Origin of the sequence: Rhizobium centroccidentale, from assembly GCF_030182565.1 — a bacterium.
Taxonomy (GTDB): Bacteria; Pseudomonadota; Alphaproteobacteria; order Rhizobiales; family Rhizobiaceae; genus Rhizobium.
This window is the reverse complement of the sequence record NZ_JAQJCG010000009.1, coordinates 1-224,403: the sequence shown is the minus strand read 5'-3', so window position 1 is coordinate 224,403 and position 224,403 is coordinate 1. Positions and strand designations below refer to the sequence as shown.

Genomic DNA, 224,403 nt, shown 5'->3' with positions numbered 1-224,403 from the left:
AAGCCGCTCGCATCGCCAAGCGCGGCTGGAATGGTCGTGCCGTCGAAATCGGAGCCGAGCGCGACATGCTCGATGCCGATACGTTCGGCGATGTAAGCGACGTGGCGAACGAGGACTTCGAGCGGCGTGTCAGTGTTCCTCACACCATCATCCCGCAGGAAGAGCACGCCGAAATTGATGCCGACCAGGCCGCCGGTATCGCGGATCGCATCAAGCTGTTTGTCGGTCAGATTGCGGCTATGCGGGCTGATGGCATGCGCGTTGGAATGCGAGGCGACCAGCGGCGCATTCGATAGTTTAGCGATATCCCAGAATCCCTGCTCGTTCATATGCGAGAGATCGATCATGATCCTAAGCTCGTTGCAGGCGCGGATCAGATCCTTGCCGGCGTCGGTGAGCCCGGGGCCGATATCCGGCGTCGAAGGAAACCGGAAAGGCACACCATAGGCAAAGACGTTGGGGCGGCTCCAGACAGGTCCGAGCGTGCGCAGGCCAGCCTCATGAAGGACGTAAAGCGCATCGAGATCGGCCGCGACCGCTTCCGCACCTTCGATATGGAATACCGCAGCGAACTGGCCCTCGGCAATCGACCGCTTGATATCTGCGGCCGAGCGGCAAACCTTCACAGCTCCCTCGGACCGGGCTTCGATTGCAAGCAGAAGCCGTGCCATCGCCAGGGTTTCATTCAGGGCGTCGGGCTGAGCAGGTGTTGCGAAATCGGCATTTTCAGCCCTTGGTTGATCCGGCGACGGGATAAATATGGCGCAGAGACCGCCCGCGAGGCCGCCACGGCGCGCGCGAGGCAAATCGATATGTCCGGCAGCTTCACCATTCAGGAAAGCGTTGACAGAATTCAAGCCGCCGCGACGCAGCCGGAGCAGCACGTCGTTATGGCCATCGAAGACGGGGATTATCGAAGATTCGGTCATGTCTCATTCCAAAAATTGTAGTTGATATCTGCCTAGGCAAGCTTGGCGGAATGGGCAACTGCAAACTACGCATAGGGTCTGTGAAAATGGAATTGGTCGTTTGCAAGACGCGACTGTCAAAATCTTCGGAAAATACGGCAGCTGCCGGGCGGTGCCACACCAACGAGGCAAAAGCGGAACCGTTTCGCAGCCGTTTTGCAGGGTGTCTCGATGAAGCGGGCTTTCGTTTTCGCCTGAATATGCTCGGACGGAGGATGCCGATCCCCATGCCGCGTTTGAGTTGGCAGATGTGCCGGCACGAGACAAATCGGCTCAGCCAGCGCCATATTTTGCGGCAATTGCAGCGGGAATATGGGTTTGGCGACCCGCAACACTTGCTTTTTCTAAAATGCGCAGCAATTGAAAGCCTTAGTATGGTGAAAGGGCTAGGAATACGGCAGGGATTACAGCAGCATATCGACACGCTGAAGAGGGCGGCGGCCCGAAGCAGAAACGACCGCCTGCTTGAATGATGGATAGAGAGTTGATGGCGGCGCTCATGTCCCGTCCTGGCCGTATTCGAGGAGAGCGGATTGTCTGATTTTCGGCGCGAAGAACGATCCGGATCTGCGTCAGACGAGGCGAAGGATCAGTCATGGCGCAAGGAGAGGAAATCCTTGCAGTCAGAACGGCGGCGCTTTCCGCGATCGGAGGAAGCGGCGACTGAGGAAGCCCTGCCTCCGCCAGCCTTGCAGCCGTTGAAGTTCTCGACGCGCGACATCGAGCCGGCCGCGCAATTTGCCGCCTGGCAAGCCTATGTCGCTCCCGTGGCTGATGTCCGACTGCCGGATAATGTCTCGCCGGAAGCCGGCTTCCCGGCAGACCACATCGCGTGGAATCTCGGCGGCATGCTCATCGTTCAACACGACACCCCGCCCCACAGCTACATGCGCTCGCAAGCGAAGGCGAAAACCAACCACATTGATCACTGGCACATTTCGGTACTGAGCAGCGGCCGGACCTGGACAGAGGTCGATAGCCGAGTTCTGGAAGGCAAGCCCGGCAAGGTCGAACTGCGATCGCTGGGACACCCATTTCGAGGGCGCTCTACCGAGGCGAAAGGCCTCTCGCTCTTCCTGCCGAGAGCATTGCTGTTCGACGTTCCCACACCTGTGGAGATCGAGAACAATATTGCGCTCTCCGGCGTGTTCACCAGCATGTTGATCGAATTCCTTGATAGCGTCGAAAACAATATTGCGCGCTTTGCAGCCACCGATCTACCGCATGTCGTCCAGACGGTGCGCAATATGATCGTGGCTTCCGTTTCGACCTCGGCAGCGCAATCGACCGGCACGGAGCAGCATAGCACCCTCGCCCTGACGGAACGCGTGCGGCGGTTCGTGGAAGGCAATCTCACTTCGGGCGATCTGACAGTCGAGCATATATGCCGCGAGCTCGGCATATCCCGCACCAGGCTCTATCAGATATTCGAACAATATGGCGGCGTGCACCACTATATTCAGCGCCGTCGCCTCCTGTCGGCTCATGCCGCCCTCAGTGATCCCGCCAATCGGGAGCAGATCGTCGACATCGCCTTTGCGGTCGGCTTTTCCTCGGCAGCGCACTTCAGCCGAGCCTTCGGCAAGGAGTTCGGCTATAGTCCCCGTGAAGCTAGAAACCTTACCATCCCGCGCTATCTCGGGCAGGTCATCTCACCGGCATCGTCCGGGAGCAGCCACTCCTTCGACGAATGGCTGAAAACCCTCGGCTATTATCACTAGACAGCGGATTTCGATGCCTCAAGACAGGCGCGCGTCCGGAGGGCATGTGCACGTGAAGGGCACATCTTCCCACCAATCCCTGCGTCTGCCCGAAACCGCACTTCAGCAATTGCGAAAATGGACGCTGCTGCAAGTTTCTGGATGCACGTCTAACGACATATGGTGCGTAACCCATTAAAAAAGAAGAACAATAGTCGTTCGGAGATCAAAGCCCTAGTGTTTGGTGATGTACTGTGCGTCCAACGGGGCAAGTCATAGGGAAAACAGCAATGGTATCTACGCGCCAGACAATAGAGATCAGCAAGCCTCAGCATCCCGTCAATGACTCTTACCGCGCGGTCGAGCGCGAAGAGGTCCTTGAAGTGGCCTTTCGTGACTTTGTTCAAATGGCGCTCACGGCCGGCTGGAACGAGCCCGAGGTCGCTTTGACCTTGGCCGATATTGCCGATGACTATGTAATGGCTCTCGCTGGTAGAGTTGCTGAGAAATAGTGTTCCGCGTCCGTCCGCGCTCCGCAGGGGTGAGCACGAACGGTTAGAAGCAACTCTTCAGCATGCCGTCGGTGACACCGCTCAAAAGAACAAGAAGGCGGCTCACCGGCGGCATGAATTTTATTAGGCAAGCAGTCAGCATGCTTCCTTCATGCCCTGCCCCATCCAGGCAAGATTTGTAGAAAGCAGGTCACGATGAAGATCAGGCAACATCTCTGGTTTCAACATGACATGGAAACGGCGATTGAACTTTATACGTCGCTTATCCCGGGTTCGGCAGCCGGATGGGTCTCAAGTATTCTCACCGACAATCTGAATGGACCGGCCGGCAGCGTAAAGTTTGCAGGCTTCACGCTTGGAAATCGTGCCTATATGGGTTTCGAGGCAGGGCCATTCGACCGCTCGGAGCACAGTTCTTCCATCACGGTCGAATGTGCGACACAGGATGAGGCGGACCGTTTGCGCTATGCGCTGGGGAAAAGTCGTCCGGATGATCGCGGCCTTGTGAGAGATCCGTGGGGCATATATTGGCAGCTTCTGGTCAGACAGCAGTGCGCCGACGCCAAAATATCGGCCAAATCCGAGCAAATCGACAGCGTCACAGCCGCAAAGAAGAAATTCGCCGCCGCCTGAAAGGCGCGGCAAAGCTATCGTAAAATTCGCAGGCCGCGGCAAACGCATGGCTTTCAGCCAGTCAAAAGCATGCGCTGCCGTGATATAAGCGGAGGCCGATCCACACTCGGCTTCCGCTTATGCTTTACTTCGAGCGTCAGTCGAGAACCGGGCAGCCGCGTCGATTGGCGAAGACCATACGGTCTGGACCGCCGTCGTTCCAACCGCGAACGACGATGCGCCGTCCGTTGCTGTCGACCGAATCAATGCGGCGGAAACCTTCCGCCCGCGCGGCGCGCATGAGATCGCGTCTGTCGCAGCCGCGATCACGATCCCAGCCCCTGTCGCGGTCACGATCCCAGCCGCGCGGCGGACCTCTCCAGTCTCGATCCTGGTCACGCTGCCAGGGCGGCGGCGCATAACCGTCATCGCCGCCATAATATTGCGCCGAAGCGACAGACGTCATCAGTTGCAACGCGGCCAATCCGACCACGGCGATTCGCGAAATCCGTACCAAACCTTCAAGCATTTCCCTTACCCCCATTTCCTGTCTCGTGGAAAAAGATAGAGATACGCCGATTCGCATGAACTCTGCCTGAACGCAGCCGGAGCCCGATTAGGCCCCGCGCTGCCGCACGATCGCAGCGTTTTTGCGTGGCATGTCTCAGCCGAAGGGAGGTGCGAAACTCTTCGCTCTCCTCGGCACAGGCGGACAACGCATGAAGACGCCGGTGTGTTCGATTGAACAAGAGCTATCGCGTTTTGGAGCCTTTGGAGATGTATGGTTTCCTCCCGGCGGTACGGCGGGGAGGCAGCGGCTGCGATAGCCGGTCTCGACCGTGCCAGTCCGTGATTGCCGAATGGATCGACTGGGACAGCAACATCGCGCCGGCCAAGCAATAGAGCAGCACGATGATGGCCGCCTCGATGATCAGCGGCAGAAACGCGAAACGAGCGCCCGGGCTTTCTTCCTCTTCGGGAAGCAGATCAGGCAAGCCGAGGATCATAGCCGTCAGCGGCGAAGCAAGAATGATGACGAAAGCGACGGCGTGGATCCAGAGACGGAACCGAGGCAATTTTCCCGCCACCCAAAAGGCTAGAAGCGGGATACCGATATTGCATAGCAGGCCAAGTGAAACAGCGATCTCTGTCGGGAGGATCGAATCGTCGAGCATGAATTCCCAATCCCTCAATGCTACCCAGATTAGTGCCATGCACCTTGAAAAACAACTTGATCGGCCGCGCCATCCCCCAGCGGTACAGGGCTGTCCCTATCAGAAATGAGCGTCAATCATTGCCACCATGGCTCGCGGCGATGCCATTTGAGATCACGCCGGCGGCTCCTTCCGGCAGCCTTCCTGTCGCCCTTCAAATGATCCAGATAGCTGCCCAGGGCGCTGTTGATGAAGACATGGGTTTTCGTCAGGCTTGAGCCGAGCCGCCTGAATCTGGCTTCCTTGTCCCGTTCCATCTGCTGGAGCACCTTCCAGAAGACGAAACTGTCATGGCTTTCCTTCAGCGTCAGGAAATAGCCGGAGGAATAAGCCCCTTCGAAACGGTCGATGAAGGTCGATATCGCCGGATGACGCAGATTGTATCCCACCCATCCGCATTCGGGATAGATCCTCCTGTTCAAATAGGCGGCAAGCTGATTTCCACGCGGCGCGATTCCGTCGAGAAAACTCTTCGGAATGGCCCTATGGGTCACGGTATCGGCATCGAGCCAAATCAGCTGATCGACCGTGTTATGATAGCGCCTGACGGCATCGGCGACCGCAAAGACCTTGTTGGAAAAGCGCACCGCGTCCCACCGGAAATCCCGCACCAACCCATTGCCTGACGAGATATATCCATTTGCCTGCGGCTTGCTGCCATGGGCATCGCGAAAGCTGCGCAGCCGGGGCAATGTCTCACAATGGTCGAACACCAGAAGACGGCGGTCCTTCTCCTCGATTTCGACATCCTCGGCATAAACGACCAAGGAAACTTCCTTCGGCCAGCGGGCAAGGAAGGTCTCGATGCATTTCTTGCCGTAGTCGCGATAACCCTTTTCATGAAAGGTGGTGACAACGATATGGCTCAACTCTTCCCGTTGCCACGGATTGGTCAGGAACATCGGCAGTCGGACTCCGCAATAAGGTAACTGCCTATGCGTCTATCCGATTGTCTTAGCCTGCCGGTTTCCGAACATTTCCGAACTGTGGACTTTCCGGGAAATCTTGTTGCAAAGCTTAGGGTGATCAGGCAGGAACCCACATGCAGGCATCACGGCACACATGGTTCAAGCGGACCTGTCGCCGACCTCAGTCCGCGCACGCGGTCTATTTGATGGTGAAGCCGGTCGTTTCCATCACCTTGCCGTTGACGGAAAATTCGATCTCGTAGCTCCCGACGGGCCAACCATTGTTTGGTTTCGTCATCGCGGATTTCACGTGATTGGTCAGGGAGCCGATATGCAGATCGACACTATCGATCTTGTAATTCGGCGGCGCCGCGCCGCCGGTGTCGACGGCAATCCATGCAATGTTGACATCACTCCCCGACGGGACCTCCTTCGTCAGATGGGCTGAAACAAAAATCTTCGGCGTATCGGGAGCAAAGCTGCTTTGAGCAGCATCCGAATCCTCCTTGGTCGAAACGACGATATCTTTAAAGCCGGCAGCCCATGTTCCCGAGGAAATCGCGGATATGGCACTGGCGGCAAAAGCGAAAATCACAGCCTGGGGGAATCGCATTCTCGAAGATCCTTTGCTTGAGAAGAGCACATTGTGCCGAACGAAAGAGACGGTCACAGCGCGCAGCTGTTTCCCAGTTGAAGCAACCAACGAAGAGGATATTGGCCTCCAGCGTGCGCCGGCAAGGTTTGGACTTTCATCGCGCCGTCGGACGAGAGAAATTATGACGAGATATCAAGAAGCGCCGGCAGCCGCTCCATAGCCGTCAATTCCCACGATTGTCGGCTTGAACACTATGGTTTTTCCCATCGCATCCCCGTTGGTCACGACTGCGTGGCGCACCAATTGAGCCGCAACCTCGCCGATAGCGCGCCGGGGCGAGCGGGAGGTAGCGATCCGCGCAGGCAGCGAACCGACCAGATCCAGCCCATTGAAGCCGGCAATCAGGATCTTCTCGGGAACCGCAACGCCCAGCTCCATGCAGGAAAACAGCCCGCCACTCGCCATGTCGTCATTGGAGTAATAGATGCAATCGAGATCCGGCACCGCCGCGAGCATGGCCGTCGTCAGCCGTTTTCCAAGCGCGATCGAGGAAAAGGCGTCATCGATCCGCTGCTCGGCAAACGCCAGACCATGGGCATGCAGGACGCGTTCGAAGCCGGCCTTGCGCTTAGCCGCGCGCAGATCCCTTGTCAGAGCACTGCCGACATAACCGAACCGTCTTCGCCCCGCCGCAATCAGAGCCTCGGCCATATCCTCTCCCGCCGCGCGATGGGACAGTCCGACATTGAAATCGATCGGCGTGCCGTCGAGATCCATGAGCTGGATGACCGGAATATTGGCGTGGCGGAGCAACTCCACCGTCTCCCCCGGTTGATCAAGCCCGGTGACTATGATGGCGCAGGGCTGCCAGGAGAGCATGTCGCGGATGATCTCGCGCTCCTTGGCGACATCATAATCGGATATGCCGAACACGGCTTGCATGCCGGAACCGTCGAGCCCGGCGGAAATGCCGGCAAGGACCTCCGGAAAGACGATGTTCGACATGCTGGGAACGACAACGGCGACCAGATTGGTGCGCTGCGAGGATAGCGAGAGCGCCAGCCTGTTGCCGACATAGTTCATCCGCGTCGCTGCTTCGATCACCCTGTCACGCGTCTCGCTGGAAACGTCGGCGACGCCGCGAAGCGCACGCGATGCCGTCATCTTGCTGACGCCCGCTTCAATCGCGACTTCTTCCAGAGTGGGTTTGCGCATCCCCAAGCAACCCTCGATGAACCCATGCGGCTGGCACATCGCCGCTCTTCTTCATAGGATGTTTCCTGGAAAAGGCAAACATCCAGCTATTGACAAATACCGGAAAAATGAGCTTGTTATCGATACCGGTACCGGTAACATAGCCGAAAACGCAGAGGTAGCGCTGTGCAAAACACGAAGAAGGTCGCCGTCATCGGCCTGGGGTCCATGGGCTGGGGCGCCGCCCTGTCCCTTCTGAAAGCGGGTTTTAGCGTGCGCGGCTGCGATGTTCGCAGCGAGGTCCTCGCCCGTTTTGCCGAGAACGGTGGCACAGCCTGCACAACGCCGGCGTCAGCGGTCGAAGATGCCGACGTGATCCTCGTCTATGTCGTCAACAGCAAGCAGGTCGAAGACGTGCTTTTCGGGCAGGATGGCGCGCTGAAGACCGCACGGCCCTCGACCGTGTTCCTGCTCTGCACCACCATGGCCCCGAGCGCGACGATCGCCATTGCCGAAAAACTGGAGGAAGCAGGCATGCTCGTCGTCGATGCCCCCGTTTCCGGCGGCCACGTCCGGGCGCTCGCGGGCGAAATCACCGTCATGGCATCCGGGACGCCCGCGGCCTTCGATAAGGCATCCGCGGTGTTCGACGCCATCTCCGCCAAGGTATTCCGTCTCGGGAATCGTCCCGGTGCCGGTTCGCAGGTCAAGATGATCAATCAGTTGCTGGCCGGCGTGCACATTGCTGCAACGGCCGAGGCGATGACGCTTGCCGCCAAGGCGGGCATCGATCTGAAGACGCTCTATGACGTGATCTGTGTGTCCGCCGGCTCCTCCTGGATGTTCGAAAACCGCGGGGAACACATCGTATCGGGCGACTATACACCGCGCTCGGCAGTCAACATCTTCGTCAAGGATCTTGGCATCGTCACATCGGAGGCCGAAAAAGCCGGCGCCGTCACTCCACTCGCCGCGACGGCGTTTAACCTCTTCGTCGAAGCATCGGAGGCGGGCCTGGGCCTGGAGGATGACGCCGCGGTTGCGAAGATCCTGGCCGCCAGGAGCGGCGCCAGCCTGCCGGGCGTAGAGGAATAGGCCATGACGCTCCTGCTTGGCTGCATTGCCGATGATTTTACCGGCGCGACCGATCTTGCCGCGCTGCTGGCGCGCAGCGGACTGCCCGTTTCACTTCGGATCGGCATTCCGCAAGACAGACGCTACCCGAAGGAGACCGCGGCTTTCGAGGTCATCGCCCTCAAATGCCGGACGTCGCCGGTCGATATCGCCGTGAAGCAGGCACGTCAGGCGCTGGCATGGCTGAAGGAAGCCGGTGCTAACCGCTTCTTCTGGAAATATTGCTCGACATTCGACAGCACCGCCGACGGCAATATCGGTCCGGTCGCTGAGATGCTGATGGCGGAAACGGGTGCGGCCCAGACGATCTATTGCCCCGCCTTTCCAGAGAATGGACGCAGCATCTTCATGGGTCATCTGTTCGTCGGCGAGCAGCTTCTGTCGGAAAGCCCGATGAAGGACCACCCGCTGACGCCGATGCACGATTCAAGCCTCGTGCGGCTTCTGACGCCGCAGGTGAATGGCGCTGTCGGCCTTGCCAACCGTAATATCGTCTCGAAGGGTGCGGAATCGCTGAGAGCAAAGTTGGCGCAACTCTGCAACGGCGGCATTCGGCATGTAATCGTCGATGCTGTATCCGACGACGATCTTCGAACGATCGCAGCAGCATCTTTCGACATGCCGCTGGTAACGGGCGGCAGCGCGATTGCCGGCCAGCTTCCGCAATTCTACATGGAGCAAGGTCTCGTCAGCCTTTCCGAACATCGACAGGCACTGCCAAAGATCACCGGCGGTTCGATCGTCCTATCCGGCAGTTGCTCCGCCATGACGCGGAAGCAGGTTGCCAATTACGCCGGCAAGGTCACCAGCCTGCGGCTCGATCCGATCGCGCTTGCAGAGGAAGGCCCCGGCACCGCGCTGGAATGGCTGCGCCAGCAATCCCCCGAAGCGCCGAAACTCATTTACGCCACCGCCGAGCCTAATGAAGTGCGGCAGGCGCAAGAACGTTTAGGGCAGGACAAGGCAGGCAAAGTGGTCGAGGACGCTCTTTCCGAGATCGCCCGCACGGCCTTCGATTGCGGCACGCGCCGTTTCGTCGTTGCAGGCGGCGAGACGTCCGGCGCAATCACGCAGGCACTCGGCGCGGCCCATTTGACTATCGGGCCGGAAATCGCACCCGGCGTGCCTTGGACTTTCACGACCCTTGGAGGTGAAACAGTCGCTCTAGCTCTAAAATCTGGCAATTTCGGCAAGGAAACCTTCTTTACGGATGCTTTCGACCGATTGGAGACGGCATGAGCGAAGAAGCGAACTTGCGTGAACAGATATGCATGATGGCCAAGTCGCTCTACGACCGCGGTCTAACCGCCGGCTCCTCCGGCAATATTTCGGCACGCCTTGGGGACGGCAGGCTTTTGGTGACGCCGACGGGCAGTTCCTTCGGACGCCTCGACCCCGCACGCCTCTCGCTATTCGACGACAAAGGGCGTCTGATCGGCGGCGACAAGCCGACCAAGGAAATGCCGCTGCATGCCGCCTTCTATGAGACACGGCCGAAGAAGACAGGCGCCGTCGTTCATCTCCATTCCAGCCATTCGGTGGCACTCTCGATCCTGCCCGGCGTCGATGCCGACAACATGCTGCCGCCGCTGACGGCCTATTCGATCATGAAGCTCGGCAAAGTAAAACTCCTGCCCTATTTCATGCCGGGCGACCCGGCGATGGGCGATGCCATTCGCGGACTCGCCGGCAAGCGCAGCGCCGTGATGCTGGCGGCACATGGTCCCGTCGTTTCAGCCAAAGATCTGGAGGCGGCGGTCTATGCGATTGAAGAACTGGAAGAGACGGCAAAGCTTGCCATCTTGACCCGTGGCACTAATCCTTCGCTGCTGACGGACGCGCAGATTGCTGACCTCGTTCGCACCTATGACGTGGAGTGGGACTAAACATGACGCGCTTTTCCGCCAATCTGGGTTTCCTGTGGCAGGAGCTTTCCCTTCCCGACGCCATCCGCGCTGCCAAAGCCGCCGGCTTCGATGCGGTGGAATGCCATTATCCATATGACACGCCCGCTGAAGCTGTGCGTCAGGCATTGGAGGAAACAGGCCTTACCATGCTTGGCCTCAACACCGCTCGCGGCAATGTCGCGGCTGGCGATAACGGGCTTGCCGCCATTCCGGGCCGCGAGAATGAAGCTCGTCGCCTCATCGATCAGGCGATCGATTATGCGGCCGCCATCGACGCGCGAAACGTGCATGTGATGGCGGGCAAGTCCGCCGGCGACGTGGCACGGGGCACTTTCATCGCCAATCTGCATTATGCCTGCGAACGCGCCGGCAAGATAGGAGCGACCATCCTGATCGAGCCGCTCAACTATCGCGATGCGCCAGGCTACTTCCTTCAAACGGCGGATCAGGCACTCGACATCATAGCTGCGGCCGGCGCCGAGAACCTCAAACTGATGTTCGACTGCTATCACATCCAGATCATGCAGGGCGACCTGACCCGCAGGCTGCAGGATCATATGGCGGCAATCGGCCACATCCAGATCGCCGCCGTTCCGGATCGGCGGGAACCGGACCACGGGGAGATCGACTACCGTCATATTCTGCAGTTCCTGGAGAAGCTTGGCTATGACAGGCCGATCGGCGCGGAATATCGGCCGACAACCACAACAGAGGCCGGGCTCGCCTGGCTGCAAGCATACAAATGACGTAGCGCCCGGCATCCAGCATGCATAGCGGCCTTCAAGGAGATTCACTCGGGAAGTCTCACGAACACTGATATCAGCTTGGAGCAGCTCAGCTTTTCATTGAATCCTTGAGCCGCTCCGTCTGTTTGTTTTCTCGTAATTCCGGTCGGAAAACCGATACGCACTTTTCCTGGAATTGCTCTATTGGGAGGAAAATCCGATATGCATGTTTTGATCCTGGGCGCTGCCGGCATGGTCGGCCGCAAGCTCGTCAACCGCATCGCCGCCGAGCCGACGGTTCTCGGTAAGGCTATAGATCGCCTGACGCTGGTCGATGCCTTCCAGCCGCCGGTGCCGGAAGCGCTTCAATCCATATCGAAAGCCCTGACGATCGACCTTGCGATCGCCGGCGTTGCGGAAAAGCTCATCGAAGACCGCCCGGATATGATCTTCCATCTCGCCGCCATCGTCTCCGGCGAAGCAGAGGTCGATTTCGACAAAGGATACTCCGTCAATCTCGATGGCACGCGAGCGCTCTTCGAAGCCATCCGCCAACAGGGCCTGAAATCGGCCTATACCCCGCGCGTCATCTTTGCCTCCTCCATCGCCGTGTTCGGCACCCCCTTCCCCGAAATTATCGGCGACGATTTCCTGACCGCGCCACTGACGAGCTACGGAACGCAGAAGGCAATCACGGAGCTCCTGCTTGCCGATTATTCGCGCCGAGGCATTTTCGATGGCATCGGCATCCGGCTGCCGACCATCTGCGTGCGTCCCGGCACTCCCAACAAGGCGGCCTCCGGCTTCTTTTCCAACATTCTGCGCGAGCCGCTGGTCGGCAAGGAGGCTGTCCTGCCCGTCAGCGACACGGTGCGGCACTGGTTTGCAAGTCCCCGCTCTGCCGTCAGCTTCTTCGTGCACGCCGCAACGCTCGACACGGCGAAGGTCGGGCCGCGTCGCAATCTCACCATGCCGGGACTTTCGGCGCTCGTTTCCGATGAGATCGATGCGCTCCGCCGTGTCGGTGGCGACAAGGCGGTTGCGCTCATCCGCCGCGAGCCTGACCCGGTGATCGAACGCATCGTCGCCGGATGGGCGACCCAATTCGACGCCAAGCGTGCGACCGATCTCGGTTTCAAGGCCGAACAGAGCTTCGACGAGATCCTGCGGGCGCATATCGAAGACGAACTGGACGGGAGGGTCGCATGACGGAGGCGTCATCGAATACTGGAGGCGCAATCGCGCTGGTGACCGGCGGCGGCACGGGCATTGGCCGAGCCATTGCCAAGGCGCTCGGCTCGGCAGGCTTCAAGGTCGTCATCTCAGGGCGCCGGACTGACGTTCTCGAAAAAGCCGCCCACGAGCTCTCCGAAGAAACGGGGGCGGAGTTTCTTGCGGTGGCGGCCGATGTCAGTGACCCTGTATCGGTTCGCAGCCTTTTCGATGCGATCTCCAGTCACTATGGCCGCCTCGATCTTCTGGTCAACAATGCAGGCATGGGCCTGCCGGCCGTGCCGATGGAGGAGTTGAGTTTCGAGCAGTGGAGTGCGATTGTCGGCGCAAACCTGACGGGCGCGTTCCTGTGCACGCAGCAGGCGTTCCGCCTGATGAAAGCTCAGGTGCCGCAAGGCGGCCGCATCATTAACAACGGCTCGATCTCCGCAACTACACCGCGGCCCCATTCCGCACCCTATACGGCCACGAAGCACGCCATCACCGGCCTCACAAAGTCGACGGCACTCGACGGCCGACCCTTCGACATCGCCTGTGGCCAGATCGATATCGGCAATGCCGCCACCGATATGACCGCAAGGATGAGCGCCGGCGTGCTGCAGGCGAATGGCGAGACCGCGGCAGAGCCGACGATCTCGGCAGAGCATGTCGCCCGCGCCGTCGTCTACATGGCAACCCTGCCGCTCGATGCCAACGTCCTCTCGATGACTGTCATGGCAACGAAGATGCCGCTTGTCGGCAGAGGATAAAAGAGAACGGCAGCACCGCGAGTGCAATGCTGCCGTCTCAGGGATTAGCACCATTCGTTAAATAGCAGGGCGTGCCGAAGGCTTGACCTGTCTGCGCTCGATCAGGCCGGCAACGCTGAAGATCAAGACCTCGATCTCCATGCCGATCTTGTCGCCATCAAGCAGCCGGACGACATCGTCTATGCCGGAGACGGCGTGCCCATCGATGGCAAGCAGATAGTCACCCTCCTGCAGGCCACCCTTTTCCGCCGGACTATCCTTCTCGACGCGGCGCAGGCGCACAGCGGTCGAATGGGTGACGCCAGCCTCAAGCGCGATGCGCCGATGCAGCTCGACCGTATCGGCGGCAATCCCGATATAGGCGCGTCGGACATGGCCGAAACGCAGGATCTCGGACACCACATGTTTGGCGGTATTGGAGGCAACCGAAAACGCGATGCTCTGCGCGCCCTGTATGACGGCGGTATTGACGCCGATCACTTCGCCGGCGGACGAAACCAGCGGACCGCCAGAATTACCGGGATTGAGGGCGGCATCCGTCTGAATAATATCTTCCATCAGACGCCCGCTGGCCGCGCGCATGGAGCGGCCAAGCGCCGAGACGATGCCGGCGGTCACAGTCCATTCGAAGCCGAGGGGATTGCCGATGGCGATCGCGATGTGACCGCGCTTCAGCGATTTGGAATCGCCAAGTCGCGCCCAATTGCCCGGCCAATCATTGGCGCGAATGAGAGCGAGGTCGGTATCCGGATCGCGCCCGAGCACCCTGCCCTCAACGGTTGCCCCTTCCGGGGTCTTGATGCGTACGGCCTTGGCATCGTCAACGACATGATTGTTGGTGACGACGAGGCCATCAGGCGAAATGGCAAAGCCCGAACCGTGCCCGGCGCGGCCACCCAAACGCTCGATCCGGCTGACGGCCGGACCGACGAGATCGACAGCACTCGATACCGATTGCGAATAGGCATCCAGCAGCCCGGCATCGGATGACGGCTGGATGTCACGATCAATAAAGCCCATAAAAACTCCTCCGACGCGGACGCGTCGCATAGAGGAACGGCAGCAACTGTTGGGAACCAGGAGGCTGTCAGTTCGACAGATTGAAACAGTGGCTACTGAAATGAGGAGAGATCAAGCCAAGTTCAAGAGCCACATAGCCCCGTGCATTTCTGAATCGCCTCTTATCTCATGCGCCCTGAAACAGCCTGTTGGCGGTGGTCGCCGCTCGCCATCCGCCATGTGTTCCGGCCGTTGGCTTTGGCTCCGTAGAGGGCGCGGTCCGCTTCCTGAATCAGAACTTCTCCGTTCTCGCCATTCTCCGGCGCCGCCGAAACGCCGATGCTGATACCGATATCGACGGTGGCGCCCTCGATGCGAAAGGAGGATTTGAAGGCAGCAATGCAACCCTTCGCCACATCGGGGATATCGCTTCCTTCCCCGGTCATCAGGATGGCAAACTCATCGCCGCCCAAGCGCGCAACCATGTGGCCTCTGGCTGCGCCGCGCAGCCGCTCGGCCACCATCTTGAGAACCTCGTCGCCGGCCGCATGCCCGAAAGTGTCGTTGACCGGCTTGAACCCATCGAGATCAAGACAGAAAACGGCGACGCCCGTTCCACTGTTCATCTTCAAGGCGTCATCGAGGGCCTTGTAGAAGCACATCCGGTTCGGCAATCCGGTTAGCATATCGTGCCGTGCCAGACGATTGGCTTCGGCCTCCGCGAGAATACGATCGCTGACGTCGGCGATAGTCAGCAGGAGGCGGCGTTCCAGGCCTTCATGGAGCAGCCGAACGTAAACAAGCACGTGGCGTTCCGTCCCATCGGCCACTCTTTGTCGCCAGACGGTTCTGGCCTCGCAGTCGCCTTCGAGTTCGAGAAGGCCATCTGCAAAGCGATCCGCCTCGCTCTCGACATGCATGTCGCACGCCCTCCGCGAGAGCAGCGTCGCTTTTGAAAAACCATAGAAGTCGATAGCTGCCCGGTTGACCTGAATGATCTGCAGATTGCTGCCATCGCATAGGAGCATCGGCATCGGATTGGCATCGAAAAGCTGCCGCAACCGCTCTTCGCGCTGTTTCAGCTCACTAATGTCTATCCGCATTCCGATGGCCCCGCCGTCGGGCGTGCGCCGATCATCATGCCGAAGCCATCGCCCATCCTGGAGCTGCTGCTCCTCCTGTGAAACCGGCTGGCGAAACTTTCGCATGCGCTGCTTCAGCCACATATCCTTGTCTTCGACGACCTCCGGCATGCGGCCGCTGGCAAGGCTGATCTTCAGGATATCTTCGAAAGCGATGCCCGGTTTGAGGTGATCGGCGATATCCGGATAGAGCTCCGCATATTTCTCGTTCCACAGAACGTAGCGATCACTCGCATCGAAGACGCAGACCGCTTCCGGCAGCATCTCTATCACATATCGAAGGCGCAGATTGGCCTCTCTCGCCGCCACCGCGGCATGGCGATCTTCGTTTCCTGGTTCGATAAGAACCGCCGTCAGCCTTCCTGACGCCGAGAACCAAGTCATGACGTTGACCCGGCAATCCCGTCGATGGCCGGCGCCTGTCACGAGCAATGGCTGCGAGGCAGCGTCCGGCAGCGGCCAGTCCGGTATCAAATCCAAGACGGATAGGTCGTGAGGCGCATCTGAAAGGATAAAGAGCTCCAGGGCTCCCGCATTGGCAAAGACGATCGTGCCGACGGCGTCGAGCACAAGTGCCGCCATCGGACAGGCTTCCAGGAATGCGACGATTTCCGCGTCCAGCATCTTCTCCCAGCGGGCCTTCAAATTTATCCCCAAGCCCGATTATAACATCGGATAGTAAAGAAATGCCGTAGATCATGGCAAGACGTACCGCGTTCCTAAAATCGGGGCATCGTCCGCCGGCGATTGAATTCAGCTCTTGTCCTGCTGTAACAGCCGCTCGAGCTCTCGCTCCTGCATCTCGATGGCTTGTGTGATGAACCGCAAGATCACCTGCTTTTCCGCCTCGGAAAACTGTTTAAGCATCTGCGCGCCGGCCTGCTCGATTGGGCCATAGGCTTCGCGTCCCAGCCTGATCGCCTTCTCGGACAGCGCCACCAGCACACGACGCCGGTCGTTCGGATCGGGAACGCGGTGGAGAAGACCCCGCGCCGAAAGGCGATCAATCAAGGCGGTAACCGACGGCGGCGCAAGGCCGATAGCCTTGGCGACGGCGTTTGCGGGCTGCGGCGCGCGCATGATCACGCTGAGGCATCGCCGCTCGGCGCTGTTGAGCCCATGCAGCTTGCCGAAGGTTTCGTCGAAGCTCTCGGTCACCTCCTGCCAGCGCATGCAGGCAAGGCTGATCGCTTCCATGAGGCGATGCTGTTCTTCATTTGACTTTTGTTCGACCATCGAATAATTCATTTATCAAACTATTAGAAGGAAGAACCAATGTGCCCCATTGACGATCCTGCCGCAACCATGAATCGAGCGACACACCACGAGGCGACGATCGGCATATGCGGCGGCGGCATTGGCGGGCTTGTGCTCGCGCTGCGGCTGGCAAGGCTCGGCTTTCGTCCGGTGCTGTTCGAAGCCCGTTCCAGAGAGGCCGCCCTGTCCGAAGGAGAGTTTCTGACGCTCGCTTCCAACGGCATGAACGGGCTGCGCACGGTGGACTGCTACGAAGAAGTGTTGCGCGAGGGATTGGAAACCCGCGCCATCGAGCTCTGCAATGCCCGCGGCAAAAGGCTAGCGCTCGTCGACCAGAGCGACCATTTGGCGACGTTCGGCACACCAGCCGTTACCATAAGGCGCGGCGTTCTTACGGGCATTCTGATCGAAAAATGCCAAGCCGAAGGCATCACCATACAATTTGGCCGGCGCGTGACCAACGTCGACAATCACGCGCATGCCGTAACGCTCAACTTCTCCGAAGGTGCCGGTCTTGCCGTCGACCTGCTCGTTGCCGCCGACGGACTGCGGTCCTTCGTCCGCACGCAAATATTTCCGGATTACCCCCTACCGCAATTTACGGGTCTGATCGGCACAGGCGGCATCGTCGATGCCGACATACCGGATACCGATGGCGTGATGCGCATGACCTTCGGCGAGAAAGCCTTCTTCGGCTACCTCAAGACGGCCTCCCATCCCGTCTACTGGTTCGATTCCTTCCCCGCCGACACGCCGGACGCGGTACGCGCATTTGAACCGACGGCACTGGCCGCTCACGTCCGCCAGATGCATGCCGACGATCCCGAACCCAATCGCTCGATCCTTCGCACTGTTGACAGGATCGAGCGCAGCTATCCAATTTTCGACATGCCGCAGCTTCCGGTCTGGTCGAGCGGGCGCGTCGTACTGCTCGGCGACGCCGCGCATGCCATCGGCCCGCATGCCGGCCAGGGTGCCTCGATGGCCATGGAGGATGCCGTTGTTCTGTCCGCCTGCCTGGCAGATACGCTCGACTACGGCGCCGCCTTTGCTCGCTACGAAGCCTTGCGACGCCCGCGTATTGCGCGCGTGGTTAAACTCACCCGGCAAAATGCTTCCAGAAAACGAAAAAACAGTCGGCTCAGCCTGTTTCTGAGAGATCTGCTTCTGCCCCTGCTTATTCCGATAAGCGTCCGAGCTGGCCGCAAATTGTTCGCATATCGAGTAGACCTCGATCCGTTGCAAGCAAATCCCTCGACCGAAAGCGGTCAAAAGCATGCCGCCTGACATTGGGCGGTCTGTGGACCGATGCAAGAGGTCGGAATAGTCGGCGGAGGCGTACGGGTCCGTTCGCCTCCGCGCTCCTGCCAGCACAAAGGAGCTATTTGCGCGGCCATGCCAGCCTGCTCCAATTTGCAATATAGATCACGAATGCGATGAACATTCCCGATCCAATAAGGTCGAGCCGGTGTCGGCCGAAAAGAAATAGGCCGAAGAACGCCAGGCCGATCGAGGAGGCGGCCAGGAAGAGCGATGGGACTACGCTTGTGATGGGCACCCCTGCCTCGCCTTCGGCTTCGACGCCATCGCCGGTCACGTGACCATTGGAGCCTGGTGATCGGTTACCGAGCCTGACTGTTACCTTGCCGCGCCTAGTGGCGAGCCTGCCCCGAACCTTCTTTCTCGAGGTCAGCAGCACGAGCGCCATCGATATCAGCATGCTGCCGAAGCCCCAGGAGAAAACCGTGCAGGCCGCCATGGCGGTCGCATTTGCATAGGTCCGATAAAGATGAAGTGCCAGGGCTCCCATTGCTATGGTGAAGGCAAGAAACAAGGAACCGACGATCAGGAATGTGACCCTGCCGGACAATTGCGTTTCACCTTCCACGTGACCTCCCCATTGATGTCCATCTGCTCAATGCAAATTAGGAGAATACTGACGATCTTCAAATGCCGACGCGATATTCGGCCCAGTTCAACTGCACGCCGGCATGATCTTTACGAAGCCGCGAGCAGCCATAATTAGCTGACGTATCGGGTGATGGAGGTGCCTCATGCAGATAGCAAAATCCGTTTCGGCCATGATCATCATCGGCCTTTCTGCCATACCTGTCGAAGCCGCGGGGATCAATTGCTCAAAGCCAGGCTCGCCAAGCGACCATATGATCTGTCAGGACAAATCGCTGCTTGCTCGCGATGCGATGGTGAGAGATCTCTATGCCGCCGCATTGAAACGCGATGATGCGGACAAGGTTCGGGAACGGCAGCTGCGCTGGATCACCAAAGTGCAATCCTGCAGCGATGCAGCATGCGCCCGGCAGGCCTATGACGACCAGATTGCGTCTCTCTTGAGGACTAAGGGCGGACAAAGCGCTTCGACGGATTTCCAGTCGAACAGCGCCGACGGCAATGAGGGCCACCTTGCGATCTTCGGGCCGGTCGATGGTCTCCTCGCAGTTTCGCTCTCCTCGACCTTCGTCGGCCCGGGCGGAGCAGATGCCGGCGATGTCAATGCCGACGGTCTCGACGGCGTCGTGCCGCTGGCGAAAGAACATGCTGAACTCTCCAGAGACGCGTGCAAGATCGGTCTCGATCGCCTCAACGCAAAGACCTGGCGCGTGTCGCAGGGGGGCACGTGCGATTTCGCGAACGGCGTGACCCTGCAGGGTACCTACCGCAAAGAGTAATATGGTCTGAGCGCGGTTGGCTGCCAAGCGAGGAATATCTCGCAATATGGCAGCGTCACCGTGCACCATTGATAACCAGGAACTTTTGTGATCCGGCCGCCGGCGACGGCCGGAGTGTTTTGAGAAATCCTGAGTTCGGACGATCAGCTCAGCTGCCGACTGCGTCGGAGGTGCACTTCTTGACGAAGCTCGTCTTGGCGGCACCGGCAAGCTTTTTCGATGCGGCCTGAGTATCGCAGGCGCTTGCGGCATCCTTCTCGCATTTCTTGGTGAAACTCGTCAATGCGGCGCCTGCCAGCTTCTTGTCGGCAGCCTGGGCCTTGCATGTCGCATCCGCTGCCATCGCACCGCCTGCGATGCAGGTCGAGATAATGGCTATTCCGAGCAGTCTGATCATCGAATTCCTCCGGGGCTTACCGCGGCAAAAGGCCGAGGTAATCAGACACTAACGCAATGCCAGCCGCAGTAAAGATATGCGCCAATCATCCACGCAAAAGAAAAAGCCTTCTATATTATCCCTTAAACGGCACGGACCCAGCCGACCCAGTCTTGAATCGATCGACAAAAGAATAGAAACTGCCCACATAGGGCAAGCAAAGTCATGCGGCCACCCTCACCTCACGCACTGGCGAAGCGCGACAAGCAGCAACACGAACTGAGTGCTCCACTATCCTCTCATGAAAACTATTTCAGGCACGAATCTCGAACAGGCCAAATCTCACAACCGGCGCGTCGTGATCGAAGCCATTCGCACCAATGGCCCGATGTCGCGGGCCGCCATTGCCCGCATGACAGCGCTGACCACGCAGACGGTTTCGAATATCGTGGAGGAACTCGCGCGTTCGCATCTCCTGATCGCGATGGAGGCGCAGAAGATCGCCCGCGGTCAACCGATCACGCCCTACATGATCAATCCGGCTGGCGCCTACTCCATCGGTTTGGAACTCGGGCGCCAGCGTGCGGCCGGCGTGCTCACTGATTTATCCGGCACGGTCTGCGCCCGCGTCGAATGCCATGTCGACAGGCCGGGACCGACCGAGGCGATGCCGGTCCTTGCGGAGATTGTCAGGGATCTGCAGAAAGCCTTTTCCTTTGATCGAGACAGGCTGCTTGGCGTCGGTATCGCCTTGCCCGGACGCTACGCCGATGGCGGCGTAACCTCGCTCAGTCCGCTCAATCTGCCGGGTTGGCAGGATTTCCCCGTTGCCAGCGCACTCGAACGCCTGATCGACCTCCCGGTACTCGTCGAAAACGACGCCACGGCAGCGGCGATCGGCGAGCGGCTCTATGGCGTTGCCCGCGGTCTTGGCAGCTTCGTCTATCTCTTTCTCGCCGGCGACGGCGGCATCGGCGCCGGCATGTTCCTCGACGGCCATCTCTACAAGGGCAGCCGCGCCAACGCCGGCGAAATTGGCCATATCATCGTCGAGCCGCATGGCAAGCTCTGCAGCTGCGGCAAACGCGGCTGCCTCGATCGCTATGTCTCGCCATCCGTCGCTTACGAATGTCTGGGCATAGAGAATGCGCAGGAGCTGGATCCCGACGACCTGGATGCGCTGATCGCGGCAAACGGCCATGGCTTGAAGGCATGGCTGGAACAGGCGGTACAGCCGCTGCGCCAGACAATCGACTTTCTCGAGCTGGCCTTCGATCCGCAGACAATCGTGCTTGGCGGCAGTGCGCCGACATCCTTGATGACAGGGCTGGCCGAAAGCGTCGAGCCTCTGCACACCCCGGTCAACCCAACGGAAGAGCGCAGCATTCCACGGTTGATGATCGGCGCCAGCGGCAAGGATACCGCCATTTTAGGCGCGGCCGCGCTGCCCATCTTTTCCGAAACAAATCCGCAGTTCGATGTCCTGCAGAAGCCGTTGACGCATCGTGCCGTTATTCATTCTTGAACGGCCGCGAATAGAGCCGGCCTTGTATTACTGATTTAACTCAGGCGCGGTCAACGCGGATCGCGCCTGAGAGCCCCGCATCAGGCTGTCAGAATTGATGCAGACCGTAGAGCAGCGGCATGGTGCCGGCCAATGCCTTGAAACGTTCCCAGGATTTGGCCGAGGACTTCGTCCAGCCTGTTTCGGCAAGTGCCGAAAGACGCGGAAAGACCAGCCGATCGAAAATGGCCCGATCGGTCATCGACTCCGACCAGATGCAGGCCTGAATGCCGCGAAGCTTTTTCTTCTGGGCGTCCGTCCACCCACCGATGGGATCGAAGGTGTAGAGTTTCTCCGGATCCGAATGACCTGCCCAGCTTGCGCCCGGCTCGTCCCAATCGGGGCGCATCGCCATGTCGAGATAATAGACCTGGCCCGGGCAAACGACGATCTCGTATCCGCGACCGGCAAGCTCGGCCGCGACCTCGACGCTACGCCAGCTACAGAGATAGCTCTTGTCCTTGTCGATCCTGTCGCCATGGGCGGCCTCTTCCCAACCGCCTGTCACGCAACCCTTTGAAGCGAGAAATGCCTGGATGCGCTCCAGGAATTCCGCCTGCAGGAAGGCCGCGCCCGAGCCATGAATATCGTCGGCTCCATGCGTATTGGTGATGACGTTCAATCGCTTGGCATGTGCTTCCGCTACATCTCCGCCGGCGATCTCGCGCAGGCGTGCCAGCGCCTCCGGCGAGCCGGACCAGGCGCCGAGGGGAACCTCGTCGGCACCGATATGGATCGTCTTGAACGGGAAAAGCTCGATCAGCTCCGAAAGGATCGTCTCGATCACTTCATAGGTCTTCTCACGCGCCGGGTTGAGGCAGTTATCGGGAAAACCCTGGACCGAATAATAGCTGCCGGCTTCATTCGGGTCGCGCAGCTCGGGAATTGCCTGGAGCATGGCATAGCAATGGCCGGGTATATCGATTTCCGGCAGAACTTCGATGCCAAGGCCCTTGGCGTAGGAGACGATGTCGCGCACAACGGCTTTGGTGTAATAACCACCGGTGCGAGCCGGGCTGGAGCCGAGAAGCGGCGGCATCGGCAGGCCATGACCGCGCCACGCGCCAATCTCGGTCAGAGCCGGATAGGCATCGATCTCGACGCGCCATGCTTCATCATCCGACAGATGCCAATGGAAGCGGTTGAGCTTGTTCCAGGCGAGCACCGCCATCAGCTTCTTGATTTCAGCCGAACCGTAGAATTGCCGTGCGACATCGAGGTGCAGGCCGCGCCAGCTCATCGCTGGCTCGTCGACGATCTCACCGGCCGCAGGGAAATGGAATGCCTGCGGATACAGGCGCGCGCCGCGCCAGATCTGGCCGATGGTGACGAGACCATAGACGAAGCCGGTCTGCGCGCTCGCTTCGACCGTTATGGTTTCTGGCGAAAAGGCAATCCTATAGGCCTCGGCGCCCAAACCATCGGCCTCTCGCAATTCCACCGGCACGGCACCCTCCGCTTCGGAGCGGATCAGTCCTTCAGCTGAAAAGAGATGCTCGACAAGAGTGGTAAAGCTTTCAGCAGCAGCCTGCGCCTCCGACGCCGTGGCCTTCAAGGCAAAGCCCGCAGGAAGCGGACGACGGGAGGAGACGGCGACACGGTTCGGCCAGGGAATGATCGCCAGCGGCACCGGCGGATTGGACGGCACCGGATAGACCTCTGCGCCGCGCTTCAACGGCGCATTGCTTGACGACGTGCGCGTCGGTTCGGTGCCAAGTGATACCGTGGTGCCATCGGGGAATGCGAGATAAGCGCTATTGGCGCCATCGTTCCAATGTCGGAACTGCCAGCTCAGCGCGCGAACGGTGACGGTCAACGTCCCGCCACCGGCCAGCACGAAGCCCTCAGGCGGCTGGAATTCGGTAAAATTGGACAGCCGCTTGGTAACCGTCGCGCCTTCGACAACGCCGGCCGGATCGACACGACCGGGGCCGCTGACGCAGAGGGTGAAACCCGAAAGCGGCTCCGATGATAGGTTCTTCAGCCGCAGGACATAGGAAAATTCCTTTTCGTCGGTTGGCGGGTTCCAGGTGGTTTCAAGCCGCAGAGCCGGGGATCGCGGTGTGGACATGAGCATTCTTTCTTCCTGAAGATATCGTTCAAAGCTTGAGCATGCCGGCGTAGATGCCGGGTGCGGAATTGGGGATCTGTATGGCGCCGACCGTCTTCTCGTAGAATTCCGATGGGCCGACATCGCCGATGACCGTATAGGCGTAGCCCATGGCCTTCTGGTCGTTGAGGCAGGCAAACAGCAGCGCCCGACCGATGCCGAGACCGCGAACGCTTTCGTCGACGCCGGTCGGGCCGAAGAAACCGCGTGCCGTCGCCTCGTGGCAGGCAAAGCCGACAAGCTCCCGATTTCGCGTGGCGATAAAGCATGTCGGCGGCTGGCGGGTCATTGCGACTGTCGTCTCACTTGCCCAGCCCTGGCTGAAATGTTCGGCCACCCAGCCGGTGATGAGCCGCAACTCCGGCGGCAGTGCGCGCCTTATGGTAACGCCCGCCTTCGCCATGCGCTCGGGCGACTGCATGTCGACCGGCAGGGTCGATAGATTGACCAGATAGTCCAAGGGGAATCCTCCTAATTCGATGTGGCGAGCGCGCGCATGAAATGATTGGGGCCGATCTGCTCGACCTCGGTCGAGATCGGCCGGCTGAGCGCGCGGATCTTTTCCGCCTGCTCCAGGAAGCGGGCGCTGCCGCCGGTCACGAACCTGCGGCCACCATCCGGCACCGCCGAAAGCAAGAGCTGCGTATAGGGGTGCTTCGGATCGGCAAGGACGGCATTGCTCTCGCCCCACTCGACCATCTGGCCGGCAAACATCACCACGATCTCCTCTGCAACATGAGCGGCCGTTGCGATATCATGGGTGATGTAGAGCATGGCGAGATCGTTTTCCCGTTTTACCCGCGCCAGCAGATCGAGAATGTCCTTGCGGATCGAGACATCAAGCATCGAGGTTGGCTCATCCGCCACCAGCACGCTCGGCGCGACCGCCAGGGCACGAGCGATATTGACACGCTGACGCTGGCCGCCGGAGAGTTCGTGCGGAAACTTCTGGCGTGTCACCGTGGGATCGAGCCCGACGCTTTCCAGCAGCTTCGCAATATCCTCTTCCCGCTCGGCCTTCGGCTTGTCTCCACCGTGCAACTGCAGTGGCCTTGCGATGTGATGATTGATCGTGAAGGCAGGGTTGAGCGAGGAGAACGGATCCTGAAACACCATCTGCACATCCTTGCGGAACATCCGCTCTTCCCTGCCCGAACCGCGTGCAGTGCGATCCTGCCCACGAAACAGCAGCCTGCCGCCCGTCGGTTTGTCGAGCCGGGCGATGATGCGGGCGCAGGTGGTCTTGCCGCAGCCGGACTCGCCGACCAATGCCAGCGCCTTTCCCCCGAATAGCGAAAAGGAAACGCTCTTCAATGCGTGCACGGGGCCAAAGTGGCGCTGGATATCATCAAGCCGGATGACGGGTTCTGCAGTTACGGCCTGTATCTGCGGGTTCATGCGAAAACTCCGGGAGGATGGGCGCTGGCCGGAAGCTGCGGGATGGCATTCCAGAGCTTGCGCGTGTACTCGTGAACGGGCGACTGGCTGACCTGGGCGACATCGCCGACCTCGACTAATTCGCCTTTCAGCATAACGCCTATGCGATGGCAAAGCTGTGCCATCAGATGCAGGTCATGGGTGATGAAGAGCACCGAGAAACCATAGGTCTGCTGCAGGTCGAGAACCTGCTCCAGAATCTCACGCTGCACGACGACATCGAGCGCCGTCGTCGGCTCGTCCATGATGATGAGTTCAGGACGCAGCGCCAGGCAGATGGCGATGACGATGCGCTGACGCATGCCGCCGGAAAACTGGTGCGGGTAATCGCCGACGCGATGCGGCGGGATGCCGACCAGCTTGAACATCTCCTCGGCCCGCGCACGCGATTCCTGGCGTGAGCAGCCGGTATGGCGATGCAGCACGTCGTGGAACTGCGCCTCTACCCGCATCAGCGGATTGAGCGAATTCATGGCGCTCTGGAACACCATGCCGATGCGTTTCCAACGGATTCTCTGCAGATCGCCTTCCGGCATCTTCAGCAGATCCTGGCCGTCAAGGCGGATGCTGCCGCCGCTGATCCAGGCCGGAGCTTTGGAGAGCCGCGTGATCGCATAGGCAATCGTGCTCTTGCCGCAGCCGGATTCACCAGCAAGACCGAAGATCTCGCCGCGGCCGATATTGAAGGAGACATCCTTCACCGCCCGGAAATCGCCCTTGTCGAGCAGGTAATCGATGTTGAGGTGTTCGATCTCAAGCAGATTGTCGCTCATTGCTCGGTCCTCATCATGCGATTGCGGGCACGCGTCAGGCGGAACCAGCGGGTCAAGGCCGGGCCGGAACGCAATTGCGGATTGGCGATTTCATCGAAAGTGAAGTTGATAAGCGCCAGACCGAGCCCCGTCAGCGCGATGCCGATGGCCGGCACGCCGATATCCCACCAGGCGCCGACCATGATGGCCGAGGCGTTCTGGGCATTATAGAGCATGGTACCCCAGATGACCTTCAGCGGATCGCCGAAGCCGAGATATTCGAGCGTGGTCTGGGCGACGATTGCATAGATGATGCTGCCGACCAGGTTAATGCCGATGAGCGGTGTCAGGTTTGGCAAGATCTCGACGAAGATGATGCGCCAGGCCGGCTCGCCAATCATCTTGGCGGCGGTGACGAAATCGCGGTTGCGCAGCGCCATAGTCTGAGAGCGCGTCATGCGCGCACCCCATGGCCATGACGTCAAGGCAATGATGGTCATGATCGTTATCGGCCCGACCGTGCCCGCGAAGGAAGCGAGCAGGATGAGGAGCGGCATATTCGGGATAACAAGCACGGCGTTGGTGGCAAGGTCGAGCGCCGCATCGGTCTTGCCGCCGGTATAGCCGGCGATCAGGCCGATCGCCGTGCCCAGCACGGTAATGGCGATGCCCGTGGCGAAGCCGACGGACAGCGAGCTTCTCGCGCCCCAGACGAATTGCTTGTAGACGTCGCGGCCCATCTTCGTCGTGCCGAAGACATGCTCGACGGATGGCGGTTGATGTGAGCGACCGACACGGGCGCCTGGTTCGCCCGGCGCGATGATCGGCGCGAAGATCGCCATCAGGCATAGCGCCGCAACGATGACGAAGCCGACGAGCGCCTTCTTCTGGCTGAAAATGGATCGGAAGGAGAAGCTCATCGGCCTGTCTCCCTCAATCGCGGATCGACGAGGCCGTAGATGATGTCGACGAGGAAATTGGCGCCAAGCGTCGCGAGCGTCATCAGCAGCAATTGCCCCTGAATGACGGGATAGTCGCGCGCCACGCTGGCGGTAAACAGCGTCAGCCCAAGACCCGGATAATTGAAGACAATCTCGGTAACGATCGAACCGCCGAAGACGGCGCCGAGTATCAGCGCAAGATTGGTGAGCACCGGCAGAAGCGCGTTACGCGCGCCGTAGCCGAACATGACCGCGAGATTGCTCAATCCCTTGGCACGACCCATCGTCACGTAATCCTCGCCGAGCACGACGATCATGGACGAACGCATCGTCGTCTGAAACTCGCCGATCAGGAACGGCGATAGCGTCAGAACCGGCAGGATCGCGTGCATGAACACGCTGCCGAAGAAGGTGAAATTGAAGCCCGGATCGAGATTGGGATCATAGGCATATCCCACCGGGAACCAGCGCAGCGACACGGCGAAGATAAACAAGGTCGTGAGCGCCACAATGACGGGCGGTATCGAGAACAGGATGACTGCGAAAGGCGATACGATCGTATCGAACCGCCCGCCGCGCCTCCAGGCCGCGACCGCGCCGAGGATGACACCAACGCATAGTGAAAAGATGATCGCGGTTACCACGAGGAAGATGGTCCACAGCGTCGCCCGGCTCAGCACCTGGACCACCGTCTGCGGATAGTATTTAACCGAAACGCCAAGATCGAAGGTGGCGAGACCTTTAAGGTAATCGAGGAACTGCATCATGATCGGCTGATCGATCTCGCCGAAACGCGCCTTGATCGCCTCTACGGCCGCGGGTGTGGCCCGCGGCCCGAGCTGGGCGACCATGGCGTCGACGGGACTCCCCGGCATAAGCCGGGGAAGAATGAAGTTCACGACGATCGCGAAGGCCAAAGCCACCGCATAGACGCCAAGGCGCCGGCTTGAAACGCGCATCTCTGCTTCCTTCGCTTTGGCCTTATTGGACCGGCTTCAGACGCAAGAGATGCATGAGACGCATGCGGTTGTTGTCGTGGTTTTCCGGGTTCATCACCGGATCCTTGTCTGTGACCCAACCGGTGAAACGCTTGCTGGAATACTGGTACCATGTCGGGCCGTTGAAGACGGGAACGACCGGGAAATCATCGGCAATCAGAACCTGGATGTCGTTGAAGATCTTCTTGTGATCATCATCGGAAGACGACTTCAGATACTGAGCAAAGAGCGCATCGAGCTTCGGGTTGGAGTAGCGTGGCGCGGCGACGGTGAGCTTGCCAGCATAGGCCGTCGACAGGCTCTGATAATAGCCCTGGAACGGGGTTGCGCTATCGGCGCGCGAGTTCATGACGACATCGAAGCTGCCGTCGAGAAGCTGCTTGCGCCACTGTTCGTATTCCGGCGTTGCGACCGAGGCGTTGATGCCGGCGGCGCGCAGTCCTTCGACGGCGATCTGCACCGCGTCGATCCAGTCCGTCCAGCCGTTCGGCACGATGACCGCGAAGGTGATTGGCTTGCCGCTCGGCGTTGTACGGAAGCCATCCGCACCCTTCTTGTAGCCAGCATCGTCGAGGATCTTGTTTGCCTTTTCGCTATCGAAGCCCATGAAGGCATCCTTATCGCCCTCAGCGGCCTTATTGCGCCAGCTTTCGAAGCGCGGCGGCAGGCCGCTGGCATGCAGGTTGACGACCGGATAACCGAAGCCGGCAATATCGACCATCGATTTGCGGTCCATCGCCAAGCTGAACGCATGACGGAAGTTGAGATCCTTGAATGCCTCGAAATTACCGGCATTCGAAGATTTGAAGTTCATTTCGAAGGCAACGGTTTCGGCTGGCGGCTGCCAGTAACCATTATGCTGCGGATCGAGCGCGACGAAGGTCTTGTCGATCTGCGGCAGGAACGAGCCGATCCAATCGACGGTGCCTTCCGGCAGCAGCGCCAGCATCTGGTCGTTGCCCGAGATCTGTGGCAGGCGCAGGCAATCGACGTGCAGCGACGCGGCATCCCAGTAGTTCGGGTTGCGGCACTGCTCGTAGACCTGTGGCGTAAAGCGACGAACCTCGGTCATCGGGCCGGAACCGACGGGCTTCTCGTTCTTGAAGGCGACCGGATCGGCAACGTCTTTCCAGATATGCTCAGGTACGACGGCGAGATCGGCGAGCGATTCAGGGAATTCGGAATTCACAGCCTTGAGCTTGATCGTCACCTCTGTCGGCGACGGCGCTTCGACAGAGGCGACCGTCTGACCGACACCGACGGTGTCGACAGCCGGGTTCTTCAGCATCAGCTCGATCGTGTATTTCACGTCAGCCGAGGTCAGCGGCTGGCCATCCGACCATTTCACGCCGGGACGCAGCTCATAAGTGATCGACATCAGGTCGTCGGAAAACTTGTAGCTGGTCGCCAGACGCCAGACCGGCTTGCCGCCGTCATTGGCGTTGAAGATGACCAGCGGCTCGTAGATGAAATCCATCGTGCTCTGGCGACGGCCGGCCAGATCGAAAGGATTGAAGTTGCTGACCCAGCTGGTCTGCTCTTCTATATGCATCGTCAGTACGGATTCCGCTGCCGAGACGATACCCACACCAAACGCCAGCGAGGCGCTAAGCGCCACTGCTGCCAATGATGTCCGTTGAAATAGATTGCGCAATGACTTTTTCCTCATTTCCATTTTCAGCCCCTCTTGCTGTTTTGGAGTAGTCAATCAAATTGATTTAATCTTGAGTTTTAAGACTCGTCAATCGCTGATTGGAAATCAACAGGCATTGATTTGAAGGTTTGCGGGCATGTCTTTGACGATCGGAATACAGCCCGCCGCTACCGATAATTGCGCGGAGATATCGAGGCTGCGGCCTGGTGGCAGCGAACTCTGCGCTTCGGCCATGAAGGATCGCGGCCTACCGAAAAAAGTCGGAAAAAAGAAAAGCACGCCAGCGCTGCCGAAGCAGCACATTGCCGGCATCTGGTTTAAGATTCAGATGTTCGGAAGACTGATCTTCCCACTCGCGTCACCACGGATGCAGCAGAACGGACGGGAGATTGATTGCGATGCGACAACGGACGCACCGCAATCGAAGAAAAAATGGCGCTGGCTCAGTCCAGCGGCTTGTAGGCGATAACGTCCATTTCGACCTTCACGTCGACCATCATCGGCGATTGCACGGTCGAGCGTGCGGGCGGATGATCGATGAAATGCTTTTCGAAGACGGCGTTGAAGCTCGAGAAATCGCGAGCATCATCCAGCCACACATTGACCTTCACCACATGCTCGAGCGTGCAATCGGCAAGAGCAAGAACATCCTTGATGTTGGCGATGACCTGCTCGGTCTGCGTGACGATGTTGCCGCTGATGATTTCACCGTTGATCGTCGGAACCTGGCCCGAGACATAGACGAAATCTCCTGCCCGGACGGCCTTTGCGAAGGGGCGACGCTGGCCGCCGGCCTGGTTGTCGGCGACATCGAAACGGATCAGCTTGTTCTTGCTCATGATATGTTCGGTCTCTCTCTGTGTTGTCGAAAGCCGCGTCGCCGTCGCTTCATCGTAAAAAGCTCAGTCGCCCGACTCCCTGGCACCTTCATTAGCCGCGGCCAAGCCGTCACGCCAGATCGTTTCATCCGTTTATGGGATTCCCCATCGAGCGCTGCAGGAGGCCATCGCGTCCTTTTGTCGAACTTGGCATGATTGCCTTTTCGCCCCCGAGCCTGATAAGACAAAGGCATATTTCGTCGTATGATTGGTTGACGTTCAGGAGGAGTCGTCATGGCAGAACTCGCGCAATCGCTTGCGTCCATTCGCATTCCCGATCTTGCCGGCAAAAGAGTATTGATAACGGGCGCTTCGACCGGCATCGGCGCTGCCGTGGCACGCGCCTTTGCCGCACAGGGCATGAAGATCGGCCTGCACTTCAATGCGAGCCGCGAGCCGGCGGAAAAGCTGGCCGATGAAATCAAGGCTGGCGGCGGGACCGTCCATCTCATTCAGGGCGATGTCTCGCAAGACGGCGGGACCGAGCGCATCGTCGAGGATGCGGTAGACGCCTTGGGCGGCCTCGATGGCCTGGTCAACAATGCTGGCGGCATGCTCGGGCGGCTTCCAACCGCCGAAATGACGGATGAGCATTATGAGCGGGTGATGAACCTCAATGCACGCTCCGTCCTTGCGGCCACCCGCGCCGCTCATCCTCACCTGAAAAAACAAGGCGGCTTCATCATCAACACGACCTCAATTGCCGCGCGCAACGGCGGCGGCAACGGTGCGATCCTCTATGCGGCTTCCAAAGGGTTCGTCTCGACCATTACCCATGGCCATGCCAAGGAATTCGTCAACGACAAGATCCGCGTCAATGCCGTCGCACCCGGCGTCATCGCGACGCCATTTCACGAGCGCTATACCAATGACGAGCAGATGGAGCTGCAGCGCAAGACGATCCCCATGGGCTTCGTCGGCACGTCGGAAGATTGTGTCGGCGCCTACCTCTTCCTCGCCTCTCCCACCCTGTCCGGCTACATCACCGGCCAGATCATCGAGGTCAATGGCGGCCAGCTCATGCCGTGAGATGCGGCCATCGGTCGCTTTGCGCGCCGGGCAATGCTAGTCTTGCCCAGCGCGACGCCTTCGCGTCGCAGAAGATGGAGCGCATGCAGATGGCAAAGACGCCCACTCATGACGGCATCAAGACGTCGGTGGAATTGACCCATCCGGAGCGGGTCTATTGGCCCGACGATAATATTACCAAGCATGATCTTCTCGAATATTATGCCCCGGCGTGGGAGCGCATGTCGCCATTCGTCATCAACCGCCCCCTCGCCCTCTTGCGCTGCCCCGATGGTATCGACGGGCCGCGCTTCTTCCAGAAACATGCCTGGAAAGGCATCAATCATCACATCACCGAAATTGCCGATCCCGAAGACAAAGACGCTGCAAAGCTTTTGAAGATCGAGAGTTTTGACGGGCTTGCTGCGCTCGTCCAATCAGCCGCCCTGGAGATACACCCCTGGGGCACCACGATCGATCATTGGGAAAAGCCCGACATGATCATCATGGACATCGATCCCGGCGAGGATGTCGCATGGAGCAAGGTCGTGACCGCGGCAAAGGAGATCAGGGAGCGGTTCGCGGCCCTGGGCCTGACCTCCTTTGTCAAAACGTCCGGCGGCAAGGGCCTGCATGTGGTCGCATCCGTCAAACCGCAGGCGACCTGGCCTGATATCAAGGATGCCGCTGAAGCGATCGCCCATGCGATGAGTGCCGATAGTCCGCAGACATATTTGTCGGTCGCCAGCAAGGCGAAACGGGCTGGTCACATCTTCATCGATTATCTGCGTAACGGGCGCGGCAATACTGCGGTCGCACCCTATTCGACACGCGCAAGAAAGGGCGCGGCCGTTTCGATGCCGGTCAATTGGGACGAATTGGACGACAAGATCGGGCCGGCATCCTTTACCGTCAAGAATGCTGCATCGCGCCTCGGCCAATCGAGCATCGATCCTTGGGCAGATTTCTTCAAGGCGGCATCGCCGCTCAAAGTCTGAGGCTACACTAGAAACGGGACCAGCGCCGGCGTGCTGGCCTTATAGTCGGCGTAAGCCGAGCCGAAGGTCTCGCTCATCCAACTTTCCTCGATCCGCACACGGCGCAGCACGGCATAGAGAACGGCGACGATGGCGAGAGCCGCAGCGATGTCACCCCGCGCAATTGCCGAACCGATGATGGCGAGCATCAGGCCGGAATAGATGGGATGCCGGACAAGCGCATAGGGACCGGAGCGTATGAGCGCGTGATCTTCCTTGAGCGTAATCACGCCGCTCCAGTTTCTGCCGATGTGATAGCGCGCCCAGACGGCGAAGAGCAGACCGATGAAGGTCAGAGCAGCACCGATTGTATAAGACGTCAGGTCTTGCGGAATGATGCGATATCTCAAGGGGCCGAACCAGGATGGATCGATTGAAAGCAGGAAGGCGCCGATCCAGATCGGCGCGGTATTGCCGAGCCGCGACAACGGATCTTCCTGCCGCACGCTCTTCTTGACGCCGAACGAAGCAAAGAGCCAGATCAACAGCCAGATGATCCAGCATGCAGAAATGAATTGATAAAGCAGCATCGCTCAGCCCACATCTTTGTCCAGTTCCGGATAGTGCCGGAAAATGCCGTTCTCATTGAAGGGAATGCGGCGATCGGACTGAAGATAGCGAGCAATGTTGGGCCGTTTCATGACAGCTGCGTGCAGCGCAGTCAGATGCGGATAATCGCGGTTAAAATGCTTTGTCGCGCGCGGAAAGGCATAGCGCAGCCCCTCATAGACCTGAAACAGCGAAAGATCGACATAGGTCAATTCGCCGCCGAAGATATGGCTCGATCCTTCGGGGTTCTGCTGCAGCACTTTCTCGAAATAGCCGAGAAACTTGGGAATGCGGTTCTCGATGAATTCCGCAGCGCGCGCTTTGGCCTCTTGCTTCTGATCCTCGTAATATTTCGACGTCGCGATCGGGTGGTGCGTGTCGTGTACCTCGGCGACGAGATCGGTGATCGTCAACTGCAGGCCGTTCAACACGTGGCGCTTTCCTTCGTCCCTCGGCGCCAGACCCAGTTTCGGCCCGAGATACATCAGGATATTCGCCACATGCGGAACAATCAGATCACCGTCCTTCAGAAATGGCGGCGCAAATGGGAGGCCGAGTTCGGATTTACCCTCCATGATGGCAAACATGGCGGGCATTCCGTGCCCTTTGCTTTGCCCCTTGCTGGCAGGAGCACGACAAACATCGACATAGCCTGCGCTGGCTTCCTCCAGCGTCAGCCGGACGAATTCGCCGCGCCCCTGAATGCCATCCCAGTAATAGAGTTCATAGGCCATTCGGTTTTCCCTCTCCGGAATTGAGAGCAATCAGCTGCAATGATCGCCGCAGGACTGCAATTTAGCGTCGACATCCCGAAAGATAAGAGGCAATCGACGATTACAGGCGGAGGCATATACACAGAAAACCATATGAACTTCGTAGCGACGGCCGAATGGATTTCGACGATCGCATCCAGTCTTCACCAATGACCTAGGAATGTGCGTTGTGCTCGTGGCGTTTACGCGTCGCAGCCGCCTTCTTTGCAGAGGCGGAGCGCTCCGCAGCGGGTCGGCTTGCAGCGGCGCGTCCGCCGATCCTGCCGCCCTTTTCGGACGATTCGTGATTTTCGGAATGGCCGCGACCGGAGCCGGACTTCTTGCCGCCGCCGCTTTCCTTGTTTACGGTCGCCCAGGCGCGCCGCTCCGCTTCATTCTGCGAAACGCCGCGGTCTTCATAGCCTTCTTCGATATGTTCGGCCTTGCGCTTCTGCTTCTCGGTATAGGCGGATTTGTCTCCTCGGGGCATGATCTTTCTCCTTGCTGGGAAGAAAGACCAACCCGTCGTCAGGGAAAAGGTTCCGAGATTTGGCCGGACGAGCTGCGATTGTCGGATAGCAGATTGCTCGGGAGCACCCGCAATCGCCGATCACGCCGTACAGCAGCATGTTGCTTGGCGGAAGCAGGGAAAAACACGCCAACCGAGCGATCGATGATCAGAATGAGGACCAAAGCCGCCAGAAGATAGAGCGCAGCAAGCACGAGGAGTGATGTCACTGCACCGCCTCCCAGCTAATGACAAGACGCAAAAGCTCGCGCGCTGCGACGATCGCCACAACCATCCGTTTCAGATCATCGATATAGCTGCGACACATTGCTGAGCTCCCTTCGCAAGCTGTAGCATCGATGTGTGACAACTATTTCGCGGATGAGAGCCAAATCACCGAAATTATTGCGAATATTCCGTTACCGTCTCGAAAAGAGAGACGGCCCGATGTTGCCATCGAGCCGCCCTCATCTCCGCCACACTCCTGAAGCTGATGCGTCCTATACCTTCGCGGCTGCAGCCTTCTTCGATATCTTCTTCGCTGGCTTGGCCAATTTTTCCTCGGCAACAGCCGCCGCGGCGACTGCCGTCTTGCGCTTCGCCTTGGGCTTGATATCGATCGTGCCGCCGCCTGCTGTGGTTTTTTCAAGCGCGATGCGCTCGCTGCTCGCCTGCGCCCAGTGCTCGACGTCGCGACCGGAAGGATGGCCTTCCTCTTCCCATATGGCGTATGCGCGCTTCTTGATCCATTCGTCCCGAGATTCCAACATCTGCTGTTCTCCGTTCGCATCATTGAACAAGATTTTGATGAACGATGCCCGTTCTTGAAACGCGGGCTTTGACGCCTCCCCCGAGCAGCCAAGACGCTATGACTGGCGTTCTTCGATCTCGACTCTCGAACCGCAGTGGCGCTTCAAACAAGAAACAGAAGTTACCGTGGGGGACGGTAGCGAAGCAGCCGAAGCACCCCAAGTATGATGCTGGTCTAAACAGGGTTCAATTAAAATTATCTAATAAGATGAAGTTTCGCACCGCTATTGATGACATCCCGACGATCGCCGGCCCACTCATTGCAGCTTTTGCGGGCAAGGATATACTTGCATCATGATCGACCTCGTGGCTGCCCATTGGGGCCAAATTCTCGCCGTCCTGTCCATCGTGATGGGGGCAGCCGCTGCAATCCATGCGGCCATGACCAAAGAGGATGTCCGAGCTGCGATCGGCTGGGTCGGCGTCATCATCTTGTCGCCCATCATTGGTGCCGTCCTCTATGCTGTCGCCGGCATCAATCGCATCCGCCGGGCCTCGCTCAGCTCGCAGCGCGACGCGCTCTTTCGCAAGGATGCGAATGGCGAGCTCTCCAGCTTCGACGCCGATGACGGCGAAGTGCGGCGGCGGTTCGGCGATCGGTTCGGTTCGATGAAGACGCTCGGCGACCGCGTCGTTCGCTATATGATGAGCACGGGCAACACGATCGAGATGCTGACGAACGGCGATGTCGCCTATGCTGCGATGAAAGCCGCAATCGACGGCGCCGAGCGCAGTATCCTGATGGAGACCTATATCTTCGATCGCGACCCGATCGGCCTCCGCATCGCCGATGCCCTGATTGCCGCGACCAAGCGCGGTGTCAGCGTCCGCGTACTCATCGATGCCGTCGGCGCCCGCTATTCCGTGCCGAGCATCATGGGCTATCTGCGCGAAGGCGGCGTTCAGGTCGACGTCTTCAACGGCAATGTCATCATTGGCCTGCGGTTGCCCTACGCCAATTTGCGCACCCACCGTAAGATCCTCAGCATCGACGGGCGAATTGCCTTTACCGGCGGCATGAATATCCGCCAAGGCTTTACGCGCGAATTCGCAAACGAGCACAGCGCTCGCGACATGCATTTCTGCGTAACGGGTCCTGCAGTCGCCGATCTCTTCAATACGGCGGCCGAGGATTGGCGCTTTACCACGGGCGAAGTCCTGAATGGCGGGGAATGGCGGATCGCCGCACCCTCCAACCAGCCTGGAGCGCCCGTTTTTATGCGCGTCGTCGCCTCTGGTCCGGATCGCAGCGTCGAGACCAATCACAAGATGCTGATCGGCGCGCTGTCGGTGGCACACAAATCCATCCGCATCATGTCGCCCTATTTCCTGCCGGATCGCGAATTGATCAGCGCGCTGGTGACCGCAGCGCGGCGTGGAGTCGAGGTCGATATCGTCGTGCCGACGGCCAACAATCTGGTGCTCGTCGACCGCGCCATGACGGCGCAATTCGACCAGATGCTGAAGAATTATTGCCGCATCTGGCGCGCCGAAGGCGCCTTCAACCATTCCAAGCTTTTGTCCATCGACGGTATCTGGGCCTATGTCGGCTCTTCCAATCTCGATCCGCGCTCCCTGCGGCTTAATTTCGAGGTGGATCTCGAGATACTCGATCGTGACTTTGCCGACACGATCGATATGCATATCGGCGCAATCCTCGAATCGGCGCATCCAGTCGATCTCGAAAGACTTCGGGCACGTCCTTTCATCGTAAGGCTTGTCGAGAAGGTTCTCTGGCTCGGTTCGCCCTATCTCTGACGGTCTCGCTGCCAGACAAACTGTGCTCGTCGCAGCCTTTTTACATGACAAGGCCAACAATCGCTTCTTATACTCTCTCCAACGTGCCCGACGTGATCTGATCAAGGAACGGTCGACGGATAGATGCGAAAGAAGAAAGAAAGTCTCCGTGCGAGCATTCTGGAAAGCCTGAAGAACCGAAAGAAATCGCGCCCAAAATCGGCCGGCAGCAAGCCCGATCGCCCCGAAGGCACTTTGATCGCCTCCTACAATGTCCACAAATGCGTCGGCGCCGACCGCCGCTTTGATCCGGAAAGGACAAGCCGCGTCATTCATGAAATCGATGCCGATGTCATCGGTCTGCAGGAAGCCGATACGCGTTTTGGAGAACGCACGGGCATCCTCGATCTGCGCCGGCTCGAACGGGAGACAGGCCTCATCCCGGTGCCGATCGCGGGCGTCACCAAAGCGCATGGCTGGCACGGCAATGTGGTTCTTTTCAAGCAGGGTACGGTTCGCGACGTCCACCAGATCAATCTGCCGGGGCTCGAGCCGCGTGGTGCCTTGATCGCCGAACTGGAATTGGCTCGTGGCGGGAGCCTCAGGATTATCGCGGCGCATCTCGGCCTGCTGCATCGCTCGCGCGCGCAGCAGACGCGTCTGATCGTCGACCTCATGAACGACGGCAGCGAGACGCCGACCATCCTGCTGGGCGATCTCAATGAATGGCGCCTCGGCGACCGCTCGTCTCTCAATACCATCCAGAACGCGTTCGGACCGCTACCGCCTGCCGTACCGAGCTTTCCCTCGACACTGCCGCTTCTAGCGCTCGATCGCATCATGGCAAACCGCCGCGGCATGATCTCCGCAGTCGAAGTGCATGATTCACCGCTGGCGCGCGTGGCTTCCGACCACCTGCCCATCAAGGCCGTGGTCAGCCTGGAAGCGCTCGACATCGACGCCCGGGTGCATTCGCAGACTGCCTAGACGTTATCGCCATGCTTCATGTTGATCCCACCGATATATGTGATGACGGGCGCAGGACCATCTTATAGGCTGCCCGCCGAAATGACCGATCCGGGAGACAATCATGCTGAAAACTCTGTTGCTGACCGGCGCCGCCGGCGGTGTTGGCCAGGCAATCCGGCCGCTTCTGTCGCAGATCGCCGAGAATGTCGTATTGTCCGACCTCGCGCCAATAAGCGACCTGCGCCCGAATGAGCGTTTCGTCGCCTGCGATCTCGCCGACCGCAGCGGCGTCGACGCGATGGTGCAAGGTGTTGATGGTATCATCCATCTTGGCGGGATATCGGTGGAAAAGCCCTTCGATCTGATCCTGCAAGGCAATATACTCGGCCTCTATAATCTCTATGAAGCAGCGCGCGCCGCCGGCAAGCCACGCATCGTTTTTGCAAGCTCCAATCACACGATCGGCTTCTATCGCCGGGATGAGCGGATCGACAATAAGGTGCCGACACGGCCAGATTCGCTCTATGGGGTCTCGAAAGTCTTCGGCGAGGCCGTCGCCAGCCTCTATTTCGACAAGTTCGGCCAGGAAACGCTTTCGGTACGCATCGGCTCCTGCTTCCCCGAGCCGCGCAATACACGCATGCTCGCCACCTGGTTCAGCATCGGGGATTTCGTCTCGCTGTGCGATTGCGCATTCAGCGCCCCGCGCCTCGGCCATACGATCGTCTATGGCGTCTCGGACAATGACGAACAGTGGTGGGACAATAGCAACGCCGCCTTTCTCGGCTGGAAGCCGCGCGATAGTGCGGCTCCCTGGCGCGCCGAAATTCTGTCGAGGACACCCGCTGAGGATCCAAACGATCCTGCAATCGTCTATCAGGGCGGCGGCTTTGTTTCTGCCGCTCACCCCGAGGACTGATCGTCAGACGCCGTTGCGAAAGAGCTTCCAGCGTGTCGGCCTGAAAGCAATGCGGTTGCGGTCCAATGCATCCGCCTTGTTCGGCGGCAGTTCGATCTCGATAGGATCGTGCTGCGCACCGATGTTGATCTCAAGATGGCGGGTGCCTGCTACACGCCTGCTGGCAACGAGCAGACCCGCGATCGCGCTGCCATCGCCATCGCGGATCTCGATATCGTGGGGTCGGAAATACAGATAGGCTTCGCCATCAGGCTCATGCGGCGTGCTGAGCCCCAGCGGCTTATCATCGAACCAGATCTCACCGCTGGTGATGCGCACCTTCAGACGATTGGATTGGCCGATAAAGCCATAGACGAAGGGAGAGTTCGGCGCGTCGTAGATCTCGTCTGGTGTTCCGACCTGTTCGATCGCGCCCTTGTTGAGCACGACCACCCGGTCGGCGAGCTCCAGCGCTTCTTCTTGGTCATGGGTCACGAAGACGGTGGTGTGGCCGGTGCGGTCATGGATCTCGCGTAGCCATTTGCGCAGGTCCTTGCGGACTTGCGCATCGAGAGCACCGAAGGGCTCGTCGAGAAGCAGGACATTCGGCTCCACCGCCATGGCGCGCGCCAGTGCAACACGCTGGCGCTGGCCGCCGGAAAGCTGGGCCGGATAGCGCTTCTCCAGGCCGTTCAATTGCACGAGTTCCAACAGCTCGATGGCACGCCGGCGTATTTCATCGCGTGGCGGACGACGCGATGCCGAGCGGACTTTCAGACCGAAGGAGATGTTGTCGAGCACCGTCATATGCCGGAATAGCGCATAATGCTGGAACACGAAGCCGATATTGCGCTGCTGCACGGTCTTTCGCGACGCATCCTCTTCGCCGAAGAAGATCTGCCCCTCCGTCGGAGTTTCCAACCCGGCAATCAGGCGCAGCAGCGTCGTCTTGCCGGAGCCCGATGGCCCGAGAAGCGCAATCAGTTCGCTCGAGCGGATATCCAGGGACACGTCATGCAATGCGGGAAAGCGACCGAATTCCTTACGCAGGTTTTGAACGCGAACTTCCATTAAGAATTCCTTCAGTGACGCCGGCTGGCTGCGATCTCTTCGCTATAGCGCATTTCCAGCAACGTCTTCAGTATCAGTGTGACAAGGGCAAGCAGAGCCAGAAGCGTAGCAACGGCAAAGGCCCCAGAGAAATTATATTCGTTATAGAGAATCTCGACCTGCAGCGGCATGGTGTTTGTTTCGCCGCGAATATGGCCGGAGACGACCGAAACGGCGCCGAACTCACCCATGGCGCGGGCGTTGCAGAGCAGCACGCCGTAAAGCAGGCCCCATTTGATGTTCGGCAGCGTGACATGCCAGAAGGTCTGCCAGCCATTCGCCCCGAGCGAAAGTGCTGCCTCCTCGTCCGCGCTGCCCTGCTCCTGCATCAACGGGATCAGTTCGCGCGCGACGAAGGGAAAGGTGACGAACATCGTCGCCAGCACCAGCCCAGGAACCGCAAACAGGATCTGAATGCCGTGGCTTTGCAGCCAAGGGCCGAGTGTGCTGTTCGAATTGAACAACAGCACGAAGACGAGGCCCGATATGACCGGCGACACCGAGAAGGGCAGATCGATCAGCGTCATCAGTAAGGCCTTGCCCTTGAATTCGAACTTGGCGATCGCCCAGGCGGCCGCAATGCCGCAGACGAGGTTCAGCGGCACGCTGATGCCGGCAACGATCAATGTCAGCCGGATCGCCGCAAAGGTTTCCTCGTCAACCAAGGCTTCGAAGAAGGTCTCGATCCCCTTGCGGAATGCCTCGACGAAAACGGCGGCGAGAGGCAGAAGCACCATCAGCGTCAGGAACGCGAGCGAGATCAATATGAAGACGATGCGCGCAAGCCGACTTTCGGTGATGACCGAATGACCGGTTTCGACTGATGCAGAAAGATCATGCGCCATAGCCATATCTCCTTCTGCTCCACGACTGGATGAGATTGATGATCAAAAGCATGGTGAAGGAAATAAACAGCATCAACGTCGCGATCGCCGTCGCTGCGGAATAGTTATATTCCTCCAGGCGAATGACGATGAGCAGCGGTGCGATTTCCGAAACGTACGGCTTGTTGCCGGCGATGAAGATGACCGATCCGTATTCGCCGGCCGCGCGCGCGAATGCCAATGCAAAGCCTGTCAGAGCTGCAGGTGCGAGGCCTGGCAGCAGCACGCGGGTTATGGTCTGAAAACGCGAGGCACCAAGGGTCGCCGCCGCCTCCTCGACTTCGCGGTCGATCTCCTCCATGACCGGCTGTGCCGTGCGCACTACGAAAGGCAGACCGACGAAGATCAACGCGATGACGATGCCGACGGGCGTGAAGGCGATCCTAATGCCGAGCGGCGTAAGGAACTGTCCGATCCAGCCATTCGGCGCGTAGAGCGTCGTCAGTGCAATGCCGGCAACCGCCGTCGGCAAGGCGAACGGCAGATCGACCATCGCATCGAGAACGCGCTTGCCCGGAAAGCGATAGCGCACCAGCACCCAGGCCAGGATAAGCCCGAGCACGGCATTGACGAGCGCGGCGATAAAGGCGCCGCCAAAGCTCATGCGCAGAGCATAGAGCGTGCGCACGTCAAGCGCGAGGGCCCAAAAATTCTGCCAGCCGAGCGCGCTGCTTTTCCAGAGGAGCCCTGATAGCGGGATGAGAACTATGAAGAGGAGCCAAGCCAAGGTAACGCCGAGCGCCAATCCGAATCCCGGAATGACGCTCGGCTGCCGTAACCGCCACCGTTTGCGGGTTATAGAATGCATTCAGTCTTATTGCCCCGGCTTGTAGATCTGATCGAAGACGCCCCCGTCAGCGAAGAATTTCGGCTGAGCTTGAGACCATCCGCCGAAGTCGTCAATAGTTGCGAGCTTCAGGGATGGGAAACGAGCGACATCTTTGGGATCGGCCGCTTCCGGTTTGATCGGCCGGTAATAGTGCTTCGCAGCGATCTTCTGACCTTCATCCGAGTACAGGTAGTTCAGGTATGCTTCCGCGACCTTGCGCGTGCCCTTCGTGTCGACATTGCCGTCGACAACGGCAACCGGCGGATCGGCGCGGATCGAAACGGACGGCGTCACGATCTCGAATTTGTCGGGACCGAGTTCGTCGAGCGAGAGATAGGCCTCGTTTTCCCAGGCGAGCAGGACGTCACCAAGACCACGCTGCACGAAGGTCGTCGTCGCCCCGCGCGCACCGGTGTCGAGGACCGGCACATGCTTCAGGAGCTGCGCGACGTAGTCCTGCGCCTTGGCATCATCGCCGCCATTGGCCTGTTTGGCCCAGGCCCAGGCTGCGAGGATATTCCAGCGAGCACCGCCTGATGTCTTCGGGTTCGGCGTGATGACTTCGACCCCGTCCTTGACCAGATCCGGCCAGTCCTTGATGCCCTTGGGATTGCCCTTGCGCACCAGGAAAACGATGGTCGAGGTGTAGGGAACCGAATTGTTCGGGAACTTGGTCTTCCAGTCGGCGGGGATCTTGTGCGTCGCCTTGGCGATCGCGTCGATATCGCCCTCAAGGGCGAGCGTCACCACATCGGCATCGAGACCGTCGATGACCGAGCGGGCCTGCGCGCCGGAACCACCATGCGAAGCCTTGATATTGATGGTTTCACCCGTGTCCTTCTTCCACTTGGCGGCAAAGGCCGTATTGAAGTCCTTATAGAGTTCGCGGGTCGGATCGTAGGAAACATTGAGAAGCGTCTTGTCCGCCGCCCAGGTCGGCGCGACGGCCGCGATCGAGAAACTGCCGATCAGAATTGCGGTTGCGAGAAGCCGAGAAAGCTTAATCGTCTGCATGGATGCACCCCCTTCGTTTGTCCTTAAACCCTACCAACTTGGTCGTATAAAGTAACGAAGACAGTTCCCGTTTTCGGCAACCGTGGAGAACAGCATCCCATAGAATCCAGAAAAGTGAAATCACATTCCCGAATGACATCAGACGTGCAACGAGTGCGTCGTCAGCAAATCGTGTCGGACATAAAGACAGAATAGAGTTCGTCGGCGTTCTTGGTCCGCCGCATCGCCGTCAGCACGCCCTCCGTCCGCAAGCGCCTTGCGATCGCGGCGAGCACATTCAGATAGTCGTTTCGTCCGCCCTCCGCGAACAGCAGGACAAAAGCCCATTCCGTCGGCACGTCGTCTATTGCGTCGAAATCAACGGGATGGGCGAAATGCACCATAAACCCTCGTGGTCTTGTCATGCCAGCAATAGCGGCATGCGGAACGGCAACACCATTACCGATTCCGGTCGTGCCTAGTTTTTCGCGTGTCTCCAGCGCCCGCAAGACCATTCCCTCGTCTAAGCCGAAGCAACCGGCAGCCTTCGACGACAGCAGCTGCAACGCCCGCCATTTGGTCGAGACCGAGATGCCGACAAAAACATGCTCGGGAAGAATGATGGTGGAGAGGTCCATGGTTGCGCTCAGGATCGGGTGACTGTTCGTTCAGAAATGATGTTCATCGCCACAAGATCGAGCTGATGTCATCTCGATCCCAGGTTCTAAATCCTGGCGGTCTCAATCCGGTTCACGCAGCCGATAACCGACACCTGTTTCGGTGGTGATATAGCGTGGCTGATCCGGGATTTCTTCGATCTTCTGCCGGAGCTGGCGCACATAGACGCGCAAATATTGCACATCGGCGGCCGGTCCCCAGATCTGCTTCAGCAGGAACTGGTGCGTCAGAACCTTGCCGGCATGCTGGGCGAGCACGCGCAGGATGTCGTATTCCTTTGGCGACAGCTTGATCTCCTTGCCATCGACCTTGACGATGCGCTTGACAAGATCGAGGGAAAGGCCGCCGGTCTGGAAAATCGCCTTCTCGCCCTGCTGCTGCAGGCGATGGCGCAGCGCTACCCGGATGCGGGCAGCAAGCTCGTTGACGCCGAAAGGCTTGGTCACATAATCATCGGCGCCGCTCTCGAGCGCCTTGACGATACCAGCTTCATCGGTGCGGCTTGACAGGATGACCACCGGGATCTGCACCCCATCCTCGCGCCAACCGAGCAACAGATCCTGGCCTGATTTATCCGGCAGGCCGAGATCGAGCACGATCAGATCGGGCTGGTCTTCATCGATCGACGCCTGGGCTGACGCGGCGCTCTGCGCTTCATTGACGACATAGCCCTGGGCACCGAGGCCCACGCGCAGCAATTTGCGGATCGGCGGCTCGTCATCGACGACGAGAATCTTGACGGCGGTGGTGTTCATTTCAATTCATCCAGCTTCAGGACATCTGTTGGTTTCGGCAGGCGAATGGTGAAGACCGCTCCCTGCCGATCCGTTCTGTTACCGGCGGCAATCGTGCCGCCCATCGCCTCGATGAAACCGCGGCAGATGGAAAGGCCAAGCCCGGTTCCGGCGCGCACCTGATCACCCTTGCGCACGCGATAGAAGGTATCGAAGACGCGCTCGAGATCAGCGGGCGGAATACCTGGTCCCTCGTCCATCACCCGGAAGACGATATTGTCGATATCGGCCCAGGCCTCCAGCCGAATGGCCGATCCTTCCGGCGCATATTTGGCGGCATTGTCGAGCAGGTTGAAGAGCACTTGCTCGAACAGGACCGGGTCAACCTTCACCATCGGCAGATCGACGGGCATCTGCACGTCGACACGGTGATGCGCCAGGATTTTTTCCGCCCGCCGCAGCGCGCTGCCGACGATATCGCCGGCATAATGCAGGGCGTAATTCGGCTCCATCGCGCCGGACTCGATCTTGGTCATATCGAGGAGATTGGCGATGAAACGGTTGAGCCGTTCTGATTCGTCGATGACGGTCGACAGGAGATCGACGCGATCTTCGTGCGGCAAGGTTTCCAGATAGTCGCGCAAGGTACCTGCTGCCCCAAGGATGGCGGCGAGCGGCGTCTTTAGGTCATGGGAAATGGATGTCAGCAGTGCGGAGCGCAGCCGATCCGCCTCGACGGCGAGTTTGGCCCGGTCGACATCGGCCACCAGTTGTACGCGCTCGATGGCAAGGGCGGCCTGATCGGCGAGCGCGTCGAGCAACCGCTGTTGCTCCGGCGTCAAGAGCGGGCCGTCGCGCCGGTCGCTATCGAGGCCGATGACGCCGACGGCGGTTCGGCCGGTGCGGAGCGGAACGTAAAGGCGCTTCGCGCCAGGCAGGGTATCGGCGCCGCGGCCGGCGGCATGATTATGCTCCCAAGCCCACCGTGCCGCCGCAATATCGGCGTCGTCGAGCGTGTCGTCAGGCGGATAGCCCGCCCTGACAGCGATCGTGCCATGCTCCGGCAGAAGCAGCACGACCCGCAGCTTCAGCATCGATGCCAACTGAAAAGCGGTTGCCCAGAGAACATCGTCGAGCGTGCCGGTACCGGCGAGCTTCTTGGAAAAGAGATAGAGGTCTTCGGTGGTTCGCGCCCGTTGCCGCGCCGCCGCCGCCTGTCGCTGCACAGTCGCCGTCAGGTTACTCGCAATGACCGCGACACCGAGGAAGAAGAAGAAGGCAAGCACGCTTTCGGGATCACTGATCGTCAGCGTGTAGCGCGGAGGCAGAAAAAAGAAGTTGAAGGCAAGAGCGCCGAGAAAACAGGAGTAAAGTGCCGGACGCAGACCTTGCGTCACGGCGCTTACCAGCACCGCCATCAGGAAGACCAGCGCCAAATTGCGGACATCCAGCACCTGATCGAGGATGACGCAGAAGCCGAGCGCGATGGCAACATAGAGCGTTGCCAGGACATAACCACGAAACTGGAAGGGCGGCGGCGAAGGCGCCACTTTGACACCCCGCTTTGCAGCCTCGCCATCCGCTTCGCTGCCGGAAATGACATGGACGCTGATGTCCCCGGCCCTGCGGATGAGATCGTAGGACACCGAACGCCGCGACCAATCGCGCCAGGAGCCGATTTTTGGCGAGCCGATGACGATGTGGGTGACATTGTTGCTCGCCGAATGGCGAAGCAATTCCTCCGCCACCTCGCGGCCCGGAAGTGTGATAGCTTCACCGCCAAGCTGCTCGGCGAGCCGCAGCGTTGCGGCAATCGTGTCACGCTGCGCCTCACTCAAACTGATCGAGCGGTTGGTCTCGACATAGACGGCTGCCCAGGGGGCCCGCAAGCGCGCGGCCATGCGGGCGGCATAGCGGACAAGTGCAGCCGAACGCGGGTGATGATCGATCGAAACGAGCACGCGCTCGCCGGCAGCCCAAGGGCCCTGGATCGCGTGCGCCTGCATATGGGTCAGAAGCTGATCATCGACGCGCTGGGCGGTGCGCCGCAGCGCCAGTTCGCGCAGTGCGGTCAAGTTGCCGGGCGTGAAATAATTGGTCAGCGCCCGCTCAGCCGTCTTCGAGACATAGACCTTGCCGTCATGCAGCCGCTTGATGAGATCATCCGGCGTCAGATCGATGATCTCGACATCATCTGCCATGTCGATGATCGAATCCGGTACCGTCTCGCGCACCCGGATGCGGGTAATCTGCGAGACGACGTCATTCAAGCTTTCGACGTGCTGGATATTCAACGTCGTATAGACGTCGATCCCACGGTCGAGAAGCTCCTTCACATCGAGATAGCGTTTGGGATGCCGGCTGCCATAAGCATTGGTATGAGCAAGTTCGTCGACAAGCACCAGTTCGGGGCGGCGCTTCAGGATGGCATCGAGATCCATTTCCTCAAGCGCCCTGCCCTTATAGTCGACATTGACGCGCGGAACGATCTCGAATCCATCAAGCAGGGCCTGTGTCTCGCGGCGGCCATGGGTCTCGACGACTCCGACGACGACATCGACGCCGTCGGCGATCTTCGCCCTGCCCGACATCAGCATCTCATAGGTCTTGCCGACACCCGGCGCCGCACCCAGGAATATCTTCAGCCGTCCGCGTGTTTCCGCCCGCGCCTTTTCGAGAAGCGCATCGGGAGAAGGCCTCCCCAACATATCGCGGCTTTCATCTGCCATTCGGACGTCGTCTTTCCTGATAAGGTCGAGACGGCGCTAATCGTCTCAACCTCTTCAACTTATTGAGTCATAGAAGCATCGAGCGCCTGGTTCAATGCCAGCACATTGACCACAGGTTCGCCGAGAACGCCGAGCTCACGCGGCTCGATTGCAGCATCGACAAGCGACTTGACCTTGGCCTCATCCATGTTGCGGGCCTTGGCGACGCGCGGGACCTGGAAATAGGCATCATCAGGCGAGATGTGCGGGTCGAGACCGCTACCCGATGTCGTCACCATGTCGATCGGAACCGGCACGTTCGGATTCTGCGCCTGCAATGTCACCGCATCCCCCTTGATACGCGTGATCAGGCTCGAATTGGTCGGACCGAGATTGGAGCCGCCGGAATTGGCGGCATTATAGGGCGCGGGAACCGATTTTGTCGGGTCATTCGGATCGGCGCCGGTCGTGGCCGACGGGCGGCCGTGGAAATACTTATCCGTCGTGAAATTTTGGCCGATCAGGCTGGAGCCGATCACCTTGCCGTCCTTCTCCACCAGGCTGCCATTGGCCTGGTGGGGAAAGAGCGTCTGGGCGACGCCGGTCATGGCGAGAGGATAGGCAAGGCCAGTCAGGACGGTCGTGGCGACGATCATGACGATGGCGGGTCTGATTTGTTTCAACATGAGAGAAACTCCTTAGGCGAGGCCGATGGCGGTGATCGCCATGTCGATGGCCTTGATGCCGATGAAGGGAACGATGATGCCGCCGAGGCCGTAGATCAGCAGGTTGCGGCTGAGCAGCGCGCCGGCGCCGATCGGGCGATAGCGGACACCCTTCAGTGACAGCGGGATCAGTGCGACGATGATGAGCGCATTGAAGATGATGGCCGAGAGAATGGCGCTTTGCGGCGTCGCCAGGCCCATGATGTTCAGCATCTTCAGCTGAGGGTAGAAGGCGATGAACATCGCTGGGATAATGGCGAAATATTTCGCGATGTCGTTGGCGATCGAGAAGGTCGTCAGAGCGCCGCGCGTCATCAGCAATTGCTTGCCGATCTCGACGATCTCGATGAGCTTTGTCGGATCGCTGTCGAGATCGACCATGTTGCCGGCCTCGCGGGCGGCGACCGTACCGGTGTTCATGGCAACGCCGACATCGGCCTGGGCGAGTGCGGGCGCGTCGTTCGTGCCGTCGCCGCACATGGCAACGAGCTTGCCCTTGGACTGTTCCTCGCGCATCAGCGCCAGCTTCATTTCCGGGGTCGCCTGGGCGAGGAAGTCGTCGACGCCGGCTTCGGCGGCGATGGCGGCGGCCGTCAGCGGGTTGTCGCCCGTGATCATGACGGTGCGGATACCCATGCGGCGCAGTTCCGCAAAGCGTTCGCGGATGCCGCCCTTGACGATGTCTTTCAGATGGATGACGCCGAGCAGACGACCATCACGGGCGACGGCAAGCGGAGTGCCGCCAGCCTTGGCGATCTCGTCGGCGATCCCTTGCAGCTCCCGCAGCATCTCACTCGATGTGCGGGACATGACGGCTGTACCTTCCGTCGCACCATTGGCCGCACCTTCGACATAGGCGATCACGGCATCGACGGCGCCCTTGCGGATTGACGAGCCTTCCAGATCGACGCCGCTCATGCGGGTCTGTGCGGTAAAGGGCACGAAGGTCGCCTTCAGGCTCGTCATGTCGCGGCCGCGGATCGCATATTTTTCCTTGGCAAGCACGACGATGGAACGTCCCTCAGGCGTTTCGTCAGCAAGCGAGGCAAGCTGCGCGGCGTCGGCCAGATCCTGTTCGCTGATACCGCGGACCGGGCGGAAGGCGGTTGCCTGGCGGTTGCCGAGCGTGATCGTGCCGGTCTTGTCGAGAAGCAGCGTGTCGACGTCGCCGGCGGCCTCGACGGCACGGCCGGACATGGCGAGCACGTTGAAGCGCACCAGACGGTCCATGCCGGCAATACCGATTGCCGAAAGCAGAGCGCCGATGGTAGTCGGGATCAGGGTCACGAAGAGAGCAACGAGCACGACCGTCTGGATCGAGCCGCCGGCATAGGCGGCAAAACTCGGGATGGTGACGGTCGCGAGCACGAAGATCAGCGTCATACCGGCCAGCAGGATGTTCAGTGCAATTTCGTTCGGCGTTTTCTGCCGCTCGGCGCCTTCGACCAGCGCGATCATGCGGTCGATGAAGGTCGAGCCGGCTGCCGCCGTGATGCGCACCCGGATTTCATCCGACAGGACCTGTGTGCCGCCTGTTACCGCCGAACGGTCGCCGCCCGATTCACGGATGACAGGCGCGGATTCGCCGGTGATCGCGGCTTCGTTGACCGAAGCAACACCTTCGATCACCTCGCCATCGGAGGGGATGATGTCGCCGGCTTCGACGAGAACGACGTCGCCGACCTTCAAGCTGGTGCCAGGCACCATCTTGTAGTCGGTGCGGCTGTTACCGACCAAAAGCTTTGCCTGGGTTTCGGTGCGCGACTTGCGCAGCGAATCCGCCTGCGCCTTGCCGCGGCCTTCGGCAACGGCTTCCGCGAAATTGGCAAACAGCACCGTGAACCAGAGCCAGATATTGATCTGCAGCGAGAAGGCAAGATTGCCGCCGCCGGTGACGAGGTCGCGCAGGAAGAGGACGGTCGTCAGCATCGAAACGACGGCGACCACGAACATGACGGGGTTCTTGGCAAGCGTGCGCGGGTTCAACTTCTTGAACGAAGCGCCGATCGCCGGAACGAGGATGCGAGAATCCAGAATACTCGCTGATTTTAACTGGCTCATAAGAGGCTCCAGCGTGAAGAGGAAAACGTCAGATCGGAACGCCGCCGATCAGCCGATTAAAAATCCGAAGACGACAAGGCCGAGGAACAAGGCAGCCATCGCCAGCAAAATGGCGTCGGAAGCACAGGTTGTTCCGGCCGGGCCACGCCCCCTGTCGAAGGGGCGTGGATCGATGACTTTTCTAAGCTTGCCCAAAAGCGGTTGGCGCATGGCCGTCATTCCTTAAAAGGTCTGGCCTGCAATCATCGACAGATGTTCGACGATCGGTCCGAGCGCCAGCGCCGGGAAGAAGGTCAGGCCGCCGACGATCAGGATCGTGCCGACCAGCAGGCCGACGAAGAGCGGGCCATCCGTCGGGAAGGTGCCGGCCGAGGCGGGAACCGTTTTCTTGGTGATCAGCGAGCCAGCAATCGCAAGTGCCGGAACGATGACCAGGAAACGGCCGATCAACATGACAATACCGAGCGTGATGTTGTACCAGGGGGTATTGCCGGACAGACCACCGAAGGCCGAGCCGTTGTTTGCCGCAGCCGAGCTATAGGCATAGAGGATTTCCGAGAAGCCGTGCGGGCCGGCATTGGCGATCGAGGCAACGGCGGAGGGCAATACCACGGAGATCGCCGTGAAGATCAGCATGCCGGCGGGCAGGCAAAGCACGGCAAGCATTGCCATCTTCACTTCCTTGGCCTCGATCTTCTTGCCGAGATATTCCGGCGTGCGCCCGACCATCAGGCCTGCAACGAAGATGGCGATAACGACGAACATCAAGATGCCATAGAAGCCGGCACCGACGCCGCCGACGATGACCTCGCCGAGCTGCAGGTTAATGAGCGGGATCAGGCCACCGATCGCGGTGAAACTGTCGAGCATGCCGTTGACTGCACCGCAAGATGCCGCCGTGGTGATGACTGCAAAGAGCGAGGAGGCGGCAATGCCGAAGCGGACTTCCTTGCCTTCCATATTGCCGCCCTGGACACCGAGTGCATGGATCAGCGGATTGCCCGCAGCCTCAGCCCAATAAGTGACGATCACACCGGCGATGAACAATGTACCCATTGCAGCCAGGATCGCCCAGCCCTGACGCTGGCTGCCGACCATGCGGCCGAAGACGTTGGTGAGCGCCGCGCCGATGGCGAAGATCGCCAGCATCTGCAGGAGGTTGGAGATGGCGTCGGGGTTTTCGAACGGATGCGCCGAGTTGGCATTGAAGAAGCCACCGCCATTCGTGCCGAGCATCTTGATGGCAAGCTGCGAGGCAACGGGACCGACGGCAATCGTCTGCTGCGCACCTTCGAGCGTGGTGGCGTTGACATAGGGGCCGAGCGTCTGCGGCACGCCGAGATAGACGAAAGCAATCGTCAGCGCGATGCAGATCGGCAAGAGGACATAGAGCGTCGCGCGGACCATATCGACCCAGAAGTTGCCGATCGCCTTGCCCGAAGCACGCGCGAAAGCGCGGATCAGCGCAATGGCGATGGCGATGCCGGTTGCCGCGGAAACGAAGTTCTGCACGGTCAGGCCGGCCATCTGAACAAGATAGGACATCGTGCTTTCGCCGCCGTAGTTCTGCCAATTGGTATTGGTGACGAAGCTGGTTGCCGTGTTGAAGGACAGTTCCGGGCCGACTGCGGTCATGCCGGCCGGATTATACGGCAAGCTGCCTTGCAGGCGCTGGAGCGCGTAAAGAACGAGAAAGCCGGCGAGGCTGAACAGCAGCATGGAAACCGAGTAGGTCGTCCAGTGCTGCTCTTCGCGCTCATCCGTGCCGGCCAAACGATAAAGCCCCCGTTCCACAGGACGGAGGACGAAGGAGAGGAAGGTGCGCTCGCCGGTAAAGACTCGCGTCATGTAACCGCCGAGCGGTTTGACGAGCAGGAGAAGGATCCCGATGTAAATGAGGATCTGAAGCCATCCGTTGAAGGTCATGGAGGTAACTTTCCCTATCCAGCGCTGTCAGAAGCGCTCGGGGCGAATGAGAGCATAGACCAGGTAGACGGTGAGAAAGATCGTCACGCCGCCACCGAGAATGTAATCGAGAAGCATTGCCGTCTCTCCGACTAGAGGCTGTCGCAGGCCTTGGTATAAGCGACGCAAAGGAGGAAGAATAAAACGCCGATCCCGACAAGAAGAATGTCCATCATCGATCGCGAGTCCTTGATTGTTATTGTTGAATGCAGAAATGATGGAGAGCGCCCTTACTCAGAGCGCCTCTTTTCCTGCCGACCTGGAAGATCACTTGAGGTGCATCTTCCAGACGTAATATGCGGCCAAACCGCATTAAGGTTCGAGACGGCGCAAAAGCGGAAGATATAAAAATCTTATAAATGCCGATGCGGGTGACGACGGTCTGAAAATCTGCTCATACGCGAAGCAGATGCCGGCCTGTGCTGCCGAACCCGTCCGAAAATTGACGCGCCTTATAGACACGCGGCTGTTATTTCAATGCATGACGCTTGATGCAGCATTCCGGCGGTGATTTAGTCCGGCGATAAGTTGATCCGCACTCCCGACGGTCCAACCCCGACCATTCGCCCTCCAGAGAAACGCCAGCAAGTGACTACCAGCATCAGACATATCGCCAAACTCGCAGGAACATCGGTCTCGTCGGTCTCGCGGGTGCTGAACAATAGCGGCTATGCCTCTCCGGAACTGCGGGAGCGCGTTGAATCTGCCATCCGCACGCTCAACTACACGCCGAGCAAAGGCGCGCAGATGCTGCGCGGCGCGCCGAGCCGGATGATCGGGTTGATGCTGCCGTCGATCGACGTGCCCTTTTTCGGCATTCTTGCCCACGCAATCGAGCAGGAATTGTTCCAGCGCGGCTATCAGACCTTGATCTGCAGCACCGCCGAAAACATGGATCACGAAGCGCGCTATATTTCCATGCTGCTGTCCCAGCGCGTCGATGGCGTCATCGTCGCAAGCGCCTTCGGCAGCACGGAGCATTTCGAGGCCTTGCGCGAAGCCCATATCCCGATCGTCGCGATCGATCGCGAGCTTCCCGGAATAGCTGGTGATGCCGTTATGGCCGACCATGAAGAAGGCGGGCGGATGATGGCCCGCCACCTGGTCGAACTCGGTCATCGAAAAATCGGCATTGTCGGCGCCCCTGCCCACAGTCAACCGGTCCAGCTTCGGCTTCGCGGCATCAAAGAGGAGATGGCCGAGCGCGGCATCGCACCCCCTGCCATCTTCATGGCAGAGGAACATAGTTTTGCCGCCACCTATCCGCTCGCAAAGCAATTGGTCGCCTCCCAGCCTCAGATGACTGGTATCATTGGCACGACGGACATATCAGCGATTGCGACAATTCATGCCGTCCAGGATCACGGCTTTTCCGTGCCTCGCGACTATTCGGTGATCGGTTTCGACGATCTGCCGGAGGCGGCCTATGTCTTTCCGCGGCTGACGACCATCGCGCAGCCGATCCGCGGCGTCGGCGAGCAGGCCGTCCGGCAATTGGAGTCCCTGATCGATGAAGACCAGGCCGATGGCGAGCGGCGAATGGACACCCTTATCAAAATGCCCGTCACGTTGATCGAGCGCGACTCCACCGGCACCGTTCGCACATGAATGCGAGCAGCACTCAGGGACGGACGATGACCTTGATTTCACCAGCCAACGGCGCGCTGCCAACCACGCTTGCAACATCTTCAAGGCCGATCGTCTTCGTAACAAGCGAATCCAGCTCCAGAATCCCGCTTGCCACCATGGCGGCGGCGCGAGCATGGGTGAAGGGATTGAGATAGGCTGGCCTGATCTCGACTTCGTTGACGAGCAGATCGAACGGCAAAACGGGCACTTCTAGGCCTGCCGGCGTTACACCGAAAAGGACGAAGACTCCGCCCCGCCGCACCATCTGCAACCCGGTCTGAAGTGTTGCTGGCACGCCGGCGCATTCAATGACGACATCCGCGCCGCCACGGGTCGCGTCCTTGACAGCGGCAACCGCATCCGCCGTCGTTGGATCGAGGGCCTGTGTTGCACCCAGGCGCAAAGCTGCTTCCCGCCGTGACAGCTGCCTCGTGATCAGGATGATCGGGTCGGCGCCTGCGAGGCGGTTCAATTGCACCATGAGCAGCCCGATGACGCCGCCGCCCAATATGGCGACGCTGTCGCCCGGGCGGATCTTCGCCTTGTCGATGGCATGAATGCAGCAGGCGAGCGGCTCGCAAAAGGCTCCATGGACGGGATCAAGATCCGCAGGCAGCGTAAACGCCTGGCCACAGGGAACCGCGACATAATCGGCAAAGCCGCCATCCCGTGTCACACCGATAGCCTTCAAATTGGCGCAGAGATTCGGCCGCCCGCGCCGGCAGGCAGGGCAGGTACCGCAGGCAATATTCGGATCGACCGTTACGAGTTCCCCGCCCACAAAGGACGAAACACCCTCACCCACCTCTTCGACGAGGCCGCAAAACTCGTGGCCCAAGGTCACCGGGATCGCCGTCGGATATTCGCCCTTGTACATGTGCCGATCGGACCCACAGATGCCGGCGGCGAGAACCCGAACGATGATCTCTCCCGGCCCGGCGCTCAGCTTCTCGACCATGCGTATGGTCATATCGCCGATCGCTTCCAAACGGACTGCCCTCATTCGCCTCCTCCAAGCATAAGGTTTGATTCTTTCGCTATCGCGCGCTCCCATCGGCACTATAGCACTCAATGATGCGCGTTACCGCTCTGCAGTCAGGGCTAGGCACAGACGGGGTGCATCTCCTTCACATCCTCCAGAAGTGCCGCCATGTCGGGGATGCCGTCGGTCGCAGTCGCTCCTCCAAGGCAACGGGCGGCGGCGGCATGTGCAACAGCGCAGATGCGCTCGACGGGCCAATCTTCATGCAGACCGTAAAGCACAGCGGCGCAGAAAGCATCGCCCGCGCCGACAGTGCTGACAATATCGGTCGGCTCGACAGGTCGGGGGCGTGAGATAATAGGCTTTGCGCCCGGCGCAAACCAGAAGCAGATTTCCGGGGCGTGAATGATTGCACCCTTTGCAACGCCTGCAGCCAGCAACCGTTCGCCGGCTGTCAGAAGTGCGGCCTCGTTCAACTCCCCTTCCGCGCTCCGTACGGTCACGCCGGTTGCCCGCCCTGCTTCGATTTCATTGATGATAAGGTAATCGCAGTATGGCAGCGCCGCACCGACCTTGGCCGCAAATTGCGGGTCCTCGCTGGAGACGAAATCGACGCAAGTTGTAAGGCCGGCATTGCGCGCTGCTTCGAGCAGGCGCGATGCGCCCGATCGGCCCTCCGCATCAATCCCGTCGAGACCGGGCAGAAGCATCAGATAACCGAGATAGAACAGCCGGTAACCGGCATCTGCAAAGACGGCAGGCGAAACCAGCGCGTCCGTCACCGCATCATTGGCACCACCATGATAGAAGAAGGTGCGGTTCTGCCCCGGCACATTCATGACATGGGTGTGGGCTGTTGCGCGGTCGGCAAGCTCCCGCAGACCGCTTGCATCAATACCCGCGTCTTGAAGTCGCGTCTTGACGATCCCGCCATCGATATCCGTGCCGATGCAGCCGGCGGCGGCAAGCTTTGCAGGAAAGCCGAGCGAGGCGAGATCGGTGACGACATTGGCGGCCCCCCCGCCAACGCCCACATCCTGATGCTGAATATAGGCAAGATTACCCTGCTCGGGCCAATAGGACAGCGTATGGACACGGTCTACAATGAAGTTTCCGGCACAAACGATGCCTCCCTTGTCTTTCTTTTCGCTAGCGCGAACCTCCTCCCCGGTCCGCATCAGCCACCTGCCTCGTTCCACAGGGGCCTGAGAGGCGGTTCATCCTCCTCGATCGCGGCGAAGCGCCCGATTGGCTCCAGAAAGTAATTATCGCTGTTGTCGTCGTTGACCTGACTGACTTCGCCGACGAAGACCGGCCCGCCGCCCTTTCGGCCATAGAAGCGATGATAAAGCCCCGTTCGGATCGTTACGCTCTGGCCAGGAGAAAGCACCAACGGCTCCCATGCGGCAAGCTTCGTCGGCACGCCGTCGACCGGGACGGTCACGTCATCCTGCAGCACATTGCCCTCGGCGTCGGTCGCAGCGAATTCGATGACGAGATCGCCGCCGGCCCTGTTGATGATATCCTCCATCTTCGCCTTGTGGCGATGGGTCGGCGTGACCTGCCCTTCCTCGACGAAAAGCAGCTTTTCGGCATAGGTCCGCTCGCCTTCGACACCGACGATGCCGTTGCGCAGGCAGAAGAGTACGAGGCCGCATTCGGCAAAGCGGCCGGAGCCGAAATCTGTGACGTCCCATCCCAATTGATGGGCGCGCAGATAGCGAGCCGCTTCCGGATTGGCGGTGAAATCCGCCGCGGTCCAATATCCCCATTCCGGCAGAGACCAGCGCCAATGGTCTAGGGTTTTGTCTGCACACCTGAGTGCTTCATTGATTTCGGAGCGCTTCATCGGGCGGTCGCTCCTTCGTAATCGACCGGCACGACGATATTTTCGCGGCCGGATTTCAGTGCCGCCGTCAGTACAGCGTGATGAGCCTGCGCTTCTGCCGGAGTGGCACAGGTAAAGCCGTTGGCGTTTCCACCCGCCAGCTCGTCGATGAAGGCCGCCCACATTTGCTGTATGGCATCCGCGAAGCCGAATTCGAAGATCTTGCCGGTAATTGCCGGGAAGAGCGAGCCGTATCCAAGGTCCTCGGTGCTCCAGGCTTGTGCACCGCCATTATAGTCCATCCACTGCCATTGCCGCGGCGACTTGGTGGTGAAGAAGGCACTCTTCTTCATGCCGAGGATGCGAATATACCAGGTATTGGCCTCCCCCGGTGCGATCCGCCAGGTCTTCAGTACCATCGGAAAATCCTGGCCGCCCGCGCTGACGCGGGTATTGATCGTCGCATTGTCCCAGGTCGTGCACGGCACCATGCCGCCCTTGCCATCCGGGCGCTCGGTGATCTTCTTGACCAGTTGCGCATGCAGCGTCTGCGGGCGCCAGCCCAGCCGCAGGGGCACATGCAGCACATGCATACCGAGATCGCCCATGCAGCCATAATCGCCATTGATATCGGCCATGCGCTTCCAGTTGATCGGCTTTTGCCTGTCAATGTCGGACGAATGCAGAAAGCCGGCCTCGACCTCGAGAATATCGCCCATCTCGCCGCTTTCAGCGAGCGCGAGGACCTTCTGTGCCCCAGGAAAGAAGGGCATTTCCGACGAGCAGCGAACCAGAAGCTTCGGGTTCTCGGCGAGAACCGCCATGATCTCGCGGTTCTGTGCCGCATCCATGCCAAACGGCTTTTCGCCGAGCAGATGCTTTCCGGCCTTCAGAATGTCGACATAGAACTGCTGGTGCAGCACATGCGGCACGGCGCAATAGACGGCGTCGACATCCGGATTGGCCAGCAACTCCTTATAGTCGCTGGTGAACTGTCGGACCGACGGAACATTATCCTTGAACCAGTCCAGCAGTACCGCATTGGTATCGCAGACGGCAACGATTTCCGGCCACGCCCTCATGTCGGCAAGATGCAGCCAGCGCGCCGCAGCGCTTGCGAATTCGCGCCCCATCAGGCCACAGCCGATGACGCCGAAGCGGAATACCTTCTTCATGTTTCCTCCTCCCACGATGCGTCAGGCGAGATGCCGCGAGGCGTCTTCGACCGAAGCCTCCTCATGGACAATCGCCATCAGGGCGCGCGTCATGCCAGCGGGATTGCTGTGCTGGATAACGTTGCGACCATAGACGATGCCGCGGGCGCCCTGCTCCATCAACTGCTTTGTGCGCAAAAGGATTTCCTGATCCGAGACGCGTCCGCCGCCGCGCACCAGTACGGGCAAACCTTGCGCGATCTCGATGACGCGGTGGTAGTCCTGAACATTGTCACAGGGGTCGGCCTTGATGATGTCGGCGCCGAGTTCGGCAGCCTGACGCACCAGCGGCAGGATCTTGTCGATCGCGCCATCGACCATATAGGCACCCTTGGAATTATCCTGCATGACCAGCGGCTCGACCATCAGCGGCATGCCGTAAATCTCGCACTCGCGCTTGAGGCTGTTCACGTTGCGCACGCAGGCGCGGTAGACTTCGGGCTGGTCCGGCAGCATCAAAAGATTGACGACGACGCAAGCGGCATCAAGTGCCACCGCCTGCTCCACGCCCCGGTCGATCATCTCGGAAAACAGTGCCGAGGGCAGCGGATTGCCGTAAATGTTGGCGATATCGGTCCGCAGCACCAGAGTCGGACGATTTTTGCCGGGAATTGCCTGCAGAATGGGTGCAGTGCCTGGCGGAAGCTGAATGGCATCGGGCGCAGCATCGGCAATGACCTTGATCGCCGTGCGCATGTCCTCGATGCCGGCGAGAAAGGTCCGTTCATTGAACATGCCATGATCGATGGCGACGTCGAAGCAATTTCCGGACACGCCGAACAGGCGGTTGAGCCGCGCGGATTTCATCTGTTTCCTCCCGATGTGGTAACGTTTCCACATCGGTACATTAGAGGACTGATTTGGCGAGTCAAGGCGAATGCCGCGCCGTCCTCGGCACCCGCCCGACGCCTTCAGGTTTAAAGGATGAGGACAATCAGTTTATGGATATGACCAGCCGCCCCGATCCCTCGCGAAGCGGTTCCTTGCGGAAGCTGCGCAGGTCAGTGCAGTTCCGTTCCCTGGATTGCTGACAGCATCCAGTCCGAACCCGGCTTGCGCACGAAGGTCCAGAGTTCCGTCGTTTCCGAGGGGTTGCGGTCGTCGCCGTCGACGACTTTCCCGGTCGTGCGATCGACCATCGCGTCGATACTCGAATAGCGCATGGCAAGCGTCGCATATTCGGCATTGTCCTCGCGCCAGGCCTCGGCGATATCGCCTTGCAGCAGGCGCACGTCGGAAACGCTGTTGCGCACGCCGCTGGTCGCGTTTTCCCCAAGTTCTTCGGCGAGGTAGGACATGGCTTCCGGCGTGGTCAGCCGGCGCAGCGTGGCATAATCTTCCTTGCCATAGGCCGACTGGATTTCTGTCAGAAGGTGCTCGAAGCGATCGAGATCGGCCTGCTGCAGCCCGATCTCGTCATTGGCTTGGCGCGCTTTCGGCGCAGCTGCCGCTCCGCCGCCGATAGACGGGATGGAGAAGGAAGGACGCGGGGAAGCACCCGCATTGTTCATGGGGTTCATATTGTAGGACGACCCAGATCCCGTTGCTGCATATTGCGTGCGCTGGCGGTTTGCGAAGAATCGCATGGCAAAGCTGATGAGCAGCACGATCAGGCCGATCTGCAGCAGCATGCCGAGGAAGCCGATGCCGCCGCCAAAACCATGACCGAGCATCATGCCCAGTAGACCGCCGGCGATCAGGCCGCCGATCATCGACCCACCGAAGCCGCCGAAAAGGCCTGGACGCTGCGGCGCGCCGAGCGGCGGCTGGGTCGTGGTCTGCTGCTGCGGCCGCTGCGTCATCGACCGATCGATCGGGGCAGCCTGCGTGGGCGCCGTCCGCGTTATGGCCGGGGTATCAAAGGTACGCGTCCCACGGCTTCCAAAGCCGCTGGATCCAGCCCGACGCGCATCGGCGGCGTCAAAGGTCGCTACGGAAGAAGCGGCGGCAAGGACGACGATGGCTGCGATCTTGGCAAAACGCGGTACTGCACTGAACATTGGCTCTCCTGTCATAGGGCAGAAAGACTAATCCGCCCCTATATGGGGATGCCTGTTCCTGATTGTAAGGCTGCGATTTTAAGTTGGTGCAACTTTCAGATTTCAATCCAGAGCAAGCCGGCCGCGCAAGCACGCGGATGATTGCCACAACCCTCGAAGACGATCCTAATCTTCATCCGCTCCTTCGGTCAAACCGTCATAGACTTCCATCATCGCATTGGTAATCGCCTGGCCAAGCGCGTTACCGGCCGCGCGGACATCATCCTCAGTGCCGTCCCGTGCCGCTCTCGCCAGTTCAAAGCCCTCGTCGCTGATGATCTGCTTTGCGATCTCGATGGCCCAAAGCCCGAAATCGCCGCGGTTACCTATCTTGATCTCGTGTTCCATTGTCCGTCCCATCATTTATCACAGCCAAGCCTCTATAGACCTGTCGGGCAAAAGGCCAGTTTCAATGACCCGTTACCGCTCGCATCCGGAGGGCGAAGAGGGCGCTGGAGCTCTGATTCCGGCCCTTTCAGCAGATTCGCAGGCGTCTGCGGTAGCATGGAGCGCTCTCCCATCGGCCGCCCGACCGAGCCCATGACTGGAAAAACGCTTGCGGAAAGCGTTCAAAATGGCCTCGATGCGTCGGAACCTGTGGAAATACAGGCATTCTCGGCCTTTCCGGCCCCGACTCCAGGTGACAATGGACATCGTCAATGGAAATGATTCCAGCGTCATCAATGCGGGGGAAGCCTCATGACCACCACCAATGAAATCGCAGACAAGATCGCTGCAGACCACAAGCTTACCAAAGTCCAGAGCAAGGCGATTGTCGAAGCCGTCTTTGCAGCCATTACCGGAGCCGCAACATCCGGCGCCGAAACCTCGATCCCGGGCTTTGGCAAGTTCAAAGTCAAGGATACGCCGGCGCGCGAAGCACGCAATCCGGGCACGGGCGCAACCATCAAGGTTGCCGCATCGAAGAAGCTCGCCTTCACGCCGGCAAAGGCGCTGAAGGATGCGCTCAACAAGTAATCCGGATCGTTAAGGTCCGATGGATCAATGGCCGGCTCTATTTGTTAGAGCCGGCCGTTTGTGTTTCCAAGCGGAGATAAGCGCCGCTCAGCGACGGCTGCCGTCAGGGCACCGTTTCCAAGGCGACGGCTCGAACGGCTTGAGCTGCGCCAAGCTCGATCCTCAGAAATTCCAGTCCTCATCCTCCGTGGCAACGGCCTTGCCGATGACATAGGACGAGCCGGAGCCGGAGAAAAAGTCGTGGTTCTCATCCGCATTCGGCGACAGCGCCGAAAGGATGGCCGGGTTGACCTTGCAGGCTTCGGCCGGAAAAAGCGCCTCATAGCCGAGATTCATCAGGGCCTTATTGGCGTTGTAGTGCAGGAACTTCTTGACGTCTTCGGTCAGGCCGACGCCGTCATAGAGCGCTTCGGTATATTTGGCCTCGTTATCATAAAGCTCCAACAGCAGATCGAAGGCGAAATCCTTGATTTCCTGGCGCTGCCCGTCCGAAAGCCGCTCCTGCCCGCGCTGGAACTTGTAGCCGATGTAATAGCCATGCACGGCTTCATCACGGATGATGAGACGGATCATGTCGGCGGTGTTGGTGAGCTTGGCGCGGCTCGACCAGAACATGGGCAGGTAGAAGCCGGAATAGAACAGGAAGCTCTCGAGGAAAACGCTGGCAACCTTCTTCTTCAGCGGATCGCCGGACGCATATTGCTCCATGATCAGCTGCGACTTGCGCTGCAGAAACTCGTTCTCCTCAGACCAGCGATAGGCGTCGTCCACGTCCGGCGTCAGGCAGAGCGTCGAGAAGATCGACGAGTAGGAACGTGCATGCACGGCTTCCATGAAGGAAATGTTCGACAGCACCGCCTCTTCATGCGGGGTCGCGGCATCGGCCATCAGCTTGACCGAACCGACACCGTTCTGGATCGTGTCGAGCAGCGTCAGGCCGGTGAAGACGCGGATGGTGAGCTGCTGCTCCTCAGGCTTGAGTGTCGCCCAGGATTGGATGTCGTTCGACAAGGGCACCTTCTCCGGCAGCCAGAAATTACCGGTCAGACGGTTCCAGACCTCGAGGTCCTTGTCGTCCTCGATGCGGTTCCAGTTGATGGCCCGAACGCGGCTTGCCGGCTTGAATTGCATATTCATTTTCATCGTCCCTCAAACGTTCAGAGCGTGCAGGAAACGCAGCCCTGAACCTGCGTGCCTTCGAGCGCCATCTGACGAAGGCGGATGTAATAGATAGTCTTGATACCCTTCTTCCAGGCGTAGATCTGCGCCTTGTTGATATCGCGCGTTGTCGCGGTATCGCGGAAGAACAGCGTCAGCGACAGGCCTTGGTCGACATGCTGGGTGGCCGCAGCATAGGTGTCGATGATCTTTTCCGGCCCGATCTCGTAGGCGTCCTGGTAATAGTCGAGATTGTCGTTCGTCATGAAGGCGGCCGGATAATAGACGCGGCCGATCTTGCCTTCCTTGCGAATCTCGATCTTGGAGACGATTGGATGGATCGAGGAGGTCGAGTGGTTGATGTAGGAGATCGAGCCCGTCGGCGGCACGGCCTGCAGGTTCTGGTTATAGAGCCCGCCCTCCATGACGGCTTTCTTCAAGGCGAGCCAATCCTCCTGGGTGGGAATGGCAATCCCGGCCTTCTCGAAGATTTCCGCGACACGCCCGGTCGCGGGCTTCCATTCCTGCTCCGTATACTTATCGAAATATTCGCCGGAGGCGTATTTCGAATTCTCGAAGCCCTTGAAGCTCTGGCCACGCTCGACCGCAAGCAGATTCGAGGCGCGAATAGCGTGGTAGGTGACCGTGTAGAAGTAGATGTTGGTGAAATCGACACCTTCTTCCGAGCCGTAGAAGATGCGCTCGCGGGCGAGATAGCCGTGCAGGTTCATCTGGCCGAGGCCGATCGCATGGCTTTCGTCATTGCCCTTCTCGATCGAGGGTACGGAGGAGATATGGCTCATGTCCGAGACGGCCGTCAGCGCCCGGATGGACATCTCGATCGTCTTGCCGAAATCCGGGCTGTCCATCGCGGCAGCAATATTCAGAGAACCGAGATTGCAGGAGATGTCCTTGCCCATATGCTTGTAGGACAGGTCGTCGTTGTATTCGCTGGCTTCGCTGACCTGCAGGATTTCCGAGCAGAGATTGCTCATGGTGATGCGGCCGGCAACCGGATTGGCGCGGTTCACCGTGTCCTCGAACATGATGTAGGGATAACCGCTTTCGAACTGGATTTCGGCGATCACCTGGAAGAATTCGCGCGCCTTGATCTTCTTCTTGCGGATGCGGCTGTCGGCCACCATCTCGCGATACTTCTCCGTCACCGAAATCTCGGTAAATGGCACGCCATAAACGCGCTCCACATCATAGGGCGAGAATAGGTACATATCCTCGTTGTTCTTCGCGAGCTCGAAAGTAATGTCCGGAATGACCACGCCGAGCGACAGTGTCTTGATGCGAATCTTCTCGTCGGCATTTTCGCGTTTGGTATCGAGGAAGCGCATGATGTCGGGATGGTGAGCGTTCAGGTAGACGGCGCCCGCCCCTTGCCGCGCGCCAAGCTGGTTGGCGTAGGAGAAGGAGTCTTCCAGCAGCTTCATGACGGGAATGATGCCGGACGACTGGTTCTCGATATGCTTGATGGGTGCGCCGGCCTCACGGATGTTGGTGAGCGATAGCGCCACGCCTCCGCCGCGTTTCGAAAGCTGCAGAGCCGAGTTAATGGCGCGGCCGATCGATTCCATATTGTCTTCGACACGCAGCAGGAAGCAGGAGACCAGCTCTCCGCGCTGCTTCTTGCCGGCATTGAGGAAGGTCGGTGTTGCCGGCTGGAAGCGGCCGGAGATAATCTCGTCCACCAGATCGCGCGCAATCTGCTCGCTGCCCTGCGCCAGCGTCAGCGCGACCATGCAGATGCGGTCTTCATAACGCTCGAGATAGCGTTTTCCATCGAAGGTCTTCAGCGTGTAGCTGGTGTAGTATTTGAAGGCGCCGAGAAAGGTCGGAAAACGGAATTTCTTCGCATAGGCGTGATCGAAGAGATCGCGCACGAAATTGAAGGAATACTGATCCAGAACCTCCTGCTCGTAGTAGCCTTCCCTCACCAGATAATCGAGCTTTTCCCTGAGGTTATGGAAGAAGACCGTGTTCTGATTGACGTGCTGGAGGAAGTATTGCTTGGCCGCCATACGATCCTTGTCGAGCTGGATCTTTCCGTGCTCATCATAGAGGTTCAGCATGGCGTTCAGTGCGTGATAATCCAATGCTGGTTCCGCCGCCTTGGCTGGCCGATCATTCGTGGTAGCAGAAAAAGTGCTCTGCGGTTTTTCGCCCGCGTCCCGCAACAAAGAAGAGCTTAGCGTATCCAAAATCGTTCCAATCCCTGTCTGACATTGGCGACATCCTCATCCGTGCCCAGAAGTTCGAACCGATAGAGATACGGCACCTGGCATTTAGCAGAGATGATGTCGCCGGCGATCCCGTAGGTCGCGCCGAAGTTGCTGTTGCCCGCGGCGATGACCCCGCGGATGTTCGAACGGTTGCCCGCATCGTTGAGGAAGCGGATCACCTGCTTGGGCACGGCCCCTTTGCCACCGTCGCCGCAATAGGTCGGGACGATCAGGACATAGAGCGAGGTCGTTCGAAATTCGTCTCCCGCGGCAAGCGGGATACGAGCAGCCGGCAATGCGAGCTTCGTAACGAAGCGATGGGTATTTTCCGACCGGCTGGAGAAATAGACGATCTCGCCCACCGCCCGGCTCCTTAAGCGAGAGCGCTGATCATGTCGGGACGGAAGCCGGCCCAATGCAACTCCCCGGCGACGACAACCGGAACCTGGCGATAGCCGAGACCCTGCACCAGCTCATAGGCGGCGGCATCGGTCGATACGTCGACGATGGTGTAGTCGATGCCTTGGCGATCAAGCGCGCGGGTCGTGGCTGTGCACTGGACGCAGGCGGGCTTGCTGTAGACGGTGATGCTCATGAGATATCCTCGTATGGATGGGCACGGAAAATCGCTCGGGCATCGGATGATGCCCGCTCGGCGGGTGAAAAGTGGAGCAAACCTAGCCGGCGGCCGGACGCATTTAAGCGGCCGTCACTCGCGCGGGCGACTATAGATACTCAGGAACATGGACTTCACCCCGAAGTTATCAGCGGGATCTTCGAGGAAGCGAGGGCGGCCATTATGCCGCATGGACCATCGCTCGCCAGCCGGACACCCCGCCCGTGGACGTCAATGCTCAAGGCAGGTCTCCTGGCTCGCGGGTCATAACATTCGTCTTGCCTTCCCAAGACACACGGTCTCAGTGACGTCATTGAACGAATGCTCACCGCTCACAGTTGCGGGGGCAGCTCCGGCTTAGCGATCATCATGTTCGCCGACCAGATTCCCGTCTTAGCCTCCAATTCTTGCGAATCAGAAGAACCTCGAACACTATATATAGTATCTTCAGTTAAAATTGCGTCAACTGCTTCGATGGCCTCAAGCCAATTTCGATGTTGATGAATTCCGACAATCTCGCCTGACGCGTGCACAGGGGCTGGACAGATGCAGCGTTACTTCATTACGCTGCATCTGTAATGTTATTACATAAAGGACCCTTCATGCCGAACACAAGCTCTGGTATCCTCCTTGCAGCCTCATCCTTGGCTTGCGCCTTGCTGCTTCCCTTCCCGTCGTTTGCCGACGACGAAAAGGAGACGGAAAGCTGGCGACTATTCGTCGCCGATCACAGCCTGCCGATCGTCCGCGCGATCGATGCCTCAAGTGGCAAGGAAATCGGCCGGTTCGATCTTCACGGCTATGCCTCCCTGTCTCTCAGTCAATCCGGCCGCACCATATTTGCCGTGCAAGGCGAAAAGAATGTGGTCCACGCGATTGCGACCGGCATATCCCTCTCCGACCACGGCGAACATCGCGACATCGAACTTTCCGATCCGAAACTGCTCCGGACATCGATCAAGGGCGAAAAGCCTGGGCACGTGGTGACGCACGGCAACAATGTCGCAATCTTCTACGACCGCGACGACAAGTTCGATCTCCTGTCCGAAAATGGCCTTGCCGAAGGCAAACCCGATATTCGTTCATTCCAGACCATCGCCGCCCACCACGGCGTTGCCGTTCCGATGGGCGACCATCTTCTCGTGTCGGTGCCGAACATGGAGGCTTCCGTGAAGGAAGGCGAGTTGCCGCCGCGCCTCGGCTTGCGCGTGTTGGACCGAACGGGAGAGCAGGTTGGTGATATCAAGCGCTGCACAGGGCTTCATGGGGAAGCGACTTCCGCCCGGCTGATTGCCTTCGGCTGCGAGGAAGGTGTCCTGATCGCTCGCCCCGGCGGTATCGACGGCCCAAAGGTGGAGATGCTCGCCTATGGCTCTTCCTTGCCAAAGGGCAAGGTCTCGACATTGCTCGGCGGCATGTCCATGCAATTCTTCCTCGGCAATTATGGTGAGCAGAACGTCGTATTGATCGATCCGGACAATTCTGACCAACCCTACAAGCTGATCGAACTGCCGACACGACGGGTCGATTTCATACTCGATCCGGCAAAGCCGCAGATCGCCTACATTCTCACCGAGGACGGCAATCTGCATCTTATTGATGTCGTGAAAGGCGCGATCGTGAAATCCGAGACCGTTACCGAACCTTACAGCAAGGACGGTCACTGGCGCGACCCGCGGCCTCGTCTGGCGATCGCCGGCAATCTCATCGCCATTACCGATCCGCGCCACGGCCTCGTGCGCATGGTCGATAACCAATCACTGATGGAAGTCCGCAGCATTCCCGTCGAGGGGCAGCCCTTTGCGATCGTTGCGGCCGGCGGATCGGGAGCAGTGCATTGAGAGCCTGAGGTGTAGAGATTGCGATCCGATTCGGATCATTGTTCGTTGGTAGTCAGTATCTGACTACCGCCACCTGTTTTGAGCGCCATGTTTTAAGCGCGATGCCATCGATCGCTAACTGTTGAACATCGCAACGGGAGCCGGTGCTCGGCCAGCTCTCGACAATTGGCGATCGATAAGAATCCGGCTTGCCAAGCCGCCCATGATATCAGGCAGCGTGCGGACGAAACTTTGCGGTCGCAGCACCCTCCAGACGAAACTTCAGTTCGTAAGCCACAGCGCAGATTGCCAAAGTGGCGACGGCAATTGGGATAAACGACACGGCGGACAAGAGTCCCATACGATCCAATCCGTAGGCGATCAGCAGCATAACGGTCTGGTGGAGAACGTAGTAGGTAAGAACCGCCCTATTGAGATAGCGGATCACGGCATTTTCCGATCGGCACCAAATCCTCGCATAGCCGAGAACGGCGACGATCGCGCACCATTGGAACGCACCACCAAGTATTCTCCCGACAGACAGCCGCCACATTTCTGGATCACTGGATGGCAGGCTGGGAAACAGGCATACCAAAGCCACCGCGCAAGCGACCGTCAGAATCAACGCCGGTCTCCGCATGTTGACAATAGCATCCCAGCAATCGTCACGCGTTGCCATCACAGCTCCCATCACGAACGCAGCCATATAAACGGCATGGCTATACCAATCAGTCAAAAACTCCAGTGACGGGGGGAAAATTGGTCTCAAGACGAGCCGAAGGAAAATGAACAGCAAGGCGGGCGCTATCAGTACCCATTTGCCCGTAAGCCAAGGGGCAAGCCGATCTCCAATATAGGACAACAACGATGGCCACACCGCCACCGCGAGCGTGATGATCACGGTATAGCTCCACAGATACAGGAGATACCAAAGATGCTGCATGCCGGCGAGCAGCGTCTGCTCACCGCTCGGCAAGGAAACCGGAGTCAAGGTCAGATAATTCCAGAAGACCGCCAAAAGGCTGATATGCACTCCCATCTTGGCATTCAAAAATACATATATCTGTGGCGGGATCAGAAACAGCATACCAGCCAGAAAAGGCATCAGTAATTGTCTTGTCCGCGCACTCCTTAACGCGCCGGGAGGATGCTTCACCAGCAGCATACCCGTCACGGCGCCGGAGATGAAAAACAGCAGCGTCATTCGCCACGGATGCGTCAACAAATGGATTATATCGAAGGCGGGAGAACTGTCCGGTGCCTTCAGCATGAAATTTCTCGAATTATAAATCAGGCTAACGTGGTAGATGATCAGCAGCAAAAATGCTGCCACCCTGACAAAATCCAGATCATGCCGACGTGATGGTCTCTCCATATTTTCGCATTTTAGATTTCAACCATTAATTGATTATGTAGTGAACTACTCAAAATTTCACGTTGGGCCGCAAGCCTCCCTGAAACTTGGCCGAGCAGGCCAGAGCACCCTGAGGCGAACGCCCATATCGACAAACGGCACCTTTCCCAAGCACGGCAGTCTCTCCGCCAAAAGGATGGGCAGAGCCCGACGGGACGCTTGACACTCAGCCAGCGAACTTTTATTTATACGTATAAATAATACGTATAAGTACGTGAGCGATGACAAACGGACGAGCAACGCAAAAGGATGTCGCAAGGGCTGCGGGGGTCTCGCAGGCCACCGTTTCCATGGTGCTGAGCGGCGGCGGAGCATCCATCCCGGCAGAGACATGGGAGCGCATCACGAAGGCGGCAAAGGACCTCGGCTACGTACCAAACCGTTTTGCGCAAGCGCTCAAGACGAGCCGCACGATGACCATCGCCTGCATCGTGCCCGACATCACCAATCCGTTCTATCCGTCTTTGATTCGCGGCATTCAGTCGATCGCCGACGGCCAGAACTACGATGTGATCACGGTCAACACGGACGGGACGCCCGAGCGCGAACGTCATTTTCTCGATTGGGCCCGACAGGGCCGTGTCGATGGCGTGGTCGGCGTCTTCTTCACGCTGAAGGCCAAGGATTTCAATCCCTTGGTCGAGGCCGGCGTTCCCATAGTGAGAATTGAATCATCCAAAAAGCGCGGTGGCGAAATCCCGATCGACGACATCTATGTCGACAGCAGGGCGGCGGCGCAGACGGTGACGGAATATCTGCTGGGCCTCGGTCATAAGCGCATCGCGCTCGTCGCCGGTCGCGGCGGTCCGCAGGCCCATCGTATCGAAGGCTATCGTACGGCGCTCTCAAAACTCGGCCATCCCGATCACGTCGTCATTGATGACGAATTTTCCGAGATGGGCGGCATACGCGCGGCCGAGAGCATTCTTGCCGGTGATTTCAGACCGACCGCCATCTTTGCCGCAAACGACCTGATGGCGATCGGGGTGATGCAGTCGCTGCGTGAACGCGGCATCCGCATTCCGGAGGATATCGCCGTCGTCGGTTTCGACGATATTTCCGCCGCCAAGCTCGTCACCCCGACGCTGACGACGGTCGCGCAATTTCAATGGAAAATGGGAGAACGTGCCGCGCAGACGCTGATGGATCGCCTTCGCGGACAGAAGACCGGTGCTGGAACGGCCGTTGAAATGCCTTTCGATCTCATCGTCAGGGGTTCGACGAGCAACGAATAAAATCAAATCGGGAGGAGAAAACCGATGCACAGACGTACAGTTTTGAAAGCCGGCCTTGGCGTGGCTGCCCTGCCGCTTATATCCCGCTTCGCATTCGCGGCGGATCAGAAGCCCATATCCTTCTGGTACGAATCCGCTTCGCCGGAGAACCAGGATAACCTCAAGAACATTCTGATCGACCCGTTCAATGCGGCGCATCCCGAAGACCTCCTGAGCATCGATTTCCGCGGCTCGGATCTCGACAAGCAGCTGCGCGTCGCGATGCTGGCCGGCACCGGCCCCGATGTCGTCTTCACGGCCGGCCCGAGTTATGTCGCGGCAATGGCACAGGCCGGTCAGCTTATGCCGCTTGACGACTACGCCAAGAAATATGGATGGAACGAGCGTCTGCTGCCACTCTTCCTCGATCTCGGCCGCTACAACGGCAAGCTCTATGCGCTCGCAAAGACATACGAAACGCTCGGCCTCTTCTACAACAAGACCTTGTTCGACCAGAACAAATGGAAAGTGCCAACGACGATATCAGATTTCGAGGCGCTCGCCGACGAGATGAAGGCCAAGGGCCTGACCCCGTTCGGTGCCGGCAATGCCGACTGGCGCCCTGCCAACGAGCATTATGTCTCAATCGCCTTCAACTCGATCGCGGGACCTGAGAATGTCTACAAGGCGCTGACCGGCGCCATTCCGTGGACCGATCCGGCTTTCGTCCACTCGATCGACAAGCTCGCGGAGTGGTGGGACAAGGGATATTTCGGCGACAACTACTTTTCGCTGACGCTCGAGCAGGCCTTTGCGCAGATCGCCAGCGGCCAGGCCGGCATGGCGCCGACCGGCACGTGGAACTTCACCAACGTCCAGACTTATTTCCCGCAGAACAACGCGGAACCCGGTTTCGTCGGCTTCCCGAGCGAGAAAGGCGATCCAATCTTCGCGCTCGGCATCGGCTCGACGCTGTCGATCAACGCCAAGTCAGGCAATGCCGATGGCGCCGCTGCCGTTCTCGACTACATGTTCACGGACGACTACTACAGCAAGATGAACTCCGTCTGGCAGGGCGAATGGAACCTGCCGCTGGCCGATCTCTCCAAGGTCAAACTCTCCGATAAGGTCCTGCCCCTTTACGAGGACGCAATGAAGCAGCTGGCAGGCGCAGTCGCCGCCGGCAAATACGGCTACACGACCTGGACCTTCCTGCCGCCGGCCACGGACACCTATCTGGTTAGCGGCATGGAAGAAGTCTGGCTCAAGAAAACGAAGTCGGCCGACTTCTTGAAGAAGCTTGACGAGACCTTCAAGCAGGAACGTGACGCCGGCAAGGCGCCGGCGGTCCCGCCCCGCGTCTGAAAAGCCGCCGCAGGACGGCGTTGAAAGCGCCGTCCTCGTCCGGAGGATATTATGCACCGACTCTATCTCGTTCCGACGATGATCATTAATATCATCATCGTCCTCGTCCCTGCTTTGCTGACGGTGGCACTCGCCTTCTGCAATTGGGACGGCATTTCCCCGCCCACCTTTGCGGGCCTCGACAATTTCCGCGCGCTTGCCGACGACCGCGTCTTCTGGCTGGCGCTCGGCAACAACATCATCTGGACCATCGTCTTCCTGACGGTGCCAATCCTCATGGGGCTGCTGGCCGCCTCGATGCTGCTGATCGTGCGACGCGGCAGCAATTTCTTCCAGGTCGTCTACTTCCTGCCTGTCGTCATCGCGACTGCGATCACGGCCCGCATCTGGCAGGGGATGATCTATAGCCCCGTGACCGGCGTCTTCGGCCTCCTCAAGAAATACGGGCTGCCGATCCCCAATGCGCTGACCCAGCCACCGATCGCGCTGTTCGGCGTCGCAACCGTCGACCTGTGGCACTGGTGGGGTTTCCTCTGCGTCATCTTCTTCGCCGCATTGCGGCAGGTGCCGCAGGAGCAGATCGAAGCCGCCCGCATCGAAGGCGCGACCTACTTCCAGATGATGCGCTATGTGCTGCTTCCCGGCATCCGGCCGACCATCACGCTGATGATGATCATGACCGTCATCTGGTCGTTCCTCGCCTTCGATTTCGTCTACATCCTAACCCAAGGCGGCCCAGCCTTCTCCAGCGAACTGCTTTCGACACTCGCCTATCGCAAAGCCTTTTATGATCTGAACGTCGGGCAGGCGGCCGCAGCAGCCCTGGTCATCAGCTTATTCGGGCTAGTCGGCACCTTCTTCTACGTGCGCATCCAGACCAGGGAGGGCGAACAATGAGGCTCGTGGAAAGCCGCCTGACTCTCTGGGTCTGCTATATCCTTCTCGGCATATTTGCCTTCATCGCCCTCTTCCCTATCGCGCTTCTGGTGCTGAATTCGCTGAAGCCGGCGGCTCAGATCGTGCAGAACCCACTCGGACTGCCGCAGCCGATCCGCTGGCAGAATTTTGCCAATGCCTGGAGCCACGCGAAATTCTCGCAGACCTTCATCAATTCGCTGATCGTCTCCGGCACGACCATTGCGCTCGTCTGCACGACATCGTCGCTGACAGCCTACGTGATCGCGCGCCGCAAGATCAAAAGCTGGAAGATCTTCACCTTCTATCTTTTGGCAACGACGACCGCACCGATCCAGCTCTATATCTTCCCGCTCTATTTCGGCTTCGCGAAGCTCGGGCTCATCAACAACATCTTCGGTGTGGCGTTGATCTACACCGCGCTCTACAGCCCCTTTGCCGTGATGCTGCTCAGAACCTATTTCCTGGCAGTTCCAAAGGAGCTTGAGGAAGCAGCGATCGTCGACGGCGCCACGCATTGGCAGGTCTTCTGGCGAGTGATGCTGCCAATCGTCTCGCCGGGCATCCTCACCGTGGCGCTGATCATCGGTCTGAATTCGTGGAATGAGTTTCTGATCGCCACGACCTTCCTGCAGAAGCAGGAGAACATGACGGCCGTCATCGCCTTCTTCCTGCTATCCGGCCAGTACAGCTCCGATTGGGGTGAGATCATGGCCGCAGCGCTCATCATCGTCGTGCCCGTCGTCGCGCTTTTCGTCTTCATGCAGAAGCGCTTCATCGAGGGCATGGCCGGCGGCTCCGTCAAAGGCTGAACGAATTTATCGATTAAATGGAGTGAGCAATGCAGCTTCCGAACGACTATCTCGAACGTGTCTATGCCGGCGTCCTGGGCAAGCTCATCGGCGTCTATCTCGGCCGCCCTTTCGAGGGATGGACCTACCAGAAGATCATGGAAGAACTCGGCCCTATCGAATACTACGTGCATGAGCGCCTGAACCAGCCGCTCGTCGTCACCGACGACGATGTCGCCGGCACCTTCACCTTCATCCGCGCGCTGGAAGATTACGGCATCAAGCCGGACCTCTCTGCCGAAGAAATCGGCAAGGCCTGGCTCAACTACATCGTCGAGGAGCGCTCGATCCTCTGGTGGGGCGGCAATGGCAACTCCACCGAACACACGGCCTGGCTCAATCTCAAGAAGGGCGTCCCGGCCCCGCAGTCCGGTTCGATCGCCACCAATGGCCAGGGCGTTGCCGAGCAGATCGGCGCCCAGATCTTCATCGATGGATGGGCGATGGTCGCCCCTGGCCAGCCGGAACTCGCGGCCAAGCTTGCAGAACAGGCCGGCAAGGTCAGCCATGATGGCGAGTCCGTTTATGCTGCCATGCTGTGGGCGGCGATGGAGGCCGAGGCTTTCGTCGCCTCAGACATCGACCATCTGATCGACACGGGGTTGAAGCAGATCCCGAGCGACAGCCAGATCGCCAAGCTGATTGCTGACATCAGGGCCTGGCACAAGGCTCATCCCGATTGGCGCGACACGCGCCAGAAGATCCAGGACAATTACGGCTACGACAAATATCCGGGCAACTGCCATATCATGCCCAATCACGCGCTGATGATCATGACGGTGCTCTACGCGCCGCACGATTTCCAGAAGGCGCAGATGATCGTCAACACATCGGGCTGGGATACCGACTGCAATGCCGGCAATGTCGGCTGCCTGCTCGGCATCATGAATGGCCTCGATGGCCTTGCCGAAGGGCCGGACTTCCGCGGCCCCATCGCCGACCGCATGCTGATTTCCTCTGCCGATGGCGGCAATTCCATCAACGATGCCGTGCGTCAGGCCTATTTCTTGACCAATCTCGGTCTCCAGCTTGCCGGGCAACAGTCGCTCGAGGCCCCGAAGAACGGTGCGCAATTTCACTTCTCGCTTCCTGGCAGTCAGCAGGGCTTCCGCCCACTGACAGCTCTCGATGCGGCAAGCGGTGTGCGCGTCGGCAATACGGAATTCGAAAGCGGCCGCGCGCTGACGATCGATTACGAAGCACTCGGGCCGGCGCAACGCGCCGTGGTGACGACGCCGACCTTTTCACCACGCGAAATGCTCGACATGCGCACCTACGACCTGATGGCGACGCCGCTCGTCTATCCCGGTCAGAAAGTGAGGGCCCGCGTCAAGGCCGACCAGCAGAACCGTGGCGCGATCGAAACGCGTTTGCGTATCCGCGTCTATGACGGGCGCGACCAGTTGAGCGACATCGACTCGGCTGCGGTTGTCATCGAGCCCGGCTCGGAAGCCACTCTCGAATGGACCCTTCCCGAGACCGACGGCCAGCCGATCGCAGAGATCGGCATCGCCATAACCGGCACCGGTAAGCGTGCCGATGGCCGCCTGTTCGTCGACTATCTCCGTTGGGACGGTGCACCAAAGCTCACGCTCAAGCGCCCTGCTGGCGATGGGGATTTCTGGCGCATGGCCTGGGTGAATGGCGCAAGCTTCTTCTCCAAGCGCTTTCCGGCCGCCTTCCGCATCGCGCAGAACCGAGGCGAAGGCATCATCATTCATGGCACGCGCCAATGGACCGACTACCAGGCCTCAGGTCAGGTGATGATCCATCTCGGCAATTACGGCGGCTTTGCCATCCGCGCTCAGGGCCTGCGCCGCTACTATGGCGCCCGCGTGACGCGCGACGGCAAGATGCAGATCGTCAAGGTGCGCGACGAGGACACCGAGGTCCTTGCCGAAACCGCCTTCAGGACCGAATTCGACAAGCATATCGCCATGAAGGTCTCGGCGCAGGGTGCGCGTATCACCTTCGAAGCCGACGGTGTTTCGGTGACGGCGGAAGATACCGCCGCCGATGCCTTCCGTGACGGCGGCGTCGGCCTGCTCATCCACGAAGGCGCCTTGTCGTCGAACGAGATCCGGATCGGAGGGGTATGATGGCAACGGTCACCATCGATAAGGCACGCAAGGCCTATGGCGCCGTGGAAGTTCTCCACGGCGTCTCGGCCGACATTGCCGACGGCGAATTCGTCGTGCTTGTAGGCCCCTCGGGCTGCGGCAAGTCAACCCTCCTCAGAATGATCGCCGGCCTTGAAGATATTACCGGCGGCACGATCAGCATCGGAGGGCGCGTCGTCAACAACCTGCCGCCCAAGGAGCGCGACATATCCATGGTCTTCCAGAATTATGCGCTCTACCCGCATATGACGGTTGCCGAAAACATGGCCTTCTCGCTGACACTTGCCGGAGCCGCGAAGGAAGAAAAGCAAAAGCGCGTGGCACATGCCGCGCAGATTCTTGGCCTCACCGATCTCCTCGGGCGCTATCCCCGCCAGCTTTCCGGCGGCCAGCGCCAGCGCGTCGCCATGGGCCGCTCGATCGTCCGCAATCCGCAGGTCTTCCTGTTCGACGAACCTCTGTCCAATCTGGACGCGAAGCTTCGCGTCGCCATGCGCGCCGAGATCAAGAGCCTGCACCGGCGCCTGGCAACGACGACCATCTACGTCACCCACGACCAGGTCGAAGCCATGACCATGGCCGACCGCATCGTCGTCATGAACGGCGGCCATATCGAGCAGATCGGCAAGCCGCTCGAGCTTTACGACAACCCGCAAAGCACCTTCGTTGCCGCGTTCATCGGCTCGCCGGCCATGAACCTGCTGAATGGACACTTCGACACTGATGGCGGAAAGCCTGTCTTCAAGACCCATGAGGGCATCCTGTTGCCCCTGCCCGACAATGCACCCAGGGTTTCCGGCGTGGAAGGCGTTTACGGCATCCGGCCGGAATATTTCACCCTCTCGCCCGCTAATACCGGCATTCCCGCGCGCGTGGTGGTGGTCGAGCCGCTTGGGTCCGAGACGCATATAACGGCGACCGTGGGCGGGCAGACAATCGTCACCGTCTTCCATGACCGGCTCAATATCGAACCGGAAGAGACGATTTGGCTGCAGCCGCGGACAGAACGGATCTGCCTGTTCGATGCGGGCGGACGCCGGCTAACCGAAAAGGCCGTCGAGCGAAACCTGCAGCATTCGTGACACGGCTTTCGGATGAGACTACACGGAGCCGGCGATCGATGAAGAACGGGCCGTCATGCCGTGCTGATCCCTTCATTTGACGTCGCTTTCGCGGATCCGGTCGGCAAGATCGAGAAAATTCTGCCGCATCCGGCGCAAGGTGAAATCAAGGCCAAACAGACGGCCGGTTTCGCTGAAGCCCATCGATTGGGCCTCTGTCGAATTCTGCAGAGCGCTGAAAGCGGCTTCGAAGGCCTCATCTCCGGCCGAGAGCAGCTTGGGATCGATCTCGCCGCCCGCACGCAGCGCCTGGCCACATGCTTCCGCGAAGCGAGCCTGTGCCTCCAGCACCCGCCCTGCCTGTGGCCCGATCGCTTCGACGATCGCTGGTGGGAAGGGCGTTTCCACGATATGGCTGACATAGGTCATGTCGTTGCGAATGCGCCAGAGGGAGCGAGGAATGGCCTCTGAAATCCCATGCTTCGTCAACCATAAGGCGCGCTCGCGCTGGGCATCGGTCAAAAGCGTTTCGGTTGCCATCAGCGATTGACGTAGCGCGATATTGGCTTCTGAAGCCGAGACGGGCTCGCCTTTTTCGACTGCGGTTGCCAGAGTGCGCAATATCCGCGCCATAACATCGAGGGCCGATCCGAAACGATCGAGCACGATGGTTCGCGAACGCGTCGGCAGGATGAAGAGGCTGGCGAGCACGCCTACGACACCGCCCAGGGTAATTTCGGCGATGCGGTCGATCACGAAAATTTCGACAGGGACGTTGGCGGAGTGGGTCAGCATGACGATCGCCGCCGTCAACCCGGCATTGCGCAGGCGAGGGACGCGTGCCGCCACAAAGCTCGAAAAGCCAACGACACAGATGAGCGCGATCCCGACAGTAAGCGGCTCGGGCGGTGTGACGAACACCGCCGCCCCTCCAAGCATAGCTCCGGCGACGGTCGCCACCAGACGGTCGACCGCCATGCCGGCGGTGGCGCCGACAGATGCCTGCATGACGATCAACACAGTGAAGACGGCCCAATAGCCTTGCTGAAGGTGTAGAAGCTGGGAAACGGCATAGGTAATCGTGCAGGCGATCATGACCCGTAGTGCCTGCACAGCGGCGCGCTTGGTCTGGATCAGCGATATGCTGGGCTTGGGCGGGGGCTGGCTTTGAGGCGACACGGGCTCTGTCATCGCGCAACTTTTGGTCTGAAAACGTATGCTGACAATGGCCGTTAGGGTCTTGCCCCTCCCCCCGCTGCAACGCCAATCGCGGGACGAATCCGCGACTTACAATGGCAGTATTCGGCCTGATATGGAAGGAGAGCGAATAATGGCAAATCACCCAGTGTCTCGCCATGCCCCTCTACGGAAGCACGGCTTTGACCGACGGTTACGGATCGGATTTTACGCTCAAACCGTGGCGGACGCCGCAGACGTCGGCGAGGTCTCCTCAACGAGAACCTGTCGCAGCCGTGCTTCCTGATCCGGTGAAAGCGAGGTGCGCAACAGCCGCGCATGCTCGCCCTTGAATTCGGCGAGGACCTTCTCGGGCTGAACCTTGCGGATCAGCAGGAAGAGTGCGGAACTATGCACCGGAATGGTTTCGGCGAGCTTCTCGATGAGGCCGTCATCGATGCCGTAATCGGCCATCGATCCGGCAAGAGCACCGGAGCCGGCACCGATCGCACCGCCGACCACCAGGCCCGCAAGAGGATTGAGGAAGATCAGGCCAACGAGCGAACCCCACAACGCACCCGAAAGGCCGCCGCTTGCGGCACCGGCGGCGGTCAGATTGACGCTCTGCTTGAGACGGACCTTACCGGACTCGTCACGAACGGCGATAACGGCATCTTCCAGATCGATCAGATATTCCTTCTCGAGCTGAACAAGACGGTTAAGGATAGCATCCGCCTTATCGGCATCATCGAAACCAAGCACTATGAGTTCTGACATCGAAATCCTCCGGGTCGTGTTATCGAGGCAAGAAGTAGGGCATCGGGCCGACTAGTGAACAGCCGTGCTGATCAACCGGTAAGGATGAGTAGCATTGAACTGCGAGATCATTGCGACAGCCTGCTGCAGCAACTCTTCCGCCTGTTCGGGATCGTCGCGAGCAAGTTCGTCGGCATAGACGCGGATCGCTTCCGCCATATTGGTGGAAAGCGCCGCAAATTGCTGATTGCCTTCGACGAGAGCCTCGCGTGCGTTGCCCTCCAGCGTCCGGGCGGCGTCAATGAGGATTTCCTCGCGCTCTTCGACGCTGAGGTCTTCGATGGTTCTGGTTCTATCTTCCATTTTGGTCACTCCTAACAGACGTGATTGCAGCCGAGCTCATAAAGCCTCGACTGCTACTCACGTAGGAAGACGCAAATTCGGGTTCAAGGTTCCCTTCTGCCCACCCCACGGGCCGCGAAACCTTGTCATCACGTCGCGGTCGATACGGAACAATGCGGCTGCCATACGGTTTGATCGATATGGCCCGGCCGCCTTTTCACGCGGAAAGCTCTCGGCCGTGCTGCATTCGACATGACGCGACGCATAGGGAGATCGACATGACGGACACGCGACGAGACAAAGGCAAGGCCAGGACCGAGCATGACGCCACGCATCACGGCATCGGATCCGTTCCGGCCGACCAAACCAAAGGCGAGATCGACGCGGCGTCGGAGCACGTCAAGGAGCGCACTCCCGACGACCTGCCCAATATCGAAGCGGAGAAGGAGGCCGTGCGCCAGCACGGTGATGCCTTCGTCGTAAAGAGCGATCTCGAAGACGCTGAGGAGCGCGAGGCTGCACCGGGAACCCGCGAGCAGCCGTAGGGCTTCATCGAGATGATTTCACCCGCTCCATCCTTTTGCAATCAAGAACAGGAGACAGCCATGACGGACACCGATGAGAACGCCCGCGTTTGGGAGCTGGTCGACAAGATCGGCTTCTGCATGCTGACCACACAAATATCTGGAAGCCTACGTGCACGGCCGATGGCTGCACATCCCGAACCGATTGAAAATGCGATTTATTTCCTGACGGATGTTGCGGGCCACAAGGATGAGGAGATCGCCCGTTGGCCGAATGTCTGCCTCGCCTTCGCCGACACCCGGGGTCAGAAATATGTTTCGATCTCCGGCACGGCTGAAGTCAGCAACGACCGCGAACGCGTCAGGGATCTCTGGTCCACGGGCGCCAGGGCCTGGTGGGACAGTGCCGACGATCCCTCAATCCGCGTTTTGAAGGTAACGCCTGTTTTCGCCGAATATTGGGATAGCCCCGGCAGCATCATCAGCTACATCAAAATGGCGGCCGCCGCGGTCTCGAATTCCAGACCCGACATGGGCGACAACGTAAAGGTCGAGCTATAACCTTTAAACCCAGCCATGCCGCGCATATGTGGCGGCATGGCTTGCATCAAGCCCTGAGAAGGGCGCGAATTGCTATTCTTCCCATTCCTCGTCATCGGCGGAAAGCAGATCCACCAACGCTGCCACCTTGCCATCCGGCAGATGGCGGCCTTCGCCGATCAAAGCCTCATCGCTGTTGACCCAGGCCCACGCCTCGGACAGCTCCGTTGGCGTTGCGCCTGTCGCAACAATATCAGCGATAAGGGTCTCGTCTACGGGGCCAAGTACGGTGGTGACGTCTTGCGAGGTCAACGTCATGTCCTGCTCCTCTTCCTGTTTGTCAGACCATGAACATCCCTGAAATATAGAAACTTGAGGATGAACTTCCACCCGCGACCGGGGCTCAATGAGGCAAAATATTTCCGTTAATGAATTGAAATATCAAACTAAACCTCTCCATCACCCGCAAAAGAAAATCTTGCCGGGAGATGAACTGCGTCCAAGCTCAACGGTTTTCCACGGAAAGCTAGGACGAGCGGTCTCGAAAATGCGTGCGATCAAAACGTCGTTGCGCGGAGACTGCCCGCTCGTGTCAAGTCAGGGCCCTAAAGGCCATAATGCAGCCGCAAAGCGCGCAAATCAAAGCACCGCCCTCCCCATAGCTGATCGAACAATCGACCCAAAATCGCATAGGTCTCGAGCTGGTCAGAATGTTGGGCCAGCTGCGCCGTTCTTCAGCGTGAAATAAGCAAAGGCTGCTACGAAAAATGCAATGACGGCCAGGATCACCAACAAACGCTTGAGCCAGGGAGGTGTTTGTCTCGGCGGTTTCGGCTTCGGACGGCGTTCAAACTTGATGACATTATCGGACATGACAATCGATTAGCGAAGATCAAACGGTTTGCCAATCCGGTACGAACGCAGCGATGTGACGTATCCGCCATCGGCCAGCCAAAATGCCCATTCATCCAACTCTCAATCTCGTCCGCAACGCTTTCAAGGTGGCGGATATCGATTGAAGTTTACAAACCCCGAAGGTGCCTTCTTGAATATCCTCAATAAAATTCGCCCCTGGAGCCCACAGCAGCGTGCATTGATTGTCCCCTTCCCAGCCAAACGGGATCTGGCCGAACGCACATCCCAGGCAACGGCCGCTGACGGCCCGATTGTGGCATTTTTTACCGAGGGCAGTTTTTACGAACAGGAAAAAGAGCGGATGGCCCATTCCGCGGAGCGGATCGGGCTAAAGGTATACGCAACGGCCGTGCCCAGCGCCGGCAGCTGGGTGCTGAATGCCGGGCTTAAACCCGGCTTTTTGCTTCAGGAAAGGGCGAGACTGCGCGGGCCTATGCTTTATGTCGACGTCGATGCTGTCTTCCACCGCAATCCCTGGCCCGAGCTTCGTAAACTCGAATGCGACATCGCCGTCTATTATGAAGGCGATGAACGCCTTATCAGCGCGACCATTCTCGTCAACGATACGCCTGGCGCGGCGCAGCTCATCGAGCGCTGGCGGCAAGGATGCCTTGCAAAGCCCGACGCGTGGGATCAGGTCGTTCTGGAGGAGATCATCACCGAGGATGCAGCAAGCGTTAAGCCGCAATTCAAGGTGGCAAAATTGCCTGCCTCCTTTTGCTGGATATTTGATCGGGTCGAAAATGGATCTGTCGGCGACGTCTTCATCGAGCAGCTACAGGCGAGCCGCGAAGCGACCAAGCGCAAACGCTGGTTTGGCCGCATCGGCAAGCGCCTGAAGCGGCGTCGCGACCGTGTCGAGGAAATCGAACGCGTGCTAAAGGATGACAATTGGGGGCCGCTTCGAACGGGCCTGCAACAGAATCAAACCTGAATCACAGCATGTCGCCGAGCGTCCAATGGTTATTCCATCGTGCATCGATCTCATCCTCGACGTTCTGATAGCGAATGTCCGTGGACAGGCGCAATCTGTGCTGCCTGTCCTGATTGGTGGTCGAGGCGTGTATCATGAATGGTGAATGGAGCATGATGTCGCCTGCCTCATAATCGGCGACCAGCCAGCGCGTATCGAAGCGTTCTGCCATGTCGGGCAGATCCTTCGAGACCCAGCCACCCTCCGTCATATTTCGGTTGAATGCGCTGACGCGTTCCTCAGGACTGAGATCCCTGTTCTTTTCGCTGAACTCGTGCTCCATCCGGGCACCGATCGCATGCGATCCCTCCAAATAGGTCAGACCGCCCATTTCGATCGGGATATCGCCGATCGGTATCCATGCCGTGACGATCCGGCTGGTGCCGCCGCGAAGATAGACCAGATCGTAATGGGCTGGTGTCGCCGTCGTCGTTCCCGGCCGCACATGGCGCATGATCTTGCGCTTGTGCAGATAGGAGATGCCCGAGAGGAATTCGTCCATGAAGCGCGAAAGACGTGGCTGCGCGCAAAAACCCTCATAGGCGACCGAGCGTACGAGAGACATCAGGCAACGATCGACCTCCCTGCCTTCCGGCACCGAAGCAGACGATATGCCATCCCTGGGGTCCGTTCCCTCCTTGATCAGCCCTGTCTTCGCCATATGGCCGAAGACCCAGCCGCGAAATTCGATCACATCCTTGCGCGGCAGAAATCCCTTGAGCCACACATAGCCGTTCTCCTCGTAAAGCATGCGGATTGGCTCGACACCGATGCCCGGATCGGTCGGGGTGAGATAACCGAGCCGATGGGGCGCAGTGGAGAGAACCTTTCCATTGGCAACAAGATTGAGCGCATTCTCGCCGGAGGGCAGGACCTGCAAGGGAATCGACATTTCACTCGCCTATGGTTTGAATTGATTGCCCGTTGAATCTAGCAGGCGGCGATGGTTCACTACATGGACGAAAGTAATACTGGACTTTTCGCTCACCATGAAACCGACAACACATGCCATCTACCGCTCGCCACTTGCCGCCGCCGGAGGACTGGCCGTCACCGGCAGCGGCAGGCAGCATGCCATGCATGCCGTTAAAGCACGGAAGCTGCCGAGCTATGCGGTGGTGCTCGTCGAAAGCGGCCAGGGCTTTCTCGAAACGGATGCCGGCGGTCGCAGAAGCGTGAAAGGCCCGGCGCTCTTCTGGCTCTTCCCAAACCGCCAGCACTCCTACGGCCCCGATGCTGAAGGCTGGAGCGAGCGATGGGCGCTTTTCGAAGGCTCCCTCGCGCGCGACTTTCTGCGCCTTCGCCTTATCAGCGAGCAGAATCCGCTCATCATCGTTCGTAGTCTCGACAATGTGCAGCGTCTCTTCGGCACCATCCACGACGACCTTATCGAAGATACTAACCTGTCGAGAGCCGCTGCCGCCGCCGCTCTTCATCAGATCGTCATTCAGGCTGCGCGGCAGGCGAGCCAGGCCGTTCCCTCCCCTGAGCAAGGCTCGGATATCGGCGAAATCATCGAGGCGCTTCGCCAAAGAGCGACACAACCCCTTGATATGGCAGCTTTTGCCGCTGAATACGGCATATCTCCCGCCACGCTGCGCCGAAAAATCACGGCGGAAGTCGGGCTCCCGCCAAAGGGCTTTCAGCTTCGCGTGCGCATGGACCGTGCCAAGGAGTTGCTGACGATGACGGACAACAAGATCGAGATCATCGCCTCGAAAGTCGGATTCGATGATCCGTTCTACTTCTCCCGGCTATTCCATGAGCGCGAAAGCTGCACGCCGCGCGAATTCCGCGCCCGCTACCGGAGAAGCTGATCGATCAAGATATGTCGGACACGTCGCAACGACCGCCCCTTGCTACGCCGCATCATTATCTGATGGCTCCCGCTCCAAATTCCGGCGACGCCAGGCCGCCGGTGCCTCCCCCACCCGCTTGCGGAAAAAGCGCGAGAAATAGGCGGGGTCTTCAAAGCCCACCTCGCGGCCGATATCCTCGACTGAGCGGATGGTGAACATCAGCAGGCGCTTGGCTTCCAGTAGCCGCCGGTCCAAAAGCATTTCCTTGACGCTGTGCCCGAACACCTCGCGCGCCGCCTTGTCGAGCAGATGCGGCGTCGTGGCGAGCAGGTCGACATAGTTGCCGACCGGCCAATCGCTCTTGTAATGCCTATCGACGGCACTGCGCAGCGCCAGGGCAAGCGCTACGGTCGGCGAAGCCGAAGGCAGGGCCGCGCTGCCGCCGAGCCGGTTCATCAGCGACAGCACCACGCCGATCAGCCCCAGCATGACCTTTTCGCCCTGGCCGCCGCGCTCGCGATACTCGACGCTGACCATCTGCAGCAGCGTGTCGATCTTTTGCCAGGAAGGATCGTCCGGCCGTGCCGTCAGAAAGGTCGGCACGTCAAGGCTTAGATCCACCTGGGGCGCCAAAGCCTTTAAAGTATCGTCCGATATCGAAACGACGATGGCATCGGCCTGATCATCGACATCGAATCCATGAATGATGTTACTCGGCACGAAGCTGATCGTCGGAGCGGAAAAATTCCAAGTCCGATCCTCGATCCGGTAACGGCCACCGCCCTTGTACCAATAAGTGATCTGCCCCATCAGCGGGTGTTTATGGGATGAGACATGCCCGAAATGCAGCGTTTTACGGTCCATGACCGTTTCCACATGCAGGAATCCGACATCCAGCGCCCGGCTCGGCACGCCATAGACAAAGAAATTCGGGATCTCGTTCTTCTGCGACATGCCGGAAAAAGTACCAGCGAATTGCCCCCTTTGTCCATGGTCGCGACGGGGTTCCGGACGTAGCATTGATCATGATCTCAAGGGAGGAATACGAGATGCGAGCTGAAGATCACCGCAGCGACAAGACCCGTCCGTTTACTGGCGCCGAATATCTGGAAAGCCTGCGCGACGGCCGCGAAGTCTATATCAATGGCGAGCGCATCGCCGATGTGACTGCGCACCCAGCCATGCGCAATTCCGTCCGCTCGCTCGCCCGCATGTACGACGCGCTGCACGACGAAAAGACCAAAGATCGCCTGACATCCCCGACCGATACCGGTTCAGGCGGCTATACCCACAAATACTTCCGGGTGGCAAAATCTTCCGCAGAGCTTGTCGCTCAGCAGGGCGCCATCGCCGATTGGGCGCGCATGTCCTACGGCTGGATGGGCCGCACGGCCGATTACAAGGCCGCGCTCATGAACACGCTCGGCGCCAACGCCGACTGGTACGGGCCGTTCAAGGACAATGCGCTTTCCTGGCACAAGCGCGCGCAGGAATCCGTGCTCTTCATGAACCACGCGATCGTCAATCCGCCGATCGACCGCCACAAGCCGGCCGATGCCGTCAAGGACGTCTTCGTCCATATCACCAAGGAAACAGATGCCGGCATCTATGTCTCCGGTGCCAAGGTCGTAGCGACGTCTTCGGCGTTGACCCACTATAATTTCCTTGCCCAGAGCTCGGCGACGATCACGGAAGACCCGTCTCTGTCGGTTATGTTCATCGTTCCGATGAATGCGCCCGGGATCAAGATGTTCTGCCGCGTCTCCTACGAGCAAACAGCCAATACGGTGGGACATCCCTTCGACTATCCGCTGTCGTCGCGCTTCGACGAGAACGACGCAATCCTGGTGCTCGATAATGTCTTCGTGCCCTGGGAGGATGTGCTCGTGCTGCGCGATGCGGCCAAGATCCTCTCGTTTCACCCGGCCTCGGGCTTCATGCACGGCTATTGTTTCCAGGGCTGCACGCGGTTCGCCGTGAAGCTTGATTTCATCGCCGGATTGCTGGCCAAGGCGCTGCGCGCGACCGGCGGCGATGCCTTCCGCGGCAACCAGGCGGCACTCGGCGAAATCATCGCACTTCGTCACATGTTCTGGTCATTCTCCAACGCCATGGCCTACAATCCGCAGCCCTGGGCCAATGGCGCGGTACTGCCGAACATGGAAGCCGCCCTCTCCTATCGCACCTTCATGTCGGAGGCCTATCCGCGCGTCATCGAAACCGTACGCAGGGTCATCGCTTCCGGGCTTATCTATCTGCCCTCTTCGGCCAAGGATTTCGGCAATCAGGAGATCGACCGCTATCTCGCGCAATATGTGCGCGGCTCCAACGATATGGGCCATATCGAGCGCATCAAGATCATGAAGCTGCTCTGGGACGCCACAGGCACCGAATTTGGCGGCCGCCATGCCCTTTACGAGCTCAACTACGCCGGCGCGCCGGAGGAAGTTCGCCTGCAGGTGCTGAAGGGCGCCGAGCGCGGCGGGCGGCTGAAGGAGATGGAAGCGCTCGTCGATCAGTGCATGAGCGATTACGACGAGAACGGCTGGACCGGAGATACGTGGTTGCCGCCGCTCGGCGATACCTCCCCAGTCCGCGGCGCCGCCGAGTGAGGACGTTGCCATGGAGGAGCAACTCTCGAAAACCGAATTTCGCAACGCCATGGCCAGGGTCTGCGCACCGGTCAATGTCATCACCACCAACGGCCCCGCTGGCCGTGGCGGCTTTACCGCGACGGCCATGTGCAGCGTCACCGACGAGCCGCCGACACTGCTGGTCTGCATGAACAGTCGCTCGGCGCAAACAAGCCTCTTCCTCGATAATCGTCGCTTCTGCGTCAACGTCCTGACGCAGGAGCACAAGGAACTGGCCGGCTATTTCGCCGGTCAGCGCGCCGACATGGAGGAGCGCTACGCCGCAGCGGAATGGATCAACTTCCGCTCCGGCAGCCAGGCGCTTTCCGATGCCATCGTCTCCTTCGATTGCCGCCTGACCGAAGCACGCCTCGTTGGCACGCACCATATCTTCATCGGTGAAGTGATGGATATTCGCAGCCGCAAGGATGGGCATGCGCTGCTCTATTTCGACCGCAACTATGTGCATGTTCCGACCCAGACGGGCAGCTTCGGCGGCTAGGGGCCGCTTGAATAGCAATCGATTGTGGGAAACAAAACAGGGTGCCGATGATAATGCGGCACCCTGTTTGCATGAGTAAACAATCCGTCAGAGCTGAATCCAAGCCGTCTTCAGATCGACATACTTGTCGAGCGCGTGCAGCGATTTGTCATGACCATTGCCGGATTGCTTGACGCCGCCGAGTGGCACGCTGTTATCGGCGCCGCCATAGGTGTTGACATGCACCACGCCGGCGCGGATGCCCCGCACCATCCGATGGGCGCGCGACAGGTTCGAGGTCCAGACGGCCGAGGCGAGGCCATATTCCGTGGCATTGGCGATCTCAAGTGCTTGCGCTTCCGTCTCGAAGGCAATGATCGACAGGATCGGCCCGAAGACCTCTTCCCGCGCCAGGGTCATGGATGGCGTCACGTCGAATACGGCCGGCCGCATATAATAACCACCAGTCTCCTCAAGAATGCGCGAGCCGCCGGTGCGCAGCGATGCGCCTTCAGACACCGCCTGCGAGACGTAGCCAAGATCCTTCTTCAGCTGGATCTCGCTGGAAATAGCCCCAACTTCCGTCTTCAGTTGCAAGGGATCGCCAATTTTCATGCTTTCGGCAATGCGGGCTACCTTCTCGGAGAAAGCCTCATGAATCGACTTCTCCACAAGCAGCCGGGAACCGGCAACACAGACCTGGCCGGAATTACGGAAAATGCCATAGGCCGAGACCTTGGCCGCCTGTTCGAGATCGGGCGCATCGGCAAAGACGATATTGGGCGACTTGCCACCAAGCTCCAGGTAGACGCGCTTCAAATTCGAGCGCGCCGAATATTCCAGGAGCCGCCGTCCGACGGGGCCGGAGCCGGTGAAGGCGAGGACATCGATATCCATGTGCAATCCGAGCGCCTCGCCGCAGACCGAGCCGCGGCCTGTAACGACGTTGAGCACGCCTTCGGGCAATCCCGCTTCGGCGCAAATCTCGGCAAGCTTCAACAGCGTCAGCGATGCACCCTCGGCGGGCTTCAGCACGACGGAATTGCCTGCGGCAAGTGCCGGCGCGATCTTCCAAGCCCCGATCATCATCGGGAAATTCCACGGCACGATGGCGGCAACGACGCCGATGGCCTCGCGGTGGACGAGACCGAGAATATTATGAGCCGTCGGCGCGATCTCGCCATAAATCTTGTCGATTGCCTCAGCATAGTAACGGAACGTGCTGGCGGCGCTGCCAGGCTCGGCCTTCAGCGCCATCGAAATTTCAGTGCCGTTATCGCGCACCCCGAGCACGGCCAATTCGAGCGCGTTCTTCTCGATCAGTTCGGCAATTTTCAGCAGTACCTTCTTGCGTTCGCCCGGTGCCGCTTTCGACCAACTGCCCTTTTCGAAAGCCTGCCGCGCGGCCTTGACCGCGAGATCGACATCCTCCGTGCCCGCATCGGCGATCGTGGTCAGCTTTGTTCCGTCGATTGGCGAAATGACATCCATCGCAGCACCGCCGATCGGCTGGCGCCAGGCGCCTGCAATGAACAATTCCTGCGGGGAAACGGATAATGTCCGGAGCTGGTCGATCTTGTCCTGCATCTCATTCTCTCACAAAGAGGTGGCGGGGTTTTCCCGCCACCATGATTGGAACTGGTTCAGGCTTCCTGGCCCGCGCCGAGGCGGGCATAGCCTGCCGCATCGGCCGACTTCAGGCGAGCCGCCGCGATGAACCCGATGATCCCTGCTATCAGCACCAGGCCCGGCAAGACTACCGCAAGCACGCCGTTGGCGCCGGCAATCGCGCCGAAATTCGCCGAGATATAATAGACGAGCGCCAGAAGGATGAGACCCGTCACGATCGGCAGCACCTTGATAGCAAGCACATTGCGCTCAAGCCCGGGATTGCGGCTGAAGAACACGACGATCGAGAAGGCGGTGAACGCCATCAGCAGGATAATTGCGAGCGTCGCAACATTGGTGAGCCAGGAGAACAGCGCCAGCACCGGATCCTGCCCCGTCACCGCAAAGAGTGCAACGACGAGCACGGCGATAACGGTCTGGATGATCGAGCCGACATGCGGGCTCTGGAAGATCGGATGCGTGACACCGACCGACTTCGGCAGCAGGCCTTCGCGGCCGGCGACATACATGTAGCGCGCCACACCATTGTGGAAGGCGAGGATGCCGGCAAACAGGCTGGTGATGAAGAGCACGCTCATCACGACGGTAATCCAGTGGCCGACATAGCGCTCGGCAAGGCCGAAGAGGAAGGTCGTGGGATCGGCAAGGCCCTGCAGCGTCGGAACAAGCTTGTCGACGCCGGCGCCAGTTACCATCAGCCAGGAAGTCAGCATATAGAACAGGCCGATGATGAGAACGGAAATATAGGTCGCGCGCGGTACGGTCTTTTCCGGTTCGCGAGCTTCTTCGCTGTAAATGGTCGTCGCTTCGAAGCCGATGAAGGCGGCAAAGCAGAACAGGAGGCCGATGGCGGGCGTCCCGCTCCAGAAGGCGGTCGGCGTGAAAGGTACTGCGGAAAGACCAGCATCGCCGCCCTTGACGAAGATCGCGGCATCGATGACGAGGACGACCAGATATTCGAGAATGACGAGCACCGTCAGTACCTTGGCCGAGAGATCCACACGCCGATAGCCGAAGACGGCAACGAAGGCGATGCCGATGAAGCTCCAGACCCACCAGGGAAGATCGAGGCCGATCTGCTCGGCAAAAAAGCCCTTGGTCGCCGCCCCGAAAAGCCCGAGGACGCCGACCTGCATGGCATTGTAGGCGAGAATGGCGATGAGCGCGGCAGCACCGCCCATGAGGCCGCCAAGGCCCTGGGCCGTATAGGCATAGAAGGCGCCGGCATTTCTTATATGGCGGGCCATGGCGACGTAACCAACTGCAAACAGCAGCAGAATACCCGTCACCAGCAGGAAGGTGAGCGGAATGCCTGGCCCGTTGCCGAGCATCATCGAAAGCGGCACGCCGCCGGCAACAGCCGTCAGCGGCGCGGCAGCCGAAACGACGAGGAAGGTCACGGCACCGACGCCGAGACTGTTTTTGCGCAGCTGGTTTTCAGCGGCACCTTGCGAATTTTGCGTGTTCATCTGCGTTCGTTCCCCTTGTTTAAGAGCATCCGATCATCGCCGCGATTGCACGCGTGCGACCTCCACCAACAACCGGACTGACGAGCGGGGCTTATGCTTTTGTTGATTTAGCCGCCGCCAGCGCTTGTGGTTCATTATTTGAACCACAGCTTCAAATATAGACTTGCAAACATTGCCGGCCTCTGTCAAGTTATTTCGCATGTTAAGTATCTTGGGTCGCTGCTATCGTGTCGCGGCGCAGGGTCAGCAAGCTGATTTGACGGGAAGCCGAGGCTGGACGCACAGAATCAGAACCTGACCAACCCAAGAGGAGGAATGATGAGCACGATCGGAAAGGCGCTGGCATTGCTGGATACCCTGTCACGGCTGGACAAGGAGGCGGGTCTGACCGACATCGCCCGCCTGTGCGCGCTAGACAAGGCGACGGCACGACGCTTTCTCGTGGAGCTGGAAAAACACGGCTTCGTCGAGCAGGATCAGGACACGCGCCGCTACCGCATCGGCTCGGCGCCCGTTCGCCTCGCCCGTATCCGGGAAGCGCGCTTTCCTTTCCTCCGGATCGCAATTCCTTTCGTCAAGGCGCTCGCCGAAGCCTCGACCGAGACTGTTCATCTCTCTGAGTTCTCAGGCGGACAGCTCTCGACCATTCACGTGGAGGATTCGCCACGCGCGCACCGCATCATCGTCGATGTCGGCAGCCTCCTTCCCTTCCATGCGACGGCATCAGGCCTTGCCTTTCTGGCCTTCTGTCCACGGGCAGAAATCGACGCAGCGCTTAAAAAGCCGCTGGAAAAATTTACCAATCACACCGTCACCGATCCCCAATCGCTGCATAAAATGCTCGACGAAACCGCAGCACGGGGCTTTTCCGTCATTGACCAAGGTCTTGAGGCCGGCGTTATCAGCACGGCGGCACCGGTGCGCACGCCGAGTGGCCGCCCGATCGGTTGCGTGGCAATCGCCGCCCCGCTCTCTCGCACCACGAAGGCTGCCATCCAGGAATTCGGCGCGCAGGCCTTCGCCACGGCCAACGCGATCTCAGAAAAATACTACGGGTCGGAAAGACCCACGGGAACCATTGCGAAACTCAGGAGGACGGATTGATGAGCCCGGAGGCTCCCTCACCAAGGATACTCGTCATCGGAACCGGTGACACCAAATGCGACGAACTGCGATTCATGGCATCCGTCATCTCTGAAGCCGGCGGCCGACCGGTCATGATGGATGTGAGTATTCTCGGCGATCCGCCCTATCATCCTGATTATTCCAAGCATGACATTGCCGAGGCTGCGGGAACCACAATTACGGCGATTGCCGAAAGCGGTGATGAAAACAGCGCCATGGCAGCTATGGCGAAGGGTGCGTCGGCCCTCACCCTCCGCCTCTATGAAGACGGACTCATCGACGGCATCATCGTGCTCGGCGGCTCCATGGGCACCGATCTGGCGCTCGATGTCGCTGCCGTCCTGCCGCTCGGCGTCCCGAAATTCGTGGTTTCGACCATTGCCTACTCCCACCTCATTCCGCCCGAACGCATTGCGCCCGACCTGATGATGATTCTCTGGGCCGGCGGTCTCTACGGCCTCAACTGTATCTGCCGCTCCGTGCTCTCACAGGCCTGCGGCGCGGTCGTCGGCGCTGCCAAGCACGGCATCAAGCCCGATCGGGAACGGCCCCTCGTCGGCATGACGTCGCTCGGCTCGTCCTGCCTCAAATATATGAAATATCTGCGGCCCGAGCTGGAAAAGCGCGGTTACGACGTTGCCGTATTCCATTCGACCGGCATGGGCGGGCGTGCTTATGAAGCAATCGCTGCGAAGGGGGGCTTTGCCGCCGTCTTCGACTTCTGCATCCAGGAAGTCAGCAATCATCATTATAGCAGCGTCGTTACCTCTGGACCGGACAGGCTCGAAAACGCCGGTCGCGCCGGCATTCCGCAGATCGTCGCACCCGGTGCGGTCGACATGGTCGATCTCCAGGCGTGGCAGAGCTTGCCAGCGATCTTCGCGGATCGTCCCTATCACGCCCATAACAGGCTGATCGGATCGGTGACGACTTCGCCCGAAGGCCGGCGCGAAGTCGCTCGGCTGATCGGACAGAAATTGCAACGCGCCGAAGCGAAGGTTGCTTTCCTGCTGCCGACGGAAGGGCTGCAGGAATGGGACAAACCGGAAGAACCGCTGCATGATCCGGAAGGCCTCGACGCATTCATCGACGAAATGCGCCGTGCCCTTCCGCCCTCTGTCGCTCTTCACGAGGTTGACGCCCATATCAATGCGCCCGCCTTTTCCACCGCCGCCCTTGCCATCTTCGATCGATGGGTCACCGAAGGCGTCATTCCCGAGGGGCGGCCATGAGCCAAGATCGCGCACTTATCCTCGACTTTGGCGGTGTCGTTACCCGCACGTTGTTCGAAACGCATGACGTCACCGAGCGCACGCTTGGCCTTCCCCCGGGATCGCTGACCTGGCTCGGCCCGTTCGACACGGCGACGGATTCGCTTTGGGTCGCAATGCAGAATCGCGAGATCACAGAACGGGACTACTGGCTGACCCGAGCAGGCGAAGTCGGCAAGCTGGTCGGTGAAAGCTGGACCGACATGCAGACCTTCGTGCGCCGGGCGCGCGGCGCCGAGCCGGAACTGGTTCTACGGCCGGAAGCGCGCGATGCCATCCTGCGCGCCAAGGAGGCCGGCCTCAGGCTGGCGATCCTGTCGAACGAACTCGACCTTTTCTACGGCGTTGAGTTCCGCCAGCGTTTTCCGCTGATCGAGCTCTTCGACGTTATCGTCGACGCCACCTACACGAAGATACTGAAACCGGATCCCCGCGCTTACGAGCTCGTCCTTGCCGAGCTCAACCTGCCGCGCGAGGCCTGCGTCTTCGTCGACGATCAGAAGAAGAACATCGAGGGCGCTGAAGCCGTGAACCTGCCTCACATGCATTTCGACGTGACCCGCCCTGCCGAAAGCTATGCCCGCGCACTTGCGATGCTGGGGCTCTGAACAAAGAGGAATTTGACATGCGCGAAACCAATTTCATCATCGAAAACAACGCCCGGCATCTCTGGCATCCGATGGCCCATCCAGCCGAGATGCAGGCCAATCCCCCCCGCATCATCAATTCGGGCGAAGGTATCGAAATTGTCGATATTCAGGGCCAGAAGGTACTTGATGCCGTCGGCGGCCTATGGAACGTCAATCTCGGCTATTCCTGCGAGCCGGTGAAGAAAGCTATCCGCGACCAGCTCGATGAGCTGCCCTATTATTCGACCTTCCGCGGCACGACGAACTCGCCGCTAATCGAGCTTTCCTACGAGCTTGCCGAATGGTTCAAGCCGGATGGGTTGAGCCGTTCCTTCTTCACCTCCGGCGGCTCGGATTCGGTCGAGACCTGCCTGCGGCTGGCGCGCCAGTACCACAAGGTCAATGGCCAGCCGGAGCGCACCAAGTTCATCGCGCTGAAAAAGGGCTATCACGGCACGCATTTCGGTGGCGCCTCGGTCAACGGCAACCAGAACTTCCGCCGCAACTACGAGCCATTGCTGCCGGGCGTCTTCCACCTGCCCGCTCCGTTCACTTACCGCAACCCGTTCAACACCACCGACGGTGCGGAAATCGCGGCTGCGATCGGCAGGCTTTTCGAGGATGAAATCGCCTTCCAGGGCGCCGATACAATCGCCGCACTGATCGTCGAGCCGGTGCTCGGCGCGGGCGGCGTCATCGTTCCGCACGAAACCTTCCTGCCGCTGATGCGCGAGATCTGCGAGCGGCACGGGATCCTGCTGATCGCCGACGAGGTGATCACCGCCTTCGGCCGCACGGGCGCTTGGACCGGATCGCGCCTCTGGGGCGTGCAGCCGGACATGATGTCGACGGCCAAGGCGATCACCAACGGCTATTTCCCCTTCGGCGCTGTCATGATCTCCGACAAGGTCGCGCAGGTCTTCGAAAGCAATAAGGGGCCGCTCGGCAGCATCGGCCACGGCTACACCTATTCCGGCCATCCCGTCGGTGCCGCAGCAGCCCTCGCCACCTTGAAGGAAACCAAGCGACTCAACGTCGCCGACAACGCCGCCGCTCGTGGCGAAGAGCTGCTTGCCGGACTGAAGAAGCTGCAGGACAAGCATGAGCTGGTGGGCGACGTGCGTGGCAAGGGCCTCATGTGCGCCCTCGAACTCGTCAGCGACCGTGCCAAGAAGAGCGGCGCCGCCAAGGATGTGATCCAAAAGGTGCAGGACGCCACCTATGACGCCGGCGTTCTGGTGCGCACGTCCGGCGCCAACGTCATCATGTCGCCGCCGCTGATCGTAACGGCCGAGAATGTCCAGACCATGCTGAGCGCGCTCGACGCAGGCCTCACCGCAGCGAGAGGCTGATCATGTCCGACAACACAGCTCTTATTACGCGCCGTGAACGGCTTTTAGGCCGCAACATGTCGCTCTTTTACGACGACCCCGTGCATCTCGTGCGCGGGGAAGGCGTCTGGCTCTGGGACGCCGACGGCCGCAAATATCTCGACTGCTACAACAATGTGCCGCATGTCGGCCATTGCCATCCTCGCGTGGTGGAAGCGATCGCGCGGCAGGCGTCGACACTGAATACGCATACGCGCTATCTGCATGAAGGCATTCTCGACTATGTCGAGCGGCTGACAGCAACCTTCGACAAAAGCCTGAATGCGGCGATCCTGACCTGCACCGGCAGCGAAGCGAACGACGTAGCCCTGCGCATGGCACAAGCCATGACCGGCCAGACCGGCGTCATCGCCACGAACCACACCTATCACGGCAACACGGCGGCAGTGTCGCAGCTGTCGACCCGCATGCCGCCCGTCGGCGGTTTCGGCGGTCATGTTCGCCATGTGCCCGCGCCGGACAGCTATCGTCCGCTCGGCGGTAAGGGCGGCGATGCCTTTGCCATTGCTTTCGCGGCAGAAGTCGAGAAGGCGATCGCCTCGCTTCAGGACAGCCCGCATGGCTTTTCAGCCATCATCATCGACCCGTTCTTCGCCAATGAGGGCTTTCCGGATCTGCCGCCAGGTTTTCTCGACAAGACGGTTGCCGCCGTGCGCAAGGCTGGCGGCCTCGTCATTACCGACGAAGTGCAGCCCGGTTTCGGCCGCACCGGCACGCATATGTGGGGTCACCAGCACGCCGGCATCGTTCCCGATATCGTCACGCTCGGCAAGCCGATGGCAAACGGCCACCCGGTCGGCGGAGTCATTGCCAATGTCGATACGATAAACACCTTCCGCAAGGCATTCCGCTATTTCAACACCTTCGGCGGCAATCCGGTCTCCTGCGCTGCGGCCATGGCCGTGCTCGATGTCATCGAGGATGAAAACCTCGTCGAGAATGCCCGCAATGTCGGCGAATACACGCGCGACGCCTTCAAGCAGCTGACCGAGAAGCACTCGATCATCGGCGATGTGCGCGGCAGCGGCCTCTTCATGGGTACGGAATTCGTGCTGGATAGGCAAACGAAGGAGCCGGCCACTGCCGAGGCGACCCGGATCATCAATGCCATGCGCGACCGCGGCGTGCTGATGGGCAAGATCGGCATTCACCAATGCGCCACCAAGATCCGCCCGCCCATGCCATTCACCCGGGACAATGCCGACTTTATGTTGTCGATCTTCGACGACGTATTGATTGGTCTGTGAAGCAATATGGCCGATCCGTTGCCACAGACCATCCGCGACGCGCTGCAGAAGCGTGCGCTGCAAGCACTCGACCATTGGGCCGTGCAGGCCCATGAACCCATCCTGATGAAATATCGGGAGAATGCCGTCTTCCGCATCACGCTGGAAGACGGGCAATTCGCCGCGCTCCGGCTGCATCGGCCAGGCTATCATGACGAGACGAGCCTGCGCTCGGAGCTGCACTTCATGGCCGCCCTCAAGCACGGCGGCCTGGATGTGCCGAGCCCTGTGCCGACAAGCAGAAAGCACAGCCTTGTCCGACTGCCGGCCAACAGGCATTTTGCCGAACAGCATGCCGACGTGGTGAGCTGGATCGATGGTGTGCCGCTTGGCCAAAGTGGCGTGCCGCTATCGCAGTCTGTTGAGATGCAGGAAGCAATCTTCTTCCGTATCGGACAGAACATGGCCACCATGCACGCGCTTGCCGATGCGTGGGAACCACCGGAACGTTTTCGCCGCCCGGTTTGGGACATCGATGGGCTGGTCGGGGAAACGCCCCTCTGGGGCCGCTTCTGGGATTGTCGCGGCCTTTCATCTGAGAGCACTATCGCCCTCTCGGCATTACGCCACGAGCTGCGCCGTGCCCTCGCGAATGCGGGCAGCCGAAGCCTCGACTACGGGCTGATCCATGCCGATCTCGTGCGAGAAAACATCTTTCTGACGGGAGCCGACAGCAATGTCGCCTTCATCGATTTCGACGATGCGGGACACGGCTTCCGCCTGTTCGATCTTGCGACCACCCTGCTCAAGAACCGTAACGAACCCGCCTATCCGGCAATCGAGAAAGCGCTGATATCAGGCTATCGCAGCCGGCGCACGCTCTCCGAAGCGGCTCTGGCGGCCCTGCCCCTATTCATGGTGCTGAGGAACCTTACATATATTGGATGGCTCGCGGAACGTCCGGAAATTCCGGGCAATGCCGAACGTCTGTCGCGTTACGTCCATGAAAGTCTGCAGATGGCAAGACGGCTCGACTTTGCCGCTTGACATCTACGAGATATTTATTAACGTGTTAAGTAATTGAGGTCTCGGGAGGACTTGATGCCGCATCTCGCCATCGAATATTCGGCCAATCTGGAGGGTCGCGCCGATATCGGCGTGCTCTGCGAGCGACTGCTGAAGACAGTTCTCGACACCGGGCTTTTCGAGGTCGGGGCTGTGCGGGTGCGCGCCTTTCGCGCCGATCACTATGCCATCGCCGACATGCTACCAGAAAACGCTTTCGTCGATCTGAACTTCCGCATCGGTAAAGGCCGCACGGAGGACGAAAAGAAACGCACTGGCGAAGCAATCTTCGCCGCGGCGATCGATGTTCTCGGCCCGCTTTTCGAGACGCCGCATTTCGCGCTTTCGCTTGAGATCCGCGAGATCGATGCCGAACTCAGCTGGAAGAAGAACGCCATCCACCCGCGGCTGCGCGGCAAGTGACATTCCCTTCGCGGGACGACATAACACCAAAGGAATAGACGATGTCCAAACTGCAGGAAAACATCGCAAAGGCGGAAGGCTTTCTCGCGCGTTTCAAGGATCGCGGCGTTCTCAACCGCATCAATGGCGAGGATGTTCCAGCCGATGACGGTTCGACCTTCGAGACCATCTCGCCTGTCGATCTAAAGCCTCTCGCCACCGTCGCTCACGGCAAGACAGCCGATATCGATCGCGCCGCAAAGGCCGCAAAGGCTGCCTTCACTGAATGGGCCGCGATGCCGGGTGATGCCCGCAAGAAGCTCCTGCATAAAATCGCCGATGCGATCGTGGCCCGCGCCGAAGAAATCGCCTTCGTCGAATGCATGGATACCGGACAGTCCCTGAAATTCATGGCGAAGGCCGCCCTGCGCGGCGCGGAAAACTTCCGCTTCTTCGCCGACCGCGCGCCGGAAGCGCGCGATGGCAAGGCGCTGCGCGCCGAAGGCCAAATGAACCTGACGACACGCGTGCCGATCGGCCCGGTCGGCATTATCACACCCTGGAACACGCCTTTCATGCTGTCGACCTGGAAGATCGCGCCGGCTCTCGCTGCGGGCTGCACCATCGTTCACAAGCCGGCAGAATTCTCACCGTTGACGGCCCGCCTGCTGGTGGAGATCGCCGAAGACGCTGGTCTCCCGAAGGGGGTATGGAATCTCGTCAACGGTCTGGGCGAAGACGCCGGTAAGGCTCTCACGGAACATCCCCTGATCAAGGCGATCGGTTTTGTCGGCGAAAGCCGCACCGGCTCGATGATCATGAAGCAAGGTGCCGACACGTTGAAGCGCGTGCATTTCGAGCTTGGCGGCAAGAACCCGGTCATCGTTTTTGCCGATGCCGATCTCGAGCGCGCCGCCGACGCCGCCGTCTTCATGATCTATTCTTTGAATGGCGAGCGCTGCACTTCGTCCTCCCGCCTGCTGGTCGAGGAAAGCGTCTACGACAAGTTCACCGCGATCGTCGCCGAGAAGGCCAAGCGCATCAAGGTCGGCCATCCCCTTGATCCGGAAACCGTCGTCGGCCCGCTCGTCCATCCCGTCCATGAAAAGAAGGTACTCGAATATATTCAGATCGGCCGTTCCGAAGGTGCGACCCTTGCTGCCGGCGGCGAAAAGGTCAACGGTCCTGGCGGTGGCTGCTACGTCTCGCCTACCCTGTTCACCGGTGCCAGCAACCAGATGCGCATTGCTCAGGAAGAAATCTTCGGGCCGGTGCTGACCGCCATTCCCTTCAAGGACGAAGCCGATGCGCTGGCGCTAGCCAACGATGTGCAATACGGCCTCACCGGCTATCTCTGGACGGCCGACGTCACCCGGGCCTTCCGTTTCACCGATTACCTCGAAGCCGGCATGATCTGGGTCAATTCGGAAAATGTGCGTCACCTGCCGACACCCTTCGGTGGGGTCAAGAACTCCGGCATCGGCCGCGACGGCGGCGACTGGTCCTTCGATTTCTACATGGAAACCAAGAACGTCGCCTTCGCCACCAAGCCGCACGCGATCCAGAAACTCGGCGGCTGAGCCGCCAATATCTATAAGTACGCATAAGAGGAGGAACAAATGCCCCTGCCGAAACCTAATCTCTATCCGCCCTTCAACATCGTTCGCCTCAGCCATATCGAATTTGGCGTCACCGATCTTGCCAAGTCCCGTGCCTTCTATGTCGACACGCTCGGCCTGCAGGTGACGGATGAAACGGCTGATACGATTTACCTCCGGGCAATGGAGGAACGTGGTCATCACTGCATCGTGCTGAAGAAATCCGACAAGGCCGAAGCCCGCGATCTCGGCTTCAAGGTCTTCAGCGACGAGGATCTCGATAAGGCGGCGCACTTCTTCAAGGGCAAGGAGCTGCCAGTCGAATGGGTAGAGCGCCCCTATCAGGCGCGGACTTTCCGCACCCGCGACCCGCATGGCATCCCGCTTGAATTCTATTCGAAGATGGACCGCCTGCCGCCGATCCACCAGAAATATGCGCTCTACAAGGGCGTGAAGCCGCTGCGCATCGACCACTTCAACTGCTTCTCGACCAATGTCGACGAAAGTGTCGCCTTCTATAATGAACTCGGCTTCCGCGTGACCGAATATACCGAGGATGCCGAGACCGGCCGCCTCTGGGCCGCCTGGACGCACCGCAAGGGCGGTGTCCACGACATCGCCTTCACCAATGGCCGTGGCCCGCGCCTGCACCACACTGCCTTCTGGGTGCCGACGCCGCTCAACATCATCGACCTGCTCGACCTGATGGCGACGACAGGCTGGGTCGCCAATATCGAGCGCGGTCCGGGACGCCACGGCATCTCCAACGCCTTCTTCCTCTATATTCTCGATCCCGACGGCCACCGCATCGAGATCTATTGCTCGGACTATCAGACCGTCGATCCCGATCTGGAGCCGATCAAGTGGGATCTCAAAGATCCACAACGTCAGACACTTTGGGGTGCGCCGGCTCCCAAATCATGGTTCGAACATGGTAGCCTGTTTGCCGGTGCGGAAGTGGCCGAGCCTGACTTGAAGGCACAGCCGATTATCGCGCCTTAAGCGTTACCCTTGAGAGCGGGAAAACACCCGCTTCTCATCAACGTTCGCGAGGCGAGGAGACTGTCATGAATTTGAGAGACGCAACATTGTTCCGGCAGGCGGCATTGGTCGGTGGCGAGTGGATCGAAGCCGATCCGTCCAATGCGATCAAGGTCGACAATCCGGCGAATGGCGAGATCATCGGCCTGGTCCCCAATCTGGGGGCTGCCGAGACCAAGAAGGCGATCGCCGCAGCAGAAGCCGCACAGAAGGAATGGTCTGCCCGCACCGCCAAGGAGCGCTCCGGCATCCTGAGACGCTGGTTCGAGCTGATGATGGAAAATCAGGACGATCTCGGACGCATCCTGACGGCAGAGCAGGGCAAACCGCTGCCGGAAGCCAAGGGCGAGATCGCCTATGGCGCCAGCTTCGTCGAATGGTTTGCCGAAGAAGCCCGCCGCGTTTATGGCGACATCATTCCCGGCCACCAGAAGGACAAGCGCATTCTGGTCATGAAGCAGCCGATCGGCGTCGTGGCGGCGATTACGCCCTGGAATTTTCCCAATGCCATGATCACCCGCAAGGCCGGCCCTGCCTTTGCCGCCGGCTGCGCCATGGTGCTCAAACCTGCCTCGCAGACGCCATTTTCGGCGATCGCCATTGCGATCCTTGCCGAACGCGCCGGCCTGCCGAAGGGCCTCTTCAATGTTCTCACAGGCTCGGCCCGTGCCATCGGCGGCGAGATGACCGCAAGCCCCGTCGTGCGCAAGCTCACCTTCACCGGCTCGACCGAAGTCGGCGCCGAGCTCTATAAGCAGAGCGCGCCGACCATCAAGAAACTCGGTCTTGAGCTTGGCGGCAATGCGCCTTTCATCGTGTTCGACGATGCCGATCTCGATGCGGCCGTCGAGGGCGCACTGATCGCCAAGTTCCGCAACAATGGCCAGACCTGCGTCTGCGCCAATCGTCTCTACGTGCAGGATGGCGTCTATGATGCCTTTGCCGAAAAGCTCTCCAAGGCTGTCGGCTCGCTGAAAACAGGCAACGGTTTCGACGAAGGCATCAACCTCGGTCCGCTGATCGACGAGGCGGCCCTTGCCAAGGTCGAAGAGCATGTCGCCGATGCCCTTTCCAAGGGCGGCCGTATCGTTGCTGGCGGGCATCGCCATCAGCTCGGCGGACGTTTTTATGAGGCAACTGTGCTTGCCGATGTCACGCCCGCCATGGCCGTCGCCAAGGAAGAGACCTTCGGGCCGGTCGCTCCCCTCTTCCGCTTCAAGGATGAGGCCGATGTCATCGCACAGGCCAACGACACCGAATTCGGCCTTGCCTCCTACTTCTATGCCAAGGATCTCGCCCGCGTCTTCCGCGTTGCCGAAGCCCTGGAATACGGCATGGTTGGCGTCAATACCGGGCTGATCTCGACGGCCGAAGCGCCCTTCGGCGGCGTCAAGCTCTCTGGCCTCGGCCGCGAAGGTTCGCGCTACGGCATCGAGGAATTCACCGAAATCAAATATGTCTGCCTCGGCGGTGTCGTCTGAGGTCAAGAGAAGGCCATGAAAGCATGACCCATCCAAGATTCCTGTCCTTTTCGAGAAACGGCCGTCATGGCTACGGGCTTGCGGTCGACGGCGGCGTTGTCGACCTCTCGGCTCGCCACGGCGCGACTTGGCCGACGCTGCGCGAAGTGATCGAGGCTGGCCGCCTCGTTGAACTTGCGGAGGAAGCCAAGACGTTGAAGCCGGATTTTACGCTCGACGAGGTTCGCTTCCAGATTCCCATTCCGGCGCCGGAAAAGATCATTTGCGTCGGGGTCAATTTCCCCGACCGCAATGAGGAATATAAGGATGGGCAGGCTGCCCCTTCCAATCCCTCGCTTTTCATCCGCTTTCCGCGCTCGCTCACCGGGCACGACCAGCCCCTGATCCGGCCGCCGGAAAGCCCGCAGCTCGACTATGAGGGCGAAGTCGTCATCGTCATCGGCAAGGGTGGCCGGCGGATCGCCGAAGCCGACGCCTTCTCCCATATCGGGGCCCTCTCGCTCTGCAACGAGGGCACGATCCGCGATTGGGTGCGGCATGCGAAATTCAACGTCACCCAGGGCAAGAACTTCGACAATACCGGCTCGATCGGCCCGTGGCTGATCCCCTTCACGGATGCGGCACAGCTTGAAGACATTGCGCTCACGACGCGCGTCAATGGCGAAGTGCGCCAGAGCGACCGCACCAGCCGGATGATCTTCTCCTTCCGCAAGATCATCAACTACATCTCCACCTTCACAACGCTGGTGCCCGGCGACGTCATCGTCACGGGAACGCCGACCGGTGCCGGCGCCCGCTTTGACCCGCCGATCTGGCTGAAACCCGGCGATATCGTCGAGGTCGAAGCCGATGGTCTCGGCATCCTGAAAAATACCATTGCCGACGAGGTGCGCTGATGCTGTCGCAAGATGAAATCCAGGCTGCGGCCGAAAGCCTCGATCAGGCAGAGCGGACACGCGTTCAAACAGGGCTCCTTTCGCTCAAGCATCCGCAGATGACGATGGACGACTCTTATGCGGTCCAGAGCGCCTGGGTGCAGAAGAAGATCGCTAGGGGACGCAAGCCTATCGGCTGGAAGATCGGGCTGACATCGAAGGCGATGCAATATGCGCTGAACATCAACATTCCGGATTCCGGCGTGCTCTTCGACGATATGGTGTTCGAAGATGGCGCCACCGTGCCAGCCGACCGCTTCATCCAGCCGCGCATCGAGGCCGAGATCGCCTTCGTCATGAAGGCGCCGCTCAAGGGTCCTGATATCTCGATCTTCGACGTGCTGAATGCCACCGACTACGTGACACCGGCGCTTGAAATTCTCGACACGCGCATCCTTCGCGTCGATCCGGAGACGAAGAAGGCGCGCACCATCGTCGACACCATTTCCGACAATGCCGCCAATGCCGGCATCGTCACCGGCGGCCGCGCCGTGCGACCCGGAGAGATCGACATGCGCTGGATGGGCGCGATCGTCAGCCGCAATGCCGAGGTCGAGGAAACGGGCCTTGGCGCGGGCGTGCTCAACCAGCCCGCACGCGGCATCGCCTGGCTTGCCAATCGCCTATCGCAATATGGCGATGGCATCGAAGCCGGCCAGATCGTGCTTGCCGGTTCGTTCATCCGCCCGATCGAGGCGCGGCATGGCGATACGATCAACGCCGATTTTGGCCCTTACGGATCGGTCAGCCTGTTCTTTGCATGAAGGAGTGAACCATGCCGGCGCCCAAAAATCTCTTCAAACAGGCCCTGAAGGAAGAGCGGACGCAGATCGGCCTCTGGCAAGCGCTCGCCAATGCCTACACGGTCGAAATCTGCGCCGGCGCCGGCTACGACTGGTTGCTGCTCGATGCCGAGCATGCACCGAACGACGTGCCGCTTCTCGTCTCGCAGCTGCAGGCGATGAAGGGCGCGGCTAGCCATGCGGTGATCCGTCCGCCGATCGGCGAGACCTGGATCATCAAGCAGATGCTCGACATCGGCGCGCAGACCCTGCTCATCCCGATGGTCGACAGCAAAGAGATGGCCGAGACCATGGTCAAGGCTGTTCGGTACCCACCGCATGGCGTGCGCGGCGTCGGCGCAGCCCTTGCCCGCGCCTCCGCCTTCAACCGCATTCCGGACTACCTTGCTACGGCCAATGACGAGATCTGCTTGCTTCTGCAGGTGGAAAGCCGCGCCGGACTTGCGGCGCTCGACGACATCGCCTCGACCGAAGGAGTTGACGGCGTCTTTATCGGACCATCCGATCTTGCCGCAGACATGGGCTATCTCGGCAAGCCGGGTGCCCCTGAAGTGCAGGCAGAAGTCGAAAAGGCGCTCGCAAAAATCCAGTCGCATGGCAAGGCCGCCGGCATTTTGATCGGCGATCTCTCGCTGGCAAAACGCTATCTCGAGCTTGGCGCCACCTTCGTCGCGATCGGCAACGACGTCACCCTGCTTGCCAATGCCACGGTCAAGCTCCTTGACGATTTCAAGAAGGCGGATGTCGCCAAGCCGCCTCAAGACGTCAAGGTCTATTGAGCGCCGCCCTTCCGGCATCGCTTGACCTTGCGCCTCGTCACGCAAGTTTCGGCAAAAACGTTGTGCACGCTCAGTCAAAACGGACTGCACAGCTGGACGCGACGCCTCTGCAAGCATCGGTCATGATGAACCCGAAAGCGAAGAGGAGGGAACATGCGTTTCAAGAACAAGACCGCCCTGATCACCGGCGGCGGTACGGGCATCGGCGCGGCGGTTGCGCGCCGCATCAACCAGGAAGGCGGCAATGTCGCGCTCGTCGGGCGTCGTCCCGAGCCGCTGAGAAGTGTTGCCGATGAAATCGGCGCGACCATCGTCGCGGCCGATGCCGCCGATGGGGCAGCGATGAAGGGCGCCGTCGAGAAGGTTGTCGATATCTATGGCGGCCTCGACATTCTCATTGCCAATGCCGGCGGCCATGGCGTCGGGCCGACGGTCAGCATGTCGGACGAGACGTGGGATCTCGCCGTCCGTCTCAACCTCAACACCGCCTTCGTCAGCGCTCGCGAATCCCTACCGCATCTCATCAAGAACCAGGGAAATATCGTCGTCCTCGCCTCGATCGCCGGGCTCTTTGCCGGGCCGGATGCGGCGGGCTATGTCACGATGAAGCATGGCTGCATCGGGCTTGCGAAATCGCTGGCGCGCGATTACGGCCGCAAGGGCGTGCGCACCAACACCGTCTGCCCCGGCTGGGTAACGACCGCGATGGCGGACGAGCAGATGGAATTCATCGTCGAGAAGTACAAACTGAAGAGCATCGAGGAAGCCTATGCGCTCGTCACTAAGGACGTGCCGCTTGGCCGCCCCGCGACCGCCGAAGATGTCGCCAGTGCCGTCTGCTTCCTCGCCTCGGGCGAAGCATCGATGATCAACGGCGCGGTCCTGACCGTCGACGGCGGTGCCGGCACCGTCGACCTGCCGACACTGGCCTTTGTAGAATAACGGGAGGAAATATCGATGAACCAGAACCCCAAGGACTGGAAAACCTATGACGAATTCGCCTATGGCATCGATACGAACCGACTGCCCGCAACGGAGGCTTTGACCGGCACGTCTCACAAGATCGCGTTCGACGACGGCCGCACCCTGGAGCTTGCCTTCGCCAAAGGCGAGGTCAAATGGTCGGATGGCAAGGACAGCGGAAACGATTTATCCGAGGTGATCGAAGTCGCGCCGAAGACTTATTTCGTCGAGATCATCTTTGCCGGCCGCCCCAAGGAAGCCGAGACGCTGATCCTCAATACCGAAACGCGCCGCGTGCTTTCCATTTACTCGGTCGTTCGCGATCTCAACGATTCCGTCGGCGAGCCGCAGGTCGCGCAGATCTTCCGGCCGGGTGTCATTGAAGGTGGCGCCGCAAGCGGGCCGGTACCGCATGAGAGCCGCGACCTGATCGGGCTCAGGGCGCACTTCACTTATAGCCCCAACCACGTCTACGAGCACACCTATCTCTCCTCGCAGCGCTATGCCTGGCAATGCCTCGTCGGCGTGCAGCGCGGTCATGGCGATGTGGACCTGACCACAACCTATAAGTTCGACGACAATCTCTACATATTTACGTTCCGCGAGTTCAAGATCGCGGTCGCATCCACCTTCTTCTACAATTTCAACGACATGCGCTCGACCGGCAAGTTCCTCGGCATCACCGGCGACGGGCGCATCCAGAACAGCCCGGCCGGCGCCTTCATCCGCAAGGCCTCGATGACCTATTATCTGCCCGGCCAGGAACCAGTGTGAGGATCCCATGCGCAAAGCATTCGATATCGTAAAGGCGCATTACGACGCCAATGACCGCCGCGACATGGATGGCATGCTTGCCGACATCGCCCCCGATTGCCGCTGGACCGAGATGGACGGATTTCCCTGCGCCGGCACCTATGTCGGACCGCAGGAAATCTTCAAGAACGTCTTCCAGGCACTCGGCCAGACCTTCGACGGATATACCTTCAAGCTCGAACGCCTTCTCGATGCCGGCGGCGAGGTCGTTGGCGTGGGGGACTATAGCGGCACCAACAAGCAGACCGGGAAAGCCTTCAAGGCTCGCGTCGTGCATGTCTGGGGCGTCGCAGACGACAAGATCCGGCGTTTTGAGCAGTTCACCGATACGCTGAGAGTGGCTGAATCCATGCGATGAGCAATTGAGGCGGCTCGGCTCCGGCCGGGCCGCCTTGTCCGCCTAGGACATCCCGGCCTTGCGCCATTGCGACGGCGAAACGCCATAGCGATGGCGGAAGGCCCGCGAGAAATGCGCGCTGGAGGAAAAACCGAGTGCGAACGCGATCTCGGCTATTTCTCCGGCATGACCGCCGCCTTCCCGCAGCTTTGCCGCAGCCTTCTGCACACGCAGGTCCCAGATATAATCCGAGGGCGTCAAGCGCTCGACCTCCAATGCACGGTAGACGTAACGCACCGAGCAGCCCATACGGCGCGCGATCAAGGTGACGGTCAGGTCCGGCCGTTCGAGATTGATCTCGATGAAGTCCTTGATCCGGTGCAGCAGCACATCGAGTGGATTTGCGATAGGCCTTGCCTGCTGTAGGTCGGCGCCAATCATGGTGCGCACGAGCTCGATCATGGTCTGGCCGACGCTCAAGCGCCGGGCCTCGTCAAGATGATCGATCTCACGGATGGTGGAGTCCATCAGGGATAGAAGGATGCGGCACATTCCGTCTTGCTCGGCACGGGCCGTGAAGGGCTGCGCCAATCGTTCGACGACCGCATGAGGCAGCGCGTGGCGCGGCAATTGCAGCAGCAACTGGCGGACCGGCGTGCTGTTCGTCAGTATATAGGAGCGGCCGGGATCGTAGATGACAAGCGCATTCTGCGAGACGGGTACATGCAATCCGCCCTGCGTCAATGACGCGCTACCCTCCGTCTGCACGATCAGCTTGATCGCGTCGGGATCTTCCGGCGCTGCCGTCACATGCTCGCCGAAGACGACATGTCGGTCCGCTTCCAGCCGCGTCAGCCGGCAAGTGCCCAGCATGGCGGATGCCATGCGGCTCTTTTCTTCATCTGCGGTGCCGAAATCGAGCCGGACATTGCCGAAGAGATCGCGCGCCAGCCCCGCGAAGGCTCGGCCGCTGGCGCTGTCGACATGCCGGTGAAGTGCTGCGGCCATGATCGATGTCCTCAAGAGGTGAGATATTTCCTTCGCGTCAGCTTGCCAGATAGGCGCCGTGCAGAATGTCCGGCTGAGCCTTGAGCGTCGCGGCTGTGCCCGAAAAAACCAGGCGCCCGCGTTCCAGCACGAGCGCCTGGTCGGCAAGATCGAGTGCAAGATTGGCGAACTGCTCGATCAGCAAAACGCCGATGCCGCGCGCGGCGGCAATTTTCAATGCCTCGGCCAACCGCTTAACGACGGCCGGCGCCAGGCCGAGCGACAGCTCGTCGACCATCATGAAGCGCGGCTTGGCGATGAAGGCCTGCGCCATCGCCACCATCTGCTTCTGGCCGCCGGAAAGGTCCGATGCCGATTGGCGCCGACGCTCCAAAAGCTCGGGAAATATCTCATAGGCATGGGCCAGCCCTTCTCGCCGAGCCGCCGTCGATCCCTCCAGCGCGGCCACGAGAATATTGTCCTCGACGGAAAGTTGCCCGAGTACGCGATGTCCCTCCGGCACGAGCGCAAGCCCGGCGCGACGAATGCGGTCGGGCGAGAAGCCTTCGAGCGTGATATCGCCAAGACGTACCGAACCGCCGCGTGGCAGGACGCCGGCCATGGCCATGACCGTGCTCGACTTGCCCGCTCCATTGGCGCCGAGAAGCGTCGTGATCTTCCCGGCCGCGACCGAAAAGCAAACGTCATGAATGACGCGTTTGCCGCCGCGCTCGACGACGAGATGTTCGACGCTGACTTCCGACGTGGCGTCCATATCAGAACTCCCCCAAATAGGCGCGCCGCACATTGGGATCGGCAAGCACGGTTTGTGTCGGGCCGAGCGCCAGAAGCTTGCCGTAGTCGAGCACCATGGTTTCGCTGCACATGGAGCGGATGAGATCGACATCGTGGTCGATGATCAGCACCTGTGCGCGGAACTCCGCCGGGATACGCAGCACCATTTCACGAAAAGCCTTGCCCTCGTCTTCGGTCAGGCCGGCGGCTGGTTCATCGAGCAGGATAAGCTTCGGCTCGCCAACAACGCATTTTGCCAGCTCGACGAGACGGCGCTGGAAGAGATTGAGGGATTGGCCGAGCCGATCGGCAACCTCAGTGAGACCAACGAAGGCAAGCGCCTGCTCGACCGCATGGGAATGATGCCCAGCGCCGACGACATGATCGGCGATCGCCGCGACATTGTCGGCAACCGTCAGGTCCTCCACCACCTGCTCCGTCTGGAACGAGCGTCGCAAGCCCGCACGCACCCGCTGCAGCGGCGTCATCGGCAGCAGCGGCCGCTCACCGAGCGAGACCGATCCTTGTATCGGTTTCACGAAACCGGAAAGCACATTGAGCAATGTGGTCTTGCCTGCACCGTTCGGGCCGATGAGACCGGCGACCGGCGCCATCAGCACGGCGCTGAGTTCATTGATCGGCCTGATACCGCCGAACTGCACGATGAGATTGTCGATCTTGATCATCGTGCTTTCCCCCTGGAAAGAGCCGCGCTCAGCCGGACGATGAGAGCCGATATCTGGCCGGCAATGCCTGTCGGTGCGGTCGCCAGCGCATGGAATAGGGCAACGCCGAAGATCCCGATCGTGACATAGCCATCAATGCCGAGATCAGTGAGCAGGGCCGGGACGGCACGCAGCAGCAGGCCGGCGATGACGGCGCCGTACCAGTTGAAGACACCGCCGACGATGGCAAGTGCGAAGAGGTTGAGGCTCTCGAAGGCGCCGAAGGCACGCCCGTCGAGCTGACCGACATTGCCCGCGAGCAATCCACCTGCGAGACCGGCCAGAAAGCCGCTCAACGCGAAGGCCCAAGCCTTGTAGATCAGCACATTGACGCCGCTGGCAACCGCAACCGTCTCGCCCTTGCGGATCAGCGCCCACGCCCGTCCGGGACGGGCAAGTTTGTGCCATTGCGCGATCAGCAGGCCGATCGCTGCCACGACACAGACATAGAGGAAATAGGAGACTTCGCCATCGGCGATTGCCGGTCTTGCGAGCATGGCGCGGCCGGCACCATCCGCCCGACCCAGGAAGCCAGGACCGCCATCCGGAAAACCCCAGGCGCTGATAACGATCTGGAAGGCGCCCGCCAACATCAGCGTCACGAGCGCGAGATAAAGACCGCGCAGGCGCAAGGCGGGCACGCCGAACGCCAATCCCACCACAGAAGCGACGATACCGCCGGCAAGCAGACTAAGCTCAAAAGGCGGATGAAAGGCATGGCCGACGCGAAGCGTCACCCAGCCGCCGACGCCGACAAGCGCGAACTGGCAAAGCGAGACGAGACCGAGCTGACCATAGAGGATGGCAAGCCCGGCGACCGATAGAGAGAGTGCGACAGCGGAGGTTGCTGCAGAGAGCCAGAAGGAATTGGCAAGGCAGGCAACAACGATAGAAAAGATCGCCATCGTCACAGGCACATGAATAAGCTGCTTGGGCAGACGCACCATCGGTATGCCCTCGGCTGTTGGGGCGATTGTTTGCTCCTGAACGGTCATCGGTCCTTCAACGCGACTTTCGCGGTGCCTCCCAAGATAGTGACCGCGACAAGCGCGATGATGAAGGGTGCTGCTGCTCGATAGGGCGAGATCCAGGCGACGGGCGTCAGCACGGCCTCGGCGATGCCGATCAGTAAGCCGGCAACGGCCGTTTGCCAGAGCGACTGCAACTGGCCGAGGATCGCCGCGGCGATCGCCGGGATCACCAGCAAGGTGAGAAAGGTGCCTTGCAGCCGGACGAGATCAGCCAACAAAAGACCGGCAAAACCGGAGAAGATGCCGGTCATGATCCAGGCAGCGGTTTCCGTATAAAGGATGCGCACGCCGAGGACCGCGCTGAGATCGCGATCATTGGCAAGGGCGCGCATATCCAAGCCAAGGCGCGTGCGGGTCAGAAGCAGCGTGATGGCAATGACCATGACGACGGCGAGAATGATGGCGATGATACGCGTGAAGGTCAGGCGCACGGCAAAGAGAGAAACGAACATCTGGTCGGTCGGGAACTGCAGGCGGCGCGGCAGCTCACCCCAGATGACGCCCATGATCGCAATCAAAATCAGCGCCGGCGCCAGCGTCCCAACGGCGCGCACGACGATATCACGATGCGATAGCAGGGGGGCGAAGATCCGGCCATAGAGAAAGCTGATCACCGTCGAGACGGCAACGGCGGCGAGGATGGCGGCGGCAAGCGGCATCTTCCACTCCAGCAGTTGCCAGGCGCAGTGCGCACCGATCGCGCCGAAGGCACCGAATGCGAAGTTGAGAACGCCGGTCGCTCGAAACAGGACGACAAGACCGACGCCGGAGAGCGCATAGACTGCGCCGATGCCCAGGCCGGAAATAATGAAGGATAGAAGGTTCATGGATCGATCCTTTCGGGTCGTTCGGTTCCGCGGATTTACCGCGGAACCGATGGCAAGCGTCAGGGCTCAGTTGATGCCGGCGGACTTTTCGAAGGCGCGGATATCCTTCAGCTCAGGATCAGGCGACGGTACGCAATCGGAAACGACCTTCCACTTTCCACCCTCGGCAACGGCCATGCGCGTCGTCGAATTGGCGTTGTGGCGCGGCTGGCCATCGCCGTAGTACCAGGGAGCGCAGAAGATATCGCTCTTGAAACCCTTGATTTCGCGTACGGCGGCAGAGGCGGTCTCGCGGTCGATCTTGGCAGGGTCAAGCGTCATCAGTGCCTTCTCGGCGATGCGAGCCGCGAGATAGCCGGCCTGGGCGAAGGTATCGCGCGGATCGGACTTCTGGCCGTACTGATCCATGACGGCGAGCCAATTCTGATTGTCCGGCGTCTGCGCGTTCAGATCGTTGAATTCCATGTTGACATAGAACTTGTCGTCCCAGCCGGAACCGATGGTAGCTGGGACCGAGAGATCGTAAGCAGAGGCAGCACTGAGGAAGGTGATCGTCTGGTTGAGGCCCTGCTCTTCGGCAGCCGTCAGCAGCGGCACGGCCACGCCCTTCGACAGGCCAAGCACGATGACATCCGGCTTGCTTGCCGCCGCTTGCAGGATGATCGATGTGGCGTCAGCGGAACCTGGATCCATGAGGATCGTCTGGGCGGCGAAGCCCTTTTCCTTGGCGAGCAGCATGACGCCATCGCAGGACCAGGTGCCGACATTCGGGATATTGGGACCGATGCAGACGACGGACTTCGCATTCAGCTTGTCGAGCGCATAGCCCATCGCACCGAGCATCGACACGCGCGGCCCGGCATTGGTCGGCGCATAATTCTCCGCAAAGTAGCATTCACGCGGCACGCCGACACCGGCGACGACCAAAATGCCCGACTTCTTGTAGAAATCGGCATTGGCGCCGCATTCGACATAGCTGGAATTGCCGACCATCAGCACGGCCTTCTCGTCGTTGACCAGCTTTGCGGCGAGCTGTGCGGCGATTTCGGGATTCCACTGATCGTCTTCGACCAGATATTTGATCGGCCGGCCCTTAATGCCACCATTGGCGTTCAGGCAGTCGAAATAGGCCTTCGCCGCCTTGGTGGAATTCGAAAAGTCATCCGGCCCGGTCTTGCCCGTGATGGCACCAATGATAATCGGTTCACCCGTTGCCGGCTTTCCAGTGTTGTCGCCGCAAGATGCGGCCGCATGCGCGCTGAACGACGATGCGAGTGTCAGCAAAAGGCCGATTGCCAGCCCTCTCAGATTGATAGGCATTGTCTCCTCCAGTTTGTTGTCCCGCTCCCCACGGGCTCTTTGCTTCCCCGATGTCCGGCTCAGCCGGAAATCGCTTTTCCAGTCATGAAAGCCGCCGCCTTGGCCGCGATCATCATGGTCGGTGCGTTGGTGTTGCCGGATACCAGTGTCGGCATGATGGAGGCGTCGCAAACGCGCAGCCCCTCGATCCCGCGCACCTTCAGGTCCGGCCCGACGACGGCCATGCGATCGTCAGCCCGGCCCATGCGCGCCGTTCCCGCCGGATGGAACACTGTCTTGCAGGACTGGCGAATGTAATCGCGGAGCGCTTCGGGATCTTTCTCGACGCCCGGCTTCGGCAGCACGCGGCGCTTGACCAGCTTGGCAAGGGCCGGCGCATCGAGGATGCGGATCGCCGTTTCGACGCCACGCACCAAGGTTTCAAGATCCGCCGGATCGGAAAGCAGATTGGCGTTGAAATCCGTCTTCTCGGTCGGATCGGCACTCTTCAATCGTATCCAGCCGCGCGAGCGCGGCTGCAGATAGCATGGGCCGATACTCAAACCGTGACCGGGCTCCGGCTCGCGATCGACAAAGCCGATCAGAACGGGCAGGACGTGGAACTGCACATCCGGCTGCCCGGTGCCCGATGTATCGACGAAACCACCGCACTCGACGACGTTGGACGTCAACAGGCCGCGATGCGAAGTCAGATACCACAGCATATGGCCGGCGGCCCGCAGCCCCTTGTCATGGCCGAGGATCGAGATCGGCTCGTGCGTCTCTCCCTGCACCGGCACTTCCAGATGGTCCTGGTAGTTGGCACCGACGCCCGGCAGATCCGCTACGACCTTGATGCCCAGCGAGGAAAGATGTTCGCCATCGCCGACACCCGAGAGCTGCAGGATCTTCGGCGTTGCGATGGCTCCCGCGGTCAGCGCGATCTCGCGAGACGCCCTGAATATCGTGCCGTCGAGCAGCTCGACACCGACGGCCTTCTGCCCTTCGAACAGGATGCGGGCGACCTTGCGCTCGGTCAGCACGGTCAGGTTCGGCCGCTTCTCCGCTTCGCGCAGGAATGCCTGGGCCGAACTCCAGCGACGGCCGCCATAGGTCGTGCTCTGATAAAAGCCGACGCCGGCCTGATCCGCGCCGTTGAAATCATCATTATGGGGAATGCCGATTTCGGTCGCCGCCTTGATAAAGGCCTCACTCAAAGGATGGCGATGACGGGCGTCCGAAACGCGCAGACCGCCCTTTTTGCCGTGGTAGTGGCCGTTCAGGCGCTCATTACTCTCCAGCGAACGGAAAGCCGGCAGCACATCCTCGTAGGACCAGCCCTGGCAGCCCATTTGCGACCACGTGTCATAGTCGTTGCGATGACCGCGAATATAGATCATCGCATTTACGGAACTGCCGCCGCCGAGCACATTGCCTTGCGGCACGATACTCGGCCGCCCGTTCAGACCCTTGTCAGGGTTCGAGGCATAGGGATGAATATCGATGCCCTTGCCCAGCACCTTGAAAAAGGTCGCTGGGATATGAATCCAGGGATCGGAGTCCCGGCGCCCGGATTCGATCAGCAGCACCTTGTGCGCCGGGTTTTCCGAAAGCCGGTTTGCCAGCACGCAGCCCGAGGAGCCGCCACCGACGATGATATAGTCGTAAGTCGTCATGGCTCAGCTCAATACCGTCTGAATTGTCGTGAATTCCTTCAATCCTTCCGCGCCGAATTCGACGCCGATCCCGGACTGCTTCACGCCGCCGAAAGGCGCATTCGGCTGGATCGTGCCATGCTTGTTGATCCAGACCGAGCCGCATTGGAGCCGCACCGCATAGCGCTTCGCCTTCTCGGCATCGGAGGACCAGACGGAACCGCCGAGGCCGGCCGGGTTCTGGTTGGCGCGCGCGACCACTTCGTCGATGTCGCTATAGCGGATGATGGGCAGGGCCGGGCCGAACTGCTCTTCATCGACCAGGCGGATACCGTGATCGACATCGGCGACCAGCGTGATCGGATAGAAATAGCCCGGGCGGTCCATCGGCGTACCACCGGTCAGAATGCGGCCGCCATTGGCGCGCGCATCCTCGACCAGTTCGCGCACCTTGTCGAACTGCATCTCGTTTTGCACTGGCCCCAGGATGCTCGCCTCATCCAGCCCGTCGCCGACGACGATCTTGGAAGCGTAATCCGCAAGGCCACGGCAGACCTCCTCATAGATGCTGTCATGCACATAGAGCCGTTTCAGCGCCGCACAGGTCTGGCCGTTGTTGATGAAGGCACCCCAGAAAAGGCCTTCGATAATGGCCTTGGGGTCGGCATCGGGCAGGACGATGCCGGCATCGTTGCCGCCGAGTTCCAGCGTCAGCCGCTTCAAGGTGGCGACTGCGGAGGCCATGACCTTTTTGCCCGTTTCCGTCGAGCCGGTGAAGGTCATCTTGGCGATGCCGGGATGGGAAGAAAGCGCCGCACCAATGCTGTTTTCGCCAGTGACGACGTTGACGACGCCGGGTGGCAGAACCTCGTTCATGATTTCGACGAGACGGATTGTCGACAGCGGCGTCAAGGGCGACGGCTTGATAACGACGGTGTTACCGGCGCGCACCGCTGGAACGATATGCCAGCACGCGATCATCACTGGCCAGTTCCAGGGCGTGATCGAACCGACGACGCCGACCGGCTTGCGATGCAGCTCGACGCGGCCTTCATTATCGTCCTGCAGGATCTCGATCGGCAGGTCGAGCTCGGCGGTATGGCGCGTCCAGGCGAGCGCGCCGCCGATCTCGAAGCGCGAGCCGAGACCATTGAGCGGCTTGCCCTGTTCGCGAGTCAGGATCTGGGCAAGTTCCTCGCCGTGCTTGGTGATCTTTTCGGCGACGGCGCGGCAGGCTGCGGCGCGCTCCTCACTGGAGGTCTGCGACCAGCCCTTGAAGGCTTCGGCGGCCGCGGCAACCGCCCGGTCGAGATCCGCTTCGCTGGCGAGCGGCATATGGCCGACGATGTCACCATTCGACGGGTTTTTAACCGGTGCATGATGAGATGTGGCAACAGGTTCGCCACCGATAAGCAGGGTGTACTGCTTCACGACATTTTCCTCCCGTGACTTTCGAGAGGACTATGGTCCTTGCCCTAAAACCCGTCTTGGGGAGAAACGCGCCTCGTCTTGGACTGGAGCGCAGTCACGCGCTTCAGTCCAATCTATGAGCCGGCTCGGCGGCGCGCAGCAGCTCACTCGGCGCACAATCGAACAGTTCCTTGAAGCTGCGATTGAAATAGGAAATGTCATTGAACCCGGCCGAATAGGCGACTTCAGCTATCGTCGTCGGGCTGCGCTGCTCCTTGAGCTGCTCGATCTTTTCCCGCGCAAAGCGCAGTCGCTTGTCGCGGATGACTGTCGTACAGGTCATGCCCATGCCCTGGAAATCCTGCTGCAGGGTGCGGATCGAAATACCGAGCCGTGTCGCCAGCCATTTGGCGCTGAGGTCGCTATCGGTCAGATGCTTGTCGATGAGGATATCGACCATCTGCATTCGCTTGCTGGCACTTTCATGCAGGGAATTCAGGCTTGCCGTCTGGGCGCCCGTGGAGAGGAATGCCTGGCGGGTCGTGTCGAACATCAGCTGGCGAAGATAGGGCGAGGCTGCTTCATTATCCGGCGTGGTCATCATCTTGGCGATCAATGCACGCAGCATCATTGCCATCGGGTCGCCCGCCTCGAGCTTGCGCGCAACATCGAAATCGATCTTGCTGTTCGAATACATCAACTGCCGGGGCAGATGCAGCGACAGGTGATTGGAGAAGTGTCCGCGGAAATAGAAGGTCGTCGGGCGCGTGGAGTCGACGAGAATGCATTCACCGACATCGAGGATGTTCTGCTGGCCGGAATGCTCGACACCGCAGACGCCTTCTAGCTGCAGGATCAGGAACAGGTGCTCATTGGCGTCGCGGCGAATGTCATCCCAATCGCGGTGGACGTAATCGAGATCATTGGAAACATGGGCGAACTCCATGCCGCAGACGTCGATACGGCTGGCCGTGCCGATGACGCTGTCACCGCGTTGCACCGTGTGCGGATTGAAGTTGCCGCAAATGCTCTGAAGATCGTCAACCCACTGGTCGTAGGGCGTCGGCGACCAGGTCCGGTCAACCAGACTGCGATTTTGCAACAGGTCCAACTCCGCCTCCCAACAGTGTCAGCACTGCGGAAGACTGCTACAGATTCTCTGACGCGTCAATCAAATACTTAACACATTAACGAAATCGGGAAGAGGTCTCATTCCTCACCGATTGGGCCATTCTCCAACTTCAGCGAGGCAAGTTCCTCCAGCATATCGAGGAGCTTCTCCACCCTCTCCTCGCCGAAGCGGGCATCGATATCGGCATAGACTTTCTGGCTCTCCGGCATGACATCCTCGACGATCGCCTGCCCTGCCGGGGTGATCTGCAGTAACACCCTGCGACCATCGGTGCTGTCTTTGTGCTTGGTGATGAAGCCGCGCTCCTCGAGCGAGCGGATCATGCGTGTGAGGCTTGGCGCCAGGATGGATGCCTTGTCTGCAAGTTCCGTGGCATCGAGCTTGCCGCCTTCATGGAGAACGCGAATGACACGCCATTGCTGCTCCGTCACATCATGCGCCGCCAGGATCGGCCTGAAATGGCTCATGACCGCTTCACGGGCGCGCAGAAGTCCGATCGCTAGCGAGCGGCGGCGATCGCGCAACGGCCGCTTTGCTTGTGTCGCCGTGGTTTCAGGCTCAGCGCGCGGCCTTACATCACTGTCTGTTTTGTTTTGCATCTTTTGCATGTTCGCTTCGATTATGGCCCTCACTGATTAACATGAGAATCATTCAAAGCAAGGCGATCGCATGATATCGATCGAAGCCGACGGCAAGGATCGCTGCCGCGCGGCGCGCTGTCTCGCCACGGATTATGGCACCTCTACCAGGCGGCCACTGCCTCTGATCTCGGAACGCCGCAGCACCGGATGTCCGTAGAGTTCGATATTGCCGCTTCCACTGATCGAGACGTCTGCATCCTCGGCGGCGGCTACTTCCGCGTCGCCACTGCCGTGAATTCTGATCTTCGCGGATTGAGCGGCCAGGTCCTTGAGACGCGCAGTGCCCGAACCGGATACATCGAGATCGACCGAGCGTGCGCTTCCCGTGGCCGTGACGCTGCCGCTCCCGGATATTCTCAGACGTAGATCTGCTTGATCGAGTTGCAATAGAGCGAGATCGCCGCTGCCCCGCACCCTCCAATCAGTAACGAGTGGTCCTGACAGGCTGACGTCGAATTTGGAGTTAGACCAACCCGGATTGCAATCCATGCTCAGCCTTCCGCCCTCGAGCCGCACATGATTGAGCAGAGCGGGGTCTCCGGTGATGACCGCCTCCGCCTTTCCGCCCGGCTGATAGTGAACAGAGGCCGGGATATCGATCGTTAGGCTGCCATTGGAGCTGAAAGGCAGGACAACCTGCTGTCCACCGGATGCCGCAGATCCGCAACTGGATTGCATACTACCCCACCAATGTCCTGCGTTTGCCCAATCAGGCCCGGAAAGCCCGATGCCAAGCGCAAGAAAGACGAATGTACAAATCAGTCCGGTCGTCGCGACAGTCGCCAATTTCCCGTTCATTGTCCATTTCCTCCAACGATGTGCAGTCCGGCGCTCAAGCTCGACCTTCGTCTACTTGCGCCAAGCGGAAATGTAGGCGGGCATATTGCCCAAGCATGCGGATGCCCAAACTCAGACCCATCAGCAGCAAAGCACCGCCACCCACGAAGCAGCTCACGAGCCCGGCACCGACAAGCAGGCGGGCCAGCATGCCGACGGAGGGCAAGCCGATATGGAACAGCACGGTCGTGACGATGATCTTCAGGCCAACGGCGCCGACGGCCACCAATGCGATCGCAAGGCCGAGCGTGACGAACATCGCCGCAAACAGCAAAGGCAACAGGAAGAAGATATCGACGATAGCAAGGCCGGCCAGCGCCATCATGGCAGCCAAAAGATTCGGCACGCTCCAATGCGCCTCGAAGCGGCGCAATCCGACATCCGCACGCAGCTCTCGCGCAATCCTGGCGGGATCGCCGAGAGCGGCGGAAACCTCCTCCTCGCTTCGACCAGAGGCCTCGGACTCGGCAAAATGAGCGGCATAGTCGGCCACGATGTCATCGACCTCGTGAGGAGGCAGGCCTGCAAGTCCCAATCTCAGCGTGCGCAAAAAGGCTTCCCTGGTCATGGCAAATCCTCGAGTAGCTTGTCGACGGAGCCTGCTAGCGAGCGCCAGTCGCGGCGATGCGCTTCGAAAATCGAACGCCCCAGCGGCGTGAGCCGATAATATTTACGCGGCGGACCGTTGCTCGACTCGACGATGCGGGTCGCAACCAGGCCGTCATTCTGCATCCTGCGCATCAACGGGTAGATCGTTCCTTCACCCATGCCGACCGCCGCAACCAGCGTACTCGCAATTTCATAGCCGTAGCTTTCGCCCCGCGAGAGCACGGCCAGGACGCAAAGATCGAGCACGCCCTTCCGCAATTGAACTTGGATCGAGTCAGTCATGAATGCCTCAGCTTTACAGAACGAATATAACAAGCTATCTGTTTATACAAGATAGCTAGATAGCTTTTACAACCGGCATATGCCGCCTTCGCGTCATCGCCTGGCCTATGGACCGACGCACCTTGCCATCGCAGTCCATCGCGCAGCGTACATCTCTGGTTAAATGGAGCCGTTGTCATGATCCGCTTCAGCCTTGCCCTCGCGGCCACGCTCTTTCTTGCCGCACCATCGGGATATGCGGCAGGTTTGAAATTCATTCGCATCTCCGGTGATGCGGATAACCCGGCGATCGACGCCGCCATGTGGTCTCCTTGCGCAGCCCCTCCGACAGAGGTGAGGATCCGAGCCCTGGCAGTTCCGGCAACGCCGGATTGTCCGATTGCAGGCGAGGAGTTGCCACTCATCATCATCTCGCACGGCTATGGCGGCTGGTATCTCGGCCATCATGACACCGCCGAAGCACTTGCCGACGCCGGCTTCATTGTCGTTGCCATCAATCATCCGCACGCCAACCATGCCGACATGAGCCAGGCAAACGGTCTTGGCGTATTGATCGAGCGCCCTGCCGACATCAAACGCACTGTCGACTTCATGCTTGATGCGTCTCCCGATGCCGGAAAGATCAATCCGCAGCAGATCGGCTTCTACGGATTTTCCCTGGGCGGATATACCGGTCTCGTCGTTGCCGGAGCCAATCCGGATTTCAGCAAACTGCCGCGACGCTGTTCAGATCCGAAGGCGGCGGGCTGCCCCCCAGCGGGCCATGCTCAGCCTCCCCGACAACCGTCATCGCAATCACTGACCCACGATCCTCGCATCAGGGCAGTCGTTGTAGCCGACCCGTTGAGCATCGTCTTCCCGACCGCAGATAGCGTGAAAGATGTCAAAGTCCCGCTTCAGCTTTGGGGCTCGGAACTCGGAGGGGGTGGTGGAGCAGCTCCCGAAAATGTCGCAACGCTTGCACGCCTATTGCCGGAGAAGCCTGATTTTCGAGTCGTCCCCAATGCCGTACATTTGTCGTTCCTGACACCTTGCCCGGAATTAAGGCCATCATCCGATGCCTGCATTGACGCTCCGGGGTTCGATCGCGTCGCATTTCATAAGCAATTCAATACGGCAGTCGTTGCATTTTTCCGCAAACACCTGACGAAGCCGTAACCAGCGAACATACCCGCGCGTAAGACGCCCTTATCGCGTGGAAATATGCGCAGACATTATCGGTGTTGAAACTCGCCCGCGAATCCGATCAGATCATGGCATGACGAAAACGATACGCATTGCGGCAGCTCTGGTGTTGCGTCCGGATGGGAAGACATTGCTCGTACGCAAGCGCGGCACGACTGCCTTCATGCAGCCCGGCGGCAAGCTGGAACCGCGGGAGACGCCAGAGACGGCGCTCATCAGGGAACTCTTCGAAGAGCTAGGCCTTACGGCGGAGACTAAGGATCTGACTTTCCTCGGCGGTTTCCAGGCAGCAGCGGCCAACGAACCGGACCATACCGTCGTTGCGGATATATTCCGCCTACAAGTAGGTAATATTGCAATCACGGCAGCGGCAGAGATCGAGGAAATCCGCTGGGTATCACCACAAGATCCGGGAAATATCACCATGGCGCCGCTGACCGAGCATCATGTCCTGCCATTCCATCGGCAACAGTCACATCCACGATGTGACTGACATCCAACCCAGGCAAAGCGAAAGCCGGCAAGTCCCGCACGTCCTTGGCAAACAAATATCCGAATGCCGGCGCCATGCATCTCCCACAGGCGCAATTCGAATATTGTGGTAAAATGAGAAAATAACAGTTTTAAACTTCCAGCGCGTAATGTTTACTACAAAAATAAACCAAGGACAAAGAATATCCAAAGTCACATCAATTTTCATTGAAAGCAAAAACAACATTGGATACATAAATAAAAAACATTGCGTGAGGCCGAAAATGAAAAAGGAAAATACTACTACCAGCCACGAAAGGTATATTGAGCTCACGAGCAAGATTGTGTCTGCCTACGTACTTCGCAATGCGACCATGCCGGAAGATTTGCCGAGGCTCATCATGGAGACTTATTCGGCACTGACAGGCTCTCAGCAGGCCGCCTCATCAGCGGCGGCGGTGGAAAAACTATTGAAGCCGGCCGTGCCGATCAAGAAATCCATAACCGACGACTATCTCATCTGCCTCGAAGATGGTGGAAAATACAAATCGCTCAAGCGGCACCTGAACAGCAAATATGGTCTGACGCCCGAAGAATATCGAAGAAAATGGGGCTTGCCAGCGGATTATCCGATGGTCTCGGCCTCCTATGCGGCCGCAAGATCGACGTTGGCAAAGAAGGCTCTCCTGGGCCATACGAAAAACGTAGCCGACATTCCCCCGGCGGTCGAACCCCCACGGCGCCAACGGAAAGCCGGTTAATCCGGATCGTTTCGTCACACGTCATAATCATGCGATCCGCCTGCATGTCAGCATATGACCCGAGCCGGCGCCTCAGGATTTCGCTTGCCGGCCCGGATGCGGCCGACATCGCATCCAATCAGGCGGTCTCAATTGTTCTGGCGTTGACAGTGATCGCACGGCCGGCAAACCAGCCGTTGATCGCAGCACCGAGACCGAGCAGCAGGAATAGGACGGAGCTCCAGGCAAAGCTTCCAGTCCAACCGTGGATCATGCCGACGACGAGCGGGCCGATCGCGGCAAGCAGGTAACCCACGAATTGCGCCATCCCGGAGAGATGCGCGGCAACATGCGCATCGGGCGAACGCAATACGATGACGGTCAGCGCCACCGCAATCAATCCACCCTGTCCGAAGCCCTGGAGCACGGCCCAGAACCAGACAGTCCAGAGCGGAGCAAACAGCAGACCCAGCAAGGCAACGACGGCAATTATGCAGAGGATGACATTGATCGCGCGCTGATCCTTACCCTTGACGGCGATATGAGGTGCCACCAAGCAGGCGGCCGCCTGCACCATGACCGAGGCAGATACGATGACGCCAGCCGTCACGCCGTCGAGACCACGTTCACGCAGAATGGGTACCAGCCAGCCGAAGACGCAATAGGCAAGCGCCGATTGCAATCCCATGAAAAGCGTTACTTGCCAGGCGATGCGGTCTCTCCACAAACCGGTAACACGAAAGCCGGTGCGCCGCGCCTGGCTGCGCGCGCCGATTACCTGCGGCAGCCAGAGAAGCCCGACGGCAAAGGCCGGCAAGGCCCAGACAGCCAGCGCGCCGCCGAGCGAACCGCCGAGAGCGTGTTCAACGGGAAGCGTAAAGCCAGCCGCACTCGCAGCCCCCGCGCATAGCGCCATCGTATAGCAACCCGTCATGAGTGCCGCCTTGTCGGGAAAATCGCGCTTGACCACGCCCGGCAACAGGACATTGCCGATAGCAATGCAGGCGCCGGCCAATGCGGTGCCCAAGAACAGCAGTGAAATCGAAGAAAAGCCTCGCAGCGCCGTGCCCAGCGCGAGCAGGAGAATGACACCGAGCAGGACGCGCTCGGTCCCCACGCGCTGCGCCAGCCTTGGTGCAAGTGGTGAAAACAGTCCCATGCAAATGACGGGCAAGGTCGTAAGAATACTGGTGCCGAAGGCGGAGAGGCCAAGTCCGGCCCGTATCTCCGGCAAGAGCGTCGATGCGCTCGAGAAAACCGGCCGCAGATTGAAAGCGATGAGAACAAGGCTTGCACCGAGCAGTAACCTGCCAATCGGCGACTTGCCTTCATGCGGGAGTGGTGCCGGAACTTCATCGGCCTCGGCATCGATCAATTCGACAGAGGCGAGATTTTGCGGGGACATTGTCATGACATAAGTAACCGATCAAGAGTAGCGACGATGGGGGCCATGAAGCGGCGCACAGCCCTATCGGCCGCTTCGGGGTTGCCGGTTTCGATGGCATCGACGATGGCGATATGCGCCTGCATATCGGGTTCGGGAATGTCTTCACCCAGCGTCGCCTCGATTGTCTCGGCAATCGAGAGAGAGAAGAACTCGTAGATTTCAATCATGGCCCTGTTCTGCGAAGCCGCGACGACAGCCTTGTGGAAGGCAAGGTCGCGCTCGATGAACGCCGCCTTATCGCCGCCGGCATAGTTGCCACGAGCAACCAGTAAGGCGCGCAATTGCGAAACGGCTTCAGGGGAGTGACGTACGGCGGCGAGCCTTGCTGCCTCGACCTCCAGCGCAAGCCGGGCCTCGAACTGGTCTCTCAATCCGGCGCGGCGCGCCATGTCCAGTGGCCGACCGACATCCGTGTTCGAACGAACATAGGTTCCCGACCCTTGCCGCGTCTCGAGATAGCCCTGAGATACCAGGACCCTCACTGCCTCACGAACCGTGCCGCGGCTGACGGAGAGCATCGACGAGAGGGAGGCCTCGTTGGGCAGCTTTTCGCCAACGAGCCAGCGACGGCTGGTGATCTCGCTGCGAATTGCCTCCACGGCCGTATCCGCAAGCGTCGTTTTGGTCAGAGCGCGCATGGTAGGATTTCATCAAGTCATCGGATGACTTTATCATCTAGTCAATTGACGGGCTGCAGTCAATCATATTTTCAGCAAGGTGAGCGATCGGCCAGTTACGGCGATGTGGCGGCCCCAGCGACCGAACGCGAAGATGGCGGGCCATTGGCGGATCTGGGATCTGGCCAATCACCCGAAATCAGAGCAAGGGGCTTGCAGCAGGTTTAACGCTGGCTGGAGCTTCTCGGAATGAAATAATGCCTGTCCTATGGCATTGAAGTCGCTATTTGATGGCGCTCGACCGGGCCATGGCCGCTAAACCGATCGCCGCTGCCAGAGAGAATGCCGCCGGAAGATAGAAAACATTCGGAAGCCCGAGATAGGCAACGCCGACACCTCCTACACCGCCGCCAAGAGCGCTGGCGAGCGCCGAGGAGCTCATGAAGATCGCCGAAGCCGTCGCGACTGCATTCGGGAGCAATCTTTGAGCAACGATCAGTCCTAGGACCATGTAGAGGCCCCAGACTCCGCCCATCAGGATCTGGCCGGCAAACATGCCCATGGCCGTCGGCCAGGCCGCAAAACAGAGGTTGGCCATGACGCCGCAGATCGCGGCGACACACATCATCCATAAGATGCCGATCCGTCGCGCCAGCACGACGCTGAAGGGCATGAGGATGAGTTCGATGAATGGCTGCGTTCCGATCACCGAGCCCTGAATGGAGGGATCAAGCTTGAGCTGGTCCTGCATATAGAGCAGCAGGAATCCGTATTTAATCGGCTCGCCGGCATAGACGAGAACGTAGAGACCGGTGAAGGCCAGCAGCGGCAGCATATCGGACCAGCCGACGCGACCAACGGCATCGGTCTTCTTGTCGGCTCGCCGCCCGGGACCAACAAGCGCTGTTGCGCTCCGAGCGGAATGATCTGCGCGAAGAAACAGATCGCCGTTCCCCACAGCATGGCGCGAAGCCCGATTTCGACAGCAAACCAGGCGCCAAGAAACGGCCCGATGACCCAGCCCGCGGTCAAAGCCATGCGGATGATGGCCACGACGCTGTCATTCGCGCCGGCGCCCTTCACTTTGAGATCGTCATGGATTGCGGTGAAGAGCTGCGAGGTGGCAGATCCGGAAAAACCCAGAAGGACGGTGCCGATCACGAACGGCATCCATGGTTTCGTCGAAAGGGCGATCCCCGCCCAACCAACGGCGCCGGCAACGGCACAAACCCGGAAAAGACCAAGACGCCTTCCAGTTTTGTCGGAATAGCTGCCAATGAGATATCCGGCAACCGGTGCGGTGAGACCGGTCAGATAATAGAGCCCCGCCACTGGCAAGGACGCCCCAAGTTCCTTGACGAGGAAGAGAACGATCTGCGGCAGCGAGGCGGATGTCGCAAGCCCGGAGAGAAACAGCGCAAACGTCGCGCCGCGATACAGCGGTGAAACCCATACCTGCTGGATGGCGGTAGCCCTGCTGGAGGTCGTCGGGGATTGCGCGTCCATAGCCCCATCATCCGTCTTAACCGGTTGTCGAAACGAGTTTTCCGGTTGATCGGCGGGACGCCCTGATCGATTGCAGCAAAAGCGAATTCTGCTGTCCGATGGACCTCACGCCTACGTCCGGGATGCTGCATATCCTTCGATCAAAGCGGATCGGGACGCAAACGGATACATCGAGCTTGAACCCATCCAGCAGAGATTGTCCACATCATTCATCATATCAATGGCAATAGCCGGACTCAGCCCGGCATTGCTCTCGAATAGGCGGCCAGAATGAAGCGCTCGGCCTGGAACAGATATTTCTCCAGCGCGTCGGCGGCGCTCGCCGGCGCCCCCTCCTCCAGATGCGCAAGAATGGTCGCGTTCTGGCCGACATAGGGTGCGTGGAGATATTCGGGATCGCGGATCAGCCCGAAGACGAGACGCAGTTCAAGCGAGATCTGCGCATAGAAGGCCGAAAGCCTGGGACTGTCGGCGAGCTCGACAATAGCGGCATGAAAGGCGATATCGGCGCTGCCGACCTCCAGCCATTCGCCACGGTCGCGATGCTGCACGGCAGCCTCGATGGCAGCCCGCATCTTGTCGACGCTCGGATGCCGGTGATGCGCATTGGCAAGCGCCGAGCACTCGATCAGGCGGCGAATATGGAAGATATCCATGATCGTCGAAATGCTCGGCGTGGAAACGAAGACGCCGCGATTGGCTTCGTGACGTAGCACGCCCTCTTTCGTCAGCAGCCGGAAAACTTCGCGCAGCGTGTTGCGTGAGACCTGTAGCTCCTCGCAAAGAGCTGCTTCGGACAAGTGGCTACCCGGCGATAGCATACCGCTGATCACGCGCTCGCGGATGCGAGCAGCCGTCAGTTCCGCCAGCGTCTGCCCTGTCTCCGCGACCGTCGCCGGCTCGATGCTGGCAAGATTTGTCTGCTTCATTCGCTCTCCTGGCATCTGCACTCTATCCTCTGCGACACCGGCAATATCAGGCGCTTGCTGGAAGCCGAGCGGGTATTCCGCTTGTCTGGGGCTGGCGACCTGTCGGCGGCAAGGTCCGGTGGAAGATTTCGCGCAGATTTGTCCCCATTTTTGATTAGCAATATGAAAATTGTTGAACAATATAGACCGGATTGTCGTTTGATGCTATCTCACGCCCTAACAAATATAACGGGAACGCAGATACAAATGTTCATGAGACGCCTGTCTTGTAGAAAAACATCGCCTGATTTTGTCAGGCTGCAACAGGTGCCGGCATGAGCATGCTGCGGTCCGATCTTGGTGGCGATCCCGGCGAGTGCGCCTGCATCATCGATGCAAAGAACAACACGGCTATCATCCCCAATGCCATGACCGACCTGCCCAATACCGAGGTAAGCGCATGACCAAGGCCGCTGGCGACAACAAACCGCTTCTGTCCGTAACGGATCTGACTGTGCGGTTCGGCGAAAACCGCGTGGTCGAAGGACTTTCCTTCTCGGTCGAGCCAGGCAGAACGCTCGCGGTCGTCGGAGAATCTGGTTCCGGCAAATCGGTGACCTCGCTTTCGGTCATGCGCCTTGCCGATATGATGGGCGCTCGCTTCGAGACAGGCAGCATCCTCTTCAATGGCAGGGACCTGCTGAAGCTTTCGCAGAAGGATATGCGCGGAGTTCGTGGCAAGGAGATCGCCATGATCTTCCAGGAGCCAATGACCTCGCTCAACCCCGTTTTCACCATCGGCGACCAGATCTGCGAAGTCCTTCTTCTTCATGAGAAGATCGGCAAGTCCGCCGCCATGGCGGAAGCCCGTCGCCTGCTGGAAATGGTACGCCTGCCGGATGCGGCGGCCCTCTTGAACCGCTATCCGCACCAGCTTTCCGGCGGCATGCGACAGCGCGTCATGATCGCCATGGCGCTTGCCTGCCGCCCGAAGCTGCTGATTGCCGACGAACCGACGACGGCGCTCGACGTGACGATCCAGGCGCAGATCCTCAACATCATGCGGCACCTGCAGAAGGATCTCGGCATGGGCATGATCTTCATCACCCATGACATGGGCGTGGTTGCCGAAATGGCTGACGATGTGGTGGTCATGTGGAAAGGCAAGAAGGTCGAAGAGGGTCCGGTCCGCGAGATATTCGCCAATCCGAAGCATCCCTATACGAAGGCACTTCTCGCGGCAGTGCCTAAGCTTGGCAGCATGACCGGTCAGGATTTTCCGAAACGCATGCCGCTGACCGTCCTCGACGGCGGTGAGCCGAAGATCGTCGGTGAGGAACGGGTCCAGAATACCGCCCGCTACGACCAGCAGCCACTATTGTCTGTACGCGATCTCTTCGTACGCTTCGATATCAAGAAGAATATATTCGGCCAGGTCACGCATCGCTGCAGTGCCGTCCAGAAGGTGGCCTTCGATATTCATCCCGGTGAAACTCTGGCCCTCGTCGGCGAGTCCGGCTCCGGTAAGTCGACGATCGGCCGCACCATCCAGCAATTGCAGAAGGCGCGCTCCGGCGAAATCACCTTCAGCGGCAAGAGCTTCGCCGCCATGTCGCAGCTCGAACGCTTCCGGCTTCGCCGCGACGTGCAATACATTTTCCAGGATCCCTTCGCCTCGCTCGATCCGCGCAAGACAGTCGGCTTCTCGATCGCAGAGCCGATCAACACGCACGGCATCATCTCCGGATCGAAGGCGGTCCGCCATAGGGTTGACGAACTTCTAGAGCGCGTCGGGCTGACGTCAGCCCATGCCGGTCGCTATCCGCATGAGTTTTCCGGCGGCCAGCGCCAGCGCGTCTGCATCGCCCGCGCCCTTGCCTCCGATCCCAAGCTCATCATCGCCGACGAGGCGCTTTCGGCTCTCGACGTGTCGATCCAGGCCCAGATCATCAATCTCTTGATGGATCTCCAGGCCGAACGCGGGCTCGCCTACCTGTTCATCAGCCATGACATGGCCGTCGTCGAGAAGATCAGCCACCGCGTCGCTGTTCTCTATCTTGGCCAGATCATGGAGATTGGCAGCCGTCGTCAGGTCTTCGAAACACCGATGCACGCCTATACGCAGCGCCTGCTCTCGGCCGTGCCGATCGCCGATCCGACACAGGAGCGCAGAACCACCTTGCTGGAAGGCGAGATCCCCAATCCCGTCCGCCGTGTCGGCGATGAGCCGCCGATCCTGGCTCACGAGGAAATCACCGCAGGCCACTTCATCGCCAAGAGCGCCTGAACGACCACCAACCATCGCATCGATCTGAAGAGGAAACAGGTTCAATGAAAAGAATGAAATGGGGATTGAAGACCGCTCTGACCGCACTCATGATATCGAGCGTTGCCATCAGCGCCGCTCCGGCCTTCGCCGCGGGCAAGCTAACGGTTTCGTCGTCCCAAGATCCGGGTAGCTGGGACCCGATCGACACCTTCCTAGTGGCATGGGCTGCCGTTTCGACCAACATCTTCGACGGCCTCACCTATCGCGGACCCGATCTCAAGCTGGTACCGGGCCTCGCCGAATCCTGGGAAGAACTGGACCAGGGCAAGCGCATCCGCTTCAAGTTGCGTCATAACGTGAAGTTCCATGACGGCGAGCCCTTTAATGCCGAAGCGGTGAAGTTCACCTTCGACCGCCTGCTCGGCGAACAGGGCGCCAAGGGGCCGCAGCGCTCGAACTACACAGCGATCGAAAGCGTCGATATCATCGACGACTACACAGTCGACATGAAGCTGAAGACGCCTGACCCCGTGCTGCTGACCAAGCTTGCCGGCTATGGCGCGATGATCGTTCCGCCGAAATACATCAAGGAAAAGGGCGAGGACTACTTCAACCTCAACCCGGTCGGCACCGGCGCGTTCAAGTTCGTTTCCTATACGCCGAAGGTGAACATCAAGCTCGAAGCCAATCCGGATTACTGGGGCGGCGCACCGAAACTCTCCGAACTGGAATATCGCTTCATCAGCGAGCCGGCTACCGCCGTTGCCGAGCTTCAGGCCGGCCGCGTCGATATCGTCATCCCGCCGACCATTCCGATCGGCATGCTGCCGGTCATCCAGGGCGATTCCAAACTGGAAATCGCCAGCGTTCCCGGCCCGACGGTCGATGCACTGCGCTTCAACACCCGCGACGGCATTACCGCCGATCCGCGCGTACGCAAGGCGATCATCATGGCTGTCGACCGCGACACGATCGTCAAGTCGATCCTCGCGGGCCAGGGCACCGAGATCGTCAGCTTCCAGAATTCGCTTTCCTTCGGCTACGATGCCGATCTGAAGCCGCTTCCCTATGATCCGGCAGGCGCCAAGAAGCTGCTCGCCGAAGCCGGCGTGAAGCCAGGCGCAGCATTGCAGATCGACATTCGGGGTAACGACGCGACCATGAACGAGGTGGCACAGGTCGTGGCAAGCTATCTGCAGATGGTCGGCCTCACTGCCACCATCAAGCCATATGAAACCAACGTCCTGCTGAACGACATCATTCCGCAGGGCAAGACCGGCGCGATGTTCCAGCAGAAATGGGGCGGCTGGACCTTCGACTACGACAACACTGCCTATTCGATGTACCACTCCGGCGAAAAGTGGAATCCTTATGAAAAGGATGCCGCTCTGGACAAGCTGTTGGAATCGCAGCGCCCACTCACCGATCGCGCCGAGCGCGAAAAGGTGCTGAAGGACATCGGCAAATATGTCGCCGACAAGGCGCTCGAACTGCCGCTCTACAACAGCAACGCGATCTACGGTGTCAGCAAGCGTGTCAAAGGCTTCGTCCCCGCTCCCGATACCCGCATCAAGCTGAACGAAGTCACCGTCGACTAATCATCAAGCAAGACGCCGCCGGCTCGGTCGGCGGCGTCACTAGAAAGCTCTCGGGGTAAGAACGTGGCCGGTTTTCTCATCAAGCGATTGCTGCAGGCGATTTTCGTCGTGATCGCCATCACTCTTCTCGTCTCATTCGCCATCCGCCTCACCGGCGACCCTGCCGTGATGATGTTTCAGGGCGGCGGCAGCATGACGGAAGACGACCTTGCCCGCATCCGCACAGCCCTTGGCACGGATCAACCTTTTCTCGTGCAGTATTTAAGCTTCCTGAAAGGACTGCTGACGCTTAATTTCGGTCGCAGCTTCACCGGCGGCACGCCGGTCTCGCAGCTGATCGCCAATGCCTTGCCCGCCACGCTGCTGCTCGCCTTCATCTCCATGGTTGTGTCGATCGCGATCTCCATCCCGCTCGGCATCAAGGCGGCGACGGCACGCGGCAAAGCGGCGGATCAGATCATCCGCGTTCTCTCACTGCTAGGCCTCTCATTTCCGAATTTCTGGCTGGCGCTGATGATGGTGCTCCTGTTTTCCATCACGCTCGGCTGGCTGCCGCCGAGCGGCATGGTTGGAATTTCGAGCTACGTCATGCCGGCGGTGACGATGGGCGTCATCTTGACGGCGACGAACGTCCGCCTGGTGCGCACTGCCATGCTGGAAACGCTGCAGTCGCAATATATCATGGTCGCGCGCGCCAAGGGCCTCAGCGAAAGCAAGGTGCTCTACAAGCACGCGCTGCGCAATTGCGCGATACCGCTCATCACCTATTTCGGCATCCAGTTCGGCGGCCTGCTCGGCGGCATCGTCGTCATCGAGCGTGTCTTCAACTGGCCCGGCCTCGGCACCCTGGCTTTCGATGCCGTCGGCGCGCGCGACTATCCGGTCTTGCAGGGCGTGATCACCGTGCTGGCGCTGTTCATCGTCGGCGTCAACCTCCTCATCGACATCGCCTATGGCCTCGTCGATCCTCGTATCCGCACGGAGTAATGCTGATGGCCGCCACGATTTCACGCCGTTCGCGTTTCCTCAATTTCGAATTTATCTTCGGCGCATTGCTCACCGCTGTCATTTGCCTTGCCGTGCTGCTCTCCGACATTCTTTTTCCAGGCGGCGCGGAAAAGATCGATCTGATGGCAAGGCTTGCCAGGCCTTTCGCCAGCCTCGCCCATCCTTTCGGCACCGACCCGCTCGGGCGCGATGTGCTGGCTCGCGTCGTCGCAGGCGGCAAGATATCGCTGACCGTCGGCCTCACCTCCGTGATTGGCGGCGTGGTGGTCGGCGTGCTGGTGGGGCTTGCCGCAGGCTACTACCGTGGCATCTGGGACATGCTGTTGATGCGCTTTGCCGACGTCCAGCTTGCCATGCCTTTCATTCTTCTGGCGATCACCTTCATCGCCATCGTCGGCGGCAGTCTCACCAACACGATCATCCTGCTGATCGTCTCGCAGTGGGTGCAATATGCACGCCTCGTGCGCGGTTCGGTGTTGAGCCTGCGCGAGCGGGAGTTCATCCTCTCGGCGCGCGCGATCGGCGTCAAAGACTGGCGCATCATCTTCCAGCATCTGCTGCCGAACCTCATCGGTCCAGTGATCGTATTGATGACGCTGAACATCGCCACCAACATTCTCCTGGAAAGCAGCCTCACCTTCCTTGGCATGGGTGTCGATCCCACCATTCCGAGCTGGGGCGGCATGCTGGCCGATGGGCGCACCTATCTGCAGACAGCCTGGTGGGTGAGCCTCTTTCCGGGCGTTGCAATCCTTTTGACCGTACTTGGCCTCAATCTTCTTGGCGACTGGCTGCGCGACAGCCTCGACCCGACCGGCAGAACGACAAGGTAGACATCATGACCGTGATTTTCGAGAGACGTTTTGAGCGCACGCTGTCGCGCCTTGTTGCCGATGCCAAGCCTGGCCAGAACTTCGAAGCCTGGACCTTCGATGACAGAGAAAGCCGCCAGCAGGCTGAACGTAAGCTCGCGGAAAAAGGCGTGCAGGCCCGCATTCGCAGCACCTACAAGCCGCTGGTGAATGCCTTCATCGAGGAAATCGACCTGCATGATGTGAATGCGATCGAGATCCATTATCCTGTTCATCCCAACGCACCGGAAAACCGTTTCCGCCTAGAAGCCTATCCGCTCGCGGCAATGGTGGGAAATCGCGAGATCACCTTTGTCGCAAGAGCTGACAGTGACTTTCACTATGACGTTCTGCTGAAAAGCAAAGCCGGTGAAGAGCGCCAATTGAAGGTGCTGGCGCCCAATCGCGTCCATATCGATGCCGCCGGCGAAACGAGCGTTTCCCCAACCGGCTGGCTCATGCCGGACGGCAATGCGACGGGCAACCGGCTCGCCACCGATTATGAACAACTCTTCGAGGAGACCGTTGCCGCGGTCACGCACTTCGACTGGGGTACAAGCGAACCCTACTTCGAAGAGCTGAACATTCGCGTTGCCCTGCCGGCGTTGGATGAGGTCTTGCCGGTCGGCGACGAAGTCATGAGTCTTTGCGAGGCGCTGCATGAGGATTTCTATTTTTCGCTGCTCGAATTCTTCCAGAAAAAGTCGGGCCGCCCGCTTGGTGACCGCGGCTTGAAGCCGGGGCAGATCGTTCCGCAGATCCTGCAGTCCTCTGGCGAGATTTCCGTCCGAGTGGAAACGCAGCCACTGACGTCTCGCTACTGGGATGGACCCGAACAGCAGATCGAGACGGCAACGGAACCTCTGGCTGTCCAGCAGATCGAGGCCGAGCTTGACAAGATTGGCGGCGAAACATTTGAGGCCCTTACTCGCTCCGGCCGCGCCGTCAGAGCCCGCTATATCAAGGGCCGCGACGCTGCCGTGATGATCAGCGGCGGACAGCACGCCAACGAGACGACCGGGGGTGCGGGTGCTTTGCGTGCGGCCCGTCGGCTTGCCAAGGTCGAAGGCGCGCATTTCACGATCTCGCCGCTCGAAAATTCCGATGGCTACGCGCTGCATCAGCGCTTACGCCAGGATAGCCCGCGCCATATGTATCATGCCGCCCGCTACACCGCGCTCGGCGACGATCTCGAATATCGGACCGAAGAAACTGCCGGCCCGTATCTCTTTGAAAAGAAAATCCGCTTCCAGGCGGAAAGTCTGAGCGGCGCACGCCTGCACGTCAATCTGCATGGCTACCCGGCCCATGAATGGACGCGCCCGCTTTCCGGTTATGTCCCGCGCAATTTCGCCATGTGGACACTGCCCAAAGGTTTTTTCCTGATTGCCCGCTATCATTCCGGCTGGGCAGCTCAGGCCGAGCAGCTTCTGGACAAGGTCACCAAACACCTCGGCGCCATCCCGGGGCTGCTAGATTATAACGATCGTCAGATTGCACTCTACGAAACCCATGCCGGAGAAACAGGCTTCCGCATCATCAACGGCTTCCCCTGTCTCGCCAATATCGACGATCGCCATACGGTGCCGTTGACCTTGATCACCGAATATCCGGACGAAACTATCTACGGCGAGGCGTTTGTCGCCGGCCATACCGCGCAGATGGAAACAGTGCTTTCCGCCTATCACGCCTGGCAGGAGATCATGGCTTCGAGTTAGTCGGCTGGGTTGATCGGAGCATGTCGAGAAGCGCAGTCATCGCACTGGACGTATAGGCATCCTTCCTGCGTACGAAGAGTGTATCCACCATCGACCGTTCCGGCGGAAGCGCGTGGATTGCTATCCGCCCCTCCCTGGCCGCGTTAGCGACGACACCTCTCGGCAAGAGAGTGATGCCGACGCCGGCCGACACGCAGCTGACGATCGTATCCAGAGAGCCGAATTCCAGCGGCTTCGAGGTGACGATACCCATATCGGCAAGAAGCGACTCCAGCCGCTGACGGTAAGAACATCCGATCTGGAAGACGATTGTCTTCAGATCGGTAATCTTAGCCAAGTCTTGCATCGTATGGATAGCGGGCGCTGTAACGAGAACAAGCTCTTCACGAAAGATCACCTCGTGCTCGAGATCGGGATGGCTGATGGGACCCGCCACGAAGGCACCGTCGACCCGGCATGAAACGACATCATCGATCAGCCGGCGGGTCGTGCCTGTTGTCACCACAAGACGCACCTGCGGATAGGTCTTGGCGAATTGGCCGAGAAGCGGCGACAATCGCAGCGCCGTTGTCGTTTCCAGGCTGCCGAGAGAAAGCGTCCCGCCGGGCTCGCCATCATCCTTGGCGGCAGCACGGGCATCGGCCAGAAGCTTGGTAAGGCGACCGACAAATGGCAGAATTCGTTGTCCTGCCGGCGTGGTCGACACGCCCCTTGCATGCCGCTGGAACAGACTGACGCCCAGTTCCTCTTCCAATGCCCGGATCCGCGCCGTCACATTCGATTGAACCGTATGCAGCTCCTGCGCCGCCCGGTTCATGCTGCCGTGCCGCGATACTGCTTCGAATACCCTAAGATCGGATAGGTCCATCTTCCTCTTATCTCCAATAGAGATAACCGCTCTCATAATAATTCATTTTTTATGATATAGTGCACGGCGTATTCTCTCAAGCACTGATCCCTGAGAGAGTTCCCATGACCGACACTGCCACGCATGAAACCGACCGGAACCATCAGAATGCCCGGATAGCATGGCGTGCCATCCTGTCGGCATTCTGCGCCTGCCTGATCGGCATCGGCCTTGCCCGCTTCGCCTATACGCCGCTTCTGCCTGCCATCGTCGATAACAATTGGTTCGAAGCCTCGTTAGCCGCCTATCTCGGTGCCGCAAATCTTTCCGGTTATCTGGTCGGCGCATTGCTCGGACGCCCGGTTGCTGCTCGTATTTCCAATGTCCTGACGCTCAGGATCATGATGCTTGCCGCAACGCTAGCCTTCTTTGCCTGCGCCTTTCCTGTCAGCTTTCTATGGTTCTTCGCATGGCGTTTCGCAGCCGGCCTTGCCGGTGGCGCCCTGATGGTACTCGCGGCGCCGACCGTCCTGCCGCTGATCGCACCGTCTCGCCGAGGGCTTGCCAGCGGCGTGATCTTCATGGGCATCGGCGCTGGCGTCGCACTATCGGGCACATTGGTTCCCCTGCTGCTGCAACAGGGGCTGCGCGAGACATGGCTTGGGCTCGGCGTCCTGTCGCTGCTGCTCACGATCATTGCCTGGGCCGGATGGCCGCGCGCTGTCTCCGATCACCCCACCGCGTCCCACCATGCCATGCATGTCCCGAAACGCTGGACGCTGCGTGCGCTCTACATAGAATATGCGCTGAATGCCGCCGGCTGGGTTCCGCATATGATCTTCCTCGTGGATTTCGTTGCCCGCGGATTGGGAGAGGGCCTGCAGGCCGGTGCGGAATATTGGGTGCTGTTTGGCCTTGGCGCCACCATTGGTCCCATTCTTGCCGGTCATCTCGCGGATCGCACCGGTTTTGCCGCAGCGCTGAGATTTGCCTTTCTGCTTGAAGCCTTCGCGGTCATCATTCCCACCCTTGGCCTCGGACAGGCTTGGCTCATCGCCTCGAGCCTGATCGTCGGCGCCTTCGTAACCGGCACGGTGCCCCTGATGCTCGGAAGGATCGCGGAATTGCTGCCGCACCATCCGGCGCAACAGAAAGTCGCCTGGAGCCTGGCAACGGTATTCTTCGCACTGTTTCAGGCAGCTGCGGCTTACGGACTTTCCTTCGTCTTCGCCCGAACCGGCGGAAACTACGGCATGCTCTTCTTAATCGGAACCGGTGCAATGGTTCTCGCTTTGGCGATCGACCTCTTTGTCGCGGTATTTATCCGCAGTCCGCGAGAGCACACCGAGGGTCATCAATCATAACATCAGGAGAATTGGACATGGCAGAACACTTGACCGAGATTACCGGCAGCGAAAACATGCTGAGCGATGGCGGCGCCCTCGATGCGCTCATTGGCTTCTATCGCGCCTTCAATGCCGGCGACCTGGACGCACTCGCCGCCAACTGGGCAGATGGCGACAGGCCAAGCATGGACAATCCGATCGGAGGCATACGGCGCGGATGGCCGTCGATCCGTGGTGGCTATGCGAAGCTATTTGCTGGAAAGGCGAAGGTGCAGGTCGCATTCCATGATTTTACCAGCCAGGGCGGCGATGACTGGCATCTGTTCGTTGGCCGGGAGCGGGGAAATTGCGTCATGGCCGACAGGAGTATCGAGCTTCGCATCCGCACGACGCGCTGGTTCACCCGGATCGACGGTGTCTGGCGTCAGCTTCACCATCACGGCTCCATCGAGGAGCCTGCTCTGCTTGCTGCCTATCAGGAGATCATCTTCGGCGCACCATTGGAGCACCCGGCGTAGATGTTGTCACGAGATTTTGGCTCTCTGCGCGCTATCTTGCCCACATGGCGCCAAAGTTTCACGCGAGTTGGGATTCATGAGGCATTTTCTGCTGTTGCTCGCCGGCCTGTCCATTATCTGCCTGGGGTCATTTGCACCGCCGGCACATGCCGAGGGATTCGTTCGCACCGATCATCAGCGGATCGTCGATGGCAAGGGCGATCCCCTCATCCTGCGCGGTCTCGGGCTCGGCGGCTGGATGGTGCAGGAAGGCTACATGATGGGCCTTGCCAATCTCAAGGCGCAGCACATCATTCGCCGCCGCATTTCCGAAGTCATCGGCGAGAAAAGGACCGAGCAATTCTATCGATCCTGGCGCGAGAATGCGGTAACCAAAGCCGATATCGACGCGATGGCCAAATGGGGTTTCAACAGCGTGCGGCTGCCGATGCACTGGAACCTGTTCATCGAGGACAAGCACGGCAAGAACACCTCCAGGAATATTGTCTGGAACGAAGAGGGCTTTCGGCGGATCGATCTTCTGATCCGCTGGCTGAAAGCCAATGACATGTACTTGATCCTCGACCTGCATGCGGCACCCGGCGGCCAGGGTCACGACATCGCCATTTCCGATCGCAATCCGAACAAACCGTCGCTCTGGCACAGCGATGAGAACCAGGCAATGATGATCGCGCTGTGGAGCGAGATCGCCCGTCGCTATAGGGACGAGCCGACAATCGCGGGTTACGACCTGCTCAACGAGCCGAACTGGGGCTTTCAGGACAAGAAAGACAAGGGCGGCTGCCGCGAAACCGAGAACCGGCCGCTGCGCGATATCTATCAGCGCACCATCCGCGCCATCCGCGCGGTCGATACCAACCATATGCTTGTTATCGAGGGTAATTGCTGGGGCAACAATTACGCAGGCGTACTGCCAATAGACGATCGCAATACGGCACTCAGCTTTCACAAATACTGGACGCCGACGACGCAGGAATCGATCGAACCCTTCCTGAAGCTGCGCGAGCAATATGACATGCCACTCTGGAACGGCGAGTCCGGTGAAAACAATAATGATTGGTATGCCCGCGCCGTTGCATTGCAGGAAAAAAACGGCATTGGCTGGTCCTGGTGGCCATTGAAGAAGATGGGCGCCGGCAATCCGCTGGAGATCAGGACGAATGCAAATTATCGCCGCCTGATTGCCTATCTCCGCAGCGAGGGCAAGAAACCTTCCGCCAGGAGCGCCTTTGCCGGATTGATGCAGTTTGCAACCGACAGCCGCTATGACAGGAATATCCATCATCAAGCCGTGGTCGACGCCTTGATGGGAGCTTCGCACAAATCAGGCATAGCCGAATAGATCACAGTCAATTCATCGGCGCGAGATGCTCCATATCTCCCGGAATCCAGCTATCCCATTGCATGCCTGATGGTCTTCGAGAGACGCAGCAGAAACGGAGGCCGGGACGAAGCCACAAGCTTCCACGAGAGGACGGTCTTTGCCATATCCCGAGGCAGGACGCCGATCGAAAGAAACCATCCGGCCAGCATCAGCCGGCGCTTTCGCGACGCATTCATCTTGAGACTGGCAGCCGCGCCGGCCGCAGCTAGCGAGAGTCTGGAATCATTCGCGACAGGATGCTGGTCCCTGTCGATGCAAAGCGATGCCAGACGCTCCTCCAGATGGACGGGATCGTGCAGGCCGGCATCATCAGGCATATCCAATCCGATTTCCGTTGCCTGATCCGATAGGGCCTCCAGCCGACGGAAATCATGCGCTATGCGCCAGCGCGCGCGCTGACCGAGCCTTTCGGCGAAGACGGAATGATTGGCGCCATGTATGCGATAGGCGCCGAGGCAATCTTCGATTGACGTCACTTCGCCATGGAGCGGTGCAACCGTGGCAAGATATCCATCGGCGCCCTGGCGAAACTCCGGCTCCGGGACCGGCATGACCTTGTCCAGAACCGAACGCTTGAATGCCAGACCGCTGGTGACCGTCGTCTGATAGCGGCCTTTCCGCAGCAATTCCGGAATGACGTCGCCGGAATCGAAGGGTAGTTCTACGGGTGGAAATACATCCTTTACATGCATCTGTTCGTCAACGATATGCAGCCTGAACTGCACCTGTGCTGTCTTTTCTTTCCAGGCTTCGACGACCTCTGATACCGCATTCGGATAGAGATAATCATCCGCATCGAGAAACAGCACGATCTCGCCGTGGCTGGATGCAAAGCCTGTGTTGAATGCGGCAGCATGTCCACCGTTCACCTCACGCAGACATGTCTTTATCCGAGAGCCATAGGAGGCGATGACATCAGCTGTCGCATCGGTCGATGCATCATCGACGACGATGACCTCGGCATCGTCGTAATCCTGCTCCAATGCGCTGTCGATACTGCGCCTTAGAAAGTGCGCGTAGTTATAATTCGCGATGACGATGGAAACGGGAGTACGGTCTTGGATGGGATACATCGCATTGAACCTCGCAGATCTGCTTTGGTCGCGGCGAACCTTCTCATTCAGGTCCTTATGGATGACGTCGATACTGGCTGGGATATATATCCTGACGCATAAGTGGTATTGGGTGATATGTTATGCAGCCGATGCTTGGATCATGTCGATCCGTCTTTCCGAATCTCACCAGTTTTATGGCTTTTGAATGACCGGCCGGCATGATGTAAATGCCGGCCACCCTATTCATTCGATAGATTCTTACTTCACTTGATAACGTCGAGCTGCGGTAGACCGCGAAAGATTGGGCGTCAGGGCCTGGCGTGCATCTTCATAGGCCTTCTGCAAATCGACATCTTCGAGAGCTGGGATCGTCGCCAGCTCGCCCCGATCAAAGCCAACCAGCGCGGCATCGACCATATCCTCGGTCGACATGACGATTTCCGATGGCAGATGTTCGACGGGGATGCCAGCGACCGCCCAGAATTCCGTTGCGGTCGCGCCGGGCAGAACTGCCTGTACGCGAATGTTCTTGTCTGCCAGCTCATGCTTCAGGGACTGGCTGAAGGCAAGGACGAAGGCTTTCGTGCCGCCATAGACGCCATTCAACAATTCCGGTGCGATTGCCACGATCGACGCGATATTGATGATCGAGCCGCCGCCACGCTGAACAAAGCCTGGCACCGCCGCATAGGTCAGCCGCATGAGCGCAGTGACATTCAGATCGATCATCTGCTGCATCTTGTCCACATCGGCCTCCAACAAGGGTGCTGCCCCGCCAAAGCCGGCATTATTGACGAGAAGCGTAATCGCTTCATCCGTCTTCAGCACATGCTCCACACGACGCAGCCCATTCGGCGAGCCGAGATCTGCGGCGATCACTTCGACCTTGCGTCCCGTCTGGGTACGCAGCCGATCCGCAATCGCCGAAAGCCGGTCTTCATTGCGCGCCACCAGAATGAGGTCGTAGCCCCGATGGGCGAGCCGGTGCGCGTAGACGGCGCCGATGCCCGAAGAAGCGCCCGTTACCAATGCCTTGCCCGATGAATTTGTCATTGTTTCCATTCCTTCTCCTGCGGCGTCATTATCCCGCATGCAACAACAATACGCGCGAAGGCCGATGTCTCAAATGTCATATTCACCACGTTTTCAGACATTCAAAATGGTAAACAATGGCTGGAATCGTAGAAAATTGATGCCGTCTGCGACCGATAAATGCTATAAACGCCTTTTCCAGCCGTGAGCTTTGCCATGCATTCCATTGGATTTCTCGTCTTCCCCGGCTTTCAGGTCATGGGATTTACTGCAGTAACCGCCTTCGAGGTTGCAAATCTGACGAGCGGGAGGGAGCTCTATCGTATAACGCTGCTATCGGAAGCAGGAGGGCATATACGCTCATCGGCAGGGTTCAGTGTCGAAACGGAGGCATTTGGCGACGCTGCTTTCGATTCTCTTTTCATCGGTGCGGCCACGGAAGTTTCATCCACATCTCCCGCAATCCTCGACTATATCCGTCGAGCCGCAAAATCCGCCCGGCGGGTTGCCGCTCCGTGTACCGGCGCCTTTGCTTTGGCTGAAGCCGGCCTGCTCGATGGCCGCCGCGCAACGACACATTGGGTTTTTGCGCGCGAATTGCGGGATCGTTTCCCTGCCCTCAAGGTCGATGAAGACAAGATCTTCATCATCGATGGGTCCATCTGGACATCGGCTGGGATGACCGCCACCATCGACCTCGCCCTTGCGATGATCGAGAAGGATCACGGCGAGGAGCTGGCACGAACCGTGGCCCGAAAGCTCGTCGTCTATCATCGTCGCGCCGGTGGGCAGTCGCAATTTTCCACGCTTCTCGAGTTGGAGCCGAAATCCGACCGTGTTCAACGCGCGCTCGACTTTGCCGGACGAAACCTGCGCAAGATCGTATCGGTCGAGGAGCTGGCGGAGGCGGCAAGCCTCAGCCCACGCCAGTTCAACCGCGTCTTCCGCAGCGAAACCGGCCAATCCCCCGCCAAGGCGATCGAGAACATGCGGGTGGAGGCTGCCCGACTGATGATCGAAGACGGCCGCCATTCGATGGACGAAATCGCGACCGAAGTCGGCTTTGCCGATCGCGAGCGCATGCGTCGCGCTTTCCTGCGCGTGCTCGGTCAGCCGCCGCAGACGATCCGCCGCAATGTTCGCGCGTTCGCGTAGATTTACCGAGGAAGAACGAAGTCGCGGCCGCTGTAAGGCCTATAGCGAGAAGAAGTAAGGTCGATCGGAGGAACGACATTGCGCCCCACCAAGATCGCTCAGCTCAAGCAGAGGTCACGCTCAACACGTTTGCCTGTAGGCGGGTGGTGTGCCGGCCACATCATCAATTATCGGCAGGTTTGATCCGATGCGGTGGGAACTCCGAGCAATATGTCAGCACCAATAGCCGCCTAGTCACCTTATTGCGTTCGTATCCATCTTCCGGTTGAGTTCAACTCCTGGGGCCAATGTCGAGGATACATGCGCCATGATGCTTGTTCGATGGCGCAGCCACACATCTTCGATCACATAAGCATGTTTCAAGCGAAGAAGAAGCCCGCATGAAGCGGGCTTCTTAGTCTTATTCTGCTGCACCTGCAGCCTTCGTCTTGCGCGTGCGCTTCGGCTTTGCTGCCTCTGCAGCAGCCGGTGCGGGAGCAGCAACAGAAGCAGCCTTTGTCCGGGTAGCTTTCGGTGCCGCCTTGGCAGCAGCCGGCTTGACGGCGGCTGACTTTGCCGCTGCAGGCTTGGCAGCCTTCGCCTTCGTCTTCGAAGCCGTTGCCTTGCCTCCGGTCTTCGCCGCGTTCAGGAGTGAGACGCGACGTTGGCGGTTCTGCTCGAGAGCTTGCTGGAAGCCGACATCATTCTCGGCATGAAAGGCCAGATCATCGAGAAACTCAGCCACGTCCTTGACCGTGTCGACGACGACGTAGCTCAATCCACGACCGGCATTGACCGAGTCACGACCGACCGTCACACCAAAGCCGCCGGGAACACGCTGGAACCAAGTGGAGCGCCACTTCTTGAAGCCTGCCGCGTCTCGCTCGTACTCCTCCAGATATGCCTTCTGTTCCGCTACACGAGCACGAAATGTATCGACAACATTGCGTGCGCCAGCCTTTGGCTTATCAGCCTTTTTTGAAGTCCATTTCTCAAGAAAGTTTGCCATTGATCCGATCTCTTCAGGTTAGCGTTCTTTGTCAAGCCGCCGTTGCTTAGGAAGCGATGACGAAGCTCCTCCGCATGGATGCCCGCATATATGTAAAGGATAGATGTATAATGGCAACACAATACGTCATTATTGCCGATAATTGGGCTTTACAGCCGCCTTTGGAGATCGGGGACGCCCAATTTTCGCGAATTTTCTCACCCGATTGGCCATTTTCAAACATGATCTGAAACTTCGCCAAGACGTGCTGCGGTGCATACTTGCTGGGAATGCTCTGTGGCGGCGCACAAAGCTACGCGCATATCGATGGACAGTTGATGCCGTCTCTGGCTCCTGCCGCCATTTTGTTGTCCGGCAAACTCATCTGCGTTCGCCTCTACGAGACCGAGCGCAGATGTAGCAACCCCCGCCTCGGTTCTCTATTCACCTCGGGACCCCTCCATGATCCTGTGAGTTCTTCCTTTCTATGCCGTCTTCGTCAGGGCGCCATGCGGATCCAGCACGAACTTCGTTGCAGCTTCTTGATCGAGACTCTCATATCCTTGTGCAGCATCCTCCAGCGAAATGATCCTGGCGTTGACAATATCTATAATCGGCAGCCTGTGCAGGATCGCCAGCATGAGCTCGCGATTGTACTTCAACACCGGCGTCTATTTCGCATGTAGGGATGGTGTCTTCCCCAACCGAGACCGAAGTGCAGAGACAGGCTACCCTGCTCGGCAGCACTGTCTACGGCACTAGGATCTTCCGTTACATACAGTCCGGGAATGCCGATCAGACCGGCGGCTCGTGTAATCTCCATCATTTGCTTGAGCATGATCGCCCGCTGCTCGCCGCCCGAATGACCACACGCCTTGAAACCGATTGCATCGATCGCACTATCCACTTCATGAGCGCCGACGACTTCAGCGATCATATCGCCCAGACGATCGCTCTTGCAAAGATCGATGGCTCGAAGCCAAGCTTGGCTGCATGCGCACGGCGATCCTTGTTGAAATCACCGACCACGACGACGGCTGCATCCGGGATACGAGCGGAAGCCATCACATCGAAGCAACCGCAGCGCTTCACGAAGTTGAGCCTGACCGATGCTGTCCGCACCGGTCAGGCTCAGAGATTGTCAAGCCGCCCGCTTCAATGCATCGCCAAGCATGGAGACGATCGTTTCGATCTCAGCACGCTCGATGATGAGCGGCGGAGAGAGAGCGATAATGTCGCCGGTTACGCGGATCAACAGGCCCTTCTGGAAGCAATCGACGAAGACGTCATAGGCGCGCGTGCCCGGCGCGCCATCACGCGGCGCCAGTTCGACGGCGCCGACAAGGCCGAGATTGCGGATATCGACCACATGCGGCAGGCCCTTCAGTGAATGCAGCGCGTTCTGCCAATCCTCGGCCAGTTCGGCTGCACGCATCAGCAGGCCTTCCTCCTCGTAGATTTCCATGGTCGCAAGTCCGGCGGCACAGGCAACCGGATGGCCGGAATAGGTATAGCCGTGGAAGAGTTCGATCTGGTTTTCCGGGCCGGCCATCAAGCCATCATAGATCTTGCGGCTGGCAAAGACGGCACCCATCGGTATCGTGCCGTTGGTGATACCTTTTGCTGTCGTGACGAGATCGGGAACGACACCGAAATATTCGGTTGCAAACGGCGTACCCAAGCGGCCGAAGCCAGTAATCACTTCGTCGAAAATCAGCAGGATGCCATATTTGTCGGCGATGGCGCGCAGCCGCTCCAGATAGCCCTTCGGCGGCAGGACGACGCCGGCAGAACCGGACATGGGCTCGACGATGACGGCGGCGATCGTTTCAGCCCCGTGCAACGCGACCAGCCGTTCGAGGTCCTCCGCAAGCTCGATGCCATGGGCCGGCAGGCCCTTGCTGAAGGCATTGCGCTCGATATCGAGAGTGTGACGCATGTGATCGGCAGGGATCTGCGGGAAGACGCGACGGTTGTTGACGAGGCCGCCGACGGAAATTCCACCGAAGCCGACGCCGTGATAGCCCTTTTCCCGGCCGATGATGCGGGTGCGCGTGCCCTGGCCAATCGCGCGCTGATAAGCAATGGCGATCTTCAGCGCGGTATCGACCGACTCGGAGCCTGAGCCTGTGAAGAACACGCGGTCGAGCCCGGCCTCAGGCCCGCCGGGTGCATGCGCAGCGAGTTTCGCAGCAAAATCGAAGGCGATGGGATGGCCCATCTGGAAAGTCGGAGCAAAATCCATCGTTGCCAACTGACGTTCCACCGCTTGCGCGATCTTCTTGCGGCCATGGCCGGCATTGACGCACCAGAGGCCTGCCGTCCCATCGAGCACCTTCTTGCCGTCAACATCCGTGTAATACATGCCGTCGGCGGCGGCGAGCAGGCGCGGAGCCGCCTTGAACTGCCGGTTTGCCGTGAACGGCATCCAGAAATTGTCGAGAACAGGGGTGTTGAGATGGGTGATCTTGTCCATGGTCGCCTCCATTGCGCTATCTCTGACATCAGCGATTTTCCTGTTCCGAACAAGTCCTTTTCTTGCTGAATTTAAGTCATTGATTTTGCTTACATCACATGAGATGTTTTCGATATATCGAACATCTGAAAATCCGAGGCCGTAATGTCCGTCGATATCGGCAATCGCCTGCGTCATCTGCGTCTCGCGCGCAACCTATCCCAGCGTGAACTCGCCAAGCGTGCCGGCGTTACCAATTCGACGATCTCGCTGATCGAATCCAATTCGGCCAATCCATCCGTCGGTGCGCTGAAACGCATTCTCGACGGCATCCCGATCGGACTTGCCGAATTCTTCGCCTTCGAACCGGAAGCGCCAAAAAAGGCCTTCTATGCGGCGGAGGAATTGGTCGAAATCGGCAAGGGCCCGATTTCCTATCGGCAGATCGGCGAAAACCTCTTCGGCCGCAGCCTGCAGATTCTGAAGGAGTGCTACCAGCCGGGCGCCGATACCGGCAAGGTGCCACTGGTGCATGAAGGAGAGGAAGGCGGCATCGTGCTCACCGGCCGTCTGGAGGTGACAGTGGATGACGAACGCCGCATTCTCGGCCCGGGCGATGCCTACTACTTCGAAAGCCGCCGCCCGCATCGCTTCCGCTGTGTCGGGCCCTATCCCTGCGAAGTTATCAGCGCATGCACGCCGCCGAGCTTCTAGAGGACGGGGAAGTCGGATGGCCTGTGCATACGATTGGCATCACGCCATGAATGCCTCGCCGTCACGAGTTAATCTTGCTGTCGATATATCGGGCCAATAGTCTCCATTATGCCATCTGTGATAGGTGCCGCAGCGGCCGGCCTTCTTCCGTCGGATCCGGCAGGCCAAGATTGGAGCGCAGGGTTGCAGCGGCATATTCCCTGCGGTAGACGCCTCGCTCCTGCAAGACCGGCACGACCTTCTCGACGAATTCGTCGAAGCCGCCTGGCGTGAGGTGTGGCGCGAAGACGAAACCGTCCGCAGCGTCGGCTTGCACATACCGATTGATCTCGTCGGCGATGCTTTCCGCCGTTCCGACGAACTGCTTTCGAGCGGTAACGCGAATGGCAAGTTCGCGGATGCTAAGGCGATCCCGCTCAGCAATCTCGCGCCACGAACGCGCCGTCTCCAGCCGCCGTTTGATATCCTGATTGCTGGCGCGGCCTTGAACCAGGCTCTCTCCGGAAACATCCGGATCGATATCCGGCAGCGGCCCATCCGGATCGTAGCTTGAGAGATCCCTGTTCCAAACCTGCTCGAGAAACACGATCGCGCTCTTTGGACTGACCTGTTGCAGGCGTATCGCTTTCTGCTTCTCGCTGGCATCTTCCTGCGTGTCACCTATGACGAAATTGGCGCCAGGCAGGATTTTCAAAGCGTCAGGGCTGCGATCATATTTCGCCAAGCGCTTCTTCACATCCGCATAGAAGGCCTGCCCCGCCTCAAGCGAGCCATGGCGGGAGTAGATCAAGTCGGCGTGGCGAGCCGCAAATTCCCGTCCCTCATCGGAATCTCCAGCCTGGGCGATGACGGGGGCGCCCTGCGGCGACCGCTCGAGCGCGGACCGTCCGGCAATCTCGAAATATTTGGACCGGATCGAAAACTCGCCGCTGCCCCAGATGCTTTGTGCGGCTTCGATGAACGCGCGGGCGCGCTCGTAGCGCTGCTCATGGGGAAGATGGTCCGCACGGCGAAAATTCGCGCCGGTAAAGGCGTCGGGCGAAGTGACGACATTCCAGCCGGCACGTCCGCCCGACAGGATATCCAGCGTCGCCAATTGCCGAGCCAATACATACGGCTCATTGAAGGTGGTCGTCAGTGTGCCGATCAGGCCGACATGTTCGGTAATCGCGGCAAGTGCCGTCAGAATGGCAAGCGTGTTCGGCCGGCCGGCAACATCCAGCTCGTGAAATCGTCCCTTCTGCTCACGGATGCGCAAGCCTTCCGCCAGAAATATGAAGTCGAATTTTCCCCGTTCCACCGTTTCTGCAAAATGGCGGAAGGATGAAAACTCGATCTGACTTCCTGCAGCCGGATCGCTCCAGACCGTGAAATTATTGACACCCGGAAATTGGGCTCCAAGAATGACCTGCTTCTTCGTCATGGGGCTCTCCTTGGAAATTCAGGCTGCATTTGTGTAGCGATTGCCGGCTGCCGGCAGGCCAAATCGACCTCTCAGCGGACCCGTAGCGACCGGGCCAACAGACGACCGGGCCCTCAGCGCCGGAATAAGCTCGTCGATCACATATGCCGCCTGTACCGCGGGATCGTTGAGAACGAGGCGAATGCCGGCGATACCCGACGTGGCGAGCTCTCCAATCTGCGCCACATAATCGTCAACCGATTTCGGCGCGGCATCGATTATGACGTCGGCAACGAACGCCCGCACCCTGTTCTTGTCCGCAGTACCGATAGTCCTGATGACATCGGCGATGTCCAGGCGATCCGGATGAAGGAAGACGATATCGGCGGCCGAGGCTACTGATGAGTCCTCACCATGACGATACGCTGCCGCGACAACCGGCTGGCCCTGTGGCGGGCGCGGCGTGATGGAAGGGCCGAGAACCTGAAAGCCACTGCCCTTGAAATTGATGTAATGCAGCTTCGAGCCATCCAGGAAGCGCTGGCTTTCCTTATCTCGAATGACCGCTCCATCTTCCCAGCTGTCCCATAACCCGCGAACGACATCGACGACATCAAGCGCGTCCTGACGCAAGGCGGAGCTTTCCGCTGCAGGAAAGCCATTGAGGGCGCCGATGGCTTGTCGGGCATGTACGGCTCTCGATCCATCATCATGCTGAATCAGAAAACCCGCCCTGCCCTCGCTTACGAAATCCAGCGTAGCGACGGCGGTCGAAAGATGAAACGGCTCGAGGAAATTGACTGCCGCGCCGGGGATTATTCCGACATGACCGCTGCGCGCTGCAAGCCAGTTGGCGAGCAGCACCGCATCCAGCCCATCGCCGCCAGGGTGGGCAAAGCCATCTTCCAGCGTCACGAAATCGATCACCGTGTCGAAACGCGCAACAAGCGCTCGCCAGAAATTTTTCTGAGCCTCGCGCGGATTGCGGGACTGCGCTCCAACATCTAATCCGATGCCGACCCTGAGACCATTTGGATGCGTCATGTGAAGTCCTGTTTTACGATATTGTGAAGCTAGGAGGCAGACCCCATTGCGCGCCGGGATATGCCGATAGCCATCGGAGACGCCATGCCCGTCAGGCGGCGGAGGTTTCGTGAGCCGCCAGACGAGCGATGATCAGCTGCTCCTGCCCGGCCTTCAGCGCAGTCACGCGCGCCGTCGCATCCTCAAAAGAGGCAGCAGGCGGATAGATTGGCGTCTGACCGGGTAGCCCCGCCTTTTTGCCGATATGCTTTTCGAAAGGCAGGGAGCGATAGAGGCTCGGGTCGACGGTCGGGTCGAAAAGAGGGCGATAGCCGAGCGACCGATAGAAGGCCACGGCCTCCGGTTGGCGAAAGCCGGTGCTAAGGTAGGCTCTGCTATAGCCGAGTTGCCCGGCACTCTCCTCGAGCGCGATCATGATGCGGCGCGCCAGTCCCTGACGCCGGAGATCCGGATGCGCCCATATCCGCTTGAACTCAGCGGTTTCGTCGTCGTGGCTCATGAAGGCGCCGCCAGCAATGGTCTGACCATCGCGCTGCAGCAGGAGAAAATCGCCAAGCGGCGGCGCGAACAGGGCACTCGGATAGCGCATGATTTCCGCTCGCGCGCCGCCAGGACGGCTTGCGGCGCCGTATCTGCCATCATACTCGCTGGCAAGGCCATCGATCAGCGGTTCCGCCGCCGGGTCCAGCAATGACGACCGGACAATGATATCGTTCATGCATATGCCTCCAAACAATGTTCTGAAGGCTGCCCGGGGACGGTCGTCAGGATCGCCGATCTTGCCGACCACTCCGCAAACTCCGCTCAGCGCTTCGCAGGCAGAGCATGCATGATCGATGGTGCGCTTCGCACGGCACGATCTTTCATTGTGCGGTCGATGATTGAAACATCGTTGCCCGATTTGTTTGTCTATTAAAATTATAGATTATATCATCAAATCTATGTAACCAGAGGACGTCACAAGTGCACCAACTCGCCGCCCTGTTTCGAGGGATACAAGAGCATCGGGAGATCGACGCACAAACGCCTGGATATGCGCGACCTGTTTATTCGCACCAAACCTAGTCGGCAGAAGATTGCACCCACCTCGAAAATGAAGTCACCGATGAAGAATAGCGATGCCTCCAGCATGTAGGCATATTCGCTCTGAATATAATGAATTAGTGGCTCTCGCGCGGAACCTTGGCGCCGCGTCCGCCGACCAGGAAATCGAGGTCGGCGCCGGTATTGGCCTGCATGACCGTTCGAACGTAAAGGCCTTGGTATCCTGAGGTCATTTCCGGCACCGGTTCCTTCCAGGCCGCTCGCCGCCGCTCAAGCTCATCGTCCGGAACGTCGAGAACCAATGTGCGGGCCCCGACGTCGAGTGCGATGAAATCCCCGTGCTCGACGAGTGCCAGCGGACCGCCGGCGGCGGCTTCCGGCGATACATGCAGCACCACGGTTCCATAGGCCGTGCCGCTCATGCGGCCATCGGAAACGCGCACCATGTCGCGTACGCCCTTTTCCAGCAGCTTGCTTGGCAAAGCCATGTTTCCGACCTCGGCCATGCCGGGATAGCCGCGTGGGCCGGCCCCCTTCAGAACGAGAACGGAATTCTCATCGACATCGAGGTTCGGATCGTCGATCCTGGCGTGGAAATCCTCGATAGTGTCGAAGACGACGGCGCGGCCGCGATGGCACATCAGATGGGGCGATGCAGCCGATGGTTTGAGCACCGCTCCATCAGGCGCAAGATTGCCCTTGAGGACGGCAATTCCCCCGCTGTGGACGAGCGGATTTGACCGGCTGCGGATGACGTCCGCATTGTGGTTGACGACATCGGCAATATTGTCTCCAACACTCCCTCCCGATACGGTGAGCGCATCGAGATGGAGGAGATCGGAAATTTCCTTCATCACGGCGGGAATGCCGCCGGCATAACAGAAATCCTCCATAAGGTATTTTCCCGACGGCATGAGGTCGACGATCGTCGGCACATCGCGCCCGAGCGTGTCCCAATCCTCCAGCGACAGGTCGACGCCGATACGCCCGGCGATGGCGAGCAGATGAACGACGGCATTGGTCGATCCGCCGATCGCGCCATTGATCTTGATGGCGTTTTCGAACGCCTGCTTTGTGAGAACCTTCGAAAGCCGCATATCTTCCTTGACCATCGCGACGGCGCGGCGCCCGGTCATGCGGGCGAGGCGCGCACGCCGGGCATCGACGGCAGGCCATGCCGCATTGGTCGGCAGGGCAACGCCGAGAGCTTCCACCATCGACGCCATGGTCGATGCCGTTCCCATGGTCATGCAGTGGCCGGGCGAGCGCGACATGGCACTTTCCGCATCCATGAATTCCTGCCGGCTCATGGTGCCTGCCCTCACCTCCTCGGAGAATTTCCAGACATCCGTGCCGGAACCGATCGGCTTACCGCGAAAATTGCCGTTCAGCATCGGCCCGCCGGAAATGACGATCGTCGGCAGATCGCAACTGGCCGCACCCATCAGCAGCGATGGCGTGGTCTTGTCGCAGCCGGCCATCAGGATGACACCGTCCATGGGATTGCCGCGGATCGCCTCTTCGACATCCATGGAAGCGAGGTTCCTGAAGAGCATCGCAGTCGGCCGCAGGTTGGATTCGCCGCAGGAGAAGACCGGGAATTCGAGCGGCAATCCGCCGGCTTCCAGGACGCCGGCCTTGATATGCGTGACCAGCTCGCGGAAATGCGCGTTGCACGGCGTAAATTCCGAAAATGTATTGCAGATGCCGATGACGGGACGACCATCGAATACATCATCGGGCAGGCCGCCATTCTTCATCCACGAGCGATGAATGAAGCCATCCTTGTCCACTCCGCCGAACCACGCCTGCGACCGTCGCTTTGAATCCTTGGTCATGATCGCCTCTATTGTATTATGATTTATTTTTTTGTTATACAAATTGGCAATGACGGTCAAGCGCGGGCGACGCTTGTGACCACAGGCTGAAGACGCTAGACATGTCTCGATTTTTGGGAAAGGCAGATGGCCGGGATGACTTCGGACGCCGATGATGCGAGCCTCGGCACCAACAAGAGATACCACGACGCGATTGTGCAGGCGCTAGGCGAGCGGATCGTCGGCGGGGCGCTCGCGGCGGGAGCTTCTGTGGGAACGGAGCAGGAGCTCTGCGACCATTTCGGGACGTCGCGTACCGTCATCCGGGAAGCCATCAAGATCCTGTCGGCCAAGGGCCTTCTCGAAAGCCGCCCGAGAAGCGGCACCAGAGTGACCGATCACTCGGAATGGCTTCTGCTTGATCCGCAGGTCCTCGCATGGAGGCTCGGCGCGGAAAATGGCAGCGAGCGGGCGCGCGTCGACCTCTATGAACTCAGGCAATCCTTCGAGCCGGCAGCAGCAGAGCTTGCCGCCGCCCGTGCGACGCCGCAAACGCTGCAGAAAATGAAACATGCCCTGCTCGGCATGACCCTCGCCTCGACCGCGGACGAAAAGATCGAGCATGATCTCGCATTTCACACCGCCATTTTGGCCGCGACCGGCAACGCCTTCTATCTTGCCTTGGGATCGCTGATCTCGGCAGGGCTGAAACATGTCTTCAAGGCAGGGCTGGAGCGGACGGAGAAGGAAGACGAACGCTGGATACGCCGTCACCAGAATGTCTATGAAGCCATTGCTGGCGCCGATGGTTCGGGCGCTGCCGAGCAGATGAAGAACCTCCTGCGCGAGGCGATCGAAGTCCAGAAGCTGGAATTGCCGCGATCCGAAAATTAGAAGCGGATCGGCTTCAGAAAGATCCGAGCCTCTTCGCATGCAAGGCGACAAGTTCTTCGCCGAACGGTGTCGGACGCATAGCAGGTGCGCGATCGCGAACCGTAAGCGCCGCCCGTGCCGCGAACAGCCGCTTGCCGTAGCACATCAGGTGCTCGATCCCCTGCATGACGGCAACGGCGGATGGGAGCATGGTTCGATAGATTTCCTCGGCACGGACGTCGTTCCCGGCGCGAAAGGCGGTGTATGCGTCGACCGCATAGTCGATGAGATCGGGAGCGAGAATATAGCCGGCACAACCTGCCCGCAGCCCATCAAGTAATTCAAGGCCGCCTCGGCCGTTGAAAACAGGCACGCCGTCGCCGATCGCCTCCATCAGCGCCTTGACCTCGACGGCCGAGCCCTCCGCCTTGAGTACCCTCACATTGGGATGAGCAGAGCGCAATGCCGCAAGATCCGGTCCCGTCAGACCGCGTCCGAGAAAGGGGGGGGCGTTCTGGATTGCCACCGGCAGCTTCGTCGCATCCGCGACGCGGCCGAAGAAACCGATATATTCGTCTGCGCCGAAGGTGCCGACCGGTGGCGGCTGGAGTATCACCCAGTCAGCACCAACGGCTTCGGCGTGCCGCACCTGCTCGACCTGCTCTGCAACTGAAGTGCCGAAGACAGTGAAGGCGAGCGGCAGACGGCCGGCATTGTCCTCGGCAAGCCATTCCATCACGGTCCGGCGCTCGGCGGCGGTCAATTTGGAAACCTCCGTGGCAAGACCGAGCGCAGCAAGCCCATGCACGCCTGCCGCTACGCAAATCTCGGTCTGCCGCTTCATCGCCGACCTGTCGAGCTTTTCCTCCTTGTCGAAGAACGCGTAGAGGATCGCGTGGATGCCGTGCAGTTTCTCAGGTTCGAATGCCATCTCGTTTTACCTTATTGTTTTGAAAGCCAAGAGCAGGCGCACCCGTGCGGACGATTGCAATGCCGAGAAGGCCACCCGTGATCAACGCGGCAGCCACCAGCGTCAGCGCCACATCATAGCTTCCGGTCGAATCCTTGATCCAGCCGATCGCCGGCGGCAGGGCGAAGCCTGCGACATTCGCCAGCGCATTGATGAGCGCGATCGATACGGCCGCCGCAATCCCCGAGACGAATTCGGTGGTGACAGCCCAGAAGATCGGAATAACCGCCCAGTTGAGCGCCACCGAAAGGACGAGCAGCAGGTAGGCCAGGTGTGGATCGCCGGCATAGGTCGCACCGAGAAGGCAGACGCCGGCCAAGGTGAGCGGAAGCCCGAGATGAAGCGCGCGTTCGCCGGTTCGATCGGAATGCCTCCCATTGAAGAACATGAAGATACAGGCGGCCAGAAACGGCACCGCCGAAAGCAGGCTTACCGCCAGATTGCCGCCGCCGGACAGGCTCTTGACGATCAGCGGCATGAAAAGTGTGATGCCGATCGTCCCGAAGGCCTGAAGCAGCCAGAAGAAGGCGAGTACCCAGACGCGAGCATTGGAAAAGGCGGCACTCCAGGATGCATGATGCGAGACTGACGCCTTCTCCTCCTCGACAGCGATGGTTCGCTCGAGACCATCGTGCTGCTTGGTGGTGAGCCAGGCCGCGTCTCGCGGGCGATCGGGCAGATACCTCAACACGACGAAGCCCAAGACGATAGCGGGAATGCCCTCGATCAGAAACATCCAGCGCCACCCCGACAGGCCGAGAATGCCGTGCGCATTGAGCAGCAGGCCGGAGAGCGGCAAGCCGATGACCGAGGCAAGCGCTGCGCCGATGTAGAAGAAGGACATGGCATTCGCCCTTTCGCGCGACGGATACCATTTCGCGAGATAGAAGATGATACCCGGCGTGAAGCCCGCCTCAGCCGCGCCGAGAAGGAGGCGCATTCCATAGAGCTGATGGGCGTTGGAAATGAACGCCATGCCGGCAGCAATGACGCCCCAGCTGATCATGATGCGGGCGATCCAGCGGCGTGCGCCGAACCGGGCCAGCAGCATATTGCTCGGTATTTCGAAGACGATATAGGTCGCGAAGAAGATGCCGGCCGCCAGCCCGTACATCTGGCTCGTCAGGCCCAGTTCCTCGTTCATTCCGAGCGCGGCGACGGAGATATTGGACCGGTCGATATAGGCGACCAGATAGAGCAGCATCAGGAAAGGCAGGATGCGCAGATTGATGCGGCGAACTGCCTCCCCATTGGTTTCGAAGTTCATTACGCCCTCCAGGGCACCTTACAAACATCATACCTTTAACATATGATGTTTGTAAGGCAACAAGCTATTTGCTTTTGTCACCGCATTCTGATTGGTCTCGTTGGCGATGGACGTGAAGGACCGACGCATGACGAAGACAAAGCCGAACCGGACGACGGCCCTCGTGGAAGCTCTCGGCATCCGCATCGCATCCGGACAGATACTGCCCGGCACCTATCTTCCCTCGGAAGGCGAACTGGAGCAGGAATTCGGCGTCAGCCGCACGGTCGTGCGCGAAGCGGCGAAGATATTGTCGGCCAAGGGTCTAGTGACCGTCAGACAGCGCACCGGCACGCGAGTGGAGCCGCGGGAGCGATGGCAATGGCTCGACGGAGAATTGATCGCATGGCTGTCGCGCGGACGGATCTCGCACGATGAGCTCATGGCTTTTGCCGAAGCCCGCCAGATCATCGAGCCTGGGGCTGCCGCGCTGGCGGCATTGCGGGCAACCGATGTGGAACGTCAGGCGATCCTCGACATCTACCGCCGCATGGAGCGAGACCAGAAGAACCCCACCGCAGCCGTCGCCGCCGACAAGGCCTTTCACATGTCGATCCTTGCCGCGACGCATAATCCGGTGCTGCAAAGCCTGCGTCAAGCGATCGAATCCATTCTCGATGCCGTTTTCCCGCACACGGTCGGCGCATTCGCGGCCAATCTCGAAAACCACGCCGCGGTCGCCGAGGCAATCGCCGCAGGCGACAGTATCGCCGCCAGACACGCGATGGAGGTTGTTCTCGACCGGACGTCAGGCTTCCTTGGACATGCGCGGGAAGGGACGACATCATAGCCATCAAGACTTGCTCGCCAAAGCTAGGGCTATGAGGACATGGATCGGCGGGGAAGGACCGGACCGCGAAAGGGGGTTCGCCCCTCGTAAACGGAACGCTCTCACGGCCGGTCCCAATTTCCTGCAGGCCAGGCCCGCAAGAGGCGGCGCTTTTGCGCGCCCATTGCGGCAATATATTGTCTAACGCTAAAAAATGGAGATTAGGCAAATTGGCAAGACACCCCGTATGATGACCGCAAGATCGATCCATCGCTCCTCCATCGAGACAGCACGCCTTCGCCTGCGTCCGACATCGGCCGCCGATACGAAACGCGCATCCGAAATTCAGAGCGATTGGGCTGTGACGCGCATGCTGAGCAACGCCTCATATCCGCCGAACGAAAACAATATCAAAGATTGGTTTTCCAGCCATCAGCGCGAATGGGCCGAAGGCTCCGCCTATCGCTTCGCCATCGAACAAGGGGAAAGAATGATCGGTGTCGTCGATGTCGATGGCATTGTCGGCAGCGCGGGCAGTCTTGGATATTGGCTGGAGAGAGAGGCCTGGGGAAAAGGCTATGCTTTCGAGGCAGCACAGGCGCTGATCGGCTTCGTCTTCAACGACGCCGGCTTGTCCAGCCTCGAATCCGGTCACGCATCCGACAATACGGCCTCTGGACGGGTGCTGACCAAACTGGGCTTCTGCCAAGTCGGCAGCAGGGAGCTTTTCTCGCGGGCGCGCTGCGAAACCATTGTTCAGTGCTGCTATGTGCTTGAGCGCCAAATGCCGTGAATCCACGGCATGGTGCCGAGCCCTAGCTGCGTGGCTGTCGCCCGTTAGAGCTCGATTTCGGACGGTGAAGTTTCACCTCGGAAATCTGTTCCGCAAGCTGGGTTGTCATCGCCGCGCCGAAGCAACACGAGCGGCAACCGCACTCGGCTGGCTGTAAGCCTCGAACGGGCGGATTGAACGTTACGAGAGGCGCCCCTCGGTCGATGTCTCCTGAGGCGATTGCTTAGGCGGAACATTGCCGTTCTGCTCGGCGCGATCGCGGTGCAGCGCCGCGCGGGCGAGCAGCATGAAGGTGATCGGCGTCGTCACCGTGATGAAAATACCGATCAGCAGTTCATGAATGACGAGGGACCGCGTCGCAGTCGAAAAGAAGATCATCGACGCGATCATGATTGCCCCGATGCCGCCGCTCGTTCCCAATGTCGGCGCATGGATGCGCTCGTAGAATGTTCCAAGCCTCAGAAAACCGATGGCGCCGATGAGCGTCAGGAAAGCGCCGATTACGAGAAGCCCACCGACGGGGATAGCGGCCCACAGAGGTATGTTTTCGAACGGCGTGCTCATTCGATCACCTCTCCGCGCATCAGGAATTTCGCCAATGCAACGGTTGCAACGAAGCCCAGCATGCCGATGACGAGCGCCGCCTCGAAATAAACGACACGACCTGTGCCTATGCCGAAGGTCAACAACAACAGCATCGCATTCACATAAAGCGTGTCGAGTGCAATGATGCGATCCTGGGCGCGCGGGCCGCGAAACATGCGAATGGAGGCGATCGCCATCGCGGCCACGATCATCATCTGCGCAATCGTAACGGATATCTGGATGATCGTGGCGCTCATGCGAAAATCTCCATCAGCAGGTTTTCATAGCGGTTGGCGACCGTTTGTCGCCATTGCGCCTCGTTTTCGAGATCGAGCACATGCAGCAGCACGGTATTGTCGTTGGAATCATATTCCAGCCACGCAGATCCCGGCGTGCTGGTCAGGATAACCGCAAGCAGCGCCAGCGGGATCTGATCCCGCACCCTGAGCTCGAGGACAACGAAGCCCGGCGTCGTCTTGCGCGAGCGCCCTCTCAGGATGATCCAAGCCACCTGTACATTCGATTTCACCACATCGAAAACGACCCGGAAGAAGAGTTTGGGCAGCAAATACCATTTCCGCAGCCGCGGCTTTTCAGGCCGTAGCGATGCCATGCCCCAGGAGGCGAAAACGGCGACGATGATGCCGAGGATAAGCTGGCCAAGCGTGAAGCCGTTCAGCAGCAGCCACATCAGGATCAGGCTCAGCGCGAGGAACGGATAAGGCAGCATCACAGGCCTCCCGTCTTTGCGGGCGCGACCACGGCATTGCGGACTGCATCGACATAGAGATTGGGATCGCTGAGCGTGCGGATGGTCGCATCCATATATTGCATGACGGGGCCGGCCCAGATGGTCAGTGCCAGCGTCAATGCGAGCAGGCCCATGACGGGGAATATCTCGATGACGAGTACGCGGGGAACCGTGCCCTCCAGCGAGCTCCAGAATGTGCGTATGCCGGCCCGCGTCATCGCAATCAGGGCGGCAATTCCGGAGAGAATGACCAGCAGGATCAGTGTCCAGACGGCGGCGCTCGGCGGAATGCCGATCGCGCCGGTTCCCATCATGGCGGAAAGCATGGCAAACTTGGAGACGAAGCCGGAAAGAGGCGGCAGGCCTGCCAGCAGGATGCCGCAGGCGGCAAAGCAGATGCCGAGCATTGCCATGGTGCCGGGCATGGTCACGCCGTCGCCTTCTGCCGGTTCCTTCTCCTCGGCATCGCCATAGGCCTCCATCGTGACAGCGAGAACGCTGGCGCCGGCATCCTGGCCGCGCTCCACGAGCTCGATCAGCATGAAGAAGGCGCTGATCGTCAGTGTCGAGCTGACGAGATACATCAGCGCGCCGGACGAGATGGAGCCGTCATTGATACCGATTACCATCAGCAACGTGCCGGATGAGACCAGCACCGAGAAGCCGGCAAGCCGGCCAAGCGCCTGCGACGCCAACACACCGACCGTTCCGAAGATCAGCGTTGCCATGCCGCCATAGAGAAGCACGGTCGCACCGAAGCCCGCGGAGGGGCCGGCGCTGAACAGCAGCATGGTCAGCCGCAGGATGACGTAAATGCCAAGCTTGCTGAGGATCGCGAATATGCCCGCAACCGGCGCGGAAGCCGCACTATAGGCCGTCGGCAGCCAGAAGCAGAGCGGCCACATGCCAGCCTTGATGAGGAATGCGATGCCGAGCACGCCGGCGCCCGCCTGCATCAGCATGCGGCGATCTGCCGACATTTCCGGGATGCGCATGGCAAGATCCGCCATGTTCAGTGTCCCCGCCGTGCCGTAGATCAGGCTGACGCCGATCAGGAAGAGCAGCGCCGCGGCCAGATTGACGGCGATATAGTGCATGCCCGCCTTGACGCGGAGCGGCCCCGAACCGTGCAGCAGCAGTCCGTAGGACGCAGCCAGCATGACCTCGAAGAACACGAACAAATTGAAGAGATCGCCCGTCAGGAACGCACCATTGACCCCCATCAGCAGCAGCTGGAACATAGTGTGAAAATGCGCGCCGACCGCGTGCCAGCGCGCCAGCGAGAATATCAGCGCGGCCACGGCAACGATGGATGTCAGCAGCAGCATGAGCGCCGATAATCCGTCAAGCACGAGCACGATGCCGAAAGGCGCGCTCCAGTTTCCGAGGAGATAGACGCGCTCTAGCCCCGGCGATCCGCCTTCCGCACGGAAGAGCGCAAATGCAATGCCCATCAACAGGAGCGCTGCCGCCAGACTGATGAGTGCCTTCAGCGTGCGCGAGCGCTCATCGATGAATACGAGCAGCGCACCCGCGATAAGCGGAACGAGGATCGGCGCGATGATGAGATGGTGCCACCAGCCCGTCATTTCCGGTCACTCCGTCCATCCACATGGTCCGTACCGGTCAGGCCGCGCGAGGCGAGCAGTACGACCAGGAACAGAGCCGTGGTGGCAAAGCCGATAACGATCGCAGTCAGCACTAGAGCCTGCGGCACCGGATCTGCCAAGGCGTGCGTTGCCGTGCCATCGCCAAGCAGCGGCGGCACATTCGTCTTCACACCGCCGACGCCGAAAATGAAGAGATTGACCGCATAGGAAAGCAAGGACAGGCCGATGATGACCTGATAGGTGCGCGGACGCAGAATCAGCCAGACCCCGCAAGCCGTCATTACACCGATTGCAATGGACAAGATGAGTTCCATCAGTCCCCCTTTGCCTTGTCGGCATCGAGCGCACGCAGGCGGTTTATACGGATCGACTGGTGCGCAAGCGCGACGAGGATCAAAACAGTGGAGCCGACGACCAACAGGAAAACGCCGAGATCGAAGAGCAGCGCGCTTGCCGCCGGAACCTTGCCGAGCAACGGCAGGTCCAGATACTGGAAATGCGAGGTGAGGAATGGATAGCCGAAGAACCAGGCGCCGATGCCCGTTGCTGTCGCGATCAGAATCCCGGCGCCCATCCACCGCAGCGGCAGGATGCGGATGCGATCCTCCGCCCAACGCGTACCGCCGGCCAGATATTGCAGCAGGAAGGCGATCGAGAGCGTCAAGCCGGCCGAGAAGCCGCCCCCTGGCGCATCATGCCCCCGCATGAAGATATAGACCGACAGGGCGATCACGAAGGGGAACATCCACTGCATGATGACGGAGGGCACCAGCAGATAATCGCGCACGGTATCGCCGGCCGAACGCTCCGGCCGTTCCTCGTCGAAACGGTTCTGTATCCGCTGCTGTTCCGGCATCTCCATGCTGTCGGGCGCAGGGCGGAAACGACGCAGCAGCGCATAGACGGTCAAGGCGACGACGCCAAGGACGGCGATTTCGCCAAGCGTATCGAAGCCACGGAAATCGACCAGGATGACGTTGACGACATTACGCCCGCCGCCCTTCGAATAGGCATTTTCCAGGAAGTAATTCGCGATGGCGTCAGGCACCGGCATGGTCATGACGGCATAGGAAATGAACATCATGCCGACGCCGCAGATGACGGCGAGCGCCAGATCGCGGAAGCGTCGGAAGCGGGCGCGCAAATTCACCGTATCGTCAATCCCTTCCGTTCGCTTCGGCAGCCAACGCAAGCCCAGCAGGATGAGCACCGTCGTGACGATCTCGACGAGAAGCTGGGTAATCGCAAGATCTGGTGCCGACAGCCAGATGAACGTCATGCAGACGATCAATCCGACCCCGCCCAGCATCACCAAGGCAACAAGCCGATGATATTTGGCAAAGAGGGCAGTGCCGATCGCCAGGCAAATCCCGATCGCCCAAATGGAGGCAAAGACCGGATCGGCGCCTGAAAAGGCAAAATGCTTCGCCTCGAAGCCCGACAGATAGAGCGGCAGCAGGCCGGCTGCAAACCCTGTCACGACGACCCAGCGAAGCTGCGGCTGCAGCTTGCGCGTGCCGATCCGCTTTTCGGCTATTCGCGCCCAGTGCCAGGAAACCTCGACCAGGACCCGCTCGAAGATGCGCTGCCCCTTCAGGCGGCGGAAGAGGGGCGGACCGTCGTCACATCGCGACAGATAATCCTTACAGGCGAAATAGAACACCGTGCCGCCAACCAATGCGACGATGCTCATGATAACAGGCAGATTGAAGCCGTGCCAGAGCGAGAGACTGTATTGCGGCGTATCGGCGTTGAGAACGCTGACGACAGCCGCATGCAGGAAAGGCGCCACCGAAAGCGCCGGAACGATACCGACGACCAGGCATACCACGACCAGAAACTCGATCGGGAAGCGCATCCAGCGCGGTGGTTCATGCGGCTTGGCGATCGGCAGATCGGTCGGCGCCGGACCGAAAAATACCGTTTGAATGAAACGCAGCGAATAGGCGACGCTGAAGGCGCTTGCGAGCGTCGCCACATAGGGAAGCATGCGATCGAGGATGGAATCGGCATGAGTTTCGACCGCTTCGGCGAAGAACATTTCCTTCGATAGAAAGCCATTGAGCAGCGGAACACCGGCCATGGCGGCACTCGCGACGATCGCAAGCGCCCCCGTGAACGGCATATAGCGGAACAGACCGCTCAGACGGCGCATGTCACGCGTGCCGGTCTCGTGATCGATGATGCCGGCCGCCATGAACAGCGACGCCTTGAACGTCGCATGGTTCAGCATGTGGAAGATGGCGGCAACCGTCGCAAGCGGACTGCCGAGGCTGAGCAGGGTGGTGATGAGACCGAGATGGCTGATCGTCGAATAGGCAAGCAGCCCTTTGAGATCCTGCTGGAACATTGCGAAATAGGCGCCGAGCAGCAGCGTGATGATGCCGGCGGCCCCGACGATGTAGAACCACTCGTTGGTGCCGGCGAGAACCGGCCAGAAGCGCGCCAGCAGGAAGACACCGGCCTTCACCAGCGTGGCGGAATGCAGATAGGCGGAGACGGGCGTCGGCGCGGCCATTGCGTTCGGAAGCCAGAAATGGAAGGGAAACTGCGCGCTCTTCGTCAACGCACCGAGCAGGATGAGTATCAGCGCAGGCAGATAGAGGGGATGATTGCGGATGATATCGCCGGACGCGAGGATCTTGTCCAGATCGTAGCTGCCGACGATATGGCCGAGCAGGATCAGCCCGATCAGCAGGCAGAACCCGCCAATCCCGGTGATCGTCAGCGCCATGCGGGCGCCGTCACGGGCCGCGGCGGTGTTGTGCCAATAGCTGATCAGCAGGAAGGAGAAGATGCTGGTCAGCTCCCAGAATATCGAGAGCAGAATGACATTGCCCGACAGCACGATGCCGAGCATCGCCCCCATGAAGGCGAGCAGGAAGGAGAAGAAGCGGGGAACCGGGTCCTCTTCCGACATGTAGTAGCGGGCATAGACGATGACGAGAAAGCCGATGGCGGTGATGACGAGCGAAAACAGCCAGGCAAAACCATCCAGTCTGAGGCTGAAATCAAGCCCGAGCTGCGGCAGCCATTCTATACTATAACGGACGACGCCGCCGTCCTTGACGGCAGGATAAAAGCTTGCGGAAATCAACAGCGCCAGAAATGTGACAGCCCCGGCGATCTGGGCCGGGCCACGCCGCGACTGCGTGCGCAAGAGGCATACGGAAAGAAGACTTCCGATAAACGGCAGAGCCAAAAGTGCTAGAATAAAAAGAGGCTCGCCAGTTATCCCAAAACGTCATTCCTTCGCTTGGCCGGATCACGCCAGACTGCCACGACAGCAAAACCCCTAGAAATCCGGTATATTATGTCCTATATGATAGATATCGCCCAATATGGGCAGCTTCGAACCCTGCGTCAAGGTAAGATGGCGATGATTTTGACACCAGCGCTCTGCCGGGCAGCCCGCGGCTTCCTCGACTGGACGCAGATGGATCTTGCCGACCGCTCCGGCGTGTCGCGCAGCACGATCCGCGACTATGAAGGTAACCGCCATAGCCTGCATCGGGCAACGGAGGCGCAGTTGCGTCTGGCGCTCGAGGCCGGAGGAATCGCCTTCTTCCGGATCGAAGGACATGAGATCGGCATTTGTACGAAGGCCCTTGTCGCCGAAACGCCAGCGCAGACGCATACGGAAAGCTGCGAGATTCTTTCCAGCGCCGGCGAAAGAAACCGGACACCTCCTAAACCGGAACAATAGGGCCGGATAGAGCGGGGCGCGGCCGACACAACTTCCGGCCATAAAGTCGCTTTTACAAACCGGAATGAAGCCTCCGGCTGGCACCCGACGTCAGATCGCCGGTGGTCGATAAATATCCGCTCGCGAGAAGGTGAACGGAAAGGCCCTCAATTCAGCCATATTCCAACCGATTACCGCATCCGCGCCGTACCCCCAAGACGACCGGAGAAACCCATGTCCGACACGACAACAATCACAGACACGCCCATTACCCGCTACCGATCGTCGCAACGGCTCCTGCATTGGCTCATGGCCATCGTCATCATTGCAGCGCTCGTCATCGGCCTTTATTGTTCCTACCTCACACCGGGCATACCGCTGCGTCGCGCACTCCTCGACGTACACAAGTCCCTCGGCATGACGGCGCTTTTCCTCATCGCCATCCGCCTGCCGCTCAGGCTTTCGCTGGGTGAACCTGCTTACCAACGGCCGCTTGGCGCCTTCAATCACCATGCCGCCCGCGGCGCGCATATGCTGCTCTACATCTTGATGATCCTGATGCCGCTTGCAGGCTACACCACATCCGCTGCCGGCGGCCATGACCTGCCATGGTTCGGCCTCTTCCAATGGCCCAATCTGCTGCCGCTCGATAAGGGCCTGGAAAGAACAGCCGCCGAGATTCACGAGTATGGCGCCTATTGCCTGTATGCCGTCGTCAGCCTGCATATCCTGGCAGCGCTCTGGCACCATTTCGTCCGCAAGGATGATGTCCTGAAGAGAATGTTGTTCTGATCCGATTCTTTATAACGCAAAGAATGCTCCACCGTTGCAGCGGATGGCTCAGATATGCGCTGTCCGGCAGCGCGCGCGATGACGTTGATCTGGGCGATAAGCATGAAATCCGTTTCACGATGATGTGATGTGTCAAACAGCAATCCGTGCGACGCAGATCATACATTATCTTGAGACTGCCGATAGCCTCTCCAAATAAGACCGCGATCGCACTCCCATTCTCCGCCGCTTCAAGTTAACGGCAGCAAGAATCAATGGGCCGCCATGTCCAGTTGCGGTTCACCGATCTCCACCGCATGACCGTCGGGATCATAGAAGCGGAATACCCGCTGCCCCCACTCCTGCTTTTCGACGGGATGAATGAGATTGACATGCGGCGCTATCGCCTCGAAGGCGGCATCCACGTCCTCATGTTCGAAATAGAGAAGGATGTTTCGCCGCCCATAGGGTTCGGATGCTCCGCTGCTTTTCCTCCAGACCGTTTGCTCCAGCGATTTTCCATCATGAATCGCAAAGCCGGTTTCAAACAGCACGAAGCTGCCGAAGTCTTTCAATATCTTGAGGCCCAGCAGCTCACCGTAGAATGCCTTCGAACGCTCGATATCGCTGACGAAAGGAATTGGATTTACGAAACGCATCGCCAGGACCTGCTCGGTGAGGAGGAAACGAAAAACAACCTTCAAACTGCTTCACTATATCTGAGAACCGGATGCTGGTATCTGGCAAATGATTTCCATCTCGTCTCGCAATCGGAGGGTCGTCCATGGCAGACGCACGAATCATGGTTGTCATGGACTCGGGAGAATCCCGTTTTCAATTGCGCGCCGGCGCATTGATCCGCCATGGTGGACATATCCTCGTTCACCGTGCGCTCACAGATAACTTCTGGTCTTTGCCCGGCGGCCGGGTGGAGTTTCATGAGGCAGGCGCCGAGACACTTGCCCGCGAGATCGAAGAGGAAATCGGCTGCAAGGCGACCATCGGCCCCTTGCGCTTCATTATCGAGAATTTCTTCGAATATGCCGGACGACGTGTTCACGAACTCGGCTTCTACTATGAGGCGGAGCTGCTGCAGCCATTTCCATTTCACGAAACGGAAATCGTGCATCGGGTGAAGGACGGCAGTGCCGACCTCGAATTTCGCTGGGCACCTTCCACGCTGATCGGGCTAGACCGGTTCGACCTGGTGCCAACCCCCATACGCAACCTCATCATCACCAATCCCGCTGGCATTCAGCATTTCGTGCGGCGCGACGCAGCCTGACTCTCCGATCGTCTGCATCAATTGCAACAACATGGGAATAGCTTCATAAAGGCTCCGGCATCTTTTCCAGGTTTCCGATAGGCTCGAATCGTCAGGTCATCATCCAATGTCGCGCATCGCCATTTTGGGAAATGCAGGCGGTGGGAAATCCACCCTCGCCCGCAAATTAAGCGAGCGCCACGCGATTCCCCATTTCGAGATCGACAGGCTGCTTTGGCAGGAAGGCTGGATTCCCGCAGCGATCGAAACTTATGTCGAGCAGCATGAACGGATCCTATCCGGTGAGAATTGGGTCATCGATGGCCTGGGGCACAAGAATTCGATCCCGGCGCGGGTAGATCGCGCGACCGAGATCATCCTCATCGATATGCCGCTGTGGATGCATTTCTGGCTTGCAGCAGACCGGCAAATCGCCTGGCAGTCGGGCAAGCTCGAAAACACGCCCGGCGGACTTTCGGCCATGCCGCCGACGCGAGATCTGTTCCGAACCATATGGGAAATCGAGCAAGACTGGATGCCCTGCATCCGCCGCCTGTGCGGGGAAGCACAAAATTCCGGCAAGGCGCTGACACGGATAGGCAGTGTCGATGAGCTGGATGCGTTTACTCAGAAATCGATGTGAACTGCGAATTCAAGGACTATTCGGGTAAGCGGCAGTCGCAAGAATGACGACTGTAAAAACCATTCCAAAAGCTCAGCGATCTTTGAGATTATCTTCTTTGCCTTAGTGTCGAAGGGCTTCTAGCCTTGCCTCAACCCATAAGGGCGATTTGCGTCACCACGGCACAGAACAGGCAGGCGATGGCATCATGGCCCGAGAACAAAGACGAGCTTGAAAGAGGAAACCTCATTGACCTCCCATAACGCGCCGACCGGCTCCGACATATCGCTTCCAACGCTTGACCTGTCGCGCCTTTATGCTTCGCCGGCAGAGCATCAGGCCTTTATCGCCGAGCTCCGCACGGTGCTTTACGATCATGGCTTCTTCTATCTGGCGGGGCACGGCGTCGATCCCAGACTGATTGCCGACGTGCTGGCCACGGCCAAGCGTTTCTTCGCGCTGCCCATGGAAGAAAAGCTCAAGATCGAGATGGTCAAGTCGCCGCATTTCCGCGGCTACAATCGCGCCGGCCAGGAGCGTACCCGCGGCGAACAGGATTGGCGCGAGCAGCTCGACATCAACACCGAAAGCACCCCCTTCGAGATCGGCCCGGATACGCCCGCTTGGCGCCGCCTGCAGGGACCGAACCAATGGCCGGGGGCATTGCCGGAACTCAAGCCTCTGCTGCTTGCCTATCAGGCCGAAGTGACGCGCATCGGCATCGACGTGCTGAAGGCGATCGCCGCGGCCCTCGGCCAGCCGGAGAATGTCTTTGCCGATATTTACGAGCCGCAGGCCTCGCAGCTTCTGAAGATCATCCGCTATCCCGGCCGCGACGTTGCCGAAACGGATCAGGGCGTCGGTGCCCACAAGGACGGCGGCTTCGTCACCGTGCTGCTCCAGGATACCACGCCCGGCCTGCGCGTGCGCACGGAAGACGGCGTCTGGATCGACGCGCCGCCGGTGCCGGGCACCTTCGTCATCAATACCGGCGAATTGCTCGAGCTTGCGACGAATGGCTTCGTGCGCGCCGACGTGCATGACGTCATCGCACCGCCTGCCGGCGTCGAACGTTTCTCCGTCGCCTTCTTCCTGGGTTCGCGGCCGGATGCGACGATCCCCGTCATCGAGTTGCCTGAAGAGCTGAAGCGATCGGAGCGCGGCATCTCTGTCGATCCCCTGAACCCGATCTTCCGTGAGGTCGGCCAGAACCAGCTGAAGAGCCGGCTGCGCTCCCACCCGGATGTCGCCCGCGCCCACTATGCCGATCTCCTGGCATCGGAACAGTCGGTTTAGGCCGGATACCGTCAGGATTGGGCGAGGTCGCTACATCGGTCGCCTCGTCTTGAGGCTCATCCCTATTGCTGGCTATCGGGCACGATCACCCGCATGCCGTCGACGACGCTGCTCGCAAGAATCTGACAGCTCAAGCGGCTGTTCGGTAACGGCTCCATGACGAATTCGATCATCATTGCTTCCTCTTCGGAAGGCGACGGCAAACGATCGAAATGGGGCTGCTCGATATAGCAGTGACAGGTGCCGCAGGCCAAGGCGCCGCCGCATTGCGCCACGATGCCGTCGATACCGCTCCTGACAGCCACAGCCATCAAGGTCTCGCCCTCCTGCGCCTTAACGCGCGTCTCGCGACCAGCGGAATCGATGAACACGATTTCACACATTGCATTCTCCATATTTTCGGCAAATCCACTCACGCGGCAATGAGACGAACGTCCAGACGTTTCGGACCGCGCACCGAGAGGCCGCGCTTATAGGCGGGACTGTCGTCCAGCAATTCGATCGCGCGGGTGCGGCGCAGGAGAGTCGAGAAGATGATCTCCATGTCCAGCCGCGCGAGATGATTGCCGAGACAGAAATGCGCGCCGCCGCCGAAAGCCAGATGGCGGTTGGGTGTGCGCTCGACATTGAACACATCGGGTGAGTCAAATTGCTCCGGATCACGATTGGCCGCGCCGTAGAGCAGGCCGATCTTCGTGCCCTTCGGCAGTGGCGTGCCCGCAATCGTCTTTTCCTCCGTCAGATAGCGATGGAAGAATGGCAGCGGGGACTCGAAGCGGAACATTTCTTGGATGGCAGTCGGCATCACGGCCTGGGTTTCCCGCAGCTTGTGCAGAGCATCGGGATATTGCATCAAAGCATGCATGCCGCTACCCAGCACATCGATGGTCGAGCCATGTCCGGCCATCAGGATCAGCATGCAGGTGGAGACGAGCTCGTCTTCGGTCAGCTCGCCTGCAACATGCGCCTCGGTTAACCGACAGAGAAGATCGTCGCGTGGATTGCGCACGCGCTCGGCGATGAGTTCCTTGAGGAGTTCGTAGAATTCCGTCGTCGCGCGTTCGGCTATCGCCTTGCGCTCGGCGCTGCGATCGACATCGAAATATTGCACGACCTCTTCCGACCATTTGCGCAGCTGCCCGGCATATTCTTCCGGCACGCCCAGCACGGAGCCGATGATGTGGCCCGGAACCTGCGAGGCGAGATCTTCGACAAAATCGATCGTGCCCGCTTGCAGGAGACGGTCGAGCAGGCGGTCGACGAAATCCTGTATCATGCCGCGCTGACGCGCAACGAGTGCCGGGGTAAATTCACGGAACACTTTGCGGCGCAGCCGGTCATGGGTTTCGCCATCGGAATCCAGGAGGCTGAATTGCACGAAACGCGAATGGTTCGGCATGTCGTGCCAATTCTGCCGAACCTTCTGTTCCTGTATCTCCTCCGGGGAAAGAAAGAATTCGAGCGAGCGCACGAGCGTCTTGTCGGCGGCGGCAATGGCCACATCCTGATAGCGCGACAACAGCCATATGTCGAAATGCTCGTAATAGACCGGACCGGGAGTGGCGCGCAGCTCACGGTAAGCGGCATAGGGATCGTCAGTGAACGCTTGCGAGAGCGGATCGAATGCTGGGGTTGCCGTCGGCATGATCAGGACCTTTGTCCATTCTAGCTTATCACCGTAGAATACAGCGGCGCGGAATGAAAAGACATGGATGCCAACCGCAGCCATATGGATAAAACTCTCATTCCCCAATAGGGTTAGGTCGCCATGACCGATAAAGCGACTTCACCAGCAACCCTCCCCCTTGACGACGTCTTCTTTCAGACTCCGGGAAAGTTGTCCCGCGTCTTTCCCTACACGCTTCTCGCGGCCGGACGGCGGATCTGCACGCCAGCGGAAATGCCGATCGCCCACCGCTTCAACCATCATACCCTGATCCTTACTCTCGGCGGAAAAGGCCTGTTGCAGGTCAACGGAGTCTCCAGCCTGCTGCATGAGGGGACAATCGCCTGGCTGGATTCCTCGATGCTGTATTCGCATCGGTGCGAGCCACGCCATGCGCACTGGTCCTATCTATGGGTGGGCTTCGTCGGATACGGGCTCGACGCCCTGTTTGACAGCCTAGATGTGGTCGCCAATCCGGTTTTCGACATGAAGGCTGTGCACAATCTACAAGGCGTGTTCGAGGGAATCCTCGACGAAGTGGAAGGAAGAGGCTTCTTTGCCGACAGCCAGTGCTTCGCCTTGCTCGCCCAGTTGATTTCTTCATTGGTATCGGAGCGGGCCCACAATGGCGACGCTGGCGGCGCCGTTCAGCGCCTACAGCGGGTCATGGAAGCGGTTCGAGCCGATCTGGCACGCACCTGGACGGTGGCAGAACTCGCACCGGCCGCTAATCTCAGCCAAGCACAACTGTTCCGCCGCTTCCGTCAGAGAACGGGAACGACGCCTATCGATTGGCTGCGGCACGAGCGCGTAAACGCCGCCAAGCGGCTGCTGGTGGTAACGGATGAGCAGATCGGCAAGATCGCCGCCAGATGCGGCTACCCCGATCCATTCCACTTTGCCCGTGACTTCAAGAAGCTCGTGGGCGTCACGCCGAGCGAGTTTAGACGCCAGGGCGAGAACGAGAGACCACGCCGATCCTGAGGTGATTGAGTGCCTCTCAGCTTACGCTTGAAGAGGTATTTCATGACAGAACCATCTCGATTGGCTTAGGACATATGACGCGATAGAAGTCTGGCGTGCATGCCAGATTATCCGAAGCGCACGCCGTGCCTTTAGCCGGGGACTAAGAAGTGACGACCGAACAAAGCGTTCTGCGCGTTTCCATCATCGTGACGTTCGTTCTGGCCGTCGCCGGTATCGTCTTCGGTATCCTCTCCGGCTCATATGCGATCGTCTTTGACGGCGTCTACGCGCTTACCGATGCGAGCATGACGATCGTGGCATTGATCGTTTCCAATCTGATCATATCGTCGGCGACGAACACGACGCCCGCCGGCAAATTCGCCAAGCATTTCACCATGGGCTTCTGGCACCTCGAGCCCATGGTGCTTGGCCTCAATGGCGTGCTTTTGACGGGAGCCGCGGTGTATGCCCTGATCAACGCCATCGGCAGCATCATGGCCGGCGGCCGTCATCTCTCTTTCGATCAAGCCATCATCTATGCGGTGCTGACCATGATCATCGCCTTCCTGATGGCAGCCTATGGCAACCGCGCAAACAAGACGCTCCGATCCAATTTTATCGCACTGGATGCCAAGGCCTGGATCATGACAGGCTGCCTGAGCGGCGCGCTGCTACTTGCCTTCGTCTTCGGCTTTTTCATTCAGGGAACGAACCTGCAATGGATATCACCCTATGTCGATCCGGTCGCTCTGGCTCTGGTCTGCCTCATCGTCATTCCCATACCGATCGGAACGATCAAGCAGGCATTCGCCGACATTCTTCTCGTGACGCCTGCGGGTCTTCGGGAACATGTCGATCGCGTCGCGACCGACATCGTTCGACGCTACGATTTCTTATCCTACCGCTCCTATGTCGCGCGGGTCGGCCGCGGCAAGCAGATCGAACTCTACTTCATCGTTCCGCCGGATGGACCGGCGAAGAAGCTGGAGGAATGGGACCATATCCGCGACGAAATCGGCGAAGCGATCGGCGACGAAGGTCCGGATCGTTGGCTGACGATCGCCTTTACGACCGATCCGGAATGGGCCGACTGAGCAGCCACTAACCCCGCCAATCCTTGAACACGCTGACCCGCGCTGCGACCCAGCTCGACACAATCGCCTCAGCCGCATTGAACCACGTCGATTATCTCCGCCAAAAGCAAACCGCCTGAAAGCGTCAGGCACTCTCGGTATCCGCCGTGGGGAGTGCCCCAGCCGATATCCGCTTGCGCCGTGCCGAGCCGAGCACGACGTCCTGCACACTGCGCGTAAGCGGCTTCTCGACACCTCTGAAGAGTGCCAGGGCAAGCAGGACAGCAGCGAGCGTCGAGAAGCCAGCGAACAGCCCAGGCGGAAGAGCTCCGCCGATCATTTGCGCCCAAATGGCTCGCATGGGCCGCAGGATAAAAGGATGGGCGAGGTAAAGACTATAGGAGGCGTCTCCCAAAGCAGCGCTCCAGAGGACAGGCCTCCTGTGAGGCAAAGCGGGACCGATTGCCGCCGCAAGAACAAGCAGAGCTGCAGGCAAACCGCTTCGCAGGAATTGCGGCAAGGCTGCATCGTTCCAAAGTGTGGAGACATGAACGAAGCCAAGAAGCCCTATAGCCACGAGCCCGAATGCAATACCCTTGCCGATCCTTACGCCGCTGCGGAAAATCAGAGCAACATAGACGCCGAACAGGAACTCCAGAATGATCGGGCTTGTCCAGAATGCTATCTGAACATGGCTGGGGTCGACGAGATTTCCGACGAGCGCCATGCCGACCATGAGCGCCGACAGCCAGACGATCCCCAGCCTTATCGGCAAAAGGAGCGCCAGTGCGAAGAGCACATAGAACAGCATCTCGTAATTTAGTGTCCAGCCAAGCGCAAGCACCGGCCTGATCTCCCCCACGCCACGTCCGGACGGGATGAAGAAATAAGAGGCGAGAACATGGGATATGGAGCCGACGGGAACGACGAGCAGCGAGGGTGCCGCGAGCGCGCCAAGCAGCATGATACTCGTCAATAGCCAATAAAGGGGGACGACGCGGGCGCAACGCCGCAGAAAGAAATGCAGCGGAGCGCCGCTCCTGCCGAACTCGGATGCCGCGGTGTGGGTCATGATGAAGCCGGAAAGAACGAAGAAGATGTCGACGCCGAAACCGAGATTCCAGGCGGAGCCATCGACCGCTACACTTCCTGTCGCTGTTGCCAGGATCTCTGCTTCGTGCAAGGCATGGGCGAGGACCACGGAGGAGGCTGCGAGAGCGCGCAGCACCTGAAGGCTCACGAGCATATGAGCGGATTTGCCGGCATTGCTGCCCGCATCTCGCACCTCAGGTATTTCCTTATAAAACCCCACCGGAAAGCTCAGCGAATATTGCCCTTGATCTCCATTTGGTATCCAAGACAATATAACAACTCGTCGCCGCATGCATAATTCGGCAATCGCGCTTTAAATTATAGTTATTCTTCAGTTAATCTTTCAGAGGTTCAGCGGGATGAGCCGTCGCCAGGATGATATGCGCCTGAATTTTGGCAGCAACTTCGCCGCTACCGTGTCTCGCTTCGATCGCGGCAGCGGCATAGTCGGTTGCAGCCCGCAGCTTCCCCGCTTCTCTAGCCTCGATTTCGTTGCGAAGCAGAGTTCCCTGACAATAAGCGACGGCCGGAAGGCGCGGCGAGGATGCCCGGCTTTGCTCCGCTCTCGTTTCAATCACAATTTCGGAGAAACCCGCGCTCTCGAGATCGCCGCGAATCCGATCCACATCGTAATAGCCATGCGGAGTGCGCGCCAGAAAGCGCGGCGGATCCTCCGGAAAAATCCGGGCAAGCGCGTTCGTGACGTCATCCGCGAATATGTTCTCTTCGATGCGATCCCAGACGTTGAACAGGAAATATCCACCGGGCTTCAGAACGCGCTTTGCCTCGCGATAGGCTGCGATGCGGTCCGGAAAAAACATGGCGCCGAACTGGCAAAAGACGAGATCGAAGGACGCATTTTCAAAGGGCAACGACTGGGCATCCGCCTGCCGCCATGTGATGCGGTGGTCGGGAGACTGCCGCGAAGCGGCGTAATCGAGCATCGGCTGGTTGAGGTCGGTGACGACATAGCTTGCGCCGGAGGATAGTTTCGGCGTCAATGCGCGGGTGACAACGCCGGTGCCTGCAGCGATTTCCAACACTGTGCCAGGCCGCAATGACGCTGCTCGTTGGGCAATATCTGCCGCGTAAGGCTCGAAAATCAACGGCACCATATGGCGGTCGTAGTTTTCCGGAATCGAGCCAGCGAATACCTTGTCTGCCTCCAACATCGCATCACCCGCTGCGCGCCTGATAAGGCCCAATATTAGCATATCGCGGCAGACGCGTCATTCAGGCTCTGATGAGACCTAATCGCGCGGAACCAGTCCGTTCAGCCCGTGTCACCGCGGGCAAGCACGTCCAGAAGCTGGCTAGTGTTGTCGATAGAGAACTGCACGCGCTCACCCGGCCAGACCGATTCCGAATAGGAAATCGGCGTGCCTTTGAGATCGACGTCCACCTTTCTCGACACAGCCACCGGCTGAGACATGGACTGGCAGAGCTGCTTCGCCTCCTCGCTTGTCGGGAGACGAACGACAATATCCGTGCGCAGGCGGATATAGTCCGGGATGCCGTACTCAGCCAGAATAACGGTGACGCTGCGCCCACTGCGCCGCGCCTCATCGAAACCCGGAAAGCGGCGCACGGGATAATAGGCATGCGAATAGTTGATCGGCTCCTCGTCAGCGAAGCCTCGCCTCACGATATGGTAGACCGGCTCGCCAAGGGGAAGCCGCAAGGCTTCGGCGATCAGTTCTGAGGCCGGAACAACTTCTTCATGGATGGCCTGGCCGAGCGGCTCCCTGCCCTGATCGAGCAGGTTCTGGGAGAAGCGCGTACGTTCGGACAGGCGGTAATCAAGGCGGCTATCCCTGACAAAGGTTCCGCGCCCCTGCTCGACCAGCACGAGCCCCCGGCTTTCAAGACGGGAAATGGCGCGCCGTATGGTGTGTCGTCCGACGCCGAAACGTTCCATCAGGTCGGATTCCGTCGGAAGCTGCGCCTTCGGTGACAGGCGACCGGTCAGGATATCCTCCGCAATATCGCTTTCGACCTGTTGCCATTGCCCGTGCAGCAATTTCTTCTCCATGCCTGCCTTCCGATTTCAACCATGTCATTCGAATGTCATATATCGGCTACAGCATCAATTTTCAATCTGTGCCTGATATCGGAAATCCAACAAACGGCGGCCAAAGTCAATTTCGCCATCGGACTTTAGCGCTTAGCCATATTTTCCTTCATATAGGTGTCACTCGCCATCGTTAGTAAATATCCGAATGTTTTATTAATCATTCGGATATTGAGGATAAGATGGTAGGACTTAATCGTCGTCAATTTATCGCAGGTGCGACCGCGGTTATCGGCACATCAATTGCCATGACGGGCAAGGCCCGGTCCGCCGATGCCGCTATCGAGATTTCGAGCACCTGGGGACCTGACAAGCCGTTCCAGAAGGTTGTCGACGCTTTCAACGCCAAGCAGCTCGGCATAACCGTCACCAACCGTTTCGACGGCGACTATGAGGCGGTGACCGCCAAAGCGGTCGCAAGCGTCGCCGCCGGCCGCCCGCCAGCCATGATGATCACCGGCTGGAAGTTCGGCTATTTCGCCAGACGCACCCTCGGCGCCCGCGACCTTCGCGAGATCAATTCCGCAAAGGCAGAAGCAATCCTTGCCAATTTCCGCCCGTCGGTCCTGCCGCTGGTCACCATCGACGGCGCAGTCATCGGCCTTCCCTGGGCGATGTCGACGCCGATCACCTATATCAACAGCGACATGTGGAAGGCTGCCGGCCTCGATCCCAATCTGCCGGAAACGCCGGATACGACGTGGCTCTATGAGAGCGCCCGCAAGCTCGATGCGGCCCTGAAAGGCAAGCACCCAACCTATCGCTCGCCGATCTCGCTCTCCAACAACGAATGGACGAGCCAGTCCTTCATCCAGAACGCCGGCGGCTTCATCATCGATCCCGATGGCAAGCTGGCCCTCAATAGTCCGGAAGCCATCGCCGGCATGAGCGAATATTGCGCTCCGGCCCATGAAGGTCTTTGGCTGCCCGTCAGCGACAAGGAGCAGACCGCCGCCTTCCAGTCCGGCGCGCTTGCAATCTGCACGACCAGCTCGACCGCCGCCGTCACCTTTCCGTTCGGCGCAGCAAAGGCTGTCACGACCAAATTCCCCGGGCTCCCAGGACATCAGCGCAAGATGAACAGCGGCGGCAATTTCCTCGCCATCTACACCCACAACAAGGAACAGGCGGAAGCCTCTCTTGCCTTCCTTGAATTCTGCGCCTCGAAGGAGGGCCAGGCGCTCTGGTCCGAGACCGGCTACCTCAACACCTCCAAGCACGATATTCCGCTGATCAACGAGTTCATGAAGCCAGCGGCGGCACAGCTTTCCGATGGCCTGACCGCAGAGACGATCTGGCCCGGCAAGCGCGGCCTCGAAGGTCAGGCCGTGTGGCGTAAGTGGGTCTCGCGCATGCTGCTCAAGGAAACGACTGTTACCGATGGCATCAAGGGCGCTCACGATGAGCTTGCCGGGCTGATTTCGGCATAGGCTGCGCATCATGCCATTTCGTCTTCGATCGCTGGCTCCCTATTTGTTCGTGGGGCCAGCCGTTCTTTCCGTCGCGATATTCCTTTACGGCCCGCTGATAGCGTCGATGTTGCTATCGGTGGTCGACTGGAATCTGCTGTCGGCCGACATCCGTTTTGTCGGCGTCGATAACTACGCGTCCATCTTCGACAATCCCGATTTCCGCATGGCGGCATGGAACACGCTGCTTTACTGCGTTGTCCTCATCCCTGCCGAGATCGTCATCCCTCTGATCTTCGCGGTGATGCTGCACGCGATAAGCAAGAATCCGCTGCAGGGGCTTTATCGCGGCAGCCTGTTCCTCCCGACGATCGTCGCCTATTCGGTTGCAGGCGTTGCCTGGTCCTGGCTTTTCAATCCGGTCAACGGCCTCTTCAACGAGGTGCTCGGCCATTTCGGCTTTCCGCCGTCGCGCTGGCACACGGATCCCAACCTTGCGCTGCTCTGCGTCAGCCTCGTCACCTTCTGGAAGACCTTCGGCCTCAATATGCTTCTCTGGCTGGCGGCGCTTGCAAACCTGCCGCATCAATTGCGCGAGGCGTCCGAGCTTGACGGTGCGGGTTCCACGCGGCATTTTTTCGATATCAGCTTGCCGCTGATGACGCCGACAGCCTTTTTCATCAGTGTCACGACTTTCTTCCATGTGCTCGACGACATCGTCGGCGTCATCGATGTACTCACCCATGGCGGCCCCGCCGGCAGAAGCTCGAGCCTTCTCTATTTCCTGTGGCAGCAGGGCCTGTTGTTCTTCCAGTTCGGGCCAGCAAGCGCTGTTGCCGTCGTCATCATCGTTCTCGTGCTCGCTATTACCTGGCTGCAGTTCCGCGTCAGCGAGAAGCGGGTGCATTACAGATGAGCGATATCGGTCACAAGCTTCACAGATTGCTGCTCCATGTCGTGCTCATGGCAATCTGCATCGCTACCGTGTTTCCGCTTGTCTGGATGGTGACGGCGGCCTTCACGCCAAACGACATGATCATGGCCAGAACCGTGCGCTTCTGGCCGGAAAATCCGACGCTTTCGAATTTCACCATCGCCGCAAGCCGGCATCCGATCTGGATGTGGCTTTGGAATTCCATGCTGACCGCAACCCTGATCACCATCGGAAAGCTCGTTCTTTCCGTGCCCGCCGGCTTTGCCTTCGGGCGACTAGAATTCAAAGGGAAGCAGGCGCTGTTCTGGTTCGTCATCGCCACCATGTCCTTCCCGAACGTGCTGGCGATCATTCCGACTTATATCGCAATCGTGAAACTCCAGGCCTTCAATACCTACGGCGCGATGATCATCCCTTCGATCCCCTATATCGGCTTCTATGTCTTCTACATGCGCCAGGCTTTCCGATCGCTTCCCGCTTCGATATTCGAGGCGGCACGCATGGACGGAAGCGGGTTGTGGCGGCAATTCATCGAGATCGGCGTCCCCAATGTCATTCCCGCAATAGCAGCCCTTTCGGTGATTTCCTTCATGGGGGCCTGGAACATCTATCTCTGGGGTCAGCTCGTACTGGATGATGCCTTCAAGAAGACGTTGACGACGGGTATTGCAGCCTTCGCCGATTTGGAGGGTGCAGAGCGGGCCTGGGGGCCGCTGATGGCAACAAGCCTGTTGTCGATCGTCCCCGTTCTCTTGATCTTCCTGCTGGCGCAGCGTTTCATCGTAGACGCGCTGGCACCAGGCATCGACGTCAGATAGGCAGATACATGCTCCGAATAATCGTAATCGGATCGGTAAACCACGATCGCATATGGCAGCTGGATGCACCGCTGATTCCGGGCGGACGCGTGCAATTTTCGTCCCGCACGACCCGTCTCGGCGGCGGCGCTTTCTATACCGGCCTGCAGCTGCTGGAATTGGGAGCCGACGTCGCCATCGTCTCGCGATTAATGCAGGATGAAGAAGGAGAAACCGCACTGCGATCACTTTCCACGGCCGGCTTCCATACCGAATACATCATGATGGCGCCTGGTGAGACGGCGCCGCTGGAAATTTTCCTCGAGCCGAGTGGAGAGCGGACGATCCTCGCACCGACCGGGCGGTCTCATCCACTGACAGTCGCCGGCAAGCTGTCGGGCACAGGCGTCTATATCAATGCCCTCGCGCTCGACGAAAGCCTTGTCGCGCAGATCGATGCCCAACCGCTCGTCCTGTCGCAATTTCCGTTGCGGCCAGCAACGCCGCGTCCGGCCGATTATGTCATCTCTTCGCGCGACGATGTTCCGGATGATCTCAATCTCGCTTGGCAGCGGGCCGGTAGGATCGCCGGTTCACGCCTGAAGATGCTGGTGCTCACCGACGGCACGCGCCCCATCACCCTGTTTGACGGCTTGCAGGCGGTAGAAATCAAGCCCGCTGCAAAGGTCGATACCACCGATACCATCGGTGCCGGTGACCGCTTTGCCGGCTCTTTCCTGTTTGCCTTGCTGCAGGGGCAGGCACCGCCGATCGCTGCGCGGGAAGCAAGCAGTATCACGGCGGAATGGCTGCGCGGACGCAGCGCCTAGGGATTCGCTGCACTTCGAAAATCTCCTCGAGCAAGGCAAAACGCCGTGGACAATTCATTCGAATGACTATAGTAATCATTCGAATATTTGAAAGCCCCGCTCCCGAACAAATTCTGATGCCCGAGGAAAAGATGATGACTGAGGAGAAGACTGGCAATCCGGTCAGCGCATCCTATACGCATGCGCAGGCGCTGGAAATTCTCGCCGCAGGTCGGCCGGCGAACGTAAAGGCCGCGGCCGAAAAGGTGCTCGACACGCTCGGCGAAGTCGATGTCGTCGCGAACCGCACCGGCCTTGCCATGCTGCCGCTGATCGATACCGTTCGCAGCACGGCCTTCCATCTCGGCGAAGTTCTGGTGTCCGAAGCACATATCCGCGTGCCGGATCGCGCAGTGGAAGGCTATGGCGCAGTCGTCGGTCGAGACCTCGAGCACGCTATGGGCATGGCGATCATAGATGCCGCAATCGCTGCCGGCCACCAGGCCGATCTCGTCCTTGAGCTCCTGAATACCGAACAGCGCCATCAGGAAGAAGAAGACCGGCGGCTCCTTCAGAAAGTCGAAGCAACCCGCGTGCAGATGGAGACATTCTGACCATGGCACATAATCTCCAGCCGACCCTCGACGATACGCGCACCAACGCCACCTTTGAGGAACTCATGTGGGCGCTGAGCCGACCCGGGCAGCCGCGGGAACTACCCGCCGAAGGCTTCTGGCCGCTCGCCGAAAGCCTGCTTGACCGCGAATGCAGCTTCCATGTGGCAAATGATCCGTCCCTGGATCTAAAGATGGCCGCAACCGGGGCAAGGCGGATGCCGCTTGCCGATGCCGACTATGTCTTTGCTGCCATCCGCTCCGCCGAAAACGTCGAAGCCCTGTCGAGATTGCGCATCGGCAGCCTGCTTTATCCGGATGACGCAGCGACTCTGTTTGCTCCCGCGCACTTTGGTTCCGGGCAACAACTGCGCCTTACCGGCCCCGGCATCAAGGACAACGTCACAGTCTCGGTCGAAGGCATCGATCCTGCCTTTTGGCAGATGCGTGCCAAGGCCATCCGCTATCCGCTCGGCTGGGATCTCTATCTCATCGATGGAAGACGCCTGCTCGGCATTCCCCGCTCCACGAAAATCGAGGTGCTCTGATGGCCTATGTGGCAACCCGCGGCGGCGAATACGCCATCGAACAGGCGGAACGGCTTTTCCGCACCGATCTCGGTCCGATCACGCGCGAGCGCGTCGAGGCCGTTCGGACCGGCCTTCCCTATCTCATCGACCGGTTGATGGGTGAAGCCTCGCTTTATGAACCCGACCTCGCCGCTCTGGCGCTCGCCCAGGCCGGAGGTGATCTCTACGAGGCGATCCTTCTGCTGCGCGCTTACCGCACGACGCAGCCACGCATCGCCGTTGCCGAACCCGTCAGCCAGCCGGATCTTCTGACGGTCCGACGCATTTCGGCTGCCTTCAAGGACATTCCGGGTGGCCAGATATTGGGGCCGACGCTGGACTACTCCCATCGCCTGCTTCAGGTCGACGTGTTGCAGGGCAATGACTATGTCCCGGAGCCAGTGATCCCCGCTGCAAAACCAGCGCCGGCGACGCACCCCTCACTCACCAGCTGGCAAAAGGCACAGGGGCTTATTCCGGATCATCCGGTCGAGACGGTCGCGCCTGAGGAAATCCCCGATCTGACGCGCGAACCGCTGCTTTTTCCGGCAGCACGCGCCCATAAGCTGCAGAGCCTGGCGCGTGCCGACACCGGCGGCACGCTGGCGCTCGGCTATGCCACTATGCGCGGCTATAGCGCCGTGCATCCGACCGTCAATGAGCTGCGCCTGGCATACGCGCCGGTTCGTCTGCGCCACCCCTCCGGCACCGTCTTCAGCGCCGGTCGCGTTCGTGTCAGCCAGACGGAGGTGATCTCCAAGGCGAAGGATTTGCAATTGGGCTTTTCGGCGACCTTCGGCTGGAACGAGGTGAAGGTGATCGCGGCGGCAACACTCGATCTTGCCTCCAATCAACCCAATCCGCATCCGGCCGCGAACGAAGAATTCGTTCTCTATCACACCGAGCCGGTCGAAAGCTCCGGCTTCTGCATCCACTTCAAGCTTCCGCACTATGTGACGTTCCAATCGACCCTCGATGCGCTGCGCCGCGTCAAGACCGACAAGGACGCTGCCGCCGCAAAGCCGGTCGCCACCGAAAAGCTTGCCTCGCAACAGGAGGAGGTCGCGCTATGAAACTTCAGGAACTGACCAAGCCCTGGATGGCCTTCAACTACGCTTTCTCGATGAATCCGCCAAGCGCGAAATGCGCCGCCGCATTTTGAAGGCGATCGCCATTCCCGGCTATCAGGTGCCCTATGCGAGCCGCGAAGTGCCGATCGCCCGCGGCTGGGGAACAGGCGGGCTACAGGTCACGCTGACGCTGCTCAAGCCCACATCCGTCGTCAAAGTCATTGACCAGGGATCCGACGATTCCGTCAATGCCAGCAGCATCCGCAAGTTCGTGGCGCGGGTTGGCGGCGCCGTCGAGACGGAAGACACGATGGCCGCAACCATCATTCAGTCCCGCCACCGCATTCCGGAGGAAAAGCTGCGCGAAGATCAGGTCCTGGTGCTGCAGGTTCCGAATCCGGAACCGTTGCGCCCGGTGCAGCCGGATATGTCTGTCGCCCGCGAAATGCATGGCGATGCCGATTATGGGCAGCTGTGGTTGGTGCTCTACGAACAGCTCGTCAAATCGGGACGGATCATGCAAGGGTCCAGCTATCCGAGCATGGTCAACGGCCGGCATGTGATGACGCCATCGCCGATCCCGCGCTGGGACGTGCCCAAGCTCAATCAGGCGGACCACCTGACAATCCTGTCCGCCGGCCGCGAGAAGCGCATCTTCGCCGTGCCGCCCTATACCCGCGTCGAACCGCTTGTTTTCGACGATGTGCCCTACCGCGTCGAGGATCACCAGGACAAGACCTGCTACCGCAGCGATGTCACCGGTTTCTTCATGAACGAGCTTCCGCAGGAAGACGGTTCCTCGCAATACGAACTGTCCGACAGCCATTTCGGCGTGAAGCACATCCGCAAGTCGGAAGCCGAAGCGGTCGAGATCGGCGAGACCTGGTACAAGAATGGAAGGATGGGCTAATGGCCGCGCTTGATACCGCTCAATCGGCAGAGCTGACCCGCGAGCCGCCGCGGCTGATGTTGGCCGAGCCCATCCTGACGATGCGCGGCATTGCGCGCAACTACGGCAATGTCACCGCCCTTGGCGGCGTCGATGCGACGGTCTATCCTGGCGAAGTTCTCGGCATTGTCGGCGAATCCGGCTCCGGCAAGTCGACGTTGCTCAGGATGATGAACCTTGAGGATACGCCCGACACAGGCACCTACAATCTTGCTCTTCCCGGGCACGAGACCCGCAATCTGTTTACGCTCGACCGCTTCGAGCGGCGAATGCTGAGAGCGCATCATATCGGGATCGTCTATCAGAATCCGCATCTCGGCCTGCTGATGAACCACACCAGCAGCGGCAATGTCGCCGAGCGCCTGCTGATTGCCGGCAACCGCAATTTCGCCGAGCTGCGCGAACGGGCGCGCCAGTCGCTCGATGCCTCGGAATTTCCGATCGAGCGCATGGATGCCCGGCCGAACGAGCTTTCCGGCGGCATGCAGCAGCGCGTGCAGCTTGCCAAGGCGATCGCACTGGAACCTGCCGTGCTGTTGCTCGACGAGCCGACAACCGGCCTCGACGTCAGTGTTCAGGCGCTGGTTCTCGACACGCTGAAGCGGCTGCAGCGCGAGCGTTCCATCACGATGGTTCTGGTTTCGCACGATCTCGGTGTCATCCGCACGATGGCAGACCGGGTTATGGTCATGCGGCGCGGCAAGGTCGTGGAACAGGGCCTGGCCGACCAGATCTTCCAGGATCCGCAGCACGCCTACACGCAGCAGCTCGTTCACGCCAAGCTTTGAGGGAAACGCTAGAGATGAATATTCAGGTTTCCGCCAGACAGGCCAAATCTCCGGTGCTGCGCGTCCAGGGCCTTTCGAAGCAATTTGAAATGCATCACCTCAAGCGCACGCTGTTTGCCTTCGAGAATATCGAATTCGACCTGAATGCGGGTGAATTCATCCTGCTCAAGGGCGAGAACGGCGCTGGCAAATCGACGCTGCTGCGCACGCTCTACCGCTCTTACCTGCCGCGCGCCGGCCACGTCTATTATCACACGCAGGAAGGGATCATCGATCTCGCGACGGCGGCGGATGTCGACATTGCCGTGCTGCGCCGCCGCGAAATCGGCTTCGTCACCCAGTTCCTAAATGCGCGTCCTCGCGTCGCCGCCGAGGAGATTGTCGCCGAACCGCTAAGGCTTGCCGGCGCATCGCATACCGAAGCCCTGACCGAGGCGCGGCGCTGGCTCGACGCTTTCGGCGTGAAGAAACAGCTCTGGTCAGCCTATCCCTCAACCTTCTCCGGCGGCGAGCAGCAGAAGGTCAATCTGGCCCGCGCGCTCATCCTGCCGCAGCGCCTACTGCTGCTCGACGAACCGACCGCTTCGCTCGACTATTCCGCCCGCCGCGCACTGGTCGAAAGACTGACACAGCTCAAAGCGTCCGGCGTCGCGATGATCGGTGTCTTTCACCATCCGGACGATGTAAAGGCATTGATCGACCGGGAACTTCATCTGGAAGCCATCAAGATCGAGGACGAGCAAGACGATGTGGCTGAGTAATTTCGAAATTATATTACAGGATCGCGTGGTCGAGCGCGGCGCTATCAGGATCGAAGATGGACTGATCGCTGAAATCAGCGAGCGGCCTGTCGAAGGAGCGGAAGTGGACGGGCACGGCCGGTTTCTGCTGCCCGGCTTTGTCGACATGCATGGCGATATGATCGAAAAATGCGTGGAGCCGCGCGTCAATGTCCGCTTGCCGCTCGAACTCGGCGTCTACGACCTCGACAAGATGCTCGCCGCCAACGGCGTGACGACAGCCTACGCGGCTGTCGCCTTCACCCCGGCAACTTACGGTCATGTCCGCTCCATAGAGCATACCCATGCGATGATCGAAAAGCTCGCATCGATGCGGGAGGAGCTTTTGATCGACCACCGCATCCATGGCCGCTTCGAAGTGACGTTCCTGCCTGCATTGAAAGAGGCAAAGACCCTGATCGACGCCGGCGCGCTGCACCTGATTTCGCTGATGGATCATACGCCGGGCCAGGGACAATATCGCGATATCGAGCTGCATATCGCCAATACGGCAAAGGCCAAGAAGATCAGCGAGGCGCAGGCGGCAGAACTCGTGAAACAGCGCATGGCGGCCCGCTCCGAGCATGGCGACAGCATGGACATCATCAACAGCCTGGCGGAGCTGGCCCGCGAGCATGGCGTCGTGCTTGCCTCCCACGATGACGACACCGTCGAGAAGGCAGCACTTCTGCATAGCCTCGGCGCTGCAATCAGCGAGTTTCCGATCAATATCGCGACGGCCACCGAAGCAAGGCGACTGGGATTGGCGACGGCCATGGGCGCGCCGAATGCGGTGCGCGGCCTTTCCTATTCCGGCAATCTTTCCGCGCGGGAAGCCTATGAAGCCGGCGTGCTCGATATCCTTGCGAGCGACTATCACCCCTCGGCCATTCTGCCTGCTGTGATCGCGCTTGCGGAAATCGGCAAGGGCGGCCTTCCCGCCTCGGCGGCATTGGCAAGCGCCAACCCGGCAAAAGCGCTCGGCCTGAATGATCGCGGCCGCATCGCCGAGGGGCTACGCGCCGATCTCGTGATCGCAGAACGCGGCCGGGTGCCGCGCGTGCGCAGCACGATCCGCGGCGGCAAGATGGTCTGGTCTGACGGAACGATCAAGGGTTTCTGAGCCACGGAGAAAGCCAGTTGGCATTTCGCGCCGGCAAGCAGCCTGCCCATCAGCGGGAGGGTATTTCCCTCCCGCCAATCTGCGTGACTTGCATCGCTTTCTCCGGATGCGGCGACCCTTCATAGGCGCCCCAGATCGACTGATCGAAATTGATCGTGGCGCCTGTCATCAAGCCGGATTCCTCCGATGACAGGAAGGCGACGGCGCGTGCGACCTCGGCAGGATCGACCAGCCGGCCGAACGGCTGCTCGGCAGCGGCTTTTGCCAGCCAATCTTCGGCGGCGCCATGATATTCGCGTTGAATGCGATCCTCGCCATCGCTCGACATCCAGCCGATATTAAGCGCGTTGACCCTGATGCGGTTCCTGAGCAGGGAGAAGGCTGTATTGCGGGTCAGCGTATCCAGCGCGCCCTTGGAAGAGCAATAGGCGCTGATGAAGGGCTGGCCGGCCATCGCCGACATCGAAGAAATATTGACGATCGTTCCTTCGATGCCATTGGCGATCATGTTCTTGATCGCGTCCTGCATCAGGAAGAAGGGCGCGCGCACATTCACGGCGAACATCCGGTCGAACAACTCCGGATCGGTGTCGAGAATGGTACCGCGGTCGGTGATGGCGGCGACATTGACGAGAGCGTCGATGCGACCGAACTTTTCGACCGCGGTCGCGATGACTTTACGGCAATCCTCGACCTTACCGAGATCGGCCGTGACGAAGGCGACCGGTATTTTGTAGCGGTCACCGATCTCCCGTGCCTTGGCCTCGCCCTTGGCGGTACTGCGGCCGCAGATCGTCAGGCCGGCAGCGCCCCGCTCGGCAAAGAGACGCGCGACTTCCGCGCCCAGCCCCTGCGTGCCACCGGTTACGACGGCAAATTTTCCATCCAGTCGGCTCATCGGGTCTCAAGCCTCCCTGCGTGTGGCGTGGGCGGCGATCAGCTCGGCAAATCGCTTCGCGTCCGTCCCGGCATCGATCGCCTCAGCCATGATCTGCGCCTGGGTTTTCGGCGCGAGACCCCCGACCGGCGGATCGCTGTCGAGATTGGTCGGGAAGGCATATCCCTCAGCGGTCGATGCAATGACGTTGGCAGCCTCTGCCCGGTTCAGCGTACCGGCATCGAGAGCGGCGACAAGCGCCGGATAGACCGTCACCGACATGCGGCTGCGATTGACGCTCTCCATTGCGCGCCCGAAGGCCGAGGATACCTGCAGGAGGTTCGCCATGCGGTAGATGTCCTTCGAGACATTGTTGCCGGCACCATGCATGACGGCCGGATTGAAGAAGACGGCATCACCCTTTTCCAGCGGTAGTTGCACGTGATGTTCGGCGAAATAGGCCTGAAATTCCGGCCTGCCGAAGGCGATGTAGCCTTCGAAGAAGGTCTGCGAATAGGGCAGGAACAGCGTCGGCCCGCTTTCGAGCGGCATGTCGCAATGCGCGACCGCTCCCTGCAGTGTCAAGAGCGGCGAAACCGCATGGATATGGCCGGGATAAGCCTGCATCTGCTGCGGCGACATGAAGCCGAGATGATAGTCGCGATGCGGCTTCTGCGCGGTGCCGCCGGGATTGACCCGGTTCATCTGCGCCGTCATCTGATAGCCGACGCCGAGCCAGGCCTCCGACACCATGGCGACCGCCGTCGAGGCATAATAGCGGGCAAAATTTTCCGGATCCGCCAGGCAGTGTTTTTCCAGCGCATTCCATATGCGATCATTGGCGCCGGGCTTGGCGAAATGATCGCCGGCCCCCTTACCCTTCTCTTTTTCCTCGCGGACGATGGCTTCGAACACGGCAGTCGCGCGATCGACGACTGCCGTATCCGGCATGGCGTTCTTGATGACGACGATGCCGGGACCTGAGGTAAAGGCTTCTACCCACTCGGCCATCAGGGCGCGACGTTCGTCTTCATCCCCGACGGCGCTGCGAACCTTGTCGCCATCATAGATGAGCATGTTTTTCTCGATCCCCGCCGCCAATGGCCAGTCCGCCAGATTGGCGGTCTTTTCGACCAGACCTTTGAAAGTATCGAAATTGCCGCAATCGGCCGACAACCAAACCTTTTGGCTTCGTCGGCTGGCGAGCGTCTGAGCGTCCATGGTGTTCTCCTCCCAAAGTGACGTTGGACTTATGAGGTTGATCCTAGTCTCGGTCGGACTTATGAGAAAGAGATAAAACCCCTCAAAAACACCTCAGAAAGAACAGCCTTGAAATCGCCTTTCCCATTGAAAGACATCGCGCTGCAGGCTGGTCTCAGCCTCGCGACGGTCGACCGGGTCATGCATGAACGCCAAGGCGTCCGCGCCGTGACCCGCACGCGGGTCGCAGCGGCGATTGCCGAGCTGGAGCGGCAATATGTACAATCGGGCTTGGCAGGGCGGCGTCTCGTCATCGATGTCGTTATGGATACGCCGCAGCGCTTCTCAGCGGCCGTCCGCGACGCCTTCGAGGCTGAATTGCCCGGCATGCGGCCCGCATCATTTGCCGCGCGCTTTCATGTGGCCGAGACGATGAGCGAGGCCGAGCTTCTATCCATCCTGCGTGCTATACGCCGGCGCGGCAGCCATGGTGTCGTGCTCAAGGCCGCGTCGACGCCGGCCATTGCCGATTTCGCTGCCCAACTCATGGCAGCAAAGATCCCGGTTGTTACACTGGTGACCGACCTGCCGGAAAACTCCCGTATCGGCTATGTCGGCATGGACAATCGTGTGGCCGGTTCGACCGCCGCCTATCTGCTCGGCCGCATGGCCGGCGAACGAGCGGGCAAAGTGTTGGTGACATTGTCGAGCAGCCTTTTTGCCGGCGAGGACGAGCGTGAGCGCGGATTTCGCGATGTGCTTGCGGAGCGTTTCCCCCATCTTTCGGTCGTCCGAATTTCCGAAGGGTTCGGCGTCGACCGCACGACGGAACTGCTCGTCCGCGACGCGCTGGAACGCGAGCCGGACATCCGCGCGGTCTATTCGGCCGGCGGTGGCAATCGTGCCATCTTGAAAGCCTTTACCGAGGCCCGGCGCGAATGCACGGTCTTTGCCGCCCATGATCTCGATCAGGACAATATCCGGCTGCTCGCCGCCGGCGAGATCACCTTCGTTATCCATCACGATCTGCGCCATGACGCGCGTAGCGCCTGCCAGCTCATGCTCGCCTATCACCGGATGCTGCCGGCAGATTTTCAGGTGGCACCATCGAGGGTCGCGATCGCAACGCCGTTCGAACCGGCGCATTGATCGAACACCGCAGGCATGCGCAGAAAGAGGGCGCGCGGAAAAACCGCTATTCGATCGCCGTGATCTCCAGCTCCTCCTTGCCAAGGGTCAGGACGTCGCCAACCGTCTTTCCCATCAGCAATCTTGCGACTGGCGAGACGTAGGAAATCGATCCCGCCTTGGGATCGGCCTCGTCCTCTCCGACGATGCGATATTTTTGCACGCGGCCGTCCTCACGGCTGTAGGTAACCGTGCTTCCAAAAGCGACGACCTCAGAGGAGACTGGCGCCGGCATGACTTCGGCGGTGCGAACCCTTTCCGCGAAATAGCGTGCATCGCGCAATGGAATAGCTGTCTGCCGTCGGCGTTCGTTGATATCCTCGATTGCGTTTGCTGCTTCATAGGCTTTGCGCGCGTCCTGAAGCTGCGATTCCAGAGCCTTCAGGCCGGCGTCGGTGACGCGGTTCGGATGCGGAGAAATCGGCCGATCGGGCAATACGGTTTCCGCGGCCGTTTCAGCGCTTTCTTCCTTCATGAACGCAGTGCTCAATTTCAAACTCCATTGTGAAGCACTAAACCTTGAAACCCCATACTATAGACCAGGTGGCAATGCTGGAGGAATAGAACAGCCGATAGAAAGCCCAGATCGCCGAAAGAGGCCGGATCGCCGGCAGCGGACATTGCCGACCGCAACTCGACATGGTTGTTGCAACGATCCCTAAAACGATTAGTCTTCAAGCCAGCTAACAACGGATACAAGGTTTCCATGTAGCGGGGACTTTGCGACGGCACCCAACTTCAGAGAGATCGATGATCAGCCTCGGTGTTTTGACGACTTATATATTGGTGGTATTTGGCCTGATGGTCATTCCAGGGCCTGCCACGTTGCTCACGCTCGCCAGGGCGGTCAGTGGTGGCAAGCGCGTGGGATTGGCAACCGGCGTTGGAATCGCCGCCGGCGATCTCTTCCATACGATGATGGCGACCTTCGGATTGTCGGCATTGCTGGCCACATCCGCGCTGGCATTCGAGATCGTCAAATATGCCGGTGTCATCTATCTGATCTATCTGGGTTTCAAGGCTTTTGTCGAGAAAAGCGGTAGCATCGACCTGCCGACTGCTCAGGCTATTACTCCCATGCGCGCGTTTCGGCAGGGTTTCTTCACCGAGATCCTCAACCCGAAGACAGCGCTTTTCTTCCTGGCCTTCCTGCCGCAGTTCATCCATCCGGAAAGCGGGTCCGTCATCGGGCAATTCGCGCTGCTGGGAGCGATCTTCGTCATCCTCAGCATCGGCGTGACCTCGCTTCTGGCGGTCGGTGCCGGCTCGATCGGTGGCTGGCTGCGCCGCAACCGTACCATCGGCCGATGGCAGGGAAAGGTCATAGGCACGATCTATATGGCATTAGGCCTGAGGCTCGCGCTGCAGCAGCAGTGATCGCCCTTACTGCGACAAAGGAAAATCAAACCGCCCGCCGTTTGACGACGCAGAGGTTCATCTCAGAGCGGAGGCGAAAGCCCATCGCTTCATAGAGCGCAATTGCGGGGGCGTTCGTGGTGTAAGCGTGCAGATAAGCGGTTTCACCTCGAGCTGCGATCTCACCAGCCACGAAACGGAAGAGCAAAGTGCCGAGGCCTCGTCCCTGAAAATCAGGATGGGTGCAGAGGCCGCTAAGCTCGGCAAATCCGGTCTGGCGCATGCGCTGGCCCGCCATGGCGACGAGGCGCCCGTCGATTTTCACCCCCCAGAAAGAGCCGAGGCTCTGCGCGCGCAGCGTGAAGGGGCCGGGCTTCGTGAGCGTGGCAAGCGCCAGCATGTCCGCAGCATCGGTCTCCGTCAGCGGCTCGATCCGGCGATCCGAGATCCGCTCGGAAGGGCGCTGCGCGATCATCTGCACAAGCGTGGCACTGGAAAGGGTCACCAACCCTTCCGGAACGATGATGGGCTCCGCCTCGACGATCGCCATGACCTCCTCTCCCAAGGGCAGCTTTGCCAGGGCTTGGAGACTTTCGGTCGAATTGTCCGCGGACGCCGCAAAGGGCACGATGGAAGGCGGATAGCGGCGCGCAAGCGGGCCGCCCTCAGCCAATGAGGCGTGGGCGGTTTCAAGGGCACTCCAGATCGGGCGGTCGAGAATGTGGCTCATCATTGCTGCTCCTTGCCGAGGTTGCCGCGTCGCTTGAGCGGAGCTTCGGCCAACCCATCCTCGATTGCGGCCAGTTGTTGCAATATCGGCCCGGAAAGATCGCCGCAGAGCTCACGGACCGCCTGCTCTATGCGCGGCCAGACGGATTTTTTCGAATAATCGATAAGTTCCTGTCCCTTGGAAGTCAGAGAGATCAGACGGCGACGCTGATCTTCGGTCGAGGCCTGCATGTCGACATAGCCCAACTCCAGAAGCTGTGAGACGGTGCGCGTCGCGCCCGGCTGGGTGATACCGACAGCCTGGGCAAGTTCGCCGATCGTCAGCGGCCCGGCACGATCGATGGCTGCAAGAAACGGATACTGGGCAGACTGCAGAGAGACGTCCAGCTCCTCCATGATCTGCTGCGTGTCGGCCTGCAGACGCTCGCCGATCCGGCGAAACCGGCTGCCGAGACAGAGGAAGCCCATCGCCCTCACAATATCTTCAGTCAAATCGACCTCCACTCCTCAATTTACATAAATTGTTATATAAAGTGTTATGTAATTATGATCAAGCACAGATGGTGATTTGAAAGATACGCACATACAATCTTAATGATTGCATTCACCGACCAATCCCGGCTTTTGTAGATCCCCGCCATACAAAGGCGGACTAACGCTGAGGTCGTATACTGTTTGAATCTGGAACGCGCGACAGAGCCTCTTTAGGGAGAGGAATTGCCGACGCGCTCCTCCTTATGTGAGGAGGCCTCGGAACTACATCTATTCGGGAAAGCTTACTTTCCGATTATTCTGAGGTTGTATTGAAGAATTGCGCGTCAGTACCGGATCATGAAGAATTTCCATAAGTAAATTCGGGCGATCGCAGCACCCATGGCAGAGCGCCACGATCGCTTATCGCCTAGAGCTGGATGATTTTAGGTCGAATCGACCTAAAATCTGAATCCGCTCTAGCATCAAAGAAGTAGAGCGTGATGTCGTCCGAAAACCGCCTACACTTTTCGGCATCACGCTCTAGTTTCACTTCCGTTCCGGCGCCAGCACGAAATCGTGCTCGACCTGCCAGAACGCGCCCCGGAAACCCAGTTTTTTGGCTCGGACGGCATCATCCGTCCGCTTGAACTCGGCAAGCAGGCTCTCCTTGACACCGAACACCGCATCGGAATGGATATAGGGATCGTCTGGATCGAAGATATGGGTCGTCAGCGTCTCAAAACCATCCGCCTTGATGATGTAGTGCAGATGGGCCGGTCGGTACGGATGACGGCCGAGTGCGGCGAGCAATTGACCCACAGGACCATCATCCGGGATCGGATAATATTTCGGCTTCACCGCCCGGAACCAGTAGTGCCCGTCCTTGCCGGTGCGGAAAATGCCGCGCAGGTTGAAATCTGGCTGGATACCCTTCTGCTGGACATCGTAGAAGCCTTCGTCATTGGCCTGCCAGACGTCGAGCACCGCGTTTTCGATCGGCCTGCCCTTGGTATCGAGAATGCGGCCGCTGATCACCATGTCCTCACCCTTCTGGTCGAGGCAGATATTGGCGCCCATCGGCAGCTCCGGCGCATCGGCGACATGGAAGGGGCCAAGTACCGTGCTTTCCGAGGCGCCCGACGGCTTGCGGTTGTTGATCGCGTCGACCAGCATCGAGACGCCGAGCACATCCGATAGCAGAATGAATTCCTGCCGCCAGTCGGTGCAGGTATGGCCGGTGCGGGTGAGAAAGAAGATCGCCTCCATCCACTCGTCCTGTGTCGGCTCCAGCTCCTTCACCGCCTCATGCAGCTTGCGTGTGACGACCTCCATCACCTGCTTCAGCCGCACATCCGTGGTATTAGCATTGCGGCCGGTGACCACTTCGACGGAATTTTCCTCGGTGAAATAGCCGTTCTCTTCTACGCTCATGATTGCCTCACAGATCCAGAATTGTCGTCAGCACACGGCGAAGCTCGCGTTCCGGGTCAGCGACCGCCGCGTGCGAGCGCCAGGCGACGTGATGGTCAGGACGCACGAGTAATACGCCCGCATCGCGGATTTCGCGGGCGCGCGCCCAGTCTCCCGTCAGGTCCTGCCACTCCTGCCGCGGGCCGATCTTATGAACGGTAATCGGCAGGCCGAACTCTTTCGCCAGCGTCTTTGCCGCCGCGACCCAGCTGTCGCCGCCGATGCCGGTCAACACCGTGAAGACACCGTGGCCGGTCAGATCGAGGCTCGACACCTTCTCGCCGCTGTCGTTGAACAGCCAGGCATGCGGCAGTCGCGCACCCGGCCACGTCGTCGGCTGGAAATGCAGTTCCGCATCCTTCTCGAAAGCGGGTTCCGGCTGGTCGTCCTTGACGACAGCGTTCGAGGCATAGCGGTGGTTCATCTCCACACCATGCGCGTCGAACTCATAGACCTTGTAGGCAATCGCCTCGCGAATTGCCGTGCGCTGACGCTCGGCATCGGCCGTGTCATCGCAGCGCGCATCCATGTTCTGCTGCATCTTCACCGGATCGACGGAATCGAGCAGGCCGAGCGACTTGAAGATCGGCCCAAATTCCTCGATCGACTTGTTGGCACGGGTAACGATCTGCTTGGCGACCGGCGCGCGCTCCGCCTGATAACTGTCGAGCAGGCGCATGCCGGCCCGGCCCTTAAGCACCAGCGCGAGCTTCCAGGCAAGATTGAAGCCATCCTGGATAGACGTGTTGGAGCCGAGGCCGTTCGAGGGCGGATGGCGATGGGTGGCATCGCCCATGCAGAACACCCGGCCCTTCGACATGGTCGTGGCGTACATATTGTTCACCGTCCAGGTCGAGACGGATTTGATCTTCGGCTTGAGATCGGCAACGCCGACCAGTTCGCGTACCACCTTGGTAGCAAAGGCATCATCAACCTGAGGCGCCGGCTGGTTGATATCGTAGCCCCAGACGATCAGCCATTCGTTCCATGGCCGCACCATGCGCACCAGACCCATGCCGATGCCGCCGACGTCAGCACCAGGCTGCAGCACCCAATAGAGTACCGAGGGCCGGTGGGCGACGTAACGCGAAAGATCTGCCTCGAACAGGATATTCATAGAACCAGCCACGCCCATCTTGCCTTCGAAAGTCAGGCCGGCATGCTCCGCCACCTTGGAATTGCCGCCATCCGCGCCGATCAGGAATTTCGAGCGGATAGTCAGCTCCTTGCCGGTCAGCCGATCAAGACAGGTCGTGGTGACGCCTTCCACGTCCTGAACATGGCTCAAATATTCCGTGGACATGCGCGCCTGCGCGCCGCGCGAGCACGCCGTCTTGAACAGGAGCGGCTCCATATAGGTCTGCGGCAGATCGTTCATGTGAGTGGGCGATGAAAGAAGGTGTTCGGCACGCGACAGCGGATGGTTGCCCCAGCTCTGCATGCGGCCGATTTCCTCACCCGCAACCGCTGTACAGAAGACGTTCTGACCCATCAGATCCTGTTCGACTGCGAAGAGATAGGCCTCCTCCTCCACGTCGCGGCCGAGATCGCGCAGAACCTCCATCGTGCGCTGGTTGGTGATGTGCGCGCGCGGCGTGCTTGCCAGCCAGCGATAACGGTTGATCACCATCGGCTCAAGGCCGTAGGTCGCAAGCAGCGCTGCGGTCGCCGAGCCGGCAGGCCCCGTACCGATGATCAGAACGTCGGTGGTGATGTCAGCCATTTGGCCCTCCCTTTTCATCATGTAGCGTTGATCCGCCTCTCAGCAGGCGGCGGACCGGAAAGAGTTCCCAACCGGTGCGGCTGGATATGAGCCCCCAGAGGCCTCGTGGCGCAAACAGCATCGTGACGATGGCGAGCGCGCCGAGCGCTAGGAGATACCAGGAGCCGTAGCTCGAAAAGGCATTCTGCAGCAGGAAGAAGACGAGCACGCCGACCAGCGGCCCTTCGATGGTGCCGATGCCGCCGATCACGACGATGAAGACGACATAGGCGGTCCAGTCGGTGAGCGAGAAAGCGGCGTCAGGCGAAATGCGCGCCTTCTGTAGATAGATGAGGGCGCCGACCATGCCGGTCACAAAAGCGGTCCCCAGATAGACGACGATCTTCAGGCGGTGTGCATCGACACCGAGGGCACGCGCCGCCGTCTCATTGTCGCGCACGGCGGCAAGGCCAAGCCCCTGCTTACTGCGCAGCAGCCGGTAGATGAAGCCGATCGTCAGCGCAGTCAGAACCAGCGCCAGCCAATAGGCAAGCGCATCGGCCGCGGCAGCGGAACGCATGCCGAACCAATTTTGCAGTAGGGAGATGGCGAGCATGTCCTTGGTGGCTTCGCGCGGCAACGAGGTGCCCGTTCCACCGCCCAGCATCTTCCACTGGGCAAAGAGCAAGCGCCCGACTTCGGCGATAACCCAGGTGCCGATTGCGAAATAGGGACCATAAAGCCGGAAGGAGAAAAAGGCGGCTGGTGCGGCAATCAGCATGGCGAAAAGCCCGGCGAGCGGAATCGCGAGGATCGGGTCGAGACCGGCAAGAATGACGAAGCCGAACAGCGCATAGGCGCCGCAGCCTACGAAAAGCTGCTGTCCCACCGAGATCAGACCGGCATAGCCGGCAAGCAGATTCCAGCTCTGTGCCAGTGCCAGCATGGTCAGAATGAAGAAGAGATCCTGCACGACACCGCGCGACACCAAGAAGGGTGCGGCGGCGAGCACGACGATCGCGACAAGCGAAAGGATGGCGAAGATACCGGAAAGCCGCGTCCGCGTTTCCACCCGCCAGTCCGGCGGTACTGCGATTTCGGTCGACATTGTTTCGAAACCTGTGGTCATCGCCGCCTCAATCCACCGCCCGAGGAAAAAGGCCGCGCGGCCGGAAGAGCAGCACGAGCAGGAAGGCGATATGGCCGGCCAGGATCTGCCATTCGGGATTGATCGCCGCGCCGAATGTCTGAGCAACCCCCAGGATGACACCACCGGCAAGCGTGCCCCACAACGAGCCGAGACCGCCGATGATGACGGCTTCGAAAGCGTAGATCAGCCGTGCCGGTCCGGCAGTCGGATCGAAATTCGCGCGCATGCCGAGATAGAGGGCTGCGACAGTCACGATCATCATCGCAAGTCCGGTCGCGATGGCGAAGATGGAATTCGGCCGAATGCCCATCAGGCTCGCCGTCACCACATCATCCGAAGTGGCGCGAAAGGCGCGACCGAGTTCGGTTCGATAGATGAGCTGGTTGAGACCGACGATGACGAGGACGGCCGAGGCAAAGGTCAGAAGCGGCATCAGGCCGGCATTGACGCCGCCGAATTGCAGAGACGCCGTCTCCAAAGCACCGGTGGAGATCCGCCGGCTATCGGCAGTAAAACCTTCCAGAAGACCGTTCTGGATGACGATCGACAGGCCGAAGGTGACGAGCAACGGCGGCAGGATATCCTCGCCGAGGGTCCGGTTCAGCAGATGATATTGCAGCAGCCAACCGACGGCGAACATCAGGGGAGCTGCGATCAGCGCAGCCAGGAAAGGATTAAGCCCAAGCAATGAGACAAGCACCAGGATCAGGAAAGCCGCCAGCACGATGAGATCGCCATGCGCCAGATTGACGAGACGCATGATGCCGAAAACGAGACTGAGGCCGGCGGCAAACAGCGCGTAGAGGCCACCGAGCAAAACGCCTTGCAGAAGCGTATCAAGCCAGTTCATGGGTGTCCGCTCCGAAATAGGCCGCATGGATGTCGGCTCGGTCGAGTTCCGCCGGACGCCCGGTCAAAGTGATGCGGCCCTCCATCATGCAATAGACACGGTCGGCAACCTTCAGCGCCTGGGCGATATCCTGCTCGACGATGACGATGGCCGCACCCGCCGCGCGGATATGCGAAAAGGCGGCATAGATATCCTTGATGACCACGGGCGCGAGGCCGAGGCTCAGCTCGTCGCAGAGAAGGACCTCGGGATTGGACATCAGTGCCCGGCCGATCGCGACCATCTGCTGCTGTCCGCCCGAAAGAGCCGTCGCCGGATTGCGCCGTCTTTCCTTCAGGACCGGGAACAGCGAATAGATGCTGTCGAGCGTCCAAGGCCCGGCGACCCGCCGGCCATAACGGCCGATCTGGAGATTTTCCTCGACCGTCAGCGACGGAAACAGCTTTCGCCCCTCCGGCACGAGCGCGATACCGCGACGCACCACGTCGAAGGCTGCCAGGGCACCGATCGGCTCGCCGCGATGCAGGACCATCTCGGGCTGGTTGGCGATCACACCGGCAATCGAGCGCATTAGCGTCGATTTGCCGGCGCCGTTCGCTCCCATGACCGCGATGGTCTCGCCGGCTTCGAGATGCAGATCGACGCCGAGCACGGCCTGGAAATCGCCATAGGAGGCCATGAGGCCGCGGGTTTCGACAAGGCTCGCCATCAGACGTCCATCCCCAGATAGATCTCGCGCACCTCGCTCGAGTTCATGATCACGTCAGGTTTGCCGATGCCGATCACCCGGCCGAAATTGAGCACGAGGATACGCTCCGCCACTGCCGTCAAAGCGTGCAGCACATGCTCGATCCAGATGACGGCGATGCCGCGCTGATGGACCCGCTTGATCGTCGCGACAAGTTGACGGCACTCACCTTCCGTCAGCCCGCCGGCGATCTCGTCGAGAAGCAGCAGCTTCGGCTGTGTGGCGAGCGCGCGGGCAAGCTCCAGCCGCTTGCGTTCGAGCAGGGTCAGCGATCCCGCCGGCACATTAGCCTTGGCGATCAGGCCGGTATCGACAAGGATATCGGCACAGAGAGCAGCGACATCGCTTTCCCGCGCCTTGGCGCCGAAAGCGCCGGCGACCAGCAGGTTTTCATAGGCAGTCAGACGCTCGAAAGGCTGCGGGATCTGGAAGGTGCGGCCCATGCCGGCAAGGCAACGTTGCATCGGCGGCACATGGGTGACATCGCGGCCGTCGAACTGGATCGATCCTTCGGCGACGGAGAGATTGCCGTTGATAAGATTGAACAGCGTCGATTTGCCGGCGCCGTTCGGTCCGATGACTCCGAGCGCCTCGCCAGGCTCCACGGAGAAACCGATATCTTCGGCGACGACGAGCGCGCCGAACGATTTCGAAACTCCCTTCAATTCCAGTATGGGCATTGTCGTTCTCCGTTGGAGGCTGCCCGACGGCAAGCCGGGCAGCCCTCCTCTCACGCCAGGGCTTCGAGCTTGCCGCCAAGCGGCACGTTGGGCGCCAACCCGTTTTCGACGACGACGAGATCGTAGCCACCGCCGGATTTCAGCCGCCATTGGCCGCCGACCAGCGGTGTCTTGGCGACATTTTTCTGCGCGAAGGGCGGCAGCTTCTCGTTGCCCCAGGCGATCGGCCCGACGAGCGTGTCGAGCTTGGTTTCGCCGATCGCCTTGGCGACGGCCTGGGCATCATCAGCATCCCCGGTCCGCGTCATGACATCGACGGCAAGCTCGAACAGTGCATGGGCAAAGCCGATGGGCTGGGTCCATGGGCGGCCGGTTGTCTTGGTGAAAGCGGCCGCCACGGCGGCCGCGGTCTCGCCCGTCAGCGACGATTTGAACGGATGCGTCGGCGTCCACCAGACCTCGGTCGAGAGATTGTGGCCGGCATTTCCCAGTGCTTCGACGGTCTGCGGGAAGAGGAGCGCCTTGCCGATCGAGGCGACCTTCGGCTTTAGGCCTTGCTGCTTGGCCTGGTTCCAGAATGTGGTCAGATCGGGCGGGATCATCACCCCGGTCAAAATATCGGTCTTCGCTTGCTTGAAAGCATTGATCTGAGCCGAAAAATCATCCGTGAGGTTCTGGTAGCGGCCGGTATCCGTCAGTCCGTAGCCGAGCTTTTCCAGAACCGGCGGGAAACCGACGAACTTGTCGCCCCAGGCATTGCCGTCACCATCGTTCGGGAACAGACCGCCAACCTTCTTATTGGTCTCGATCTGACTCCACATGCCGGTGTAAACGGCAATGATATCCTCAAGGCCCCAGAAGAAATGGTAGGCATAGTTAAAGGGCTTCCACGAGGCGGGATCGCCCGGATTGCCTTGTTGACCGATGAACCAGGGCTGCCACGGCGCGACCGTGGAAATGCAAGGCATTTCCTCGCCCTCGCAGGTCGTCGAGACCGGATTGGTCGTTTCCGGCGTCGAGGATACGAGCATCAGGTTGATCTGGCTGTCGACGATCAGCTCCTTTGCGACCTCGGCAGCGCGGTTCGGGTTCGACTGGCTGTCCTTGACCACGACCTCGTAGTTCAGGCCCTTTGCCTTCGTCGTTGCCAGAAAGGCATCGATGACGAACTTGTCAGCTTCGCCGAAAGCGGCGAGCGGCCCCGTCTGTGGGCTGACATAGCCAAGCTTGATTGCCGCATTCTTGGCAATCGCCGGCATGGGCAGGCCCGAGCTTGCAATCAGCGCGCCGCCGGCTGCCGTCGTCTTCAGAAAATCGCGTCTCGTGAACATGTTTCCTCCCCTCATTGCCTCTCCTCCCAAAGAGTGCGCCAACAGGCGCCTATGTCTCAGCCCGTAGGCCGCCGGCCCTCCCAGGCATCCTGCAGAAGCTGGCGGATCGCACCCCGATCGATCGGTCGCGGATTCCAGTACGGATTCTCGACAGCGATCGCAGCCGCGCGATCGAGATCGGCTTCCGTCAGCCCGAATTCCTTGAGCGACAATGGCGATCCGATCGCCTTGGCGAAATCCCAGAGCCCACCACCGATGGAGCCGCTGAAAATAGCGGCCGCTTCTACCAGCTCCGATGCCGCGGCTGCGGCATTGAAGGCGGCCGTATGCGGCAGCATCACCGCATGGGTTTCGGCATGCGGCGTATCGAAGGAGCCGCCGAGCGTGTGACAAATCTTGTGATGCAACGCCATGCCGACCGTGCCGAGCACCGAGCCGCAGAGCCAGGCGCCGTAAAGCGCATCGCTGCGCGCCTCTGCGTTCTTGGGATCGTTGACGATAACAGGCAGGCTTCGGGCAAAGGCCCTCAGGCCTTCCAATGCCATCAGGCTCGAAATCGGATTGCGGTCTTGCGCATAAAGCCCCTCGACGGCATGGGCCATGGCGTTGAGCCCACTCGTCACGCTCGTGGCGACCGGCAGTCCGAGTGTCAACGCCGGATCGTAAATCACGATCTCCGGCAATATCCTGGCATCGCGTACCGTCGTCTTGCGGCCACCTTCGGTCTGCCCGAGGATCGGCGTCACCTCCGACCCGGCATAGGTCGTAGGAATGACGATCTGGAGAAGATCGGTGCGATAGGCAATCGCCTTGCCGAGCCCGGTTGTCGATCCGCCGCCGAGCGAGACGACGCAGTCCGCTCCGGTTTCCGCCACCAGCCGCATCGCCGCCTCGGTCACCTCGACAGGCGTGTGCATTGTCGCGCCTGAGAAGACGCCGCAGGCAAGCGGCCCGATCTCTTTGGCCAGCGCCTCCGCATCAGCCTTCTGATGCGGCGTCGAGAGCACCAGGGCCCGCTTGCAGCCGGCTTTTGCCACCCATTCCGCCACCCGGCTCCGGCTGCCGGCACCGAAGACGATCTGGGCGGGGCTGCCCGCATAGGAAAAATCCTGGGTCATCCTGCCCTCCCCGGCTTTGTTCGCACCATGACGAAGGTGAGGCTCACCGCCTTCGCGCGCTGTCCATCGATCTCGGCCGGCTCGAAGCAGACAATGAGCTCAGGCCGCACCCCGAAAAGGGCATCCTCGCCAAGATGTGGGTCGTTCGCATCGTAGATGTGGGTCGTGATCGTCTCGAAGCCCTCGGCACGAACGACGAAATGCAGGTTCGCCGGGCGGCGCAGCGGATAGCCGGCCTCGGCGAGCAGCCGCCCAACCGGGCCATCATCCGGCACGCCGTAGCCCGACGGCATGACGGAGCGATAATGGAAGCGTCCATCGGTATCCGTGCGAAACAAGCCACGCAGATTATGTTCCGGCTGCAAATCCGGCTGCTGGTTCTCGTAAAAGCCCTCGGCATTTGCCTGCCAGGTTACGACCTCGGCGCCTGCGATCGCCAGGCCATCGAGATCCTGCACCCGTACGGACACCGCCAGCGGCTCGCCGACACTGTCGAGCGAGATCGAAGAACCCGATACCCTTTCTGGCGCATCATTACGGAAAAACGGTCCGCGAATGGTATTCGGCGTCGCCGCTTTCGGCCGCCGCGAATTGATTTCCTCGACCAGCGCCGACGCGCCGACGAGATCCGACAGAAGCACCCATTCCTGTCGCCGCTCGTCCGAGGCATGGCCCACGTCTGTCAGGAAGGCAATGACCTTGCGCCACTCATCCTGGGTCGGGCGAAACTGCTTGATGAGATCATGAACATGGATGACGGCGGCAGCGATCAGCCGTGACAGATTGCCGTCACTGCCGGCGGAGAAGCGTTCGGAGAAAACCTCCGCCGACGTCGCCTCGCTGAATGTGAGCGCCTTTGCACGCTCCGCCATGCTCATCCTCCACGATCCGCCGTATATCCGACATTGATACTAGCAGTCTGATTTGCATGGATTGATGATTTTGTTGCAAGACAATATAACGGATCGTTATGAAATTCGACGAACGTCACCTGATCCAACTTGCAGCGGTCGTGAAGACCGGCGGCGTTACGGAAGGGGCAGCGCTGCTTGGCCTGGCGCAGCCTGCCGTTTCGCGCACCTTGTCCATGCTGGAGAAGCGCGTGGGCGAGCCGCTCTTCATCAAGGGGCGTCGGCCATTGCAGCCGACGCCGCTTGGTCTTTCGCTCGCCGAGCACGGTCTCGTCATGCTCGCAGCCTCGCGCAAGGCGTCCGATCTCGTCGAAAGCTTTCGCATCGGCAAGAGCGGCGTCGTACGAATCGGCGGCACGCCCTTCTTTATGGATGCACTGATTGCCCGACTGTGCGCGGAATTTCAGACAAGCCATCCCGACGTGCGGATCGATCAAAGCTATGGCTACTTCCCGGATCTGCGCGCAGCGCTGAAGGCAGATCAGATCGACCTTGCCATCTGCCCGATCGACATACTCGACGAAGGTTCCGGGCTCGAATTCCAGCAAATTCTCCCGGGCCGCAATGTCGTGGCCTGTCGGGTAACCCATCCACTGCTTTTGAAGCGGCGACCGCAGCCGAGCCATCTGCTCGACTATCCATGGATTGCGCCGCCGCCGGGAAGTCCGTTGCTGGCGGACTTACGCGCCCTGCTGCTCTCCTTCGGTGCCACCGAGATCAAAATCCGCTACACAGGCGGCTCGCTGATGAGTGTGATCAATTATCTGAAATCGGCGGATGCGCTGACCGTCATGCCGCACAGTGTCGTTTTCGCACAGCGCAAGGAAAAGACCATCACCGCGCTGCCCATCACCATTCCCCATCCGGAACGCGCGCTGGCGATCCTCAAGCGCATCGACGCCCCGCGCGCCCCTGCCGTCGATCAGTTTGCAGAATTCGTCCGCGCAGGCTTCCAGGATCTGCGTCATCTGATCAAACGCCACGAGGAATCGGTGATCTGGGGACTGTGACGACGGCAGCCAGCAGGCCGAAGGCAAAGCTGCCTTGGAATTGCGAATAGGTCTTCAGGCCCACTCTTCCGTCAATCCTCCATCGGCGGTCACCACCGACTTTTCGGAGAGCGGCTCCAGAACCGACAACGCATTGGCGAAAGCATCATCTAGGATGAGCAGCTTGCGGGCATGCGCGTGCGCATATTCTTCATAGAAGCCGCGCGAGATCCACAATTGGGAGCGGCCACGCCGACCGCTCCAGCCGACACCTCCGATCGATTCCGCCGCGGCGAGCTTGCGGCTGGTGTGGGCTCGCGACAGACCGAATGATTGAGCCAGATAGGAAATCGAGCTCACATCCGTCAGGAGCTTGCCTTGCCCCGACAGCATCTCAGGGTCTATTCCGGCGACCAGCCGGTCCATTAGCAGTCCGCCGGCATCTGCCCAGGTGAAGATCGTATAGAGCGGACCAGGGCTGCGGATTGCGGGACTCGTGAGAAGTGCGTGCGCCGCAATCGGCTGCACCAATGCCAGCAGGTTCTCCGGTTCGGCGTGGAATCTGGTCGTCCTGCCGCCGCCGCCGATGAGATCGAGAGCTTGAAAATGTACGCTATACCAGTGGGCCAGCATCTGCAGTGTGAATGGCGCCGGCGCTACCTGCTCCGATGGCAGTCCGTTGGGAGTAACGATCGGGCGAACGACATCATATTGCAAGGCTTCGTCAAAGAAAGCATAGGCCGTATTGCGGCTGGCAATCGCATATTGCAGAGCGAGATTTCCAAGACCGCGCCGGGTCAGTCCTGCTCCGGACTCGCGAATTGTTCGAAAATAATCTCCCAGTGCGGCGTGGCAAAGGAGCCAGCGTTGCTGTGTTGCGAAAAGTGCTGCGGTGCGTGGCGAAGCCTCGTGAACCGCAACAAAACTGCGGGCCAATAGTGAGACGGCTTGGGAAAATACCACCGGCTCGAACAGACCGTCCGCCTCGCCGCCCGGCAACGCCCGGCTCGAACATATGCCACCTGCCGGCCGATGCATCCGAAAATCAAGCACCTTTCCCATGGAAAGCTCTCTCAAGATTGCCGGCTGGCTGCCGCCCAGGCATTGCTATGCCGTTCCGGGACAATCATGCTCGAGAAGAATGCACAATCCGAAGAAGCGTAGGTTGCAACAAAGAATATCCCTACAGTTCCTGCCGATATTGAGCACTTCCTCTCAGCTCATGAACAACCGCCGTAATTTTTCTCTATCTATTCAAACAATATTTGGAGCAGGCGGCGAGGTCCTGATAAGGCCCTGCCAAGGTTCTGATATTTTCTGAAATTTTTCTGATATTTATGATTTTGTTGTAAAAACTGGCACTTGGCCAATTCCGTTTGAACTTGCCACTCGACCAAGCAAGCGGCGTCATCCTTTTATCGATAGCGGCATCGGCACGTTGACTGTCGAACAAACCTCTCTTTATATTGCATCATATTTTAGATGGTGCAGTTGAGGATCATTGGGAGCAGGTGCTTTATTTTGCTGGATTCGGTCTCGATCCAGATCGTGCCGAGCTTCGCGGGCCTGATGGCTCCGCGATCCGGCTGCGCCCAAAGACTTTTGAACTGCTGAGGTTCCTCGTCGCGAACAACGGACGCGTTGTCGGCAAACAGGAACTGATGGAAGCTGTCTGGCCCCGGATCTATGTCGGGGAAGACAGCCTGTTTCAATGCATTCGCGAAATCCGCACGGCGCTCGGTGATACTGAGCGGCATATGATCAAGCTTGTGTCTGGTCGCGGTTATCTATTCACCGCTCAGGTAACTGCAAGGCAGGAGAGTTTGGCACCGCAGCCTGCAGGGCGGGATATACCGGTCTCCGATGCAAGTGTCATGGCAAATGGCGCTGGGACACGGAGTCGACGTGGATCGCCTAGGGTTTTGGCCTTCGGCGTGTTGGCAATGCTTTGCACGATTGCCGTCATTATCGGCGTCACTGCATCTTCCTCTCGCCTCGGCGATGCCTTGGGATCGGGTCAATCGGTCATCGAGGTTCTGCCTGTTGTCGATACTGTCGGCGATGCGCAGAGCGCCGTTTTGGCGCAGGGCATCGCCGCAGAAATGATCAACGGTCTCGCCACGATCGACAATATCCGCCTTATAGCGCCGAAGGAGCAGAGCCCGGCGGCAGCCGCCAGACCCACCTCCGGACCGAGCGGCGAAGCCGATTTTCTCTTGCAGAGTGAGCTGCAAAGAAGCCCGCAATCCTGGATCCTTCAAACACGGCTCATCAAAGCGAGCAGCCGTGAGATCGAATCGGTCGCCGAGGTGACGCTGGACGCCACCGAAGCTAGCGCGCAACGCCTTGCCTCGCGGCTCGCTGCGGGAGCCGGCTACGACGTTGCCAGCCGTCTCAACAAACTCGAACAAGCAGGTAGCCCTGCAGCCCTAGCCGGTGCCGCCAATGTCGCGATCCAACAGGCAACCGCGTCAATCAATCAGACGACAAAGGAACGCTTCGCGACGGCACGATCGATTCTTGAAAAATATCTGAGCGGTCAGCCTGAGAATGTCGATCTGCAGATCGCGCTTGCCACGCTGCATCTGCGCGGCATTCAGCTCAGCTGGTATGATCCGACCGAGAGCAGGACAGCAGAGAACGAGGCAAGATCCCTGATCGAGCACGCGCTGCGAACAAAACCGAACTCTCTGCCGGTGCTCGACATCTATTGCCGTTTTCTGACCGCAACGAACCAGTTTTCCGAAAGCCTTGTGGCTTGCGCAAGAGTGTTGAGCCTCAATCCGTGGGATGGCGCGGCGCTGTTCCAGCTAGGCCTGACACAGATCCAGCTCGGACGTTTCGAAGACGCGCTTGCGACATTCGAGCTGGCGAACCGCTTCGATACGCCGGCGGTGTCTCGCTGGACATGGCTGCTGGGCGCGGGATGGGCTGACATCCTTCTCAATCACAATGAAGATGCCATCGGATGGCTGCAACGCTCCATCGCAATCACCTCCGGGACGGGCCGGGCGCATATGCTTTTGGCGACCGCCTATCACCGATTGGGCCGAACGGACGAAGCCAGACAAGCTCTGGCGAAGGGGCTGGAATTGAGGCCAGGCTCGACAGCCGCGAATATCGCCCTGCCCGCTCGCAATACCAGCCCGATCTACCTCGCCGCGCGCCAGGACATCAGCCGAACGCTGATAGAGCTCGGGCTGCCGGCCGGCGACGAAGCGCAAAAATCGGACGACGGGAACTGACAGGAATGTATGGCCGAACACCTATCGCCGAGTGCTGAAATATTCAACGCCTACCCTAGGCAATGTCACTTAGACCCCAAGCATCATTAAAGTATCAGAAAATCTTTTCCGAACATCAAAGCCGGCGCCATAGGCGCCGAGCTTGTCGCAAAGCCGCTTGGCTTAACGGCGCGAACCGAAGGGACGAAGTGTCATGTGGCGATTGACGTCCTTGTAGAGCAGGTAGCGGAACGGACCTGGACCGCCAGCATAGCACGCCTGCGGGCAGAAGGCGCGCAACCACATGAAGTCGCCGGCCTCGACTTCGACCCAATCCTGGTTCAAGCGATAGACGGCCTTGCCTTCCAGCACATAGAGACCGTGCTCCATGACATGGGTTTCCGCGAAGGGAATGACAGCACCGGGTTGAAGAGTGACGATCGTCACGTGCATGTCGTGCCGCAGATCGGACGGATCGACGAAGCGGGTCGTTGCCCAGCCGCCTCCCGTGCCCGGCATGGCGGACGGCGCAATATCCTTCTCGTTCAAAATGAGCGGCTCCGGATGAGCCAGTCCCTCGACAGCCTCATATGCCTTGCGTACCCAATGGAAGCGGGCATGAGCTCCGGAGCGGTTGTGCAGCGACCATTTCAGGCCCGGCGGCAGGAAAGCATAGCCGCCCGGCTGGAGAAGATGCTTGCCGGAGGGCAAGGTGAGTTCGATCTCGCCGTCGACAACGAACAACACGCCTTCGGCCTCGGCATCCTGCTCCGGACGATCACTGCCACCGGCCGGCGCCACTTCCATGACATATTGCGAAAAGGTCTCGGCAAACCCCGAGAGCGGCCTTGCGATCACCCAGCAGCGAGTATCGTTCCAGAAGGGCAGATAGCTCGTGACGATGTCCTGCATCACTCCCTTGGGGATGACCGCATAGGCCTCCGTGAATACGGCGCGCCCCGTCAGCAAGTCGCTCTGCGGCGGATGGCCGCCAAGAGAGGAGTAGTATTTTCTTTCCATTGTCCAAGCCCTTCATTCTCATCGTTTCGGGAGGCTGAGGCATATGCCTCCCCGTGGTATTGCATAGTGCCGGAAGTCGGAACACCTCGTTACGTCGCCCCCACCGCCTCCAGTAATTTCACGATCTCGGCATGACCGCGACTGCGGGCATGCTGCAGCGGTGTCACGCCATCATTGTCGGCCAGATTGACGTTTGCGCCGGCATCTATCAACAGCCCGACGATCTCAACATGACGCGAACCGCCATCGCCGAGAATGACGGCCTCGATCAGGGCCGTCCACCCCAACCGGTTGACGTGATCGACATCGATACCCGCCTCGATCAACGTGTCGACGGTTTCGACGTGACCGCGTTCGGAGGCGGGAATAAGCGCCGTGCCGCCGTAGCGGTTGATGCTCTTGAGATCCGCCCCATGGGCAAGCGTCAGCTTGAGAATATCCAGATGGCCGCGAGCGCCGGCATAGAGATAAGGGCTGTCCTCGATATTGTCCTTGGCGTTGACGTCGGCACCCGCCTCGATCAGCGCTCGCGCGGCCTCCACCCTGTTGCCGTGTGTCGCGACAAGCAGCGGCGTCGCGCCTTTTGCATCCTGCGCCTCGATGGCGGCGCCGCTATCGAGCAATTGTTGAATGGCCGCAACGTCACCCGTTGCGGCAGCCTTGTGCAGTCGAAGGTCCATTGTATCGCCGAAGGCAAGAAAAGAAGTGCAGACAGCCGTCAGGAAAAACAAAGCCGATAACAGAAGTTTCAATATGCCCTATCCCGTTGCTGTCTCTCCCGGACCCTATCAGGGAACCCGGCTTCGGAAAATCGAATATCCAACCCCCGACCGCTTGTGAAAATGAAAACAGTTTCAGGATTTTGCGCGGCAATAGCTGGCACATGCCGTTTCAGCTCGGCACTTACGGCTTCTGCCGCCAGCCCATGTCTGCGACTACGACAGTCGGCGGGATGGAACCGATCTGCAGGCGGACGCAAAAACCGCAGCCGGTGTCTGGGAACGAAACTCGCCCGCCGTGGAGCTCGGCCGCCTTCTTGACCAAATTCAACCCCAGACCGGCACCGGACGAGCTGGCGTTGATGCGGCGGAACGGCTCGAAGACGCGATCGCGCTCCGCCAGCGGTATGCCGGGACCTTCGTCGCAGACATCGATCGCGCCATCGGCGCTGACGCGGACGATGATCGAGCCCTTTCCACCGGCGTGATCGATCGCATTCCGGATCAGGTTGACGACAGCCATTTCGATCGTCGAGGTCTGGATCACGAAGAGTGCTTCTTCGGAGCTCGGCTCGAAGTCGAAATCATAGCCCGCATCCATCGCAATCGGGGCAAGATCGGCGGCGATGTTTTCGACCAGCATATTCAGATCCTTCTTCTCCGCGCGCAATTCGACCGCGCCGATCGCCTGCATCTCCAGGAGTTGATGGGCGACGCGGGACAGCCGGTCGATATCATTGCGCACCTGCTGGCTGATTTCGGCCTCGGGGAGAAGGTCCGCTCGCGTCCGTGCAATCGCGATCGGCGTCCGCAGCTCATGGGCGGCATCGGCAAGAAAGCGATTGTGCCTGTTATACCCTTCATCCAGCTTTGAGAGGGCATGGTTGAACGCATCGACCAGAGGGATGATCTCGGTCGGCACCTTCGAGCGCTCGAGGCGGGCCGAACGGCTGTCGAAGTCGATCGCCTGCGCCTGGGTTGCCGTCTCCACCAGCCCGCTCAGCGACCGGCCGACGGCACGCGGCGTGACGAGAAGCGTCGCCACGCCGGTCACCGCCAGTATGGGAAAGACGCCGATGAAGATCAGGAATGCCAGAGCCGGCAAGACGTTGAGCCAATGGATTTCGCCATTGGGACCTTTGGCAACGTCGACCCGCATATTGATCCACACGTTCAAGCCGTCATTGTTAAAGCCGCGCTCAGTCGCCGCGACAATCTGCAGCTTGCCGACCGAGGTCTCCCGGTTCTCCACGGTAGCATGTGCTCCATTGCCAGCCTCCACCCTTGCCCGATCTATCGTCCACGGGAAGCTCTCATCGAGCGCGGCCGCCGGTATCTCTCCATATTGAAAGAGTATTCCCTTGCTGTCCCGGATCATGAACCAGAGTTCGGGATAGCGCCGCTTCAGCTCTGCGACCTCCTGCGTCTCGGCCACCTGCAACTGTCCGTCATCATTCCTTGTAATCTGCTGGGCGACAACGCGGACAGCCTCTTCATTGGCATCTTCCAGCTCCGGATTGATGATCCAGAGCCAGGCGACGAGAAGGACGAAGAAAAGAACAAGAAGAAAGGCCTGCAGGACGATCAGGCGTTTTATCAGCCCCCAGCGTAATGATCGGCTGCGCTCCAGGTTCATGCCTTCGCCCGGATCAAATAGCCGATGTTGCGTACCGCTCTTATCTCGATCGTGGCCTCGGCTAGAAGCAGCTTCTTTCGAATGCGTGAAATATGCGCATCCAAGGCATTCGAGCCGATCTCGTCTTCAAGGGCGTACACGGCCTCGACCAGGCTCGGCCGCGTGACAATACGGTTCGGGCGGCGCATCAGCGTCTCCAGCACCAGATATTCGCGCCGCGGAAAGTCGATAAGCGCGCTGCCGACGAAGATCTCATTGGTTCTCGGATCGACGCTCAGATTGCCGAAAGTCAGATATCTGTCGGAAACTGCCGGCCCTCGTCTCTGGAGAGCTCTCAAGCGCGCCAGCAATTCCTCGATCGCGAAAGGCTTGGCAAGATAGTCGTCGGCACCGCTGTCGAGCCCGTCGACGCGGTGATCGACGCTGCCGAGCGCTGTCAGCACGAGGACGTCATAGGTTCCGACGCGGGCCATGGCATCGGCATCCGCAATCGTCCGGACATGGTCGGCGAGCACATCGCGGCGTCGCAACGCTTCAAGCAGCGCGCGGGCCATTTCGGGCTCATCCTCAAGCAGCAGAATTCGCAATGACTTTTCCCCAAAGAACGGCGGTTGCCATCCTTCGCCCCCACTGACAGCCAAAGATTGCGGCTACATTACACACAGATTGCCGAAGTGGCATCAGGACGCTGCCAATGGGTCGCAACCGATAAGAACCGATGGCTTGGCTCGAAGTCGGAAACCCCATTCGAGCGGACGATTGGAGCATTATCGCTGCAGCATGCGCGCCAGCATCCGCCTGATATGATCCTGACCGCCGAAGAAAATCGCCGCGACGACGATCGTCCGGCTCTCCTCAATCGGCAGAAACCAGACGGCCGCCTTGTCGCGACGCAGGAAACGGATGCTCGGATAGATATCCGGCCGCAATGTTCCGATATATGGGGTCTCGACCAACCGATCGATCTCCAGACGGAGTTCGCGAATACGGCTGGCCGCGCGCTCCAGAGCTTCCCCGGACGGGTCTCCAAGATCGAGATAGGCCGCAAACAGATGATCGAAGGTCAGTTCGAAATCGAGATCGGCATCCCTGGAATATTCAAGGCTCCACACGGAGAGCTCGCCGTTTGCGCTCGATCATGCTCTCGATTCGCTCTTCCATGTCCTGAGCCGGGATCTTCGGTCCGTCGACGCGGCGCTGGATGAGCCTGCGCAGCCCTTCCGTCTCGGCCGCTTCCGCTTCCGTTTTTTGCCGCAGCAGTTCCAGGCCCTGCTGGAGAACCGAACTCAGGCTGGAATAGCGGCCCGTCTCGACAAGCGAGCGGGCAAATGCATCCTGCTGATCGGTCAACGATATCGACGACTTCACGCTCACGGGACAATCTCCTTCAGACGTCCAAGGTGCTACTCAGTCGCATACATGTCAAGACTTCGCGGCGAGACGATTGAAGGCGGCTAGGGATTATTGCCGTCGCTTTGCCACATCGTTGACCCCATCCAGATCCGGTGCCTGTCCATAGCTCATGTTTTTCATCTGCTGGATGACGCGTGCCATCTCTTCGTCATCGAGAATGGGCGGCTCGCCGAGTGTGAGCGCCTGCACATAAAGGCGCGAGAGGGTTTCGACCTCGATGGCAAGCGCAAGGGCAGCAGCCGGAGTCTTGCCGAGCGAGATCTGCCCGTGCTGGCCGAGCAGGCAGGCAAGCCTGTCCTGCAGCGCTTCGATCGCCGCATCGGAAAGAGCCTGCGTGCCGAAGGTGGCGTAACGCGCACAGCGGATCGTCGTGCCGCCCGCGACACCCGTCATATAATGAAAGCTCGGAATGGTCTTGTGATGCACGGCAAGCGTGGTCGCATAGACCGAGTGGCAATGAAGCACGCATTCGATATCCTTGCGAGATGCGAGAATATCGCGATGGAACCGCCACTCAGACGATGGCCGGCGCTCACCCTCGTAGCTGCCATCGAAATACATCTGCACCAGGTCCTTTGGCTGCATCATGTCGTAGGGCAGAGAGGTTGGCGTGACCAGAAATCCCTTGGGATTTCGCACCGACACGTTGCCGGCCGTTCCCTGGTTGATACCGGATGCATTCATCCGGCGGCAGATCGCCACCATGTCTTCGCGCAGGGTATTGTCGTCATAAGTCGTCACGATCTCACTCCATTGTCTTGATCAGGGTTTGCCAGCGTTGCCGGTACGATGAAAGTTCGGGAAGGCCGGAGATATCAGGTGCTTCGGCCGCCAGCGTCGCAGGCGAAGCACGCCTTTCATGAGACGCCAGCATGGCGGCGCCCGTCGCCGTTCCGGTCGTGCTGCGGCTGACGAGCACGCGTCGATCACGCAGGAAGGCCGCAACGATGGCGCCATAAAGGGGATCGACGACGAAATTGCCGTCGAGCACCACCGTCTCTGTGGGCGGAAGGTCCTGAATGCAGGCCGCGGTCAGCAGCGCCGAATAGAGCACTGCGAGCGTGAACCGGACGTCTTCCTCCTCCGCAAGCGGGCCTTCAAGACGGCCGCGATGGGCCGTGCCGGGAAAGAGCCCGTCATCCGAGCCGAATGTCGGCAGTGCAAAGGTAGCTGACGCCACGATCATCCGAAGTGCCTGCAATGAGGCGGGACCTGAAGCCTTTGCGGCGACGGTCGAAAATTCCCGGCCGCCCATGGTCAGCATACCCGGTGTCGGGTTGCCGAAGACATCGGCATTGCAGGAATGGCCGGGTCGCTCGACGCTGAAATCGACACCGCCGCCATCGGTCAATGCAACGATCCAGGTGCCTGTGGAAACAACGGTAAAATCGCAAAGATCGGCCGCCTGATAGCGGTATAGATTGGCCGAGGAATCGTGCACGCCGCACAGGATGCGCGTCGTCGCCTTCAGGCCGCTGCGTCTGGCGAGCTCGGGCTTCAACGGGCCGAGCGTTTCCCACGCTCGCCGCATCGGCGGCATGAGACGCTGCCATCCGCGGTTTGCAACGAGCGATGCCGGCCGGCTGTCGGCCGATGCCCACAGATGAGACTGCGCCGCAAGGCTCGTCACTTCGCTCGCCAGCACGCCGGACAGGCGGAACGCCCAATATTGCGGCGTGGCGAGATAGGCGCTGGCCGCCGCAAAGGTCTCCGGCCAGTACATTTCCTGCCACAACATCTGCCGTGCCAGATGCGCCGCACCCAGCATGATGGCGCTTGCCCTCTCGCGATAGGAGCCGGCAATTGCCCTGTACCGCGCATCGACATCTGCGGGGATCGGCTGCTCATAGTCGATCATCGGCATTGCAGCACCTTGTCCGCCGACCAGCACACCGCCGGACCCATGCGCGCAGGTAATGATCGCGCCTATATCGTGCCTGCGTCCCAGCTCCGTCAGGCTATCGACGAGCCAGTCCTCCAGATTGTCGAGATCGTGATGGCGGTAGGGCGGACCATCCTTCACGCTATTCGGCGTCGACAGCGTTTCCAGTACGCGGCCGTCATCAGTTGCCGCCGAAAGCTTCACATTCGTCTTGCCGATGTCGAAAACCGCAACGACGCTCATTTGGGACCGAAGAAACGTGTCGGCAGCAGCCACATCAGGTAGGGCCGCGCCGTCTGAACCGCAGCGACGAAGATGAGGATGCCGCCCCATATCGCGACGGTCAGGTAATTGCTGAGACCGAACTGGTTGAAGCCCGAGGAGATGACCTGCAGGATCGCCAGCGCCAGCATCAACCCGCCGGCCGTACCGAAGCCACCGAAGGGATCGACGCCACCAAGCACGGCCGCAAGGATCGTCACCAGCAGATAGGATTGCGCGTAATCCGCGCTTGCCGAGTTGAAGGTCGCCAGCATGACCAGCGCGGCGAAGAAGCAGATCAGGCTCGACATGACGTAAACGCCGACCAGCACGCGGCGCGTATCAATGGCGGAATAGCGGGCCGCTTCGATATTGGAGCCGATCATGGCGCAGGCGATGCCGAAGGCGGTACGCCGCAAGATGAGGCTGACGATGACAGCAACCACGATCAGCAGCAGGAAGATCAGCGGCACCCCCACTATCGTCGTCGTCCCGATGCGGCTGAAGCCGTCCGGTATGCCTGAGAGCGCCATGCCGCGGGTTAGATAGATGCTGATGCCGTCGATCAGCGATTTCGTGCCGAGCGTGATGAGGATCGGGTGAACGCCGGTATAGGCAACGAGCGCGCCGGTGATAAGACCGATGAGCAGGCAGAGCACAAGGCCGGCCAGAAGCGCCAGTATGATCACGGCGAGCGCCTTCCCCGTGCCGCTATCGGGCGTGATCAGGCTCTGCATGATGAAGGCCATCAGCAGCGCGCATTGGTTGGTCGTCGCGATGATCGCCAGATTGAGGCCGCCCGTGATCAACGGCGCCATCATCGCCAGGGACAGAAGGCCTAGCAGCGGCAGCTGGTACATGAAGGATTGCAGCGTGCCGAGCGAGGCAAAATTCGGAATGAACAGGGAGAAGCCGGCAACCAGAAAGACCAGAAGGACGACAAGCCCGGTATGGGCGCCGGGAATGCCCGACCGCATGCGCGTCATAAGGTCTGTGAGGCTGCTGTTGAGGTTATAAAGAAGCGAAGGTTCAGCCATTGGACGACGCTCCCGCAATGATGCGATGGCGACGGCTTGGCCGCGAACTGATGACGGTGATCGAGGTCGAAACCAGGATGGTGATGCCGATGACGATCTGGAAGAAATAGGAGGAGACGCCGAGCAGGTTGAGCCCATTCTGCAGCACGGCCAGAAGCACGATACCGAGCAGCACGCCGGGCACGGTGCCGATGCCGCCGGTCAGGCTGGCACCGCCCAAGACGGCGGCGGACAGTACCGCAAGTTCCGTATTGTACATGGCGTTGGGCACGCTTTCGCCGACCCGGTGCGCCTGCAGCAGGCCGGCAATCGCCGCCATCAGCCCGAGATAGCCATAGGCGACGAATTGCAGCCGGCCGATATTCATGCCAATCCGTCGCGCTGCCTCCGCATTGCCGCCCATCGCATAAAGCTGCCGCCCGACGGAAGACCGCGTCATCCATGCCCAGGTGAACAGCGTCACCACCACCATGGCGACGATGGGCAACGTCACGCGAACGATGTCGCCGGATGCCGTTTCCATGCGCCAGAAGACGATGCGGTTCGTCCACCAATCCGGCAATGTATAGATCGACTTGCCGCCGGAGAAATACATCAGCAGCGAGAAACTGACGCTCATCATGGCGATCGTGGCGATGATCGAGGTGATGCGCACATAATGAACCAGAAGTGCATTCAGGCAGCCGAGACCGACGCCGATCGCCAGGCCAAAGCCAATGACGACGGGCGCGGAGAAGCCGAACTGTGTTGCCAGCAGCGCCGCGCAATATTGCGCCACGGAGGCGGTTGCCGCGAAGGATATGTCGATGCCGCCCGAAACCAGCACGACGAAGAGGCCCATCGCCATGATCGCCTGTACGGAATAGGTTTCGAGCAGATCGATAATATTGGCGAGCGTCAGGAAATCGTGCGCCGTCATGGAAAAGACGATCACGACTGCGGCAATGACAGCCAGGAGCCACGCTTCGGGACGCCGCTTCAATTGCGCGACAAAGGATGGTCCGGCCGTTTGACTGTGCTCACGCATAGATGCGCTCCTTCATGTTGGCCTCGCTGACGTCGCCCGGCACCGCTTCGCCGACGATGCGGCCGGCGCGCATGTGCAGGATGCGATCGCAAGTCGCAAAGAGTTCGGAGATTTCGTCGGAGATGAGGATGATGGCGACGCCTTGGCGCGCCAGATCGGCCACCACATCGTAAATGCCCTGCTTGTTCTTGATGTCGACGCCAACGGTCGGGGAATCGAGGATCAGCACCTTCGGTCGCGTCGCAAGCCACTTCGCCAGCACGACACGTTGCTGATTGCCGCCCGAAAGGGTCTGCACGGCGCGATCGGCCGAGGGAACCTTGATGGCGAGCCGCTTGATCCAATCCTCGGCGAGCTGCCTGCGGGATTTATCGGGAATGAGCCCCAGCCGGCTTGCCATACCCCTCATGACGGCAAGCATGATATTGTCGCCGATCGACTGCTGCAGGATGACGCCGAGGCTCAAGCGATCCTCGGAGACATAAGCGATGCCGGCGCGTACGGCATCGCGATTGGAGCGGAGCACAAGCTCCCTGCCCTCAAGGCGAATGCTGCCGCTTTCGGCCCGATGCATGCCGAACAGTGTCAGCGCAAGCTCGGTTCGGCCCGATCCCAGCAATCCGGAAATCCCAAGCACCTCGCCACGACGGAGAGTAAAATCGATATCGGCGAACTCGCCGCGGCGCGACAAACCATGGACTTCCAGAATAGGCGCCGCCTCACCCATGTTGCGAGCAACGATCGCGTGATCGATATCGACCCCCGTCATCAGATGAGCGATCTTCTTTTCATTCATTTGATCGGCGGGCCAGGTGCCGACCTTGCGGCCGTCGCGCATGACGGTGACGCGCTCGGCGATCTCGACGACTTCGTCGAGCCGGTGGGAAACGAAGACGACGGCGATACCGTCCGCCTTGAGGCGGCCGACGATCCCCAAAAGGCGGTCGACCTCGGCCCGCGTCAGCGACGCTGTCGGTTCGTCCATGAAAATCAGTCGCGCCTCGGCTGCCAGGCCGCGTGCGATCGCGACGATCTGGCGCTCGGCCACCGAAAGATCGGAAACTACGAGATCGAGGTTGAGCGCAAAGCCGAGCCTTGCAAGGACAGCGCTTGCCTTCTCCCGCATTTGCTTCCAGTTGACCGGCTTTACCAGCCGGTCGAGATGGCTTTCTATGGCGACATTTTCGACAACGGACAGGTTGGGAAACAGGGATAGGTCCTGGAAAATCACCTGAATCCCCAGAGCCTTGGCGCGTGCGGGATCAAGCGGAAGAACCGACTCGCCCTCGATCTCGATCATCCCAGCCGACGGCGGATGCACACCGGCTACGGTCTTGATGAGGGTCGACTTGCCGCAGCCATTTTCGCCGACCAGGCAATGAATCTCGCCAGACCGCACATCCCAGTCGATCTCTTCCAATGCCCGCACGCCGCCGAACCGTTTCGACAGTCCGGTCAAACGCAGAAACGGAATTTCATCGCTCATCGATCCACTCCGATTGCCATGAATCGGCCGGCGGCGGCTTGAAGCCTGCCGCCGGCCCTCGGGAGGAACAGTCAGAACTTTTCCACTTTTCTTCGAATCGCGGGAAAGCTCTATCCTCTTGGTTCCTTACGCATTCCGGACGGAAAACCGCTGCGCACTTTTCCTGGAAATGCTTTAGAGACCAAGCGCTACGAGCCGGTCGATATTTTCCTTATCGAGCGACTCGAGCTTCTGGGCCTGGATGAGTTTCTTGTCCGGATAGACACGCACCTTGCCGACGCCGGTCAGCTCCATATTGTCGGTCGGCTCCTTGCCCGCCGCCAGCAGGGAGGCGAGCTGGACGAAGATTTCGCCCGCCGTCATCGGATTCCAGATGAAGCCGCCGCGGATGGTGCCGGACTTGACATATTTGACGCCCTGCCCCGGCGAGAAGCCACCGACCAGCACGATCGACTTCGCCTTTTCGCGGTCGTCGAGAACGCGCGCCGCACCGATCGGACCTTGCGAGCCGAATGTCAGGATACCCTTGAGATCCGGATGAGCGCGAAGCTGATCCTGCGTGGTCTTGATGCTGTCATCCAGGCTCTCGGCCACGCCGAAGCGATCGCCGAGCATTTCCATCTTCGGGTACTTCTGCTTCTGATAGGCGATCGCGGCATCGGCCCAGGCATTATGCAGGGGAACCGTCAGCGATCCGACATAGACGATGTATTTGCCTTCTTCACTCATCTGCTTGGCAAGCAAGTCCATATGGGCCTGACCATAGCCTTCGATGGTCGTCAGCTCGAAGTCCCAATCAGCTTCCTTCTGGTTCGGCCCTTCATGGGCCAGCACCTTGATGCCTGCGGCCCGCGCACGGCCGAGAACGGGATCGAGGGCAGCGGAATCATTCGGCACGATGCCGATGACGGCGACCTTGCGGGCGATCAGATCTTCGATCGCGCGCACCTGCTGGGCTGCATCGGCCTGGGTCGGCCCGACCATCCAGGCATTGGCCTTGTATTCCGGCGCCGCCTTCTTGATGCCGACTTCCATGGCATTGAACCATGGAATGCCGCCGATCTTGACCACGACGCCGACTTGCGGCTCGGCCGCCTGTGCGACACCGATCGTGCCGCCAAGAGTGCCAGCGACGACAGCCCCGCCTATTCCGGCGAGTAGGGTTCGTCTTGTAACGTCCATTTTTCTCCTCCCAGTTTCGTGTTACCCGCCTCCTCAAGCGGGCTCCGCGGCGTCGAACCGCGGATCTCGACGGCGCAGCGCAGACGCCGCGTAACCGGTTTTCCGGCAGAGCCGGTCATGCGTCGCAACAGCAGCGCCCAGGCCTGTTCGGCCATTTCCTCGATGGGCTGACGCACCGCCGTAATGCCAGGTGCGACCAGCCGCATCCATTCCATATCGTCAAAGCTTGCAAAGGCGAGATCGGCGGGCACGGAAAGCCCGATCTCGGCCATGGTGCGGTAGGTCAGAAGCGTCGTCCCATGGTCGAGCGAAAACAACGCGCCAGGCAAAGGGCGCCGACGCAACCGCTCCTCGAGGCGCTGCGCGCCATTGACATCGTCTATGCCAATTTCCAGCATTTCGACATGCATACGGCCGGCCGCAGCTCGCACGCCTTCCCAGCGTTCGCGAACATTGGTGATCGAAAGACTGCTGCCAAGGACCAGGCAATCACCATAACCTTGCTTGTCGAGATGGGCGGCGATCGCGCCGGCGGCTGCGCTGTTGTCGACCGCGATCAGATCGAAGCCCGCAGCATCCGGTATGCGGTCGGCAAGCACGACCGGCGCGAAGAAGCCATTCGGCAAGCGCTCGGCAATGGCGCCATCGCAGGGAATGACGATCAGGCCGGCCGGCCGCCAGGAGCGGATCTTGCGCAGCCGATCGGCCTCCTCCTCGGCATTGTTGCGCGCGGAGACGACCACCAGATCGTAATCGTCGAGACGCGCCAGATGCTCCAGCGTGGAAACGAAAGAGGCAAACATCGGATTGGTCAGATCCGGCACGACGACGCCGGCAAGCTGCGCCTTGCGAGAGCGCAGCCGCGATGCGCCGAGATCGACGACATAGCCGAGCTCACGCACCGCGTCGTTCACGCGCCTGGCGAAATCCGGAGAGACCGTGGGCTTGCCATTGAGGACATTCGAAACGGTTGCCACCGAGACGCCTGCCCTGTCGGCCACCATCTTGATGGAAGGGGTTCGTGACTTCGACATTCTGCCCTCCCTTCAACAATCTTAGATTGATACTACGAAAATTCTGGTGAAACGTTTTATTGTAAGCTATACCAGCATAGATGCAGTGTCAACGTGAGCGTTTCCAAGTATAAAACGATTCATGTCTTTCGCATTGCAGCAAATATTTTTTGCATCCACGAAATCGGGAGGACGAGCATGAACAAACTAGGAGTTCACGCGCTGGTATGGGAGGCCGGCTGGAGCCGCGACGAATGCGCCCGCGCAATCGCAAAAAGCGCCGAGGTGGGTTACGATTTCATCGAGGCTCCGGCGCTCGATCCAAGCCTGATCGATCCGGAATTCACCCGCCGGCAGCTGGAGAAGAGCGGCATCGGCATCAACTTCTCGCTTGGTCTCGATTTTGAAACCGACATCTCAAGCGGGGACAAGGAGAAGGGCCGGCGCGGTAAGGAAAAGCTGGAACAGGCGATCGCCGTCTGCCGCGATTGTGGCGGCGACTATATCGGCGGCATCCTGCATTCGGCTTTCGGCAAATATACCGAGCCGACGACGGCTGCCGGCGTCGCGCAATCGGTCGACATCCTGCGCCAGGTGGCCGAAACGGCAGCGAAAAGCAACATCACGCTAGTGCTGGAGGTGGTCAACCGCTATGAATCCAACGTGCTGAACACGGCCGCCCAGGCCGTGGAGATGTGCAAACGCATCGGCATGCCGAACGTGAAGGTGCATCTCGATGTCTATCACATGAATATCGAGGAATCCGATATTCAGGCCGCCATTCTCGAAACCGGCGACTACCTTGGATATTTCCACACCGGCGATTCCCACCGCGGCTATATGGGCTCGGGCACGATCGATCTTACCGGCGTCTTCAGGGCTCTCGTCCGTTCCGGCTATAAAGGACCCATTACGTTCGAATCCTTCTCCTCGCGCGTCGTCGGCCAGCCGCTCGAAGGCATTCTCGGCATCTGGCGCAACCTCTGGGACGATGGCCGCGATCTCGCCGAACATGCGCTGATGTATACGAAGGCGCAGCTCAAGGCTGCTCAGGAGGCCCAGCGTCAAAGTCAGCAGCGCAGCCGTCTTCCGTAATACGGCACTCCATTGCGCCGAAGCATCGGCTCCCCTTTCCAAGGGAGCCGATTTGACTCAGGCAGAAATCGCCTTGCTTTGAAGCGGCGTCTGATGAACAACGATACGCGCGTGGTATGGAATGCGTTCGTAGAGGTCGATGACGTCCTGATTGATTAGTCGAACGCAGCCAGACGACGCTGCCTTGCCGATCGAGCGCCATTCCGGTGAACCATGCAGGCGGTAGAGCGTGTCCTTGCCATTCTGGAAGATATAGAGCGCGCGGGCACCGAGCGGGTTCTTGATGCCCGGGTCCATACCGCCATTGGCGACGGAATATTTCGCGAGTTCCGGTTTGCGGGCGATCATGTCGCCCGGCGGCTTCCAGCGCGGCCAATGCTGCCGCCAATGAATGATCCCTTCGCCCTGCCATGCGAAGCCGTCGCGGCCGATGCCGACGCCATAGCGCATGGCCGTGCCGCCGCGCTCCACGACATAGAGAAATCTTGATGCCGTATCCACGACGACTGTACCGGGCGCCTCGCCGGTCGGATCGGGAACGCGCTGACGATAGAATTTGGGGTCCAGCTTGCGATAGGGAACTGCCGGAATGACATGACCGCCATCGACCACGGAGGCATAGCGTGCTTCGAGTTCGAGATCGGGCGTAGTGACGCTCTGAGGTTCTGACGCCACAGGAACGACGGGCGGCATACGAACGGGAGCTGCAATGGGAGTTGGAACGGAGGCCGTGGTAGCACAGCCCGCAAGCGCTGCCGTCGCAGAGATAGACCCCAGCATGAAAGCCCGCCGGGAAAGAGTCTTTTCATTCTTGGTTGAGCGCATTCCTGTCCTAACAAACCCCGTATATTGATATCGCTTCTTCGACGGATGAGGCCGAAAGAGGCGACATGTCTCATCATCAAGTGGTGATGACCTCATAGCCACTCGAGACCTATGATGACAAGTTCGCCAATACCATCACCATACAAACTCAATCGACGAGTGTGGGCCATAAGCCACAGGGATGTTGCATTTGCGCGAGTATATCGGGCGTTTGCAGCCATACCGACGCGCAAACGCCCTAATTGCAGGCGCGACGCCTGCTCGCCACAACGCGCCTATATGTATCGGCTAGCTACTGAAGGAATGGCCGGGCAAGACATTGTGTCCCATGTCCAGCCAAATCCTCATGCCGGGCTGCAAGCGGTTTCTAAAGGTTGCACGAAGACTCGGCTCCAGATTGATTTTGCTGGCGGGATTTGCGCTCGTCATGCAAGGTCAGATCTCGCCTTGCCCGCGCGCTCGCGGCTTCGATCGGCCCCGCCTTCCCCTGCTCGGCAATGACAGCCCGCGCCCGCTCGATATCGACCATGTAGTCACGGGCCAATGGTAGGGCGGAAACGTTCTTCGTCAGCTGCAATTGCCAGTTCATGTGACCCATGCGACGGAAGGCAAGTTCGGATCCGACGAGGTAGAATTCAAACATCCGACAGAACCGCTCGTCATAGAGCTTGGCCAAGGTGTTTCTGTTCTTCATGAAGCGGTCGCGCCACTGCTCGAGCGTCTTGGCATAATGCAGCCGCAGGATCTCGATGTCGGTCGTCCAGAGACCAGATTTCTCGACCACGGACAGGACTTCGGAGACCGCCGGGGAATAGCCGCCGGGGAAAATATATTTCGCAATCCACGGATTCGTGCTGCCTGGACCATCGGCCCGACCGATTGCGTGGATCAGTGCGACGCCATCCTCCTTGAGCACGGAGCGGATCTTGTCGAAGAAGGTCTTGTAGTGGTTGATGCCCACATGCTCGAACATGCCGACCGAGACGACGCGGTCGACCGGACGCGTCCAGGAGCGATAATCCAGCAACTCGAACGTGACCATATGCTCCAGCCCTGCGTCCTTCGCGCGGGCTCGTGCAGCCAGCAATTGCTCCTCGGAAAGCGTAAGACCCGTCACCCGAGCACCGAATTCCCTGGCGAGATAGAGCGCCATGCCGCCCCATCCGCAGCCGATGTCCAGAACCTCGAGGCCCGGGCGATCGAGCATGAGTTTCGATGCGATATGCCGCTTCTTCTTGAGCTGAGCTTCCTCGAGCGTTTCGTCACCGACGGGAAAATAGGCGCAGGAATATTGCCGGTCCTCATCCAGCATCAGCGAATAGAGCCGTGCGTCGAGATCGTAATGATGCGCGACATTGCGCTTCGAGCGACCGGCAAAATTCAATTGATCGAGATTTCGCCGCAGCCAGCGGATCTTTTCCATCAGCTTCTCAAAAGGATGGCTCCCCCCTTCCATCAAGTTGAGGGCAAGCAGGTCCACCATTTCATAGAGATCGCCGGATCCCGGCTCGACTTCGCCGTCCATGTAGCCTTCACCCAGCGCCAGGGCCGGATTGAGGAGCAGACGGCGTTTTGCACGGGCGGTATTGATTTTCATCGCTGCGCGCGGTTCCGATCCCGTACCGAAACTGCGCATGGAACCGTCCGGAAAAGTGACCGTAAGCGTTCCGATTTTGATCAAGCGAGAAAGGGCTGCTTCTAGGAACATGACAACTACCTGCTTATCGTTTCCTTGACGGTGATCCCCCTGGCCCGAGGGCAGCGACGAATCCCGTACCGGTATGGGCATCGAAAGCGTACTACTTAATCTGGTAAAATATCCAGATCATTTGCGACATCAAGGTTGAGTAAGCTCAAACGCGACTACGAGGATGCTCGCCCCTCGCCAGGATCACCGCTCCGGCTATATATAGTCAGCCGGCTCCCGGAATGTGAGACCTCTGCCGGCGGCAAAAGGGTACGCCACAGCCGAATGCAAGCGGTGTAGCATGGGTTCCGCCGACCGGCTTTACGCGGAGGGAATGCGCTCCGACGCGGGGCAGGCCTACCAGCAGGTGAAGCCGGCATCCACGTTGACGATCGCGCCCGTCATCAGGCTCGCAGCGTCCGATGCAAGGAAGAGAACCGCGCTGGCGACTTCCTCTGGCGTTCCCATCCGCCCCATCGGCGTATCGGCAAGCCAGGTCGGAATGCGTTGACGATTGGCCTCGACCGCCATCACCATAGGCGTCTCGATATAGGTCGGAGCGACGGCATTCACCCGGACGCCATGCTCTGCCCATTCCGCCGCCATCGACCGCGTGAGATGATGGACCGCCGCCTTGGAAACGTTGTATGGCGTCTGCGGTTGCGGCCTGTTGCAGATGATGCCGGACATCGAGCCGAGATTGACGACGGCGCCGCGTTTCCGAGTAATCATGTGACGACCAAAGGCGCGCGAGCACCAGAACACGCCATTGACATTGACATCCATCATTCGCAGCCAATCGGCGTCGCTGACATCCTGCGAGGGTACGCCGCTCTGGCCGATCCCGGCATTGTTCACCAGGATCGTCGCGGCACGGCCACCATCGGCAAGATCCGTCGCGATCGCTTCCATTCGCGCGGAGTCCGTGACGTCGCCGATCCGCAGATCGATGTCGTAACCCTTGTCCCGCAAGGCGAGAGCTCCCCGCGCATCGGCCTCGTCACGCTCGATGACGACGACTGCAGCGCCAGCTTCAGCCAGGGCCTCTACGCAGCAAAGACCGATGGCGCGGCCGCCGCCCGTAACCACAGCCCGCTCGCCATCCAGCCGGAATTTCTTCTGATAGCCCATGGCTTTGCTCCTCAGATATCGAAGGCGCTCGGCAGAACCACGACGTCGCGGATCGTCACGTTGCGCGGACGTGTCAGCATGAACATGATGGCATCGGCGACTTCCTTGGGCTCGATCAAGGCGCCGGCTTCCTTGGCCTTGCGCAGATTTTCCTCGGGCCAATCGGCGAGCAAGGCGCTGATGACCGGGCCCGGAGAGACAGAGCCGACCCGAACACCGCTCTTCAGAAGCTGGCGCCGCATGGCCTGGACGAAGCTGGTCATTGCCCATTTCGAGGGCGAATAGACAGGCTCCCAAGGGATTGCCGAATGCCCGGCGACCGAACTCGTGACGATGATGTCACCCGTCCCGCGCTCGATCATGTGCGGCGCGACGGTGCGGACATTCTTGATGACGACATTGACGTTGAGGTTGAGCATCCTGTCTATGGCATCGAGATTGGCTTCCACCAGGTCACCGCCAATATAGGTGCCGGCATTCGCATGAAAGATGTCGAGATGATCGACTTTGGCAAGGATGCCCTCCAGCAGCCCGGCGCACTGCTCCGCATCGAGCAGATCGACGACAAGCGGAATGGCAAGTTCGCCCAGGCGCTCGCATACCGATGCCAATGCGCTCTCATCGCGATCGACGAGGATGACCTTTGCCCCCGCCGCAATCATGGCTTCCGTCGAGGCCAGCCCGATCCCTGACGCCGCACCGGTCACTGCGGCAATTTTCCCCTTCAATTCGTCCATCGTCTTCTCCTCCTTAGATCAAAACAGCTATCATTTGCCGGCACTGCAGACCGGGCAATCATTGGCAAAGCTCGAGATAGTCTGCGACATCCACAGTGCGATCAGGTCCATCGCGCCTATGGAGCGATCATCATCGAACAGCCTGACCTCCAACCACCACCTCTTCGCCGAAACGGATCTGCGTCAGGAACGCCTTTTCGTGGCTGCGATGAACGCGTCGAGTTGCTCTCGGGTGCCGGCCCCCTCCATCGGGCCGACAACGGTGACATTGCGCGCGCCTGCCGCAGCCGCATAGGTCAGGGCGTCTGCCGCCGACATGCCCAGACGACGACAGGTGAGATAGGCACCGCCGAAGCAATCTCCGGCGCCGGTCGGATCGATTTCCCTGACGATGAAGGCCGGCGCATCGATGCGCTCGCCTACCCTGCTGTAATAAGTCGCGCCATTAACTCCGCGTTTCAGTACGATTTCCTTGACTCCGATTTCAAACAGGCGGCGGATCGCATTGGTTTCGCCCTCGACGCCGGCTGCACGTTCAAGCTCCTCCCCAGAGGGCAACAGCAAATCGGCTTTGGCCACGAGCCGGGCAAACCGCCGTTCGGTCGCCTCGTCGAGCTTGAGTTCCTTGCGAATGTTCGGATCGACGGAAAGCGTGCCGCCGCGGGCCTTGACGATATCGACTGCCTTGTCGATCACCTCACACGCGCTCGGAACGGATAGCGCCGAGCCCATCACATGCAGGTGTCCGGCACGGCCGATGAGATTGCGGACGCCTTCGCTCCAGCCAAAGCGAGCAGCCGCGGACGTCGCGATATTATAAACGAAGTCGCGGGAACCGTCCTTGCGGTAGCGAACGAAGGCGCTGCCGGTCGGATAGTCCGGGTCGATGGATATTGCCGAGATATCGACGCCGTCGCCCTTGAGCCTTTCGAGATTCACCCGGCCGAAATCATCGGTGCCGACAGCGCCGATCATCGCCGCGCTGCCGCCAAGCCGCCCGCACTGGGAAATGAAGATCGCCGGCGCGCCGCTGGCAAACGGTCCGACGAGCGGCTGTGCATCCATGAAACCGTTGCCGACCGTCGTGGCAACGATTTCCACGAGGATTTCCCCGACGCAGACCGTTGGGCCAAGCTGGTCGGGTGCCAGTGCTGAACTCATTGCAATCCTGCTTTCGATCTCTGTTGTTCTCAGCCTGCGGCGGCCTGTCGCTGCGCTCCACCCTCACCGCAAGACTGATTGTTTTCCAGCAAAAAGAGACGCTGGCGAAACATATATGCTGCGTTGAACGTTCGACCAGAAGCATTCTTCTCTTCGTCACACTTTCAGCATTCGCGATGAATTCAAGCACGATTCCAGCGGCTTGCGAGCGCGACCCTTCGACGCGGCAATTATGGATCGCCGAAACAGACACCGTGAAATTCAGCGGCTTGTGCTGTTTGCGGATGCCTTCGCTCGCGGAGAAATTCGGTTCGCTTCGGATAGAACGCTGCATTTTCATATTGACCCCCGCCGCATTCGCCTCTTCGATTGGGAAACAGGCAGGAGATCGAAAGAGGAAGTTCCGATGAGTTTCGAAGGCAAGAGAGTGATCGTCACCGGCGCTGGCAAGGGCATCGGCCGAGTGACGGCGGAAATGCTGGTAAAACGCGGTGCGCATGTCGTGGCACTGACCAGAAGCGCAGCGGACGTCGCTTCCTTGCATGATCAGCTGGGCTGCGAAGCCATTCAGGTCGATCTTGCCGACGCCGATAGAACACGGGAGGCAGCAATCGCTTCGCTTCCGGCAGATTATCTTGTCAACTGCGCAGGCACGACCGAGCTGCAGCCGTTCCTTGAGACCACGGTCGAAGCCTTCGACCACCTGCATGCGGTCAACACCCGCGCGCCGATGATCGTGGCCCAGGAATTCGCTCGCTCATTGATCGGCAAAGGCCTTCCCGGCGCAATCGTCAATGTCTCCTCCATTGCCGCCTTTATCGGCATACCGGATCATGCGTCCTATTGCGCATCGAAGGGCGGCCTGGACGGCCTGACGCGCGTGATGGCCCGGGAGCTGGCTCCCAAGGGTATTCGCGTCAACGGCGTGCACCCGACGGTGACGCTGACACCGATGGCGGTCAAGGCATGGAGCGATCCCGAAAAGGCAGCACCCATGCGCGATCGCATTCCGGCCGGCCGCTTTGTCGAACCGGCGGAGGTTGCGGAAGTGATCCTGTTCTTGCTTTCCGACGCGGCGGCCATGGTGAACGGCATCTCCATGCCGATCGATGGCGGCTATATGATCGCCTGAGATCATATCCACGGCATTCTGATCGAGATCAAACACCAGATGGAAGTCGCCGAAGAGGCTGAGATATTCGACCGGGAGCTGATGCTATGGAACGCCTGTGAGGCTCGGCATCAGGCTGCCGCCTCATAGATCAGATCTGGCGCGACGATCCATTCTCCCTGCCTGAGCGCCAGGACATCGAGCCTGCCCTGGCGATCCCGCATGGCAACGCCGACGAACCGATAGCGGCTGCCGTTTCTGTCCACGACGGCAGCAGAAATCGGTTTGCCGTTGACATAGCCGACAACAGGGCCTTCCTCCCTTGTAGCGGATAGCAGGAAATATTCGTGAGGAATGTTCCGACGGACCATCAGCCCCGATCTCCACGCTGAGGGATCAGGCCCGCGCTCGCCACAGCACCTTTCTGCGCGCTCATGCTCTCACGCTTTGCTTGCTCAAGAGAGGATTTTGAGCGGGTGCGCCTGTTTTTCTTGATTTCGACCACGAATGGCTTTCGCTGCGGCCACATTATCTGTCCTTTCGGCTGTTGATTCATTTTAATTGAAGACGCATTCGACCTGGCCGAGCGGCCCGAAGTCGACGGCCAGATGTTGGCCGGCGCGGACCTGGAGGACCGCAGTGCAGGAGCCGGTCGCCACGATATCGCTGGGCTCGAGCCGCCTGCCCTTTGCAGCAAGCGCCGCGGCAAGCCACGCAACCGCGTTCAGCGGATTGCCCATGACCGCCGACGAGCTGCCGGACACCATGGTCTGCCGAAACAGAAACGCCGTAACCTCGATTCTCGAAAGAGCGCCGATGTCCACATTTGCGGCATGGTCGCCGCAGAGCGTCGCGACATGCAGGCCGAAATCCGCAATCGCAGCGTTTGCGCCGGCAAACGCTTGCCGCGTCCGGCGGCCGACGACCCCGATTGCAGGGCGGCAGCTCATGATCGCCTCTGCCACGCTATCGACGGAGATTTGCTCGCCTTCGTCCGGAAATGGCCTCAGCATCGTGAAAACGAACTCACTTTGTATTCCGATGGTTCCCGGCGGCAGACGGAAGCTTTGCGCCCTCTTTTGCAGGGCCGCGGACGGGATTTCGGAATAGATCGGCCCCTTGAGACCGAGCATCCGGCACGACAGATCGTTCGTGCCGACGATCGCATAGCCCTTGCGCTCAAAGCCGATTGCATCCTGCGCCGCGGCCTGGATGTCATAGGCCTCATCTTCCGAGGCGATCAGATCGAGCGGAAGATCGCAAAGCTCTTCGTGACGGCGACACTTGGCCAGAAGATCAGCCGTGGTATCCTTCAATTCGAAATACATCTTCGCGCTCCAATCTCGACAACTGGCTGTCACGCAAAAATGGCTCGACATGCATAGCCGTTCCATTCGGCGCAATGCGCGAAGAAATTAAAATCTCATAGTGATTGCTTTTTCTCGTTGAATGATATGCGGGCTCGTCGTCCGTACCTTGCCGCCGCCGCTTTGGCTGAGACCTCGGGCGGCGAAGCTGCGCTCGAAGAGGAATCCCATATAGGTCGAGAGACTGACGCAAGGACTCCGACGCCATGAAGTCGAACAGCATAAGGGGTACGCGGCCCGAGAGAATCGAGCTGCAGTCGCTATGGCTTCAATGCCGACATAGCCGCATTGGATGGGCCATCAGCCGCAGCGTTTCAGATCATCCTGCTGGCTATGACGCCAGGGTCCGCTCAGGATTTCTTGCGCGCGGCCTTAAGGGCAATGCATCTGCGCCGCGACCGGGCATGCGCAGGCGGATTCTGCCGGATCGTGCTACGGGGACCAGCCATTATCGACCAGGGCGCCGAATGCACGATTGACGCCAACGCTAAGGAGAATCGATCCGCCTGTCTGCGTCCATTTTTGAACGCACCTATGTTGTTTCGCTCCTCTGCGCACGGCATCTGAGAAAGGAAGTCACGGAGGTTTGAAGCGAACAGGATAGGGTAGAGGGATCGACCGAAATTGACCGCCTTCGTTCCGACCGGCGCCCCTCCCCAGCATTTTGATGACCTCAAACATGATTGAGGTCGCCGTGCGGGTTATCTTTCGGCATGATCGGCTGGAAAAGCGCTGCCAATCCTTCACGAACCGATCAATGCTCTTCATTCCATTTCCATTTGTCGTCGCCATTTTGCTCGTCACTCTCTTTGCAGCCGTCAAAGCTCGCGACGATGAGGCACCACCCAATTTGCCTTTCCAGGCACTGATCCTTCTCAGTGCGTTTCAGTCCACGCTTTCCGGTCTGCGGTGGGGCTATGCCGTTCAGCCCGCCATGTATGTCATGCCGGTGGCAGCCGCGATGGTGCCGCCCCTTGCCTACCTCGGCGTCTCCAGACTGGTGCGCAAAAGCTCGCTTTCCTCGCTTCAGCAGGTCTGTCTGCATGCGCTGCCGGCCGGGCTCATTATCGTGCTGATCGCGATGTGGCGCGACCCGATCGATATCGCCATCGTACTGATCGACGTCGGCTATGCCGCGGCGATCCTGCTTCTCATGCGCTCGGGCACGGACGCGCTTCGCTTCGCGCCATTCGAAAATGCCGGCCCGACCTATCGGGCAGTCCTCTTTGCCGCCGGCGCTCTTCTTTTATCGGCGATGGTTGATACCTTCATCTGGCTGGACTTTGCCTGGGCCGGCGGTGAATATGCATTGAAGGTTATCACCTTCGGAAATCTCGTGGGACTGGCCATCCTGGCCATCGCCGCCGCTGCAGCCAGCCGCAGCCACGCGCCTATCGACACGGGAGGAGCTGTCCAGCCGCCTGAAATCCTACAGGACACCCAGACGCTCGATGCCGTACAGACACTGATGAAGGAAAGGCACGCCTATCGCGATGTCGATCTCAATCTCGACCGGCTGGCGCGCAAGCTTGCGATTCCCGCCCGGCAGATTTCCGCAGCCATCAACCGCGCGTCCGGCAAGAACGTCTCGCAATATGTCAACGAGTACCGGATCGCTGAGGCTTGCACGCTGCTGGCCGAAACCGGGAAGCCGGTGACGGAAATCATGTTCGATGTCGGCTTTCAGACCAAGTCGAACTTCAATCGCGAGTTCCGGCGCGTCACCGATACGACGCCGCTCGAATGGCGCGACAGGTCGCGTACGTCCTCCAAGTCCACAGCCGCGCCATAAGCTGAATCGCGATCGAGCACGATCCGGAACGTGTTTAACGTCTCTCCAACCCGATCGGCATGCCTTTAACCAGTTTTTAATCATCACGTTGAAGCGACCGCCGTTCCCGGGTAAGGGAGGGGTACCGCCTCCTCCCTCGTTCCGTGGACAGCAAATTGACAATGGAAAATTTGCTTCAATTGCTTGATTTCATGGAGGAGTATACCGATCGCATTCTTCCGGTCGCGTTCCTGTTGCTCGCCGCAGAGATCATCTTTCCGAAGTCTCGCTATACCTATGTATCGAGACTTCGCGGCGCCATCTTCTGCGTGACGAACATCCTCATAACCAAGGCAAGCCTGACACTCTTCTACTGGTTTTGGGCGGCCATCGGCATAAAGCCGCTGTTTGCGATCGACCTGACGTTCCTCTCGAAATTTACGAATGCATGGCCACTGCATCTGCTGGGTGCCATAACTGCTTCCTTTCTCGTTCTGCAGGTCAGCGAGTTCTTCTACTATTGGTTCCACAGGCTACAGCATAGCAACAGCTTCTTCTGGCGCTTCCATGCCGAGCATCATTCGCTCGAGGAAATGAGCGCCTTCAACAGCAACCACCATTTCAGCGAGGAGATCTTCAGGATTCCGTTCCTGATCATTCCCGTCTCGCTGCTCTTCGATTTCGAACAGGACTATGTTCCCTGGATCTGGGTGTTCTTCGTACGCTGGCAAGGCTATTTCGAGCATAGCTCGACGCGGCTGAACTTGGGCTGGGTTCGTTACGTCTTTCCCGACAACCGCTTTCACCGCATTCACCATTCGGTCGAGCGACAGCACTTCAACAAGAACTTCGGCAGCGGCTCGGCAATCTGGGACATTCTGTTCGGAACCGCCTATTATCCGAAGGCCACGGAATGGCCCGATGTCGGACTGCCCAATGTTCGAGAGCCCCAAAACTTGACCGAATTTCTCGTCCGGCCCTTTCGACGCGGCAGGCACAGCTAAACGCCGGTTGTTTCAATTCCCGGATTTTCATCATCCTTTCAGCCCGATGCTCGGCCGAAAAACATACGTTCGTTAGAATTTTAGACAAACCTAAAAGCGGTCATCAAGACGACAGCTCTATTATCGACGTGTCTGGCTGAACAAGGTTCGGCGGCACCATGACAGTGCCGAGGCATCCTAGAATGGGTTTCGCCTCAGACGATTGCACTTTTGAACGGGGAGTCCCAGAGGGGACAAAGTGCTCAATGCCTCTATCAGCATTTCTTCGGCGCCGTGCAGCGACGGCGGTCCGCGTGCACGACACCTTATGCACGTTCATCGACGGCACGATTGTCGCTCGGGCAGATAATTGGCGCCCGCTTCGCAATAGTGACGATACGCGCCGCGCGCTCGGTCATACCTCATATCGTGGCGAATTGGTGCCGGTCTACGATCTGGCGACGAAGATGGGCAACAAGCCCTCAAGAAGCTGTGAAATCGCCATCATCAAGATGACTGGCGGTTACGTGGCGTTCCTGATCGACGAATTCGTCGGCAGCACGTCGGCGGTGAGCGAAACCATCCGCCTTTCGCAGCTCGACATTTTCTGCCGCGAGCGCTTAGCTATATAGCATCGCTTTTCTGGTGCCGAAGACGGCGGTCGGGAACGCGCTTCCACAAGCCATGAAGAAAGTCACTCGAGACCTGTGCGCGGGTAGGCTTTCTGCTTGAATTTGCTGTATTTCCTCGGATGGGAAGCGTATCGCAGGCGTCGGCATACGCGGCTTGGAACACGAT

General features: G+C 59.6%; 225 protein-coding genes, 5 pseudogenes and 1 riboswitch (1 of these 231 only partly in view). Of the genes and pseudogenes, 96 read left to right on the top strand and 134 right to left on the bottom strand.

The features are described 5' to 3' along the window. A protein-coding gene (locus PH562_RS14815) for a dipeptidase (RefSeq protein WP_113228761.1) crosses the window boundary here: on the bottom strand, positions 1–929 show its 5' portion. The gene continues 109 nt to the left of window position 1, outside the view; 929 of the gene's 1,038 nt are visible here — the first part of the coding sequence; its start codon is at positions 927–929; its stop codon lies beyond the left edge, outside the window. A gap of 86 nt (positions 930–1,015) precedes the next feature. Here PH562_RS14815 and PH562_RS14810 point away from each other — a divergent pair, with 86 nt between their 5' ends. The 4 genes from PH562_RS14810 to PH562_RS14795 all read left to right on the top strand — a co-directional run bounded on the left by PH562_RS14810 (position 1,016) and on the right by PH562_RS14795 (position 3,813). Next, entirely contained in the window at positions 1,016–1,441 is a 426-nt protein-coding gene (locus PH562_RS14810; RefSeq protein ID WP_285173835.1) for a hypothetical protein, read from the top strand. Between the two features lie 144 nt (positions 1,442–1,585). Further along, entirely contained in the window at positions 1,586–2,689 is a 1,104-nt protein-coding gene (locus PH562_RS14805; protein ID WP_285173834.1) for a helix-turn-helix domain-containing protein, read from the top strand. A 269-nt stretch (positions 2,690–2,958) separates the two neighbouring features. Continuing rightward, on the top strand, positions 2,959–3,180 hold the full coding sequence (locus PH562_RS14800; protein ID WP_075853184.1) for a hypothetical protein: 222 nt from the start codon (positions 2,959–2,961) through the stop codon (positions 3,178–3,180). A 195-nt stretch (positions 3,181–3,375) separates the two neighbouring features. Beyond that, positions 3,376–3,813 (top strand): VOC family protein, encoded by a 438-nt coding sequence (locus PH562_RS14795; protein ID WP_285173833.1) that lies wholly within the window; start codon positions 3,376–3,378, stop codon positions 3,811–3,813. Between the two features lie 136 nt (positions 3,814–3,949). Here the strand turns inward: PH562_RS14795 and PH562_RS14790 are convergent, their stop codons facing one another. The 5 genes from PH562_RS14790 to PH562_RS14770 form a co-directional block, all read right to left on the bottom strand. Continuing rightward, positions 3,950–4,321 carry a hypothetical protein gene (locus PH562_RS14790; RefSeq protein WP_167078014.1) on the bottom strand — a complete coding sequence of 124 codons (372 nt, stop codon included), beginning with the start codon at positions 4,319–4,321 and terminating at the stop codon, positions 3,950–3,952. Positions 4,322–4,544: 223 nt separating this feature from the next. Further along, a complete protein-coding gene (locus PH562_RS14785) occupies positions 4,545–4,967 on the bottom strand; it encodes a hypothetical protein (RefSeq protein ID WP_285173832.1) in 423 nt (140 codons plus the stop codon). A 116-nt stretch (positions 4,968–5,083) separates the two neighbouring features. Then, a complete protein-coding gene (locus tag PH562_RS14780) occupies positions 5,084–5,908 on the bottom strand; it encodes a hypothetical protein (protein ID WP_285173831.1) in 825 nt (274 codons plus the stop codon). A 205-nt stretch (positions 5,909–6,113) separates the two neighbouring features. After that, positions 6,114–6,527, bottom strand: a complete 414-nt coding sequence (locus PH562_RS14775) for a hypothetical protein (RefSeq protein ID WP_285173830.1) — start codon at positions 6,525–6,527, stop codon at positions 6,114–6,116. Between the two features lie 174 nt (positions 6,528–6,701). Continuing rightward, positions 6,702–7,724, bottom strand: coding sequence for a LacI family DNA-binding transcriptional regulator (locus PH562_RS14770; RefSeq protein ID WP_285173829.1), 1,023 nt, complete (start codon positions 7,722–7,724; stop codon positions 6,702–6,704). Positions 7,725–7,889: 165 nt separating this feature from the next. On the opposite strand from PH562_RS14770, the gene ltnD reads away from it, so the two are divergent. The 6 genes from ltnD (at position 7,890) to PH562_RS14740 (ending at position 13,451) form a co-directional block, all read left to right on the top strand. Continuing rightward, the gene (gene ltnD / locus PH562_RS14765; RefSeq protein WP_285173828.1) at positions 7,890–8,798 is read left to right on the top strand and encodes an L-threonate dehydrogenase; all 909 of its coding nucleotides are present in this window, start codon (positions 7,890–7,892) and stop codon (positions 8,796–8,798) included. 3 nt (positions 8,799–8,801) lie between these two features. Beyond that, positions 8,802–10,076 carry a 3-oxo-tetronate kinase gene (gene otnK / locus PH562_RS14760; protein WP_285173827.1) on the top strand — a complete coding sequence of 425 codons (1,275 nt, stop codon included), beginning with the start codon at positions 8,802–8,804 and terminating at the stop codon, positions 10,074–10,076. Further along, complete coding sequence (gene otnC / locus PH562_RS14755; protein ID WP_285173826.1) at positions 10,073–10,723, top strand: 3-oxo-tetronate 4-phosphate decarboxylase; 651 nt, start codon at positions 10,073–10,075, stop codon at positions 10,721–10,723. Before otnK ends, otnC begins: the two co-directional genes overlap by 4 nt. Before the next feature lie 2 nt (positions 10,724–10,725). Further along, entirely contained in the window at positions 10,726–11,490 is a 765-nt protein-coding gene (locus PH562_RS14750) for a hydroxypyruvate isomerase family protein (RefSeq protein WP_285173825.1), read from the top strand. A gap of 201 nt (positions 11,491–11,691) precedes the next feature. Beyond that, positions 11,692–12,678: a D-erythronate dehydrogenase gene (gene denD / locus PH562_RS14745; RefSeq protein WP_285173824.1), complete on the top strand. Its 987-nt coding sequence runs from the start codon at positions 11,692–11,694 to the stop codon at positions 12,676–12,678. After that, the gene (locus PH562_RS14740; protein WP_285173823.1) at positions 12,675–13,451 is read left to right on the top strand and encodes an SDR family oxidoreductase; all 777 of its coding nucleotides are present in this window, start codon (positions 12,675–12,677) and stop codon (positions 13,449–13,451) included. Before denD ends, PH562_RS14740 begins: the two co-directional genes overlap by 4 nt. Positions 13,452–13,508: 57 nt before the next feature. On the opposite strand, the gene PH562_RS14735 is transcribed toward PH562_RS14740, so the two are convergent. The 3 genes from PH562_RS14735 to PH562_RS14725 form a co-directional block, all read right to left on the bottom strand. Continuing rightward, the gene (locus PH562_RS14735; RefSeq protein WP_112415069.1) at positions 13,509–14,471 is read right to left on the bottom strand and encodes a S1C family serine protease; all 963 of its coding nucleotides are present in this window, start codon (positions 14,469–14,471) and stop codon (positions 13,509–13,511) included. Positions 14,472–14,632: 161 nt separating this feature from the next. Continuing rightward, a complete protein-coding gene (locus PH562_RS14730) occupies positions 14,633–16,216 on the bottom strand; it encodes a diguanylate cyclase domain-containing protein (protein ID WP_285173822.1) in 1,584 nt (527 codons plus the stop codon). A 129-nt stretch (positions 16,217–16,345) separates the two neighbouring features. Beyond that, the gene (locus tag PH562_RS14725; protein ID WP_285173821.1) at positions 16,346–16,789 is read right to left on the bottom strand and encodes a MarR family winged helix-turn-helix transcriptional regulator; all 444 of its coding nucleotides are present in this window, start codon (positions 16,787–16,789) and stop codon (positions 16,346–16,348) included. A 78-nt stretch (positions 16,790–16,867) separates the two neighbouring features. On the opposite strand from PH562_RS14725, the gene PH562_RS14720 reads away from it, so the two are divergent. Beyond that, positions 16,868–18,136, top strand: a complete 1,269-nt coding sequence (locus PH562_RS14720; RefSeq protein WP_285173820.1) for an FAD-dependent monooxygenase — start codon at positions 16,868–16,870, stop codon at positions 18,134–18,136. A gap of 94 nt (positions 18,137–18,230) precedes the next feature. Here PH562_RS14720 and PH562_RS14715 read toward each other — a convergent pair whose 3' ends face one another. Continuing rightward, entirely contained in the window at positions 18,231–18,737 is a 507-nt protein-coding gene (locus PH562_RS14715; RefSeq protein WP_285173819.1) for a hypothetical protein, read from the bottom strand. 166 nt (positions 18,738–18,903) lie between these two features. Between PH562_RS14715 and PH562_RS14710 the strand changes: the two genes are divergently transcribed. Beyond that, a complete protein-coding gene (locus tag PH562_RS14710) occupies positions 18,904–19,536 on the top strand; it encodes a lysozyme inhibitor LprI family protein (protein ID WP_285173818.1) in 633 nt (210 codons plus the stop codon). Positions 19,537–19,684: 148 nt separating this feature from the next. Here the strand turns inward: PH562_RS14710 and PH562_RS14705 are convergent, their stop codons facing one another. Continuing rightward, positions 19,685–19,933, bottom strand: coding sequence for a hypothetical protein (locus tag PH562_RS14705; RefSeq protein WP_095437480.1), 249 nt, complete (start codon positions 19,931–19,933; stop codon positions 19,685–19,687). 280 nt (positions 19,934–20,213) lie between these two features. On the opposite strand from PH562_RS14705, the gene PH562_RS14700 reads away from it, so the two are divergent. Continuing rightward, a complete protein-coding gene (locus tag PH562_RS14700) occupies positions 20,214–21,437 on the top strand; it encodes an ROK family transcriptional regulator (protein WP_285173817.1) in 1,224 nt (407 codons plus the stop codon). A gap of 88 nt (positions 21,438–21,525) precedes the next feature. On the opposite strand, the gene PH562_RS14695 is transcribed toward PH562_RS14700, so the two are convergent. The 7 genes from PH562_RS14695 to PH562_RS14665 are packed head-to-tail and all read right to left on the bottom strand — an operon-like array spanning position 21,526 to position 29,383. Beyond that, entirely contained in the window at positions 21,526–23,553 is a 2,028-nt protein-coding gene (locus tag PH562_RS14695) for a beta-N-acetylhexosaminidase (protein WP_285173816.1), read from the bottom strand. 22 nt (positions 23,554–23,575) lie between these two features. Then, positions 23,576–24,046 carry a GNAT family N-acetyltransferase gene (locus PH562_RS14690; protein WP_285173815.1) on the bottom strand — a complete coding sequence of 157 codons (471 nt, stop codon included), beginning with the start codon at positions 24,044–24,046 and terminating at the stop codon, positions 23,576–23,578. An 11-nt stretch (positions 24,047–24,057) separates the two neighbouring features. Next, positions 24,058–24,984 (bottom strand): ABC transporter ATP-binding protein, encoded by a 927-nt coding sequence (locus PH562_RS14685; protein ID WP_285173814.1) that lies wholly within the window; start codon positions 24,982–24,984, stop codon positions 24,058–24,060. Next, a complete protein-coding gene (locus tag PH562_RS14680) occupies positions 24,981–25,796 on the bottom strand; it encodes an ABC transporter ATP-binding protein (RefSeq protein WP_285173813.1) in 816 nt (271 codons plus the stop codon). The genes PH562_RS14685 and PH562_RS14680 overlap by 4 nt, the downstream gene beginning before the upstream one ends. Next, positions 25,793–26,695 carry an ABC transporter permease gene (locus PH562_RS14675; RefSeq protein WP_285173812.1) on the bottom strand — a complete coding sequence of 301 codons (903 nt, stop codon included), beginning with the start codon at positions 26,693–26,695 and terminating at the stop codon, positions 25,793–25,795. The genes PH562_RS14680 and PH562_RS14675 overlap by 4 nt, the downstream gene beginning before the upstream one ends. Then, positions 26,692–27,675, bottom strand: a complete 984-nt coding sequence (locus PH562_RS14670; RefSeq protein ID WP_113228738.1) for an ABC transporter permease — start codon at positions 27,673–27,675, stop codon at positions 26,692–26,694. The genes PH562_RS14675 and PH562_RS14670 overlap by 4 nt, the downstream gene beginning before the upstream one ends. Positions 27,676–27,697: 22 nt before the next feature. Beyond that, complete coding sequence (locus PH562_RS14665; RefSeq protein ID WP_483315349.1) at positions 27,698–29,383, bottom strand: ABC transporter substrate-binding protein; 1,686 nt, start codon at positions 29,381–29,383, stop codon at positions 27,698–27,700. Between the two features lie 121 nt (positions 29,384–29,504). Here PH562_RS14665 and PH562_RS14660 point away from each other — a divergent pair, with 121 nt between their 5' ends. Next, positions 29,505–29,837 (top strand): hypothetical protein, encoded by a 333-nt coding sequence (locus tag PH562_RS14660; RefSeq protein ID WP_285173810.1) that lies wholly within the window; start codon positions 29,505–29,507, stop codon positions 29,835–29,837. Here the strand turns inward: PH562_RS14660 and PH562_RS14655 are convergent. Beyond that, positions 29,812–30,207, bottom strand: a complete 396-nt coding sequence (locus PH562_RS14655; RefSeq protein WP_113228901.1) for a RidA family protein — start codon at positions 30,205–30,207, stop codon at positions 29,812–29,814. The two genes, PH562_RS14660 and PH562_RS14655, sit on opposite strands and share 26 nt — an antisense overlap. A gap of 273 nt (positions 30,208–30,480) precedes the next feature. On the opposite strand from PH562_RS14655, the gene PH562_RS14650 reads away from it, so the two are divergent. Both PH562_RS14650 and ligD read left to right on the top strand, forming a co-directional pair. Further along, positions 30,481–31,275, top strand: a complete 795-nt coding sequence (locus PH562_RS14650) for an SDR family NAD(P)-dependent oxidoreductase (RefSeq protein ID WP_285173809.1) — start codon at positions 30,481–30,483, stop codon at positions 31,273–31,275. Positions 31,276–31,358: 83 nt separating this feature from the next. Continuing rightward, a complete protein-coding gene (gene ligD, locus PH562_RS14645) occupies positions 31,359–32,252 on the top strand; it encodes a non-homologous end-joining DNA ligase (RefSeq protein ID WP_483315347.1) in 894 nt (297 codons plus the stop codon). A 2-nt stretch (positions 32,253–32,254) separates the two neighbouring features. Here ligD and PH562_RS14640 read toward each other — a convergent pair whose 3' ends face one another. The 5 genes from PH562_RS14640 to PH562_RS14620 form a co-directional block, all read right to left on the bottom strand. Further along, a complete protein-coding gene (locus PH562_RS14640) occupies positions 32,255–32,821 on the bottom strand; it encodes a methyltransferase family protein (RefSeq protein WP_285173807.1) in 567 nt (188 codons plus the stop codon). Between the two features lie 3 nt (positions 32,822–32,824). After that, positions 32,825–33,574 carry a glutathione S-transferase gene (locus PH562_RS14635; RefSeq protein WP_285173806.1) on the bottom strand — a complete coding sequence of 250 codons (750 nt, stop codon included), beginning with the start codon at positions 33,572–33,574 and terminating at the stop codon, positions 32,825–32,827. A gap of 193 nt (positions 33,575–33,767) precedes the next feature. Continuing rightward, complete coding sequence (locus PH562_RS14630) at positions 33,768–34,082, bottom strand: plasmid stabilization protein (RefSeq protein WP_285173805.1); 315 nt, start codon at positions 34,080–34,082, stop codon at positions 33,768–33,770. A 38-nt stretch (positions 34,083–34,120) separates the two neighbouring features. Then, positions 34,121–34,330 (bottom strand): hypothetical protein, encoded by a 210-nt coding sequence (locus PH562_RS14625; RefSeq protein ID WP_285173804.1) that lies wholly within the window; start codon positions 34,328–34,330, stop codon positions 34,121–34,123. Between the two features lie 270 nt (positions 34,331–34,600). Then, positions 34,601–34,870: a DUF2934 domain-containing protein gene (locus PH562_RS14620; protein ID WP_285173803.1), complete on the bottom strand. Its 270-nt coding sequence runs from the start codon at positions 34,868–34,870 to the stop codon at positions 34,601–34,603. A gap of 334 nt (positions 34,871–35,204) precedes the next feature. On the opposite strand from PH562_RS14620, the gene PH562_RS14615 reads away from it, so the two are divergent. The 3 genes from PH562_RS14615 (at position 35,205) to PH562_RS14605 (ending at position 38,535) form a co-directional block, all read left to right on the top strand. Further along, on the top strand, positions 35,205–36,668 hold the full coding sequence (locus PH562_RS14615; protein ID WP_285173802.1) for a phospholipase D-like domain-containing protein: 1,464 nt from the start codon (positions 35,205–35,207) through the stop codon (positions 36,666–36,668). Positions 36,669–36,791: 123 nt separating this feature from the next. Next, complete coding sequence (locus tag PH562_RS14610; RefSeq protein ID WP_285173801.1) at positions 36,792–37,634, top strand: endonuclease/exonuclease/phosphatase family protein; 843 nt, start codon at positions 36,792–36,794, stop codon at positions 37,632–37,634. 103 nt (positions 37,635–37,737) lie between these two features. After that, positions 37,738–38,535 (top strand): NAD-dependent epimerase/dehydratase family protein, encoded by a 798-nt coding sequence (locus tag PH562_RS14605; protein WP_285173800.1) that lies wholly within the window; start codon positions 37,738–37,740, stop codon positions 38,533–38,535. Between the two features lie 3 nt (positions 38,536–38,538). Here the strand turns inward: PH562_RS14605 and PH562_RS14600 are convergent, their stop codons facing one another. From PH562_RS14600 to kdpF, 12 genes are all read right to left on the bottom strand, one after another. Further along, entirely contained in the window at positions 38,539–39,585 is a 1,047-nt protein-coding gene (locus PH562_RS14600; protein WP_113228728.1) for a sulfate/molybdate ABC transporter ATP-binding protein, read from the bottom strand. Between the two features lie 11 nt (positions 39,586–39,596). Next, positions 39,597–40,469, bottom strand: a complete 873-nt coding sequence (gene cysW / locus PH562_RS14595) for a sulfate ABC transporter permease subunit CysW (RefSeq protein ID WP_285173799.1) — start codon at positions 40,467–40,469, stop codon at positions 39,597–39,599. Then, positions 40,459–41,316: a sulfate ABC transporter permease subunit CysT gene (cysT, locus tag PH562_RS14590; protein WP_113228727.1), complete on the bottom strand. Its 858-nt coding sequence runs from the start codon at positions 41,314–41,316 to the stop codon at positions 40,459–40,461. The genes cysW and cysT overlap by 11 nt, the downstream gene beginning before the upstream one ends. Positions 41,317–41,322: 6 nt before the next feature. Then, positions 41,323–42,351, bottom strand: a complete 1,029-nt coding sequence (locus tag PH562_RS14585; RefSeq protein WP_095437459.1) for a sulfate ABC transporter substrate-binding protein — start codon at positions 42,349–42,351, stop codon at positions 41,323–41,325. Between the two features lie 161 nt (positions 42,352–42,512). After that, the gene (locus PH562_RS14580; RefSeq protein ID WP_285173798.1) at positions 42,513–42,968 is read right to left on the bottom strand and encodes a PTS sugar transporter subunit IIA; all 456 of its coding nucleotides are present in this window, start codon (positions 42,966–42,968) and stop codon (positions 42,513–42,515) included. 102 nt (positions 42,969–43,070) lie between these two features. Then, a complete protein-coding gene (locus PH562_RS14575) occupies positions 43,071–43,763 on the bottom strand; it encodes a response regulator (protein WP_285173797.1) in 693 nt (230 codons plus the stop codon). Further along, positions 43,760–46,471 (bottom strand): sensor histidine kinase, encoded by a 2,712-nt coding sequence (locus PH562_RS14570; RefSeq protein WP_285173796.1) that lies wholly within the window; start codon positions 46,469–46,471, stop codon positions 43,760–43,762. Before PH562_RS14570 ends, PH562_RS14575 begins: the two co-directional genes overlap by 4 nt. A gap of 59 nt (positions 46,472–46,530) precedes the next feature. Then, the gene (locus PH562_RS14565) at positions 46,531–47,136 is read right to left on the bottom strand and encodes a K(+)-transporting ATPase subunit C (RefSeq protein ID WP_285173795.1); all 606 of its coding nucleotides are present in this window, start codon (positions 47,134–47,136) and stop codon (positions 46,531–46,533) included. Between the two features lie 12 nt (positions 47,137–47,148). Then, positions 47,149–49,236, bottom strand: coding sequence for a potassium-transporting ATPase subunit KdpB (kdpB, locus tag PH562_RS14560; protein ID WP_285173794.1), 2,088 nt, complete (start codon positions 49,234–49,236; stop codon positions 47,149–47,151). 48 nt (positions 49,237–49,284) lie between these two features. Further along, complete coding sequence (locus PH562_RS14555) at positions 49,285–49,446, bottom strand: hypothetical protein (RefSeq protein WP_285173793.1); 162 nt, start codon at positions 49,444–49,446, stop codon at positions 49,285–49,287. Between the two features lie 12 nt (positions 49,447–49,458). Continuing rightward, positions 49,459–51,162: a potassium-transporting ATPase subunit KdpA gene (gene kdpA / locus PH562_RS14550; RefSeq protein ID WP_285173792.1), complete on the bottom strand. Its 1,704-nt coding sequence runs from the start codon at positions 51,160–51,162 to the stop codon at positions 49,459–49,461. 27 nt (positions 51,163–51,189) lie between these two features. Then, on the bottom strand, positions 51,190–51,279 hold the full coding sequence (kdpF, locus tag PH562_RS14545; protein ID WP_041678183.1) for a K(+)-transporting ATPase subunit F: 90 nt from the start codon (positions 51,277–51,279) through the stop codon (positions 51,190–51,192). A gap of 510 nt (positions 51,280–51,789) precedes the next feature. Between kdpF and PH562_RS14540 the strand changes: the two genes are divergently transcribed. Continuing rightward, complete coding sequence (locus PH562_RS14540) at positions 51,790–52,809, top strand: LacI family DNA-binding transcriptional regulator (RefSeq protein WP_285173791.1); 1,020 nt, start codon at positions 51,790–51,792, stop codon at positions 52,807–52,809. A 13-nt stretch (positions 52,810–52,822) separates the two neighbouring features. Here PH562_RS14540 and PH562_RS14535 read toward each other — a convergent pair whose 3' ends face one another. The 7 genes from PH562_RS14535 to PH562_RS14505 all read right to left on the bottom strand — a co-directional run bounded on the left by PH562_RS14535 (position 52,823) and on the right by PH562_RS14505 (position 59,241). Continuing rightward, positions 52,823–53,833, bottom strand: coding sequence for a zinc-dependent alcohol dehydrogenase family protein (locus PH562_RS14535; RefSeq protein WP_285173790.1), 1,011 nt, complete (start codon positions 53,831–53,833; stop codon positions 52,823–52,825). A 98-nt stretch (positions 53,834–53,931) separates the two neighbouring features. After that, entirely contained in the window at positions 53,932–54,990 is a 1,059-nt protein-coding gene (locus PH562_RS14530; protein WP_285173789.1) for a carbohydrate kinase family protein, read from the bottom strand. Next, positions 54,990–55,661, bottom strand: a complete 672-nt coding sequence (locus tag PH562_RS14525) for a D-lyxose/D-mannose family sugar isomerase (RefSeq protein WP_285173788.1) — start codon at positions 55,659–55,661, stop codon at positions 54,990–54,992. Before PH562_RS14525 ends, PH562_RS14530 begins: the two co-directional genes overlap by 1 nt. Continuing rightward, complete coding sequence (locus tag PH562_RS14520; RefSeq protein WP_285173787.1) at positions 55,658–56,815, bottom strand: Gfo/Idh/MocA family protein; 1,158 nt, start codon at positions 56,813–56,815, stop codon at positions 55,658–55,660. The genes PH562_RS14525 and PH562_RS14520 overlap by 4 nt, the downstream gene beginning before the upstream one ends. A gap of 21 nt (positions 56,816–56,836) precedes the next feature. Then, positions 56,837–57,661, bottom strand: a complete 825-nt coding sequence (locus PH562_RS14515; protein ID WP_285173786.1) for a class I fructose-bisphosphate aldolase — start codon at positions 57,659–57,661, stop codon at positions 56,837–56,839. Positions 57,662–57,855: 194 nt separating this feature from the next. Beyond that, a complete protein-coding gene (locus PH562_RS14510) occupies positions 57,856–58,854 on the bottom strand; it encodes a Tim44 domain-containing protein (RefSeq protein WP_285173785.1) in 999 nt (332 codons plus the stop codon). A 165-nt stretch (positions 58,855–59,019) separates the two neighbouring features. After that, entirely contained in the window at positions 59,020–59,241 is a 222-nt protein-coding gene (locus tag PH562_RS14505; RefSeq protein WP_285173784.1) for a hypothetical protein, read from the bottom strand. A gap of 351 nt (positions 59,242–59,592) precedes the next feature. Here PH562_RS14505 and PH562_RS14500 point away from each other — a divergent pair, with 351 nt between their 5' ends. Then, positions 59,593–59,871, top strand: a complete 279-nt coding sequence (locus tag PH562_RS14500) for an HU family DNA-binding protein (protein WP_069609985.1) — start codon at positions 59,593–59,595, stop codon at positions 59,869–59,871. A 162-nt stretch (positions 59,872–60,033) separates the two neighbouring features. Here PH562_RS14500 and nrdF read toward each other — a convergent pair whose 3' ends face one another. The 4 genes from nrdF to nrdH are packed head-to-tail and all read right to left on the bottom strand — an operon-like array spanning position 60,034 to position 63,855. After that, positions 60,034–61,008 carry a class 1b ribonucleoside-diphosphate reductase subunit beta gene (gene nrdF, locus PH562_RS14495; RefSeq protein WP_285173783.1) on the bottom strand — a complete coding sequence of 325 codons (975 nt, stop codon included), beginning with the start codon at positions 61,006–61,008 and terminating at the stop codon, positions 60,034–60,036. 20 nt (positions 61,009–61,028) lie between these two features. Further along, positions 61,029–63,218 (bottom strand): class 1b ribonucleoside-diphosphate reductase subunit alpha, encoded by a 2,190-nt coding sequence (gene nrdE, locus PH562_RS14490; protein ID WP_285173845.1) that lies wholly within the window; start codon positions 63,216–63,218, stop codon positions 61,029–61,031. Between the two features lie 8 nt (positions 63,219–63,226). Then, on the bottom strand, positions 63,227–63,622 hold the full coding sequence (nrdI, locus tag PH562_RS14485) for a class Ib ribonucleoside-diphosphate reductase assembly flavoprotein NrdI (protein ID WP_285173782.1): 396 nt from the start codon (positions 63,620–63,622) through the stop codon (positions 63,227–63,229). An 11-nt stretch (positions 63,623–63,633) separates the two neighbouring features. Continuing rightward, positions 63,634–63,855 (bottom strand): glutaredoxin-like protein NrdH, encoded by a 222-nt coding sequence (gene nrdH / locus PH562_RS14480; protein ID WP_095437442.1) that lies wholly within the window; start codon positions 63,853–63,855, stop codon positions 63,634–63,636. 246 nt (positions 63,856–64,101) lie between these two features. Next, positions 64,102–64,319: riboswitch (cobalamin riboswitch) on the bottom strand. 159 nt (positions 64,320–64,478) lie between these two features. Between nrdH and PH562_RS14475 the strand changes: the two genes are divergently transcribed. Then, positions 64,479–65,717 (top strand): hypothetical protein, encoded by a 1,239-nt coding sequence (locus tag PH562_RS14475; protein WP_285173781.1) that lies wholly within the window; start codon positions 64,479–64,481, stop codon positions 65,715–65,717. 208 nt (positions 65,718–65,925) lie between these two features. Here PH562_RS14475 and PH562_RS14470 read toward each other — a convergent pair whose 3' ends face one another. Further along, positions 65,926–67,071 carry an acyltransferase family protein gene (locus PH562_RS14470; RefSeq protein WP_285173780.1) on the bottom strand — a complete coding sequence of 382 codons (1,146 nt, stop codon included), beginning with the start codon at positions 67,069–67,071 and terminating at the stop codon, positions 65,926–65,928. A gap of 260 nt (positions 67,072–67,331) precedes the next feature. Here PH562_RS14470 and PH562_RS14465 point away from each other — a divergent pair, with 260 nt between their 5' ends. The 6 genes from PH562_RS14465 to PH562_RS14440 are packed head-to-tail and all read left to right on the top strand — an operon-like array spanning position 67,332 to position 74,657. After that, the gene (locus PH562_RS14465; RefSeq protein ID WP_285173779.1) at positions 67,332–68,345 is read left to right on the top strand and encodes a LacI family DNA-binding transcriptional regulator; all 1,014 of its coding nucleotides are present in this window, start codon (positions 67,332–67,334) and stop codon (positions 68,343–68,345) included. A 24-nt stretch (positions 68,346–68,369) separates the two neighbouring features. Beyond that, a complete protein-coding gene (locus PH562_RS14460; protein WP_285173778.1) occupies positions 68,370–69,689 on the top strand; it encodes an ABC transporter substrate-binding protein in 1,320 nt (439 codons plus the stop codon). 51 nt (positions 69,690–69,740) lie between these two features. After that, a complete protein-coding gene (locus tag PH562_RS14455) occupies positions 69,741–70,586 on the top strand; it encodes a carbohydrate ABC transporter permease (RefSeq protein ID WP_285173777.1) in 846 nt (281 codons plus the stop codon). Then, positions 70,583–71,416 (top strand): carbohydrate ABC transporter permease, encoded by an 834-nt coding sequence (locus tag PH562_RS14450; protein WP_285173776.1) that lies wholly within the window; start codon positions 70,583–70,585, stop codon positions 71,414–71,416. Before PH562_RS14455 ends, PH562_RS14450 begins: the two co-directional genes overlap by 4 nt. Positions 71,417–71,445: 29 nt before the next feature. Next, positions 71,446–73,554, top strand: a complete 2,109-nt coding sequence (locus tag PH562_RS14445; RefSeq protein WP_285173775.1) for an ADP-ribosylglycohydrolase family protein — start codon at positions 71,446–71,448, stop codon at positions 73,552–73,554. Continuing rightward, complete coding sequence (locus PH562_RS14440) at positions 73,554–74,657, top strand: ABC transporter ATP-binding protein (protein ID WP_285173774.1); 1,104 nt, start codon at positions 73,554–73,556, stop codon at positions 74,655–74,657. Before PH562_RS14445 ends, PH562_RS14440 begins: the two co-directional genes overlap by 1 nt. Positions 74,658–74,729: 72 nt before the next feature. Here the strand turns inward: PH562_RS14440 and PH562_RS14435 are convergent, their stop codons facing one another. The 3 genes from PH562_RS14435 to PH562_RS14425 form a co-directional block, all read right to left on the bottom strand. Further along, positions 74,730–75,827 carry an FUSC family protein gene (locus tag PH562_RS14435; RefSeq protein WP_113228702.1) on the bottom strand — a complete coding sequence of 366 codons (1,098 nt, stop codon included), beginning with the start codon at positions 75,825–75,827 and terminating at the stop codon, positions 74,730–74,732. A gap of 219 nt (positions 75,828–76,046) precedes the next feature. Continuing rightward, positions 76,047–76,589 (bottom strand): DUF1269 domain-containing protein, encoded by a 543-nt coding sequence (locus tag PH562_RS14430; protein WP_113228701.1) that lies wholly within the window; start codon positions 76,587–76,589, stop codon positions 76,047–76,049. A 51-nt stretch (positions 76,590–76,640) separates the two neighbouring features. Then, positions 76,641–76,931, bottom strand: a complete 291-nt coding sequence (locus tag PH562_RS14425; protein WP_113228700.1) for a hypothetical protein — start codon at positions 76,929–76,931, stop codon at positions 76,641–76,643. A 257-nt stretch (positions 76,932–77,188) separates the two neighbouring features. On the opposite strand from PH562_RS14425, the gene PH562_RS14420 reads away from it, so the two are divergent. Further along, positions 77,189–77,455 carry a hypothetical protein gene (locus PH562_RS14420; protein WP_285173773.1) on the top strand — a complete coding sequence of 89 codons (267 nt, stop codon included), beginning with the start codon at positions 77,189–77,191 and terminating at the stop codon, positions 77,453–77,455. A gap of 60 nt (positions 77,456–77,515) precedes the next feature. Continuing rightward, positions 77,516–77,995 carry a pyridoxamine 5'-phosphate oxidase family protein gene (locus tag PH562_RS14415; RefSeq protein WP_113228698.1) on the top strand — a complete coding sequence of 160 codons (480 nt, stop codon included), beginning with the start codon at positions 77,516–77,518 and terminating at the stop codon, positions 77,993–77,995. Between the two features lie 72 nt (positions 77,996–78,067). Here PH562_RS14415 and PH562_RS14410 read toward each other — a convergent pair whose 3' ends face one another. Together PH562_RS14410 and PH562_RS14405 are read right to left on the bottom strand one after the other, a co-directional pair. Next, positions 78,068–78,292, bottom strand: a complete 225-nt coding sequence (locus tag PH562_RS14410) for a hypothetical protein (RefSeq protein WP_285173772.1) — start codon at positions 78,290–78,292, stop codon at positions 78,068–78,070. A gap of 387 nt (positions 78,293–78,679) precedes the next feature. Then, complete coding sequence (locus PH562_RS14405; RefSeq protein WP_167078018.1) at positions 78,680–78,847, bottom strand: hypothetical protein; 168 nt, start codon at positions 78,845–78,847, stop codon at positions 78,680–78,682. 55 nt (positions 78,848–78,902) lie between these two features. Between PH562_RS14405 and PH562_RS14400 the strand changes: the two genes are divergently transcribed. Next, a complete protein-coding gene (locus PH562_RS14400) occupies positions 78,903–79,823 on the top strand; it encodes a putative nucleotide-diphospho-sugar transferase (RefSeq protein WP_285173771.1) in 921 nt (306 codons plus the stop codon). Between the two features lies 1 nt (position 79,824). On the opposite strand, the gene PH562_RS14395 is transcribed toward PH562_RS14400, so the two are convergent. Next, on the bottom strand, positions 79,825–80,754 hold the full coding sequence (locus PH562_RS14395) for a phytanoyl-CoA dioxygenase family protein (protein ID WP_285173770.1): 930 nt from the start codon (positions 80,752–80,754) through the stop codon (positions 79,825–79,827). Positions 80,755–80,851: 97 nt separating this feature from the next. Here PH562_RS14395 and PH562_RS14390 point away from each other — a divergent pair, with 97 nt between their 5' ends. Beyond that, positions 80,852–81,679 (top strand): helix-turn-helix transcriptional regulator, encoded by an 828-nt coding sequence (locus PH562_RS14390; RefSeq protein ID WP_285173769.1) that lies wholly within the window; start codon positions 80,852–80,854, stop codon positions 81,677–81,679. Positions 81,680–81,721: 42 nt separating this feature from the next. Here PH562_RS14390 and PH562_RS14385 read toward each other — a convergent pair whose 3' ends face one another. After that, entirely contained in the window at positions 81,722–82,615 is an 894-nt protein-coding gene (locus PH562_RS14385) for a helix-turn-helix domain-containing protein (protein ID WP_285173768.1), read from the bottom strand. A 95-nt stretch (positions 82,616–82,710) separates the two neighbouring features. On the opposite strand from PH562_RS14385, the gene PH562_RS14380 reads away from it, so the two are divergent. Both PH562_RS14380 and PH562_RS14375 read left to right on the top strand, forming a co-directional pair. Further along, positions 82,711–84,273: a 4-hydroxyphenylacetate 3-hydroxylase N-terminal domain-containing protein gene (locus tag PH562_RS14380; RefSeq protein ID WP_113228692.1), complete on the top strand. Its 1,563-nt coding sequence runs from the start codon at positions 82,711–82,713 to the stop codon at positions 84,271–84,273. A gap of 10 nt (positions 84,274–84,283) precedes the next feature. Next, positions 84,284–84,796: a flavin reductase gene (locus tag PH562_RS14375; protein ID WP_015342805.1), complete on the top strand. Its 513-nt coding sequence runs from the start codon at positions 84,284–84,286 to the stop codon at positions 84,794–84,796. A gap of 87 nt (positions 84,797–84,883) precedes the next feature. On the opposite strand, the gene PH562_RS14370 is transcribed toward PH562_RS14375, so the two are convergent. After that, a complete protein-coding gene (locus PH562_RS14370) occupies positions 84,884–86,362 on the bottom strand; it encodes an aldehyde dehydrogenase (RefSeq protein WP_285173767.1) in 1,479 nt (492 codons plus the stop codon). A gap of 56 nt (positions 86,363–86,418) precedes the next feature. Beyond that, positions 86,419–87,873, bottom strand: coding sequence for an APC family permease (locus PH562_RS14365; RefSeq protein WP_285173766.1), 1,455 nt, complete (start codon positions 87,871–87,873; stop codon positions 86,419–86,421). 318 nt (positions 87,874–88,191) lie between these two features. Between PH562_RS14365 and PH562_RS14360 the strand changes: the two genes are divergently transcribed. The 16 genes from PH562_RS14360 (at position 88,192) to PH562_RS14285 (ending at position 103,753) form a co-directional block, all read left to right on the top strand. Next, positions 88,192–88,977, top strand: coding sequence for an IclR family transcriptional regulator (locus PH562_RS14360; protein ID WP_285173765.1), 786 nt, complete (start codon positions 88,192–88,194; stop codon positions 88,975–88,977). Next, on the top strand, positions 88,977–90,230 hold the full coding sequence (locus PH562_RS14355; protein WP_285173764.1) for a Tm-1-like ATP-binding domain-containing protein: 1,254 nt from the start codon (positions 88,977–88,979) through the stop codon (positions 90,228–90,230). The genes PH562_RS14360 and PH562_RS14355 overlap by 1 nt, the downstream gene beginning before the upstream one ends. After that, positions 90,227–90,877 (top strand): HAD family hydrolase, encoded by a 651-nt coding sequence (locus PH562_RS14350; protein WP_285173763.1) that lies wholly within the window; start codon positions 90,227–90,229, stop codon positions 90,875–90,877. Before PH562_RS14355 ends, PH562_RS14350 begins: the two co-directional genes overlap by 4 nt. 17 nt (positions 90,878–90,894) lie before the next feature. Next, on the top strand, positions 90,895–92,250 hold the full coding sequence (locus PH562_RS14345; RefSeq protein ID WP_285173762.1) for an aspartate aminotransferase family protein: 1,356 nt from the start codon (positions 90,895–90,897) through the stop codon (positions 92,248–92,250). A 2-nt stretch (positions 92,251–92,252) separates the two neighbouring features. Next, positions 92,253–93,536 (top strand): aspartate aminotransferase family protein, encoded by a 1,284-nt coding sequence (locus PH562_RS14340; protein WP_285173761.1) that lies wholly within the window; start codon positions 92,253–92,255, stop codon positions 93,534–93,536. A gap of 6 nt (positions 93,537–93,542) precedes the next feature. Further along, positions 93,543–94,562 carry a homoserine kinase gene (locus PH562_RS14335; RefSeq protein WP_285173760.1) on the top strand — a complete coding sequence of 340 codons (1,020 nt, stop codon included), beginning with the start codon at positions 93,543–93,545 and terminating at the stop codon, positions 94,560–94,562. Between the two features lie 54 nt (positions 94,563–94,616). Then, entirely contained in the window at positions 94,617–95,003 is a 387-nt protein-coding gene (locus PH562_RS14330) for a 5-carboxymethyl-2-hydroxymuconate Delta-isomerase (RefSeq protein WP_285173759.1), read from the top strand. Between the two features lie 41 nt (positions 95,004–95,044). Beyond that, positions 95,045–96,562, top strand: a complete 1,518-nt coding sequence (gene hpaE, locus PH562_RS14325) for a 5-carboxymethyl-2-hydroxymuconate semialdehyde dehydrogenase (RefSeq protein WP_285173758.1) — start codon at positions 95,045–95,047, stop codon at positions 96,560–96,562. Between the two features lie 39 nt (positions 96,563–96,601). Further along, a complete protein-coding gene (gene hpaD / locus PH562_RS14320) occupies positions 96,602–97,582 on the top strand; it encodes a 3,4-dihydroxyphenylacetate 2,3-dioxygenase (RefSeq protein ID WP_285173757.1) in 981 nt (326 codons plus the stop codon). Between the two features lie 65 nt (positions 97,583–97,647). After that, positions 97,648–99,102 carry an NADP-dependent succinate-semialdehyde dehydrogenase gene (gabD, locus tag PH562_RS14315; protein WP_285173756.1) on the top strand — a complete coding sequence of 485 codons (1,455 nt, stop codon included), beginning with the start codon at positions 97,648–97,650 and terminating at the stop codon, positions 99,100–99,102. A gap of 23 nt (positions 99,103–99,125) precedes the next feature. Further along, complete coding sequence (locus tag PH562_RS14310; protein ID WP_285173755.1) at positions 99,126–99,998, top strand: fumarylacetoacetate hydrolase family protein; 873 nt, start codon at positions 99,126–99,128, stop codon at positions 99,996–99,998. Beyond that, the gene (gene hpaH, locus PH562_RS14305) at positions 99,998–100,801 is read left to right on the top strand and encodes a 2-oxo-hept-4-ene-1,7-dioate hydratase (protein ID WP_285173754.1); all 804 of its coding nucleotides are present in this window, start codon (positions 99,998–100,000) and stop codon (positions 100,799–100,801) included. Before PH562_RS14310 ends, hpaH begins: the two co-directional genes overlap by 1 nt. An 11-nt stretch (positions 100,802–100,812) precedes the next feature. Beyond that, on the top strand, positions 100,813–101,619 hold the full coding sequence (gene hpaI, locus PH562_RS14300) for a 4-hydroxy-2-oxoheptanedioate aldolase (protein ID WP_285173753.1): 807 nt from the start codon (positions 100,813–100,815) through the stop codon (positions 101,617–101,619). Between the two features lie 153 nt (positions 101,620–101,772). After that, positions 101,773–102,561: an SDR family NAD(P)-dependent oxidoreductase gene (locus PH562_RS14295; RefSeq protein ID WP_285173752.1), complete on the top strand. Its 789-nt coding sequence runs from the start codon at positions 101,773–101,775 to the stop codon at positions 102,559–102,561. Between the two features lie 15 nt (positions 102,562–102,576). After that, a complete protein-coding gene (locus PH562_RS14290) occupies positions 102,577–103,356 on the top strand; it encodes a MoaF C-terminal domain-containing protein (protein ID WP_285173751.1) in 780 nt (259 codons plus the stop codon). Positions 103,357–103,363: 7 nt separating this feature from the next. Next, positions 103,364–103,753 (top strand): nuclear transport factor 2 family protein, encoded by a 390-nt coding sequence (locus PH562_RS14285; protein ID WP_285173750.1) that lies wholly within the window; start codon positions 103,364–103,366, stop codon positions 103,751–103,753. A 42-nt stretch (positions 103,754–103,795) separates the two neighbouring features. Here the strand turns inward: PH562_RS14285 and PH562_RS14280 are convergent, their stop codons facing one another. The 13 genes from PH562_RS14280 to PH562_RS14220 all read right to left on the bottom strand — a co-directional run bounded on the left by PH562_RS14280 (position 103,796) and on the right by PH562_RS14220 (position 115,962). Then, a complete protein-coding gene (locus tag PH562_RS14280) occupies positions 103,796–104,740 on the bottom strand; it encodes an AraC-like ligand-binding domain-containing protein (protein ID WP_285173749.1) in 945 nt (314 codons plus the stop codon). Positions 104,741–104,777: 37 nt separating this feature from the next. Next, entirely contained in the window at positions 104,778–105,494 is a 717-nt protein-coding gene (locus PH562_RS14275) for an ABC transporter ATP-binding protein (protein WP_285173748.1), read from the bottom strand. A 1-nt stretch (position 105,495) separates the two neighbouring features. Then, positions 105,496–106,200 (bottom strand): ABC transporter ATP-binding protein, encoded by a 705-nt coding sequence (locus PH562_RS14270; RefSeq protein ID WP_285173747.1) that lies wholly within the window; start codon positions 106,198–106,200, stop codon positions 105,496–105,498. Next, positions 106,197–107,234 carry a branched-chain amino acid ABC transporter permease gene (locus tag PH562_RS14265; protein ID WP_285173746.1) on the bottom strand — a complete coding sequence of 346 codons (1,038 nt, stop codon included), beginning with the start codon at positions 107,232–107,234 and terminating at the stop codon, positions 106,197–106,199. The genes PH562_RS14270 and PH562_RS14265 overlap by 4 nt, the downstream gene beginning before the upstream one ends. After that, entirely contained in the window at positions 107,231–108,097 is an 867-nt protein-coding gene (locus PH562_RS14260) for a branched-chain amino acid ABC transporter permease (RefSeq protein WP_285173745.1), read from the bottom strand. The genes PH562_RS14265 and PH562_RS14260 overlap by 4 nt, the downstream gene beginning before the upstream one ends. A gap of 66 nt (positions 108,098–108,163) precedes the next feature. After that, on the bottom strand, positions 108,164–109,417 hold the full coding sequence (locus PH562_RS14255) for an ABC transporter substrate-binding protein (protein WP_285173744.1): 1,254 nt from the start codon (positions 109,415–109,417) through the stop codon (positions 108,164–108,166). A 59-nt stretch (positions 109,418–109,476) separates the two neighbouring features. Then, positions 109,477–111,072, bottom strand: a complete 1,596-nt coding sequence (locus PH562_RS14250; RefSeq protein ID WP_285173743.1) for a GMC family oxidoreductase — start codon at positions 111,070–111,072, stop codon at positions 109,477–109,479. Positions 111,073–111,075: 3 nt separating this feature from the next. Further along, positions 111,076–112,482: an aldehyde dehydrogenase family protein gene (locus tag PH562_RS14245; RefSeq protein ID WP_285173742.1), complete on the bottom strand. Its 1,407-nt coding sequence runs from the start codon at positions 112,480–112,482 to the stop codon at positions 111,076–111,078. Positions 112,483–112,585: 103 nt separating this feature from the next. Beyond that, a complete protein-coding gene (locus PH562_RS14240) occupies positions 112,586–113,572 on the bottom strand; it encodes a helix-turn-helix domain-containing protein (protein ID WP_285173741.1) in 987 nt (328 codons plus the stop codon). A gap of 98 nt (positions 113,573–113,670) precedes the next feature. Further along, on the bottom strand, positions 113,671–114,192 hold the full coding sequence (hpaR, locus tag PH562_RS14235; RefSeq protein WP_285173844.1) for a homoprotocatechuate degradation operon regulator HpaR: 522 nt from the start codon (positions 114,190–114,192) through the stop codon (positions 113,671–113,673). Positions 114,193–114,324: 132 nt separating this feature from the next. Continuing rightward, complete coding sequence (locus PH562_RS14230) at positions 114,325–115,032, bottom strand: GIN domain-containing protein (RefSeq protein ID WP_285173740.1); 708 nt, start codon at positions 115,030–115,032, stop codon at positions 114,325–114,327. Between the two features lie 34 nt (positions 115,033–115,066). Continuing rightward, positions 115,067–115,639 carry a DUF1700 domain-containing protein gene (locus PH562_RS14225; RefSeq protein ID WP_285173739.1) on the bottom strand — a complete coding sequence of 191 codons (573 nt, stop codon included), beginning with the start codon at positions 115,637–115,639 and terminating at the stop codon, positions 115,067–115,069. Next, positions 115,636–115,962, bottom strand: a complete 327-nt coding sequence (locus tag PH562_RS14220; protein ID WP_092707768.1) for a PadR family transcriptional regulator — start codon at positions 115,960–115,962, stop codon at positions 115,636–115,638. Before PH562_RS14220 ends, PH562_RS14225 begins: the two co-directional genes overlap by 4 nt. Positions 115,963–116,139: 177 nt before the next feature. Between PH562_RS14220 and PH562_RS14215 the strand changes: the two genes are divergently transcribed. The 3 genes from PH562_RS14215 (at position 116,140) to PH562_RS14205 (ending at position 118,379) form a co-directional block, all read left to right on the top strand. Next, positions 116,140–117,120: an alpha/beta hydrolase family protein gene (locus PH562_RS14215; protein WP_285173738.1), complete on the top strand. Its 981-nt coding sequence runs from the start codon at positions 116,140–116,142 to the stop codon at positions 117,118–117,120. Between the two features lie 100 nt (positions 117,121–117,220). After that, the gene (locus PH562_RS14210; protein ID WP_285173737.1) at positions 117,221–117,640 is read left to right on the top strand and encodes an NUDIX hydrolase; all 420 of its coding nucleotides are present in this window, start codon (positions 117,221–117,223) and stop codon (positions 117,638–117,640) included. A gap of 262 nt (positions 117,641–117,902) precedes the next feature. Beyond that, positions 117,903–118,379, top strand: a complete 477-nt coding sequence (locus PH562_RS14205; protein WP_285173736.1) for a Ros/MucR family transcriptional regulator — start codon at positions 117,903–117,905, stop codon at positions 118,377–118,379. A 118-nt stretch (positions 118,380–118,497) separates the two neighbouring features. On the opposite strand, the gene PH562_RS14200 is transcribed toward PH562_RS14205, so the two are convergent. From PH562_RS14200 to PH562_RS14180, 5 genes and pseudogenes are all read right to left on the bottom strand, one after another. After that, positions 118,498–119,769, bottom strand: coding sequence for a CynX/NimT family MFS transporter (locus PH562_RS14200; protein ID WP_285173735.1), 1,272 nt, complete (start codon positions 119,767–119,769; stop codon positions 118,498–118,500). Beyond that, complete coding sequence (locus tag PH562_RS14195) at positions 119,766–120,443, bottom strand: FadR/GntR family transcriptional regulator (RefSeq protein WP_285173734.1); 678 nt, start codon at positions 120,441–120,443, stop codon at positions 119,766–119,768. The genes PH562_RS14200 and PH562_RS14195 overlap by 4 nt, the downstream gene beginning before the upstream one ends. A gap of 262 nt (positions 120,444–120,705) precedes the next feature. Further along, on the bottom strand, positions 120,706–121,257 hold the full coding sequence (locus PH562_RS14190; protein ID WP_285173733.1) for an MFS transporter: 552 nt from the start codon (positions 121,255–121,257) through the stop codon (positions 120,706–120,708). A gap of 152 nt (positions 121,258–121,409) precedes the next feature. Beyond that, positions 121,410–121,928 (bottom strand): annotated as a pseudogene (locus tag PH562_RS14185) (MFS transporter); the annotation flags it as partial. A 236-nt stretch (positions 121,929–122,164) separates the two neighbouring features. After that, entirely contained in the window at positions 122,165–122,857 is a 693-nt protein-coding gene (locus tag PH562_RS14180; protein WP_285173732.1) for a GntR family transcriptional regulator, read from the bottom strand. 314 nt (positions 122,858–123,171) lie between these two features. Between PH562_RS14180 and PH562_RS14175 the strand changes: the two genes are divergently transcribed. From PH562_RS14175 to PH562_RS14150, 6 genes are all read left to right on the top strand, one after another. Next, positions 123,172–123,300 carry a hypothetical protein gene (locus PH562_RS14175; RefSeq protein WP_285173731.1) on the top strand — a complete coding sequence of 43 codons (129 nt, stop codon included), beginning with the start codon at positions 123,172–123,174 and terminating at the stop codon, positions 123,298–123,300. After that, a complete protein-coding gene (locus tag PH562_RS14170) occupies positions 123,297–125,123 on the top strand; it encodes an ABC transporter ATP-binding protein (protein WP_285173730.1) in 1,827 nt (608 codons plus the stop codon). The genes PH562_RS14175 and PH562_RS14170 overlap by 4 nt, the downstream gene beginning before the upstream one ends. 53 nt (positions 125,124–125,176) lie before the next feature. Next, positions 125,177–126,703 (top strand): ABC transporter substrate-binding protein, encoded by a 1,527-nt coding sequence (locus PH562_RS14165; protein ID WP_483315348.1) that lies wholly within the window; start codon positions 125,177–125,179, stop codon positions 126,701–126,703. Positions 126,704–126,766: 63 nt separating this feature from the next. Continuing rightward, the gene (locus PH562_RS14160; RefSeq protein WP_285173728.1) at positions 126,767–127,690 is read left to right on the top strand and encodes an ABC transporter permease; all 924 of its coding nucleotides are present in this window, start codon (positions 126,767–126,769) and stop codon (positions 127,688–127,690) included. A 5-nt stretch (positions 127,691–127,695) separates the two neighbouring features. Further along, positions 127,696–128,544, top strand: coding sequence for an ABC transporter permease (locus PH562_RS14155; protein ID WP_285173727.1), 849 nt, complete (start codon positions 127,696–127,698; stop codon positions 128,542–128,544). Between the two features lie 5 nt (positions 128,545–128,549). Next, the gene (locus tag PH562_RS14150) at positions 128,550–130,280 is read left to right on the top strand and encodes a M14 family metallopeptidase (protein WP_285173726.1); all 1,731 of its coding nucleotides are present in this window, start codon (positions 128,550–128,552) and stop codon (positions 130,278–130,280) included. Here PH562_RS14150 and PH562_RS14145 read toward each other — a convergent pair. Continuing rightward, entirely contained in the window at positions 130,264–131,148 is an 885-nt protein-coding gene (locus tag PH562_RS14145) for a LysR family transcriptional regulator (protein WP_285173725.1), read from the bottom strand. The two genes, PH562_RS14150 and PH562_RS14145, sit on opposite strands and share 17 nt — an antisense overlap. 104 nt (positions 131,149–131,252) lie before the next feature. Here PH562_RS14145 and PH562_RS14140 point away from each other — a divergent pair, with 104 nt between their 5' ends. From PH562_RS14140 to PH562_RS14130, 3 genes are all read left to right on the top strand, one after another. Beyond that, complete coding sequence (locus PH562_RS14140) at positions 131,253–132,491, top strand: YbfB/YjiJ family MFS transporter (protein ID WP_285173724.1); 1,239 nt, start codon at positions 131,253–131,255, stop codon at positions 132,489–132,491. 17 nt (positions 132,492–132,508) lie between these two features. Beyond that, complete coding sequence (locus tag PH562_RS14135) at positions 132,509–132,991, top strand: YybH family protein (RefSeq protein WP_285173723.1); 483 nt, start codon at positions 132,509–132,511, stop codon at positions 132,989–132,991. Positions 132,992–133,067: 76 nt separating this feature from the next. Continuing rightward, positions 133,068–134,333 (top strand): glycoside hydrolase family 5 protein, encoded by a 1,266-nt coding sequence (locus PH562_RS14130; RefSeq protein ID WP_113228649.1) that lies wholly within the window; start codon positions 133,068–133,070, stop codon positions 134,331–134,333. Between the two features lie 50 nt (positions 134,334–134,383). On the opposite strand, the gene PH562_RS14125 is transcribed toward PH562_RS14130, so the two are convergent. Together PH562_RS14125 and PH562_RS14120 are read right to left on the bottom strand one after the other, a co-directional pair. Beyond that, positions 134,384–135,448 carry a glycosyltransferase family 2 protein gene (locus PH562_RS14125; protein ID WP_285173722.1) on the bottom strand — a complete coding sequence of 355 codons (1,065 nt, stop codon included), beginning with the start codon at positions 135,446–135,448 and terminating at the stop codon, positions 134,384–134,386. A gap of 240 nt (positions 135,449–135,688) precedes the next feature. Next, complete coding sequence (locus PH562_RS14120) at positions 135,689–136,483, bottom strand: SDR family NAD(P)-dependent oxidoreductase (protein ID WP_285173843.1); 795 nt, start codon at positions 136,481–136,483, stop codon at positions 135,689–135,691. A gap of 195 nt (positions 136,484–136,678) precedes the next feature. Between PH562_RS14120 and PH562_RS14115 the strand changes: the two genes are divergently transcribed. After that, positions 136,679–137,617, top strand: coding sequence for a GlxA family transcriptional regulator (locus PH562_RS14115; protein ID WP_285173721.1), 939 nt, complete (start codon positions 136,679–136,681; stop codon positions 137,615–137,617). Between the two features lie 400 nt (positions 137,618–138,017). Here PH562_RS14115 and PH562_RS14110 read toward each other — a convergent pair whose 3' ends face one another. The 3 genes and pseudogenes from PH562_RS14110 to aptA form a co-directional block, all read right to left on the bottom strand. Continuing rightward, positions 138,018–138,605 (bottom strand): hypothetical protein, encoded by a 588-nt coding sequence (locus PH562_RS14110; RefSeq protein ID WP_285173720.1) that lies wholly within the window; start codon positions 138,603–138,605, stop codon positions 138,018–138,020. A 464-nt stretch (positions 138,606–139,069) separates the two neighbouring features. Further along, positions 139,070–139,646 (bottom strand): annotated as a pseudogene (locus PH562_RS14105) (MDR/zinc-dependent alcohol dehydrogenase-like family protein); the annotation flags it as partial. A 79-nt stretch (positions 139,647–139,725) separates the two neighbouring features. Then, positions 139,726–141,060: an omega-aminotransferase AptA gene (gene aptA, locus PH562_RS14100; RefSeq protein WP_285173719.1), complete on the bottom strand. Its 1,335-nt coding sequence runs from the start codon at positions 141,058–141,060 to the stop codon at positions 139,726–139,728. Positions 141,061–141,204: 144 nt separating this feature from the next. Between aptA and PH562_RS14095 the strand changes: the two genes are divergently transcribed. Further along, complete coding sequence (locus PH562_RS14095; protein WP_092707725.1) at positions 141,205–141,753, top strand: cupin domain-containing protein; 549 nt, start codon at positions 141,205–141,207, stop codon at positions 141,751–141,753. Positions 141,754–141,859: 106 nt separating this feature from the next. Here the strand turns inward: PH562_RS14095 and PH562_RS14090 are convergent, their stop codons facing one another. The 4 genes from PH562_RS14090 to PH562_RS14075 all read right to left on the bottom strand — a co-directional run bounded on the left by PH562_RS14090 (position 141,860) and on the right by PH562_RS14075 (position 147,081). Beyond that, positions 141,860–143,176 (bottom strand): LLM class flavin-dependent oxidoreductase, encoded by a 1,317-nt coding sequence (locus PH562_RS14090; RefSeq protein ID WP_285173718.1) that lies wholly within the window; start codon positions 143,174–143,176, stop codon positions 141,860–141,862. 18 nt (positions 143,177–143,194) lie between these two features. Continuing rightward, positions 143,195–144,199 (bottom strand): LLM class flavin-dependent oxidoreductase, encoded by a 1,005-nt coding sequence (locus PH562_RS14085; RefSeq protein ID WP_285173717.1) that lies wholly within the window; start codon positions 144,197–144,199, stop codon positions 143,195–143,197. 91 nt (positions 144,200–144,290) lie between these two features. Beyond that, complete coding sequence (locus tag PH562_RS14080) at positions 144,291–144,917, bottom strand: GNAT family N-acetyltransferase (protein ID WP_285173716.1); 627 nt, start codon at positions 144,915–144,917, stop codon at positions 144,291–144,293. A gap of 442 nt (positions 144,918–145,359) precedes the next feature. Further along, positions 145,360–147,081, bottom strand: a complete 1,722-nt coding sequence (locus PH562_RS14075; protein ID WP_285173715.1) for an IlvD/Edd family dehydratase — start codon at positions 147,079–147,081, stop codon at positions 145,360–145,362. A gap of 126 nt (positions 147,082–147,207) precedes the next feature. On the opposite strand from PH562_RS14075, the gene PH562_RS14070 reads away from it, so the two are divergent. Beyond that, entirely contained in the window at positions 147,208–147,954 is a 747-nt protein-coding gene (locus PH562_RS14070; RefSeq protein WP_285173714.1) for a FadR/GntR family transcriptional regulator, read from the top strand. A 13-nt stretch (positions 147,955–147,967) separates the two neighbouring features. On the opposite strand, the gene PH562_RS14065 is transcribed toward PH562_RS14070, so the two are convergent. Both PH562_RS14065 and PH562_RS14060 read right to left on the bottom strand, forming a co-directional pair. Continuing rightward, a complete protein-coding gene (locus PH562_RS14065) occupies positions 147,968–148,864 on the bottom strand; it encodes a dihydrodipicolinate synthase family protein (RefSeq protein ID WP_285173713.1) in 897 nt (298 codons plus the stop codon). Beyond that, entirely contained in the window at positions 148,848–150,170 is a 1,323-nt protein-coding gene (locus PH562_RS14060) for an MFS transporter (RefSeq protein ID WP_285173712.1), read from the bottom strand. Before PH562_RS14060 ends, PH562_RS14065 begins: the two co-directional genes overlap by 17 nt. Positions 150,171–150,297: 127 nt before the next feature. Between PH562_RS14060 and PH562_RS14055 the strand changes: the two genes are divergently transcribed. The 3 genes and pseudogenes from PH562_RS14055 to PH562_RS30815 form a co-directional block, all read left to right on the top strand. After that, positions 150,298–150,999: a FadR/GntR family transcriptional regulator gene (locus PH562_RS14055; protein WP_285173711.1), complete on the top strand. Its 702-nt coding sequence runs from the start codon at positions 150,298–150,300 to the stop codon at positions 150,997–150,999. Positions 151,000–151,225: 226 nt separating this feature from the next. Beyond that, positions 151,226–151,771, top strand: coding sequence for a GNAT family N-acetyltransferase (locus PH562_RS14050; protein ID WP_113228635.1), 546 nt, complete (start codon positions 151,226–151,228; stop codon positions 151,769–151,771). A 61-nt stretch (positions 151,772–151,832) separates the two neighbouring features. Then, positions 151,833–151,928: pseudogene (locus tag PH562_RS30815) on the top strand (LuxR C-terminal-related transcriptional regulator); the annotation flags it as partial. A 23-nt stretch (positions 151,929–151,951) separates the two neighbouring features. Here the strand turns inward: PH562_RS30815 and mnhG are convergent. Genes mnhG through PH562_RS14020 form a run of 6 tightly spaced genes read right to left on the bottom strand, consistent with a single transcriptional unit; the run spans position 151,952 to position 157,952 of the window. Further along, positions 151,952–152,335, bottom strand: coding sequence for a monovalent cation/H(+) antiporter subunit G (mnhG, locus tag PH562_RS14045; RefSeq protein ID WP_113228633.1), 384 nt, complete (start codon positions 152,333–152,335; stop codon positions 151,952–151,954). Then, the gene (locus tag PH562_RS14040; protein ID WP_015342766.1) at positions 152,332–152,613 is read right to left on the bottom strand and encodes a K+/H+ antiporter subunit F; all 282 of its coding nucleotides are present in this window, start codon (positions 152,611–152,613) and stop codon (positions 152,332–152,334) included. Before PH562_RS14040 ends, mnhG begins: the two co-directional genes overlap by 4 nt. Beyond that, on the bottom strand, positions 152,610–153,086 hold the full coding sequence (locus PH562_RS14035; RefSeq protein WP_285173710.1) for a Na+/H+ antiporter subunit E: 477 nt from the start codon (positions 153,084–153,086) through the stop codon (positions 152,610–152,612). The genes PH562_RS14040 and PH562_RS14035 overlap by 4 nt, the downstream gene beginning before the upstream one ends. Beyond that, complete coding sequence (locus PH562_RS14030; protein WP_285173709.1) at positions 153,086–154,696, bottom strand: monovalent cation/H+ antiporter subunit D; 1,611 nt, start codon at positions 154,694–154,696, stop codon at positions 153,086–153,088. Before PH562_RS14030 ends, PH562_RS14035 begins: the two co-directional genes overlap by 1 nt. After that, the gene (locus tag PH562_RS14025; RefSeq protein ID WP_015342763.1) at positions 154,693–155,031 is read right to left on the bottom strand and encodes a Na+/H+ antiporter subunit C; all 339 of its coding nucleotides are present in this window, start codon (positions 155,029–155,031) and stop codon (positions 154,693–154,695) included. Before PH562_RS14025 ends, PH562_RS14030 begins: the two co-directional genes overlap by 4 nt. Beyond that, positions 155,031–157,952 carry a monovalent cation/H+ antiporter subunit A gene (locus PH562_RS14020; protein ID WP_350223775.1) on the bottom strand — a complete coding sequence of 974 codons (2,922 nt, stop codon included), beginning with the start codon at positions 157,950–157,952 and terminating at the stop codon, positions 155,031–155,033. Before PH562_RS14020 ends, PH562_RS14025 begins: the two co-directional genes overlap by 1 nt. 78 nt (positions 157,953–158,030) lie before the next feature. Here PH562_RS14020 and PH562_RS14015 point away from each other — a divergent pair. Further along, positions 158,031–158,315, top strand: a pseudogene (locus PH562_RS14015) (helix-turn-helix transcriptional regulator); the annotation flags it as partial. 321 nt (positions 158,316–158,636) lie between these two features. Then, positions 158,637–159,194 (top strand): cytochrome b, encoded by a 558-nt coding sequence (locus tag PH562_RS14010; RefSeq protein ID WP_285173708.1) that lies wholly within the window; start codon positions 158,637–158,639, stop codon positions 159,192–159,194. A gap of 251 nt (positions 159,195–159,445) precedes the next feature. Here PH562_RS14010 and PH562_RS14005 read toward each other — a convergent pair whose 3' ends face one another. Then, positions 159,446–159,832 carry a VOC family protein gene (locus PH562_RS14005; RefSeq protein WP_285173707.1) on the bottom strand — a complete coding sequence of 129 codons (387 nt, stop codon included), beginning with the start codon at positions 159,830–159,832 and terminating at the stop codon, positions 159,446–159,448. A 125-nt stretch (positions 159,833–159,957) separates the two neighbouring features. Here PH562_RS14005 and PH562_RS14000 point away from each other — a divergent pair, with 125 nt between their 5' ends. From PH562_RS14000 to PH562_RS13990, 3 genes are all read left to right on the top strand, one after another. Next, positions 159,958–160,458, top strand: coding sequence for an NUDIX hydrolase (locus PH562_RS14000; protein ID WP_285173706.1), 501 nt, complete (start codon positions 159,958–159,960; stop codon positions 160,456–160,458). A gap of 106 nt (positions 160,459–160,564) precedes the next feature. Continuing rightward, on the top strand, positions 160,565–161,080 hold the full coding sequence (locus PH562_RS13995; RefSeq protein WP_285173705.1) for a P-loop NTPase family protein: 516 nt from the start codon (positions 160,565–160,567) through the stop codon (positions 161,078–161,080). 228 nt (positions 161,081–161,308) lie between these two features. Beyond that, a complete protein-coding gene (locus PH562_RS13990) occupies positions 161,309–162,355 on the top strand; it encodes an isopenicillin N synthase family dioxygenase (protein ID WP_285173704.1) in 1,047 nt (348 codons plus the stop codon). Between the two features lie 62 nt (positions 162,356–162,417). Here PH562_RS13990 and PH562_RS13985 read toward each other — a convergent pair whose 3' ends face one another. Both PH562_RS13985 and PH562_RS13980 read right to left on the bottom strand, forming a co-directional pair. After that, entirely contained in the window at positions 162,418–162,738 is a 321-nt protein-coding gene (locus PH562_RS13985; RefSeq protein WP_285173703.1) for a 2Fe-2S iron-sulfur cluster-binding protein, read from the bottom strand. 29 nt (positions 162,739–162,767) lie between these two features. After that, positions 162,768–164,000, bottom strand: coding sequence for a cytochrome P450 (locus PH562_RS13980; protein WP_285173702.1), 1,233 nt, complete (start codon positions 163,998–164,000; stop codon positions 162,768–162,770). Between the two features lie 123 nt (positions 164,001–164,123). Between PH562_RS13980 and PH562_RS13975 the strand changes: the two genes are divergently transcribed. Next, entirely contained in the window at positions 164,124–165,005 is an 882-nt protein-coding gene (locus PH562_RS13975; protein ID WP_285173701.1) for an AraC family transcriptional regulator, read from the top strand. Positions 165,006–165,154: 149 nt separating this feature from the next. Further along, positions 165,155–166,081 (top strand): cation diffusion facilitator family transporter, encoded by a 927-nt coding sequence (locus PH562_RS13970; protein ID WP_285173700.1) that lies wholly within the window; start codon positions 165,155–165,157, stop codon positions 166,079–166,081. 124 nt (positions 166,082–166,205) lie between these two features. On the opposite strand, the gene PH562_RS13965 is transcribed toward PH562_RS13970, so the two are convergent. From PH562_RS13965 to phnF, 3 genes are all read right to left on the bottom strand, one after another. Next, complete coding sequence (locus PH562_RS13965) at positions 166,206–167,345, bottom strand: acyltransferase family protein (protein ID WP_285173699.1); 1,140 nt, start codon at positions 167,343–167,345, stop codon at positions 166,206–166,208. 142 nt (positions 167,346–167,487) lie between these two features. Beyond that, positions 167,488–168,324, bottom strand: coding sequence for a class I SAM-dependent methyltransferase (locus PH562_RS13960; protein WP_285173698.1), 837 nt, complete (start codon positions 168,322–168,324; stop codon positions 167,488–167,490). A gap of 101 nt (positions 168,325–168,425) precedes the next feature. After that, positions 168,426–169,184 carry a phosphonate metabolism transcriptional regulator PhnF gene (gene phnF / locus PH562_RS13955; RefSeq protein WP_112721829.1) on the bottom strand — a complete coding sequence of 253 codons (759 nt, stop codon included), beginning with the start codon at positions 169,182–169,184 and terminating at the stop codon, positions 168,426–168,428. Positions 169,185–169,405: 221 nt separating this feature from the next. On the opposite strand from phnF, the gene PH562_RS13950 reads away from it, so the two are divergent. The 11 genes from PH562_RS13950 to PH562_RS13900 all read left to right on the top strand — a co-directional run bounded on the left by PH562_RS13950 (position 169,406) and on the right by PH562_RS13900 (position 179,064). After that, positions 169,406–170,653, top strand: coding sequence for an extracellular solute-binding protein (locus PH562_RS13950; protein ID WP_285173697.1), 1,248 nt, complete (start codon positions 169,406–169,408; stop codon positions 170,651–170,653). 10 nt (positions 170,654–170,663) lie between these two features. Then, positions 170,664–171,548: a carbohydrate ABC transporter permease gene (locus tag PH562_RS13945; RefSeq protein WP_285173696.1), complete on the top strand. Its 885-nt coding sequence runs from the start codon at positions 170,664–170,666 to the stop codon at positions 171,546–171,548. After that, a complete protein-coding gene (locus PH562_RS13940; protein ID WP_285173695.1) occupies positions 171,545–172,384 on the top strand; it encodes a carbohydrate ABC transporter permease in 840 nt (279 codons plus the stop codon). Before PH562_RS13945 ends, PH562_RS13940 begins: the two co-directional genes overlap by 4 nt. An 89-nt stretch (positions 172,385–172,473) precedes the next feature. Continuing rightward, a complete protein-coding gene (locus tag PH562_RS13935) occupies positions 172,474–173,193 on the top strand; it encodes a PfkB family carbohydrate kinase (RefSeq protein ID WP_285173694.1) in 720 nt (239 codons plus the stop codon). A gap of 134 nt (positions 173,194–173,327) precedes the next feature. After that, complete coding sequence (locus tag PH562_RS13930) at positions 173,328–173,786, top strand: phosphonate C-P lyase system protein PhnG (RefSeq protein ID WP_285173693.1); 459 nt, start codon at positions 173,328–173,330, stop codon at positions 173,784–173,786. Between the two features lie 2 nt (positions 173,787–173,788). After that, the gene (gene phnH / locus PH562_RS13925; RefSeq protein WP_285173692.1) at positions 173,789–174,334 is read left to right on the top strand and encodes a phosphonate C-P lyase system protein PhnH; all 546 of its coding nucleotides are present in this window, start codon (positions 173,789–173,791) and stop codon (positions 174,332–174,334) included. Then, entirely contained in the window at positions 174,334–175,428 is a 1,095-nt protein-coding gene (locus PH562_RS13920; RefSeq protein ID WP_285173691.1) for a carbon-phosphorus lyase complex subunit PhnI, read from the top strand. The genes phnH and PH562_RS13920 overlap by 1 nt, the downstream gene beginning before the upstream one ends. Before the next feature lie 70 nt (positions 175,429–175,498). Beyond that, positions 175,499–176,335 carry an alpha-D-ribose 1-methylphosphonate 5-phosphate C-P-lyase PhnJ gene (locus tag PH562_RS13915; protein WP_285173690.1) on the top strand — a complete coding sequence of 279 codons (837 nt, stop codon included), beginning with the start codon at positions 175,499–175,501 and terminating at the stop codon, positions 176,333–176,335. Further along, positions 176,335–177,162, top strand: coding sequence for an ATP-binding cassette domain-containing protein (locus PH562_RS13910; protein WP_285173689.1), 828 nt, complete (start codon positions 176,335–176,337; stop codon positions 177,160–177,162). Before PH562_RS13915 ends, PH562_RS13910 begins: the two co-directional genes overlap by 1 nt. A 14-nt stretch (positions 177,163–177,176) precedes the next feature. Beyond that, a complete protein-coding gene (locus tag PH562_RS13905; RefSeq protein ID WP_285173688.1) occupies positions 177,177–177,923 on the top strand; it encodes a phosphonate C-P lyase system protein PhnL in 747 nt (248 codons plus the stop codon). Continuing rightward, positions 177,910–179,064 (top strand): alpha-D-ribose 1-methylphosphonate 5-triphosphate diphosphatase, encoded by a 1,155-nt coding sequence (locus PH562_RS13900; RefSeq protein ID WP_285173687.1) that lies wholly within the window; start codon positions 177,910–177,912, stop codon positions 179,062–179,064. Before PH562_RS13905 ends, PH562_RS13900 begins: the two co-directional genes overlap by 14 nt. Positions 179,065–179,113: 49 nt before the next feature. On the opposite strand, the gene PH562_RS13895 is transcribed toward PH562_RS13900, so the two are convergent. Beyond that, positions 179,114–179,962 (bottom strand): SDR family oxidoreductase, encoded by an 849-nt coding sequence (locus PH562_RS13895; protein ID WP_285173686.1) that lies wholly within the window; start codon positions 179,960–179,962, stop codon positions 179,114–179,116. A 6-nt stretch (positions 179,963–179,968) separates the two neighbouring features. Further along, on the bottom strand, positions 179,969–181,162 hold the full coding sequence (locus PH562_RS13890; protein ID WP_285173685.1) for a phytanoyl-CoA dioxygenase family protein: 1,194 nt from the start codon (positions 181,160–181,162) through the stop codon (positions 179,969–179,971). A 108-nt stretch (positions 181,163–181,270) separates the two neighbouring features. Here PH562_RS13890 and PH562_RS13885 point away from each other — a divergent pair, with 108 nt between their 5' ends. Continuing rightward, positions 181,271–182,290 (top strand): LacI family DNA-binding transcriptional regulator, encoded by a 1,020-nt coding sequence (locus tag PH562_RS13885; protein ID WP_285173684.1) that lies wholly within the window; start codon positions 181,271–181,273, stop codon positions 182,288–182,290. 46 nt (positions 182,291–182,336) lie between these two features. Here PH562_RS13885 and greA read toward each other — a convergent pair whose 3' ends face one another. Further along, positions 182,337–182,819 carry a transcription elongation factor GreA gene (gene greA / locus PH562_RS13880; RefSeq protein ID WP_285173683.1) on the bottom strand — a complete coding sequence of 161 codons (483 nt, stop codon included), beginning with the start codon at positions 182,817–182,819 and terminating at the stop codon, positions 182,337–182,339. Positions 182,820–183,079: 260 nt separating this feature from the next. Between greA and PH562_RS13875 the strand changes: the two genes are divergently transcribed. Further along, a complete protein-coding gene (locus PH562_RS13875; RefSeq protein ID WP_174718638.1) occupies positions 183,080–183,706 on the top strand; it encodes a LysE family translocator in 627 nt (208 codons plus the stop codon). 25 nt (positions 183,707–183,731) lie between these two features. On the opposite strand, the gene PH562_RS13870 is transcribed toward PH562_RS13875, so the two are convergent. The 11 genes from PH562_RS13870 to PH562_RS13820 form a co-directional block, all read right to left on the bottom strand. Then, entirely contained in the window at positions 183,732–184,415 is a 684-nt protein-coding gene (locus tag PH562_RS13870; protein WP_285173841.1) for a GNAT family N-acetyltransferase, read from the bottom strand. Further along, a complete protein-coding gene (locus tag PH562_RS13865) occupies positions 184,415–184,906 on the bottom strand; it encodes a MarR family winged helix-turn-helix transcriptional regulator (protein WP_285173682.1) in 492 nt (163 codons plus the stop codon). Before PH562_RS13865 ends, PH562_RS13870 begins: the two co-directional genes overlap by 1 nt. A gap of 528 nt (positions 184,907–185,434) precedes the next feature. Further along, a complete protein-coding gene (locus PH562_RS13860) occupies positions 185,435–186,319 on the bottom strand; it encodes an intradiol ring-cleavage dioxygenase (RefSeq protein ID WP_285173681.1) in 885 nt (294 codons plus the stop codon). Between the two features lie 7 nt (positions 186,320–186,326). Then, positions 186,327–188,081 (bottom strand): FAD-dependent oxidoreductase, encoded by a 1,755-nt coding sequence (locus PH562_RS13855; RefSeq protein ID WP_285173680.1) that lies wholly within the window; start codon positions 188,079–188,081, stop codon positions 186,327–186,329. After that, positions 188,074–189,189, bottom strand: a complete 1,116-nt coding sequence (locus tag PH562_RS13850) for a branched-chain amino acid ABC transporter permease (protein WP_285173679.1) — start codon at positions 189,187–189,189, stop codon at positions 188,074–188,076. The genes PH562_RS13855 and PH562_RS13850 overlap by 8 nt, the downstream gene beginning before the upstream one ends. Positions 189,190–189,196: 7 nt before the next feature. Continuing rightward, complete coding sequence (locus PH562_RS13845) at positions 189,197–190,060, bottom strand: branched-chain amino acid ABC transporter permease (RefSeq protein ID WP_113228596.1); 864 nt, start codon at positions 190,058–190,060, stop codon at positions 189,197–189,199. Further along, complete coding sequence (locus PH562_RS13840; protein ID WP_285173678.1) at positions 190,047–190,769, bottom strand: ABC transporter ATP-binding protein; 723 nt, start codon at positions 190,767–190,769, stop codon at positions 190,047–190,049. The genes PH562_RS13845 and PH562_RS13840 overlap by 14 nt, the downstream gene beginning before the upstream one ends. After that, on the bottom strand, positions 190,769–191,488 hold the full coding sequence (locus PH562_RS13835; protein ID WP_285173677.1) for an ABC transporter ATP-binding protein: 720 nt from the start codon (positions 191,486–191,488) through the stop codon (positions 190,769–190,771). Before PH562_RS13835 ends, PH562_RS13840 begins: the two co-directional genes overlap by 1 nt. A 50-nt stretch (positions 191,489–191,538) precedes the next feature. After that, positions 191,539–192,819: an ABC transporter substrate-binding protein gene (locus PH562_RS13830; RefSeq protein WP_285173676.1), complete on the bottom strand. Its 1,281-nt coding sequence runs from the start codon at positions 192,817–192,819 to the stop codon at positions 191,539–191,541. Positions 192,820–192,875: 56 nt separating this feature from the next. Continuing rightward, positions 192,876–193,937, bottom strand: a complete 1,062-nt coding sequence (locus PH562_RS13825; RefSeq protein ID WP_285173675.1) for a maleylacetate reductase — start codon at positions 193,935–193,937, stop codon at positions 192,876–192,878. Then, positions 193,934–194,809 (bottom strand): dioxygenase family protein, encoded by an 876-nt coding sequence (locus PH562_RS13820; RefSeq protein ID WP_285173674.1) that lies wholly within the window; start codon positions 194,807–194,809, stop codon positions 193,934–193,936. Before PH562_RS13820 ends, PH562_RS13825 begins: the two co-directional genes overlap by 4 nt. 98 nt (positions 194,810–194,907) lie before the next feature. On the opposite strand from PH562_RS13820, the gene PH562_RS13815 reads away from it, so the two are divergent. Further along, positions 194,908–195,858: a LysR family transcriptional regulator gene (locus PH562_RS13815; RefSeq protein ID WP_285173673.1), complete on the top strand. Its 951-nt coding sequence runs from the start codon at positions 194,908–194,910 to the stop codon at positions 195,856–195,858. Between the two features lie 54 nt (positions 195,859–195,912). Here PH562_RS13815 and PH562_RS13810 read toward each other — a convergent pair whose 3' ends face one another. After that, positions 195,913–196,899 carry a hypothetical protein gene (locus tag PH562_RS13810; RefSeq protein ID WP_285173672.1) on the bottom strand — a complete coding sequence of 329 codons (987 nt, stop codon included), beginning with the start codon at positions 196,897–196,899 and terminating at the stop codon, positions 195,913–195,915. A gap of 449 nt (positions 196,900–197,348) precedes the next feature. Between PH562_RS13810 and PH562_RS13805 the strand changes: the two are divergent. Further along, a pseudogene (locus PH562_RS13805) lies at positions 197,349–197,570 on the top strand (winged helix-turn-helix domain-containing protein); the annotation flags it as partial. Positions 197,571–197,780: 210 nt separating this feature from the next. Then, the gene (locus tag PH562_RS13800) at positions 197,781–199,082 is read left to right on the top strand and encodes a tetratricopeptide repeat protein (RefSeq protein WP_285173840.1); all 1,302 of its coding nucleotides are present in this window, start codon (positions 197,781–197,783) and stop codon (positions 199,080–199,082) included. Between the two features lie 162 nt (positions 199,083–199,244). Here the strand turns inward: PH562_RS13800 and PH562_RS13795 are convergent, their stop codons facing one another. The 13 genes from PH562_RS13795 to PH562_RS13735 all read right to left on the bottom strand — a co-directional run bounded on the left by PH562_RS13795 (position 199,245) and on the right by PH562_RS13735 (position 211,758). After that, complete coding sequence (locus PH562_RS13795; RefSeq protein WP_285173671.1) at positions 199,245–200,081, bottom strand: bifunctional allantoicase/(S)-ureidoglycine aminohydrolase; 837 nt, start codon at positions 200,079–200,081, stop codon at positions 199,245–199,247. A gap of 89 nt (positions 200,082–200,170) precedes the next feature. Continuing rightward, entirely contained in the window at positions 200,171–200,761 is a 591-nt protein-coding gene (locus PH562_RS13790) for an ankyrin repeat domain-containing protein (protein WP_285173670.1), read from the bottom strand. 223 nt (positions 200,762–200,984) lie between these two features. Next, entirely contained in the window at positions 200,985–202,436 is a 1,452-nt protein-coding gene (locus PH562_RS13785) for a sensor histidine kinase (RefSeq protein ID WP_285173669.1), read from the bottom strand. Beyond that, positions 202,433–203,023 (bottom strand): response regulator transcription factor, encoded by a 591-nt coding sequence (locus PH562_RS13780; protein WP_285173668.1) that lies wholly within the window; start codon positions 203,021–203,023, stop codon positions 202,433–202,435. Before PH562_RS13780 ends, PH562_RS13785 begins: the two co-directional genes overlap by 4 nt. Positions 203,024–203,203: 180 nt before the next feature. Further along, entirely contained in the window at positions 203,204–203,548 is a 345-nt protein-coding gene (locus tag PH562_RS13775) for a type II toxin-antitoxin system RelE/ParE family toxin (protein WP_285173667.1), read from the bottom strand. Beyond that, positions 203,535–203,810, bottom strand: coding sequence for a ribbon-helix-helix domain-containing protein (locus tag PH562_RS13770; RefSeq protein ID WP_095437326.1), 276 nt, complete (start codon positions 203,808–203,810; stop codon positions 203,535–203,537). The genes PH562_RS13775 and PH562_RS13770 overlap by 14 nt, the downstream gene beginning before the upstream one ends. Positions 203,811–203,897: 87 nt before the next feature. Beyond that, positions 203,898–204,554, bottom strand: a complete 657-nt coding sequence (locus tag PH562_RS13765) for a class II aldolase/adducin family protein (protein WP_095437691.1) — start codon at positions 204,552–204,554, stop codon at positions 203,898–203,900. Positions 204,555–204,594: 40 nt separating this feature from the next. Next, the gene (locus PH562_RS13760) at positions 204,595–205,974 is read right to left on the bottom strand and encodes an FGGY-family carbohydrate kinase (protein ID WP_285173666.1); all 1,380 of its coding nucleotides are present in this window, start codon (positions 205,972–205,974) and stop codon (positions 204,595–204,597) included. Further along, the gene (locus PH562_RS13755; RefSeq protein ID WP_285173665.1) at positions 205,971–207,029 is read right to left on the bottom strand and encodes an ABC transporter permease; all 1,059 of its coding nucleotides are present in this window, start codon (positions 207,027–207,029) and stop codon (positions 205,971–205,973) included. Before PH562_RS13755 ends, PH562_RS13760 begins: the two co-directional genes overlap by 4 nt. After that, positions 207,022–208,056 carry an ABC transporter permease gene (locus PH562_RS13750; protein ID WP_285173664.1) on the bottom strand — a complete coding sequence of 345 codons (1,035 nt, stop codon included), beginning with the start codon at positions 208,054–208,056 and terminating at the stop codon, positions 207,022–207,024. The genes PH562_RS13755 and PH562_RS13750 overlap by 8 nt, the downstream gene beginning before the upstream one ends. Further along, a complete protein-coding gene (locus PH562_RS13745; RefSeq protein ID WP_285173663.1) occupies positions 208,049–209,542 on the bottom strand; it encodes a sugar ABC transporter ATP-binding protein in 1,494 nt (497 codons plus the stop codon). Before PH562_RS13745 ends, PH562_RS13750 begins: the two co-directional genes overlap by 8 nt. A gap of 174 nt (positions 209,543–209,716) precedes the next feature. Then, the gene (locus PH562_RS13740; protein WP_285173662.1) at positions 209,717–210,724 is read right to left on the bottom strand and encodes a substrate-binding domain-containing protein; all 1,008 of its coding nucleotides are present in this window, start codon (positions 210,722–210,724) and stop codon (positions 209,717–209,719) included. Continuing rightward, positions 210,688–211,758 (bottom strand): LacI family DNA-binding transcriptional regulator, encoded by a 1,071-nt coding sequence (locus tag PH562_RS13735; RefSeq protein ID WP_285173661.1) that lies wholly within the window; start codon positions 211,756–211,758, stop codon positions 210,688–210,690. Before PH562_RS13735 ends, PH562_RS13740 begins: the two co-directional genes overlap by 37 nt. Positions 211,759–211,935: 177 nt before the next feature. On the opposite strand from PH562_RS13735, the gene PH562_RS13730 reads away from it, so the two are divergent. Beyond that, on the top strand, positions 211,936–212,832 hold the full coding sequence (locus tag PH562_RS13730) for a sugar phosphate isomerase/epimerase family protein (protein ID WP_285173660.1): 897 nt from the start codon (positions 211,936–211,938) through the stop codon (positions 212,830–212,832). Between the two features lie 57 nt (positions 212,833–212,889). Here the strand turns inward: PH562_RS13730 and PH562_RS13725 are convergent, their stop codons facing one another. The 5 genes from PH562_RS13725 to PH562_RS13705 all read right to left on the bottom strand — a co-directional run bounded on the left by PH562_RS13725 (position 212,890) and on the right by PH562_RS13705 (position 218,373). Continuing rightward, positions 212,890–213,657: a L,D-transpeptidase gene (locus PH562_RS13725; protein WP_113228578.1), complete on the bottom strand. Its 768-nt coding sequence runs from the start codon at positions 213,655–213,657 to the stop codon at positions 212,890–212,892. A gap of 367 nt (positions 213,658–214,024) precedes the next feature. Beyond that, positions 214,025–215,365: an SAM-dependent methyltransferase gene (locus PH562_RS13720; protein WP_113228577.1), complete on the bottom strand. Its 1,341-nt coding sequence runs from the start codon at positions 215,363–215,365 to the stop codon at positions 214,025–214,027. Positions 215,366–215,701: 336 nt separating this feature from the next. After that, positions 215,702–216,475 carry an SDR family NAD(P)-dependent oxidoreductase gene (locus PH562_RS13715; RefSeq protein WP_285173659.1) on the bottom strand — a complete coding sequence of 258 codons (774 nt, stop codon included), beginning with the start codon at positions 216,473–216,475 and terminating at the stop codon, positions 215,702–215,704. 11 nt (positions 216,476–216,486) lie between these two features. Then, complete coding sequence (locus PH562_RS13710; RefSeq protein ID WP_285173658.1) at positions 216,487–217,212, bottom strand: SDR family oxidoreductase; 726 nt, start codon at positions 217,210–217,212, stop codon at positions 216,487–216,489. 183 nt (positions 217,213–217,395) lie between these two features. Then, positions 217,396–218,373: a tagatose kinase gene (locus tag PH562_RS13705; protein ID WP_285173657.1), complete on the bottom strand. Its 978-nt coding sequence runs from the start codon at positions 218,371–218,373 to the stop codon at positions 217,396–217,398. A gap of 406 nt (positions 218,374–218,779) precedes the next feature. On the opposite strand from PH562_RS13705, the gene PH562_RS13700 reads away from it, so the two are divergent. Then, the gene (locus PH562_RS13700; protein ID WP_113228886.1) at positions 218,780–219,505 is read left to right on the top strand and encodes an SDR family oxidoreductase; all 726 of its coding nucleotides are present in this window, start codon (positions 218,780–218,782) and stop codon (positions 219,503–219,505) included. A 110-nt stretch (positions 219,506–219,615) separates the two neighbouring features. Here PH562_RS13700 and PH562_RS13695 read toward each other — a convergent pair whose 3' ends face one another. Beyond that, on the bottom strand, positions 219,616–219,855 hold the full coding sequence (locus PH562_RS13695; protein ID WP_285173656.1) for a hypothetical protein: 240 nt from the start codon (positions 219,853–219,855) through the stop codon (positions 219,616–219,618). 186 nt (positions 219,856–220,041) lie between these two features. Further along, on the bottom strand, positions 220,042–220,812 hold the full coding sequence (locus PH562_RS13690) for a hydratase (protein ID WP_113228571.1): 771 nt from the start codon (positions 220,810–220,812) through the stop codon (positions 220,042–220,044). Positions 220,813–221,608: 796 nt separating this feature from the next. On the opposite strand from PH562_RS13690, the gene PH562_RS13685 reads away from it, so the two are divergent. The 3 genes from PH562_RS13685 to PH562_RS13675 all read left to right on the top strand — a co-directional run bounded on the left by PH562_RS13685 (position 221,609) and on the right by PH562_RS13675 (position 224,237). Continuing rightward, positions 221,609–222,643: a helix-turn-helix domain-containing protein gene (locus tag PH562_RS13685; protein ID WP_285173655.1), complete on the top strand. Its 1,035-nt coding sequence runs from the start codon at positions 221,609–221,611 to the stop codon at positions 222,641–222,643. 161 nt (positions 222,644–222,804) lie between these two features. Beyond that, positions 222,805–223,626: a sterol desaturase family protein gene (locus tag PH562_RS13680; protein WP_285173654.1), complete on the top strand. Its 822-nt coding sequence runs from the start codon at positions 222,805–222,807 to the stop codon at positions 223,624–223,626. 293 nt (positions 223,627–223,919) lie between these two features. Further along, entirely contained in the window at positions 223,920–224,237 is a 318-nt protein-coding gene (locus tag PH562_RS13675) for a chemotaxis protein CheW (RefSeq protein ID WP_285173653.1), read from the top strand. Positions 224,238–224,403: the final 166 nt, after the last annotated feature.

What these genes read in the sequence shown, in the direction of transcription:
- PH562_RS14810 (WP_285173835.1), top strand. Translation starts at nt 1,016, where the DNA reads ATGGAATTGGTCGTTTGCAAGACGCGACTGTCAAAATCTTCGGAAAAT.
- PH562_RS14205 (WP_285173736.1), top strand. Translation starts at nt 117,903, where the DNA reads ATGAAAAAGGAAAATACTACTACCAGCCACGAAAGGTATATTGAGCTC.
- PH562_RS13910 (WP_285173689.1), top strand. Translation starts at nt 176,335, where the DNA reads ATGGCCGCGCTTGATACCGCTCAATCGGCAGAGCTGACCCGCGAGCCG.
- PH562_RS13895 (WP_285173686.1), bottom strand. Translation starts at nt 179,962, where the DNA reads ATGAGCCGACTGGATGGAAAATTTGCCGTCGTAACCGGTGGCACGCAG.
- PH562_RS14425 (WP_113228700.1), bottom strand. Translation starts at nt 76,931, where the DNA reads ATGGAAGATAGAACCAGAACCATCGAAGACCTCAGCGTCGAAGAGCGC.
- PH562_RS14265 (WP_285173746.1), bottom strand. Translation starts at nt 107,234, where the DNA reads ATGACCGTTCAGGAGCAAACAATCGCCCCAACAGCCGAGGGCATACCG.
- PH562_RS14640 (WP_285173807.1), bottom strand. Translation starts at nt 32,821, where the DNA reads ATGCTGCTTTATCAATTCATTTCTGCATGCTGGATCATCTGGCTGTTG.
- PH562_RS14460 (WP_285173778.1), top strand. Translation starts at nt 68,370, where the DNA reads ATGCACAGACGTACAGTTTTGAAAGCCGGCCTTGGCGTGGCTGCCCTG.
- PH562_RS13815 (WP_285173673.1), top strand. Translation starts at nt 194,908, where the DNA reads ATGAAATTCGACGAACGTCACCTGATCCAACTTGCAGCGGTCGTGAAG.
- PH562_RS14605 (WP_285173800.1), top strand. Translation starts at nt 37,738, where the DNA reads ATGCTGAAAACTCTGTTGCTGACCGGCGCCGCCGGCGGTGTTGGCCAG.
- PH562_RS13900 (WP_285173687.1), top strand. Translation starts at nt 177,910, where the DNA reads ATGTGGCTGAGTAATTTCGAAATTATATTACAGGATCGCGTGGTCGAG.
- PH562_RS13860 (WP_285173681.1), bottom strand. Translation starts at nt 186,319, where the DNA reads ATGAGCGTAGAAGAGAACGGCTATTTCACCGAGGAAAATTCCGTCGAA.
- PH562_RS14220 (WP_092707768.1), bottom strand. Translation starts at nt 115,962, where the DNA reads ATGACTGACTCGATCCAAGTTCAATTGCGGAAGGGCGTGCTCGATCTT.
- hpaE (WP_285173758.1), top strand. Translation starts at nt 95,045, where the DNA reads ATGTCCAAACTGCAGGAAAACATCGCAAAGGCGGAAGGCTTTCTCGCG.
- PH562_RS14440 (WP_285173774.1), top strand. Translation starts at nt 73,554, where the DNA reads ATGGCAACGGTCACCATCGATAAGGCACGCAAGGCCTATGGCGCCGTG.
- cysT (WP_113228727.1), bottom strand. Translation starts at nt 41,316, where the DNA reads ATGCATTCTATAACCCGCAAACGGTGGCGGTTACGGCAGCCGAGCGTC.
- denD (WP_285173824.1), top strand. Translation starts at nt 11,692, where the DNA reads ATGCATGTTTTGATCCTGGGCGCTGCCGGCATGGTCGGCCGCAAGCTC.
- kdpA (WP_285173792.1), bottom strand. Translation starts at nt 51,162, where the DNA reads ATGACCTTCAACGGATGGCTTCAGATCCTCATTTACATCGGGATCCTT.
- PH562_RS14040 (WP_015342766.1), bottom strand. Translation starts at nt 152,613, where the DNA reads ATGAGCGCCACGATCATCCAGATATCCGTTACGATTGCGCAGATGATG.
- PH562_RS13745 (WP_285173663.1), bottom strand. Translation starts at nt 209,542, where the DNA reads ATGAGCGATGAAATTCCGTTTCTGCGTTTGACCGGACTGTCGAAACGG.
- PH562_RS14415 (WP_113228698.1), top strand. Translation starts at nt 77,516, where the DNA reads ATGACGGACACCGATGAGAACGCCCGCGTTTGGGAGCTGGTCGACAAG.
- PH562_RS14190 (WP_285173733.1), bottom strand. Translation starts at nt 121,257, where the DNA reads ATGCTGCCGCTGCTGGCCTTCACCGGTCTCTACGTTCTCGTCTATGCC.
- PH562_RS14145 (WP_285173725.1), bottom strand. Translation starts at nt 131,148, where the DNA reads ATGGACCTATCCGATCTTAGGGTATTCGAAGCAGTATCGCGGCACGGC.
- PH562_RS13915 (WP_285173690.1), top strand. Translation starts at nt 175,499, where the DNA reads ATGCGCCGCCGCATTTTGAAGGCGATCGCCATTCCCGGCTATCAGGTG.
- PH562_RS14475 (WP_285173781.1), top strand. Translation starts at nt 64,479, where the DNA reads ATGCCGAACACAAGCTCTGGTATCCTCCTTGCAGCCTCATCCTTGGCT.
- PH562_RS14580 (WP_285173798.1), bottom strand. Translation starts at nt 42,968, where the DNA reads ATGGACCTCTCCACCATCATTCTTCCCGAGCATGTTTTTGTCGGCATC.
- nrdH (WP_095437442.1), bottom strand. Translation starts at nt 63,855, where the DNA reads ATGAGCATCACCGTCTACAGCAAGCCCGCCTGCGTCCAGTGCACAGCC.
- kdpF (WP_041678183.1), bottom strand. Translation starts at nt 51,279, where the DNA reads ATGCTTCTCGATTACATTCTCGGTGGCGGCGTGACGATCTTTCTCACC.
- PH562_RS14395 (WP_285173770.1), bottom strand. Translation starts at nt 80,754, where the DNA reads ATGTCGATTCCCTTGCAGGTCCTGCCCTCCGGCGAGAATGCGCTCAAT.
- PH562_RS13735 (WP_285173661.1), bottom strand. Translation starts at nt 211,758, where the DNA reads ATGTCGAAGTCACGAACCCCTTCCATCAAGATGGTGGCCGACAGGGCA.
- PH562_RS14255 (WP_285173744.1), bottom strand. Translation starts at nt 109,417, where the DNA reads ATGCCTATCAATCTGAGAGGGCTGGCAATCGGCCTTTTGCTGACACTC.
- PH562_RS13685 (WP_285173655.1), top strand. Translation starts at nt 221,609, where the DNA reads ATGCTCTTCATTCCATTTCCATTTGTCGTCGCCATTTTGCTCGTCACT.
- phnF (WP_112721829.1), bottom strand. Translation starts at nt 169,184, where the DNA reads ATGGAGAAGAAATTGCTGCACGGGCAATGGCAACAGGTCGAAAGCGAT.
- PH562_RS14075 (WP_285173715.1), bottom strand. Translation starts at nt 147,081, where the DNA reads ATGACCAAGGATTCAAAGCGACGGTCGCAGGCGTGGTTCGGCGGAGTG.
- aptA (WP_285173719.1), bottom strand. Translation starts at nt 141,060, where the DNA reads ATGGACAAGATCACCCATCTCAACACCCCTGTTCTCGACAATTTCTGG.
- PH562_RS14135 (WP_285173723.1), top strand. Translation starts at nt 132,509, where the DNA reads ATGGCAGAACACTTGACCGAGATTACCGGCAGCGAAAACATGCTGAGC.
- PH562_RS14200 (WP_285173735.1), bottom strand. Translation starts at nt 119,769, where the DNA reads ATGACAATGTCCCCGCAAAATCTCGCCTCTGTCGAATTGATCGATGCC.
- PH562_RS14675 (WP_285173812.1), bottom strand. Translation starts at nt 26,695, where the DNA reads ATGAGCTTCTCCTTCCGATCCATTTTCAGCCAGAAGAAGGCGCTCGTC.
- PH562_RS14285 (WP_285173750.1), top strand. Translation starts at nt 103,364, where the DNA reads ATGCGCAAAGCATTCGATATCGTAAAGGCGCATTACGACGCCAATGAC.
- hpaI (WP_285173753.1), top strand. Translation starts at nt 100,813, where the DNA reads ATGCCGGCGCCCAAAAATCTCTTCAAACAGGCCCTGAAGGAAGAGCGG.
- PH562_RS14060 (WP_285173712.1), bottom strand. Translation starts at nt 150,170, where the DNA reads ATGAACTTCGAAACCAATGGGGAGGCAGTTCGCCGCATCAATCTGCGC.
- PH562_RS14035 (WP_285173710.1), bottom strand. Translation starts at nt 153,086, where the DNA reads ATGCTGCCTTATCCGTTCCTCGCGCTGAGCCTGATCCTGATGTGGCTG.
- otnC (WP_285173826.1), top strand. Translation starts at nt 10,073, where the DNA reads ATGAGCGAAGAAGCGAACTTGCGTGAACAGATATGCATGATGGCCAAG.
- PH562_RS14125 (WP_285173722.1), bottom strand. Translation starts at nt 135,448, where the DNA reads ATGTATCCCATCCAAGACCGTACTCCCGTTTCCATCGTCATCGCGAAT.
- PH562_RS13800 (WP_285173840.1), top strand. Translation starts at nt 197,781, where the DNA reads ATGCTTTGCACGATTGCCGTCATTATCGGCGTCACTGCATCTTCCTCT.
- gabD (WP_285173756.1), top strand. Translation starts at nt 97,648, where the DNA reads ATGAATTTGAGAGACGCAACATTGTTCCGGCAGGCGGCATTGGTCGGT.
- PH562_RS14010 (WP_285173708.1), top strand. Translation starts at nt 158,637, where the DNA reads ATGTCCGACACGACAACAATCACAGACACGCCCATTACCCGCTACCGA.
- PH562_RS13725 (WP_113228578.1), bottom strand. Translation starts at nt 213,657, where the DNA reads ATGCGCTCAACCAAGAATGAAAAGACTCTTTCCCGGCGGGCTTTCATG.
- PH562_RS14530 (WP_285173789.1), bottom strand. Translation starts at nt 54,990, where the DNA reads ATGCGGACCGGGGAGGAGGTTCGCGCTAGCGAAAAGAAAGACAAGGGA.
- PH562_RS14505 (WP_285173784.1), bottom strand. Translation starts at nt 59,241, where the DNA reads ATGGAACACGAGATCAAGATAGGTAACCGCGGCGATTTCGGGCTTTGG.
- PH562_RS13795 (WP_285173671.1), bottom strand. Translation starts at nt 200,081, where the DNA reads ATGGAAAGAAAATACTACTCCTCTCTTGGCGGCCATCCGCCGCAGAGC.
- PH562_RS14130 (WP_113228649.1), top strand. Translation starts at nt 133,068, where the DNA reads ATGAGGCATTTTCTGCTGTTGCTCGCCGGCCTGTCCATTATCTGCCTG.
- PH562_RS13695 (WP_285173656.1), bottom strand. Translation starts at nt 219,855, where the DNA reads ATGGTCCGTCGGAACATTCCTCACGAATATTTCCTGCTATCCGCTACA.
- PH562_RS13750 (WP_285173664.1), bottom strand. Translation starts at nt 208,056, where the DNA reads ATGCGTGAGCACAGTCAAACGGCCGGACCATCCTTTGTCGCGCAATTG.
- PH562_RS14630 (WP_285173805.1), bottom strand. Translation starts at nt 34,082, where the DNA reads ATGCCCCGAGGAGACAAATCCGCCTATACCGAGAAGCAGAAGCGCAAG.
- PH562_RS13905 (WP_285173688.1), top strand. Translation starts at nt 177,177, where the DNA reads ATGAATATTCAGGTTTCCGCCAGACAGGCCAAATCTCCGGTGCTGCGC.
- PH562_RS14355 (WP_285173764.1), top strand. Translation starts at nt 88,977, where the DNA reads ATGAGCCCGGAGGCTCCCTCACCAAGGATACTCGTCATCGGAACCGGT.
- PH562_RS14140 (WP_285173724.1), top strand. Translation starts at nt 131,253, where the DNA reads ATGACCGACACTGCCACGCATGAAACCGACCGGAACCATCAGAATGCC.
- PH562_RS14695 (WP_285173816.1), bottom strand. Translation starts at nt 23,553, where the DNA reads ATGCTCATGTCCACACCGCGATCCCCGGCTCTGCGGCTTGAAACCACC.
- PH562_RS14435 (WP_113228702.1), bottom strand. Translation starts at nt 75,827, where the DNA reads ATGACAGAGCCCGTGTCGCCTCAAAGCCAGCCCCCGCCCAAGCCCAGC.
- PH562_RS14750 (WP_285173825.1), top strand. Translation starts at nt 10,726, where the DNA reads ATGACGCGCTTTTCCGCCAATCTGGGTTTCCTGTGGCAGGAGCTTTCC.
- PH562_RS14670 (WP_113228738.1), bottom strand. Translation starts at nt 27,675, where the DNA reads ATGCGCGTTTCAAGCCGGCGCCTTGGCGTCTATGCGGTGGCTTTGGCC.
- PH562_RS13730 (WP_285173660.1), top strand. Translation starts at nt 211,936, where the DNA reads ATGAACAAACTAGGAGTTCACGCGCTGGTATGGGAGGCCGGCTGGAGC.
- PH562_RS13995 (WP_285173705.1), top strand. Translation starts at nt 160,565, where the DNA reads ATGTCGCGCATCGCCATTTTGGGAAATGCAGGCGGTGGGAAATCCACC.
- PH562_RS14115 (WP_285173721.1), top strand. Translation starts at nt 136,679, where the DNA reads ATGCATTCCATTGGATTTCTCGTCTTCCCCGGCTTTCAGGTCATGGGA.
- hpaR (WP_285173844.1), bottom strand. Translation starts at nt 114,192, where the DNA reads ATGCAAAACAAAACAGACAGTGATGTAAGGCCGCGCGCTGAGCCTGAA.
- PH562_RS14680 (WP_285173813.1), bottom strand. Translation starts at nt 25,796, where the DNA reads ATGAGCGACAATCTGCTTGAGATCGAACACCTCAACATCGATTACCTG.
- PH562_RS14555 (WP_285173793.1), bottom strand. Translation starts at nt 49,446, where the DNA reads ATGCGCCAACCGCTTTTGGGCAAGCTTAGAAAAGTCATCGATCCACGC.
- PH562_RS14180 (WP_285173732.1), bottom strand. Translation starts at nt 122,857, where the DNA reads ATGAAGCAGACAAATCTTGCCAGCATCGAGCCGGCGACGGTCGCGGAG.
- PH562_RS14025 (WP_015342763.1), bottom strand. Translation starts at nt 155,031, where the DNA reads ATGGAACTCATCTTGTCCATTGCAATCGGTGTAATGACGGCTTGCGGG.
- PH562_RS14785 (WP_285173832.1), bottom strand. Translation starts at nt 4,967, where the DNA reads ATGCTCGACGATTCGATCCTCCCGACAGAGATCGCTGTTTCACTTGGC.
- PH562_RS14615 (WP_285173802.1), top strand. Translation starts at nt 35,205, where the DNA reads ATGATCGACCTCGTGGCTGCCCATTGGGGCCAAATTCTCGCCGTCCTG.
- PH562_RS14445 (WP_285173775.1), top strand. Translation starts at nt 71,446, where the DNA reads ATGCAGCTTCCGAACGACTATCTCGAACGTGTCTATGCCGGCGTCCTG.
- PH562_RS13720 (WP_113228577.1), bottom strand. Translation starts at nt 215,365, where the DNA reads ATGTTCCTAGAAGCAGCCCTTTCTCGCTTGATCAAAATCGGAACGCTT.
- hpaH (WP_285173754.1), top strand. Translation starts at nt 99,998, where the DNA reads ATGCTGTCGCAAGATGAAATCCAGGCTGCGGCCGAAAGCCTCGATCAG.
- PH562_RS14390 (WP_285173769.1), top strand. Translation starts at nt 80,852, where the DNA reads ATGAAACCGACAACACATGCCATCTACCGCTCGCCACTTGCCGCCGCC.
- PH562_RS14195 (WP_285173734.1), bottom strand. Translation starts at nt 120,443, where the DNA reads ATGCGCGCTCTGACCAAAACGACGCTTGCGGATACGGCCGTGGAGGCA.
- PH562_RS14090 (WP_285173718.1), bottom strand. Translation starts at nt 143,176, where the DNA reads ATGACGAAGAAGCAGGTCATTCTTGGAGCCCAATTTCCGGGTGTCAAT.
- PH562_RS14790 (WP_167078014.1), bottom strand. Translation starts at nt 4,321, where the DNA reads ATGCTTGAAGGTTTGGTACGGATTTCGCGAATCGCCGTGGTCGGATTG.
- PH562_RS14635 (WP_285173806.1), bottom strand. Translation starts at nt 33,574, where the DNA reads ATGGCCTATGAACTCTATTACTGGGATGGCATTCAGGGGCGCGGCGAA.
- PH562_RS14000 (WP_285173706.1), top strand. Translation starts at nt 159,958, where the DNA reads ATGGCAGACGCACGAATCATGGTTGTCATGGACTCGGGAGAATCCCGT.
- PH562_RS14165 (WP_483315348.1), top strand. Translation starts at nt 125,177, where the DNA reads ATGAAATGGGGATTGAAGACCGCTCTGACCGCACTCATGATATCGAGC.
- ligD (WP_483315347.1), top strand. Translation starts at nt 31,359, where the DNA reads ATGCAGATGGCAAAGACGCCCACTCATGACGGCATCAAGACGTCGGTG.
- PH562_RS14380 (WP_113228692.1), top strand. Translation starts at nt 82,711, where the DNA reads ATGCGAGCTGAAGATCACCGCAGCGACAAGACCCGTCCGTTTACTGGC.
- PH562_RS13740 (WP_285173662.1), bottom strand. Translation starts at nt 210,724, where the DNA reads ATGGACGTTACAAGACGAACCCTACTCGCCGGAATAGGCGGGGCTGTC.
- PH562_RS14570 (WP_285173796.1), bottom strand. Translation starts at nt 46,471, where the DNA reads ATGGCAGATGAAAGCCGCGATATGTTGGGGAGGCCTTCTCCCGATGCG.
- PH562_RS14250 (WP_285173743.1), bottom strand. Translation starts at nt 111,072, where the DNA reads ATGACGACTTACGACTATATCATCGTCGGTGGCGGCTCCTCGGGCTGC.
- PH562_RS14780 (WP_285173831.1), bottom strand. Translation starts at nt 5,908, where the DNA reads ATGTTCCTGACCAATCCGTGGCAACGGGAAGAGTTGAGCCATATCGTT.
- PH562_RS13875 (WP_174718638.1), top strand. Translation starts at nt 183,080, where the DNA reads ATGATCAGCCTCGGTGTTTTGACGACTTATATATTGGTGGTATTTGGC.
- hpaD (WP_285173757.1), top strand. Translation starts at nt 96,602, where the DNA reads ATGCCCCTGCCGAAACCTAATCTCTATCCGCCCTTCAACATCGTTCGC.
- PH562_RS14720 (WP_285173820.1), top strand. Translation starts at nt 16,868, where the DNA reads ATGTGCCCCATTGACGATCCTGCCGCAACCATGAATCGAGCGACACAC.
- PH562_RS14385 (WP_285173768.1), bottom strand. Translation starts at nt 82,615, where the DNA reads ATGTCGCAGAAGAACGAGATCCCGAATTTCTTTGTCTATGGCGTGCCG.
- PH562_RS14365 (WP_285173766.1), bottom strand. Translation starts at nt 87,873, where the DNA reads ATGAACACGCAAAATTCGCAAGGTGCCGCTGAAAACCAGCTGCGCAAA.
- PH562_RS14740 (WP_285173823.1), top strand. Translation starts at nt 12,675, where the DNA reads ATGACGGAGGCGTCATCGAATACTGGAGGCGCAATCGCGCTGGTGACC.
- PH562_RS13930 (WP_285173693.1), top strand. Translation starts at nt 173,328, where the DNA reads ATGACTGAGGAGAAGACTGGCAATCCGGTCAGCGCATCCTATACGCAT.
- PH562_RS13700 (WP_113228886.1), top strand. Translation starts at nt 218,780, where the DNA reads ATGAGTTTCGAAGGCAAGAGAGTGATCGTCACCGGCGCTGGCAAGGGC.
- PH562_RS14660 (WP_285173810.1), top strand. Translation starts at nt 29,505, where the DNA reads ATGTCTTTGACGATCGGAATACAGCCCGCCGCTACCGATAATTGCGCG.
- PH562_RS13850 (WP_285173679.1), bottom strand. Translation starts at nt 189,189, where the DNA reads ATGACCACAGGTTTCGAAACAATGTCGACCGAAATCGCAGTACCGCCG.
- PH562_RS14500 (WP_069609985.1), top strand. Translation starts at nt 59,593, where the DNA reads ATGACCACCACCAATGAAATCGCAGACAAGATCGCTGCAGACCACAAG.
- PH562_RS14795 (WP_285173833.1), top strand. Translation starts at nt 3,376, where the DNA reads ATGAAGATCAGGCAACATCTCTGGTTTCAACATGACATGGAAACGGCG.
- phnH (WP_285173692.1), top strand. Translation starts at nt 173,789, where the DNA reads ATGGCACATAATCTCCAGCCGACCCTCGACGATACGCGCACCAACGCC.
- PH562_RS14770 (WP_285173829.1), bottom strand. Translation starts at nt 7,724, where the DNA reads ATGCGCAAACCCACTCTGGAAGAAGTCGCGATTGAAGCGGGCGTCAGC.
- PH562_RS14650 (WP_285173809.1), top strand. Translation starts at nt 30,481, where the DNA reads ATGGCAGAACTCGCGCAATCGCTTGCGTCCATTCGCATTCCCGATCTT.
- PH562_RS14275 (WP_285173748.1), bottom strand. Translation starts at nt 105,494, where the DNA reads ATGGACGCCACGTCGGAAGTCAGCGTCGAACATCTCGTCGTCGAGCGC.
- kdpB (WP_285173794.1), bottom strand. Translation starts at nt 49,236, where the DNA reads ATGAGCCAGTTAAAATCAGCGAGTATTCTGGATTCTCGCATCCTCGTT.
- PH562_RS14085 (WP_285173717.1), bottom strand. Translation starts at nt 144,199, where the DNA reads ATGACGCATCCAAATGGTCTCAGGGTCGGCATCGGATTAGATGTTGGA.
- PH562_RS14345 (WP_285173762.1), top strand. Translation starts at nt 90,895, where the DNA reads ATGCGCGAAACCAATTTCATCATCGAAAACAACGCCCGGCATCTCTGG.
- PH562_RS13945 (WP_285173696.1), top strand. Translation starts at nt 170,664, where the DNA reads ATGCCATTTCGTCTTCGATCGCTGGCTCCCTATTTGTTCGTGGGGCCA.
- PH562_RS13855 (WP_285173680.1), bottom strand. Translation starts at nt 188,081, where the DNA reads ATGGCTGACATCACCACCGACGTTCTGATCATCGGTACGGGGCCTGCC.
- PH562_RS14065 (WP_285173713.1), bottom strand. Translation starts at nt 148,864, where the DNA reads ATGGCATTCGAACCTGAGAAACTGCACGGCATCCACGCGATCCTCTAC.
- PH562_RS13890 (WP_285173685.1), bottom strand. Translation starts at nt 181,162, where the DNA reads ATGGACGCTCAGACGCTCGCCAGCCGACGAAGCCAAAAGGTTTGGTTG.
- PH562_RS14800 (WP_075853184.1), top strand. Translation starts at nt 2,959, where the DNA reads ATGGTATCTACGCGCCAGACAATAGAGATCAGCAAGCCTCAGCATCCC.
- PH562_RS14420 (WP_285173773.1), top strand. Translation starts at nt 77,189, where the DNA reads ATGACGGACACGCGACGAGACAAAGGCAAGGCCAGGACCGAGCATGAC.
- PH562_RS14575 (WP_285173797.1), bottom strand. Translation starts at nt 43,763, where the DNA reads ATGAACACCACCGCCGTCAAGATTCTCGTCGTCGATGACGAGCCGCCG.
- PH562_RS14260 (WP_285173745.1), bottom strand. Translation starts at nt 108,097, where the DNA reads ATGAACCTTCTATCCTTCATTATTTCCGGCCTGGGCATCGGCGCAGTC.
- PH562_RS14710 (WP_285173818.1), top strand. Translation starts at nt 18,904, where the DNA reads ATGCAGATAGCAAAATCCGTTTCGGCCATGATCATCATCGGCCTTTCT.
- PH562_RS14110 (WP_285173720.1), bottom strand. Translation starts at nt 138,605, where the DNA reads ATGGCAAACTTTCTTGAGAAATGGACTTCAAAAAAGGCTGATAAGCCA.
- PH562_RS13825 (WP_285173675.1), bottom strand. Translation starts at nt 193,937, where the DNA reads ATGACCCAGGATTTTTCCTATGCGGGCAGCCCCGCCCAGATCGTCTTC.
- PH562_RS14455 (WP_285173777.1), top strand. Translation starts at nt 69,741, where the DNA reads ATGCACCGACTCTATCTCGTTCCGACGATGATCATTAATATCATCATC.
- PH562_RS14225 (WP_285173739.1), bottom strand. Translation starts at nt 115,639, where the DNA reads ATGACCAGGGAAGCCTTTTTGCGCACGCTGAGATTGGGACTTGCAGGC.
- PH562_RS14055 (WP_285173711.1), top strand. Translation starts at nt 150,298, where the DNA reads ATGACGAAGACAAAGCCGAACCGGACGACGGCCCTCGTGGAAGCTCTC.
- mnhG (WP_113228633.1), bottom strand. Translation starts at nt 152,335, where the DNA reads ATGAGCACGCCGTTCGAAAACATACCTCTGTGGGCCGCTATCCCCGTC.
- PH562_RS13830 (WP_285173676.1), bottom strand. Translation starts at nt 192,819, where the DNA reads ATGTTCACGAGACGCGATTTTCTGAAGACGACGGCAGCCGGCGGCGCG.
- PH562_RS14335 (WP_285173760.1), top strand. Translation starts at nt 93,543, where the DNA reads ATGGCCGATCCGTTGCCACAGACCATCCGCGACGCGCTGCAGAAGCGT.
- PH562_RS14775 (WP_285173830.1), bottom strand. Translation starts at nt 6,527, where the DNA reads ATGCGATTCCCCCAGGCTGTGATTTTCGCTTTTGCCGCCAGTGCCATA.
- PH562_RS13950 (WP_285173697.1), top strand. Translation starts at nt 169,406, where the DNA reads ATGGTAGGACTTAATCGTCGTCAATTTATCGCAGGTGCGACCGCGGTT.
- PH562_RS13835 (WP_285173677.1), bottom strand. Translation starts at nt 191,488, where the DNA reads ATGCCCATACTGGAATTGAAGGGAGTTTCGAAATCGTTCGGCGCGCTC.
- PH562_RS14370 (WP_285173767.1), bottom strand. Translation starts at nt 86,362, where the DNA reads ATGCAGGACAAGATCGACCAGCTCCGGACATTATCCGTTTCCCCGCAG.
- PH562_RS14410 (WP_285173772.1), bottom strand. Translation starts at nt 78,292, where the DNA reads ATGACGTTGACCTCGCAAGACGTCACCACCGTACTTGGCCCCGTAGAC.
- PH562_RS14515 (WP_285173786.1), bottom strand. Translation starts at nt 57,661, where the DNA reads ATGAAATCCGCGCGGCTCAACCGCCTGTTCGGCGTGTCCGGAAATTGC.
- PH562_RS14005 (WP_285173707.1), bottom strand. Translation starts at nt 159,832, where the DNA reads ATGCGTTTCGTAAATCCAATTCCTTTCGTCAGCGATATCGAGCGTTCG.
- PH562_RS13690 (WP_113228571.1), bottom strand. Translation starts at nt 220,812, where the DNA reads ATGTATTTCGAATTGAAGGATACCACGGCTGATCTTCTGGCCAAGTGT.
- PH562_RS14295 (WP_285173752.1), top strand. Translation starts at nt 101,773, where the DNA reads ATGCGTTTCAAGAACAAGACCGCCCTGATCACCGGCGGCGGTACGGGC.
- PH562_RS14405 (WP_167078018.1), bottom strand. Translation starts at nt 78,847, where the DNA reads ATGTCCGATAATGTCATCAAGTTTGAACGCCGTCCGAAGCCGAAACCG.
- PH562_RS13715 (WP_285173659.1), bottom strand. Translation starts at nt 216,475, where the DNA reads ATGGGCTATCAGAAGAAATTCCGGCTGGATGGCGAGCGGGCTGTGGTT.
- PH562_RS13710 (WP_285173658.1), bottom strand. Translation starts at nt 217,212, where the DNA reads ATGGACGAATTGAAGGGGAAAATTGCCGCAGTGACCGGTGCGGCGTCA.
- PH562_RS14585 (WP_095437459.1), bottom strand. Translation starts at nt 42,351, where the DNA reads ATGCAGACGATTAAGCTTTCTCGGCTTCTCGCAACCGCAATTCTGATC.
- PH562_RS14655 (WP_113228901.1), bottom strand. Translation starts at nt 30,207, where the DNA reads ATGAGCAAGAACAAGCTGATCCGTTTCGATGTCGCCGACAACCAGGCC.
- PH562_RS14310 (WP_285173755.1), top strand. Translation starts at nt 99,126, where the DNA reads ATGACCCATCCAAGATTCCTGTCCTTTTCGAGAAACGGCCGTCATGGC.
- PH562_RS14360 (WP_285173765.1), top strand. Translation starts at nt 88,192, where the DNA reads ATGAGCACGATCGGAAAGGCGCTGGCATTGCTGGATACCCTGTCACGG.
- PH562_RS13760 (WP_285173666.1), bottom strand. Translation starts at nt 205,974, where the DNA reads ATGAGCGTCGTTGCGGTTTTCGACATCGGCAAGACGAATGTGAAGCTT.
- PH562_RS13870 (WP_285173841.1), bottom strand. Translation starts at nt 184,415, where the DNA reads ATGAGCCACATTCTCGACCGCCCGATCTGGAGTGCCCTTGAAACCGCC.
- PH562_RS14070 (WP_285173714.1), top strand. Translation starts at nt 147,208, where the DNA reads ATGGCCGGGATGACTTCGGACGCCGATGATGCGAGCCTCGGCACCAAC.
- PH562_RS13920 (WP_285173691.1), top strand. Translation starts at nt 174,334, where the DNA reads ATGGCCTATGTGGCAACCCGCGGCGGCGAATACGCCATCGAACAGGCG.
- PH562_RS14155 (WP_285173727.1), top strand. Translation starts at nt 127,696, where the DNA reads ATGGCCGCCACGATTTCACGCCGTTCGCGTTTCCTCAATTTCGAATTT.
- otnK (WP_285173827.1), top strand. Translation starts at nt 8,802, where the DNA reads ATGACGCTCCTGCTTGGCTGCATTGCCGATGATTTTACCGGCGCGACC.
- PH562_RS14340 (WP_285173761.1), top strand. Translation starts at nt 92,253, where the DNA reads ATGTCCGACAACACAGCTCTTATTACGCGCCGTGAACGGCTTTTAGGC.
- PH562_RS13790 (WP_285173670.1), bottom strand. Translation starts at nt 200,761, where the DNA reads ATGGACCTTCGACTGCACAAGGCTGCCGCAACGGGTGACGTTGCGGCC.
- PH562_RS13785 (WP_285173669.1), bottom strand. Translation starts at nt 202,436, where the DNA reads ATGAACCTGGAGCGCAGCCGATCATTACGCTGGGGGCTGATAAAACGC.
- PH562_RS14375 (WP_015342805.1), top strand. Translation starts at nt 84,284, where the DNA reads ATGGAGGAGCAACTCTCGAAAACCGAATTTCGCAACGCCATGGCCAGG.
- PH562_RS14730 (WP_285173822.1), bottom strand. Translation starts at nt 16,216, where the DNA reads ATGCTGGACGCGGAAATCGTCGCATTCCTGGAAGCCTGTCCGATGGCG.
- PH562_RS14535 (WP_285173790.1), bottom strand. Translation starts at nt 53,833, where the DNA reads ATGAGGGCAGTCCGTTTGGAAGCGATCGGCGATATGACCATACGCATG.
- PH562_RS14510 (WP_285173785.1), bottom strand. Translation starts at nt 58,854, where the DNA reads ATGTTCAGTGCAGTACCGCGTTTTGCCAAGATCGCAGCCATCGTCGTC.
- PH562_RS14080 (WP_285173716.1), bottom strand. Translation starts at nt 144,917, where the DNA reads ATGAACGATATCATTGTCCGGTCGTCATTGCTGGACCCGGCGGCGGAA.
- PH562_RS14450 (WP_285173776.1), top strand. Translation starts at nt 70,583, where the DNA reads ATGAGGCTCGTGGAAAGCCGCCTGACTCTCTGGGTCTGCTATATCCTT.
- PH562_RS14600 (WP_113228728.1), bottom strand. Translation starts at nt 39,585, where the DNA reads ATGGAAGTTCGCGTTCAAAACCTGCGTAAGGAATTCGGTCGCTTTCCC.
- PH562_RS14120 (WP_285173843.1), bottom strand. Translation starts at nt 136,483, where the DNA reads ATGACAAATTCATCGGGCAAGGCATTGGTAACGGGCGCTTCTTCGGGC.
- PH562_RS14470 (WP_285173780.1), bottom strand. Translation starts at nt 67,071, where the DNA reads ATGGAGAGACCATCACGTCGGCATGATCTGGATTTTGTCAGGGTGGCA.
- PH562_RS13975 (WP_285173701.1), top strand. Translation starts at nt 164,124, where the DNA reads ATGACCGATAAAGCGACTTCACCAGCAACCCTCCCCCTTGACGACGTC.
- PH562_RS14430 (WP_113228701.1), bottom strand. Translation starts at nt 76,589, where the DNA reads ATGTCAGAACTCATAGTGCTTGGTTTCGATGATGCCGATAAGGCGGAT.
- PH562_RS14210 (WP_285173737.1), top strand. Translation starts at nt 117,221, where the DNA reads ATGACGAAAACGATACGCATTGCGGCAGCTCTGGTGTTGCGTCCGGAT.
- PH562_RS14565 (WP_285173795.1), bottom strand. Translation starts at nt 47,136, where the DNA reads ATGTTGAAACAAATCAGACCCGCCATCGTCATGATCGTCGCCACGACC.
- PH562_RS14620 (WP_285173803.1), bottom strand. Translation starts at nt 34,870, where the DNA reads ATGTTGGAATCTCGGGACGAATGGATCAAGAAGCGCGCATACGCCATA.
- PH562_RS14030 (WP_285173709.1), bottom strand. Translation starts at nt 154,696, where the DNA reads ATGACGGGCTGGTGGCACCATCTCATCATCGCGCCGATCCTCGTTCCG.
- PH562_RS13705 (WP_285173657.1), bottom strand. Translation starts at nt 218,373, where the DNA reads ATGAGTTCAGCACTGGCACCCGACCAGCTTGGCCCAACGGTCTGCGTC.
- PH562_RS13840 (WP_285173678.1), bottom strand. Translation starts at nt 190,769, where the DNA reads ATGGCGAGCCTTGTCGAAACCCGCGGCCTCATGGCCTCCTATGGCGAT.
- PH562_RS13765 (WP_095437691.1), bottom strand. Translation starts at nt 204,554, where the DNA reads ATGGTGGCGATCTGCCGCCGGATGAATGCATCCGGTATCAACCAGGGA.
- PH562_RS13980 (WP_285173702.1), bottom strand. Translation starts at nt 164,000, where the DNA reads ATGCCGACGGCAACCCCAGCATTCGATCCGCTCTCGCAAGCGTTCACT.
- PH562_RS14700 (WP_285173817.1), top strand. Translation starts at nt 20,214, where the DNA reads ATGAAAACTATTTCAGGCACGAATCTCGAACAGGCCAAATCTCACAAC.
- PH562_RS13985 (WP_285173703.1), bottom strand. Translation starts at nt 162,738, where the DNA reads ATGTGTGAAATCGTGTTCATCGATTCCGCTGGTCGCGAGACGCGCGTT.
- cysW (WP_285173799.1), bottom strand. Translation starts at nt 40,469, where the DNA reads ATGGCGCATGATCTTTCTGCATCAGTCGAAACCGGTCATTCGGTCATC.
- PH562_RS14725 (WP_285173821.1), bottom strand. Translation starts at nt 16,789, where the DNA reads ATGGAAGCGATCAGCCTTGCCTGCATGCGCTGGCAGGAGGTGACCGAG.
- PH562_RS14095 (WP_092707725.1), top strand. Translation starts at nt 141,205, where the DNA reads ATGTCCGTCGATATCGGCAATCGCCTGCGTCATCTGCGTCTCGCGCGC.
- PH562_RS14280 (WP_285173749.1), bottom strand. Translation starts at nt 104,740, where the DNA reads ATGGCCGCAGCACTTCACCGGCATGTCGACAGCGCCAGCGGCCGAGCC.
- PH562_RS14215 (WP_285173738.1), top strand. Translation starts at nt 116,140, where the DNA reads ATGATCCGCTTCAGCCTTGCCCTCGCGGCCACGCTCTTTCTTGCCGCA.
- nrdF (WP_285173783.1), bottom strand. Translation starts at nt 61,008, where the DNA reads ATGAATATGCAATTCAAGCCGGCAAGCCGCGTTCGGGCCATCAACTGG.
- PH562_RS14520 (WP_285173787.1), bottom strand. Translation starts at nt 56,815, where the DNA reads ATGAAGAAGGTATTCCGCTTCGGCGTCATCGGCTGTGGCCTGATGGGG.
- PH562_RS13755 (WP_285173665.1), bottom strand. Translation starts at nt 207,029, where the DNA reads ATGGCTGAACCTTCGCTTCTTTATAACCTCAACAGCAGCCTCACAGAC.
- PH562_RS14705 (WP_095437480.1), bottom strand. Translation starts at nt 19,933, where the DNA reads ATGATCAGACTGCTCGGAATAGCCATTATCTCGACCTGCATCGCAGGC.
- PH562_RS14525 (WP_285173788.1), bottom strand. Translation starts at nt 55,661, where the DNA reads ATGAAGCGCTCCGAAATCAATGAAGCACTCAGGTGTGCAGACAAAACC.
- PH562_RS14290 (WP_285173751.1), top strand. Translation starts at nt 102,577, where the DNA reads ATGAACCAGAACCCCAAGGACTGGAAAACCTATGACGAATTCGCCTAT.
- PH562_RS14665 (WP_483315349.1), bottom strand. Translation starts at nt 29,383, where the DNA reads ATGAGGAAAAAGTCATTGCGCAATCTATTTCAACGGACATCATTGGCA.
- PH562_RS13845 (WP_113228596.1), bottom strand. Translation starts at nt 190,060, where the DNA reads ATGAACTGGCTTGATACGCTTCTGCAAGGCGTTTTGCTCGGTGGCCTC.
- PH562_RS14465 (WP_285173779.1), top strand. Translation starts at nt 67,332, where the DNA reads ATGACAAACGGACGAGCAACGCAAAAGGATGTCGCAAGGGCTGCGGGG.
- PH562_RS14350 (WP_285173763.1), top strand. Translation starts at nt 90,227, where the DNA reads ATGAGCCAAGATCGCGCACTTATCCTCGACTTTGGCGGTGTCGTTACC.
- PH562_RS14735 (WP_112415069.1), bottom strand. Translation starts at nt 14,471, where the DNA reads ATGGGCTTTATTGATCGTGACATCCAGCCGTCATCCGATGCCGGGCTG.
- PH562_RS14175 (WP_285173731.1), top strand. Translation starts at nt 123,172, where the DNA reads ATGAGCATGCTGCGGTCCGATCTTGGTGGCGATCCCGGCGAGTGCGCC.
- PH562_RS13940 (WP_285173695.1), top strand. Translation starts at nt 171,545, where the DNA reads ATGAGCGATATCGGTCACAAGCTTCACAGATTGCTGCTCCATGTCGTG.
- PH562_RS14150 (WP_285173726.1), top strand. Translation starts at nt 128,550, where the DNA reads ATGACCGTGATTTTCGAGAGACGTTTTGAGCGCACGCTGTCGCGCCTT.
- PH562_RS14170 (WP_285173730.1), top strand. Translation starts at nt 123,297, where the DNA reads ATGACCAAGGCCGCTGGCGACAACAAACCGCTTCTGTCCGTAACGGAT.
- PH562_RS13680 (WP_285173654.1), top strand. Translation starts at nt 222,805, where the DNA reads ATGGAAAATTTGCTTCAATTGCTTGATTTCATGGAGGAGTATACCGAT.
- PH562_RS13960 (WP_285173698.1), bottom strand. Translation starts at nt 168,324, where the DNA reads ATGTTGGAGGCAGACAAGGTATTCGCTGGCTCGATTCCGGAAAACTAC.
- PH562_RS14230 (WP_285173740.1), bottom strand. Translation starts at nt 115,032, where the DNA reads ATGAACGGGAAATTGGCGACTGTCGCGACGACCGGACTGATTTGTACA.
- PH562_RS13810 (WP_285173672.1), bottom strand. Translation starts at nt 196,899, where the DNA reads ATGGGAAAGGTGCTTGATTTTCGGATGCATCGGCCGGCAGGTGGCATA.
- PH562_RS14685 (WP_285173814.1), bottom strand. Translation starts at nt 24,984, where the DNA reads ATGAACCCGCAGATACAGGCCGTAACTGCAGAACCCGTCATCCGGCTT.
- PH562_RS14050 (WP_113228635.1), top strand. Translation starts at nt 151,226, where the DNA reads ATGATGACCGCAAGATCGATCCATCGCTCCTCCATCGAGACAGCACGC.
- PH562_RS13820 (WP_285173674.1), bottom strand. Translation starts at nt 194,809, where the DNA reads ATGGCGGAGCGTGCAAAGGCGCTCACATTCAGCGAGGCGACGTCGGCG.
- PH562_RS14330 (WP_285173759.1), top strand. Translation starts at nt 94,617, where the DNA reads ATGCCGCATCTCGCCATCGAATATTCGGCCAATCTGGAGGGTCGCGCC.
- PH562_RS14270 (WP_285173747.1), bottom strand. Translation starts at nt 106,200, where the DNA reads ATGATCAAGATCGACAATCTCATCGTGCAGTTCGGCGGTATCAGGCCG.
- PH562_RS14610 (WP_285173801.1), top strand. Translation starts at nt 36,792, where the DNA reads ATGCGAAAGAAGAAAGAAAGTCTCCGTGCGAGCATTCTGGAAAGCCTG.